Raw genomic sequence first — 181,168 nt, forward strand, 5'->3', positions numbered from 1 at the left:
TATTCTCACGATCTATTCACAGACTGCATAATGAATCTGACCTGCCCAGCTATGCTGTTTTTCCCTCGCCAATCGAGGGGGTGCCGAAGTTGATGCAACTAGGTGCCGAAGTTATGCAAATACGCAAAGGCCAAGGCGGCGATGTGCAGATTAGCGCCCGCGACCTTGAAGTCGTTGATGGGGCGCAGTTAAGTGCCAGCACTTTTGGATTCGGAAATGCAGGCAGCGTGATTTTAGAGATTGAGGAGCTAGCCCACTTTGCTGGCAGCTCTAGCGGCGCGTTTAGCAGAACTGATAGTGACGAGGAAGGCCAAGGCGGCGATGTGCAGATTAGCGCCCGCAACCTCGAAGTCGTTGATGGGGCGCAGTTGAGTGCCAGTACTTTTGGATTCGGGAATGCAGGCAACGTGATTTTAGAGATTGAGGAGCTAGCCCGCTTTGCCAGCGTTGACCCTACCGGCCCTAGCGGCGCGTTTAGCAGTATTAATCGTAACGGGGTAGGCCAAGGCGGCGATGTGAAGATTAGCGCCCGCAACCTCGAAGTCCTTGGTGGAGCGGTGTTAAGTGCCGTTACTTTTGGACTGGGAGATGCAGGCAGCGTGATTTTAGAGATTGAGGAGCTAGCCCGCTTTGCTGGCGTTGACCCTACTAATGGCAACCCTAGTGGCGCGTTTAGTAGTATTCAAGAAAGTGGAAAAGGCATAGGCGGAAATGTGCAAATTTATGCCACCAATTTAGAGATTCTTCAAGATGCATCTTTAGCTGCAAATAGTCTTGGCGTTGGTAGTTCTGGCGATATTATCTTGGTGATTTTAGAACAGTTGTTAGTGGATGACGGTACTATTGCGACCAATGCAGAAACTGCGTCAGGGGGGCAGGTGAACATTCAGGCAGGTCATATTGTTCTCAGAAATGATGCAGATATCCAAACTTTTGTGGGCCGGGGCGAAGGGAGTGGCGGCAATATTACGATCGCAGCCAATTTCCTCATTGCCCTTGAAGACAGCGACATTCTGGCCTTTTCTGCCGATGGTCGAGGCGGCATAATCGACCTCAGCCGCACTACCTTTTTTGGGCAAAACCCCAGCATTTCTGTCAGCAATTTAAGCCGAAATGAGCTGCTAGATTTAGATGGTAATGAGCGCGTCGATATCAACGCCACGGGCGGCATTGAGTCGGGCCAAATTTTTGTGGGCGACGCCACCTTTGTTGAAAACAGCCTGACGGCCCTGACCGATGCCATTGTCGATACCAGCGCCCTCACCGCCGGGAGCTGCATTGCCCGCAGCCAAGATAGCCTGGGCTCCTTTGTAGTCACTGGCCGCGATGGGTTGCCCGCCACCCCTGGCGATGGTGGCATTTCGGCCTACCCCACCGGCACAGTACGCGCTGTGGATGAACCTTCCACCACCCGCATTCAGGAACCTGATGGCGTGTATCAACTCCCCGACGGTCGCCTGGTGCTGAGTCGTCGCTGTGCAGACAGCGCTGCTCCCAGTAGCTAAAGACATAGACTGCAGCGCGGATTGCCAAACTGGCCGGTTTCTGCATTGACTCCCCAATCGACATGCTAGATAGTTGGGTCGCCGGAGCGATCGCCGCTCATCCGAATCTAGGCCCCCAGGTCGCCGTTGGTTTTGTGATCAGAGACGCTATTTGTGATGCATCTACTTCGTGCCGGGCTGTGTGCCTTCATGGTGTTGCTGGCCCTCGACCTGGGGGTTCAGGCCCAGGCTCCGCCGCCCAGCTTGCCCCTGCCAGAGCCCACCGAGCCCACCCGACCAGCCCCCATCAACCCGCCCCTGCCAGCCCCGCTTCCACCAGAGGAGCCGCTGCCGCGACCCCAGCCCGCCCCTGAGGAGAGTACGCCCCCGCCAGGGGAACTGGTCTTCAGCGTCAGCCGCATTGAGGTGTTGGGCAACACCGTTTTAGACAATGAGATCGCGGCTTTGGTGGAACCCCTGGAGGGGCAGGCCCTGTCGCTGGCCGATTTGCTCGGGCTGCGCACCGCCATTACCGAGCTGTACCAGAGCAATGGCTACGTTACCTCCGGGGCCTTTTTGCCCACCAACCAGGATTTGGGCAGCGGGGTGGTGCAGATTCAGGTGATTGAGGGCGGGGTTGAGACCATTCAGGTGAATGGGTTGGGGCGACTGCGCGAGGGCTATGTGCGCGATCGCATTGCCCTGGCCACCCAGTCGCCCCTGCAAATTGCCCAAATCGAAGACGCCCTGCGCCTGCTGCAAATCGACCCCCTACTGGAGCGGGTCGATGCCGAACTTACCGCTGGCAGCCGACCGGGGCAAAACATTTTGATTCTCGACGTGGCCGAGGCCGACCCCCTATCGGCTGCGATCACCCTCGACAATTCCCAGTCATCGAGCATTGGTTCGCTCCAGGCCGAGGCCCAGGTGCAGCACCGCAACGTGTTGGGTCTGGGGGATGCGGCCAGCCTGCGCTATGGCCGCACCCAGGGGTTAAACCTCTATGAGCTGCGCTACGGCCTGCCCATCAACGCCCGCGACGGCACCCTGCAACTGCGCTACGAAAACGCCAGCAGCCGCATCGTTACGCCCCAGTTCGTCGATGCGGGCATTCGCAGCAACAGCCAAACCCTGGCGCTGAGCCTGCGCCAACCTCTAAGTCGCTCCATCAGTCAGGAGTTTGCCCTGGGCTTGGCCTTTGATCTGCGCCAGAGTCGCAGCTTTATTCTCAACGACATTCCCTTCTCGTTTTCGATCGGGCCAGAGAATGGGGTGGCGAAGGTGAGCGCCCTGCGGTTTTCCCAGGACTGGCTGGCGCGAGATCTGCGGCGGGTGGTGGCGGCGCGATCGCAGTTTAGCCTCGGCCTCGGCCTGTTCGATGCCACCGTCAACGACACCGGCACCGATGGTCGCTTTTTTGCCTGGCTGGGCCAGTTTCAGTGGGTCGAACGGGTTTCGCCCAACCTGCTGCTGGTCAGCCGCGTCAACGCCCAGCTCACCCCCGACTCGCTGCTGCCCCTGGAGCGCTTTAGCGTTGGCGGGCTAGACACCGTGCGCGGCTACGCCCAAAATCAGCTCGTCACCGACAACGCCGTGGTGGGTTCGGTTGAACTGCGCATTCCCCTATCGGCCACCCCCAACCAGCTGCTGCTCATTCCCTTTATCGACGCGGGCACCGGCTGGAATACGCAAACCGAAAGCCCCACTCCTTCGGTGCTGCTGGGCACGGGGCTGGGGGTGCAGTGGCAGCCCATCCCCGCTGCCAGCCTGGGCCTTACCTACGGCATTCCTCTGATTGGCGTGCCCAACCGGGGCAGCTCCTGGCAAGAAAACGGGTTTTACTTCACCTTTACCTATCAGCCGCTTTAGACATTGTTACCAAAGAATGACAGCACCTCGCCCCCCATTACAGAAAAGTGCAAGGTTTCTGGCTGCAAATGCGGTTTAATTCTGATTGAGTTGCTTTAGTAGTCTGCTAAGCCAAAGGTGACAGGTTAGTGGGGTTCAGGGTTCAAGGTTTCAGGCCTGCCGTGAACCATACGCCTTAAACCCTGAACCTTAGTCCGTGAGAGCTTGTCAACATTAAGGTTGGTCAAGCCGGTACTAGAACATGGAGCAGCAGCTAGGAAATTCATCTCGGCTGACACAGCGAGGGAGAGCCTGTTTGACAAAGCTTGTTAAGCCCGTTATTGACTCGGCTTGGCTATTGCGCTGGTGGTATCGGTACCAAGCCCACTGGCTAAACCGCGAAGCCGACGCCATTCGCAACGGTCTGCTACAAGACCTGTTTGCGGTGCGGCGGCAGCTAGAGCTGATGCTTGGTGACGGCGGTGTAGCCACCGTCGAGCACCTCTACCAGTCGCTCGAAAACCTGGGCAATCGGCTTAGCTCTCCCTACCTGCACGACTCGTTACCTTTGGCGATTCAGCAGTCGCTGTTAGACTGGCCGCTACAGGTGCTTGTCAGGGCGGAGTTGCCTGGCCAGTGGCCTATCGAACCAGTCGAGCACACCATGCTGCTATTGTCAGTTTTAAAGTATCTGGGGCAAACTCTGGCGGCCCAACCCAACCTGCCTCAGATCTGCGTAGTCAGTCTCACAGACAGCTTGGGCCGCAAGCGGTTCACTATTTATATTGGCTACGAAACCGCTGTTCCCACCGCCCTGCTAACCCTAGATACAGTAGAGGACTGGCGAGCTTACCTCACCACCTTTGATCTATTAAGCCAGGGCCAAGCTTGCTCTACCCACGAAGCCACCACCCTACGCTGGACATTTGAGTGGTAGCCGACCACCGCGATCGCCCATCTGGTTTGTTACTGTATCCCTCTAAAGCTATGACTACACCTCAACGTCGCCAACAACTGCTGGTCGTTGATGACCACGAAGCTGTACTCAGCGGCACTGTCAGCGCTTTGCAAAAAGACTATCCCGACGCCGACATTTACACCGTGCGCACTGCCCAGGATGCAGCTACCAGCATAGCGACGGTACTTCCCGATCTGCTGGTGGTCGATCTCTCGATTCCAGAAACCGCTGGGGCACCCTCGCTGCCCGAGACGGGGATTGGCCTGCTGCGATCGCTTATGCAGCAGTACCCCGAACTCAATATTGTGGTGCAGAGTGCCCATGTCAAATCGCTGGTGCGGCTCAAACCGGCGATCGACGCCCATCAGGGGGGCTTTACCATTGTCGATAAAAGCCTGCCCCTGCACGAAATGCTGACCAGGGTGAGTTGGGCTATGCAGGGGCTAATTTACACCCCCAAAGATATGCGCAGCGGCCTGGAGGTCAAGCCCAAGTGGCTACAGGTTTTGCAGCTGGCGTTTAAAGAAGGACTACAGGATAAAGCTATTGCCGATCGCATGAATATCTCAGAGCGCACCGTGCGCCACTACTGGAGCAAGGTGCAAGATGCCTTGGGCATCTATCCCGACTCCGGCAAAAACATTCGCATTCAAACCGAAATTCGCGCCCGTGAAGAAGGGCTGATCGACTGAGCGATCGCACTTTTCCCCACCTCTATCCCCTGACAATAGTCAGAGACTTCAATTGGCGGCCCCTACGATGGGGTTGCTTTTTTAGTACTGTAGTTTTCGGCAACCTGCTTGACAGCTTTTAACCATTTTTCTGGCATCTATACCCCCTGACTAGGGAGTTTAAACACTCTAATCTAAGAGCCATAGAGAGCCAAAGCGACATCGCACCGTCTTGCCATTCATAACCCGGTTTATAACGCTGCTTATGGTCTGCCTAACCCTTGTCTTGCTTAAGGTTAAGGCAATTGAGGCGGCGCTACCGGGGCCAAATCTCGATGTCAATTAGTTAGAACATTTTTAGGAGATAGAACTATGAGTTTGAAGTTAGATGCATCTACTTTGTTAAGTAACGGACAAGGCAATTTGAATATTGCTGGCAATGCCGAAATCAGTGACTATCGTGAAGTACCTTCCGTGCTTTCTCCTGGCTTTCAAATTAAGGTCAATTTCATCGATGACAACTTTACCGACAGCCAGAAAGATATTTTTTATGAAGCTGCAAGTCGCTGGTCTGAAGTAATTATTGGTGATGTTCCCGACGGCTTCGATAGAAGTCTTGGATACATCGACGACATCGTAATTGATGCTTTTGCCAACTTCAGTGATGGCGTAAACGGGACTCTTGGTGAGGCTAATGTGCTTGGTTTACGTCCAGAATCTTCGTTGCCATATTATGGTTTCATGAACTTTGATACGGTTGACATTGGTGTCTTGGAAGCTAATGGTGGCTTGCTTGATGTCATTTTGCATGAAATGGGGCATGCTCTCGGAATTGGTACTATATGGGACGATTTAGGCTTGCTTGATACTTCGAGCATTAGCGATCCTCGGTTTACTGGTGCATCAGCTACATCTGAATATAACAAAATCTTCGGGTTGAATGAAGATTCTGTACCTGTTGAAGCTGATGGGGGAGGTGGAACAGCTCTGGGTCACTGGCGAAAAACATCCTTTGGTGACGAATTAATGACAGGTGACCTGAATGAATTAATGACAGGTCGCCTGGATGCTGGATTAAATCCCTTGAGTAGTATTACCGTTGCCTCCTTGGCAGACCTTGGTTATGACGTTAACTTTCCAGCAGCAAATACCTACTCTCCTATTGGCAGCAATGATGACTTCACTATTCGGCGAGGTTATGATAACGAAAGAATTATTGGTTTCGATGGCATCGGTGCCGGAACGAATCCCGATGCTGCGACTTTAAGTGAAGCCGATAATCTTCTGTTTCAGGGAGAGGGGCTAACCGCTCGCAACATGCTGCTGAATCAAAAGGATGAAGATTTGGTGATTACGTTTGAAGGAATCTCCGATGTCAGCGTTATATTGGAAGATTTCGCCATCGAAGATTTTGATAATCTCGGTCAAGGTCCGGGAACAACTAAAAATCAGGGCAACGTGGTATTTCTTCCTCAAGGATTTGATGCAACCAATAGCATTTTTGAGTTTGAAGGTATTTTTGAAGATGTTTTTGATGTCTTTAATAATGATTGGGAAAAGCCTCAAGTTCTCAACAAAAATACCGTCACCTTTCTGAATGCCCTGGATAACATTACCAGTGGATTTGATGAATCAAATGATGTGATCAATGGTTTGGAAGGCAACGACGTTCTCAATGGTCTGAGCGGTAACGACTTGCTTCGCGGCGGCAGCGGCAGCGATAGGCTGATCGGTGGTTCTGGCAATGACTTTCTCAATGGCTACGGCTTTACTCTCGGCGAGGTGGATGTGCTTGAGGGCGGCTCGGGGGCCGATGTATTTGCCTTTGGCGGTGCCGACGCTCCCTATTACCTTGGCGATGGTTATGCCACTATCACCGACTTTAACTATTTGGAGGGCGACAAAATTCAGGTTACGGGTAGCGCTAATTACAACATCGCGTCCCAAAATCTGTCTGGAGGGCTCGCCACTGATACTCTGATCTACTTTGGCCGCGATCTAATTGGCGTGGTGCAAGATACGACTAACGTGGACACCATGTTTGATTTCATCGCCGCCTAAGGCGGGGCGATCGCGCTAAATTTCCGCTAATTTTCACTAATGCTTTCCTCTCTAGCAATGCGGTCGCTCTGCGTTGCTAGAGTTTTTAAGTTTGATAGCCCACCGCACTGACAACTCCTGGAAAGAACACCTGGATTGGGTGCCCTGCCTGAGATCCTCTGGTACCCTGGGGTTTAGCTGTTGTCAGGCTCCGGTAAAATTCGGCCCAACCGACTGCTTTGCTATGTAAATAGGGGTGTGTTTCGATGCCAAACCGTCTGCGTCGTCGCCTGAACGGCCTGTGGAGCCTGCTGTTTTTGGTGGGGCTGATGCTGGCAATCTGGAGTGGCCAGGGGTGGTGGTCGTCGGGGCTGGCAAACGATGCGATCGCGCCTCAAACTGGCACACCAGCGCAGCTAGTGCAAACTGGGGTTTCCTTATACCAGGCGGGCGACTACCAGAGCGCCATCGATCGCTGGCAACGGGCTTTGCAGAGCTATGGCCCTGATGCTGAGCCATCCCAACGGGCGCTAGTCTACGAAAACCTGGCCAGAGCCCACCAGCAGGTGGGGCAACCTGCCGAGGCGCTAGACGCCTGGGCGGCGGCAACGACCCTATACCGCGAGCTGGGCGACTCGCTGCATCTGGGGCGCACGTTAACTGAGCAGGCCCAAGTGCATTTGAGTCTGGGGCAGCATCGACGGGCGATCGCCCTGCTCTGTCTTCCTGCTACGGAGGCTCCCGCAGACGCCTGCACTCCTGGCTCGGCCCTCGCCCTGGCTACCGCCACCGACGATGCCCTGGGGGAAGTCGCCGCCCTGGGCAGTCTGGGCGAAGCCTACCGCCTGCAGGGCGACTACCCCGAGGCTGAGACCGTTTTGCAGCGAGGGCTAAAACTTGCCCAATCGTCGGGCTATGGTCAGTTTGAGGGCGCATTGCTCAACAGCCTGGGCAGCATTTTTCAGCGGCGATCGCGCCTTGACTACCGCCGCGCCGAGGCGGCGAGCCAGCTAGGGCTAACTGGCATTGCCAACACCTTTAGCGACCAGGCCCAGGGGCAGGCCCAGCAGGCCCAGCAGTTTTTAGAACAAGCCCTTGAGCGTGCTCAGCAGCAGGGCAATCTAGCCGCTGAGTGGCAAACTCGACTCAACCTGCTGCCCCTGTACCGCCAGCAAGACGCCCCAACCGCTGTGGATGCGACCCGGCGGCGACTGGGCGAACTGATTACCCAACTGCCCGCCAGTCGGGCGGCGGCCTATGGGGCGATCGCCGTGGGCCGGTCGTATCAGCCGGTGGGCACCACCTTTCGCTGTGCCCTGCCCGGTAGTGAGGCCGAGGCCCAGACTTGGCTAGACCAGGGAGCGGCGATCGCTACCCAAATTGACGACCACCGTGCCCACTCCTTTGCCCTGGGAGAACTCGGCCACCTACGCGAGTGCCAGGGTCAGCTTAATGCCGCCATGGCATTAACCCAGCAAGCTCAGATAGCGGCTACCCAGGGTTTAGAGGCAGCCGATAGCCTTTATCTATGGCAATGGCAAGCGGGCCGTATCAATCGTCGCCAAGGCAATGCCGAAGCAGCACTGGCCGCCTACACCCAGGCCGTCACCACCCTAGAGAGCATTCGCACCGAAATCTTGGTGGCCGATCGCGATGTGCAGTTTGACTTTCGCGATACCGTTAAGCCCCTCTACCGCGAGCTGATAGAACTCCAGCTGTCGGGAGTGGCAAGCCTTCAGGCGGTGGCAAAGCAAGACCTGCCCCCATCAGCCTCAGCCCTGGAGTCGGCCCTGGTTACCGCCGATGCCCTGCGGCTGGCCGAGCTGCAAAATTACTTTGGCAACGACTGCATTCTTAACCCCGTCGCCCAGGCCCGAGTCGATTTGCTGGCCCAAAGCAGCAATACCGCCGTGATTAGCTCGGTTGTGCTGCCTCAGCGCACGGCTCTGATCGCCAACCTGCCCAACCAACCTCCCCAGCTCGTCTGGATTGACAATAGCTCTCAGCTGCGAGACACCGTTGTGCAGTTTCGCCTGGGGTTAGAGGCCTTCTACACCGAACCCTACGACACCACCGTGGCCGAACAGCTCTACGGGCAGCTGATCAAGCCCCTAGAACCGGCGCTAAAGGCGGGCAACATTACCACCCTGGTATTTATCCACGACGGCTTTTTGCGCAGCGTGCCCATGGCGGCGCTTTATGACGGCAGCCAGTTTTTGATTGAAAAGTACGCCGTGGCCACCACCCCGGCCCTCACCCTGACCACCGCCGCCCCCCAGCGCCCCAAAAATTTGCAGGCGCTGGTGTTGGGCAGTAGTCAGGCGGTAGTTGCGGCAGGGCGACGGTTTCCGCCCATTCCAGCGGTGCCGACAGAGGTAGCTTCGGTCTTGGCAGCGCTACCGGGCAGTCAGGCCCTGCTCGATGAGGCCTTTAGCGAGGCCCAGCTGAAGCAGGCCCTGCAAGCAACGCCCTTTTCCATTTTGCATTTTGCCACTCACGGGCAGTTTAGCCCCGACCCAGCGCAAAATTTTATCGTCACTGGTCAAGGGGAAACCGTTACCTTTGGCCAGCTAGAGGGGTTCATTCAGTCGGGGAACTCCAACAATTCCCAAATTGACCTGGTCATGCTTACCGCCTGCGACACCGCCGCTGGGGACGACCGCGCCACCCTGGGCCTGGCCGGGGTAGCAATTCGGGCTGGGGCTAGAAGCGCGATCGCCTCCCTCTGGCAGGCCGACGATGCCACCACCGCCCAAATTACCCAAGACTTTTATCGGTTTTTGAAAGAGCCCAAGCTCAACAAAGCCCAAGCGCTTCAGCAGGCTCAAATTCATGCCATTCGGCGGGGGCCTAGTGTCACCCCCGGCAAGTGGGCACCGTTAATCTTGGTGGGCAATTGGCTTTAAATCTAAGGGTTGTTGGTCTGTAGGGTAGCAACTAATGGAAACAAGGCGTTAATGCAACAACGCTCGTCCTGGTAATTCAACTGCTGATCGTCACCTTGGTAGTAATACCAATTTCATGTAGAGTCGCCCTGGTAGTGCTCCTAGCGCGCATCTCCAAGGCAGGCATCGTGCCAGCGGTTCAGGTGTCGCAATAGTGGCTGCAAGATTATGTCCAATGCCAAAGCTGCCCAAATCCCTTAACAGGCCGCAGGGCAACCCCAAAAAAAGGCCCTTAATGGTGCAATGCGATGAACTCTGGTCCTTCGTTGACGACAAGGGCTATAAATAGTGGGTCTGGCTGGCGCTCGATGCCCAAACTCGAGAAATTATTGGGGCGTATGTGGCGATCGCCCTGAGGTCAGTGCGCAGTGTTTGTGGGACTCTCTACCAAAGCCTTATTCAGCAAGAGTTATGTTGCGGTTAATCTACCTTCGTAAGGGCGAATCTGAGTACGGGTATGGGTGGTATGACGGGGGATATGAGTTGGGTATGAGTTTTGGGTGGAGGGATAGGGTGTAGATGGGTGGATGGGTGGTCTATTCGCGAAGTGGCTCTGTAGAAGCAACGAAGTCGAAGGAGAATGAAGGGGAGGTAGGATGGGAGAAGAAATAATGGGAAGACAGGGGGCGAACGCGATGGTGGCTATTCCAGCGGGCTTCAGTCCGCAGGAGTATTTAGCACTTGAGCACGCCAATGCCGTTCGCCATGAGTATCGGCGGGGGCTGGTCTATGCGATGGCGGGAGGCAGCGACAACCACAGCCGCCTCAGCATCAATGTGCTGACTGAAATTAATTTGCATTTGCGGGGCGGCGATTGCCAGTTTTTCTCTGGCGATGTCAAGGTCAACTATGCCGCTGATTTTTTCTACTACCCGGATGCCTTTGTCACCTGCGACCCGCGCGATTCAGGCGATCGCTACGTTAAGCGCTATCCCAAGCTGATTGTGGAGGTGTTGTCGCCCTCTACCGAAGAGTTTGATCGAAGGGGGAAATTCAAGGACTATCAGCAATTGGCTTCGCTGGAAGAGTATGTGTTGATCGACCAGGATGAGCGACGAGTGGAGTGCTGGCGACGGCAATTTCCCAAGGAGGCCGCACCAACACCCCAGAATGAGTGGCATTTGGAGGTTTATCAAGCCGAGGATACCGTTGTGCTAGAGAGCATTGGGCTGGCGATCGCGATGGCGGATCTCTACCAAGGGGTAATCTTGCCAGTAGCTTAGGAAAAGACAGCAGGCGCGCGTAATGGCAGGGCGATCGCTACAGCTATCCACAGCAGGCAGCAGCAGGCCCGGCAGGCGCTGCTGGTGAGACACCTGACCCAGAAGGCGATCGCATACGAGCTAGCCCTTGCCTCCTGGTCAACGGTGAACAAGTTCTTTAATGGCAAACCCGTTGACCGCTTTATCTTTCAAGAAATTTGCACAGCACTGGGGCTGGAGTGAGAGGAAGTTGTTAAAAGTGGGGAGGTGGAGCGTGGCGGAGATGGAGCGAGTCTTACTCCAACACCCCTCACCCCTACAGATACCCATCCCCGCATCCTCACCGCTACCCAAACCCAAGCCACCGCTGCCCGCGAGGCGCTGAACCCGAGGATTCTAGAGCGCATTCCCAGGGCGGTCGTGCGGGGAAAGTACCTGGGGGCCATTGCACGGGGCGTCCACGAGCAGAAAGAGCGGCTGATCGCCATCATTGGTCCAGCGGGCTATGACAAAAGCACGATTTTGGGGGACATCTACGATGAACTGATGGCAGCAGAGACGCCCTGGGTGGGGCTGGTGCTGTGCAGCGGTTTGTCTCTATCTACCAGCTACCTGGGCTTTATGTCCTACGGCTTCGTCGCCTCCACTATGGCGGGGCCAATACCCACCGCCCCATCCCAAAATCAGCAGGAGATGATCGCCAATGCCCTGGGGCAGAGCCTGTGCGGGGAATTGCACTCGGTGGTGGAGGTGTGCCAGAAACTGTCGCACACCCAGGGCCGAGGGGCGCTGCTGATTGACACTCTGGCTCTGGTGATCAACCGTGACTTTGTGGTGGCCTTTGGGGCACTGATGCGCCAGGTATTGGCAGGGGGCGCCACGGTGGTGTTCACCTGCCACGACCACAAGTACAACGACTACCTGGAGCCGGTGAATAAGCGATTGCCGGGGCTGAGCCAGGCGGCGGATCGCTACTCGGTGCCCAACTCTTCTACCACTGAGATTCGGGCGGCGGCGGTAGCCTTTTTTTGCACCCTGACCCCAGAGCAGCCGGAGCGAGGCCAGGCGTTTGCCGATAAAATGCTGGCTCTCTCAACGGACAACCGCTCCCTGCAGGATATTTTGGAAAGCCCGCTGCTGCTGGCCCTGCTGTGCGACCTATTCGGCGAAGCGGGGGATGTGCCCCCCGACCTGATAGTGAGCAAGCTGTACCAGCGCTACTGGCAAGAGAAAGTAGTCTACAGCCGCATAGACCGAAGCCACTATGCCCCCCTTGGCGATGGAGAAAGAAGCCCTTTGCCCAAACCCCTGAACCCCCAGTTCGTGTTCAAACACAAACCGCTCTAGCGCCGTCCTCCGAAACACCGACTCCCGCTCCCCACAGTGCTGGATCGCTGCGTCAATAATCGATGTAGCCGAAGGCTGATCGATTATTGCTTGGGCTATGCCTTCTGGTAGCTCCGGTAATTCCAATCCTTTCAACTGAATCAGGGCATTCCACCCCCGCTGCAACAGCCCCTCGTCAACCTCTTTTGGCTTTCGCTTCCGCGAGACCAGCGTCGCCGTCTCCCGCAGCGCCCGATTACTCTCAGACCCCGTCGCCTCCTACTCCTCGATCAGTTTCAGAATCTGCTGCCTGCGGGTCGAAAACGCCTTCAGCAGTTCGGACGAGTATCCGGCCAACTCAAACTGCCCATGAGCTTTGGGCTCTATCTGGTAGCCGTGCTGCTTCAGCGCTACAGCTAGTTCATTCTGGTAAATCTGGCCCAGGAGTTTCTGGTTCGCGATCGCCGCCTCATTGCTCAAACTAAACCACCGCCCATCGGCCAACTGGGTCGCATTCATCACCACACAATGGCTGTGCAGCTGCGGCTCCGCCTCACGACTGGTGGAATGGGTGAACACCGCTGCGGCGATATTCCCGGTTGTCACCTTCGTCCGCCCGGCCTCGGTTGAGATCCGGGTTTGGGCATAGCGCTCTTCCAGCACCGATAGAGCTTTGGCCACTGCTTGATGATGGGCTTCCAATACCCGCGCGTCTTGCTGCACCAGGGCTGCAATGCTGACACTCTTAGGATCGCTGAAGGTAAAATCCGTCGCCGCCCGCCGCTTCTCGGGGTCAACTACTTTCCCCTTCAGCGATCGCCCATCGGGAGCCTGCCCCGAGAGCATTTGGCTGAATTCCTGCTGATTGACAACCCCAGCCAATCCCAACGACGCAGCCCCTTTGCCCACCCACTGGGTCGGGTGAGCGGCTTCTTCCGCCGAGTAATAGTCCTCATGGGTGTAATACGTCGCCGCTTGAGCAGCAGAGAGGTTGCTCGTGGAAAGCATGGAGAAGCTGGGTTAAAAATACGACGCCACCCTGGAGCGAGAGCGAGAGCGTCTTCAAAAACGGTAGAAACCCTTTGTGGAGAGCCGTTGCACAGTTTTTGCCAAAACCCTGGCGTACTGTGTGGCCTCTCCGCGAAGCCCCCGATAGGGGCGCAGCAATCTGATATACCTGATCCTAAATTGCGGTGTCAGCCCCTACTCAGCTTCAACACAAAATGTCACGAACAATTTGGGATATTTTCAGCATAAAGGCTCAGGGTCACGAAAAAGAACGATTTTTCACGTTCCATCCATGACACTTTATGGCAAAGATGAACATCTCCAGGCTCAGTTCCGAGGAGGATGCCAGCCCACTGAAACCCAGCGTTTTCTGGCCGCCACGATAGCTGCGTTATTCATTCGCAGCGCCAAGACGGTAGCCCGTCCCACAGCGGTAACACCTTCAACTCGGGTGCCATCATCGCTCCAGGCAAAATGCTGATGCCAGTCTTGAAGCCTTGGATTAAAGAGAGGTCCAGTTTGTTGGGTCAGTAAATCTTGGCCTGTTGTCGAATCGCCCTTGAACTCATTGCAAGATCGGCAGGCTAAGCAGACATTTTCAAAGCAGGTTTCGCCACCTTTGGAACGAGGGTGGATGTGGTCAAAGGCCATCCGAATGCCGCTCAGGGCCTCGCTGGTTTTGCAGTAGCAGCAACGATCGCGATCGCATGCTCGGACCCGATTGCGCAGATCCACAGAAATATAGCTGGCCATCAAGCTTTTGGCAGAATCGAATGGCCGCGCCAGCGCAGCAAAGCGGCGGCTTGAGCTTTGCAGAGCATAAATCGCTCTGCCTCTTTTCTCAGGGCAGTTAGCTCGTTTTGTTCTGCTGCTGTCAAACTGTCATTCTGATTGCGATCCAGTAGTTCGTCGTACCGCTCTAGTTCGGCTTCAGATCGTTGGCTACGGGCAACTCTCCACAGGGCATCATCATCCAGCCGATCTAGAGCAGCTAATGCAGATTGAAACTCCGGTGGTACATCACCCCAAGGGGGTGGGCTACCGATTTGCAGTGCCCTGAGGATAATTTCATTGAGAGGGCGCTGGGTTGCCTCGGCAGTATTTACCAGTCGCTGGTGAATATGCTCTGGGATATCAATGGTGACGGTAGCTGTCATCGGTGCGCTGAACTATAAGAGGCTTGAGCCCGGATCCGAACAGGAAAGTTTCAATCTTAACTAAAGCTGGCTACGGAAACACATTAGGTGAGATCAGGGGGCCTCAAATTTGTGAAATTGGTAGCTCCGTAGTGCTTGTCGATCATCTTAGCGCTGGTGCCTGTCCAGCGACCGTTGGCGCAGCCTCTCCTGTGGAGAATAGCTGTGCTGTTGATGTGGGCTTCCACGCACAAGCTGATGAATGTGTGGCGGCACTGGTAGCTCTTGCGGTAAGGAGTGTCGCAAGCCTTGAGGACGGCTCGCCAGGCGCGGGTAGAAAAGTTGTGCTGGTCGATGAACTTCCCCTTGGGACTCGGGAATAAAAAGGCATTGCTGTCGCTCTTCTCCGGCCTGATGGCATCGAGAATAGCCTTGACCTCTGGCGTGATAGGAAAATCCCGCTTCCGCTGAGTCTTGAGCCCCTCCTTCAGGGTCAAGCCATCTTCGGAAACCACCACCGACTGCCTGAACTTGATGACCGATGGGGTAATGTGCTTCCACTGGAGAGCGATGACTTCGGAAGGACGGGCTCCGGTGGCAAAGAGGAAGCGCACGTAGGAGGTGTAGTGGCTGTAGTAGCGATCGCTCTCAAACCCCGCAATAATCCTGTCTCGCTCCTCTTTGGTAAAAGGATTCACGTCTTCATCCTCAGACAACCCCTTAGGAGCCCTGATTTTCATGGCTATAAAGGGATTGCTCTCGATTAGGCCTTCCTCTTCCGCCCAGCTACAGCAAGCTTTGAGCTGGGTCAGGCAGCGCTTAGCCGCATCCGGAGTCAACTTCGCCAGCAGATGGTCACGAATCAGAATAGCCTCGTCTAGAGATTTGCTGGGGAACCGGCTGATGTGATTTTTCTGTTTGGTGAAGTCCTTGGCGTAGGTGCTAGGGCTGATCTGGGGTTTCTTAAACTGGGCGTACTTCTCCCAGATCTCGTCCAGCCCGATTTGGGGGGCTGCGGGCGGATTGGGGGAAATGGGGGAAACGGTGGTGAGCGATCCAACGGCCTGGTACTTCTGCAGGCTGAGATCTACCTCTCCGTAGTCGATATCTCGCTGAATCGCCCTGACGGTGTCGCCTACCCGCTGGCGGTTTAGGGGGGTGTCGTCAAAGCCGGTGGAAATGTAGAATCGCTTGCGCTGCACCTCCCCATCCACCTCAACGGGGTAGGAAAAAACGATTTGCAGCCGTCCTTTGGTGTTTTTGAACTGAACCGAGCCTTTTTTGCCTTTGCTTTTTGGGGTGGCCGAGTACATGGCAGCACCGGGGAATGAAGAGCATTCGTACTACTTCCCTCTTCGGGTACCGTGGCGATCGTCCGGAGATTCCCCCAAAAAAATTCCCCCAAATTTCCCCCAATTTTCCCCCAATCCGTCCCCCAAACTCGTCTAAAGGTGTCCAAAAATGGACAACGCAAAAATACGAGGCTCCAAAGCAAAAGCCCCGAACCGTTTAGATTCAGGGCTTTTCACTTGATTTAATTGGATGCCAGGAGGCGGGCTTGAACCGCCGACACGAGGATTTTCAGTCCTCTGCTCTACCAACTGAGCTATCCCGGCGAGGGAGCGCAATTTCCAGCGCTCACTTAAGATAGCAAGCTGATGTCACACCTGACAAGACCGTAGGAAAAAAATGCCGATATTCTCTACTGCACCTCACGCAGGCGGGCTACCTTGAGGTAAAAATTGCCTGCCCCCTGCCCCGCGTAGGCACTCACCCGCACGGTGTAGGCCCCGGATTCGGTAATACGGGAGAAGAGCAAGGAATTGGTGGTGCCGTCGGGGCCGTCGTCGTTTTCGCCCATGGTGACGCCGTCTTTGTTCATCAGAATCACCAGGGTATCGAACTCATCGGAAATGACATCGATCGCGACCTGGTCACCAGCCTCAAGATTGACCGTATAGTCGCGGGCAAACCCCCCAGTCCCCGTGGGAATATCGCGATCGCTCAAAGCGTCATTAACTTCGCGCGAGGCCGGTAGCGAAATAGGTGTATAAACAGCGGTTTGTGCTTTGGCTGGCAGCGACGTTAAGGCGAGGGTCGTCAACGCTAGGGGCAGCAGCAGGCGGCGATAGAGGCGAAGGTGAAAGCGCATAGATTCTGGGAGAATGGGAGGTAAGCGTGGCTCAAAGGCACGAGGTCGTGCCTATTATGGCCTAAATCTATAAACTGCTTCGGGAACTAAAAAAGTCTACACATACCCAACGCTTTGCTCTCTAGGATGGCTGGCGTTGGCCCAGTCCTACCAGGGGCGCTGAAAACTGGGGTTTTGGTTGCGTCGTTTCGCGATTTCGTTGCTACACTCACAGACGACCAACGCCGTAGGTATGCCGCCCTTGTCCATGCTGGAGCGCCGCCGCCATCGTTCACTACCCCTAACGCCCAGAACCAGGCGCAGACGACGGCGAACTCCGCGTCGACGAGCGTTGATGACGATGGCTCTGCTCAGCAGTACCCTCCTGCTGGTAGCGTTTCGAGGGGCAAGTGAGTACTGGCGACAGCCGCTGGAGTTCACGCAGCGTCCGGTCGGGCAGATTGTCAATCGGGCTGAGGTCGCCACCGGCATTCGCCAAATTCAAACCGCTAACGGTCGCCCTACCCTCACCCCCCTGCCCCTGGCTGAAGAGGTTTGGACCTGCGAAGTGGTCGTCATTGGCGGCACCCTGGGCGGGGTTGCCGCTGCAGCCCAGGCCATGAAAGCGGGCGTTACGACCTGCCTGATTGAGCTCACCCCCTGGATGGGGGGGCAGATTAGTTCCCAGGGCGTGTCGGCGATCGATGAGTCGCGGGCCATGCGCTGGCGGCGCAACTTTTCGCCCAGCTGGGAAGCGTTTAAGGCGCTGATTAAGCGTCAGCCTGTGTACCTGCCGCCGTGGACGGGGCTGCCCGCTCAGCTGTCGGTTGACCAGACCAACAGCTGCTGGGTCGGAGAGCTTTGCTTTACCCCCCGGGCTGGAGCGACCGCCGCAGAGATGTGGCTGCGTGAGGCCGCCAAGAGCGCGCCCGAAAGTCGCTGGGCCACCTCTACAGCCTTTAAGGGGGCCGCCTTTGACGCCTCGGGCCGCTATGTGACGGCGGTGTACGGGGTGCGCCGCATTCCCTTAAACCCAGACTATGTGCCGACCGGGCGGCTCTCTCAGGAGCTAGAGCGCTGGTACGCCTGGTCTGACGACGAGGCCTACAACAAAATTCCGATTCGGCTGCAGTCGCCCCCCGATCGCCGCATGATTGTGATCGACGCCACCGATACTGGCGAACTCGTGGGCTGGGCTAACTTTCCCCACCGGCTGGGGTCTGACGGCCAGGCCTTTACCGGCGAAGTCAACGCCCCGGCTCAGGACAACCCTGACTGTACTCAGGCCTACACCTACCCCTTTGTGCTGGCCACCCTCGACGACAAAAATGAGAGCCTGAGGGCGCTGCAAAAAATAGACCCCGTTCTGACTAAGGCTGAGCACCGCAACGAGTTTAACCTGGAGGGGTTTCCCTTCTTCAACTTTGGCAGCGTGTTTAACTACCGCCGCATTGTCAGTCAGGTATCGGGTAACAGAAACGTCAACCTGACTCGCCCCGGCGAAATTACCCTGATCAACTGGAACAAGGGCAATGACTGGCACTTTATGGACCCGCCTCTCGTATTTACCGAAGAGGATATTCGCCTTTCAGGGCAGCGCCAGGACTGGCTGGGAGGGCTATCGCCAGAGTCGCTCAACTACGGCGAAATTCACGCGTTGAAGTTTGCCGAATGGCTGATCGAAACCGAAGCGACGAACAAACTGCCGCTGACATTTTTGAGCGGCAGTGCCTCTCCCCTGGGCACCCAGTCGGGCCTTAGCATTGCGCCCTACATTCGCGAGGGGCGGCGCATTTTAGGTCGCCCGGCCTATGGTCAGGACAGCTTTATGGCGGTGGAGGCCGACCTGCGCGAAGACATGACCGGCGGGCGCGACTTCAGGGCTACCGCCGTGGCCCTAGCCCACTACGACATCGACATTCACGGCTGCCGCTATAGGTCGTGGCGGCCCTCCTACGAGGCGGCGGGGGCCAGCATTAAGGAGTTTGTGGTGCGGCCTCTGCAAATTCCCTTAGAGGCGCTGGTCCCCCAGGGGGTCGACAACGTGCTGATCGGGGGCAAAAGCATTGCCGTTAGCCACATTGTCAACGGGGTAACGCGGGTGCACTACGGCGAGTGGAGCGTGGGCAGCGCGGCGGGGGGCACAGCGGGGTGGCTGCTGCGCTACGGCAAACCCTACGACCTGACCCCGGCGCAGATTGTGGTGACGGGGCAGATGCCCGCGCTACAGGCGTTTTTGATTGAGCAGGGCCTGCGCTTTACCTGGTAGGGCTGCGCTTCTCCACGCTGGCGCTGACTGGGCTAGATCTAGTGCCCAGGGAGTTCAAACGGTAGTTTTGTGAATACAGCCTTGGCCTATCCTAGAGGGTGCTGATCTGGGACAGGGTCAGATATTTAGGTGAGGGGTGAGTGATGGCAGATTGGATGCACCGGAGGCTGTGGCGGGTGGTGTGGCGGCGATCGCTGGCCCTGGGCTTGCTGCTGCTGGTGACTAGCTGCGCCATTCCTCAAATCAAGGCGGAAGATCGGCTATTTGTCCCCGTCACCGTTGAGCTGCTGGATGTCTACAACCTGCCGCCCCAAGAGTTTGAGGGCACAACGGTGGGGGGCATATCAGCGCTGGTCTACGATCGCCCCCGCGACCGGCTCTACGCCCTCTCCGACGATCGCGGTCGCTTTGGCCCGGCCCGGTTTTACACCCTGGCCGTCACCCTGGCCCAGCGGGGAACCGGGCAGCCCCGGTTTGACAGCGTTAGCATTGAGGCCGTTACCCCCCTGCTCGATGCCGCTGGCAACCCCTACCCCAGGGGCAGCATCGACCCCGAAGGTATGGCCCTATCGCCCCGCGACTCGCTCTTTATCGGCAGCGAGGGCGATGTGGAGCAAAATGCGCCCCCCTTTATTGGCGAATTTGACCGACAGACGGGGCGGGCGATCGCTACTCTGCCTCTGCCCGAGCGCTACCTGCCCGACGACCCCGACCAGACCACCCGAGGCGTGCAAAACAACCTCAGCCTGGAAGCGCTGACGGTAGCTGGAGGATCCAGCGGGGCGGGCATGATCGAGCCCTTTCGTCTGTTTGCCGCCACCGAGTCGGCCCTGGTGCAAGACTACAACGACGACCCCAGCCAGCCCCTCAACAGCCGCTTTTTGCACTACTTAATTGGCGACGACCAGTCAACGCTGATTGCCGAGCACCGCTATCCCCTCGACTTAGAACCCTCTGGGGCCGTCGTGAATGGGCTCACCGCCCTGCTTGCGATCGACCCCAGCGGCCACTTTTTGGCCCTGGAGCGCGCCTTTGGTCTGCGGGGTATGCAGGTTAAGCTCTACCAGCTGGCGACTGGCGGTGCCACCGATACCTCCACCATTCCTAGCCTGGCGGGGGATGTGTCGAGCATCGCGCCCATTCGTAAGCAGCTGGTGCTCGACTTTGCCGACACGCCCCTGGCAGTAGACAACCTGGAGGGTATGACCCTGGGGCCACGCCTGCCCGACGGCAGCCAGAGCCTACTGTTGGTTAGCGACAACAATTTGGAGGACGATCGCGCTACCCAGCTAATTCTGCTGCGGTTGCAGATGTAATGCTTTTATTACGCAAAAATATCCTCTGGGCAATGGCTTCAACCTACTTACCCAGAGGATATTACGCTACGGCTTACAGCGGCAGCGATCGCAGATAACCTGACTAACTAGCAGCGCTACCGATCGCCCCTTTAAGCGCCGCAATGCCCTGCTCAACGCTGGCCCACAGGCCCATATCGGGCTCTTTACCCGCTATTTCACGAGTGCCAACAAAGTAAAGCACGCCTTTGAGCACTTCTTGGTGAGCCCGATTTTCAAAGTTAACTTTGTTGAGCGGCTCCATGGCATCTTGAAGTTCATCGTTCAAAGATTGGCCTACTTTGTGCAGCACCAAACCATTCATGGTCTGCTGGTGCTTCAGCAATTCAAGCTGAAAAAACTTGTCGTATAGGGATAGCTCAGAACCGTTCATCATTTGGGTAACGGCTTCAGCATGCTTTTGGGTAATATCGCGAGGCTCTGCTGCGGAGCCCAGTTTGGTTCCAGCTTCTTCAATGTTGCTGAGGTTGGCGCGATCGCTCTTTAGCATTCCTTCCAAACGCTCACGAATGGTGTGATCGTCGGTAGCCGTCATTAGCTTTTGCTCAATGTCAATTAAGACAGTTTGAAAAAGCTTCAGGTCAGCAAGCTTAGTTGATAAGGTTGTCGCGTCAGTCATTAGATGTATGTCCTAACTGAAAGTTTGATAGTGTGTCATAACTCACAGTCTTCATGATCCCGCGAGAATTCAGGGACACCCTCTCTCTTCAGAAAGGTTCGATCTGACAGCCGTCTGCGCCACTCAGCTGATTCTTTTACGGCTGACCCTATAGTTGTCATTCAGGCAAGGCCTGATCACCTCCACAATTTTCTAAAAGGGCTTGCCCTTTTCGTCGCGCTGCCGCTTCAGAGCCTCCTCGTACCACTCCAGCTCGTCTAAAGTTGAATGCCATAGCCAAGCAACCTCAATCAGGACGTGAGCTCTACTAGAACCACCGCCCTATCTTAGGTGCCAAACCTTAGCTTTCAGTGAGGCAACTGCCCCAGCGTGTGGTCCCTATCCAGGCGCTGCCCTATCGCACCAATCGAGGATACAACCGCCCGCAGAAGGCGATCAGCCCAGCCGCTATTCCCACCAAAATTCCCAGGCTCAGCCCCAGGCTGTAGTGGCCCGCCGGTTCTACCAGCATCAGCTGGCGCAGGGCGTCGACCATATAGGTCAGCGGGTTGAGCCGCGACACCACCTGCAGCCACCCCGGCATAATCTCAATGGGGTAAATGGCGTTGCTGGCAAAGAACAGCGGCATCATCATCAGCTGCCCTACGCCCATCACCCGCTCGTGGGTCTGGGCCCAGCAGGCCACAATTAGCGAAAAGGTCGAAAACAGCGCCGCCCCCAGCATCACCACCAGGGCCACGCCGAGAATTGCCACGGGATTCCAGTTCAACCCCACCCCCATCAGGGCGGCCACCACATAGATAATCAGCAGCTGCGATAGACAGCGCACCCCGGCCCCGATCGCTTTACCCAGCACCAGGGCCGACTTGGGCGCGGGGCTGACCATCAGCTTGTGCAAAATGCCCAGGTCTTTTTCCCAAATCACCAGCAGGCCGGTAAAAATCGACATAAATAAAACGCTCTGGGCCAGAATGCCTGGCGTCATAAAATCCATGTAGCTGAGGCCGCCCGTGGGAATACCCCGCACCTGGGTAAACACCTGGCCAAAAATAGTCAGCCACAGCACCGGCTGCACCGCGCGGGTAAATAGCTGAATCGGGTCGTGGCGCAGCTTGCGGATTTCTAACTCGGCGGCCACCAGGGCTTTGGCCATGAAATCTTCGATCGGGGCGGTAACTCGGCCTCGGTTAGCCCAGTCGTTTAGCGGTACGGCGTGTGGTTGACGTGTCACGGTAGCTTCCTTCGGTTTCGGTACTGAGCGAGTTGCGGGTGTAGTGGATGAATACGTCATCCATGGTGGCTTCGGGGTGGGGTACGGTGGCTTTCAGCGCGGCGGGGGTACCGATCGCCACCTGCTGGCCGTTGTAGAGCATGGCGATGCGATCGCACAGCACATCGGCCTCTTCCATAAAGTGGGTGGTGAGAAAGACCGTGGTGCCGTAGTCGCGCCGCAGCTGCAAAATCAAGTCCCACATGGCTTTGCGGGCCACCGGGTCTAGCCCCACGGTGGGTTCATCGAGAAATAGAACCGGGGGCCGGTGCAGGGTGGCCTGGGCCATTTCCAGCCGCCGAATCATGCCGCCGGAGTAGGTGTTAACCAAACGATGGGCCACCGCCTCCAGCCCCACGTAGTTCAGGGCGGCGTGGATGCGATCGAGCCGCTGGCGGCGGGGCACGCCGTAGAGCTTGGCCAAAATCAGCAGGTTTTCGTAGCCGGTCAGGGTGCCATCGACCGAGAGGGCCTGGGGCACATAGCCAATGCTGCGCTGCACCCGACTGGGCTGGCGGCCAATGTCGTACCCGGCGATCGCGGCCCGGCCACTGCTGGCGGGCAGCAGGGTGGTGAGCATTTTAATTAAGGTGCTCTTGCCCGCGCCGTTTGGCCCCAGCAGGCCAAAGACTTCGCCCGGTTCTACGGTGAGGGAGAAGCCGTCTACGGCTATTTTGGGGGCTGGCTTGGGACCAAAGTGTTTGGTGAGTTCGTAGATTTCGATCATTTGGTGTAGTTAGTCGGGAGAGTTCTTAGTAAGTAAGGTTTTGCTACAGCGAGATTTGATCCCCCCAGTTCTCAGCAGTAAAAGATTCACCCATTTACCCCCCTTGTTAAGGGGGCAGGGGGGGATCCTCTCGGGCATCTTTTGCTCACAGGCCTCATTCTCTTGAAACGCCTTGTGCCTCAGCTCGATTGCCATCCAGCCCCTCATCAAACAGGTCACTCAAAATCGCCAGCCCCGCCTGCACCTGCTGAAGCTGCGCCTCAGACAAGTCCGCCAGCCGATCGGCCACCGTTTGCAAGGTGGCGTCATAGACCCGCGTCATTTCGGCCTCGCCTGCGGGCGTAAGGGTGAGAATGATGCGCCGCCGTTCGTTTGGATCGCTGATGCGATCGATCAGTCCCCGCTGCACCAGGCGCTCCACCATGGCCGACATGGTGGGTCGAGTGACATCTAAATAGTCAGCCACCTCTGACAGAGAAGATTGCGATCGCCGCCGCAAAAAGTACAGCACCCGCAGCTGCGAAAGCGACAGGTGCGGCTTGCCGTAGCGACGAATACCCGCCCGCAAAAACCGAGTCACCGCAGGCACCGTTGTCATCAGGTCAGCCGCACACTGGGTAGGCGTAAGGGCTTGGGTAACCACAGCAGGGGGCTCGCTCAAGTAATAGTTAGTTTAGCTAACAGTTAGTTTAGCTGAGTATTTTTATATTGTGGTTGGCTACGGCCCCATTCACTGGGCCGATTGAGGCCGTCACAAAACGATGGGAACAGCCCTAAGTTGAGGCTCAATTTGGCTGCTGCAAAAAAATTGTTCTGATCCCTCAATCTTTTATTCGGTGGTTTACAGGTCCTCCAAACCTGGTAGATTGTCTTGGTATCAGCAAAGAGATTGAAGCATTGATATGAAAGTCCTTGTAATTGGCGGCGACGGCTATTGCGGGTGGGCAACTGCCCTGTATCTTTCCAATCGCGGCTACGAAGTCGGGATTTTAGATAGTTTGGTGCGGCGTCACTGGGACGCTCAGCTTCAAATCGAAACGCTGACCCCGATTGCCCCCATCCAAAGCCGCCTGCAGCGCTGGAAAGACCTCACCGGCAAGCACATCGACCTCTACGTCGGCGACATCAACAACTACACCTTTTTAGAAGAGACGATGCTGGAGTTTGAGCCGGAGGCCGTCGTGCACTTTGGCGAACAGCGTTCGGCTCCCTTCTCCATGATCGACCGCGAGCACGCGGTGCTGACCCAGGCCAACAACGTGCTGGGCAACCTCAACCTGCTCTACGTGCTGCGCGACCACTTCCCCGAGTGCCACCTGGTCAAGCTGGGCACCATGGGCGAGTACGGCACCCCCAACATCGACATCGAAGAGGGCTATATCACCATTGAGCACAATGGTCGCAAAGACACCCTGCCCTACCCCAAGCAGCCCGGCTCGTTCTACCACCTCAGCAAGGTGCACGACTCCCACAACATTCACTTCGCCTGTAAGGTGTGGGGCCTGCGCGCCACCGACCTCAACCAGGGCGTGGTCTACGGGGTACTGACCGAAGAAACCGGCATGGATGAGCTGCTGATCAACCGCCTCGACTACGACGGCGTGTTTGGCACCGCCCTCAACCGCTTCTGTATTCAGGCGGCGGTGGGTCACCCCCTGACGGTCTATGGCAAGGGCGGTCAAACCCGCGCCTTTTTGGATATTCGCGATACCGTGCGCTGTGTGGAAATTGCGATCGCCAACCCCGGCGACCCCGGTGTCTTCCGCGTGTTCAACCAGTTCACCGAAATGTTTAGCGTCGGCGACCTGGCCATGATGGTGAAGAAGGCAGGCACCACCCTGGGCCTCGATGTCGATATCCAATATATGGATAACCCTCGGGTTGAGGCCGAAGACCACTACTTCAACGCCAAAAACACCAACCTGCTAGAGCTGGGTCTGCAGCCTCACCTGCTGTCTGACTCGCTGCTCGACAGCCTGCTCAACTTCGCGGTCAAGTACAAAGATCGCGTCGATAAGAATCAGATTCTGCCCAAGGTGCAGTGGCGGCGCGATTAGTGCATCAATGGGCCAAGATCACGGCGTAATCTTGGCCCATTGGCGAGTTTGTCTTGACCTGTTCAATCATTTTCCTTAGCCCCCTCGTTTGTTATGCGAATTGCTCTCTTTACCGAGACCTTTTTGCCGAAAGTTGACGGCATTGTTACCCGTCTCAAGCACACGGTCGATCACCTGCAGCGGCAGGGCAATCAGGTTTTAGTCTTTTCTCCTGAAGGTGGTTTGACTGAGTACCGAGGGGCCAAAATCAACGGTGTATCTGGGTTTCCGCTGCCGCTGTACCCAGAGCTAAAGCTGGCGCTGCCCCGGCCATCAATTGGCGAGGCGCTGGAAGATTTTCAGCCCGATTTAGTGCACGTAGTCAACCCGGCAGTCTTAGGACTGGCGGGCATTTACTATAGCAAGACCCTAGACCTGCCGCTGGTGGCCTCGTACCACACCCACTTGCCCAAGTACCTGGAGCACTACGGCCTCGGTATGCTCGAAGGGCTGATGTGGGAGCTGATCAAGGCAATGCACAACCAGGCCCAGATCAACCTGGTCACCTCTACCGCCATGCAGGCCGAGCTATCGGAGCACGGCGTGGAGAATATTGAGGTGTGGCAGCGCGGGGTTGATACCGAGCTGTTTCGCCCCGAGCTGGCCAGTGCTGAAATGCGCGATCGCCTCTCCGAGGGCCACCCCGAAGCGCCCTTGCTACTCTACATTGGTCGCCTCTCCGCCGAAAAGGAAATTGACCGCATCAAGCCGGTGCTCGAGGCCATTCCTGGGGCGCGCCTGGCGCTGGTGGGCGATGGCCCCTACCGTGCCGAGCTAGAGGCCCACTTTGAGGGCACCTTCACCAACTTCGTCGGCTATCTAGCTGGGGAAGATTTGGCCTCGGCCTATGCCTCCGCCGATGCCTTTGTCTTCCCCTCCCGCACTGAAACCCTGGGCCTGGTTCTGCTGGAAGCCATGGCGGCAGGCTGTCCGGTGGTCGCCGCCAACTCCGGCGGCATTCCCGATATTGTCACCGACGGGGTCAACGGCTTTTTGTTCGATCCAACGGATGAAGAGGGAGCGATCATCGCTACCCGCCGCCTAATTGAAGCCAGAGCCGAGCGCGAAATGATGCGCCGCAACGCCGTCGCCGAGGCCGAACAGTGGGGCTGGGCCGCCGCCACTCGTCAGCTACAGCAGTTTTACCGGCAGGTGCTGGCGCAGCGATCGCTGCCCATGGCGGCTTAGCGCACCTCAGCCAGCCAGGGGTATAGTCCGTTCCCCTGTGGTCAAGCCGCTGAGGGTGGACACACCGAATAGTGGATTGTCATAGCCCGAATCTGCCCCGCCTGGATCAAAAACGAGTCGGCACCGTCTGGAACGGTGGCGCGATCGGTGGTGGCCGTCCATTCTAGAAAGGCCATCTCGCCGCTCCAGACCACCGTTTTGTAGTCATAGGTGGCAGGCCCCAACTGCTCTGTCAAAAGTTGAGCAGCATCGCGCACTCCAGCATGGCCCTCGAAGGGGCCGAAGCTGGTCAGCAGCACGCAGTCGGGCGCAAAGTTGCGGGCTAGATCGGTCTCGACATCACCCGCCTGGGCCAAGGCCAGATGGTCACGAAAAACCTCCTCGGTAGAGCGGTATGGCATCATGCCTCCTTCCTGGTAGCCACTACAGCTTGGCTCGGATCGTAAATGAGTAGTCGCCGCCGGGCTCGAGCTGGTAGTCGAAGCGTTCTAAAAAGCGGCTGAGCGGTTCGCAGATTAGCGCCCGCCCCAGCGATGGCTCTACCCTGAGCTGACCCTGGCGAAAGCGCCATTGAAACTGCCACTCATAGGTGCTGGCCCGCACTTCCCCTTCGATGCGGCCCTGGCTCCACGACTGGTGGGTAATGCGAACGTAAGCGGTGGTTTCAGATTGGCGACGGGTCACAGCGGTAAAAGCAAACAGTGGGCAGTGGGTAGGGCTACAGCAGCCCTCACAGGTACGATAACCGTAGCGTAGGCCGGGGTAAACCCCAAAAGTGTGGGCAACGATACGACCTAAGGCCTTAAATGTGCAGGGTTAACTGGGCAATTCGAGGCCAGGCTGTTTAACCGTAGACAAAAAAACGGTAGCCTAGGGAGAAGGTAAACGACGATCCCCAGCGGCGTGTTCGGCATCTTAGCGGTGTAGAGCACGTTTTGTTTACCCTAGCTTCCCCGATTTTAAGGTTGGACCCTGCCTGTGCCCAAGGTTGGCATTATTTACAACGACGTTAAGCCTGTAGCCTGTCAGGCCGCTCTCGAATGGGAGGAAAAGCTGACTGGCCTGGGCTATACCGTCAGGTTAGCCACCGGTATGGGCGGCATTTTGGGCTATTCTCAGCCCGATCGCCCCGTATGTCATACCCCGCTCGACAGTCTGGTGCCGCCGCACTTTGACACCGATATGAGTTTTGCTGTGGTGCTGGGCGGCGATGGCACGGTGCTGTCGGCCTTTCGTCAGCTGGCCCCGATCGGGGTGCCGCTGCTAACGGTCAACACTGGCCACATGGGCTTTTTGACCGAAGCTTACCTGAACCAGCTGCCCCAGGCGATGGACCAGGTGCTGGCGGGCGACTACGAAGTCGAAGAGCGAGGGATGCTGGCGGTCAAGCTTTTTCATGGCGCTGATCTGGTTTGGGAGGCGCTGTGCCTGAATGAAATGGTGCTGCACCGCGAGCCGCTGACCAGCATGTGCCACTTTGAGGTGGCGATCGGCTACCATGCCCCGGTCGATATTGCCGCTGACGGCATTATTGTGTCTACGCCCACGGGGTCAACGGCCTACTCACTCTCGGCGGGGGGGCCAGTGATTGCCCCTGGGGTGTCGGTTACGCAGCTGATTCCCATTTGTCCGCACTCACTGGCGTCGCGGGGGCTGGTGTTTCCCGATCGCGAGCAGGTCACAATCCATTCTGCTAACCCTGACCCGCTGGTGCTAATTGTGGACGGCAACGCGGGCTGCTACGTGATGCCCAAAGACCGGGTGAGCGCCTGCCGTGCCCCCTACCCAGCTCGGTTTATTCGCCTGCAGCCGCCAGAATTCTTTAAGGTGCTGCGGGAGAAACTGGGCTGGGGTCTGCCCCATATTGCCAAGCCGACGTCGGTGGAGCTACCCTAGCCGCTCCCCGTCGGTAAGTAACCCCAGCCGTTCCTTGAGCGGAGTCACCCTTCCCTGAACAGCGTCGAAAGGAACCAGCAGGAATCACCGTTCCTTGAGCGAAGTCCCCGTTCCTTGAGCGGAGTCGAAAGGAACAGCGCCAATAGAAATCACCGTGTCTTAAGCGAAGTCGAAAGGAACTACATCAATTCAGCCACACCCATAGGTTGTCCTTAGCTCATCTCAGTGGGAATACTGCTGTCAACCCCTACGCCCCCACCGCTATGACTTGGCCTACCATTGCTGTGATCGTCCCCACGTACCAGCGGGAGGCGGTGCTGTGCGATACCCTACGCAGCGTTTTAGCCCAGGACTACCCTGCCTACAGCGTAGTAGTAGTAGACCAGACCCAGAACCACCAGATCGACACTCAGCGTCAGCTAGAGACCTGGGCTGAGGCCAAAGAGATTACCTGGTACCAAGTACCCTGGGCCAGCCTGCCAGCGGCGCGGAATTTGGGGATTGAGCGATCGCATTCCGATCTCGTTCTCTTTATCGACGATGATGTGGTGCTGCCGCCGGGCTACCTCTACGCCCACGCCCGCACCTTTGTAGAGCGGCCTGAGGTGGGGGCGGTGGCGGGGCGCGTGTTTGACCGCATGAAGCTAGCGGAGCAGAAGGAACTCGAAATTGACTACCTGCCGCCCGAGGCCATGGATCCTGGTATTGCCTGGTACCACCTGGATTTGGTACATACCACCCAGCCCCAGCGGGTGCTGACGGCGCGGGGCTGCAATATGTCGTTTCGGCGCGAACTCTTTGATCAGCACGGGCTGCGGTTTGACGAGCGCTTCTACGGCAGTGCAGTGCGCGAAGAGTCTGACTTTTGCCTGCACATTCGCGCTACCGGCTACATCATCTGGTACAACCCAGCGGCCCACCTGGTGCACCTGGGCGAGGAGACGGGCGGCTGCCACGACATCAGCACGCGATCGCTCAGCTACCAGATGAATTTCTACCACAACCACTTTCTGCTGGCCCTCAAAAACCTCACCCTGGGGCAAAACCTGCGGCTCTACGCTCGTCTGTTCGACTGCCATGTGCTGGGGCATCCCCCCTGCAACAAAGACGGCCACCCGCTCAAGGTGCTCAGCCGGGGGATATTTTTCGGGTTGGGCTGGCTCTACACGGTTTATACCCTGCTCACGACGCTAGGCCAGCACGGGCGCATTTACCCCTATCTAGAGTAAAACCAGAAGTTAAGAATCTCAGGGGCAAGAATCGGCTGACCCTCTCAGCGCTCATAATTCTAAAAACCTTTTCTGCAGGCAGCCCATGGCTGACGATCGCGACCCCACGATTCGATTACAGCTGGATCTGTTGCCCGATCAGCCAGGGCTGCTGGCCGGGCTAGATACCTGGCTGCAGCTGGGGCTAATCTCTGAGTCACAGGTGCGAGAGATCGCTCAAACGCAGCTCAGCTGTGGGCTGCCGCCCGAGCTAGACCCGGTCGTCGCACCAGCACCGACCCTAGCCGATGCGGTTAATCCTTTTGAGGAAACCGCTGCGGTTGCTGCGGGGCAGGCCCCAATCACCGATTTCGTTCCCGCTGCCCCAGCGCCGCGCCGTCAACAGTCGCGCCAACCGCGCCCCACCTCGCGCCCTGAACGAGTTCAAAAGACGGCTCCACCCCGGCCCAGCGCCCCCTCTCCGACTCAGCAGTGGCTCAGCCGCCTGATGAGCGAGCTGAGCGTGGTGTGGCTGCTGGGGCTGGGGGTGTTTTTGGTGGTGCTGTCGTCGGCGGTGCTGGCGGCTACCCAGTGGGAGCGCTTCGGCGCGGTGGGTCAATACCTGGTGCTGCTGGCCTACACGCTGGTGTTTTGGGCGGTGGGTCTGTGGTGTCGTCGCCGCCCCAATTTGCAGCTCACGGCCAAAACCCTGCAAATGATTACGCTGCTGCTGGTGCCGCTGAATTTTTGGGCGCTGGATGGGCTGGGGGTGTGGCGGGGCGGAGGCGTGATGGTGGGGGCAATCGCGGCTATTCTGCTCACCCTGGCGGCGCTGCAGGTGCTGCGCCAGCAAGCCAGCACTTCTCTGGAGCAGGCCAACGCTCTTGGCCTGGCCTACCTGCACACCGGCTGGGCGCTGGGTTCGGTACCCATTCTGGCAGTTTATGTTGGCACCTTGGGCAGTGCCGCCGCCACAGTCTACGACCAGCGGCGACGGGGCGTATCCCCCGGTCTGCGCTGGCCCACCATCGCTGTTACCGCTGCTCTGGGGCTGCTGCTGGCGCGGGGGTTAACCACGCTACCGTCAGACCAGTTGGGTCAGTTTGGTCTGGCCTTTGGGCTTTACGGGGCGACCTGGGTTTGGCTGGGGCAGCGGCGATTGCGGCCAAAACCTCTGCCAGCCGCCAATCTAGACGCGTCTACAAGCCCAGCGCCAGCACCAGAAACACCGATCGATCGCACCTCGCGCTGGGGCATTGCCATTGGTCGAGGGCTGCTGTGGTGGGGCTGGCTGATGGCGATCGCAGACTGGCTTTTGCAGGCTTTCGGCATGGGTTTGCTGGGGCTCGCCCTGCGGATTCAGGCCCTGAGGAAGCTGGGGAAGCGGCGCGATTTGCTGGTGGCCTATGCGATCGCCGTTCAGCTGGCCTTTGTCGGTTGGGACCTAACTCCCCTCTCTCTTCGCCAGTCGATCATGACTCCCCTGGTCAGTTGGATTGGCCCCAACAGTAGCCCCGACGCGCTCCTGGGAATTTCGCTGTTTCCCTACGTCGTGGGTATGGTGGCCCTGGGAGATTGGTACTTGCGCCGGGGCAGGCTCAAGCTGAGCCACTTGAGCGATGGTATTGCCCTGGGTACTAACGCGCTGCTCACAACCATCAGCGTGATTAGCGGCCCAGTGTTGGTAGTCAACCTGATGGCATCTACGCTCACGGCCCTGGTGGTAACGCGACGGCGATCGCTGGCCCGCTGGCGCATTGTCGTCACCTACGGCCTGGCCCTGATGAGCATTCTGGTCGCGATCGGTAACTATTGGCCGACGCTCCCCCTCGATCGCTGGCTGGGGGTCATTGTCGCACTGGCCACGATTGCCCTGCTGCTCAGCAAAGCGCTGCCTGGGCTGTGGGGCAGCAGCGCCTGGCTCTACGGCGTGGGGCTCTCAGCGATGACCTACGCCCTGCTGTGGGGCTACTTCATTGACGATGGCTTTGGCTTTGGGCTGAGCTGGCTGGGGCTGGTGATTCCGGTGGTGCTGGCGCTGATTGGTCGTCATCCGGCCAGCGTGCTGACCACAGGGATTGCGCTGCCGTTCACCCTAGGCCTGCCCTGGACTCGGCTGGTAGGGCTGGGCACCGCCACCGCCCTGACCGGGGTGAATAGCGCCTTCTACCGACGGCCTGGGGTGGCGTTTTTGGCGGTGGCTTTTGGCCTGGGCTGGGTCTACAGCAGCCTGGCCGACTGGGTGAATGGGTTCCCGCGCTCTCTGGCCGCCTGGGGCCTGGTGACGGTGGGGCTGATGGCGGTGCTGTGGGGATTCTGGCGGTTGTCTGGGGTGAATATATCTGGGGCGAATATATCTGGGGCGAATATATCTGGGGCGAGTACAGAGTCCTCACCACCGCCATTGGAGGCCGCCGCTGCTCCGCCCCCTTTACCTGCACTGTACCGGGTAGCCTGCGATCGCTGGGGTCACATTCTCGCTGTTGGCGTTCTGTGCCTGGGCACCATCGCCGTTTCCCTCTACTACCTGGAACTACGCGAACCTCGCCCGCTGGTAGTCGCAGTCCTGGCCGTCTTCCTGGTGGCTCTGGGCTTGCGCTACTGGGGCAATCTGCGCCCCCTGGCGATTTACCTGGCGGGCTGGGGGCTAGAGCTACTGGTGGCGGGGCTGATGGTCGATCGCTACCCCACTCTGGTTTCATTGGCGGTGCCAACGCTGGGGTTGGGGGCGATCGCCCTAGCCCTGGCCGCAGTCGTGGGACGGTCTCGCCCGGCCCTAGCTCACACGCTACGAACCCTGACGCTGCTCTATGCCGGGCTATCCCAGTTCCTGCGCGCCGACAGTATCACTGCCTGGACGGGCTGGCTGGTAGTGGTGGCGGCGCTGCTGATTTTGGAAGCGGGTCGCCGTGGCCAAACACCCCTAAGCCGCTGGTTTGCCCTTGTCCTGTTATCGGGCGGGTGGTATGAGCTAGTCATCTACCAACTGCTGCAAAGCTCAGGCGGTGCCGCCGCTGACGCTCTGATCGTGTTGGCCGGGGTAGCGGCGCTGATCATGACGGTTTATCGACTGGCCGCCGCTCAGCTCGATCGCACCCTCGGGCTTCCCCAAATAGAGCTAATCTGGGCGGCGCACCTGCACTGGCTGATCGGCAGTGTGTTGATGCTGGCAGGAGGATTAGGCACAGGCTTTGGTCAGGCAACGCTGGGATGGCTAGGGCTGGCAATCGCCGCCGCCCTCCTCCTCTACGCCCTCAGCCAGGGGCGGCTGGGTGAGGCTGACGCGGTTCAGCACACCTGGGTCTACGCCGGGCTCGTAGAACTGGTCGGCTGGTTTGCCCTGGGGCGATCGCTCTTTCCTGCCCTAAATTTTCTCGATAGCTGGTGGGGCGTGGTGGCCTGCGCCGTAGCGATGCCGGTGTACTGGGTGCCCTGGCCCACCTGGGGCTGGCCAAGGCGGCCCTGGCGGGTGATGGCGGTGGGGGTGCCGCTCGCGATCGCGATCCTGACCGGCGGATTCGGCCACATTCCCACCCTGTGGGTGCTGACCGGGTTCTACGGCTGGCTCGCCTGGCACAGCGGCAAAATTCGGATTTCGTACCTGTCAGTCTTCTGCGCCGCCTCGGCGATCTGGGTTTGGCTAGAGAACCGCTCGATCGACGACAGCGTGGCCTGGGTGTTGCCTCTGGGGCTGGCTCTGCTCTATATCGCCCAGGTAGACCCGGCCCTGGCGCTAGCCGAACGCAAGGAACAGCGCCACTGGCTGCGAGCGATCGCCCTGGCGCTGATCCTGTTCACCGCCCTTATCACTGAACGGTGGGCGGGGCTGCCCGTGGGAGCAATGGCGCTAGGGGCGATCGCGGCGGGCCTGCTGCTGCGCATGCGTGCCCCGCTCTACGTGGGCACCGTGATTTTTGCCCTCAACGCCCTCAATCAGCTGGTGCTGCTCAATGCGGCCTTTCCTTTTATTAAGTGGGTAGTGGGCATTGTGGTGGGCATCGCCCTGATCTGGGCTGCCGCCGATGTCGAGCGCCGCCGCGATCAGTGGCTACAGCTGACCCAGAACTGGGGCCAAGATTTAGACGGCTGGCAGTAGTACTCTCAGCACATCCAAAGATTTTACGTGCGCAATTTTACTTAGAAGACAAAAATTTTCACTGAGCATGAACTTCCCTATAAGAATCTGACGGCGCTCCCGAATAGATCGGCCCCCTTTAGAACGTTGGAACAGTTCAGAAACAGTGTGGCGATGGGTGTTTTTTCCTGCGCCAGCCTTTTGCCTGGGCTGCTCTACCTCCACAGGTCGCAAGGGCAGGTACGTCCTTGACCTCACGGTCTAGCACCCAGGAATACTACTCAACTATTTGAACTCTATAACTCTGTTTTGGTGAGAGAATGACAACCTTAAGTTTATCCAGCCTACTGCCTGGCAATCCAGGGAATGGGCGGGTCAATGTGGCGGCCTTTGACAACGGTATTCTGCGTTTGACACCCGTTGCGCCGGGAAACGACTCGGCAGGCGCAGCCTTTTCCGATCAGATTGAACTCAAAAACGACACCTCGTTTAGCACCAAATTTGAGTTTCAAACCAGTGTTGCCGGGGATCCAGAAGGCTTCACCTTTATTGTCCACAACGATGCCGCTGGTCGTAATGCTCTGGGGGGCACTGCCCCTGGGCTAGGCTATCGTCCCTTTCTCCTGCGGGATCCAGCGGCATTCTCCATCACCAACGCCCTGGTTATTGAGCTAGACACCTTTGGGAATGGGGCCGGTGAAATTTTTGACGGCATTGCCGATGCTGGCGGCAACACCATCGAAATCGCTCTAATTGACGGCAACGGCGATCGCATTCTCGGTAGCTCTCCCCAGGGTTTTCAGACAGCGTTTGACGCATTCGACTTCAACGATGGATCTATCCATACAGCCTGGATTGACTACGACGGTACCACCCAAACCCTTGCGGTTTTTCTAGCTACCGGCGGCAACCCGCCCAAACCGGCGACAGCAGCCTTCTCGTTGAATCTGCCAACCCAGGGCACCAGCCTGGAGGCCATTCTCGGCGGCACCAGCGGCTACGTTGGCTTTACAGCGTCCACTGGCGGCCCTGCCCAGTCCCACCAAATTTTGTCCTTTGACTTTTTGGCTACTCCGGCGGTGTCCCCCGGCCCCATAGACCCCAACCCAGTGGATCCTGGCCCGGTAGATCCCGGCCCAATCAATCCTGGCCCCCAAGTTCCCCTGGGCAATCTGGGGGTGACAGGCAACAACCTGCTCACGCTAGAGGGCGTCAATGACCCAGCTGGGAGCACCTTCAGCGTGGTCAAGCCATCTCGGGCCGGGGCCGTAGAAATTGGCTTCTTTGAGCTAGATGACGCCCAGGGCAACATCAAGGGCATTGCCCCCAGCGACCCCAACTACATTGCCACTGCCCTGCCGACGGCCAAAACGGTCTTCTCCACCCTGGGAGATTCAGACATCCAGGGGCTAGCTGTCTCCCGACAGCTGACCCTTGACCCCAGCCGGTTCTACGCCTTCTTCCTGATTCAAGACGGCACGCTCGATTCGGTGTTGCAGGGTGGGCCAGGTAAGGTAACCATTGCCAGCCCCCTCTTCAACTCCAGCCCTAACCAGCCGCTGCGCTTTAGTACATCCCAAACGGGCAGCGGGCTCGACTTCAACTGGGACCTCAACAACGACCAACAGTTCGACGACTTCGTCTTTCGAGTTGAGCTTGGCAATCAGGGCTCCATCCTGGGGGCTAATCTGCAAGGGGGCCAAGAGTCTGAGCTGCTAGATCTAAGAGGGCTCACGGGCCAGGTGCAGCTGGAGTTAGAGGTCATGCGGGAGGCGGCCAACAACAACACGCTTGGTTTTTACCGCATTGAGAATGCCCAGGGCACGGTGCTAGACGAATTTGGCAATGCGCTCAACCCCGGCGACACGGGCTATATCCAGGCGGCTGTTCGCCAGTGGGCTGGTCAGCCGCTAATTTCCCCACAAAACCGCGGCACCCAACGGCTGACGGTATCGGTAGCAGGCGATCAAGTCCTGGCTCCGTTTCTGATTAGCAACGGCACCATTGAGCAGCTACTCGATGGCAACTCTGCCAACGACCCGGCAGTTTTCTTTCCCTTCTTAGGAGCTAACCCCAAGGGCGTTGACCAGGTCAAACTGCTGGGTGACAACACCTTTGGGTTTGAGGATCTAGTCGGGGGCGGGGATTTGGACTACGACGACCTAGTGGTCAAAATCAACGTCCAGCCTGTCTAGATTGGCCTTAAGGGCCAGAGACCGAGGCGGCAGGGGGATGGTGACACCGCTGGACACCATCCCTCTGCCGGTTTTTCCTACCTGTTAGGGATAGCTCTCGTCAAGCGGGCGGCGGTGACGGCGGCCAGTAGATCGGCGTGGACAGCCTTAGAACAGCCGATCACCATGCCGGGGCGGAGGTAATCGCGGCAGGTGTGCAGCGGCGGCGGTGGGTCGCCTGCAAAGGTGGTGACGATGTAGCCCATCTCCTGAGCCATAAAGGCCAGCGCGGCCCCGTCGATAAACTGCCCCTTAGCCAGCACTGCCCCGGCCAGGTCGCCGCTGAGCAATCCATTAAAGTTGGGAATCTGAGTCTGTTTGGAGTAGTCGGTCTTGGTGTGGTAAACCCGGTAGCGATTCCCGCAGGGATCGCTCCGCGAATCGCCAATGTGGGGTACCACCGCCCCCATTTGCCAGCCCAGACAAATTGCCGGGCTGGGGTTCTCAACCTTGATTTGAGTGCAGTCCTCCAGGGATTGGTCCAACCTGCCCTTAAAAGTACCCTCGCCCCGGATGCTGTAGTAGTAGATGTCCTGGCTGGGGGTAATGGCGATCGCCGCCTCGTACTCATCGGCATTGAGAATCGCCAAAATAATCTGATAGTTTGAGTGACCATCCAGATAAAACTGAGTGCCATCGATGGGGTCGAGGGTGATCAGGTAGTCGCCCGCCGGGCCGAGGTCAATGGCGCGAAAGTACTTGGTGTTGTAGGTTTGCTCGTGCTCCTCACCGTAGAAGCGCACATGGGGAAACAGCCCCAGCAGCACCACCTCCATCATGGTTTGAATCGACAGATCGGCATCGCTGAGAGCCGAGGCAAAAAAATTGTCGCCCTTGCCGTCTTTGTCGGGCTGGGCCACAATTTGCGCCTGAATTTGCTGGGCATAGGCCCCAGCGGTTTTGAGGTAGGGCAGCAGAGCCGCCAGAATTTCTCGGGGGGTAGTTGGAGGCAGCATAGAAAATGGTTTGGCGGCAGAGCACCCCTAATGTACGTCAAGGGCGGCAAATTTGTTTTCCCGCTGTGGATCTTGGCCCCCAATTTGCAGGGTGGCTAGGTCGCGGATCGAGCGTTGAGCGGAGTCGAAATGCAGCTTATAGATAATCAGACCCACTGACTTACGCTCCAACATTCAGAAAAAACAAAAGCAGGGCCTCCTCAACAAAGAGACCCTGCTTCATTTCAAGCTAGACCAGATTCCCTGAAGAACCTGAGATCGCGCAGCGTCTAAACCGCAGCGGCCTTGGCAGTCTTAGCGTCAAGTTCGCCCTTGGCATACTTGACGGCATAAACCTCCACGGGCTCCTGCTTGATCTTGCTGGCCTGACCGGCGGTGCCAAAGGCGTCGTAGCGCTCGGCGCACACTTCGGTCATATACTTCATCGAAGGCTTCATGAAGTGGCGGGGATCAAAGTTGGAAGGATCCTTGGCAGCGGCTTCGCGGATAGCGGCGGTGATGGCCAGACGGTTGTCGGTGTCGATATTGACCTTGCGCACACCGCTCTTGATGCCTTTCTGAATTTCTTCGATGGGCACACCGTAGGTCTCAGGAATTTGACCACCGTACTGGTTGATCATATCCAGCCACTTCTGGGGTACCGAAGACGACCCGTGCATGACCAGGTGGGTGTTGGGCAGGCGACGGTTGATTTCTTCGATCCGGCTGATGGCCAGAATTTCGCCCGTGGGCTTGCGGGTAAACTTGTACGCGCCGTGGCTGGTGCCGATGGCGACAGCCAGAGCGTCTACCTGGGTGGCCTCAACAAACTGCACCGCTTCATCGGGGTCGGTCAGCAGCTGGTCGTGGCTGAGGGTACCTTCAAATCCGTGACCGTCCTCGGCTTCGCCCGCGCCGGTTTCGAGGGAGCCGAGGCAGCCCAGTTCACCCTCAACACTACAGCCGATCGAGTGAGCCACTTTCACCACTTCGCGGGTGACGGCCACGTTGTAGTCAAAGCTAGCGGGGGTCTTGGCGTCAGCTTCGAGAGAGCCGTCCATCATGACGCTGGTGAAGCCGTTGCGCAGAGCCGAGTAGCAGGTGGCGGGGGAGTTGCCGTGGTCTTGGTGCATGACCACGGGAATGTGGGGGTAGGTTTCGACTGCGGCGAGCACCAGGTGACGCAGGAAGTTTTCGCCAGCGTAGGAGCGGGCACCGCGAGATGCTTGCAGAATCACGGGGCTATCGGTTTCATCCGCAGCCTTCATGATGGCTAGAATTTGCTCCAGGTTGTTTACGTTGTAAGCCGGGATGCCGTAGCCATTCTCAGCGGCATGATCCAGCAGTAGCCTCAGTGAGACAAGCGCCATAAAATTCCTCCTAGTGTGTTCTCGCCGTTAGGCCTTTGAGTCGTTTAAGTAGGTAGCCTTACTCATCAATCTTAGGATAGATCGGATGATGTATGACGAAATGTTTGCAAAAGCTAAAGTCAAGCTTAAAAGACCTCCCCACCCAGTAGGGATGTGTTCACCCCTCCACTCTGCCCCATCATAAAACACTGCGGGGCACAGACCACGCGTTCTATGACCTGAGAAAAAGGTAATGGTAAAAAATGGGTCGCCTGGGATTCGAACCCAGGACCAATCGGTTAAAAGCCGAGTGCTCTACCGCTGAGCTAGCGACCCGTGATTTGGTGTTGTGCTTATCTCAAGCACGATTAAGAATCCTAGCACATAGTTTTCGCCTAATGACGCTGGCAAAAAATAAATGTTGGCTAAAGCGGCGATCGCGGCTCCAGACATAGGGAAATCTTAGGCACACCCTGTCCTGTAGCTCAGCCTGCCCATCATCGCCATACATAATAGACCCGATATCTGACCAGTCTCCCTCCCAAGCCAGCGCAGTCTTAGCGCGGCTGCTGGGGCAGACGTTACGGAACGTAACCAAGCGCTTGTTTTCGTTCCAAAATGAAGCTTTAGTTTAATGAAGCTTCATTCTTAGAGACCTCTCACCCCAGGCCATGTTCCCCACCCATCGCCCTCGCCGTCTGCGCCAGCACCCGCAACTTCGCCGCATGGTGCAAGAAACCCTGGTTACCCAGGCCGATTTGATCTATCCGCTGTTTGCCGTGCCCGGCGAAGGTTTCGCCAAGGAAGTATCGTCAATGCCGGGGGTCTACCAGCTCTCGGTCGACAAAATTGTGGAAGAAGCCAAGGAAGTCTACGACCTGGGCATTCCCGCCATTATTTTGTTTGGTATTCCCGCCGATAAAGACACCGACGCCACCGGAGCCTGGCACGACTGCGGCATTGTGCAGCAGGCCACTACGGCGGTCAAAGAAGCGGTGCCCGACCTGGTGGTGATTGTCGACACCTGCCTGTGCGAATACACCAGCCACGGCCACTGCGGCTACCTGGAAGTGGGCGACCTCAGCGGGCGCGTGCTCAACGACCCCACTCTGGAGCTGCTGAAGAAAACCGCCGTAGCTCAGGCCAAAGCGGGGGCTGATATCATCGCGCCCTCGGGCATGATGGATGGCTTTGTGCAGGCGATTCGAGCCGGGCTAGATGAGCACGGCTTTGAAGATACGCCGATTCTTTCCTACGCGGCCAAGTATGCCTCGGCCTACTACGGCCCCTTCCGCGATGCGGCGGAGAGTGCGCCTCAGTTCGGCGATCGCCGCACCTACCAGATGGACCCCGCCAACGGCACCGAAGCGCTCAAAGAAATTGAGCTGGATATTGCCGAAGGGGCCGATATGCTGATGGTGAAGCCCGCCCTGGCCTACATGGATATCATCTGGCGGGTAAAGCAGGCGACGAACCTGCCCGTGGCCGCCTACAACGTGTCGGGCGAATACTCAATGGTCAAGGCTGCCGCCCTCAACGGCTGGGTCGATGAGCAAAAGGTGGTGATGGAGACCATGACCAGCTTTAAGCGCTCCGGGGCCGACCTGATCTTGACCTACCACGCCAAAGACGTCGCCCGCTGGATTGGGTAGGGGTTGGCATGGTGGGGGTTAGACCCCAGGGTTTTTGAAAAACCCTGGGGTCTGTGTTCGTAGGGTTACTCAAATACCAGGGGCCATAGATCCGCTATGGCGACTTCCCAGCCGGGCAGCAGGTCAGGAATTGTAAGTGTGTCTTCGTTGCTGAGAGCAATGACCTCTTGCCCCAGCCGATAGATCTCAACCTGCTGGATTTCGGGATTGATCAAAATACCGACCTGGGTGCCCAACACCAAGAATTCCTGAATCTTGTCTCGCAGCTTGGCGACACTATCGGTCGGCGATTTGACTTCTACCATCAGGTCTGGGGCCAGTTCGGCAAACGATCGCGGGCTACGGCGCAGCCGCTCGGCTCTGACAAAGGAGACATCCGGGGCGCGGGTGTCAGCGTTGGGCAGCACAAAGCCCGCACTCGACCCCGTAACTCGACCCAGCTGGCGAGGCCGCACCCAGTTACGAATTTGGGCCGCCAATTCAATCGAAACTTCATCGGCCTCATAGCCGGATGGACTCATAATCTTGACCTCACCATCGACCAATTCCATCCGGTAGTCGGGATAGTCGGCTTGCAGTTTGGCTAGTTCGTGAACGGTTAAACCCATCGCTTGCCCTCCTGTCAGAGGTATCTGAGCTTATTGTATGGGTTGATTACTGGTTCACCTAGGGAGCTTAAAGCTTATGCTGCAAGCAGAGAAATTCTAGCTGCCCACCCATGACCTTTATTCTCACCAACGACGACGGCATCGATGCTCCTGGCATTGCGGCTCTACGCGAGGCGCTGAGGGGACGGGCCACCTGTGTTGTGGCCCCCGATCGCCATCTGTCGGGCTGCAGTCACCAGATGAACCGGGGTGGCCCGATCGCGATCGCCCAGCGAGAAGAATCTGCCTTTGCCATTAGCGGCACCCCAGCCGACTGCGCCCGTGTTGGGGTCAGCCACCTGTGCCCGGATGCGACCTGGGTGCTCTCCGGCATTAACGCCGGGGGCAATATGGGGGCCGATATTCACGTGTCGGGTACCGTCGCCGCCGTGCGAGAAGCAGCCCTGCTGCGGGTGCCGGGCATTGCTATTTCTCACTACATTCAAAACCGTCGCCCGATCGACTGGGGGCTAGCGACTCGCCTGGCGGCTCAAGTGCTTGAGACACTGATGGCCGAGGCGCTGCCCCAGGGCTGCTTCTGGAATGTGAATTTACCCCACCTGCAGCCGGGCGACCCCGACCCGGAAATTATTTTTTGCACCACCTGTACCCAGCCCCTGCCCACCGAGTTCAGGGTGGATCAGGGTCAGTTTTACTACGTGGGTGACTACAGCCAGCGCCGCCATGACCCCGATTCAGATGTGGCCATTTGTTTTGGCGGCAACATTGCCGTGACGAAAATTTGCCTGTGGTAAGGCCATAGCCAATCGGGTTAAGCCTTCCAGAAGCCTGAGAAACGTTCGAGCGTGCAAACGTGTTTAGGGAAACTGTCCTCACTAGACTGGCTACAGATGTAAAGCGTCTACCATCCACTATGGTTCGAAGCTAAGGTCAACCCCAACGCCGAAGTGGTCAGACAGGCCGCGCAAATCGTCGAGCCGCTGGGGCCAGACAAAGGACTGTTGAAAGTGCGCCGACACATCAGACGTAATGCAGATATGGTCGATGTTGGAGTGCTGCCCGTGGATGAGCCGATGGACGGGGTCGTTTTCGCCAGCGGTAAAGCAGGTCAGTTTTACACTGTCTAGCGCCTGCCGCAGGGCCTGCTTGTTGCGGCGCGACCCGTAGTAGTGCAGGGCGTTTAAGTCCTGGTTGAAGTCTCCAGCCACGGCTAGGACGGCCTCTGGATAAGTTGTTCGCAGCCGTTGCCAATCGGCCTGCTGAGCCGCCAGGGCGGCGGCAAAGGCCTGTCCCTTAGCGGCCGGATACGTTGGCCCATGTTGGCCGGTCTTTGACCATCGCCAGCTACTCTCTAGCCAGGGCAACACGGTGCCATATACCACCCACTGCTGGCCGCTGGCCAGGGTGAGCAGGGCGGCGGCGGTGCGGGCGGCATCGGTGGTCTCGATGGGCACCAGTTCGCCTGCTTTAACCCAAATCTGGACCCAGCGCTCGCCCTCTGCCCCAGCGCGATCGGGCAGGCCGCTGGCTACCGTTCGGTAGTCCTCCCCAGGGGTAATGTCCAGATGGGTTTCGGTCAAAATCCAAATGTCGGCATCGATGCGGCTGAGCCATTGGCGCTGGCGCTCAGCCTGCACCGATTGGGGCAGCGCACCCTCAAGATTCCAGGTGGCGATTTTCATTCTGGGTCAGTAGACGGGTGAAACAGAGAAAATCTCTGTAACAGCCACTACTTAAGCCTGAGAACCCGGCTTTTGCATATATTCTTTAATACAAAACGGCCTGCCTGCCGCCCTTTCGGAGTTTTTGATTGGCCTAGAGCTGGTAAAGCTCGGCCAGCATAGCGTCGCTGAGCTGGGTGGCAGGGGCATCAAAGAGAATCTGGCCCTGGCGCAGGCCAATGATGCGATCGCAGTATTTAACCGCAAACTCCACCTCGTGAAGGCTGATCACCAGGGTTTTGCCGGTGGTTTCGTTCAGCTGGCGCAGCAGGTCCATCATCGCCCGCGATCGCTCCGGGTCCACGCTCGAAATCGGTTCATCGGCGAGGATGGCGGCGGGGTCTTGCACCAGCACCCGCGCCAGCGCCACCCGCTGCTGCTGCCCGCCCGAGAGGCGATCGGTGCGAGCGTAGAGCTTATCGACAATGCCCACCTGAGCTAACGCCTGGGCCGCCTGGGGCACCGCCTGGGGCCACACCAGCGACCACAGCGCTTTGGGCAGTGACCAGCGGCCCAGGTGCCCGGCGTTGACATTGTGAACCACGGCCAGGTTGCCCACCAGATGGTGCTGTTGATACACCGTGCCCACCAGCCGCTGAATTCGCCGTCGTTTTCTAGCCTTCAAACAGCAGATATCTTGCCCCATGATTACCACGCGCCCGGTGTTGGGTACCTGGCTGCCGTTGAGCAGGCTCAGCAGCGTGCTTTTGCCTGCGCCGCTGGGGCCAATTAGGGCAACGCGCTCGCCGGGGGCGATCGCCAGGCTGCAGTCGCTCAGGGCTGTCACCGCCCCAAAGCGGCAGCTCACCCCCTCTAGCTGAAAAATTGCCCCAGAGTAACCAAATTTGCCGCTACTGAATTTTGCCAATTTTGCGGCCCACCGCTTCAATCTCGGCGTAGTTGTCGTTGCTGGTGGCGATAAACCGCTCGGCCCCAAACAAATCGAGAATTTCTTTTTGCTCGGGTACTGCCGGGTCGAGGGCCATCAGCGCCGCCTGCACCTTTTCGGCAAAGCCTTCGCCGTAGCGCTCATCGACCCCAGGGCTAATTACCCAGTGGTAGTCGTAGTAGGACGGCGTGCGCCAGACGACGGCGACTTTTGAGGTGTCAACGGCCCCTTCGCTGACGCGATCGCGCCACACCTGCTCGTTGAGCACCCCGACTTCGTAGGTGCCCGCTTCGACCAGCTTAATCGTAGTGTCGTGGTTGCCCGAGAAGCCCACCTCGCCTTTGAAGTCCTGGGCGGTGTCGATACCGGCCTCTTCCATGAAGTACTGGGGCATCAGTCGCCCTGAGGTGGACGACTCGCTGCCAAAGGTAAAGGTGCGCCCCTTGATCTGAGCTAGATCCTGGGCATCGGTGAATTCTGTGAGGCCTGTGGCAGCGTTGGCAATGAACACGCTGTGGAACTGTTCGTCGATGTCGCGCTGGGCGATCGCCTGTGCCCCCGGCACCTGCAGTCGAGCCTGTACCCCAGTCAGCCCGCCAAACCACACTAAATCCAGGTCGCCAACCCTAAACGCGGTGACGGCGGCGGCATAGTCGGTCACGGGTTTGTACTCGACGGGCACCCCTAGCTCGGCCTCCAGGTAGTCAGCCAGCTTGGTGTACAGTCGCTGCAGCTCTTCGGGGTCCTGGTCGGGAATCGCCCCCGCCGTCAGGGGAACTACGTTTTGCTCGGTGGCTGCGCCGCTTTCCTCAGACGCACCCGGCTCTGGCGCGGAGGGGGCACAGGCTCCCAGAGGCAGCAGCAGTAGCAGACTAGATGCCCCTGCAAGCCACGAACGACGAATGCTCAGCATGATTTTAGGTAGCGGCTTAAACAACAGCCTTAAATCATACGTGTGGATCCTACCCAAAGCAATGCCCTCCCCCAGGGATCTCGCTGGCTTCGGGTCTAGACGGGCGTAATGCTTCTAGCTCAGCCAGAGCAAGCCGCCCAAAACCAGAGCCACCCCAATCAGGGCTGCCCACAGAAATCCGTTGTCTTTGCTGTTAATTTCGCTGGGGTCAATGGTTGGTTCTTCAACTTTGGGCCGGGGACGAGAGGCCGCCTTGGTTCCCCCATAGCCAGCCTGGCCCAAACTCTGCGCCCCATCGGCAGACAATTTGTCTAAATCTGGAATTTCTGTCATCCAGTTGGTGGGGCGCTGGAGCTGAGGGGCCTGCAAAATATAGAGCAAATTTTTGCCCTGCTTGCGGGTTTCTAGATCAGGATGACGGGCCAGCGCCTGACAGAGGGCGATCGCGTCCTGCTGCCGCCCGACCGCGCTGTAGGCATTCACCAGCCAGGTCTGAATTTGGCCCCCCAGTGGGGTGGTGGCTTTGGCCGCATCTAGGGCAGCCTCGAAGTGCACCACGGCCTCGCGGTAGTTGCCCCGCTCAAAGGCGGTTTGGCCGTAGGCATACTGGGTTTGGGCGCGATCGCGAGGGTCGTCGGTCATGGGACACTAAAAAACTGAATGGGCAGAGACTAATTGGCAAAAAGACGGCACAGCCGCTCAGCTATATCTGCTTGGGCTATTTCTGACAGTGCACCCAGTTCTCTCAAAATGAGCGAAGTACGAGCCGTCATCAAATAATGCAATCGCAAAGCAGATGGCTTACGCAACCCACTGCTAACAAATTCAGGATGAGATACATCGAAAATGATGTCAGTTGCCAATGGATTTTCTGGAAGGCGGCTGGTGATGAACGCCAGCAGAACCTGCTGATAAGGACCGATGGCATGGGTTACACAAACAGCAGGTCTTACCTTGGTGGCCGACAAGTCATCGAACGGGAAGGGCACGAGAACAACTTTACCCCTAGGGCTCGAAGGGCTTGCCATCATTCACAGTGTAAATATCTTCTTCGGAATCGTAGAGAAAACTAAAGGCAGGATTTTGAGCAGCGGATTGTAACCACTCATCCTCTTCTATGTCAGTGCTCTCTTCGACCAAAACAATTACCCTCACCTGAGCATCTTTGAGCGCAGGATCTAGCTGAAACTCTGGCCAGGTTAAATGACCATTGGCTGCGACCGTTGCCGGTAGCTCGTAAGCTTTCATAAAATTCGGTGGGTGGACTTATCAAGGTTAATTTAAGGGTAGCCCAAGGGCCTAACGATTACCTCGTGTTTAAGACCAGGGTTAACCAGTTGGTCCTACGACGAGCCCACTGTGGAAGTGCTGGTGTTCCTATCATAGGGCGCTGGACATTTGCCTCTAAGCGGGAAAAGTATCATGACGCGGTGACCCTACAGCGCTTTTTTTCGCTCAAGATAGGAGGTAGGGAATAAGGAGAAATCACCGTGGTAGCCCCAGCCATTCAGCCTCAGACCGACGCGCATCAGTACGAAGCTAAGACCCTTGCGATCGCCACGGCCCTGCTCGGGGCTACCCGCGAGAAGAAAAACCTCTTCGCCCAAATGCGCGACCAGATGCGCTGGGACGACAAGATTATGGACTTCGCCATGGCCAACCCTGGCCTCAAGGTGCAGCTGTTTCGCTTTATCGACGCTCTGCCCGCCCTGCGCAGCAAGCCCGAAATTGCCCGCCACCTGCAGGAATACCTGTCTGCCGAGGAAGTTGAGCTACCCGGTGTGCTTAAGGGGCTGCTTAACTTCACCGACCCCGACTCAGCCCCCGGCAAGCTAGCTGCTACCACCGTTGCGCCCGCCGTGGAAACCCTGGCCTATCGCTACATCTCGGGCGAGAAGATGGACCAGGCGATCAAGGCGATCGAGCGCATGCGCAAAGACAAGCTCACCTTCACCATGGATTTGCTCGGTGAAGCGGTGATCACCGAGGCAGAGGCCCAGGCCTACCTGCAGCGCTATCTAGACCTGATGGAGCAGCTGGCGGCGGCAGCCAAAACTTGGAAGACCGTGGATGCGATCGATGTGGCCGACGGCAAGGAACTGGCCAAAGTGCAGGTTTCTGTTAAGCTCACGGCCTTTTACTCCCAGTTTGACCCGCTGGATGCCGAGGGCAGCCGGGCCAAGGTGAGCGATCGCATTCGCACCCTGCTGCGCCGCGCCCAGGAGCTGGGAGTCGCCGTTCACTTCGATATGGAGCAGTACCGCTATAAAGCCCTCACCCTGGCGATTCTCAAAGACATTTTGATGGAGGCCGAGTTTCGTCAGCGCGATGACCTGGGCGTCACCCTGCAAGCCTACCTGCGCGACAGCTACAGCGACCTCAAAGATCTGGTGCTGTGGGCCAAAAACCGGGGCACTCCGGTCACCGTGCGCCTGGTCAAAGGGGCCTACTGGGATCAAGAAACCATTACCGCGCGGCAAAGCGACTGGCCCAGCCCGGTCTACAGCGAGAAGGTCTCGACCGACGCCAACTTCGAGCGCATGACCCGGCTGCTGCTGGAGAACTACCAGTATCTCTATGCCGCGATTGGTAGCCACAACGTCAGGTCGCAGGCCTACGCGATGGCGATCGCCGAAGCGCTGAATATCCCCAAGCGCAATATTGAGCTGCAGGTGCTCTACGGCATGGCCGACAAGCTGGCCAAAACCCTGGCCGACAAAGGCTACCGGGTGCGGGTCTACACCCCGTTTGGCGAACTGATTCCGGGCATGTCGTACCTGATCCGTCGCCTGCTCGAAAACACCGCCAACAGCTCCTTCCTGCGCCAAAACCAGGAAGATGTGGCGGTCGAAACCCTGCTGGCGGCCCCGGAGTTTGCCGCCGCCGACCAAGCGGCAACAGCAGTCAAAGACTACGCCGTGCCCTTTCCCAACGCGCCAGATACCGACTTTGCCGTAGCCACCAAGCGTTCTGAAGCCGCCGAAGCGCTCAAGACAGTTCATGCCCAGCTGGGCCAGCGCTATAACCCCATCATCAACGGCACAGCAGTCGATACCGAGGCCACCGCCGACTCGGTGAACCCGTCGAAGCCAGCGGAACTGGTCGGCAAACTGGGGCTGGCCAGCCAGGCGCAGGCCGATGCGGCGATCGCAGCGGCAAAAGCCGCCTTCCCCGCCTGGGCTGCTACCCCGGCCAAGGAGCGGGGGGCCATTCTGCGCCGCGCTGCCGAGCTGATGGAAGCGCGCCGCCACGAACTGAATGCCTGGATGGTGTACGAAGTCGGCAAACCCCTGGGTCAGGCCGACCCCGAAGTCTCGGAGGCGATCGACTTCTGCCGCTACTACGCCGACGAAATGGAGCGGCTCGACGCCGGGTACGCCTACGACTACCCCGGCGAAACCAACCGCTACCGCTACTTTCCGCGCGGTATTGCGGTGGTAATCTCGCCCTGGAACTTCCCGCTGGCGATCGCGACGGGCATGACCGTCGCCGCCCTGGTCACCGGCAACTGCACCATCCTCAAACCCGCCGAAAACTCCGCCGTGATCGCCGCCAAGATCGCCGAAATTTTGATCGAGGCGGGCATGCCCCCCGGCGTGTTTCAGTATCTGCCCGCGCGCGGTTCCACCGTCGGGGCACACCTGGTCAACCACCCCGACGTGCACCTGATTGCCTTCACCGGCTCCCGCGAGGTGGGCTGCCGCATCTACGCCGAGGCGGCCCAGTGGCGACCCGGCCAGCGGCACCTGAAACAGGTGATCGCTGAAATGGGCGGCAAAAATGCCATTATCATCGACGAAAGCGCCGATTTGGATCAGGCCGTACAGGGCGTGGTCTATTCCGCCTTTGGCTACAGCGGCCAGAAGTGTTCGGCCTGCTCTCGCGTCGTGGTGGTCGCCTCGGTGCACGACACCTTTGTGCACCGCCTAATCGAGGCCACCCGCTCCCTTAATGTGGGCGAAGCGGTGAAGCCCAGCACCAAGGTTGGCCCCGTCATCGACGCCAACGCCCAGGCCAAAATTAAGGAGTACATCGAAAAGGGCAGGGTCGAAGCCACCCTGGCCCTGGCGATGCCCGCCCCCGCCGAGGGCTACTTCGTTGGCCCCACGGTGTTTACCGATGTGAAGCCTGATGCGGTTATTGCCCAAGAAGAAATCTTTGGCCCGGTGCTGGCGGTGATCAAAGCCCAGGACTTTGACGAAGCGCTGCGCATCGCCAACGATACCGACTACGGGCTGACGGGTGGCCTCTACTCCCGCACCCCCTCCCACATTGAGCGAGTGCAGAACGAGTTTGCCGTGGGCAACTTGTACATTAATCGGGGGATTACCGGGGCGATCGTGTCGCGACAGCCCTTCGGTGGCTTCAAAATGTCGGGCGTCGGCTCCAAGGCGGGTGGCCCCGACTACCTGCTGCAATTCCTAGAGCCTCGCCACGTTAGCGAAAACGTCCAGCGCCAGGGCTTTGCCCCAATCGAAGGAGTCGATTAAATCCAGTAAAAGCTCCAGGGTACACAGAGCACCCTGGAGCTTTCGTTCATTAGAAAAAACGGTTAACTCTGTAAACCAAGAGCTTGGAAGGGGACCTGCTGAGAATGTCCGGTTCTTAGCGGTCTTCAGGCAAACTATTGATGAAGTTCAATACTTCTGAGGTTAGCACCAGGTAGTAAAAATCCCTGGTATCATCTTGTCTCATATATAGCAACGAAACATTTCCACTATCTTTGCAGATTTTATCTAAGGTGTAGGTACCACGAGTTAAGTCTAAATCTTGGGAATTCAAAGAAACTCGCCCAATAGGGGAAGAGAAGTAGGCAGATGCTCCACGCCGATGATCCCCTCGGCAAGATATGCCAGCCAACGCCTGGCTGGGAAGAAAAGCAAAGACAATAGCAATCAGTAGATACTTCCGCATGCTCCAAATCCTGAATTTACTGGGTCTAAAAAAATATTTCCCTCATTTATTTCACGCTGCTCAGAAATACGAAACTCTGCGCCTAATGGCGTAAGCCGTGGATTGAGCAAATTTGACTGCCAACCCGGCAAAGCATTCCACAGATCCTATGAAACACTCCTCTGTTCGCTTCTATAGAGATATGTTCACCTTGGCCAATCTATGGGTTAATGGCAGAGGTCAACCCCTGCGTCTTGCACTAAGAGAGTGATTTATGACTGAAGCAACCAATCCCAGAGTATTTTTTGATATCACCATCGGCGGCACCCCCGCTGGCCGCATCGTCATGGAGCTGCGGGCCGATGTCGCCCCCAAAACCGCCGAAAACTTCCGCGCCCTGTGCACTGGCGAGAAAGGCATGGGCACCTCCGGCGTACCGCTGCACTTCAAGGGCTCTAGCTTTCACCGCATTATTCCCGAGTTTATGTGTCAGGGGGGCGACTTTACCCGCGGCAACGGCACTGGCGGCGAGTCGATCTACGGCATGAAGTTTGCTGACGAAAACTTCACCCTCAAGCACACGACCCCCGGTCTGCTGAGCATGGCCAATGCTGGCCCCAACACCAACGGGTCGCAGTTCTTTCTCACCACGGTGGCCACCCCTTGGCTCGACGGCAAGCATGTGGTCTTCGGCAGCGTGGTCGAAGGCATGGATGTAGTTAGCGCTATGGAGCAGGTGGGTAGCCGCAGCGGCCAAACTTCTGAGCCCGTCGTCATTGCCGACTGCGGCCAGCTCTAGGGCAGCGAGGCTCCGCCAGCCCGCGTCGTCATTCTCGCGCAGGTGCCTCATGTCGTCATTCCCGCCTGCGCGGGAATCTACCGCTGGAGCAAGCTCTCGAGCATAGATTCCCGTTTCTACGGGAATGGCAGAATGAAGTCTTGACGCTGATGATGACAGCTATATGCCCCAGCCTTAGTCGTCGGGCGGAAACTGAATGCTGATCTCGCCAGCTTCATTGATGAAGACGCTGCCGCCAAGTTCTTTAATGCGATCAATGGCCCGCTGGCGGGTAGCATCGTCAAAGGCGCTCCCCAAGACGCTGGCCCAGGCGTTGACCTGGGCCTGCTTGCTGAGTGGGTTACGGGCTAGAAAATCAGCCGTCCGCTGAGAGTTTTCGGCAATGTATGGGGCGTCTGGGTGAGACGACTGCCTGGCCCAGTCGGCGGCTATGCGGTAGGACTTTTGGGCCGCTTCGGCATCGCCTAAATACAACAATTCGTCTACACCGCGATAGCGCCAGATGTAGAACCCATCCTCGGGTAGGGTGGGGCTGAGCTGCTCTAGCCCCTGGGCAATCAGGGCCACGCTTTGCTCTGGTTTAGCCGCAAAGTTGCTGGTGCTGCCCGACAGAAACAGATAAAACATTCGATAGTACGGGTCGTTGGGGATGATGACCCGAAAGAACTCTGGACTCAAGCTGTAGCCTGTTTCGGCCCGCGCTACATCGTCGCCAAAGTACTGCAAAAACCGCAAAAAAAACCAGTCAGCTACCAAATTATTGAACCCAAAGGCGGGCATTTTTTGTGCTAGCGCCAGGGTCGCCGCAGTAGCCTGATCTTGTTGCTCAAGGCTCTGGTCGGCAGCGGTGCGGTCTTGAAGCGCTGCTAGTCGCTGCCGCTGTAGGGGCACCAAGCCCAATATCAGCACGACAGGTACTGCCCAAACTAACAGACGCTTAGTTCGGTGCAGGGGGCGATGGGGAGTGCTCAGAGATAACGGCATCGGTGTCTTGAGTTAAGCGTAAGAAACCTATAGCGCAGGTAACTGTTTTGGGGGTGGTTCTAGAATAAGTCTACCCACACCGATGGCGATGGTCGACGACCGGCCCTTTAGGGCGATCGCATCCAGAGAGCGTCTGCACAGAACCAACGTGGGCTGTCAAACGACCTTTTTCCCAGGCTATTGCACCATACTGGCATCGTCTATGTCTCAAGATTCTTCTCCTCAACCTGCTGCAAATAGAATTATAAGTGAGGCTTTAGGTAGAACCTCGCAGGGGCATTGGCTGGGTGTCTGGGGCGGGATTGCCGTGGTAGGGATGACCTGGCTGCCCCACAGCTACCTGCGCATGGTGGGGTGGCCCTGGGCCCTCGTCTGGCAGGCCGGATTTTTGGCGATCGCGGTTTGGCTAATCCGTCAACTGCGTCAGCTCGATCGACCTTTTCGTCCCCTGGGCTACGGACTGGACTGGGCGGTGGCGGCGACGGGCCTCAGCCTGATCATTTGCAGCCTGGCCAGCGACTTCAAAACCGTTGCTCTATGGAACGTCGTTTTGGCCTCATTCTACTTTTTTGCGCTCTACGGCGGCGTTAACTGGGTGAAGCAGACCCAGGTTAAAACGACCTATCTAGCTGCGGCGATCGCAGGCAGTTTTTTGGGCACAGCCGTTATCTCCCTAGCACTGTGGCGACCGGGGGCTGAGTCTGCCATCGACAACGAATTTTATCAAGCTCTGCGCAACGCCATGCCCTTTGGCCACCACAACTTTGTTGGCGGCTACTTTGCCCTGGCTTTGCCCTTTGTGCTGGGCTGCGCCATGGCGTTTAGAGGTTGGCTGCGGTGGCTGGCCGTAGCAGCTACGCTTTTAACCGGAATCGCGCTCTACGTCAGCGGATCGCGGGGTGCTCTATTGGGCATTTTGGTGTGGCTGCTAATTGCCACAGCTGCTTTTGTTGTTGGTTCAACGGCGAAAGGTAGACCTCGGCGTCTGGCACTGGGCGGGCTGGGGCTAGCTGTAATTGTGGTTGTGGCACTCAGCAACTCCCGCGTGCGCAGTTTGCTTGGCAGTTTCAATCTTGCCGACCCATCGGGCTTTGTGGTGCAGGATGGGCCATTGCTCGATCGCTACTTTTTGGCCAAAGTCGCGGCCAACATTTTGCGCGATCGCCCCCTGGTTGGCGTTGGCCCAGGGGTAATGAGCCGCGTATCCAACCTCTATCGCCCCATCGAAGCTGGCCTGGGGCTCGATCATTCTCAGCAGTTGCACAGCACGCCGTCTCAGCTCTTGGGCGAAATGGGGCTGTTGGGGCTGGGGGTCTACCTACTGTGGCTGGTGTTAATGGTCAGACTGTGGCTGCACCTGCACCGCAGGATTGAGGACGAGACCAATCGCTGGTTGCTCTATGGGGTGGGCGGCGGCTTTTTAGCCTACGGAATCTCCAGCCTGACCGACTGGCAACTCGAAAATATTGGTATTTCTATGGCGCTGGTGGCGCTGGTGGGAGTGCTGCTGCATCTTGCCAATCAAGCCGAACTGCCTCAGCCTGAGCCTTTAGGCGGGGCCACCCGTCGCTACCTAAGCCTGGGACTGTTGGCCTGGCTGGTAATGGCCGGCTACCTGTGGCTGATGGCAGACCTGGGCTTTTGGCACGGCGATCGCGCCCTGCACCAGGCCAAGCAGGGAAATGTGGCTGACTCGCTGCAGCACTTCTCATCCGCCGCTGCCCTAGTGTCTTGGGATCCAACCTACCACGCTCTACTGGGGCAGGAGATCTATGGGCTGCTGCCTCTGGTGCCCCCCGCAGAACAATCGGCGGCGCGCCAAGATACCCTGGCCAATCTCTATGCCGCCGTGGCGATCGCTCCCAACGATGCCTGGTTCAACTACAATCTAGCGGTTCTCTTGCGGCCCCAAGACCCGGCGGCAGCTCAGGTGTATAGCCAGCGGGCAGTGCAGCTGTTGCCCAGAAACACCAGCTTGAGCCGTTACTTACTGGGGCAAACATACCTGGCGCAGGGACAGACCGAGGCAGCTGTAACCGCCTTTAGCCTTGAAGGCGTGGGCAACCCAGAGTTTCTAACCCTGCCTCTGTGGCAACAGGCACCGTTGGCATCGCTTCAAGACCCCGTACTAGACCAAGCCCTCGATCAGCATCAAGCCGTGCTGGAGGCTATGCCGCCAGACACTCCTGGATATGCCACCTACTACGAGCAAACCACTCTGGTGCGATGGTGGTACCAGCGACCCCAGCTAGCGCTAGCGCCACAGATGCTGAGGCCGATCACTCAGGCCCTACTGACAACCGATCAAAATCCTGAAGCGGCTTTAGAGATTGTCAATCAGGCCCTTGACCAAGCGCCCCAGGACCAGGGCCTACTGCTGCTGCGAGCCTGGCTACAGCCTGACGAGTTTGCCCAACCCTATTTCGAACAAGCCAACCTGCCGCCAGCGGAGCAAGCCCAGTTAGCCGAGTCGCTAGCTGAGTATCGAGACCTGCGATCGTGGCTAACGGCGTTTGGCACCCCCATTCAGCGCACGGGGCGCAGTCTGCTAGGCCTCACCTACCGCAACCGCTACGCCCAAGACATCAACTTCATCGCCCCCCTCGACAGCGTGGATCGGTGGGTAATACCAGATTTACTGGGCTTGTTCTTAGACTTTCCTAGAGAATTTGTTGCCCTAGACCAAACCGTAGAAACACGGCAAGCAGAGCAGCTCAATCTACCCAGTGCAGTCAACAACGGCTTTGAAATTGTTCCTCCGCCTGTGCCAGCCGAAAAACTTTTTTGAGAGGGTGTGATCGCTGGGCGAGAGCAAGTGGGTAAGTTAGACCCAGGCGCAAATAACACCTCTACCGCCTACCCTCAAGGAGACATACACCTATGAAAACCTCTCTCAAAGCCAACCTGCTGAAGCACCTGATTGCCAAAAAAGAAGAAGGCGGCTTCACCCTGATTGAACTTCTGGTTGTTATTATCATCATCGGTATTCTGGCTGCGATCGCGCTGCCTTCTTTCCTCAACCAGGCCAACAAAGCTCGTCAGTCTGAAGCTAAAACCTACGTTGGTTCTATGAACCGTGGTCAGCAAGCCTACCGTCTAGAAAACCCCACGTTTGCTCCTGGTTTTGTAGAACTGGCTATTGGTATTCCTTCCTCAACCACCTACTACAACTACACTATTCCTTCTGGTAGTGTGGGACCCTTTGGTGCCCTGGCCTTTGCTAGCAACGTTGATACTGCTCTGAAGAGCTACGTCGGTGCTACTCAGCTAAATTCAGGTAGCGCAACTCAGGAAGCTACTACCATTGCAATCCTGTGTGAATCTACTGCTGCTAACACTCCCGCTAGCACTGGTGCTGTTGCCTCATTCAGTGCAACTACTAGCCAGAACGCTACCAGTTGCACCCCCACCACCTGGAAGAAACTCTAGGTCATTAGCTAACGCTTGACTTATATTTCTTATCAATAAACCAAGAGCAGCTACCCATTTTTGAGTAGCTGCTCTTAGTTTTTTATGTACCTCAACCTTGTCTGCATATCCTCGATTTGTAGAGGCATTACACTGTAATACCAAGTCCTGAACGAACACCTGTAATTTGTAGGGGCCTTGCACTGTATGCTGCGCCCCTACGGGTTTTTAATATAAATTGGGGTTTACCAAATCGGATTTTGTATTAGTCGCTTACTCTGCGTAAATCATTTTTCGAGTCATGCCACCATCAATGACAATGGTTTGCCCAGTAATAAAGCCTGCGGCATTAGACAGCAAAAAGTGAGTCATCTCGGCTACATCCTCGGGTTGACCAACCCGCCCAACTGGGTGTTGAGCCTGGTCTACTGGGCGAAGGTTAGCGTCTTGCGGGGGGTGCTGCCAAGCGGTCACATCAATCCAGCCGGGGCTAATGCAGTTGGCCCGCACCTCTGGGCCGAGGCTGATGGCCAGCGCATGGGTGAGCGCAACAATGCCTCCCTTAGAAGCGGCGTAGGCCTCGGAGTGGGGTTCTGACTGAAAGGCGCGGGAAGAGGCAATGTTGACGATCGCGCCCTGGGTCTGCCGCAGGTGCGCGACCGTATGTTTGGCCAGCAAAAAGCAGCCCGTCAGGTTTGTGCCGATCCACTGGTTCCAGTCGGCCAGGGCCAGGTCTTCAATCGGGCCGCTGTGAGGGTTGGCAATACCAGCGTTGTTGACTAAGCCATTGAGAGCGCCAAATTGGTCGATAACGACCTGAACAAAATACTCCACATTGCCCTCATTAGCCACATCACAGGGGACAAAGAAGAAAGAGTCTTGAAACTGGGCCAGGGCAGTCTGAGCTGCAGCTCCTGACGCTTCGTTGATGTCGGCAATGGCAACCCGCCACCCTTGCAGTAGCAGATGCTTGGTGATGCCTAAACCAATGCCTTGCGCCCCTCCAGTCACGATCGCGGCAGGTTTTTGGTTTAACGATTTCATAGCACTAGCCCCAGATCAAATCAGCAAATGCAAACAGCATCTGATCACTTTAAAGGCTCAGCCAGAGAATTGCAGCGCGGGCGTAGGCCGGGCAGCGCGGCCTGCCCCCTTGGGGCACCTCAGCGGAATCGTCGTCTAGATCTGTTACGGCTTCACAACAACCCCTAGCGCCTTTTCCACCGCCGTTAGCGCTTGATGCACCTCATCAGCACTGACGTTAAGCGGTGGCACAAAGCGCACTACCTGCGGCCCGGCGGGCACCAGCAGCAAGCCTTCATTCATAGCGGCTTTAACAATGTCTACCGACTTAATGGTGGAGTCGGCTTGCAGCACCAGGCCGTTGATCAGGCCCCAGCCGCGCACCTGTTCTAGCAGGGCCGGATACTGCTGCACCAGCCGCTGCAGGCCAAAGCGCAGCTGCTCGCCGCGCAGCTTGACATTGCCCAGCAGATTCTCAGACTCCAGCGTCTCGCATACCGTCAGGCCCACTTTGCAGGCGAAGGGGTTGCCGCCAAAGGTGCTGGCGTGATCGCCCGGCTCGAATACTGCGCAGAAAGCTTTACACAGCAGCGCCCCAATCGGAATGCCGCCACCCAACCCCTTGGCGGAGGTGAAGATGTCGGGCTCAATGCCCAGATTCTCGAACCCCCAGAGGGTGCCGGTACGCCCCATGCCCACCTGCACCTCGTCGAGAATCAGTAGAATGCCCTTTTCGTCGCAGAGCTGGCGAATGCGCTGGAAGTAGGCGGCCTCGCCGGGGCAGACGCCCCCTTCGCCCTGGAGGGCTTCGAGCATAATGGCGGCAACTTGAGGGGTTTCGGCATCCAGCTCTGCCACCAGCGACTCCAAGGCCGCCAGGTCGTTGTAGGGTACGTAGGCAAACCCCGGCATGAGCGGGTCAAAGTTTTTTTGGTATTTGGGCTGGCCCGTAGCGGTAACGGTGGCCAGGGTGCGACCGTGGAAGCTCGCCTTGGCCGTGATAATCAAGGGGTTATTGATGCCCCGCTGGGTGTGGGCGTACTTGCGGGCTAGCTTGATCGCCCCCTCGTTGGCCTCGGCTCCGGAGTTGCAGAAAAAGGCGCGATCGCAGCAGGAATGCTCAACTAGCCAGTGGGCCAGCGCCCCCTGTTCCGGGATGTAGTAAAGGTTGGAAACGTGGTGCAGAGTTTGAATCTGCTTGCTGACGGTCTCCACCATGGCCGGGTGGGCGTGGCCCAGGGTGCAGGTGGCAATCCCCGCTACAAAGTCGAGGTAGCGACGACCCTGATTGTCCCAGACAAAGCTGCCTCGTCCTTTGGTCAGCGCGATCGGGAAGCGCCCATAGGTGGTCATTACGTCAGTGTCAAACTGGGCTGGCGAAAAGGCGGCATCGCTGGCCGAGGTGCTAAACGATTTGAGGGAGTTTTTGACGAGGGTTTTGAGGATCACGGCAGAGGAGTGGGTGGGTAGGCGGGTAGGCGAGTGGGTGAGTGGGCGGGTGACTAGAAATTCTGCTGATCACCTACACACCTACTTCACCTACTCTTGCTAATGGATCGAGCATAGCGGAAACCCCAGGAAAATCAAGAATCATCTGGAGTGGATTAGCGCCGCATTAGCGGCTGACGAGAGCGGCCGCTCTGCCGAATAATCTGCAATTTTTTACCCAAGTAGTCGAGGTTTTGGGGCTCGCCGCCGTAGCGCCAGCGCACGTAGGCGTGGGTAATTTCGTTGGCGGCCTGGGCGCTCTGGGCCTTGGTCTGCTGGTAGAGGCGCTGGCCATACTCAATGGGGGTTTCGGCGGGGGTTTTGCCGAGGCCCTGGTGGGCAAACCAGGTCAGCATTTGTTGATATAGCCGCTCGGTGGGAGGAAGCTGGCGCAGTCGTCGGTAGCGCCAGCCTCGGCGCAAAGCCAAAAAGACCAGCCAGGCGACAAACCCCAGGGCAGTGGCCAGGGCGATGCCGAGCATAATGCCGATCCAGCCCAGATTTAGCAGCGCGTTGAAGCTGCGCACCAGGTAGGCGATACCATCGCTGAGCAAGGTGATCAGACCGTCAACCAGACCAACCAGGGGCGAGGGCAGCCAGCCAGCCAGCCAGTTCCAGAATTGCCGCACCAGGCTAAAGGCCTCGTACTCTTTCAGGCTGGGCGGAATCAGCTCGTGGCCGGGGATGGGGTCGAAGCCAAACCAGCCGTGCTGGGGAAAGTACACCTCGGTGATGGCGTAGGCGTCGGTGTTGCGCACCACGTAGAACCCGGTGAAGGGGTTAAAGTCGCCTTCGCCAAACCCGGCCACCAGTCGGGCCGGGATGTCGATCGATCGCAGCATGATGGTCAGCACCGTAGAGAAGTGGTCGGGGTAACCGCCTGCGGTGCTGAACAGGAAGCTTTCCACCAGGTCCTGGTCGGGGTTGAAAAAGGGCAGTTCAGGCTGAATGGTGTAGCGCTGCTTGAGGGCCTGGGTCAGGTAGAGGGTCTTTTCGTAGTTGTCGGTGAGGGGGGTGGGGGAGGTGGCCAGCAGTTCTTCGGTTTTGGCCCGCACTGGCTCCAGAATCTCCTCGGGCACCTGCAAATAGTGGGAGCGAATGCCGGGGGGATACTGGGTACCGGCGGCGCGCAGCTGGGTGCGATCGCGGTAGGGCACCCGCGACACCGCCGAGTAGGTCATGCCCTCCTGCAAGATCACGGGCGATCGGAGGCTGCCCTCGGCATCAATGGCCACCTCGCGAGTGGGAAAGTACAGCTCCTTGGCCTGGTACATGGCCGGAATCAGGTTGGGCAGCTCGCTGACCAGGGTGTAGGTCTGCACCACCTCCCGATGGCGGGCCAGGGTGGGTTCCATGGGCAAAAAGGTCTGGGCCGAGAACCGCGATCGCTGCAAGGTCTGAGTATCGTCGTTGCGGGAAATATCCCAGCCCTGGCCCGTGTAGGTATCAAAGGCCAGCACCCGCCAAAAGCCTGGAGCCTGCGACCTGACCCGCATCACCACCTGGGGCGTCATGGTGCCGCGCAGGTTTTGGTTCATGCGCTGGTTAAAGCCGTAGTAAGAAACGGTATCGACCACGCCGGGGCCAGTGGACTTGCCCTGGCCCTGAATCGTGCCTGCCCCCTCGCCAAACCCCTCGCCGTCGTCGCCCTGGTTATTGCGGTAGGCCGAGTTGAGAATATCTTCCCCGGAGAAGTCGCCCGGCGTGTCGATTACCGAACTGACCGGAAAGTTCTGAATCTGGTACCCCGGCAGCCGGGGCAAAAACAGGAAAATGAGCAGCCCCAGGCCCACCACCAGCGCCAAGATCGCCGCCAGTCGCCCCAGGGTAGGCCGCAGCTTGCCCCCGGCCCAGGTTGTAGACCCCAGCCCCAGCCGCGACTGATAGTCAAGCCCCAGCACCGGAATCGCCACCGCCAAAAACAGCAGCAGCAGCGGCGCAAAGGCCAGGGTTTGGCTGATGGTGGCGGCCACCCCAAGCAAAATTAGGCCAATCATCATTGAGTAGCCCAGGTCTTTGCGGCGGGGCAGGTCAAAGCTGTGCAGCACCTGCAGCTGCACCAACAGCTCCGCCAGCACAATGCGGGTATCGCCTGGCTCTTCGACCAGGCGGGCAAAGAAGGCGGCCAGGGCCATCAGCATGCCGATGGCGATGAAAAACTTGATTGCAATGTTGCGATCGCGCCGCCGCTGCCAGCTAAAGGCGGCCCCCACCGCACTGAGGGGAATAGCCAGCAGGTTCCACCACGAGGCCGCCGTTACTCCCGCCGCCGCTACCACCACCGAGCAAATGCCCAGGGTCACCAGCGTCTGCACCAGTACCCGCAGCAGCCGCGAGTCTTCAATTTCGTCCGGGGGAATAGGCCTGGCTAAAGGAGAAGAGGCCAGCCAGCGCGAAGCGACCATAGACATAACCGGGGTAGGGCCGACTCCATGCTAACCGCTGGGCCAGCCCCTGCCCAGAGCCCCTTAGCTAGTCGGCAATCATTACCTGGAAGCTCAGGGGCAACCCCTGGGACTGAGCCAAACTGACGTCGAGCCGATGCAGGGCACCGGGGTGAGTCACTAACCGCAGCACCAGTTCGCCAGGGGTAGAGCGCTCAGATCCAGCGGTTTCATCCAGGCTCGTCAAGACCAGGCTGCCGCCCGCTGGCAGCACCGCTCTAACCTCCAGCTGAGAGTTGCTGTAGGTGGCCTGTACGCTCAAGAGGCCAGCGGCGGTCAACCAGGTTTGCTCCTGAGTGGAGTCGACCTCAGATACCGTCAGCGATAGGGCCTCAAAGATGCTTTGAGCGGCCAGCATGGCCAGCGCCACCTGCTGCTGGGTCGAGGCGCTAGCGTAGTCGACCTGAGCCAGGGTCTCGGTTTGAGCCGATCGATAGGCCGGCCGCGCCACCAGCCCCGCAATGTACTCCAGGGTTTGAGGCTGATTAGGAAACAGTGACTCTACGGCAGCCACCAGCCGACGGCCGGTCTGGTGCAGGTCGTCAGTAACCTGCTGGCACTGGTTGAGCAGGTTGGCCAGTACGTCTTCTGGCACACCACCGGGAACCGAAAGGTTTTTGAGGTGGTCTAACCAAATAGAGGCGGCACCAGACTGCAGGGTGTCGGGGTAGTCCTGTAGCCCCTTCTCCCAGGGAAATAGGGGCGGACGGTGGGTAATTTCTTGCCGCAGGCGGCGCTTCAAAAGGGCTTCAAAATGGGGTTGCACAGTGGATAGGTCTCCAGAGTCAAAGACAGGGTTATACGTGGCGTTGCTCGCATTATCAGTTGAAGCCGCTGGGGTAGATTCGTAACCAGGGTAGAGCGGGGGAGCAGGTAAGCTCTCGGGCTCAACCGACTCAGCGTTAGCGGCTGAGGAAAAGCGAGTTCCTGATGGTGAGTCGTCCGCCGCAAGTGGCTCCAGCAAAAGCTTTAGCAAGAGGTCTTCGGGGATATCTGAATCTCTATTCATGGCCTGCTGTCGTCTGTCCGGATGGATGTTTGGGAGGTGACTAAACGTTACGAATCTCCCAGGCGTGCTCTAGCAGCTTAGTCCACTGCTTTTGGAACTGGGTGGTGGTCATGCCCAAAATTTTAGCCGCTTCGCCGTCGGCTATGCCCTGCTGTTTGAGGTTCAACAGCTTGTTCTGCTTGGCGCTCAGGCTGTTCTGCAGCTGCTGCCACTGCTGAGCGGTGAGCCCCAGGTTGGTCTCCAGGCCAGCCTCGAGCCACTCGTGCACCAGTTCCCAGTGGTGGGAGAGGGCAAAGCGCAGCAGGTGGTACTTAAACCGCTGCTGCAGGTAGTCGCGCTGGCGCGGCGTGAGGTTGAGCAGCGACTCAATCTCCTGGGTGGGCAGGTCGAGCAGCCGCAGGGTAAAGTAGTCGGCGCACTCATCCTGGTTGCGCTCTTTGAGGTAGGCCAGCAGCTCTTCGACCACCCGCCCCCGCAGCGAATTTTCGGGCAGCTCGTCGGCCTGGGCGATCATTTCTTCGCGCACCCGCTGGTGGGAGGCCGCCGGGCGCACATCGTCGCCCTCGCCGCCGTAGTCGGTGGCCTGCTCGATATCGATCGCTACTTCGGGGGGCTGCTGCTTGGAGAAGGTCTGAGCCCGCAGAATAATCAGCTGCTGGCTGCGCCGACCGGGCAGCGGTATGCGCCGCTTGCCGTAGCGTTCTGAGAAGGCCATGAACTCGGCTAGCTCTAGCAGCGTGCGAGGCTGGTAGCGATCGCCCAGCTGGTTTTCGCGCCGAAAGGCATTCAGCGCCTCGACGTAAAAGCCCTGCAGAAAGTCTTCAATCAGCGCTAGCCGAGCCTGGTAGCTGGTCTGCACCTGGGGTGGCGTGATGTAGCGGTAGACAATGGCGCTGAGGGTGCTGTGCAGCTCCACTCTGCCCTGCCGCGACCCCAGCGCGTAGTATTTAATACACTGGTCGAGCCGATGCTTGCCCAGCGATCGGGCCCAGGCTTCGACATCGCCTGATGCCTGAATGCGATCGCTCTCATTGCAAATGCGCTGCACCTCCTCGGCCAGACGCTCAGCCATAGCCCGGCACGCGGTTTCTGAAGCACCAGTCCCCGTCTTTAACTCTTGGCAGAAAAGCTGACTAAGCGAATCCACACTCAATGCACAGATACCCTGACTCAATCTGGCTATCCTCAAAAAGCTACACAAACCCGTGAAGCGATATTCAGGTATTTACTGACATGGTGGATGCGCCCGCTGCAACCCTGGAATGGGCGATCGCCTTTAGCTAGCCCAAATATATAGACTTAACTATGCCCAAAAAGTTCGGACTGGGTAGATTAATGGCCTAGGGTTACAAGCTACTCAGCAGTCTAGCATCTGTCCGTAATTTTATGGATGCAGGGCCACACACCCCCCTGCGCTAAAGTGATGCTAGATCGGGCGTAACGACAGGCTATTGTCCCCAGCTTCGCCGGTTCAGCCCCAGGGTTTAGCTCAAGGCTAGCCCACAAAAATTACTCGGTACCCCCTATGGATCTTGACGCCCAAATTGCCTCTCTCCAGCAAAGCGCCCCTAACGATGGGGTCACGGCCAACGCTATTACCACCATTGCGCCGACCTTGAAGGCGATCGCAGGCCAACTCAAACACGAGCAATACTACGTGCTGCAAACCCTAGAGCAGGGCTGGATGATGACCACCCTCAGCAACCGCAACCAGCCCAACACCCAAAAAAATATTGTTTACGCCTACCCCACCCTGCAAGATGCCGCCACCGGTCAGGCCACCATTAAAGACCCCCAGGTGATGGCCCTGCCGGTACCCGTGGTGCACATTCTGTTTCAGCTCCTGGCCATGCAGCCCATCGACAGCCTGATCTTTTTTGAAACCCCTGGTCAAATTGGCCAGGGCATAGAAATTCGCCGCCAGGATGTGCAGGCCCTGATTCAGGCTCAGCTTCAGCAGGCCCAGCAGAGTAGTGCCGTTCCCCCAGATATGGCCTAGCCAGAGAATTTTCGCAGCAGTGGTTCAGGCGATATGCTATCTTATAAAGCCCAAGGGCGATTAGCACAGTGGTAGCGCGCTTCCTTCACACGGAAGAGGTCACTGGTTCGAAACCAGTATCGCCCATACAACCTAAAACCTCTGAGCCCCTTGATTTAGAAGCCCTGAAGGCCTATAAATCAAGGGGTTTTCAGTTGCAGGACATTCTTGCTGAGAGATCTGGCCTCGTAATATTTGGTCATTTTCGGGTGCATTTAGCTGCGGTTTGACTATCATTTGACTATCAGGGTGAGTACATTAGTTCGCTTCCATGTACCCCTTTCGAGCATTGCAACCTGTACAGCAAAAATTCAGGTAGAGCGCCTAAGGGATCCGTTGGCATTGAATCCTTTCGAGGCCGACTTCGGATACAACTGCCCCGGCATCTTTATGATGGCAAGCAAAAGTATCTCTCCACCGATCTAGCAGACACGGATATCAACCGGAGAGTAGTTGATGCCAAAGCCAAGCTCATCGAGTCAGATATCGTCCTAGAGCGCTTTGATTACACCTTGTCAAAGTACGGCAAGCCCAAGCCGCCCCAGCTAACCGTGCTAGAGCCGCTCAAACCTCAGAGCATGACGGTAATGGAGATTTAGAATATGCCGCTCACAAGCTGCCCGGTCCAAAAGCCAAAACCCAGGAAAAATATGACAACCTCACCCGGCTGTATCGGAAGCTGGGCGATTTGACTATCGATGAGCCGCTGATAGTCAAACAAAAGCTGGAGCAGGTCACCACCATCTACCGTACTAAAGACGGGCTGATGTACTTAGCAGCAGCCTGCCGCTGGGGCAAAAAGCACAAGCTGGTTGCTGCCAACCCCTTTGAGGGAATGGCCCAGGAGCTGTCCCAGTATCGCTACCAGGTGGATCCTAAGCCAATGCTTTTACAGAAGAGGAACGAGACCAGGTGATCGCTGCGTTTCAGAACGACAATCGCAAAGGCATGAACTACCGTCTCTACTAGCTTTGAGGGGTCGTTGGTACAGGTCAGTAATCGGCGGGTTCGCAGCAAAGGAAGTAAGAATAATAGTAATTAGTCACAGTGATAAGAGAGGCTTAATGAGAAAGCCTCCAGAGATCCAGGATTATGCCGGTAAAAGAGCAGGGGGCGAGCACCCCGATGAGGCGATGAGCTCAAAGAGGTGGTCTACGGCGTTTTTACCCTGACGACGCATGGATTCGAGAAAGCTGAACATCATCGCGACTAACTGAGCCCCCCAATCACTGCGGGCACCACCCGTAACTTTGCGATGAATCACCACTGGCCGTAAGCCTCGCTCGGCGTCATTGTTGTCAGGCTTGACCTCAGGACTGGTGAGAAACGTAAACCAGTCTGACCAATGCCTGCGAAACCGGTTGCTCAACGCTTGGGAATCAGCAGCCCAACGTCCCTTGCGGGGATGCTCTAGCACGTCGGCTAACTCCGCTTCAAGGATGGGCCTGAGGGCTTGGAGTTCAGCCAAACTGAGTTGCCCCTGATGATAGTCCCGGTAGACTTGGCGAGCGGTATGGATGATGGGGAAGATCCGGTGGGCGAACTCCCGATTTTCCGGGAACCGAGAGGTAGTCAACGCTTTTAATTCCCGTTCCAGGTGCGCCCAGCACTTCTGTTTTGCCCCGGCCGATTGCGGTCCATAGGCCGACCAGCAGTCGCTGCTGAGAACCCCTGAGACGTCTTCGCCCAAGAGCGTTTTGACCTCGGCTGAACTGCGGGTGGGGGCAAAGAACAGAACGCAGCATTCCGGTGCCGTGGCCATCCAAATCCAATGATTCACCCCGTTGACGCGATAACTGGTCTCATCGACACAGCGCACTCCCGGTTGTTGAATCCAGCCCCACCATTGCGCGTAAGCGGGTTGTAGGGCGGCACAAAACCACTGATGCACCTTGGCTAAACTGCCTTGAGACATCGGCACACCGAAGATGCTCTCGACTACATAGCGCTGTTTTGACCACGATAAGTTACCCCCATACCCTAGCCAGATGACGGTGTCGGCGTCGGCAGAGCGCGATCGCAAACGCGGCGAAGCCGAACGCAAACAGCTAGAGCTGGCCATGCAGGTGTCTCAGGCTCGGCTCAGCCAGGTGCTCGATAGCGCCACCGCCGTGATTATCAGCTTCCGTATCTTTGCCAGTGGCGATTGGGAGTACGACTATTTTTCACCGGGCTGCCAGAGCATTTTGGGCTACTCATCCGCCGATTTTATGGCCGACAAAATGCTGTGGCGATCGCGCATGCACCCCGACGATCTCGCCACGCTGGAGAGTCTGTTTGCCACCCTGTTTGCCGAACCCAGCACCGTTTGGGAATACCGCTTTTACCACCGTGATGGGTCGCTGCGCTGGCTGTCTAGCACCTACGCTTCGCAAAAAATTGCCGAGGGCTGCTGGCAGGTGACCGTGGTGGGTCAAGATATCAGCGATCGCAAGCAGGCAGAGCTTACTCTCCAGCGCCAAATTCGGCAGGCACACTTGCTCAACGACATCACCGAGGATATTTGCCAATCGCTCGATTTAGAGGCGGTGCTGGCGCGGACGGTAGAGCGCAGCCGGGCCTTGCTGGAGTACCGACCCCACCCACCTGCACCAGGTGCTGATGAACCTCTGCGTCAACGCCCGCGACGCCATGCCCGAAGGGGGCACGCTCACCATCGCCGCCCATCCGGTGGCTTTGTGCAGGTCGAGAGTGAGGTGGGCCGGGGCACCCAGATGCAGGTCTATCTGCCCGCCCTATCTACCTCTCAGGGCAGGAGCCCCCAGACCGCCGCCCCAGAAGCCCTGGCCCTGGGTCAGGGAGAGCTGATTTTATTGGTCGATGACGACAGCTCAGTGCAGCAGGCCGTGCGATCGCTGCTGCGCACCTACAGCTACAGACCCCTGATTGCCAGCAGCGGCCCAGAAGCCCTGGATCTGTGCGCCCAGCACCAGCCGACTCTGGTAGTGCTCGACATCATGATGCCCGGTATGGATGGCCTCACCCTGATTCAGCATCTCAAGGCCCGCCAGCCCGACCTCACCCTGATTGCGACCAGTGGTCTAGAGATTTACCAGCCCGCCGCCCTCGCCGCTGGGGCCGAGGTCTTTTTGCCCGAGCCCTACGACTTTCGCGATCTGCTCAAGACCATCGCAGACCTACTGCGTTGACCCTTTACCCCACTCGGCTGTGGCCTCACAAGCAGAACGGGCCGATCTAGAGGCCTGGCTGGCGGAGAGCAACAGGCTGGTTAAGGGCAACCTGCTAGCCGAAAATCCGTTAGACGAGGCCGCTCTGAATGCGTAGGTACTAGAGGGGCGTTTGGGTAACCGATTGAAGACTGATCGCTTCAGTACAAAGAATTATGTCGGTATCAAGCATCACTCCGACCGGGCTGGGCATCTTGGGGAAGAACCCATCCAGGCCGCGCGATCGCGCCCTTAGCTGCTATGAACAACGCTTTACTCGCCTCCATTCGCGAAGCCGACGGTCGCTACCTGAGCGACCTGGAACTGCGCCCCTTCGACCACATGGTGGAAGCCTTTCAAACCCGCGTTGGCCTCTACAACCACGTTCGAGATCACGGCAAAGATCTGGTGCTCAACGCCCTGCGGCGGCTGATGCAAACTCCCCACCGACAGGTGGTGCAGGAGCACGCCCAGCAGTGCCAGCGCGACATGCTGTTTACCCTGGAGTACGTCTCTAAGGGCATTTTGCTCAACGACGAAGACGGCTTTATGGAAGAGTACCTGGTCTGGATGCAGAACATCATTCGCTCGTTTAACCGCCAGAGCGCCTGCGTCGTCGCCTACCGACTGCTCAAAGAAGAAGTGCGCTCAACCATGCCTGGCGACCAGAGCAACCTGATGGTGCTCTACCTCGACAAGCTGATCGAGGCGCTAGACACCGGCATCTAGCGATCGCGATGCATCCAAACCGAGCGATATCCGGGGCGTGATGGTGGTTAGCCCAGGGCTAACCACTTGGGTAACAATTTCTTGCTAACGCCCGCCCAGTCTCCCAGGTCTCCAGTTTGAACTTAGACTAGGGACAGACTCTATTACTGATTTCTGTCACCAGTCTCACCTATGGGAAAGTCTCGCCTTAGCCCCAGACAGCGGTCTTACGAAGCCGATCTAATCAATCGCCTCTCAGACAATCATCAGCTCAATCAGGCCCAGCAGCGCATCAGCGGGCTTACCGATCGCGATCGCAACCTGGTGTCCGAACGCCTCAGCAGCCGTACCCGAGGACGGCTGCGGCAGGGCAGCTAAACCTGCCCTCAACCCCTAGGCCAGGCGGAGCCACTGGGTCTGCCTACTGGGCCTGGGGCCGCTCTGCGACGGGCTTAGTCTTAACCAGGTTAAACACGATTTGGATGCCGCAGGCCACCGTCGCCCAGGCCACCACCCCCAGCGAGGGCAGGTTGGAGCCCACAATAGCCAGCGCGATCGCAAACAGGGCCGACCCCAGCCGGTAGGTGCTCAAGCTGCGCCGAAACCTGGGCGTACCGAGGGTGCAGGTCATCCAGTGAATGGCGGCCAAAGAGGACAAGACCAGGGCGATCGCGCCGCAAAAGAGCCACAGCTCAGCGGGTTCTGGCGGCGTGGCGGGGCCGTTGGCAATCATGTGCTCTAGCCCTACGCCCGCTACGGCCACGCCCGCCGTCAGGGGCAGGTGGCAGTAGAGCCAGGTCAGAGCGGTGCCCATTCTGCCCGCCCGCATCGATCGCAGGGGCGAGCCATCTACCGAGTCAAAGTACAGCCACCAGAGACAAAAGGCGATCGCCAGCCCCAGCACCGCCGTCATCTCTGCGGCCAGCGTCCAGTCTAGGTTGCCCAGCCCCCGCACCACCCCGACCACCGCCTCGCCCAGCACGATGATCGTAAACAGCCCCACCCGCTCCGGCACGTGGGTAAAGCTGGGCGGTGCCTGCACCACTAGCCGCCCAGCCGTCAGGGGCGTGCCCAGGTCAATCAGCAATCCGGCTATCCACAGAGCGTAGCGCCAGGGGGTAGGCATTAACAACGACACCAGCCACAGTAGAATGCTCAGGCCAAACCCTACGGAGTAGTGTCTAACCAATCCCTTGGTAATCGGATTGTAGTACCCCGCAATTTGATACTGAAGCACCAGCAGCCCGCGAAAGGCCGCATAGCAGAGGGCAAAGCCCACATCGCCGCCGCCGAGCCCGTGGTGCACAGGCACCGCCATCGCTGCCACAATCACCATTTCCACAAAGGCAAACAGGCGATCGAACACCCCGTCGGCATCAAACCGGGTGGCGTAAAAGGTCGCCCCTACCCAGCACCACCAGATCGGCACGAAGAAAAGCCCAAAGCCCAGCAGCCCCGCCCAGCTCAGGTGCTCGCTCAGGTAGTGCGAGAGCTGGCTAATGGTGGCGACAAATACCAGGTCATAGAACAGCTCTAGCCAGGTTGCCCGGCGATCGCCGTCTTCGGCGTTGTCCTGCCGCAGGGTCGGGGGTTGCCAAATTGCTGGACGCATAGCGAAAAACGCGAGAACGGTAGGCCCATTCTCGCATCAAAACCAAAGCCCCAGGTGAATCGTAGGATTCACCTGGGGCTTTGACGTTTGAACCTCAGTTCTAGCCGGACAAGCCCCTAAAGCTTGGCATGACTGCCATCGCAGAAAGGCGCGTTTTGGGTGTACTTGCAGGCGCACAGCGCCACCTGCTTTTTCTCCTCCAGGGTAAATTTCATCGGCACAAACTCAGTTCCCGCGTGGGCACCGTTGCAAAAGGGCTGGTTGGTTGACTGACCGCAGGTACACCAGAAATAGTCACCTGCTTCTAGCTCCATCACGACGGGTTTGGTATCGGCAATCACAGGTTCAGGCATCGATCGCTCCTCTCTTGGGTTATTTTGTGGCATGGACATCCCGCAGAGGCAGGGGATACCTGCCTCTACAAGCCTTAGTAGCTGCGGTTAATCAGTCAGTCGTAACCGTAGGGTGGATCCGCACAGCGATGCACCACAGCTCCGGCCTAAGCCGCCATATCGAACACCAGCACCTCAGCGGCATCGGCGGCCCCCGTCAGGTTCAGGGTGTCGAGATCGCTGACGGCGGCCCCGTCGCCGGCGGTGAGGTCGTGGCCATTCAGGTTGACGGCTCCTCGAACCACCTGCACCCAGGCCACCCGGCCCGAAGCCAGGGTATGCTCGACGCGATCGCCCTCGGCCAGAGCAGCGGCGTACAGGCTGACATCCTGGTGAATGGTGATCGAGCCGTCGCGGCCATCGCGAGACCCCACCAGGCGCAGCTGCCCCTGCTTGGCCTCCGGCGCAACGGAAATTTGCTCATAGCCGGGGTCGATGCCCTTGGTCTCAGGCAAAATCCAGATCTGCAAGAAATGCACCGGATTGGTGTCTGAGGCGTTGAACTCGCTGTGGCGAATGCCCGTGCCCGCCGACATCCGCTGCACATCTCCAGGCCGAATCACAGAACCCGTGCCGATGCTGTCTTTGTGCTCCAGTGCGCCATCCAGCACGTAGGTGACGATTTCCATATCGCGGTGGCCGTGGGTGCCAAAGCCCTGGCTGGGCAGCACCTTGTCTTCGTTGATGACCCGCAGGCTGGCAAAGCCCATGTGGCGAGGGTCGTAGTAGTTGCCGAAAGAGAAGGTGTGGCGAGAATCGAGCCAGCCGAAGTTAGCCGCACCGCGCTCGTTAGCAGGACGAACCGTAAGCATTAGTGACACCTCCTGTGTCAATGGATTGGAAACATCCGAATAAATTAACGATATACTGAATCCAAATAAACGACAATAGCCAGTTTTATGGACGCATTGTCTCCTTTAATAAGACAATTCTGCCCACTCCCTTCGACTTCACTCAGGGACCGACTTCGACTTCGCTCAGGGACCGTCACCCACCCACGCATCCACGCATCTACGCTCCCACGCTCCTACCCACCCCCCTCCCTTTCTCTCTACGGGAGACGCTAGCGCGTTGGCGAAGCCTGTCCACAGGACAAACGACTTCGCTCAGGGACCAGCACCCATCCACCTTCCTACTCCCCTGCCCCAAGATGGACAAACTCGAAAGCATGCGCGCCTTTACCCATGTCGTCGAAGCCGGTGGTTTCGCCGCCGCTGCCCGCAAGATGGATCTGTCGCGATCGCAGGTCAACAAGCTGGTCATGAACCTCGAAGAGCACTTGCAAACCCAGCTTCTGCACCGCACCACCCGCAAAGTCTCCCCCACCGATGCCGGGCGGGCCTACTACGATCGCTGCCTGGCCATTCTGGCCGACCTTGAAGAAGCTGAGCTGTCTCTGACTCGGCTACAGCAAGAGCCGCGCGGCAGCCTGCGCATCAACGCGCCCATGACCTTTGGCACCCTGAACCTGGCTCCGCTAGTAGTCGAGTTTATGGCTCAGTACCCCGAACTTCAGGTCGAACTGGTGCTCAACGATCGCCGCATCGACCCGATCGAAGAAGGCTTTGACATCACCCTTCGCATTGCCGCCCAGCCCCCCGGTGCCGGGTTAATTGCCCATACCCTGGCCCCCTGCCCGCTGGTGGTGTGCGCGGCCCCCGACTATCTCCAGCAGCGGGGCACCCCAACTCATCCCGACGATCTCAAACAGCACGACTGTCTGCACTACGGCCACCGATCGCAGGACAACAGCTGGACGCTGGTGGGTGACGAACCCCACACGGTTCCCATCGGTGGGCCGCTGTGCTGCAACAACGGTGAGGTGCTGCGGGCCGCTGCGATCGCGGGGCTGGGCATTGTCATGCTGCCCGACTTCATCGTGAAACAAGATTTGCAGCAGGGGCGACTGCACCCCATTCTGACCGACTACCCGCCGCCAACCATCAACATCTACGCGCTCTACCCGGTGAATCGTCACCTATCGGCAAAAGTGACGCGCCTGGTGGAGTTTTTAACTGCAAAAATTTAGGGTTTCCCCCTGCCCATGGCCCCCAGGCGCAGGGCAGCCTAACGAATTATTGCCGTCTTCAGGGTTTTAGCCTGAAGACGTTGAAGTAAAAATTATATAAAAATTATATAAACAGTTGAGGTGGAGTGATGTTAGCCTCTCAGCGGCATTGGCTCAAACGCTTCGGAGCAGGTGCTTTTTTGAGTGTGATGGTCAGCAGTGCGGGGTTGTTTGGAGTTTCGGGGGTAGAGCCTGCGCTCGCCCTTACGAACGAAGAAATAGCTGCCCAGGTTGAACAGTTGCGCCAATCAAATCAGCGCTGGTTTCAAATCGATCTATCGAGCCAGCGATTGTTTGCCTGGGAGGGGGCTACCCCGGTCTATGCGGTGATTGTTTCGACGGGGAAGCCCTCAACGCCAACGGTGACGGGGGTGTTTGCAATTCAGTCAATGCATCGCACGGCCCGAATGCGGGGTGCAGACTACGATGTGCCTGATGTACCGTGGACGATGTATTTCTACCGAGGCTACGCGATCCACGGAGCCTACTGGCACCACAATTTTGGTACGCCCGTGAGCCATGGCTGTGTGAATGTGGCGGTTGACCACGCCCAGTGGTTGTACAACTGGGCCGACCTGGGCACACCCGTGGTGGTGCAGCATTGACTGCTGACCTAAAAGTTGGTGCTGAACCTCGTAAATCGCCAGTCTAAAACCGAGTTCACTTGGCGCGGCTAAAGGCGATCGCCGCCGCAATGATTAAGCTGAGTAATGCCAGAGGCACCCAGAGGTCATTTGCCATCATCATGGGGCTACACCGTGTAGAGCGTGGGGTGAACCATGACTGTATCCGACCGGGTGATCTTTTTGCAGGAGCGCACCCCCCTCAGCCTGCTGCCTGCAACGACCCTGGCTCCCCTGGCCCGCCGCCTGCGCTCCGTCACCCGGTCGGCGGGCGAAACGGTGGTCGAGGCTGGGCAAGAGCCCCAGGGCCTCTACATTCTCTGGCAGGGCAGGCTCGAAACCGAGGCCGAGCTGGGCGGGCTGAGCTTTTTGCCCGGCGCGGTGCTGAACCTGGAGGCGCTGCTGCTGGAGCAGCCCGTCGAGCAGACCGTTCGCACTATCACCGACAGCACGCTCTGGTTTGTCGATCGCGCTCAGTTTCAGGCTCTCGTTGAGCAGTACCCCGGCATTCTACAGACCTTTACCCGCCAGCTGGTGGATGCGGTCAAGCGGCTGTCGTTTCAGTTTGACCGCGAGCAGGAGCGCCAGGGCATTTTGCGCCCGTACCTGGTGGCCAAGGCCAAGCGGGGGGTCATTGGCCGCAGTCGGTACGGCGATCGCCTGCGGGCCGAAATTCGCTCTGCCGCCAGCCATCGCAAATCCGTGCTGATCTTTGGCGAGCCGGGGCTAGAGAAAGACAACCTCGCCGCTCTGATCCACTTTGGCTCGACCCAGCGACGGCTGCCCATTATCAAGGTCGACTGCGGTCAGCTCCAGGCCAGCGGGGCCGACCTGTTTGGGCGATCGGGCGGCAGACTGGGCCTGCTGGGGGCGCTGGGGCAGGGCACCCTGGTACTCAACAACCCCAACGAGCTCGATGCCGACCTGGTCGAGCCCGTGGTCCAGCTGCTCAAAACCGGGCAGTACCGCCCCGTGGGCCGCAATGGCGAAACGGCCCCGCTGGTCACCGCCGAAGCCCGAATTATTTTGCTCTCCGAGAAAGGACTGCCTGTCCTCGGCGATGCGATCGACGAAACCATCAAGGTGCCGCCCCTGCGGGTGCGCAAGGCCGACATCGAAGACTGGGTCAACTACTACCTGTCGCTGATCCGTCGCCGCCGGGGCACCGGGCGCATTTCGGTGACCCCCGAAGCGATTCGTCGCCTGCAGTCCTACGACTTTCCCAACAACCTGCGCGAGCTCGAAAACCTGGTGGAGCGGGCGGCGGCCCAGCTGGCGGGCGGCGGCCTGATTACCGAAGAGATTATCTGGCCGGCCCAGAGCAAAAAGAAGCAGCTGCGGCTGAACTTGCTCAACCGCTACCCCGACCTGCGGCGGTTTCTGCGCAGCCCCTGGTGGCCCGATCGCATCAACTACGGCATCACCCTGTGGCTGTTTGCCGTCGTCGTCGCCGTGCTCTGGTTTGGCCCCCAGCAGCGCGACCAGAACGTGGCGCTGACGGTATTTTGGGCCTGGTGGTGGCCCCTGGTGCTGCTCGGCTTTCCGTTTGTGGGGCGGCTGTGGTGCGCGGTGTGCCCGTTTATGATCTACGGCGAAGTCACCCAGTGGATTGCCGAAAAGCTGTTCCCCGGTCGGCTCAAGCGCTGGCCCCGGCAGGCCGCCGATCGCTGGGGCGGTTGGTTTCTCTTCGCTCTCTTTGCCCTGATCTTGATTTGGGAAGAGGTGTGGAATCTCGAAGACACCGCCTACCTCTCCGCCTGCCTGCTGCTGCTGATTACCGCCGGGGCGATGATCTTCTCGGCCCTGTTTGAGCGGCGGTTTTGGTGCCGCTACCTGTGCCCCATCGGCGGCATGAACGGCCTGTTCGCCAAGCTCTCGATCACCGAGCTACGGGCGCAGCAGGGCACCTGCTCGGCGGAGTGCACCACCTACCAGTGCTACAAAGGCGGCCCCGCCAAAGGCGAAGGCCAGGAAACCAACGGCTGCCCCCTCTACTCGCACCCGGCCCAGCTCGAAGACAACCGCGACTGCGTGCTGTGCATGACCTGCCTTAAGGCCTGCCCCCACCGCTCGGTGGAGCTGAACCTGCGCCCCCCCGGCATTGAGCTGTGGACCACACACCGGCCCCGCGCCGCCGAGGTAGCGCTGATGTTTCTGCTGCTGGGGGCGGTCTATCTGCACCGCCTGCCAGAGCTAGAGGAACGTCTGAACCTAAACCTGCCGATAGACACTGTGGTAGGCCACAGCCTGGTGTCGCTGGGGATACTGGCGCTGCCTGCCTTGATCCCCCTTGGCGTAGAGGCCGGGCAGTGGATCTGGCGAAAATCTCAGGGTTTAACCCCGCGCCCGGTGGTGCGGATGGCCTATGGCTACCTACCCCTGGTGTGGGCGGCTAATTTGGCCCACTATCTGCGCCTGGGACTGGGCGAGGGCGGACGCCTTTTGCCCGTGTCTTTGGCTACCTTTGGAGCTTCAGGGGCAAATCTGCCGGTTTGGGTTGCCCACCCGGCAGTGGTAGCCTTTCTACAGGGTGTAACGCTGCTGCTAGGGATGGGGCTGTCGGTGTGGCTAACGGCCAAAATTTGTCGTCAGGCTGGCCCGCAGCGGTGGATTCAAAACGCCTGCACGGGTTTGCTGGGGCTGAGCCTGTGGTGGCTGATTCCAGGGTTTTAGGGGCTAAAATCAGGGTTGTGGCCCCTATCGGTTTAGCAGTGGTGACCATGTAAAGTTTCGGTATGGGTTTGGTTCTAGGTAGTGCCCCCCACAGTTGACCCTGCTGAGAGCCTGATAGGGTACTGCTTAATTCAGCGCGCGCGCCCCGAGTCCCAGTTGTTTACCCCCTCCAGTTTTGTCACGTTAGTTTCGTCACCTTGCTCCGAGTTCCTCTTCATCGGTTTCGCCCATGTTCCAGGAAAGCTCGCTGGACTTTAAGCTGGTTCAACGTGTTTGTTTACTACAGCAGGCCCTCGATCAGGCCAAAGAATCTATAGAAGATATGCAGGAGCAGGTGGCTAACCACCAGATGCTCCAGGCCCACCTCGCCCAAACCGAAGAATATTCCAACGTTCAGCAGAAAATTATTGTCAACCTGAAGCAGCAGCTTGACGCCAAAGACCAGTGGCAGTCGCAGGTGCTCGAACAGCTGGTGGCGGGCGTTAAGGGGCTGGTGACCGACCAGCAGCTGGAGCTAGAGCGGCTGCGGGTGCGCATTCAGCAGGGCCAGGCCGAAGTCCAAGACTACCTGGTCAGAATCAAGAACCACTACCAGGGTTTGGCGGTGGGCCGATCGCCCATTCACGACCTGGACTTGAACTCTGAGGTGATGGTGGCGCGATCGCTCACCGTCAGCCTCAGCAGCAAGCTCCAGGCGGCGCAGCAGCACATTCAGCACCTCGACAACACCCTCACTCGCCACCAGGTCACCCTGGCTCGCATGCAGGCCTACGTCAACGGCGTGGGCCAGGGCGTGGGCGGGGCGATCGGTTCAGCCATGCCGCTGGCGCTACCCCCGGCGACCCCAGCCCAGCCCGATGGCGATGATCCCGTCGCGCTGAGGGCCATTATTGAGGCCCAGCGGCAAAAGATTGCCGAACTCAGCGCCGAGCTGGGGCAGCAGTTTCACCAGCAGACCAGCCTCAAGTACCGCTGCCAGGAAATTGCCGCCGAGCGCGACGGCCTCAAGCAGCGAGCCGTGGCCCTGAGCCTGGAGAATGAGGCGCTGCAGGAGCAGATCTGGCACCAGGATCTCGACAGCGTGGGGTAATCGGTAGGGGCATTGCAGTGTGTCATGCCCCTACTTTCGATCAATGCACTTCACCGATGCGATCGGGCAGCACCCCTTCCAGCAGGGGCGTCAGGGTATCTTTGAGCTGCCCAGCGCGAATGAACTCGGCGTAGGTGTCAGACTCGATCGCCAGCAGTTCTTCCCGCAGCTGCTCGGAGGCGTAGTCGCGAATGCTGCTGTTTTGCTGCTCTAGCCGGGTCAGTTTTTCTTTGACCTCCTCCAGCTGCCCCTGCACCAGGGCCATCTGGTAGCCGACAAACTCGGGGTCAAACTCTTCATTGGTCTTCATCTCGTCGAGGCGCTGCATAACGCGGGTGAGGGCGACCCGGTGGGCGGTCATCTGGCTATACTCTATCCGCAGGGGCTGATCGCCCAGCAGGCCCAGGTACTCCAGCAGCGGCTTGGTGGTAAGGCCCTGCACCAGCAGGGTAAACAGCATCACCCCAAACACAATCGAGATAATCTCCTGGCGATCGCTCAGCACGATGGGCACACTCAGGGCCAGGGCCACCGACACCGACCCGCGCAGGCCGCCCCACCACAGAATGGTCTGTCCCTTGACCGGCAGATCCATCTCGGGGCCGGTGACGGCGTTGCTGAGGTAGCCCAGGCCGTAGACGCTGATGGCGCGGGCAATAATCATGATCACGATCGCGATCGCGATTTTATCCAGCTCGTCTACCAGGCCGTAGAAGTTGGCCTGATCGCCAATCAGCAAAAACACAATCGAGTTGATAAAGAACGACACAAACTCCCAAAACTCAGACACCACCAGCCGGGTGCGGGGGTTCATGCCAATGCGCGAGCCAAAGTTGCCCAGAATCAGCCCCGTGGTCACTACCGCAATCACGCCAGAGCCGCCCAGTTCCTCCGCCACCAGGTAGGTGCCGTAGGCCGATACCAGAGTCAGCGACTGCTCGACTAGGGGAATATCAAACCGCTGAGTCAGAAACGACAGGCCAAAGCCGATCAGCCCGCCAATGCTGATGCCGACGCCTGCAAACACCAGAAACCGGGCCACCGTCACCGACACATCGAACTGCTCCAGGCCCAGGGCAATGCCCAGCACCAGGTTGAAGGCGACCACCGCCACGCCGTCGTTGAACAGGCTCTCGCCCTCCATCACAGTGGTCAGCTTTTTGTCGACACCCAGCTCGCGAAACAGGGCCACCACCGATACCGGGTCGGTGGCCGACAGGCTGGCCCCCACCAGCAGGGCTGTAGCCAGCGAGGCCCCGGCAAAGGTCTGCAGGCCCCACACCAGGCTGCCAACGCAGATCACCACCCCCACCACGGCATAGAGCACCACGGGCACGGCGTACTGCTTCAGGCTCTTCCAGTTCAGGTTCCAGGCCGCTTCAAACAGCAGCGGCGGCAAAAAGATAAACAAAATTAGCTGCGGCGACAGGTTGATCAGCCGCACGTCCAGCACCGCCAGGCCCAGGCCCACCAGCAGCAGCAGCAGGGTGTAGGGAATGTTGCGCAGCAGGCTAAACACCCGCGACAGGGTAGCCACCCCCAGCGACACCGACAGCACCAGGCAAAACTGGCGCAAATGCTCCTCAATGGCAGGATCCTCCAGCATCAGGGAGGGATCTTCTAGTAGGGGTTCGACAGTCAGAAAGAAATCCATAAAAGGCTGGCCCTAGCTTCTCGTACGCGACAGCTTATATCGAATCCTATTGCGTTATACCCGGTCTGTAGGGGCATTGCAGTGCAATGCCCCTACGAGATCTTTGCTCTCACAGCTTGTCTCGCAGACTGTCGGCCTGGGCCAGCAGCGCCTCGGCGAAGGAGAGCGACTGCTGGTGCGACTCGCCCCCAGCTAATTGGGCCAGCTCTTCGCGGCGATCGCCCATTGACAGCGGCAGCACCCGCACCACAGTGCGCTCGGCCTCATCGGTCTTGGCCCCCTTCGCCCCCGCCGCTTCCACCACGTGCTTGCCGACGCGAAAGTGGGCATCGGCCAGGGCCGCCACCATCGGCTGGTGGGTGACGCACAGCACCTGGTGCTGGCGACCGAGCTGGTAGAGCTTTTCGGCGATCGCCTGGGCCACCCGCCCCGAGACCCCCACATCGATCTCGTCAAACACCAGCGTGCCCACCGGGTCTACCTGCGAAAAGCAGGCCTTCAGCGCCAGCAAAAAGCGGCTCATCTCGCCGCCCGAGGCGGTTTCGGCCAGGGGCTGCAGGGGTTCGCCGGGGTTGGGGCTAAACAAAAAACGAATGCCGTCGGCCCCGGTGGCGGTGGGGGCGATGGGCTTGAGTTCGACCTCAAACTGCACCCGCTCCATGGCCAGGGGCTTAAGTTCGTTGACCAGGCGGGTTTCGAGCTTTTGGGCCACGTCCTGGCGCAGGGCGGTGAGCTGGTCGCAGGCGTCCGCTAGCCCGGCCTGGGTCTTCTCGACTTCGGCTTCCAGGGCCTCGATCGACTGGCCTTCGCCAGAGAGTTCGGCCAGCGATCGCACCACTTCATCACGGTAGGCCACCAGCTCGGGCAGGGTACGGCTAAAGCGGCGGCACAGCCCCTTGAGCTGGCGCATGCGCTCCTCCACTTCCTCCAGCCGCTCGGGGTCGGCCTCGACGCTGGCTCCGTAGGCGTTGATGGCGCGCCCGGCCTCTTCGACCTGGGTGAGGGCTTCGCTGACCAGGGCCAAAATCGATGCAATGGCCGGGTCGTAGCGCTCCATGTCGATCAAAATTCCCTCGGCTTTGCCCAGCAGGTCGGAGCAGGCGCTGCCGCTGTCGCTCTCGTAGAGAATTTGGTAGGCCTGGTAGCTGTTTTGCTGCAGGTCAACGCTGTGGTTGAGGCGGTCGTGCTCCTGGGCGAGCTTGTCGAGTTCGTCGGGGTCGTCGAGCTGGGCCTGTTCCAGATCGTGGCGGTGCATTTGCAGCAGCTCTAGCTGGTCGCGGCGCTGCTGGTCGGCTTTGCGGCGGGCGTCGAGCTTGCGTTTGGCCTGGGTGGCGGCCTCGTAGGCGGCGGCGACGCGCTGGCGCTGGGCCACCAGGGGGGCACCGCCAAAGCCGTCGAGCCACTCCCGCTGGCGATCGCCCGAGCCGAGCAGTACTGTTTGTCCCTGAGCGGTAATTTCGACCAGCTTTTGGCGCAGCCCTTCGAGCTGGGGCCGGGTGGCGGGGCTGCCGTTGAGAAAGGAGCGGCTGCGGAGGGTTTTGCCCAGGGTGAGTTCGCGGCGCAGCACCAGGGCACCATCGGTGGGGGGAAGGTCTTGCTCGGCCAGCCAGGTGTGGATGTCGCTGGGTACGTCGAAGGTGGCTTCTACCAGGGCTTTTTGGCTGCCGGAGCGCACCAGGCGCTGGTTGGCCTTGCCGCCCAGGACGGCATCGATGGCGTCGAGAATGATGGATTTGCCCGCCCCGGTTTCGCCCGTGAGCACGTTGAGCCCGGCCTCAAGCCGCAGATCGAGCTGGTCGATCAGCGCAAAGTTCTCGATGTGCAGGGCGGTTAGCATGGGGGCAATAGTCTAGTACCCACGTATTTTAATTGGAAGTCCTGTGGATACGCCGCTAAAAACGAGCAAGAATCTTGAAGGCGGTATGGTATTTCTACCTTTGAGGCCATTTTTCGAGCGCTTATCTCGCACCAATCTGGTTGGCTACTGAGCTGAGCCACTACAAAAGATCAATTCACTTTGCCGCAATTTATTGGAGTCGCTCACGAGCGCTATCGGCCCAACAACTGTCACCAAATTCTTCGTAGCGTTCTAGTGCCCTCTGTAGATTTGCAGTAGCAGTAGCTAAATCTCCTGTCTCTTCTGCTAGGGTACCTAAGCAGTAATATGTGCTGGCCTGCGAATAGCGATCGCCAAACTCGATTTGAATGTCTAAGGCCTGTTGGTAGTACTGCTGGGCCTGCTCAAACTGCCGCTGCTCCTGCGCCAGCATGCCCATCTGGCGGTAGGTGCTGGCCTGCGAATAGCGATCGCCAAACTCGATTTTGAGGTCTAAGGCCTGTTGGTAGTACTGCTGGGCCTGCTCAAACTGCTGCCGCTCCTGCGCCAGCATGCCCATATTGTGGTACGTCTTGGCCTGCGAATAGCGATCGCCAAACTCGATTTTGAGGTCTAAGGCTTGTTGGTAGTACTGCTGAGCCTGCTCAAACTGCCGCTGGGCCTGCGCCACGATGCCCATGTGGTGATAAGTATCCGCCTGCCCATAGCGATCGCCAAACTCGATAAAGAGGTCTAAGGCCTGTTGGAAGTGCTGCTGGGCCTGCTCAAACTGCCGCTGCAAATACGCCACGATGCCTATCTGGTAGTAAGTGTCCGCCTGCCCATAGCGATCGCCAAACTCGATTTTGAGGTCTAAGGCCCGTTGGTAGTACTGCTGGGCCTGCTCAAACTGTCGCTGCTCCTGCGTCACGATACCCATCTGGTGGTAAGTGCTAGCCTGCGAGTAGCGATCGCCAAACTCGATAAAGAAGTCTAAAGCCTGTTGGTAGTACTGCTGGGCCTGCTCAAACTGTCGCTGCTCCTGCGCCACGATACCCATCTGGTGGTAAGTGCTAGCCTGCAAGTAGCGATCGCCAAACTCGATTTTGAGGTCTAAGGCCCGTTGGTAGTACTGCTGGGCCTGCTCAAACTGTCGCTGCTCCTGCGCCACCATGCCCATCTGGTGGTATGTGCTGGCCTGCTCATAGCGATCGCCAAACTCGATGTAGATATCCAAGGCTTGTTGGTAGTACTGCTGGGCCTGCTCAAACTGACGCTGCAAATACGCCACATTGCCCATCTGGTGGTATGTGCCCGCCTGCAAATAGGGCTCGTTGCGAGCCTTGTTCAGTGCAAGGCTTCGCTCATAGAAAGCGTTTGCCTGGTCAAACCGACGTTGTTGCAGGGCAACATCGCCCAGGTCTTGCAGGAGTGTGGGAACTGATTCCGAATAGTTGTGGGTTTTGGCGATCTCTAGGGCGGTCGTGTACTCGGCAATGGCCGCGTCGAACTGGCGCAGGGCTTCGTAGGCGTTGCCCAGCTTACGGTGGAAATCTCGCTCTAGGGTGGGGTTTGAGGAGTGTTCCAACAGCTTTAGCCCTGCTTGCAGATAGTCGCTGGCTTTGGCGGGCTGTTTTTGGGTGTAGTAGGCAGAGCCAATTTTGTAATACAGTTCGCCGCACAGGGGAATATCCTGGGGGGCGATGGGTTTGCCCGATGGGTCAAGCTCCATCAACAGCCGCTTGAGCTGTTCGATCTGCTCCTGGTTGTCGTCAGAGGCGATGTAGGGCAAGGGGCGATCGGCCATATCGGCCTTGAGCTGTTCTACCGTTTCCAGGGGCGTTTTGAACCGAAATAAGCCCGATTGCCAAGCCCAAAAATCGGGGGCATATTGGCTAATGCGGGTGAGGGCATAGTCGGGCAGCACAAACAGCAGCGGGTGGGGCACCCTTTCCCGGTAGGCATCGCGCACAAAGTTGAGGTCTTGCAGCATGGGTGGATAAGCCCCTACTCCATCGGTGCCGATCGCCGCCTCTAGCCCTTGAATGAAGAGCACCAGTTTTTTGTTGCCACTTAGGGAAGCTGCATTGAGGCTGTCCAGCCGCTGCCGTAGGGCATCTAGCAAATAGCGTAGGTCGGGCTGGCGAGAAAAGTTGATCACCTCCATGTGGATGTCGGTGTTGGCCAGGTGCTGGCGCAGAGCTTCAGCCAGCAACGGTTTGTCTCGCTCTTGGTTAACTTCCACAAAGCCAATAGTCAGCCCCTCGGCAAAGTCAATAAAGGTCAGCAACTCGGCAAATTCTTGCTGGTTTGCCTCGACCAGTGCAGCGCTGGTGTAAGGAGCCAGGACAGGGGCTTGAGTTGAGGAACTGTCTAGTCCCCTGTTTGCTGTGGGAGGGGCATCAGGCATCGTGAGACATGACCTCCTCAAGCGCGGTCTGAAATAACTGGCTTTGGCGCACCGCTGGGTTGGGGTAGTTCCAGCGATCGAGGCCGTTGTACTCTAGCACTGAGGTGTTAAACAGCATGAGCTGCCCAGCTTCATCTTTAGTGATATTTTTAGTCAAGCAAACCCGCGCCAGCAGAGGGTAGTGGGTGTCGGGCACAAACCGCTCAAAGTTAAACTGCTGCTGTTTCACGGCGTACTCGACATCTTCCGGTTGAATTTTGCTGTGCTGGCGGGTACTGGCCGTTTGGCAGGCGCTACGCACCATCTGCATGAGCTGCCGTACATGGCCACCGCTGGCCTTTACCAAGTCCAACACCTGTTCATCAGACTCAAACAGCAGGTCGATATCCACTCGTCGCTGAATGATTTTGGCTAGCTGGGTCAGGCCCTCGGTGGTGTAGTTCAGGTCGCAGCGCTGGCGCTCCAGTTGGTAAATGTTCACCATCGAAACAATATGAGGGTCCGTGCCAAAGGTGTTGGCGATATTTTTGGGTGAGCACAGCACCGAAATTGGCACCGTGTAAATCATTGTGCAGTTCAACTCCCGGAGCTGAGCCGCATAGTCAAAAAAGAGATGATCACCGACTCGGGGTGGTACGCGATCGAGGTTATCGAAAATTATCAAAAATCCCTTGGGATAGAGCGGCTTGATTTTTTTGTAGGCATCCAGCAGCAGCAGGTTGACATCCGCTTTCAGGCGCGAAATATCCCTCTGAAGGGTCTGACGAATCACAGTTTTTTGCTTGTCAGCTCCCTTGATTTGGGCCAGCAGCTTTACCATCAGTTTGGCCAGAAAAGGAGCCTCAGCCCCCAAGCTAGCTTCGGCATCCACACTCACCGACGTTTCCACCGAGCGCTCATCTTCGCGGGTAATCTCTTTGAACCAATCCTCAACACTTTTTTGCAGTCTGGCATCAAACCGCAGCCCCCGCTGCCTCAGGGCATACTCAATCTGCTTGATGACAATTAAATAAAAGTCAGTATATTCGGCGTCGTTAGTATCAGTTTCTTCGTTTGCCTCCAGGTAAATGACCCAAAAGTCTTTCTCCCACTGGCGGCGAATGCGCTGGAGTTCAGTGCTCTTACCACAACCCCGGTGCCCGGTGAAGAGAATGGTGCAAAACTCTCCCGGTTCCTGAAAATCGAGCACCGTGTTGACGCCTTCAATGGCCTCAGTTTTGCGCACCGGAGCCAGGTCAACATAGTAACGCTCAAGCCCCTGTCCAGAAAGCGGGTTGACATCACACAGCCGAAAGGCTTCTTTGAGTGTTTTGGCCCGAAAATCTTCCATGGCAAGCACGCCCAAAACCGATTAGTGTTCCATGCCTAAGTTTACACACCTCAGTCGTGGTCATGATCTTTCAGCATCTTTCAGTGCGATCGCCTTCAAACGTAGGGTGGGCATTGCCCACCACCCCACTCATCCACCCACCACTAACCTCGAACATCCAGCGATTCCTTCGGATAGCTTCGCTAACGCGCCAGTACAAGGTGGGCGGTGCTCAACTGATGGGTTTGGACTGCAATGGCAGAGGTGCAAGGTGGGCGGTGCCCACCCTACAGTGGTCTACGGGTCTAACCTTGGTCGCTCGCGCCTCAGCAGACTAAACACCTCCCCCTGGGCTGGGGTAATCAAAATCCCCGACTCGGGTATCGTCACTAGCTGACTCCACGTCGCCTGCTCTGCATAGCCCAGCACGTGCAGCGTGTGAATGGTCGATCGCACCCCCTCCGGGGAGCCAATCACCAGGTGGCGCAATCGCTCCCGCTCCGGCGGCAGGTCAGGATTGGCGAGCAGCAGCGGGGTCGCCGCACCCGCACGGGCCGACGACGCCAAAAATGGCAAACACAACATTGGGGTTTCCTCCAAGAAACGAATGGGTAGGAAACCCAAAACTTGGCCGCTCCCAGACATAAGCGGTTCGGGGCGGCCAGAGTAACATAGTACTCAGCCTCCGAGACAGCTACTACCTGTCGAAGGGGTCAGCTGGTGGTGGGAGGTGCAAGCTCTTGCCATCAGCGTTCGACCAAATTTTGGGAACCAGGCTGTACACTGACAGCCTTAATCGAGGACTGTAGCGTATTGCGATCGCCACGACAAGTCAAAATTGCTACAGACCGCAACTCCGTTGTGAAGCTTAACAATCGTGCTTTTCCCTCGTTGCCAAGGGGGTAGGGTGGGCATTGCCCACCACTCTATTTATTCATTTGCCACTAAACCCTGCCCATCCAAATCCCCGGTGAGAGCGGGGGGTGGACGGTGGGCGGTGCCCACCCTACAGGTCTACATCTAATCACCGCCCTGCGCGAAGCAAGTACAGCCCTGCGTGAAGCAAGTACAGCCCTGCGTGAAGCAAGTGCAGCTCTGCGCGAAGCAAGTACAGCTCTGCGCGAAGCAATCACTGCCCAACGCGAAGCAATCACAGGGGTGGTTATGCTTCACCATCATCTGCACTTCATTCAGCAAGCCCCGCTGATATTGCTTCTGGGCAAAAACCCGCCTGCTCTTTCAACGGACAGAAGCCGATCGGAGGAAGTAGGGAGGTCACCACCGGAGATTCGCAGACTAAACCGTTACAATAGTTTACGGGAGTGGTTTAGGCGATCGCCTAACCCTCAATCCCTCGGTTCTCAATCCTCTCTCTGAGCGCGCTATGGCCTTAAATACCACCCAGGATTCGGCTCAGCACTTCGGTGGCTCCATCGATATCATCGATGCCGAAGCCATTACGGTAACCGGAGAGGTGATGAGCGAGCCGACCGAGGTTGCCCGGCCCGAGCCCGTTCTGGCTGCGCCCCGGCCTCGCACCCTGGCCACCAAAGCCCAGGACCCGTTCGAGGCGTTTGGCTACGACCCGGCGGCGATCGCGGCCCACTACCGCCGCCGTCCGCTGCAGGTCTGGGCGCGGTTTGTCGGTATTTTTTTGCCGCTGATTAGCTTTTTTGCCAAGCTCTGGCTCGATCGCCGCGCCGGTCGCAGCGCTCAAAACGAAGCCCTGCGGGCGGTGCAGCTCCGAGAAATGCTGACCAACCTCGGCCCTGCTTACATCAAAATTGGTCAGGCTCTCTCCACCCGGCCCGACCTGGTGCCGCCGATCTTCCTTGAAGAGCTAACCACGCTGCAAGACCAGATTCCGCCCTTCCCTAACGTCACCGCCTACCGCTTTATTGAAGAAGAACTGGGCGCGCCCCCCAGCCAAATCTACGCCGAAATTTCTGAAAGCCCGATCGCCGCAGCCTCCCTGGGGCAGGTCTACAAAGGCAAACTGCACAGCGGCGAAGACGTAGCCATCAAGGTGCAGCGCCCCGGCCTGGCTCGCAATATTGCCCTCGACCTACACATTCTGCGCGGACTGGCCCGCTTCGCCACCAACCGCATCAGCCAGATTCGCAGCGACCTGGTGGCGATTTTAGACGAGTTTGGCGAGCGCATCTTCGAAGAGATGGACTACACCCACGAGGGTGAAAACGCCCAGCGCTTTGCCCAGCTCTACGGCCACATTCCCGATATCTACGTGCCCCACATCTACCCCCAGTACACCGCCCGCCGGGTGCTGACCATGGAGTGGATCGAGGGCACAAAGCTGACCAACATCGACAAGCTCGATCGCCTCGGCATCGACGCCAGCCACCTGATCGACGTGGGGGTGCAGTGCTCGCTGCGGCAGCTGCTAGAGCACGGCTTCTTTCACGCCGACCCCCACCCCGGCAACCTGCTGGCGATGGCCGACGGCAAGCTGGCCTACCTCGACTTTGGCATGATGAGCGAGGTCAAGCCCTACCAGCGCTACGGCCTGATCGAGGCGGTGGTGCACATGGTCAACCGCGACTTTGAGGGATTGGCCAACGACTACGTCAAGCTGGAGTTTCTCACCCCCGACACCGACCTCAGCCCGATTATTCCGGCCCTGGCCAACGTGTTTAGCAACGCCCTGGGGGCCAGCGTCGCCGAGCTGAACTTTAAGAGCATCACCGACGAATTTTCGGCCCTCATGTACGAGTACCCCTTTCGGGTGCCCGCCTACTACGCGCTGATCATTCGCTCGCTGGTGACGCTGGAGGGCATCGCCATCAACGTCGACCCTGAGTTTAAGGTGCTGAGCAAGGCTTACCCCTACGTGGCCAAGCGCCTGCTCACCGACCCGTCTCCCGAGCTGCGCGCTTCGCTGCAAGATCTGTTGTTCAAAGACGGCAGCTTTCGCTGGAACCGGCTGGAGAACCTGCTGCGCAACGCCCGCAACAGCGATGAGTACGATATGGACCGGCTGATCGATCAAACCCTGGAGTTTTTGTTCTCGGATCGGGGCTCGTTTTTGCGCGATCGCATTGTCTCTGAGCTAGTCAACAGCCTCGACAACTTTGGCCAAAACACGGTGCAAAACCTGACCACCGCCGTGCAGCGCCGCCTGGGCCTCAAGAAAGAGCCGACGGCGGCAGCCCCCGCTGGCTCCACCGATCTCGACCACCTGCGCCGCATTCTAGAGCTGCTCAAAGACACCCCCGGCTTCGATGCCGCCCAGGTGGCCACTCGCATTCCATCCCTGCTGTTTAAGCCTGAAACCCAGGCGATGGGGCAGCAGGTGGTGGCGGGGCTGGCTCAGCGCGGGCTGGCTCGCCTGATTCGCAACCTGCTGCTAGAGGGAGAGCCCGTCAATGGCAGGCCTCAGCTCACCCCCTCCGGCGCTGGACAGTAGACGGCGACGCGGTGCTTCCAAGCGGTACCTGTTTAAGGGGGATAATTGTGGTTAATTCTGACCACGCTCCTCACACGCTCGTCACCAGTGCTCGTAGGTTGGGTAGAACGAAGTGGAACCCAACAGCAGCTAAGCTTTTGGGGTTCTGCCAGCGTGCCACCCAATCTCCAACTTTAGTTTTGACAGACCACTAGACTAGGGCGTTTGGCCTCTGGGTGGGGCGAGCAGCAAGCTACTGCTCCGGCACCAGTTCGGTGTTGACTTCATTGATGGGGCGACGGCGCAGTTCTGCTGACTCGCTGCGGGGCAGCAGATCAAACACCTCGCGCATAACGTCGTCGATCGCCTCATAGGCGACCGTGCCCGTTTCGTTGAATACCAGCTCTCCCTGGGCGTTAAAAATCAGGGTTTGGGGCACGGCATCGCGAAAGTAGTAGCCCGGTTCGCTGGGCGCGTAGGCATCTTTCACCGGAATTGAGTCAGCCATGATCGGAATAAAGTTGGCCACCCGCCCGTAGGGAGCCTGAAGCTGAGAAATCACCGAGGCAAACTTTTTGCAGTCGCTGCTGTCGTCTACGTAGATCACAACCAGAGCGGGCTTGCCAACCTGGAGCGACTGCTCCAGACTGACGCGGGGGGGCACCAGCGACCCATTACCGGCATAGAGCGCAAAAATGTTGCCGTCATAATTGTCGTCGGTGAGGCCCGCCAGAGCAGTGGGCTGCCCGCCCAGCCCCAGCCACAGCACCAGCGCAGCGCAGACAAGGCCCAGGGCCTGACCCAGTCGATAGACTGCTTTTGGAAACCTGGGGCGATCGGAGAGAGGGGCGATGAGCCAGCGCAGCATGACAGTGGTGTCCTTGGTCTAGAGCCTGTTTCGTTGGCCTTGATTGGTCAGACTTACCGTCTACCGATCAAAGCCACAGCCTCTATTAGGCCACAGAATGGCGGCGCTTACTGCTGAGCAGCGCTAAATTCTTGCACTACCGATCGCATGGCGTCGGCATTGGCCGCGCGCAAATCGTCAGGGGTCCACACCACGACCTGGTAGTATTCCTCACCCATTTCAACGGTGGTGTGCAGGTAGGCCACCGGGCGCTGGGCCACCTCGCCGCGCACCTCGTACTGCACCGCAGGAAAGCCATCCACCTGATTGACATCTGTGCGAGACTGATTGGCAATGATCTGGCTAAAGCCCCCTTTGAGAATTTGCAGGTAGTTGCTGGCCTGCTCTTCCAAATTGCCCGGCCCGACGGCGGCCCGACTTTCGCCCAGCACCACCAAAAACAGGTTTTGGTCGGGGTTGTAGGCCTCCAGGTCGGCGTTGGGGTGCAGGGTGCCGCTGGGGGCGGCCTGCCAGTCGTTTTGCAGGCGCAGCCGCACGGGCTTCATGCGGCTGACTAGCATATCGCCGCGAAAGCCGCTGTCGACGTACTGATTGCCCATGTCTTCGTCGCTCTCGGGCGATCGCGACAGCCCCAGGGTATTGCACCCGCCCACCCCCAGCGCCATCAGCCCGGCCACCAGAGCGGGCACGCTGCGATGGTACCAGTCCCAGCCGTTGCTTTCAGCCCCCTTGCTTTTAGCCATAGCGTCACCCTTCCGTTCAATCCACCTATGCTTTCAGCTTCAAGGGTATAGCAACCCCTCCGCAATGGGCGCATCCTCTCCTATGCTAGATAGGGGTTTGAGGTGCAAGGTTAGCAGGGGCAGGGCTTGAGGTTCGAGATTGGCCTTAGACCCTAAACCCGAGACCCCGAGACCTTCAATTACCCTTCCCCGTTACACCACATCTAGAGTTACCCCATGTTACGAGCTGGCATTGTTGGGCTTCCCAACGTTGGCAAATCAACCCTGTTCAATGCCGTGGTGGCCAACGCCAAGGCCCAGGCCGCCAACTTTCCCTTTTGCACCATTGAGCCCAACGTGGGCATCGTGGCGGTGCCCGACACCCGCCTACAGGTGCTGGCCGAGCTGTCGAGTTCGGCTGAAACCGTGCCCGCCCGAGTCGAGTTTGTCGATATTGCGGGCCTGGTGCAGGGGGCCAGCCAGGGAGAGGGGTTGGGCAACCAGTTTTTGGCCAACATTCGCGAAGTCGATGCGATCGTCCATGTGGTGCGCTGCTTTGAGGATGACGACATCATCCACGTCTCGGGGTCGGTCGACCCGGTGCGCGACATTGAGGTGATCAACCTGGAGCTAGCCCTGTCTGACCTGGCTCAGCTGGAGCGCCGGGTAGACCGGGTGCGCAAGCTGGCCCGCGCCGACAAAGAGGCCCAGGCCGAGCTGGCCATTCTCGAAAAAATTCTGCCGGTGCTCAACGAGGGCAAAACGGCCCGCCAGGTAGAGCTGGATGCCGAGGCCGAGGCGATTATCAAACCCCTGGGGCTGCTCACCCGCAAGCCCGTCATCTACGCCACCAACGTCTCTGAAGAGGACCTGGCGGGCGGCAACGCCTGGGTCGAGCAGGTACGCACCGTGGCGGCGGCGGAAGACGCTCAGGTGGTGGTGATTTCGGCCCAGGTGGAGTCGGAGCTGGTGGATCTCAACGACGAAGAGCGCAGGGACTTTCTGGAGTCGCTGGGGGTCGAGGAAGGCGGCCTCAAGACGCTGATTCGCGCCACCTACGAGCTGCTGGGGCTGCGCACCTACTTCACCACCGGACCCAAAGAAACCCGCGCCTGGACCATTCGCGCTGGCATGGTGGCCCCCCAGGCTGCCGGAGTCATTCATACCGACTTCGAGCGCGGCTTTATTCGCGCCGAAACCGTGGCCTACGACGATCTGGTCGCGGCAGGCTCGATGGCTACGGCCAAAGACAAGGGCCAGGTGCGCAGCGAGGGCAAAGAGTACGTGGTGCAAGAGGGAGACGTCATGCTGTTCCGCTTTAACGTGTAGCGACGCTATAGCGCTAGGGCCTGCCATCACTAGCCTGGGTACTGGGCCAACTGTCCTAGCCATATCTCGTCTGAGAGGCGATCGCGGTACGGCACGGTTAGGGTGTGCAAAAAAACTCGTCGCGATACTGGTTCGGAGGAGAAAATCTATCTACAATTTGACCCATTAGGGGCATAGCTCTTCTAGCTCCAGGTTCATAGGACTACTGCCGTGGCCTTACCGCTTCCACCCTATCCTCAGCTGCGCTCGGCGCTGCACCGTCTGCAGGAGGTGCCTCCCTGGGCGCTGCTCTCGCTGGTTATGAACGGGCTGCTGTTTATTACTGTAGTGGTCATGCTCAGGCAGCCGGGGCAGGCAGGGGATGCGGTGTTGCCCCAGGCCAATGCCTTCGCAGCCGACCCGTACGTGCCAGTGTCACCGCTTGAGCCCGACCTGGGGCCGCGCCACACCCTTGACTATGAGCAGTGGGTGGCCCTGCTGGCGGCTGAGGCCAACGCGGCGGTAGCCATCAAGGCCCCGCGCCAAAACATTTTGCTGGGCGATTCTCTCACCCTGTGGTTTCCGGCTGACATGCTGCCGGGGCGCAAGACCTGGATCAATCAGGCGATTTCGGGGGAAAGCTCGGCGGGACTGCGCGATCGCCTCTACCTGCTTGACAAGACGGCCCCTGAGGCCGTGTTCATCATGGTGGGCATCAACGATCTGATCTGGGGGGGCTCGGAGGCAGATTTGGTCTACAACGTCCGCATGATGATCAACTACCTGCGCCAGACCCATCCCCAGGCGCGGGTGGTGGTGCAGTCGATTTTGCCCCACGGCGGCGAGGCAGCTACCTGGGAGGGCCGCGATCGCCTGCAGGCCATTCCCCCTGAACTCATCCGCACGGTCAACGACCAGCTCAAGGCCGTGGCGGTTGAAACCGGCGTCGAGTTTCTCGATTTGTACCCGCTGTTTGTCAATGGCGACGGCTATCTGCGGACCGAGCTGACGACCGATGGCCTGCACCTCAACCACAACGGCTACATGGTGTGGCGCACCGCCCTGGCCCTGCTCAACGAGACCGAGTTTCAACCCTAGAAGCAGCGGCAAAGGCAGGGTCGGCAACTATGGCCCCATCTCTCTGCCGGGGCAGGCTCGACAGTACCCCCTGACTATGGCCTACCACCGCCAGGGAATGTGAACCGGGCTGCAGTCGAATGGCGATATTGGCCTCGGTAAAGGTCAATCGGCGATCGCTCTCGACAATTTCGACCAGCGTTGAGGCCGTTCCGTGGCGGTGGGGCAGCGTGTAGGTAGCCGTTAGCCTGTACTGGCCGGGCGGCAGATCAAAAAAGCAGTAGTGGCCGTCACCGCCGCTGGTGGTCTGGTCGGGCCGAGTGAGGGCGAGGGCAGGCAGCAGCCGATCGAGCAGCTGCTGCGCCGTTGTCAGGGGCACCAGGGTTTGATGCCAGCTTGCGATCAAGTCGCTGTACTGGGCCTGGAGATCGGGTTGATGGGCGATCGCCACGACTAGAAACGCCATTAATCCTTCGGCAAAGGCCGCTGGAGCCGCCGTAATGCGCACCACAGCCTGGGGCACAATGTCGCCGGTCAGGGCGTTGGTAATGGTGCCTGCGATCGCCACTCGACAGGGTTTAGGGGCAGCAGGCAGGGATTGATGAGCTGGGAGGCTAGACATGGGAGAGGCTCACAATGAAGAGTAACTAGAGTAGACCGGGGGGCACGCAGAGTAGGCCCAAAGCCAGGCGATCGCGGTATGGCCGCCGCTGCCGCAGTGCTTTGGTTTGAGATGTTGATTTTGCTTGAAGCGGTGAAAATTTCAGGTGGGTGGAGGCGGCTACAGGCCCACTGGCAGAAACCTCTGCCAAGCCAAACTAGGCAGGTTCAAACCGGAAACCAAAAGCTTTTGCGCCACACTCAGCAGCCCCAGCCCAGCCCAGCTAAAGCCTATCGCTAGCTAAAGCTTATCGATCGAGCAGCGGCCTTTTAATTGTGTTATGCACACCGCATCGGACCGATTACATCACATTCAGACGTCAAATCTACGGCGTCAAATTCACCTGCAGGGAGCTCACATAAAGTCACAGGCCGTTCGCAGCCCAAAATTATGGTACTGCGATTCTGATTTCTGTTAAAGAACCGTTAAATTAAGTTTGCATCACCAGCTCTAGCCGATAGCGGTAGAGGGCCACAGGCCGATTCTGCGCCGTTAGAAAGTCGGGGTCTTGGGGCGATAGGTAGACCGCCGTTACCTGATCGGCCAGCACGCGATCGGCCGCCTGACGATAGGCGGTCGTGGTCTCAACCTCGTTGAAGTAGGGAATGGCCCCACCCCGAAACACCTGCTGAAACCGCTCCACAGTAATGAATTGGTCGTCTGCCGTTTCTACGCCGCGAGCAGTCACGGTTGACTCCAGCTGGCGATTGCCGTTGAGCAGGGTGAGCTGACGGTTGGGGTTGTGGGCATCTACCTTCACCGCCTTCACTACCTCATCGCCCAGGTAGGCGCGGGCCAGGCTCAGCCCGTTGAAGGCGCGATCGGCCACCGTCTGGGGCGCTCCTGTAGCGATGGGGAGGAACCCCTGGGCCCTGGGTTGGGTGGCCACAAACCGCACCGGGCAGGTTACCGGCTGCCCCAGCTGGTCGCGGTTGCCCTCAAAGCCGGGAGTCACCAGTTCGGGGGCCAGGGGTGCCGCCAGGTCGACCAGGGTGCTGGTCAGCTGCCAATCGCCCCGCAGCCAGTCAGGGTAGACCAGATCCCCCTGGGCGGCGGCGAGGGTGGACTTGTGGTTCCAATTTGGAAAGGCCGCCAGGCGATCGGCGATCGGCCCCGCCTGGGCCTGACCGCTGCACAGCAGCCACACCGTCAGCAGCAGCGTCAGCCAAAACAGACGGCGGCGCAGAAGCGTAAGCAGCGATCGGGGCATAGTAAAAAAAAGATGAGTTGACGCTAGTTCTTTGAGTCAAGACCGCCAAGGTTTCAGCCGGTTTAAAGTATATAAAATAGACAAAATTATTGAACTCCAGGCTTCAATTCGTCTTCAGAAGTTAGGCCTTGCCTCAGTTAGCGACCTTTGTTCTAATACCCTGGGTCGGGTTTGGAGCATGCCCCTCGCCCCAAACCCAATCGGCCCAACCTTGCCGCCGCTGACTTCCAGTGGGCTACCACGCCATCTGGCCTAAAACCCTAGCCAGCAAGCGCTGCCTCGGATAGGCTTAATACTGCCAGCCCTTGCATTTATTTAAAGAGGCTTCTGGCTATCCTAAGGCATCTGCACTGCGGTTTTGCCCGAGCCAGTCCGGTGCTATACCTCCTCCTGAATATCTCCCTAACCCTCATTATCGTCACTGTTGAGGAACCTCTTGGAAACTCCCCCCTCTAATACTCAGCCCTTGGATGCGCCGACGGAGATTACCGTCACCGATCTATTAGATCGCTACGCCGCCGGAGAGCGCGACTTTCGCGGAATTCAGCTGATTGGGGCCGACCTGAGCCACCAAACCCTCAGCGGCGCTAACTTTCGGCAGTCTAACCTGCAGAACACTAACTTTTCTGGGGCCGTTCTAGTAGGGGCTAATTTCCGCGAGGCCAAGCTAACCGACGTGAGCTTTGAGCAGGCCACGCTAGTTTTGGCCAACCTAATTGGGGCCGACCTGGCCGATGCCCGCCTGATGGGGGCCGACTTTAGCGAAGCCGGTATGCGCAGTGCCAACCTGGTGCGGGCCGACCTAAGTCAGGCTACCCTGCGCGAAACCAACCTCAACGAAGCCGTGCTCGACCACGCCACCCTCCACAAAGCGGTGCTCAGCGAGGCCAGCCTCAGCCGGGGCCGCATGCTAGCCACCGACCTGCAGGAGGCCAACCTAGAGCACGCCAACCTGACCAGCGCTCTGATGAATCGAGCCATTCTCAAAAAAGCCATTTTGGTCGAGGCGGTGCTGACCGGAGCCACCCTGGAGGGAGCCGATTTTGAGGCCGCCGACCTGAGCCGGGCCAAGCTGTCTAGCACCAATTTGGTCAATGTCAACCTGTCGCGGGCCAACCTGCGCGGCGCTAACTTGAGCTGGAGTTCGCTGCGCGGAGCCAACCTGCGCGGCGCTACCCTATACCGTACCCGCCTGAGCTGGTCTAACCTGAGCGGAGCCGATCTGACCGATGCGGTGATGATCAACGCCAAGCTCGACTACACCAACCTGCGGCGCACCGACGTACACGGCACCATTATGCCGGACGGGTTTACGATGGGTTCTCAGGACTAGCCCCCCTACTGCGGCGTGGTTGGGCGCTGGCCTGGCTGCTTGGCCTGCATCGGCCCTGATGGCCCCAGGAAGGGCCAGTATACCGCCGTTAACGAGGGCGGCGTGTGGCGCAGGTAGGCCAACATCTGCCGCTGCAGCACCTGGAGCTGGTCTTGAATAGCCGTGGCCTCCAGGTGCAGTAGCGAGGGCAGGTAGCTGATCAGCCGATCCTGGCGGTGCAGGCCGCTTTGGCGCAGGCGAGGCCAGGCGGCTAGCCCCTCAGGCACGGTCTGGCTCAGACGCAGCGACAGCGTAGTGGTCGAGAATGCGTGGGCCACGGTTGGGCTGAGGGCCGGAGCATAGGCGTCGGCCTCTGGAGTCTGCTGCATGATAAAGCTCAGGCTTACCCCCTGCAAAAAAATACGCAGCGGAGCGGTGGTGACATCGGGCAGCGCTGGCATAAAGGGAATGCGGCCCAGGTCGGCGTTGAGGTTGTTGGGGTCGCCAACGCTCAGATGCGACCCACCGACTACGGTAACCAGATATTTATCGGCGGGCAGCTGCATAAAGGGGCGCAGTTGCTGACTGGCCATGGGGGTGACGGTGTCGTGGGTACCGGCCAGCACCAGGGTCGGTACCCGCACCCGACTGAGCCCGGCCTCGCCAAACAGAAGCCCCGTGAGGGGATTGGCTACAATCAGTTGAGTAATGCGATCGTCGCGCAGGTTCGCGTACTTAACCGGCAGGGCGAGGGCCGCACACTGGAACCAGTCGGCGGGGGAAACATTGACGGGGTTGAGGGTCTGACAGTACGACTCCAGCGATCGCAGATCGAGATCTGCCCCCGCCAGGGCCAGGCCGGTGTACCCTCCCAGCGAATGGCCAATAAACGCTACCTGCTCGGTATTGAGGCGATCGCGCAGACTGTAGGAATAGAGATTGATTTTCTCCAGCCGGTTGAGCACAAAGCTGATGTCGCGGGGGCGATCGAGAAACTCGGTGGCGGGCAGAATGCGGCTTTGCACAGCCGCGTCGGGCAGCGCTTCGGCGGGCAGCGACAGCAGGGCGGCGACATTGCTGCCGGGGTGCTCGACCGACACCACCGTCAGCCCGTGGGAAGCCAGGTGCTCGGCCAGGTAGGCAAAAAAGCGGCGATCGGCTCCAAAGCCGTGGGAAATGACCACCAGCGGGCCGTGACTGTCTTCGCTCCAGTAGATATCGATGGGAATACTGCGATCGCGGTTGTGATCGCGCAGCACCAGCTCCCACCGCTCGACCTCAGAGGGGCCGGTCGAGAACGGATCGGTACCTAACAGCGGTACTGGCTCAGCCGTTTCGGCAGCGGGGTCTTTGCGCAGCACGCGACTGAGGGCCTTGCTCTCCATTTGCGCCAGGCGAAACTGCGAGGCCAGGGTGAGCAGAGTACCGACGTTAATTTCTAGAGTCTCCTGGGGCATGGCCCGCAAAATGCCCAGCAGGGTCAGCCCCGATTCTGTCTTCGACACCTGCTCTAGGGTAATGCGCAGATCGGTCGCCGTCAGATTGGGAGCGATCGCCCGCAGGGTATCGAGCAGCTGCGCGCCGCCGGGGGTGTGCAAAATTTCGTCTAAAATTACCTGGCCCACTTCGGGTTCTAGGGTGATTTCGCCCGCCAAAGTCTGCCGTAGGCTGGCGTTGAGCAGCGGGCGGTACAACCGCAGCGACTGAGGCACCTCCCCCGTGGTGGCAAACGACTCTAGATCGTTCAGGCTAACGGTTTGCGACAGCCGACCCAGGCGCACCGTCACCGACTCCGCCGCCACTACCGGCAGGGGCAAACTCAAGCCTAAACCGCCCGTCAAAAGGCTGCTGGCAATCAGCAGTCGCCCGCTCCAGCGACCCAGCGCAGAACGACAGCGGCTTAGGCGTAACAGGTTAAATTGCACGGCAAAACATAACAAACGCAGGAGCAGCGGACTGAAACAGGCAGCGGCCAAATCCGACAAGAATGGGTTTACCGTACCCAAATTTTCGCTGTGGGTTAACTTAATCTAAACGACAGCACCCCGCGACGGTGGGGATTGATCGTCAAGTTTTTTTGCGAAAGCGCTCAGCACTGTGACCTCATGGCGCGAACGATTATCGGCATCATGGGGCCAGGGGCCACGGCTACCCCTCTTCAGCTAGAGACAGCCTACACCCTTGGTCGGGCGATCGCCTCTACCGGATGGGTGGTGCTGACCGGCGGACGGGCCGCAGGCGTGATGGAGGCCGCCTGTCGGGGAGCCCAGGCCGCAGGCGGGCTGACCATCGGCGTTTTGCCCTCGGCAGACGGAGCCGATATGTCAGCCGCCGTTGACATTCCTATTCTGACCGGGCTGGGCGATGGCCGTAACGTGGTGAATGTGCTGTCGAGCCGGGTGGTCGTGGCCTGTGGGTTAGGCCCTGGAACCGCCGCCGAAATTGCCCTTGCCCTCAAAGCGCGGCGGCCCGTCATCTTGATGGCGATGCCCCCCGGTGCCAGCGATCTGTGGCAGAGTTTGGCTACGGGGCCGATCGCGATCGCTGCTACCGTCGAGGCTGCGTAGCGCAGATACAGCAGTGGCTGACCGCCTGAGCAAGCCGTTCAGAACGCTCTGCTCAGTTTGCTATTGGCCCCAAACCGCCACTTCTGAGCAGAATCTGGTGTTGTAGACGACATTACTGGTCCCTTCTGCTAGCTATTCGCCGACAATCGGCAAAAACTTCTTTAAGGTAAGGTAAGAGCTACGCCCCTCACCCGTTGGTGCCATGACAGACAACCAACCCTCTCCAAAGGAAAATTTCCTCTTCCCGCGCAGCAAGTACTGGGGCGAATTTACGCCGCAGCAGCTGGCTTTTAACGCCAACCTGCAGGAGTTTGCCCAGCGCGTTTCCTTTGTGTGCAATCTAGAAACCGGCGGCAAAATGTCGGCCGACGATGCCTACAACGAAATTAAGCGGCTGTGGAAAGACCTGAAACAATCTAAGGCCAACTTGCTTGACGCCGTGCCGCCTGAACTGCCGCCCGAGCTACCGCCAGATTAACTAGCCGTCAGCGTTGTGCGCTATCCGGCAGTTCAAGGGCAATTTGCCCCTGCGGATTGGTTTGAATGAATCTGGGCTGAAGGAAATGGGGGTTACACAGTTTGAATTTTGGCTGGGGCGGTGCGCCTGGGATCAAAACGCGGATGAGGCCAGATAAAAGCTGATCAAGAAGCCCGCGATGGTTGAAAACGTCACCGAACCGCCGCCCATTTCGTAGGCTTCGGGCATCATCGTGCTGGCGATCATGGCCAAAATGGCTCCCCCGGCTGTCGCCTGGGCCACCGCCAGCATCCAGTCGGTAGCGACGTTGACCAGCAGGCCGCCGACCATCGCCATCAGCCCGCTGAGCAGCACCGCCCCGCCCCACAGAGCCAAAATGCGCTGGGCCGAGGTGCCCGCCTGGCGCATACCAATGGAGCTGGTCATGGCTTCAGGAATGTTGGAGATAAACACGGCCATCAAGAACGACGCCCCAGTGTGGCCCGTACCCGCGTGAAAGCCGATCACCAGCGCTTCGGGAATGTTGTCAATCAGGGTGCCGACTAGTATGGCCAGCGGGGCCGAGCTCTGGGCCAGCTCTTTGAACTGCTGCTCAGAGATGGGGATATCGACTTCAACGCTGTCGAGCACCTGCCGCCGCCACTGATCGTCATCGACCAGCACGGGTTTGGCGGTCGACTGGGTGGTTTCGCGCAGCCGTCGGGCCAAAATGCGGCTCAGCCCGCTAGAGAGCTGAGGGGCATAGGTGAGCATGGCATCGAAGTCGGTTTTGTCGAGCTCGTAGAGCTCCATGGGGGTTTTGGCGCGCACCGTAGCCGATCGCTCTTCGCCCGTCAGCAACGCCATTTCGCCAAACATTTCGCCTGCGCCCAGGGAAGCCAGCCGCTGCGGCCCCTTAAAGACTTCGGCCTCGCCTTCCACAATTAAAAACATCGAATTGCCGGGTGCCCCTTCTAAACACAGCACCGTACCTGGCTCGACCTGGAGGGGCTTGAGCAGGGGAATGATGGCCTGCATTTCAGAGGGGGACAGGCTGTGGAGCATCTCGATGTGCCCGATGCGATCGAGCACCTCAGAGGCTTCGTCTTGACGGTGGTGGTAGAGAAAGCGCCGCGACGACGACGGGTGGCGAATAAAGCCGCCCTGGTTGTCGATGTAGGTGACAATGACGGTAAACAGGGTGCCGCCCAGGGCAAACCCGATCACCAGCGGCCAGAAACCGCTGCTCTGAAAGGCAGGCAGGGTGATGTCGTAGGCAATGGCGGAGAGTAGGGTGCCGCTGCCAAAAGCCATAATTGCCGCTGTCAGCGATCGCGCGGGTCGCCAGGCAATTCCTAAAACCGCTCCGACCAGCAGACTAGAGGCACCCAGCAACCCTTGAAGTAGCGCAGTAAAAGGAACGCTCATTACCAAAATGACAGGGCATTATGACCAGGTTACTGCACAATGCTCCGCTTCCTGGCAAACTAGAGCCTAGGATATCAGAGGTCAATGGTCTGTCTGCTATGAACCCACCGACCCAGCGCCGTCGTCGCTCTACCCCCAACCGCCCGCCGCGATCGCGGCCTTCGAGTCGTGCTTTGCGTCGCCCCATTGCCGGGCTGTGGCTGCTGTGCGGGCTCCTCTACGCCGCCGCCGGCATGATCTTGACGGCCCTGGCCGGTCCGTGGATGTGGCTCGGGGCCGCGATTGGCGCGGTCGTTCAGAGCGTAGCGCTGGCTGGTCCGGCGGCTCTGCAGCGATTTCGCTGGCTCACCGCTAACCTGCTGGTGCTGGGCAGCATTGCTGGCGGTGCCGCACTGGCCGCAACGCTCTCCGTTGCCCTCAATCATCTGGGCACCGACAACCTCGACGACCTCACCCTCGCTCGAGCGATCGCAGAGATCGTGCTCTACAGCCTGCTGGCGGTGGGGCTGGCGGTGCTGTGCAGTCTGGCTACGGCCACCCTGGGCGATCGCCTGCTGCGCCGCAACAAGGGCAGCAAGACCAGCCTCCTTTTGGCCATTACTGCTCTGGTCGGGCTGGCGGTGGGCGGCGGCATCGGGCTGCTGATTGCCTAGAGCTGGCTAGGCAATGTCGTAGCGAAAGCTCAGGGTAGCCCAGCGATCGTGGTGCAGGGCATAGTAGTCGGTACCAGCGCTGGCGTTGAGGTCTTGCAGTAGCGCCTGGGCCAGCTGCAGCGGCTGACGCACCGGGCGAAAGCCCGTGGCCACTGAGGGTGGGTTGTTGCCCAACACCGCCAGACACCGCTCTAGGGGCTGCGTACTAAAAACAATATGGGCCTCTACCCAGACAGCCGCCCCCGGCATGGCCCAGCCAGCCCCATTGGCGGGAAAGGTGAATAGTTGACCTGGCTCCAGCGGCGTCGCTGCCGGGGGTATCTCTGCGCCATCCTCAGCGATCGCGTCGGGGAGAGTCATCAGCGCCATGCATTCGCCCCGACTGTCAAAGCTAATCCAGAGCAGGTGCAGGGGTTGAGTGGAGGTGTTGGCCAAGCGGTAGCCGATTCGGCAGTCGCGGGGCAGCATAATGGGGTCGGCGACAGCCGCTTTCTGAGCCTGTCGAATGGCTAGCGGCCAGGTCAGCGTAGGGCTGCGCTCGGTCGTCTGCACCAGCAGTGGTTTGGGTTTGGGCTGTACAGCCTCCAGCACCGCCGCCGCCCCCACCTGAGAGGCCGCATGGTTTTCGGTCAGCCGCACTAGCTTGAGGGCCAGCAGGGTCTTTAGATAGGGGGTCAGCCGGTTGACCGCTGTTTTGACGGCTTCGTCGCGGGACAGCATGGTGCCCGGCAGCAGGGTACGGTTGGGCGCAAATAACCCGTAGCTGCTCTCAGCGGGGCGATTGCCCCCTGTACCCGGCAGCGCCTCTGCTCCCCCCGGCAGCGCAGCCGTCAGGGTAGAGGTCGGCCCGATGGGTAGGCGACCAAACAGGCAGTCGGCGGCCTTGTCCCCTGCCGTCACCGACGACACCAGGGGAATCCCGGCTAGGGCGCTGGTGGCATCAACCCGCTCTACCCGCTTGAGCTGGCTGTCAAGGGCCACGATTAAATCAATGCCCTGGGGCAGTCGTCGTACCTGCTCAAAGATGGGCCATCGGGCCAGAGCCGAGGAGGCCAGAGCCTCAGCTTCGTTCTCAAGGTCACTCCCAAGGAGTCTAACTAAGGCTTTTAGCCCCGTGCGCGCCTCCACATCCAGCGGCATCAACGGCCCCTTAGCCAGCTCAACCACCAGGCGAGAGCCGGGCTGCAGGTAGCGCAGCACTTGGGGAGGTACCCCTCCCAGCCAAACCGTCAGGGGGCGACTGTCAGCGCTGGGCAGTACAACCCCCGCCGCCGGCGGCAGCTGGGGCAGGAGGTTATAGGCAACTGGACCCGTGCGCGGCGGCAGGCGATCGCTCAGATTGGGTTGCTGGTCGGCCCCTACCCACCGCTGCAGTCGCTGACTAGTGCGCTGCAGCAAGAGCTGACTGGTGGGGTCAGGCTCTGTTTCCCATAGGTTTTGGGTCAGGGCATAGGTAAACACCCCAGCGTTAAACCCATCCCAGTGACTCTCCAGCACCAGTCGCCCTACCTGGGCCGCCCGCAGCACTAGCCCCGGCCAGGGTACCGTCAGATCTAGGGAAGCCGCTGCGGCCACCGGCAGCAGGCCCGTGGGCACAGTGGGGCGTGACCTGACCCGAGCGTTGCCCCAGCGCAGATAGCCCACATCCTGACTGCCAGCATCGATGACGGTGGTGAGGTTGGCGGTGGCTAAGGGAGCCAGCCGAGCGATGATTTCGGCCTCTAGCAGGTCGCCCAGGGCCGGGTTACTTTCGCTGGGCAGGCGGCTGTCTACAGTGACCCAGGCAGCCTGAAACTCGTTCCATTCGTGAACGTCGGCCTTGTCGCCGCCCCGGTCTTCGACCGCATCGATCGCGGCGGCGGTCTCTGAGTTCAGCACTCGCACCTGGCTGCCGTAGCCGCTAAAGTGCAGCAGCACCACGTCGTCTGGGCGGGCCTGCTGCACCAGGTGTTCGTCAATGGCGGTCAGAATGCTGCCGCGGGTGGCCTCCTGGTTGGTTAGCGTCACCACATCGCCGGGCTGAAAGCCGAAGCGATGCACCAGCAGCTGCCGCTGTAGCTCTACATCGGTAACGCAGCCCTTGAGCGCAATGTCTTGGGCCACGCCGGGGTCCAGGGCGCGATCGGGATAGGCGTTGATGCCAATCAGCAGCGCCAGTCTGCGTCGGGCCGGTTTGGCCAGCGCCTGCTGATACTGGCTACCAGCCAGCAGCGCCGTTCCGCCCAGCCCTAGCGCCCCCAGGGCCAGGCCTGTCTGCTGCAAAAACGCCCGTCGTTTCAGTGTCACCGAGTTGATTGCATCCTAGTTGGTAGCGTTGACCTTAGCCAATGGCTTCGGGAACCCGCATGGCCTTGGCCAACTCCGCCGCCACCTCGGGTCGAGAAAATTCTGGCGGGGGGAGCTCGCCTCGGCGCAGCATCTCACGCACTTTGGTGCCCGATAGGTGAATCCGCTCGTCTTTGGTGCTAGGGCTGGTTTTTGAGGTCGCCATGCCCCCGGTGCGGGTGCAGTAAAAGGCGTGCTCAAACTTCATTGGCACAATGCCCAGTTCCGTCGGCTCAAACTCATCGAAGATATGTTGAGCGTCGTAGGTGCCGTAGTAGTCGCCCACCCCAGCGTGGTCACGGCCCACAATAAAGTGGGTGCAGCCGTAGTTCTTGCGGATCAGCGCGTGGAAAATCGCTTCCCTAGGCCCAGCGTACCGCATTGCGGAGGGATTGATCGCAAGAATCACCCGATCCTGCGGGAAGTAGTGCTCGACCATGATTTCATAGCAGCGCATGCGCACATCGGCGGGGATATCGTCCGACTTGGTCGCCCCCACCAGCGGGTGCAAAAATAGCCCATCGACGGTCTCCAGGGCGCATTTTTGAATGTATTCGTGGGCACGGTGGATGGGGTTGCGGGTTTGAAAGCCGACGACGGTCTTCCAGTTGCGATCGCGGAACATGGCCCGTGAAGCCGCCGGGTCAATCTGGTAAGCGGGGAACAGCGGATGGGGATCGCGCTGCAGCAGCCACACGGGGCCAGCCAGATTCACCGCTCCCTGGTCGTAGACCACCTTGACGCCGGGGTGCTTTTCGTCGTCGGTGCGGTAGACGTTGACAGCTTCGCGGGTTTTGTCGTAGGTGTACTTTTCCTCCAGCTCCAGCACGCCCACAAAGCGGCCGCTGGGGTCATCCAGGCGCACCAGGGTGCCCTCTTGCAGGGGGGCGGCGATGTCTTCACTGACCGACAGCGTCACCGGAATCGCCCAGGGCAGACCGCTGGCCAGGCGCATATCGGTGACGACAGGATCGTAATCGGCCTTTTTCATAAAGCCGTTCAGGGGGCTAAAGCCGCCGATGGCAATCATTACCAAATCAGAGAAGGCCCGCTCATCCAGGCTCACCCGCGGCAGAGTATCGGCCTGGCCCAGAAACTGAGCTTGCTGGTCGGGCGACGCCAGCCGATCGACCAGGGTGCCACCGTGGGGGGCAATTCCGTCTTTGTGTAAAGTCATTGAGATACCGCTGCCTTCTGCTGTGGATGAACAAGGGAACTTTTGGGGCTGGGCCAGTCCTGAGATTGACCAGACTAACCCCAGTTTCCCACCGGGGAATCGGGGTTAACTGCCTTGTTCTATGAAATTACATCTTGGTACCAATGTCACCCAGGTAGAGACAGGCAATTACCGCAGGCCTTTGAACCCGGTGGCCACGATCAATCGCGATTAATTTGCTTCCAGAGGGGGTGCGAGGGCCCCTGGGCGGCAATGCGATCGCGCAGTCGCTCTAGCCGCTGTCGCTCGACCCTGGTCATACCCCACAAAATATAGCGGCTCTCGGCCACCAGCAGGGCCACGGTTAACCCCACGCACAGCCCCAGTCCGATCGCCGCTGGGCGGTTATAGGCCAACCCCAGCCGCACCGTTGCCCAGGTGAAGTGCTCCCTTAGCTGGGCCATTTCGGGCCGCAGGCTCCACAGGCTGAGTGGGGCCACCGTCAGCCACAGCAGACCGCTCACCATCCACCAGCGGCGTAGCATGATCGTCCGCAGGCGCACTAGAGGCGCAGGATAGCTAGGGGTGCCCATGGCCAATTCCTCTAGGGAGTTTCGGGCTGGGGGGCAGACTCATCGGGGTCGCCGCTGTAGGCCTGGCCCGTGCGCTCTCGCCACAGGGCCAGCAGCGAACTGGCCACAAAAATACTGGAGTAAGACCCGGCCAAAAAGCCCACAATCAGGGCCAGGGCAAAGTACTTCAGGGTTTGGCCACCAAAGATAAAGATGGCCACCAGGGGCAGAATTGTGGTCAGCGAGGTGTTGATTGAGCGGCCCAGGGTTTGGTTGACGGCGCTGTCTACAATATCGTTGATGTGGTTGCCGGGGCTGAGCTTGAGGTTTTCGCGGACGCGATCGTAAATGACCACCGTGTCGTTGACCGAGAAGCCCACAATCGTCAGCAGTGAGACGATGAACAGGCTGTCGACTTCAACCCCCAGCACCAGCCCCAAAACGGCAAACACCCCAGCGGTAATAATTACATCGTGGGCCAGAGCCAGAATGGCCAGCAGCGCGTAGTCAAGCTTGAAGCGCAGGCTGAGGTAGATCACAATGCCCGCAAAGGATACCAGTAGAGCCAGCAGCCCCGACACCAGCAGCTGCTTACCAATCACCGGACCCACCGAGTCGATCTGGGTAGAGCTGGCATCAAAGGGGCCAATCGCCTCATCTAGGGCGCTTTGTAGGCCAGTGCGCTCGTCGACATCCAGGGTGCGGGTGCGAATAGAAAGCACCTGCTGATCGTCGCCTAGCACCTGAAGGCTGCTGGAGTCGAGCCCCTGCTGCCCCAACACCTGCCTCACCTCCGACAAATCGATGGCGTCACTACAGCTATTGGTCGTGACACAGGCGCGGGTTAACTGCAGTCGGGTGCCACCAGCAAAATCAAGCCCTGGCTTGAGGGGGGCACCAAACTGCTGCCACGAAATGGCCATGGCCACCAGGCTAGCCAGTACCAGAGCCCCAGAGATGGCCCACCACAGACCGCGCTGCTGAATAATGTTGAGCTTCATGGGCACTCCTAGGGGCGAACGGGGTTGGGGCGAGCGGTGCTTAGACCGGGGCAAAATAGGCTGGGCCGCCGAAACTGAGGCAGGCTAATCGCCAAAAACATCAGGGTGCGGGTGCAGGTCAGCGCCGTGAACATGCTGATCAGCACGCCGATGCCCAGGGTGAGGGCAAACCCTTTGACCAGCCCTGCGCCAAAGTAAAACAGGGCCAGACAGGAGATCAGGGTGGTGACGTTGCCGTCTAAGATGCTCGAAAAGGCGCGGAAAAACCCTGACTCGACGGAGCGGTAGAGGGTTTTGTCTGACCTCAGCTCTTCGCGGGTGCGCTCAAAGATCAGCACGTTGGCATCTACCGCCATACCAATGCTGAGAATAAACCCGGCAATGCCCGGCAGCGTCAGGGTGACCCCCAGCAGGTTAAAGGCCGCCCAGGTGAGCAGCGCATAAATAATCAGGGCGACGTCGGCCAGTATGCCCGGCAGACGGTAGTAGACCGCCATAAACACCAGCACCAGGGCTAACCCCGCCAGCCCGGCGTAGAGGCTGCGCTGAATGCTGTCGCGGCCCAGGGTGGGGCCAACGGTGCGGTTTTCAACGACTTCGACCGGCAGCGGCAGGGCCCCGCCGCGCAGCTGAATGGCTAACTCGTTGGCCGACTCGGCGGTAAAGCTGCCCGAGATCTCAGCCCCGCCCCCGGTGATCCCGGTTTCGGCGTATTGGACGTTAACCTGGGGGGCGCTGAGCAGGCGGTTGTCTAGGAAGATGCCGATCGCGCGGCCCGTACCGGCGATCGCCTTGGTTAGCTCAGCAAAGCGGTTGCCGCCCTCGTTGCTAAAGCGAATGGAGACCACCCAGCGACCGGCGCTGTCGGTACCGGCGATCGCATCGGTGAGCTGATCGCCACCCAGGGTACTGGGCTCAAACAACTTGGCAATGGCCGCTTCGCTGGCCTGGATATCGGCCTGGAGCTTTTCAATGCGGGCCTGGGTTTCGGCCTCAATGGGAGCCGCTCCCTCGGGTAGGCTAGCCTGGAGCGCGGCCAGTTCGCCCAGATGGCCCTGCAGCACCTGATTTTCGATCGCCAGCTGCTGGTCGGTACCGGCTCGCTGGGCGCGAAACTCCAGCTGGGCGGTGCCCCCTAGCACTCGCTCGGCCTGCTCGGGGTCGCTGACGCCGGGCAGCTGCACCAGCAGCTGGTTATTGCCCAACTGCTGCACCACCGCCTCCGACACGCCCAGACCGTTCACCCGGCCTTCTACAACACTTTGCACGACCTCCATATCGCGTTCGGAGATAGTGGGGATGGCTTTGGTGGGCTGCACCTGAATGGTGAGCTGAGACCCACCTCGCAGGTCTAGCCCCAGACGGGTAGGAATTTGGGTGATCACCACCACGGCGGCGATGGTGAGCGCCAAAATAACCCCTAGCCAAGCTCGATATTTTGCCATTGCGGGTGCTGCGGTGAGGGTACGAAGCGGGAGAATTTTCCCTGGAGACGGTGGTGGGCATTGCCCACCCTACAGGGTTGTGGGATCAGTTCAAAACCTATCCCTAGACCTTGAGAGCGACCATGTTTTCGACGGCGGCCTCAATCTGCTTGGGCTGCACGATGGTCAGTGTTTCTAGCTTACCGTTGTAGGGGGTGGGTATGTCTTGAGACGACAGCCGCACCACCGGAGCATCGAGCTCGTCAAAGTAGCGATCGTTAATGGAGGCGATAATTTCAGCCCCAATGCCGCCGGTCTTCATGCATTCCTCGACAATGATGACGCGGTGGGTCTTTTTAATCGACTGGCCAATGGTGTCAAAATCGAGCGGCTTGAGAGAGATTAAATCGATCACCTCCGGGTCAAGTCCCTTCTTCTCCAGCCCCTTGACCGCCTGCATCACGTGGTGGCGCATGCGAGAGTAGGTGAGAATGGTGACGTCTTTGCCGGGGCGCACGATTTCGGCTTTGTCAAGCGGCACCACATACTCGTGGTTAGGGAGGTCTTCTTTGAGGTTGTAGAGCAGCACGTGCTCAAAGAACAGCACCGGGTTGTCATCGCGAATGGCGGCCTTGAGCAACCCCTTGGCGTTATAGGGGGTGGAGCAGGCGACGATCTTGAGCCCCGGCACCGCCTGAAAATAGGCCTCTAGCCGTTGGGAGTGCTCGGCCCCCAGCTGACGACCGACGCCCCCCGGCCCCCGAATCACCATTGGAATTTTGAAATTGCCGCCGGAGGTGTAGCGCAGCATACCGGCGTTGTTGGCGATCTGGTTAAAGGCCAGCAGCAAAAAGCCCATGTTCATGCCCTCGATGATCGGGCGCAGGCCGGTCATCGCCGCCCCTACGGCCATGCCGGTAAAGCTGTTTTCGGCGATCGGGGTGTCGAGCACGCGCAGCTCGCCGTACTTGTTGTACAGGTCTTTGGTGACTTTGTAGGAACCGCCATAGACGCCAACGTCTTCGCCCAGCACAAAGACGGTGTCGTCGCGGCCCATCTCTTCGTCGATGGCCTCGCGGAGGGCGTTGAATAGGAGGGTTTCTGCCATTGTTGGGATGTGGGTGAGTGGATGGGTGGGAGGGTGGATGGGTAGGTGGGTGATGGTCCCTGAGCGGAGTCGAAGGGGGCGGGTGGATGGGCAGCTAACTGCTTCGGCGATTCTTAGGCCAAGGCTGTGCCACAGCGCACCGTTTCCAAAGCCCCGTAGGGTGGGCAGTTCCCACCTCGCGATTGGCTATTTTCAAGCAATTGTCTGGCTTGGGATCGCCGATTGGGAGCATCGGGATGTGATCAATCCTCAGCGAAGATGTACTTATAGAGGTCATCAGGGCTGGGCTCGGGGCTGTCTTCAGCGAAGGTGAGGGCGTCGTCGATGCGGGTTTGAATGCGATCGCGCACTTCCTTGAGCGTCCCTTCCTCGGCCAGGTTGTGCTCGACCAGGTAGGCCTCAAACCGCTTGATCGGGTCGCGGGCCAGCCAGGCCTCTTTTTCGGCCTTCGACCTGAGCTCGTCGGGGTCGGCCAGCGAGTGACCCCTAAAGCGGTAGGTGAGGCACTCGATCAGGGTGGGGCCCTCGCCTGCTCTGGCCCGGGCGATCGCCTCCTGGGCGACGGCCCGCACCGCCATCACATCCATGCCGTCGACCTCGATGCCGGGCATACCAAACACCGATGCTTTTTTATAGATCTCGGGCTGGGAGGTGGCGCGTTCGTGGGCCATACCGATCGCCCACTTGTTGTTTTCCACCACAAATAGGATCGGCAGCTTCCACAGGGCCGCCATATTCAGGCATTCAAAAAACTGGCCGTTGTTGCTGGTGCCATCGCCAAAAAAGCAGGCGGTTACCTGGTCGGCACTGGCGTCTTTGAGGGCATCGCGGCGGTAGCGCGACTGAAACGCCGCCCCCAGGGCGACGGGAATGCCCTCGCCAATAAAGGCAAAGCCGCCCAGCAGGTTGTGCTCACTCGAAAACAGGTGCATCGAGCCGCCCCGGCCTTTGCTGCAGCCGGTCTCTTTGCCAAACAGCTCGGCCATCACGTTTTTGGCGGGCACCCCAGCGCTGAGAGCGTGGACGTGGTCGCGGTAGGTGCTGCACACGTAGTCGTCGGAGCGCAGCGACTTAATCACGCCGCTGGAGACGGCCTCCTGGCCGTTGTAGAGGTGCACAAAACCGAACATTTTGCCCCGGTAATACATCTCGGCGCACTTATCTTCGAAGAAGCGCCCCAGGATCATGTCTTCGTAGAGCACCAGCCCTTCCTCGGGGGAGATTTGGGCCGGGGGAGCCTGAAATTGGGGTAACGTCCGTTCTTGAACCATAGATCTTGCTGGGTCCTAAGCCGCGATGTCCAACATTTGACTATACCGAAAAGTATCCACCCTGGGCAGGGGCCGGGCCGAGATATGCTCTTCATCATACCGAGTGGGTCGCCTGGTAACGGTGTTCGGTGCTGCTAAGGAGCAGTGTCTCCAGGCCGTCTCCAAGCACACCCAGCAGCCATCCTCAGAACTCTCGGCCTCACTACTAAGGGGTTGAATCTTGGCCCACCTGTCGCCCCAGTTACTACTGTCGGCGCTGACCTATCCTGCCAGTCAGCAGACCCAGAACTTTCACTTAATCTTCAAATCTAGACGCCAAAGGAGCTTGCCCAGCTAGCGGTAGCGCCCGCAACGGGGCAGGTATGCTCGCCTGAGCCGGTCAAGAATAGCTCCCACCTCTGCCGACCAGGGCAGACATGTGTTATAAACTTCACTTTTGGTCTGGTAGTGGGGTAAACGCGATAGGGTGTAGCTATTTCCCCACGTTCTCACCCACCGTCGGCAGGGGGGCAATTGGCAGGGGCCACCAATCGGTCCCAAATTGGCTAAAAATTGGTCGTCAAACGGCTTTGATGCAGAGCCAGTGAGTAAGCAAAGGGGCAGCTCCAGAACCATAACGTTGGCTAACTAGGGTTAGAAGCATGAATTTTGGCCTCCGGTAGCGGTTAAAAATTCAGCGGGCCGAGCAGTCCGCAATAAATCTTTTTGGATACTATTTCGAGTGAATTCGCTGTTGGGGACGTGAGCTGTGCAAATTCCGTTAGACTACTACCGAATTCTGGGGTTACCGATTCAGGCGACCGCCAACCAGCTGGCCCAGGCCCACCGCGATCGCGGCCTGCAGCTACCCCGACGCGAATTTTCGGCCGCTGCCATTGAGGCGCGCAAACAGCTGATTGACGAGGCCTACGCCGTACTGTCTGACCGCGATCGCCGCCGCGACTACGACAGCAAGTTTTTAGCCAGCGCCTACACCGTCGATATGGGGCCAGACCCGCTCACCGAGGGACGCATTCCGGGCCTGGAGGTGAGTGCCGACGTGGGGGAGGCGGCGCTCAGGTCGCTGGCGACTGAACCCGGCGGCAGCGAGGCCCAAAGCTCCAAAATCGAAATTGACTCCGACCAGCTCGTGGGAGCACTGCTGCTGCTGCTAGAGCTCGGGGAGTACGAGCAGGTGCTACAGCTGGGCCAGCCTCAGCTCAGCAACCCCTACGCTAACGGGGGCATGGCCAGCCCCGCCCCCGCCCAGGACGATGTGGTGCTCACCCTGGCCCTGGCCTGCCTGGAGCTGGGCCGCGAGCAGTGGCAGCAGCGCCAGTATGAGATTGCCGCCGAGTCGCTGCAAACGGGCCACGAGCTGCTGGCTCGGGGCAACCATTTTCCGGCCATTCGAGCCGAAATTCAGACCGAGCTGTACAAGCTGCGGCCCTACCGGATTTTAGAGCTGCTGGCCCGGCCCCTCGACCAGACCCGCGAGCGCCGTCAGGGGCTGAAGTTGCTCAAGGCGATGCTCGAAGACCGGGGCGGCATTGAGGGCAGCGATGACGATCTTTCGGGGCTCGCGATCGACGACTTTTTGCGGTTTATTCAGCAGCTGCGCGACTACCTGACCGCCTCAGAGCAGCAGGAGCTGTTTGAGCACGAGGCCCGCCGCCCCTCACCCGTGGCCACCTACCTGACGGTGTACGCCCTGCTGGCTCGGGGGTTTGCTCGCCATCAGCCCGCCCTGGTGCGGCGGGCCAAGCAGCTGCTGCTGCGCCTGGGCGGACAGCAAGACGTGCATCTGGAGCAGGCCGTATGCGCCCTGCTGTTGGGCCAGACCGAAGAGGCCAACCGCGCCCTGGAGCTCAGCCAGGAGTACGAGCCGCTGGCCTACATTCGCGAACACTCGCGCCAGTCGCCCGACCTGCTGCCGGGGCTGTGCCTCTACGCCGAGCGCTGGCTCAAAGACGAGCTGTTTCCCCACTTTCGCGACTTCAAAGACCAGGAGGCTACCCTCAAAGACTATTTTGCCGATGCCCAGGTGCAGGCCTACCTAGAGACAATGCCCTCCAGCCCCGGTGCCACAGAACCGCGCTGGTCCCAGGCTGGCGCACAGGGGGCCTCGACCCAGTTCCCGGCGTCGGCCCAGAGCGCTGCGAACCAGTTTCCTACCAGCCAGTTTCCGGCAAGCCAGTTTCCGACGATTGAGGGATCGCTGCCGATTGGGGCTCCCACCATGCCTGTCACCCCCACCCGTCGCGGTGGCTCCCCGGCGGCTGCCGATCGCGGCTACGGCAGCAATGGCAACGGCAATGGCGCTTACTCGCCCCCGACTCCCGCCTCACCCCCGCTGTCGACCCGCAACGGCAGCCGCCGCTACGGCCAGTCCAATTCTTGGGCCGAACCGGTTGAGCCGGTTGGCGATGCCGCTGGCCCCGGTGCCGCTAGCTTTGATTTTCGTGAGGATGAGCCGGACGATCTGTCGGTGGCCGAGCGGGTGGCCCAGCTCTCTCCTGAAGGGAAAATGACGGCAGCGGGCGATCGCGAAGCCCAGAGCCCTAGCCCGGCTCCGTCGCCACGGAGAAAACGGGACAAGCGCGCCGCAGCGATCGCCGCCGCCGATGCGGCCCTCCCCCCCGGCCAGCAAGCCTTTCCTGACCTAGTGGCCCCAGCCCGCGATCGCCGCTCCGCCCCCCGCTGGGGACGACTCGCCCTGGTCGGGGCCGCAGGCATTGTCGGCATTGGCATTTTGGGCTTTGGCACCATGCGGGCGCTGAGCTGGGTGACGTCGGCCTTTAGCGGGCCGAGAATTTCGGGTCAACCCCTGGCCATTCGCGTTGACCAGCCCGCCTTTGAGATTCCTGAAGCGCCGCCGGCTCCCACCGAAATTGGCGTTAACGATATGGCCAGCCGGGTGATCAACGACTGGCTGGAGATCAAGCGGCAGGCGCTGGGTAAAGACTACCAGGGCGATCGCCTCGACGATATTCTGCTAGAGCCGGTGCTGACCCAGTGGACCCGCCGGGCCGATGCCGCCGCCGCCGAGAACTGGTACTGGGAGTACGAGCACACCGTCGAGGTGGAGTCGGTCACCCCCGATGACCCGACGGCGGATCAGCTCCAGGCGGTGGCCGTTGTGTCTGAGAAAGCGCGGCTGTTTGAGTACGGCGTTGAAAATACCAGCGCCGCCTACGACGACACGCTCAGAATGCAGTATGACCTGGTGCGCCAGGATGGCAAGTGGTTTGTGAAGGGGATGAATAAGCTGGCGGATACAAACTAAGTGGGTGGGTAGTGAGTGGATGGGTAGGTGGGTAGTTGGTTCCCCTGCCGCTAGATGAATTACCATAGACGCCCATGGTAAAGGCCAAGGTTCGGCAATCTCTCCGGACGGGCGGGGCCTAACTGTGTTTTGATAGAATGCTGTTCGTATTAACCTCAAAGCTGAATGCCAGTCAATAGCCCGCCTGCTCCCCAGCCGCCCCTGGTGCTCGACACCCTTACCAATCCGGGGCTGCCCAACGATGAGTGCCCACGCCGGGCGCGCATTCAGCTCGATCTGCTGCTGCTGGCGATTGAGGCGCTCGATCTGGGCGGCAGCGAGGCCATGCTGGCGATCTCGCGTGAGCTGGCTCTAGAAGGTTTGGTAAAGAACCGGGTGCACCTGTGGCTGCTGCGGGGCACCAACCCCATGCGTCGCTATAGCCAGCGTCGCCCCCTTTCGATTGAAGAGGCTAAGGCTCTGGTGATTATCATTTGCACCCTGGCGCGACGGCTAACGGTGCTGGTGCGCCAGCTGCTGGTGGGCTATCAGCAGCTGACCGACAGGCAGCTGTCGCCGGAGCACCACTTTCGCCTGGCCGATTATCTGAGCCGCTTTCGCAGCCACTTTCGGGCCCGCATGAACCCCCGCCGAGCCGGGGTGATTGCCTACAGCACCGACGAAAAGCTCGACGAGCTAGCCATTCAGCTTTTGCAACAACTGCTGCTGTGCTCTGGGGTGCTTGGTCCCCAGCGGCTCTGGAGTAGCCTGTTTGACGGAGAAGTATCATGACCGTTCAACGGCAGTACACCCTGCCCCACTGCAATCTGGTTTTAGAGGGGCTGAGCGCCGACGCCAGCGACCCCCTTGCGCCCCTGTCGGTGCTGATGAATGCCGAATGCCATTTGCCCGGTGCGACCGATGCCACCCTGGCCGGTGGGCGTGAGTTTTTAGACAGCCTGGTGGCTGCCGTTAGCCGCTACGGGCAGCAGTTGCTCAGCGGGGTGCCCTACCCAGACCGGGGCACAACTCCTTCCATTGTGGAAATAAAGCGTGGTGAGAGCGACTACCACCACCTAATTGTGCACCAGCAGCCCCTGGGTGAACCCCTCAGCGACGTCAACGCCCAACCGCCGCTAGATGTCAAACTCACCACGGTGCAGTTCTATGACCTGATGGAGGCGATCGACCAGCTGCTGGCCGACACCCAAACGCTGCCTGACCTGACGGCTCAGTTTCAGGCTGTATCGCGGCGGCTGGTGCAACCCACCGAACCCATTGCCCAACGCGCCGCTCCGGCGGCCCTGGGGGCGGCGGCTCTGGCGGCGGCTGGTCTGGCCCTGTTCTTTGTGCCCCCACCCCAATTTGAGCCCACTCGCCCTGAGTCTGAGTCAGCCCCTGCGGCTCAGTCGAGCACAAATCCGCAGGAGGCAGCTCCTAACCCCGTTGCCAATGACTCATCTGCAGACCCGGTTGATGAGTCGGCTGAACCTGACTCTGACCCCTCAGCTGCGGGGAGCCTAGAGCGCCTGGAGACAGCCCCAGCCATTACTGATGCCGCCACCCTGGCCCTCCTGCAGTCGGATGTGACCCGTCGCCTGGAGGAAGCCTGGGCTGACGCACCGCGACCCAGCGGCGACTTGGCCTACCGCCTGGGGGTTTCAGAAGACGGCGATATCTTAGGCTATAAGTATGAAAATGACTTGGCCCAGGCCGAGGTCGACAGCACTCCCCTGCCTCGGCTCACCTTTGTGCCCGTGGATGCAGCGGAGCCAGTGCGTGAGCAAGTAGCCCAGTTTTTGGCCACCTTTACGCCCGCTGGAGACGTGGTAGTCGAGCCGGTTGATGCCCCCTCTGAGGCAACGGCGGCGACGGGGGCCGCAGCGGCGGCAGCAGAACTGCCTACGCTGGAGAACAAGATTACCGATGGCGATCGCATTCGCGCCCTCAACAGCACCCTTTACGACGACATTTTGGCCGAGCTAGAGCCGCTGTCGGCCAGCGAAGACCTGCGGTATCGGGTGCGGCTGACCGAGGCGGGCGAGGTAGTAGGCTATGAGCCGCTCAACGCCGCCGCTGGTTTGCTGGCCGAAGAGACACCGCTGGCGAGTTTGGTGGCGGCTGCTGATAGCGCCCCTGATAGCGCCCCTGATAGCGATCGCAATCAGGCCGACTTTCAGGTAGTGTTCACTGAGGGCGGCGTGTTAGAAGTGAGCCCGTGGGATGGTTGGCCCCAGTGAGGCTAGACTTGACCTCGATTTAACTCAGCGCCGCTAGCCCGATGTTTTGAGCTGAACTACGCCATGGCCGATTCCCCCAATCTGCCGCCTCCAACTCCAAATAAAACGCCGTCGGCGGGAGGTTCTGACCCGGTTTCTCCAGCGCCGGTTGCGCCAGCGCCAGAACCTCCGGCGACCAGGCCTAGATCTGGCTTGGGGTCTGGGCTGCACGCCCTGTGGACCCTGCTGGTGCGTTTGATCATGCTGGGGGTCGGCGTCAGCTTTGGCTGGATAGTCGGCATGCTGGTGGCACAGACGTTTCCGGCCCGTAGCGCCGAGCCACCGCTGACGGAAGTGGCCCTGCGCCACAGCAGCCAAACCCTGCGCAAGCTGCAGCAGCTGCCCCAGTGGTGGCGAGGGGATAGGGATGTGGGGATAGCGCCTGAAGAGGCCCCAGAATCTGTAACCCCAGAGCCTTCTGGGGCAGGGGCTGCCGCCGAAAGGCCGCCCCTGAGCGAGAGCGATCGCATCGCCACCGACCTCACCACCCTGAGCCAGGACATAGCTAGACTCAACACCCGCCTGAAAGCACTGGAAACGGACCTGGACCTGCCTTCTACCGGCAGCATCGAAGCCCGTTTTCAGCGGCTTGATCAGCGCTTCAATGCTGACAACGCGGCGGCTGAAGCCCCGGCAACGCCATCGCCCGCTGCCGAGCCATCGCCTGCCGCCGAGCCTGTGGCCCTAACGCCCTACCAAGAGCCGCGCTTTCCCGTGGTGCGCGATCGCGTGGTGCTGCCCAGCGCCCTGCTGTTTGAGCCGGGCAGCAGCACCCTTACCACCCCCGGCCAGCAGCTGCTCAACACCATTGCGCCCGACCTGAACCGCTATGGTGCCGCCACCCTGGTGGTGGGCAGCCACACCGACAGCGCCACCGCCCCCGAACCCGCCAGCAAGCTGACCCTACAGCAGTCTCTGGCAGTGCAGCAGTATTTGGCCCCGCAGCTGGAGGGCAGCGGCAGCCGTTGGGTGGCAGTGGGCTACGGCAGCACCCGCCCCCTCGTCATCGAGGCTGGCGCTGACCAGTCGCGCAACCAGCGGGTCGAGATTGGCATTGTTCCCGGTAGATAATGTGCCCGGTAAGTAACCTATGCGCCTTGTGTTTTTTGGTACGCCTCAGTTTGCCGTGCCCAGCCTGCAGCGGCTGCTGGCCGAGCCAGGCTTTGAGGTGGCCGCCGTCGTCACCCAGCCCGATCGCCGTCGCGGCCGGGGCAACCAGGTCGATGCCTCCCCCGTCAAACAGGCGGCAGGAGACTGCCTGGTACTACAGCCCGCTCGCATCAAAAAAGACGAGGCCACCCTCTCCGCCCTGGAGGCGATCGGGGCCGATGCCTTTGTGGTGGTGGCCTACGGGCAGCTGCTGTCGGCGCGCATTCTCGATATGCCTCGACTGGGCTGCATCAACGGCCACGGCTCGCTGCTGCCCGCCTACCGGGGGGCGGCCCCGATTCAGTGGTGCATCGTCAACGGCGATCGCGTCACCGGCATGACCACCATGCAGATGAACCTGGGCATGGATACCGGCGACATGCTGCTCAAGTCGCACCTGCCCATCGGTCTGCTCGATACCGCTGGAGAGGTGGCGGCGGCCCTAGCGCAGCAGTGCGCCGACCTGCTGGTGGAGACCCTGCACGGGCTGCAGGCCGGGACCCTCAACCCCGAACCGCAAAATGACGCCCTGGCCACCTACGCACCGCTAATTCAAAAAGAAGACTTTGAGCTGGACTGGGGCAAGGGGGCGATCGCGCTGCACAACCAGGTGCGCGGCTTCTACCCCAGCTGCGTCACACCCTTTCGGGGGCAGCCGCTCAAGGTGATGGCCACAGCGCCCCTGGGTGAACCCCACTGGGCAGAGCTGCCTTCAGAATTAGTGGCCCTGCGAGACACCGTGGCAGGCATTGCGGCTGAAGCCACTCAGCGAAATACTCCTCCCGGCACCGTGGTTGGACTGCTCAAGGGGCAGGGGCCTGTGGTGCAAACTGGTGACGGACTGCTGCTGCTGCGTCAGGTCAAACCCAGCGGCAAACAGGCCCAAGCCGGGGCCGATTTCGTCAACGGCAGCCGTTTGCAAATTGGGGAATCGTTTGGCTCAGGATCAGGGATTTAGTAAAGTGGGATAGCCGTCTCGGCTGTCCACGGTCAAGCAGGATGCCTAACCTACAAAACGCGGATTTAATAAAAATCCCTATCCCTAGGTCGCTGGGTCACAAAATCAGTTGGTAAGCTGGGGTAGTTTGGTCAATCTTTCGGTAGAGAGAAATTCCAGCGATGAAAGCAGAGCCTTCAGCGACTGCGGCAACCTATGGTCCGGTGCCAGAATATTTGCAAAATCGGCGCGACGTGGTGTTTTTGGTGCTGTCGGGGCTGTTTCTTGGCACCCTGGGCATGCTCAACATTCTCGGCATTAGCCGATTTGTCAACGTGTTTACCTGGGGCAATTTTGCCGTCACCGTAGCGGTGGGGGTGCTGCCCTATCCGCTGACCTTTCTCTGCACCGACTTAATTTCAGAGCTTTACGGCAAGCAAAAGGCCAACCAGGTGGTGTGGGTTGGGCTACTGCTCAACGTCTGGGTGCTCTTTATCGTTTGGTTGGGCGGCCTGCTGCCGGGGTTTGAAACCCTTGACCCCGCCACCGGCGAAATTGCCCGCGATGCCGCCGGACGACTGCCGGTCTTTTTTGAAATTCGCAACCTCACCTTTGGGGCCGTAACCGCTTCTATGCTGGCCTACATGGCGGCTCAGTTTGTCGATGTTTACCTGTTTCACTTCTGGAAAGAGTTGACGAACGGTAAGCACCTGTGGCTGCGCAACAACGGCTCGACCCTAATTAGCCAGCTGGTCGATACCACCGCCGTCGTGCTGATCACTCACTTTTTAGCCGGAGCGCTGCCCATCGAGGCGGGGCAAGACCTGTGGCCGCAGCTAATTCGCTTTATCGGCTACGGCTACGTGTTTAAGCTGGTGGCCGCCCTGCTCGATACGGGGCCGTTTTACCTGGGCGTGTTTTGGCTGTCGAGCTACCTGGGGCTAGAGTCCCCCGTCCCAAAGCCAAAGCGCCCCCGTCTGGGCAGCCGAGGGCAACCTTGACGGATGGGTGAGCGTTAGAAAAAGCGGCGTTGCTGCATCCAGGTATGAGTCAAGACCTAAATTGCGATCAGGTTCGCATTGAGAAACCCCGATTTAACACGAAGATCCCGTAGGGGCATTGCATGCAATGCCCCTACACACTGCGGTATACAAGTAAGGTTCGGTATGAAAATCTAATCTAAAACCGCTACTGAGTCACCAGTTTTGACCATACCTTCGACCAGTACGGCCCCGTAGACGCCCGCATACCCCTCGTGGGCCTGGGCTACGTGTTTGATAATTTTGGGGTTAGCCTCAGAGGTATCTGGATCTAGGGTGATGATTTTGCAGCGGGGGTCGCGCTCTAGGATGCTGATTTCGAGGCGATCGCCTATCTTCAGCCGACTGCCGACCAGATCTTTCTCGTAAAGGGGCGGTTTGCCGTCATGCCAGGTCACGTAGAAGTTGGCTCTAAAGCGGCGCTTGTCAACTTCCATCGCTAGCTCTTCGCCCAGCTGACCGCAGGTTTGCAGCGAGAAAAGGGAAAGGGGACGGCAGTCGTACTGGCTTCTTTGCGTAAACTTGAGCTGCAGGGCATCGCTCTTGGCTACCGTTTTCAGGTGAGCCATAAACGCCTCGCTGCTCAGGTCAAAGATCTGGCCATCTGGAGTTTCAACCTCGATCGCGAACTGATCTGCCTCGGGGTAGACCGGATTGATGCCAGGCCCTAAACTCTGCGCGGCCTCTAGTTGTTCAGGCTTGATGGTAACGCTGTGGCGCTTGTATCGCGGCTTGTACTGCAACAAATTTTCCTGCTCGCGAGCGGTGTGCCAGGGAAAAGCTGGATTGCCTTTGTCGTTGATTAGTCCGTAGAGGCGATCGCCCATCACCCCGGCAAAGGCCACAAACACTTCGTCAAGCGGTTCGCCGCCCATGCTTTTGACGGGGTAGCGCCAAATGCTCTCGATCACGCCTACTGTAGTCATGCCATTGCTCTCGCGAGTGCTCCTATTCAACCCAATCGCCCCCTGGCCTGTCGTGTTGTGGGTTACGGTTAAGTCAATTAAACCTTATGGAGCATCAGCGGGTGCGGCCTGGGCCTGCTCACAGACAAAGCTTAAAACGGCGGCGGCGCTGCTGCCGGGCTCCGGCTGTGACAACGGGCCAGCATCGCCGTAGCTAAAGCGCTGAATCACCTGCTGCTCCTGGTCGCGGGCGATAACTTGCCTCAGCCGGGCAACGCCGCCCACACAATCGACCGAGCGATACAGCGTGGCACCGTAGACCGGGCGCTCTAGCTCAACGCCAATGAAGGCGTTATTTGGCTGCGGAAAATCGCGGTGCTCCCAATACCAAACCGCTCCATCCCGCAGTTCGATGGAGTTGCGCTCGACCAGAAAGCGATCGCCCACCGCATTGCGCGTTACCTCAACCCAATCAGTCTGAGTCGACTGAGCCAGCGCACCAGAAGCACCAGCAACGGATACAACTACGGCCAAACCAACAAGCAAAGGTTTCATAGGCTACTGAGAATTGGGCTGAGATTGGCGACCAGAGGCATCTTCAGAGTTGCCCGTGCGGTACTGCTCAACGTTTTGAATGGCCTGCTGAGCGTAGGTATTGTTGGGGCGTTCGTCTAAGGCGCGCTGAAAGTAGAGCAGCGCCGTTTCGTAATCGCGCTGCTGGGTTGCCTCATAGCCAGCCGCCATATAGCGATCGAACTCGGAGGACTGGGGCGGTTGCTGTGCAGGCGGAGCAGGCTGAGGGGCATCTGCCGCTGTCGAAGCGCCCTGCTGCGCGTAGGCATCCACCACCTTTTGAACGTAGTCTGCGATGTCAGAGTTATTGTATTGAGACGGGTCGCCGCGCATCCACCAGGCCGCCGATCGCCGCACCGCTAGCATTTCATCATTGCCGCTCGCCGCGTACTCATCCTCCAGCACGTCTCGCATAATGCAGGTGACTACCGAGCGGGCCACGTCTGGGCTGGCCTCAAACTCAGTCGGTGAAAGCTCGCGCCCGACGCAGGATTTTGACCACCGGGGAATGTTTGCTGACATAACCTGCCAGTCGCTGTAGAGCCCGTCATCGGCGCTGCCCGTCTGGGGTGCGGCCTGACGCAGCGCCTCGACTAGGGCCGCAACCTGGCGATCGGACTGGGCCTGAGCGGGTAGCGTGCTCACCATCAGAAGAACGCCAAGGCTGACGACTAGGTTGCTAACAGGTACTCGCATAGCTATCGGCGATCGCAGCATCGATCGAGATTCTACAGTCATCGCCTAGCGCCTGCCATTGACCGTTCGTTAGTTGTTTTTTATACCAGAATAGGCATTGTTTCCTTTACTTCCGCCCGTCGTGCGTTTGGGCCAGTCTGCCGGTTGGTAACGCTATGGCCCCCAGCCAACCGCTGCCAGGGGAATCTGATGGCGCTTAGAGGCTACAGCTCGACAGCCGACTAGTCTTTGTCGCCCAGGCTCTGCCACAGCACCGCTTCGCTGGGTATGACGCCGTTTTGCACTGACGTTGCGGCCCGCTCGATCGCAACTAGGGTAGTGGCGGTACCGACAAAGGTGGCAGCGGCAAAAACAGCGGCAACGGTGGCCAGCAGCTCTAAACGGTGAAGGGCGATCGCAGCATCTGGAGATTGAAATTTCATGGAGAGGAGAACGGGTGACACAATCTCCCTACATCTTAGCCATTTTGTAGCTTTAGATACAGAAACCACCAAAAGACTTAAAACTCCTCTGCTGCTGGCCGGGACGATGTTGCAGGAAGCGCATCGCAGTGACGCATAAAAACCATAGACAAAAAACTTTTGTAGGCACTTACACAAAGCACCTCGGTCGTCACCCGTAAGCTTTACCCGTAGATAGAGCTTAGTTGTGTTCATGATTTTTGAACGGACATAAGCTTTCCCATTGAGGGATTAGCGGTCTCAAAATTTTCTTGAGTTAGATTAGGCTGCCTGGCCTTTGCATCGATAGCAAGCTTGTTTCTATAGGTTTTGAGTCGTTAAAGCTGGGCTACTGACGGGGGTGAACTATCGCCGCCTCAGGTTTTAGCGAGGTTATACACCTTTTTCAAAAATAGGGTTTATTTGGAGTTAGTGATTATGGCTGGCATATGGTCGTTTCGCGGCAGGTACAAAATCCTGCATATGACGTGGTTTGCGTTCTTTTTGTCGTTTGTGGTTTGGTTCAACTTTGCCCCGCTGTCTACAGCCATTAAGGCCGACCTGGGGCTCAGCGATCCGCAAATGCGCACCATCGCCATCTGCAACGTTGCGCTGACGGTGCCCGCCCGTGTCCTCATTGGCATGGTGCTCGATCGCTTTGGGCCGCGCATTACCTACTCCTGCCTGCTGGTCTATGCGGCAATTCCCTGCCTGGCCTTTGCTATGGCCCAAAATTTTGAGCAGATGGTCTACTCTCGCCTGGCGCTGAGCATTGTCGGCTGCGGCTTTGTGGTTGGCATTCGCATGGTGGCCGAATGGTTTGAGGACAACGAAATTGGCCTGGCCGAGGGCATCTACGGTGGCTGGGGCAACTTTGGCTCAGCGGGGGCGGCCTTTACCCTGCCCTCGATCGCAACGGCTCTGGGCTTTTTGAGCGCAGGCCAGGTCAACTGGCGACTGGCGATCGCCCTCACCGGCATCGCTGCCGCCTGCTACGGCGTCATCTACTACTTCAGCGTTACCGATACGCCCGCCGGCAAAGTCTACCAGCGCCCCCCCAGCAGCGCGGGCATGGAAGTGACCACCCAGCGCGACTTCTGGTTTTTGCTGGCCGCCAACATTCCCCTGGTGGCGGTGCTGGGGCTAATTGCCTGGCGCTTGACCACCGTTGAGTTCATCACCCTGCCAACCCTGGCGCTGATTGGGGTGCTTCTCGTCGGTCTTTACCTGTTTCAGTCTTACAGCACCTGGCAGGCCAACAAACCGCTAATGACCGGCCAAAAGCGCTACGCCCCCGAAGAGCGCTACCGTTTTTCACAAGTCTTTAACCTGGAAATGGCCTACGTGGCCTGCTTTGGCTCAGAGCTAGCGGTGGTGTCGATGCTGCCCACCTACTTTGAGCGCGGCTTTGGCCTCACCGCTGCGGTCGCTGGCGCAGTGGCGGGCATGTACGCCTTTATGAATTTGGTGGCCAGACCGGGCGGCGGGCTGCTCTCTGACCGACTGGGCAGCCGCAAGCTCACCCTGGTCATTACTATCGCGGGTACTGGGGTTGGCTACCTGCTGTTTAGCCTGTTTGGCCAGGGCATTCCGCTGATCCTGGTGGTGATCATGACGATGGTGGCGTCGTTCTTTGTAATGGCTGCCGAGGGGGCGACCTACGCCATTGTGCCGCTGATCAAGCCGCGCATTACCGGGCAGATTGCGGGCAATGTGGGAGCCTACGGCAACGTGGGCGCGGTAGTTTACCTGACGGTGTATAGCCTTCTGCCCCAGGGCGTGGCGGGCGACAAGCTGTTCTTTCAAATGCTGGGCTGTGTGGCGCTAATTGTGGCCTTTTTGAATGCCTTCACCCTGAAGGAAATAGTGGGTTCCCAAGCCACGCGCGGGGTGCAGGTGCCCTCAGCAGTGCCGGTTGAGCAGGGCGAGTCATCGATGGGGACGCTGCACGATTCTCCTTCGGGGACGCTGCGCGATTCTCCTTCGGGGACGCTGCGCGATTCTCCTTCGGGGACGCTACGCGATCGCTTGTAGAGATCCGAACAGAACGACCCGTAGGGTGCATTCGCGATCCTACAACCCCAGGCAGGTTGACACTAGACCCCAGGGCCGCAGTGCACCGTTCCAGAGAGACAGCCTTAGCCCCGGCAGACCGCCTCGATCGCAGCGACGTTGATTTTTTGCATCTGCATCATGGCGTCAAAGGCGCGTTTGGCTACGGCAGGGTCAGAACTGGCGATCGCCTCTGTCAAAACGATGGGCGTAATCTGCCAGGATAGCCCCCATTTGTCTTTGCACCAGCCGCAGGCGCTCTCCTGGCCGCCGTTGTCGACGATCGCGTTCCAGTAGCGATCGGTTTCGGCCTGGTCAACGGTTGCAACCTGAAACGAGAAGGCTACCCTTCGGGAAGTCTGCGCCTACGCTGTGTTTGAAGGCAGGGCCACCGTTGAGGCCGAGGCAGGGAATGCCCATGACGGTAAACTCTACCGTTCCATACGTCGCCTTGCTTGCCGGATGGAAAGTCTCCGGGGGCATGGTGTACGGCATCAACGGATGAATCGGGAAAGGTCTTGGCGTAAAACTGGGCCGCTTCTTCGGCGTCGCCGTTGTACCAGAGGCAAATCGTGTTCTTGGCTGGCTTCACCATGTTTTTTCTCCCAGGAGATGATGTGAGGCGCTGTCTCAACCCTGCTGATTAATTTAAATTGTATCTACGATGCAGCAGACGTGGGTTGACTGAAATGCAGTGTCACTCAACGCCTGAAAACAAGCCTCGGTGCTTAATTTATACTTTGAACTACTTACCTCACTTGCCGCTGAAAGCCACGATATCGAGTTCCTTGATAGGTCAGTGTGCCTGAGTCTCCTTCAGCAAGTTGGCCGTACTCTCTGCCAGAAATACGAAACTCGTGGCGCTGACCACGATCATCCTCGAAGGTGCAGTAGTAATAGGTTGATGTATGACTAACGCGATCGGGCGGAGCGTGCCCACGCACTCGTGTTCGCTTGGTAACAACACGAGATGGCACAGATAAAACGGGCTGCGTATTATTGTGCTGCCATTTCACTATCGCTTTGATTATTGTAAATATGAGGATGCCAACTATAAGGATGGCAATTAGCGCAATAAAAATCGGAACAATTGTGGATACATCCATAGCTAGGGGTTGTCGACTGTAGGCGACAACTGTGAAGAAATAGATGGCTGCTGGGGGTTGGGTGCGGCGATCGCGCCTGAATGGATAGAGCTATTTGGCAAGAAAACTATCAGAGAAGTTGGGCGAAGCGCCAACGTAAACCAACCTACAGTGGCTGGATTTTTGGGTTTCCTTCGTCAATCCAATCTATAAGGCAAGCAGTGACAAGCTCTCATCTTCATAAAATAGCTTAATCGCGTCGAAATCTCGACGCAACACATTTTCAACTTGCCGTGTTGAGCAGTTGCCAAGACGAAGCCAAATGACTTTTGGTGGATTTCCAAGGACCAGACTTAGATCGTGCATGTCTGCATCTTTTGAGACAATCATCAAATTATTGTCTTTCGCAAAATCCCAAACTATTGGATCAATTGTTGCTTTCATGTCTACATCTCGAACATGAAGCGAGTTTGGGAAAAGATCGCTCAAGCGATTTGGCAATTTGGGCGATAGGTTTTCATCAAAAAGTAGTCTCATGCCGATAGAGGTGCGGTCATAAACCGACGCTCGCGATCAGCGGCATAGGCAATGCAAGCTTTTAAGTCTTCTCGGGTCAGATCGGGAAAGTCATCGAGAATTTCAGCTTCGGTCATTTCGGAAGCTAGGTACTCAAGCACTTCATAGACAGTGATGCGTAAGCCGCGTACGCAAGGTTTGCCGCCGCGTTTATTGGGTTCAATCGTAATGTAGTTTCGGTAGTTCATGGTTAAACCTATTAATGTTGTTTTCTCAACTTTGACATTGAATTATTAACTATTTTGTGGATGATAGTGGGTAATGAGAAAAAGATAAAAACTGTTGGGTTTCCTGCATCAACCAAACCTATGGGAGATCTGCGGTCGCACTTAACTGCGACCGCATTAGAATGGAATAATATATTCATCGTCTTCGCTTGCATCCTCCTGAGCATCATAGCCATACTTCGACGAACTTATTGCTGCTTTATTAGACCGCGCAACGGATATCATATGCTTATCAAAGTTTATAAGGTCGACATTTTTATCTGCAAGATGTTCAAACTCATCTGCAAAATCACCCGAAAATTTGGCTTTAGAATAGCCTAATGACTTTCCAACAAGATTATGCAGCCAGTTTGAATCAGATGTCGAAAGCCCAGTTCCCAGCTGAATAGGTGGTTTTTTATTTAGCTTACCTTTCTGATAGGCAGCAATTATCAGCGCACGTAGGTGTGAATTTTGCATTTTACTAACTTGAGATATGAGATCTTCATCAAGCTGCAAATCACATACAAAAGCTGTCCATAAAAGCCAAGCTATTTCATGATGCTGGTTAAATGCTAAGTGTCTTTTGATTAACATAGCTACTGTCTCTGACCAGCCCTGCTGATCGTAGCTCTTTTGTATGGCAAACCTCTTAGTTAGCAGAAGGCAAACATAGTCAGTGCAATGTTCATAATGCCATAAAACACGTTGAAGCATAGCCTCAATACTTTCCCATGAATCTGATTTATAACATTTCGCAGTGTCAAGACGACGTAGAATTAGTTTTATCGGACTCTGCGATTTGACTAGCTTTGCAATTTAATGTGCTTTGTCAATCGCATACGAGAATTTGCCTGACGACCATACATCAAGAGATATAGCTCTGAGCTCTTGAGCCCATACGTCGTCAAAAGCCTCAAGACCACTAATTACTTTCGTCTTAGCATCGTTGATCTGGAGTTCATACATTTGCAAAACATCGCGCAGAACTGATAAAACTACTGACGCATCAATCTCGCTTCTCACTCCAATATAGAAGTCATCAACGTGTCGAACGCCTCCAATAATCATTTGAGGATCTATTTCGCCTATCCGGTTGAGGAGCTGGTTGTCAATTTCACAACTTATAAATTCAGCAAAAATTCTGAATGCGTCAGGACCAATTGTTACTCCTCTGGTTTGCCCACTTTGACACTGTTGAGTGAACCAGTCAAAAGCATTGAATGTTGCAACACTAGAGTTGTGGGTGAGATTGACTTTGGCGACGCTACGGCCATGAGCTACCCAAGACACCGCATGGGTATAGATGCTTGGAAAAAATTGTGCAATATCTGCCTTCAGTATGTAAGGTGAAAAACGAATTTGAGAAGATATTCGTTCTGTTAGTTCGCTTAAAGCCGGAACAATGATAGCCCGATCCTCTGTATCACGGCCTAGTCTAATCCTATCCAAGGACAGTTTCGATGACTTAAATTTGGTTTCAAATATTTCCCAATTGCTGGAGATAAACTGACAAGCATTGAAATATGGAATAGGATTCACTGTTCCATAAGCTCTCCGATGTCCGTCATGCTTCGTGCCGCTGTAGCGAACGTAATCTGTTGCCCGTTTGTGGAACTTTCGCTTATCTATATCTTGTATCTTCCCTTTAAAGCTTGCAGCTAAATTCTCACTGTCAAAGCAAGGTGGTAAGACTTCAGGGAAAAAGCCCTTGTTGAGAAGTAGGTTCCGAATATGTGTCTGCTTCACCATAAAAGCCTTTGTTACCATCCACAGTTGACTTCGAGCGTGTATATCAGTACTCTTTTACGTTAAGCCGTTCAGCAGAGCGGTGGTTACGCAGAACTCGAAAATCTTGGCGCTGTCTGAAGGTGTTTGCACCACCAACAGACAGCTAACCCCGCAAGTCTCCGAAGCAGATTGCGAGGCTAAGGTCCATGGTACCCTAGCCCCCTCAGTTTGCATTTGCACTGCGGATGCTAGGGTTTTCGCGTTCTGTCTTCCTAACCCACACCTGGAGACAGAACCGATGTTTGACTATCTCGAACCCGATGCCAGCGACGACCAGGGAAACCTAGGGACCGGGTCCCTGCCGCTTTCGTCTGGGGCCGGGGGCAACGACAGAGGGACCCGGTCCCTCAAGCCCCCAACCCCCGAAAAAGTGCGCCACATGCTCTACGGCAGTTTGGCCGCCATCGATCGCACCATCAAAATTCTCCACGCCCTCGGCTACGCCGACCCCAATGACTGGAGCGACCCCATCCCTGCGCCACCTGCTGCCGAGACGCGATCGCTTCGACTCCGCTCAGCGACCGCAGCCGAACCCCGGTCATCGAGCGGAGTCGAGATGCCAGCATCGACCGCAGCCGAACCCCGGTCATCGACCGAAGCCGAGATGCCAGCGTTGAGCGGAGCCGAAACGCCAGCAGTGAGCGGAGCCGAAACGCCAGCAGTGAGCGAAGTCGAAACGCCAGCAGTGAGCGAAGTCGAACTGTGGATGGCAATTCTCACCAAAACTGTACTGATTGAGTAAGCCCCATCTCTCATAGAGACCGGATGCCCTCTGTTCTAGCTACAGGCAGAGGCACCCGGTCTCGGAAGCCTAACCTGGCGTTTGTGCAGCGCTGCAAAGTAATCTAAAGCTGCGAATTGGTAATGTAGCCCAGCAACTAACGATCTGCGATCGCAGATCGCCAATGTGGCACAGCAGATCGCTAATGTGGCACAGCAGTTTAATGATCTGAGCGCGCAGATCGTTAATGTGGCACAGCAGTTTGGCGAAACTGGCACAGCAGTTTAACGATCTGAGGGTGCAGATCGCCAATGTGGCACAGCAGATCGCTAATGTGGCACAGCAGTTTGGCATTGCAAGCCCACAGATCAGCTTTGCGGTGGGTCAGCGAAAGACATTTTGCTATGCATTGGTTATAGCCGTCGCCCCAGCGGTTAGGACGTTTTCGTAGGTAGCCTATGGGCGATGGCTATACGCCAGTTCGCTGTCCCAGGCTTGGCTACAGGCGGTCAGAAATGGCCGAAGCGAACTGGTCAGCGCTATATTTTGCCTGGCTATTGGACCCTGTTCACCGCCAACTCATTCGCCGCAGTTGGCAGCGGCAACCTTAGCACCCAGCTCGACTCACTAGGGCAACCCCAGCAGCCAGCCAACGGTTCATACAATTGCCAGAGAGTTGTGGGAGAAAATACGGGCATATACCGCTTTCTCTGTGCTGCCCTATGCTGCTTCGCCGCCGATCGCTGAGGCTGTTCTTCACCATTGCCCTGGGTGCAGGGGCAGCGCTAGCCACGGCTGTGCCGCTGCGGGCCGCAGACACCGTAGAGCTAAAGTTTGGCCCCTTTAGCCGCTCAATCCCCACCGAGTCGTTGGTCACCTTTGCCGAAACGGGCACCGTTGACCAACCGCTGGCTCCCTTTTTGCGGCGGCTCAACCCGACTCAGCAGCAGGGGCTACGCCTGGCCCTGACCCGCAGCCGAGCGGTGCATGTGGTGCCCATTTCTCAGTGGTTTAACAGCCCCATGGGCGATCGCAGCCTGCAATTTCTGGGCCAGGTGGCCCAGACCGAGGCGGGGCTAAACGGGCGGCAGGCGCTGCGGGCGGCGATCGTAGCGGCGGCGGCTGAGGATGGCAACATTTCGCCGCTCGATATTGTGCGCCACTTTCCCACCAGCCGTTTGCGGCTAGATATGGCTCAGGCTATGACCGTCGCTCGCCAGGTGCAGGCCGAGGCGGCGGCCACCCGCGCGATTGTAGCGGCGATCAAACAGCAGTCCGAAGCTGAGGCGGCGCGGCCTCCAGCGATCGATTTGGCGGCCCTGCCCGACCTCACCCAGCCCGGCCCCTACGGCAGCCGCCGGGTGTCGCTCACCCTGGTCGATGCCGATCGCAGCCGCACCTACGCCGCCGACCTGTTTGTGCCAGAAAACTTGGCGGCGCTGCCCGGCCCTATACCTGTCATTGTGCTCTCCCACGGCTTGGGCGACAGCCGCACCACCTTTTTCGGCCTGGCGGCCCATGCTGCTTCTTATGGGTTTGCGGTGGCGCTGCCCGAGCATGTGGGCAGCAACAGCAGCCAAAAGAATGCCATGCTCACCGGGCTCGATCGCGAAACGTTCAAGGCCCGCGACTTTTTAGACCGCCCCCTCGACGTTAGCTTTTTGCTCGACGAGCTAGAGCGGCTCAATGCCAGCACCTTTGACAACCGGCTGAATGTAAACCGGGTGGCGGTGGTGGGCCACTCCTTTGGCGGCTACACGGCCCTGGCCCTGGGCGGAGCCAGCATCGATTTCGATCGCCTGGCCCGGCGCTGCAACCCCGCCGCCAACCTGCTGCTCGATGCCGCCATGGTGCTAGAGTGCCGCGCCCTGGAACTGCGCGCCGATGCAGAAGTCATGGATCGCCTGGCCCAGGGCACCAAAGACGATCGCGTTCAGCTGGTGATGGCCTTTGCTACCGTGTCTAACCTGTTTGGCCCTCGGGGCATGGCTCAGGTGGCGGTGCCGGTAATGCTGTTTGGTGGCGAAGTAGATTTGGTGGCTCCGGTGGTGCCGCAGCAGGTGGCCACCTTTAGCTGGCTGCGGGGCCGCGATCGCTACCTGTATCTGGGCGAAAACACCTCCCACGGGCCCGACTTTACCCGGCTGGCGACGCGCTTTTTATATATAGACGACGCCCTAGAGCAGAGCATTGACGAGGCGATCGCCGCTACCCAGGGCGTCAATCGCTCGCTGGTGGTCGCCTTTGCTCAGGTCTATCTGGCCCAGAATGAAGCGTACCGGCCCTTTTTGCGATCGCACTACGTAGAAGCCGTCAGCACCGAGCCCTTTCGGCTGCACCTGGTGCGCGAGCTGCCGCCCCCGGTAGTCGAGCGGCTATCGGGGCTACCCGGCCTGGAATAATAGGAAAGACCCTTTCGCCAGCCGACCTATGACCGCCCCTACCGTAGAAACATCGATGCCCCTCACCCTGCCCGAGATGGGCTGCGGCACCTGGGCCTGGGGCAACCAGCTGCTGTGGGGCTACGACCAGCGCATGGATAGCGAGCTGCAGCAGGTGTTTAACCACTGCCTCAGCCACGGGGTAACGCTGTTCGACAGCGGCGACTCCTACGGCACCGGGCGACTAAACGGGCGCAGCGAAACCCTGCTGGGGCAGTTTGCCAAAGAGTATCAGGGGCCGTATGCAGAATCGCTTTGTTTGGCCACCAAGCTAGCCGCCTACCCCTGGCGGCTGACGTCTGGGTCGGTGGTCAAGGCTGGCGCGGCCTCAGTTCAGCGGCTGGGTCGCCCCATCGATCTGGTGCAAATGCACTGGTCAACGGCCAACTACCTGCCCTGGCAAGAAGCCCCCTTTCTCGACGGGCTGATGGATCTGGTAGAACAGGGCCAGGCGCGGGCAATTGGCCTGTCAAACTTTGGCCCCAAGCGGCTAAAGCTGGCTCACCAGCGATTTCAGGCGCGGGGGCTGAGCATTGCCACCCTGCAGGTGCAGTACTCACTGCTGTCAACCTACCCCGTCACCGAGCTGGGCCTCAAGGATCTCTGCGACGAGCTGGGCATTCGGCTGATTGCCTACAGCCCTCTGGCCCTGGGGCTGCTGACCGGCAAATACTCCGCTACCGGGCCATACCCGTCGGGCATTCGGGGGTTGCTGTTTCGCCAGCTGCTGCCGAAGATTCAGCCATTGCTGGATACGGTGGAGGCGATCGCTGCCCAGCGCCAAAAAACCTCGGCCCAGGTCGCCCTCAACTGGTGTCTTTGCAAGGGCACCATTCCCATTCCCGGTGCCAAAACCCTGGCCCAGGCAGAGCAAAACTTAGGCGCTTTGGGCTGGCGACTCGACGCTGGCGAAGTGGAAGACCTCGATCGAGCGGCGGGGCAGGGGCAGGGGCAGATGGTGCAAAACATTTTTCAGTCGCGTTAGCGGGTTAGGGCGTTGCTGAAGACAGTTACAAATTAAAACGGCCACATCTCTCGCAGGGGCAAACAGCCATTTGCTCTATCGATCGATGCGTTCTAGCGCCAAGGCTTTTTGCCGTCTTCTCTGTCTAAAGCTAGAGCCAAAACAGACCTAGAGAGTGATGCAAAAGCGAATTCAAATCTCGATAATTGGCTCATTCAGCACAGCCCCATCAAAAGCTGAACCCCATCGTGAGTCGCCCTTCCCCTCAGGAGAACTGCCAATGTTACGCTACGCGCTGATCTTTCTGGTTGTGGCTTTGATTGCCGCTTTCTTTGGATTTGGCGGTGTGGCTGGTACAGCCGCTAGTATTGCCCAAATCCTGTTCTATATTTTCCTGGCTGTTTTTGTAATTTCGCTGATTATGAGTCTCGTCAAGCGGGCCTAGACTTTTCCCGCCATTTTTTCCGATTAATTAGGGTGCAGCGGCTAGACAGTTGTAACTGTCCCCTGAGCGGAGTCTTAGGCTTTGCCGCCCCGGATGGGCTAGGGGAGGTCTCGGATAAGTTTTGGCTTTCTCCCTTTGGGAGACGCAGGGCGTTCGCGATAGCGTTGCGGAGCAAAACGACTTCGCTCAGCCAGCATAATCGCAGGGACGCTGACAGACAGTTTTAGCTTCCTTTAAACCAAAATCCCTCTTTTTTCTGAGTCGTTGAAAGAGGGATTTTTACTGTTTTAAGCGTTTACTTCACTCCCCGCAGGGCTACCATCCAGCGGTTGGGCTTACTCTTGGTGCGGGCGGTTACGTGCCAAACCCGACTGCCAGAGCAGTGGTTAACCACGGCCACCATGCCAATCAGCGCCTTGAGCCAAAAGTAAACGGGCGACAGCAGACAGTAGAGCACCCCGTGGCGACGAGTATAGGTAGAGGCGGTTGGGCGCAGACCCATCGCCACCGCGACCTGCAGCACAACGCTGAGGGTGAGTAGCCCCATCAGCACCAGGTTGAGGTTCTCAAAGTCGAGATCGCGCGTGCTGCGGCTGAGATAAATGCTGAGCAACATGGGCACCACCTGCCACACCAGCGGATAAAACCCCTGGCTAAAGAGCAGCATCAGCACCCAGTAGGGCTTTTGGGCTCTGTCTAGGTGGGGCGATCGCAGCACTCGTCGCAGGTGCAGGCCCGCCACCTCTAGCCAGCCCTGGCTCCAGCGCTGACGCTGCAGCCACAGCCCGCGCAGGTTGTCGGGGGCTAGCTCTGTGGTGACAATGGCCGGGTCGTGTACCAGCCGGTAGCCCGCCAGCAAACTCCGCACCGTAACGTCGATATCTTCGGTCAGGCGGGTGTGGTGAAAGCCCAGGTGGCGCAGGGCGGCGGTGCGCCAGTAGCCGTTGGAGCCGCCAAACAGGGCGGTGTCTGCCAGCAGCGATCGCCCGTAGTGGCTGACCCCATAAATGCACTCAAACTCCACCGCAATCAGCTGGGTGAGCCAGCTATCTTTGGCGTTGCGAATGATATTGCGCCCCTGCACCATGTCGTAGCGCCCCTGATAGAGCCAGGCCCAGGCCCGGCTGAGGCAGTCTGCCGCCGGATGGTGGTCGGCATCAAAAATGCCGGTCATCTCGCCATTGGCCACTTGCAGGGCGGCGTTCAGGTTTTCGGCCTTGGACTGGCTGTGGGGCACCGGCAGCAGCACCAGGGCCGGGTAGCGGCGGGCCATGGCCTGCAAACGATTTTCGACCGGCAGCCGCACTGGCGTGTTGTAGGCCAGAATAATTTCCCACCCCTGGGCAGGCGGCGTCACCTGGGTGAGCCAGTGGAGCAGAGTGTCTTCGATGATGTCCTGCTCGTTGGGCAGGTAGGCCGCCACAATAACCGAGACAAAGGGCAGCGCAACCTGGGTAGGCAGCAGCCCCGGCATCGAGGTGGGTCGGGCCACCGCTGGGCGACGGCGACGCCAGCGCCGCACCCCAGCCCACCGCTGCAGCAGCCCCCGGTTAAACCAGGGGTTAGAGCGACGGCTGCTGTAGATCACCACGGCGGTTTCGGCATTGATCACCACCAGGCCAATCAGGGAAACCACCAGCAGTGCGCCCTGCAATATCCCCAGGCTATGGTCGTGGTTAAGGGCAAAAATGTACACCGCCATCGGTATCCACAGTAACCAGGTGCTCAACCAAAGCAGCCGCCTGGCGATCGCCAGAACAGGCTGAGCAAACAGCGCCAGGCTCGACTTCATAGGCGGGGATTAACTCCTTATTAATAGGTAACAAGGCCAGTAAACCGACGGTATACCTGTGCCGTTGACGACCGTAGAACATTATGACAGCCAGGGCAGGATTAGCCCTGGGACAACCTGGCCAGTACCCTGGGTGCCCCTAGCGCAATAGCGAGCCTTTCTTATTTGCTGATTGTCCCAAAAAAAAGCGGATTTTGGATTATTCCTTGGTGTGATTGCTGCTTTAGCCATTTAATTTGCCTTGGGTAAACCATGGCTACCGCCGCGATTTTTAGCCAGGGGCTAGTCGCGCAGGTTGCCATCTTGACCGTCGCGGCGGTAGCGAGGGTCGCGCCAGGCTCCGCCTACCCCGCGCAAAATGCCCCGCCCAATCAGGCCAATGCCGCGGCCAATGACATCGGTGAGCACGTAGACAATGCCGCTGCCCACCAGCGATACCGCTGAGCGAAATCGGGGCGCGATCGCGTCGCGAGCCTCGACCGCCAGCGTCACCGCCCGCTGCAGCCCCGACAACTGATCGAGCTCATCGCGCCGGGGCGAGTACACGGTTTCGGCCTGAATGCCGCGCTCGGTAAAGCCAAACAGGCGATACTGGCTCTCAAAAATGGCCCTGGGCTCGTTAATTAGCCCGTCCCAGCGGTAGCGCCAGGAGAGATCGTTGCGAAAGCGTTCAATGTCGCGGCTGGTCATCAGGCGGCGGTGGTAGAGGTTTTTCTTCAGCAGTTCTACGTCGGCAAAGTGGTTGAGCACCGGCTGCACAACGGCGTTGGCCAGCTGAATCAGCAGGTGCCCCAGTAGGGCCTGACTGCGGGCCATGGCCTCAGGGCTGGCAGCCTCATAAAGGCCCCCGTCCACCACCAGCGATTCGTTAAACAGTAGATGCCCCAGCAGATCGGGCACCAGAGGAATGCGATCGAGAATGGCCGCCTGCACCACCGGGGCCTCGACCAGCAGGGTAGGCACCACCGGCTGCTCCAGGTTGCCCACCTGGAGGGTGTAGTAGCGGCCAAAAAAGTCGGTGACGGCGGCCTGCCAGAGGTCTTGCAGCACCAGGGGGCTTTTTTCGCTCAGCTGCCCCGGCAGCACCCCGGCCTGACGCAGGTTGTCGAGGCTGTCTTCGACCTTGCGCAGCACCAGATAAAACAGCTCTCGCTTTTTGTCGTCGCGCAAAATATCGGTTTCGAGGGGCACCCCGCTGGTGTTCTCTAGCAGGCCCTGAAGCTGGTTAAACAGCCGTTCAAACACCTGCGAGGCCAGGTCGCTCTGGCTGAGGGCGAGGCGCTCGGCGGTTGCAACCGTCAAAGCATCGCCCGACGGCCCAGGGTTGCCCCGCCGGGGTGGAACCGGCGACATGCGCCTGTCTAAGCGAGGCACTAGCGGGTCCGGTGGCTCTAGATCGGCTTCGGAGCGGCGCGCCGCGACGGCGGGCGCTGAACCGGCCAGGCTGGGGGTGGCCAGCAGTTTGCCCATCAGCCAGCGAGCGGCCCGCAGCTCTCGGTAGCGCCCGGCCAGTACCGCCTCCTCCAGCAGCGACCCTCGCCCCCGCCGCTGCTCGGCCTCGATCGCAGCCATGACCGCATCAATTTGCCGCACCGCCTGCTGCCTCAGGCTGTAGCGCAGCCGGGTGAGGGCACTGGGCGACGGGTTGCCCCCAGCAATCGGCACCTCTCGCATCGATACCGCAGGCGATCGCTCTGGGGCGAGGCGAGGAACCCTTACGGGCTCTGCCGGGGGCTGGGGGCGGCTCGGCCTCGCCAGCCGCTGCACCAGGTCGCCCAGATCGGCCACGGCCATACCGCGAGCGCCAAACCCGTCGGCTCCCATCTGGCGGGCGGCGACCTCTAGCACTGGCTCGGCCTGGGCGCTGAGCACCAGCACCGGCAGATTAGGGTAGCGGGCTTTAATGTCAGCGCAGAGGCGCAGCCCCGGCAGCTGGTCGGGTTGCCCGGCCCCCAGCCCCAAATCGAGAATGACCAGGTCAAGGTCGGGCCGCGATCGCGCGGTCGGGGTCGCCGCCGTCCGGGCAGAGTCAGCGATCGCGCCACTGTCCAAACCGAATTGTTCGGCTCGACTGGCCAAAATCGCCAGAGTGTCGTCGGCGCGGGTGGCCTCGGCCACCACGCTGTACCCAGCGGTTTGCTCCAGCCAAATGCGCAGACCCAGCCGAAACACCGGGTCTTCATCGACCAGCATCAGGCGCAGAGGGGCGATCGTCATTCTGACTCGGTCGTTGAGGAACTGTCCCCACCCGGCACAGGACGGCCCTCGGCCTCCCAAATTGACCAGATGTAGGCCCGCTCGGCTTTCCAAAGGGCGATCGCATTGCTGGCCTCGTCGGAGAGGGCCCGCCCCGCCCCAATCTGGCCCGCCAGGTTGATCGCCGCCGTCAGGCTGCCGCTGTAGGCCAGGTCCTTCGCCTCATCCAAAATCGGCTTGTCTTCAGCGATTTGAATGGTGGCGGTCCACTCCTGCACCAGCCCCTGGGCGCGGCTGTGCAGGGCTCGACCGGGCTGAATTTTGTTGGCCTCGGCGATCGCTTCTTTCAGCTTGTCCTGCTCGGCCAGCGCCACCGCCGCATCGAGCATGGGCCGGTCTTCGATCACCTGAATTTCTTGCTGCCACTCGGCTACCAGGGTTTGGGCCTCGACCCGCAGGGCGCGACCCAGCTCGACCTCTGACGCTTTTGCGATCGCCGTTTCGAGCGCGGCAATGGTGCCAGGCTTAGCCAAACTGCGGGCTTCGGCCAAAATGGGCCGGTCAGCAATGCGCTGGAGATTGGCCTGCCACTGGGCCACCATCGTCTGGCCCTGAATCCGCCGAGGGCGGTCAACTTCGACCATTTGGGCCTGGTGGATGGCCCAATCGTAGGTCGGGCGCTGGCCCAGTCGGGCCACCATATCGCTAAACGTCAGCCGTCTCAAATCGGTAAGCTGCTCACTCCACTGGTCTACCGACGATAGATCAGCCGCTGCGTACGCACTGTTCGCCGGAAGCTGATTGACGGCGCTAATGGCGGCCATCAGCCCAAACATGTGGCTGTAGCGAGGAGCCACGCCGCTTGGGTCGGCCTGGGCGGCCAGCGTTTGGGCATAGCTCAGGGCCAGCAATTCCTGGGCGGCGGGCAGCAGGCTAGGGCTCGGGGGGACCACACTGGCCAGCTCTAGAGCACCCGCGCGATCGCCCACCTGCCAGCGCTGCAGGGCCACATCCAGCACAGTCTTACTCCAGGCGTCGATGTCATTTTCGGCGGCCTGCCACACCTGACTGCGCAAATCGATGTCCCGCGCCAGCACCACCGCCTGACGCAAATTCTCAATTTTATTGGTGCTGGCCAGGGCGCGGGCCTGCAACAGCTGATTCCACGCCTGCTGCTCGACCAAAAACTGCTGCTGCCAAAACACGTAGCGCGTGGTCAGCCAGTAGTCGCTCTTGAGCGCTTTAAACTCCTGCAGGTAGGTTTTGGCCAGCGCCCAGTCGCTAGCGGCCAGCGCCGGTTTGAGCTTGGCCTCGATCGCTCGGCCCTGCTCCCAGTCTTGCCGCCACTCAAAAATTACCGCCTGGGCTGATTTGCGCAGGGGCGTATTGAGGGGAATTTTTTCGGCCAGCTCGATCGCGTCTTCGAGCTTACCCGCCTGCACCCAGCTGTTGGCCAGCACCAAAATTTGCTCCGAAGCATCCTTGAGAATCTCCTGCGATTCGTCATACTTGGAGTGGGTTTTGGGCCAGTTGGCGGTCAGCAGCACCGCCTGCACCAGGCTATTCGGTTCGCCCGTGCGGGCCTGGGCCTTGGCGCAGTACAGCAGGTCGCTTTCCGAGTGAAAGGGCGTTACCTGATCGCAGTCGGGCAGGGGTGGAATGCGAGTCAGCCACATCAGCGCCCAGCCGCAAAATATCCCCGACCCCGCCAGCAGCAAGACCCACAGGGTCAGCCAAAACCACTCCCACGGCTTAACCTGAAGGCTCGGTTTGGAGCGCTGCCGACGCGAACTCAAGGGCGAAGAGGCCGGTGTAGATGCCATGACGTCGAACTACCGAGAGCGAGCTGTAGAATCTAGACTGTCAGGACGGCATGAGCGAGTCCGGATTGGCTCAACCCCCCGCTGAAAGCAAAGATGCTGACACATTGTAGAAGCAATCTATCGACTTGACCCTAGATTTTGGGCCTATTTTTTGAGGAACGGCACAGGTATGGCGTACGGCACAAAAAACCCTCTAGATCCCCAAAACAGAAACGCTGTAACAGGCAAAGTTCGGCTTCAGCGGGCGATCGCCCTGACGGCCATCCTGGGGCTAGCCGCCGTCCCAGTCGCCGCCAACGATCAGCTCAGGCAGTTTTTGATTAGCCGCCGCTGCGTGAGCTGTGACCTCAGCGGCATGGTACTGGCCGAGGCTAACCTGGAGGATGCTGACCTCACCGGAGCCAATTTGGCCGGGGCCAACCTGCGCCAGGCCCGCCTACCTCGCGCCCAGATGACTCAAACTGACCTGAGAGAGGCCAATCTCAGCCAGGCCATCATCAGCCAGGCCGACCTGTCAGGCTCTGACCTGGCTGGGGCAAACTTGCGCGGCGCTACCCTCACCGGCAGTCGCTTAGTCGAGGTCAACGCCACCGCCATCAACCTAGAAAACGCCGAAGCCCGCGAGACCAACTGGTCGGGCAGCGACCTCAGCGACAGTCGCCTCGATGGGGTCTCCTTAGCCCAGGCCGGCCTGGCCCAGGCTAACCTCAGCCGTGCCACGCTCACCAATGGCCGACTCTACCGAGCCAACCTAATTGGGGCGCGGCTAGATGGGGCCGACTTTACCGGAGCCGATCTGCGAGAAACGCTGATTCGAGATGCCTTTGTAGACGGCGCTGACTTCACCGATGCCGATCTGTACGGCGCGAATCTAGTTCGTACCGATCTGGGCACCGCCCATTTTTGCAACACCCGCATGGCCGATGGCGAGATCAATAATGACGACTGCGCCGACACAGCGCCCTAAGTCAGTAGGTCGCCTTCATTATTTTTAGGATGTGTTATCGCGCCAGCGCAACCCATAGCCCCGGCCTCGCGGTGCGTTGGGCTGTCGCTACAACTCACCCTACAGCAGCATCATATCTAGGACCACCTACTTATCTTGAAGGGGCAAAGACCGTTTTTCTCTCTACAAATCACCTAGAAAAGGTTTGAAACGTCTTATTTTTTTGATGCGAAAGTGGGAAATCAGAGGTGACTAAGCTTCAGCAAATTACTTTTCAAACGCTCTCTTTAGATCATTTTTCTCGCTAATCGCAGCAGCTCTCAATTGAATGAGGCAAACAACTGCTAGGTTCTCAGTTTTCCCAGCTGCTGGCTAGTTAAGTTTCACTCCGGTCCCTTTTATACCGAATCCTATCTGGCTGCCCCCAATTGGTAGGGACATTGCAGTGCAACGCCCCTACGGAATACCTGTTTTGAATCGGGGTTTCTCATGTCGGATTTCGTATTACAAGAGAGCCGAGTGGATCATCGCGATGTAATCCTCTCAGCGAAAACTGCTGCGGGGGTGTGCAAGTAGAATTTAACATCAGCATTTGCCGTATATCCTTCGGATGACCGACCCAACCTGTGGCCATAAATACTTAGTCTGAGACTGTATAGCGACGGCAAGTCAGTTTAGAGCACAAACAGGCATCTCAGCCCAGGCTGAAATACTGACCGATTCATCGCTACAAACTAAGTTCGAGTGAGCGGAGTTTTCCTGTCGGCAAAACTCTAGATTTCATACTGAACTTGGTATATGCATTGTCTTCGCCCTAAAGCTCACTAAGAGAAACGGCATGTCAGACGGCTTACTTATTCTAGAGGTTGAGAATTAGCTGGGTTAGGCAATGTGACGGTACAGACAATCACACTTGCAGAGGAGAATCCAATGAAAAAACTACTAGCGACCCTTGGCCTAATTGGTTTTGGTTTAGTTAGCTGCACCGCCTACGAACCCTATACAGCATGGGATGCTGACGAAGACGGCTATCTAAATCGCAGCGAATTTTACACCGGTGCTTACGACAGATGGGATGCAGATAGAGACGGCTATCTCTACGACACCGAGCTTTACGACGGCCTAGGTGAAACAGGAGTTTACGACACCTGGGATACCGACAGAGACACTTACTTAGATGCGAACGAGTTTGGCATTGGCATCAATGATAATGGCTACTTTAACGCCTGGGATACGGACGGCAGCGGCGCGATCGAAGGCTACGAATACCAGAGCTACTACGACCTTTGGGACTTAGATAACGATGGCATATTAGACACCAGTGAGCTGTCGCAAGGAGCCTATAACTACTGGGATTTAGACCGGAGCGGCTATCTCGATCGCGATGAGTTTGAGACGGGTCTAGACGACAGCGGCATTTACGATGCCTGGGATGCTGACGGCGATGGACTGCTCAACCAAAACGAGTATGGCTACCAGTTTGGCACCTAATTTGCCGTTGCCTATCCCTGCTAGTATCGAGCTACGGTATTAGCAATACCCTCGGGCTCAACACCCTCAATAACTCAGCTATTCATGCTGGCGATCGCTGGGCCATCAAGCCACCTTCCACGTTTGATGCCGAGGGCATAGTGAGGCGATATGGGCAATGGATAGTAGACTTGAAACCAGTATTTTGAGGTTTTGAGATCAGAATGCCTCCCCATTCGCGCTCATTTCGCCTCTCGCGGCGGCGATTTCTGCAATGTTCGACCGCGGCGGCCTCTGCCGTAGCTCTGGCCAACTGCCAGCGATCGCAATCTAACTCTGCCGGTACCGGCAGCTCAGCCAAGCCCCTGCACCTCTACACCTGGGCCGACTACGTCGACGATGAGGTGTTCGATCGCTTTACCCAGGTCACCGGCATTCCAATTGAGGTGCAGACCTACGACTCCAACGAGACTATGCTGGCTAAGCTACAGGCTGGGGGCGGCCAGCAGTTCAGCATTCTCTACCCCTCCGACTATATGGTGCAGCAGATGGTCGATCTGGGTTTGCTGGCTAGCCTCGATCATGCTCGAATTCAGGGCATGGATGACCTGCGCGGCCCCTGGCAAAATCCGGTTTATGACCCCAACAACACCCACAGCATTCCGCTCAGCTGGGGTACTACCGGGCTGATCTACGACACCACCAAGCTCAGCCCCGCCCCAGCCGACTGGGCCTACCTGTGGGAGCAGCGGGATGTGTTGGCGGGCAAAATTACCCTACTCGACGACGTTCGCGAAACCCTGGGGGCAACCCTGGCTTCGCTGGGCTATTCCTACAACACGACCGACCCGCAGCAGATTGAGGCGGCTTTTGAGCGACTGCGGGAGCTGAAACCTGCGATCGCCCAATTTTCCAGCTTTGGCTGGGAAGACCCACTGATGGCGGGCGATTTTGACATCTGCATGACCTACTCGCACCTGGGTAATGCCCTGCCCGCCGAGCACCCCAACCTGCGCTACGTTATCCCCACCTCGGGGAGCTCATTGTGGACCGATACGATGGTGATCCCTAAGGATGCGCCTAACCTAGAGGCGGCCTACGCCTGGCTCAACTTTATGCTAGAGCCCGAGAATGCGGCCTACGCGGTCGAGCGGCTGCGCTTTGCCACCCCCAGTCAGGCGGCCTTTGCCCTGCTGCCCGCCGAGCTGCAGGAGAGCGAAACCCTGTTTCCGCCCGAGTCGGTACTGGCCAATTGCGAAGGCATTGCGCCCCTGGATCCGGCTACCGCCGACCTGTTCGATCGCTACTGGACTGAGCTGACCAGCAGCTAGCGCGGTCACTCCCGGCCTTAGGCACGCTGTACGCTTGAGGCAAGCCGTTGCTGAGTTGTTGGCATGACCTTTCTAATCGTGGCGATCGCGCTTTTGGTCGTGTTTGCCCTGCGCTTTCGCAGAACCAATCAGTTCATGCCCGCCGGGTTGATGGGCACCGTGAGTTTATTTTGTGCGGCTGTGTTTGCGATCGCCCTGGCCCTATAGAGTCTTGCGCCCTTCTAAACCAGGACTCTACCCAGAGACCCGGTCCCTTTTTAGTGCAGCCGACGAACTTGACATTGCCCAGAAGGGACCAGGTCTCTTTCTAGGGTCTCTCTCCAAAATCACGCGCTGATCAGCGGCGTGGCCTTGGCCTGGAAATTGGCGTTCACCAGAGCCGTCACCGCCGCCTCGGGGTCTTTAACGCGAAACTGGGCCCCCAGGCGCACAAACTGTCGCTGCTGGTTGGCCCCAATCACCGCAATCACCGGCACCCGCGCATACTTCGGGTCATCCCCCTGGTTGTTACGAATCACGTTGCGCAGGCGGTGCTGCTGCTCAATGTCGCCCGCCAGGCGCGGGTCTAGCTCGACCATTACCATGCGCACGTCCTCAATCGACTCGGCATCGTCAATGATGAACTGCACCCGATCGTCGCGGCGATCGACCTTGCCCCAGATCATCAGCCGCTTGTCGGCAACAATGTGCTGACCAATCCGCTCAAAGGATTTGGGAAACACCACCGCCTCCGACTGACCAGTGAGGTCTTCGAGCTGAACGATCGCCATCCTGTCCCCCTTCTTCGTCACCACCGGCTTGACGCTGGCCAGAATCACGATCGCACTCAGGGTTACGTTATCGGGCTGTTCATGCAGTTCGGCCAGGTTGATCGGGGCCAGCACCCGCGCCGATCGCTGCACTGACTTGAGCGGATGGTCAGAAATGTAGAAGCCCAGCAGCTCTTTCTCCTGTCGCAGCTTTTCCTGGGCCTCAAAGTCGGCCACCAGGGGCGCTTTGGGCGCGGTTTCGTAACCGCTGGCTGGGGATGCCGCCTGGGTATCGCCGCCGCCCAGCATCATGTCGAACAGGTTGCCCTGGCCGATCTCCCGGTCCTTGGCGCGGCCCTGAGCCCAGTCGATCACCAGCTCCAGATCCTGCATGAGCTGGTTGCGGTTGGGGTCGAGTTTATCTAGCGCACCGGCCAAAATCAGCGATTCTAGGGCGCGGCGGTTGACCGAGTGCAGATCGACGCGATCGCACAGTTCCGCCAGCGACTTAAACGGCCCGTCCTCTTCGCGGTTTTTTAGAATGCATTCGATCGCGCCCAAACCCACGTTGCGCACCGCCGAGAGACCAAACAAAATGCTCTTGCCCTCGGGTGTAAAATCGACCAGCGATCGGTTGATATCCGGCGGCAGCACCTCAATGCCCATGGCGATGCAGTTGGCGATGTGCATCTGCACCTTGTCCTGGTCGCCGCTGTTGGAGGTCAGCAGCGCCGCCATGTACTCCACGGGATAGTTGGCCTTCAGGTAGGCGGTCTGAAAGGTGACAAACCCATAGGCGGTGGAGTGCGACTTGTTGAAGCAGTATTCGGCAAACTTCACCATCTGGTCCCAGAGTTCTGTCGCCACCTTCTTGGCGACGCCTTTCTCCATGGCACCATTGACGAAATTTTCCTGGTGCTTGAGCATTTCCGACATTTTCTTTTTACCCATGGCCCGCCGCAGCAGGTCGGCCTGGCCGAGGGAGTAGCCGCCCATATCCTGGGCAATTTTCATGATCTGCTCCTGGTAGACCATGATGCCGTAGGTTTCGCTGAGAATCGGCTTCAAAATTTCGTCGGCAAAGTCGATTTTCTCGCGCCCGTGCTTGCGGTTGATGAATTTGGGAATTAACCCGGCATCCAGCGGCCCCGGTCGATAGAGGGCCAGCACGGAGGAAATATCTTCTAAACCTGAAGGCTTGAGGTCTTTGACAATCTGGCGCATGCCGGACGACTCCAGCTGAAACACACCGCCCAGATCGCCGCGCTCCAGCAGCTTGTAGGTGGCGGGGTCATCCATGGGCAGGTCGTCTGGATCAATCTTTTCACCGTGGGTGGCCTCGATTAAATCCAGGGTTTTTTGGATCATGGTCAGGTTGCGCAGGCCCAAGAAGTCCATCTTCAGCAGGCCCAGGGCTTCGACGTCTTCCATGTAGTACTGGGTGATCACCTGACCGTCGTTGTTGCGCTGCAGGGGCACAATTTCGTCGAGCGGATCTTTGGAGATCACCACCCCGGCGGCGTGCATGCCGAAGGTTTTGTTCGTGCCCTCGATGCGCAGGGCCATGTCGAGCCAGCGGCGGGTCTGGGGGTCGTTCTCGTACTTTTCTTTGAACTCGGGGGCGGGGGTGTCGTCGGAGATCATCACCTTGAGCTTGGTGGGCTTGCCCCGCGCCACCGGAATCAGCTTTGCCATCCGGTCCGACTCGGCGTAGGGGATATCGAGCACGCGGGCCACATCTTTGAGCACCGCCTTAGAGGTCATGCGGTTGAAGGTAATAATCTGGGCCACCCGCTCCTCGCCGTAGCGGCGGGTGACGTACTGGATCACTTCTTCGCGGCGATCGATGCAGAAGTCAGTGTCAATATCCGGCATCGACTTGCGCTCGGGGTTCAAGAAGCGCTCGAACAGTAGCCCGTGGTGGATGGGGTCGATGTTGGTGATTTCCATGGCGTAGGCCACCAGCGACCCCGCCGCCGAGCCGCGACCCGGCCCCACCGGAATGTTGTTGTCGCGGGCAAAGCGAATGTAGTCCCACACCACCAAGAAGTAGGTGGGGAAGCCCATCTGGATCATCATCTCGATTTCGTATTCGAGGCGATCGCGGTATTCCTGCTCAATCTCCCCGTAGCTAGCCGCTTTCATCCGCTTGACCAGCCCTTCCTTGGCCACGTGGCCCATGTAGGCCCCAGCATCCTCATTGAACTCTGGCGGAATGGGGAAGTCGGGAATGCGCGACTGGCCCAGGATGCCGGTGTACTCTTCAACTTTTTCAGCGACTTCCAGGGTGTTGGCGATCGCTTCTTCGATCACCGCTTCAGGAATGTGATCGCGAAACAGCCGCCGCATTTCGTCGGCGGATTTGACATACTCGGTGCCGCTGTAGCGCAGCCGCTTGTCTTCGGTCAGCAGCTTGCCGGTCTGGATGCACAACAGCGCGTCGTGGGCCTCCACATCGTTACAGGAGATGTAGTGGCTGTCGTTGGTGCAGATGACTTTAATGTCTAGCTCGCGGGCGATCCTCAGAATTTCTACGTTCACCACCCGGTCTTCGGGGGAGCCGTGGTCCTGAATTTCCAGGTAGTAGTCTGCGCCGAAGAGATCCTTGTACCACTGGGCCACCTTGCGGGCCACGTCGGGCCGCTTTTGCAAAATGGCCTGGGGCACCTCGCCGCCGAGGCAGGCGCTGGTGACGATCAGCCCCTCGTGGTACTGCTCCAATAAATCCTTATTGATACAGGGGCGCGAAAAAATGCCCTTGCCCTGCACCCCCTGCAAGTGCGAAATCGTGGTGAGCTTGACCAGGTTCTTGTAGCCCTGGGTATTCTTCGCCAACACGACTTGATGATAGCGGGGGCGGCGCTGCTGCTGCGAAATGTCGCCGTTGATCAGGTACATCTCATTGCCGATGATCGGCTTGATGCCCGCCCCTTTGCAGACCTTGATCAGCTCGATCGCGCCATACATGACGCCGTGGTCGGTGAGGGCGATCGCGGGCATGCCCAGCTCCTTGGCCCGCTCCACCAGCTGGGGCAGCTGACTGGCCCCGTCGAGCAGGCTGTAGGCACTGTGGATGTGGAGACCAACAAAGGACATAGCGCCGCGATACAATAGTACAATTTTACTGCGATCGGTGACCTGCGGGTCAAACGGCTCTGACCAGCAGGCAGCCAAGCTGCTCCTAAGGTTAGCTGATTTATAGAACTACATCTAGCGAATTTGAGGAAATATAGAAATTTAAACCGCCACATGTGGCGTGCTCTGGGTATGCTGCCGACTTCAGGCTCTAGGCGCGGCGGCAGTGGCAGAATCAGCCTATCTCGGCTAAAAGTCTAGAAAGGCCCTGGGGAAACTGGCTGAAGTACCTCTAAGCCGCAAACAGCGATATCCAGCTCAAACCCTTTTTGGAAATCGGCTCGCGATCGCTGCCTCTGCCGCTCAACCCGCACAAACCCGCTTAGAAAAGCTCAATTCTACAGCCAGGCAGATAGACTTAAGCTTGAGATCTAGTTGAATAAAGAGACTAACTGGGTCGTCTGACCGGCTGATATCGTTTGGCTCACACAACGCTTCAATGGGTAATGTCAAGCTGATACTGCAGCTTTTACAGGGCTTAGCTCGTTTAGCACAGCGGCAGCTCTTGAAAATTTTCAAAAAGTCTTGGGTACGGTGGTACATGCGCCTGGGCCACGGAGCCAAGGGTGCGTTCTATGGCCTGATCGGTTTACTTGCCATCAACGATATCATTCACGACCAGCCCATCGTCGCGGGCAGCGAGGCGGTGCTCGCCGACCTAGATAGCTGGCCTCTGGGTAGCGCGGTGCTGGGGCTGCTGGCGTTTGGCCTGCTGGGCTATGTGCTGTGGCGTCTAACGCAGGCAAGCATCGGTCCCGGGCACACAGAGGCTTTGAGTATTCGTCAGGTGCTACAGCGCTGCGGCTATGTTGCCAGTGGTATCACCTATCTTGGCATTGCCCAGAGCGCGGCTAAACTGGCCCTGAACTTAGCCGTCGATTTTGACGATACTATAGAAGATCTGGCCTCCGTTCTCTTCGAGCAAGACGTCGGCCCCTGGATGCTTTTAGGGGTTGGTATCGGCGTTGTAGCCGTGGGTTGCCTCTATATTTATGGAGCGGTTTCCGGTGGCTATATCAACGATTTTCATCGCGACCTCTATCGTCCTGTCCGGCGATGGGCAAAAGTGATCGGTAGAGTTGGCATTACGGCTCGCGGGGTTGGATTCGTCTTAATCGGAGCGTATCTAATTAAAGCTGCCTACCTGGTTGATGACGAGTCAGCTGGTGGGCTGGGCAATGTGTTTGACGAGCTAGACGAGGTGTTTCTAGGCGAATACTGGCTGGGCGCGATCGCACTGGGTTTCTTGGCCTACGCCATCTACATGATCGTGGCTGCCTTCTATCGCCAGTTTCCAACCGTTGACTCTTCCATCGGGGCTAAGAACGGCTAGGCCCTACCAGTTGTAAATAAGGGAAAAGATTGCCGTGCTGCAACGCAGATTGAATCGACGCTATTGGCTAGCGCTGCTGCTTTTGATGGCTGCCGGTCTGCTGATGCACATTAGCTTCTGGTCAATACCCGCCGACGATCTAATGGGTGAAGATATTTACTACATCTGGCTGGAAGGGAAGCGAATTATTGCCGGAGAAAATCCCTACGCCAGAGTTTTAGCCAGCGACATGCGGGCGAACGACAAGTATGCCACCTATTTTCCGCTGGCCTATCTCTTCTCGGCGCTGGTGCAAAAAGTCGGTCTAACAACCTTTTCAGGCTGGCTTTATCTGTGGCGGCCCCTTTCATTTTTCTTTCACCTGGGCATAGTAGCGCTGACGCTCAAGTATTTTTATCGGCGGGGTTTGTGGCTGCTGGGCTTTGTCGCCGCCGCCGTTCTCCTGCTGGGCCGCTGGAGCATTTACATCACGCGGGTGCACCATTTAGAATTTGCGGCTATCTTCTGTTTACTGGTGTCCCTACGGCTTCTGCAGTCAAGGCCTCGATTGGCACTGCTTGCGTTCAGCTTGTCGTTAGGAATCAAACAAATTGCCATCTTTTTGCTGCCCCTCTACCTAATCCATCTCTGGATGACCGGGAGTAAAGACAAGCGTATGAAAGAGGTAGTGTACGGGTTTCTAATTATTCTAAGCGTTCCAGTTTTGACCTCGCTGCCTTTCCTGATATGGAATGCCGAAGGTTTCTTTAAATCAATTATGTTTTCAGCCACCCGATTAGGAAGTTCACACATTGACGGTGCGCCCTCCCTGGACGTGATTTTTTCTGAAAATTTGCCCTGGCTGGTGGGGCTAAAGGCCAAGCTGCTGCTGCTGGCGCTGATGGCGCTAATCTACCTGAGTTTTTGGCGAGAGCAGACCAGTATGTTGGCGGCCGCCGCCCTGGTGATGATGGTATTTCTCTACTTCAACTCTGTACTGTTTTTGCAGTATTTTTTGTGGCCCCTGAGCCTGACGCTGCTGGCGTTAGTTGAGCGGGTACCCCCGTTAATGCCCTTATTAAGTTCTCCCCTAGTGCCACCAATACACCCTCAAAGCATTAGTCCAGTATCCAAATAGCGGCAGAGCCGCCGATGAGCACTTTAGGATGGAGCATCCAAGGGGCCGCGAACATGGAACCGGCGTTCTAGTTAGCAATATCTTTTCTGCCTGGCAGCAGGCGATCGCCTACTCGGGCGTAGATCCAGGATTGGGATCGTAGGTAGCCCAGGTTTGCCATAGCCAGGGGTGAATTTCGCGCGGGTAGAGCAGCCAGGTGCGCTCAAAGGGCTGGCTGAGCGTCTGCACCAGCGGTGACAGGTCTTTGATGTCGGTAAAGGCGTTGTCGCTGTGCAGACAAATGCCTTCGTTGTAGGTGGTGTAGCCTCGGCTCCAGGTGCGGCGCAGACCGCTGTAGTGCTCGCCGCTGTAGCCCTGCTGCTCCAGGTGCTGTCGAACGACGGCCAGCAGACTGTCTTGCTGCTCTACCGACAGCCGAGTTATCTCCAGGGTTTTGAGCAGGTCGCGATCGAGGAAGCGGCGGCACAGGTCGGCCAGCAGCAGGTCGGGGCTGTGTCGCCACCGCTGCAGGTGGTAGGTAAACACAATGTCGTCGCCGGCCAGGTAGGTCTCTAGCGCCAGGGGGCGATCGGGGGCCAGCAGCCAGGCGGTAACGGTGGGGTCGGCCTCCAGCTTGCCCACCAGCAGATCAGAGCGAGCCCGTTCAAAGGCCCGCTCTAGCAGCCAGGTGACGGCAATATTTTTGGGGTGGTTGTACACCTGCACATACATAAAGTGGCGCACCACCAGGTAGTGCTCGATCGCAGATAACCCCTTGTGGGCCACCACCAGCCGACCGCTAACGGGCTCAAACCGCAGCGCCATCAGAATGCGGTCTAAATCGAGCTGGCCGTAGCTGGCCCCGGTAAAGTAGCTGTCGCGCAGCAGGTAGTCGAGGCGATCGCAGTCCAGCTGGCTACTCACCAGCTGCCACACCAGCGCAACGGGGTGCTCGTGGGTGTAGACCTGATCGACCGCCTCAGCCAGCCCCTCAGAATGCGCCTCCAGGGCGTCGTGAATCTCCGGCAGCTCGCGGATGATGCGGCGGGTCCAGTGCTCGTGCTGGAGGCCAAACACCTCCTCGGCGGTGTGACTAAAGGGGCCGTGGCCAATGTCGTGCAGCAGCGCCGCCACCAGCACCGTGGCCCGGTAGGGGGCTAGCTCCGGGTAGCGGCGCTGAATCTGGTCAAAGGCGCGGCGGGCGATCGCCATTACTCCCAGCGAGTGGGTAAAGCGCGAGCTTTCGGCCCCGTGAAAGGTGAGGCTGGCCGGGCCGAGCTGACGAATCCGCCGCAGCCGCTGAAAGGATGGCGTGTCGATTAGCTGAGTCAGCAGCGCCTCGTCGGGGTCGCTAGCGTGCAGGGTAATCGCGCCGTGCAGAGGGTCGTGGTACGAGCGGCTGGCCTTGGTTTGCACGGCGTTAGAGAAAGTGGGTTTAGGAAGCACTGGCGACCACCGTAGCGGCCTGACTCAGCATCTCCAGGGCAGCCTGGTACTGGGGGTCGGCCTCGGTGGCAACGGTGTCGCGGTTGAGGGGCACGCTGGCCACAATGCGATCGGGGGTAATGCCCAGCTTGTTGATGTCGTGGTGGGCCGGGGTTTCGTACTTGGCCACCGTCACCGCCAGCCCCGCCCCGTCTGAGAGGTCAAACAGCGACTGAATCAGTCCCTTGCCAAAGGTGGTGCTGCCCACCAGGGTAGCGCGGCCATTGTCTTGCAGCGCCCCGGCCAAAATTTCGCTGGCGCTGGCGGTGCCTTCGTTGACCAGCACCACCAGCGGCGCATCGGTAATCGCCTGCCCAAAGGCCTCAAAGCTATCTAAAATGCCCTGGCGATTGACGGTGTAGACAATGGTGCCCTGGGGCAGCCACAGCCGCGCAATTTCAATCCCCGCCTGGAGCAGGCCACCGGGGTTGTTGCGCAGATCTAGCAGATACCCCTCCGCTCCCTGGTCGGCCAGATCGCGAATGGCATCGGCCAGTTTTTCGACCGCATTGCCGTTGAACTGGCTCAGCCGCAGATAGCCCACCCGCTGGCCCGCCGGGGTAGTCTTGAGCGCCGCCACCACCGGGTTAAGAGTAATGACGTCGCGGATCAGCGATACCTGACGAGCCGTCGTCTCGTCGGGACGGCGCAGCTGCAGGGTAACCGTCGTGCCCGCCAGCCCTCGCATGCGAGCGGCGGCTTCGTCCAGGGTCAGCTCGGTGGTGTCCGTACCGTCAATTTCGAGCACCACATCCTGGGGCTGAATGCCCGCCTGCTCAGCGGGAGACCCTTCAATGGGGGCGATTACCCGCAGCCAGCCGGGATGCTCATCTTTTGAAATTTGCAGCCCTACCCCCGTCAGTTCACCAGCGGTGCTGGTTTGCAGGCTGCGGTACTGAGCCGGGGGCAGCAGTCTGGTGTAGGGGTCTTCTAGCCCGGCCAGCATGTCCTGAATGGCCTGATAGGTGTCGGCCCGGTTGGTCAGCGATCGCTCCAGGGTGTGCTGGCGCGTGAACCACCAGTTTTGGTGATTAAAGGTCTCGTCGACGTAGGCGCGATTGACGATGCGCCACACCTCCGCCACCAGGTTTTGCTCGTTGGTGAGGGCCATAGCCGGCCCCGCCGACCAGCCGCCGACCGCTAGCCCAACCAGACACAGACAGAGAATACTGAGACGCAACAGAGGTCTGATCATAAACGCAAGCAAAGGCAGGCGGTGAAAGTAGGTGTGAGAGGGGTGCGATGGTCGTTGGCGTAGCCACTACAGAGGAGTGAACAGAGGAGTGAAACCGCCCCTTAGAGCTATCCCCACGGCCAAGTGGTCTGTGGGGATACCTTCAGTTATTACTGATCTCCCCTCGACATGACAGGCAGCCCAGAGCAGCTTGGCAGACCGGCTCAGTCCGCATCTGGTTTGGACCTAGGATGGGCGATATCCACAGCCATTCGGCATCGGCTTCACATTAGTTTATTGTGACTATTTTAGACGGGTTGTGCCTAACCCCTCTTGGGGAAGAGGCTGAGGTCAAATAACCAGGCCTAAAAAATCGCTCATCCTGGCCAATCGAACTGTCGCCCCAGCGCGGCGATCGCGGCTTACCCCCGCTTTGAGCTGCCTAGCTCCAGGGCACAGGCCAGCCGCAGAGACTGACGACAATGAGTGCCCTACAGCGACCCAATTGTAACGAAATATTTCAAGCCGATCGGACCTTCTCATTTGTCCACGAGGGGCATAGAGGCTGAATTTCTGCCCTATTTCTGCCCCAGGGAACCCAATTTTCGCTTGCCCTGCGGTTGATAGCGATAGCAGAACGGTCTCCAGGGCTTAGAATTTATAGCTAGAGAATTTAGCGCAGCCATTACGGCTATGTTACATTTTTCATTGACGGCATTTATTGATATATAGAGTTAACCGAGAGTTACCCGCTTCATGTTTACCAAGCAAGTTACTGACTCTAAGACCTTCCAGTGGTTTAACGAGCGGCTAGAGATTCAGGCCTTGGCCGACGACATCTCTAGCAAGTACGTGCCGCCCCACGTCAATATTTTCTATTGCCTGGGTGGCATTACCCTGACCTGCTTCCTAATCCAGTTCGCCACTGGGTTTGCGATGACCTTTTACTACAAGCCCACGGTCACTGAAGCATTCAGTTCTGTGCAGTACCTGATGACCGACGTCAACTTTGGCTGGCTGATTCGGTCTATCCACCGCTGGTCGGCCAGCATGATGGTGCTGATGATGATTCTCCACGTGTTTCGGGTTTACCTCACTGGCGGCTTCAAAAAGCCCCGCGAGTTGACCTGGGTTACCGGCGTGGTGCTGGCGGTGATCACCGTTACTTTCGGCGTTACCGGCTACTCTCTCCCCTGGGATCAGGTGGGCTACTGGGCCGTGAAAATTGTGTCTGGGGTACCTGGTGCTATTCCTGTGGTGGGTTCTACCGTGGTTGAGCTGATGCGCGGCGGCGAGGCCGTTGGGCAAGCTACCCTGACCCGCTTCTACAGCCTGCACACCTTCGTTCTGCCCTGGGCGATCGCGGTATTCATGCTGCTGCACTTCCTGATGATTCGCAAGCAGGGTATCTCTGGCCCTCTCTAAGCAACGCGGGGCGATTCGAGGGGCAACCTGAGGACGCTTCGAGGGTTTGAGCTTTCGGTATAGCAAAGCTCTTTGGGGGGCATGACGTTTGGTTTCGGCTGCACAGACTGCCCCATCTGAATGATTTAAACTTTGGGCCTGGCCCAACTGGCTGTAACAGGAGAAGTTTTTCGATGGCGACCATTAAAAAACCGGATCTGAGCGATCCTAAGTTAAGAGACTTGCTCAAGCAGGGCATGGGTCACAACTACTACGGCGAGCCTGCCTGGCCCAACGACCTGCTCTATATTTTCCCCGTGGTAATTTTGGGCACTATTGCCTGCTGCGTGGCGCTGGCTGTGCTAGATCCCGCTCTGGTGGGTGAGCCTGCTGATCCCTTTGCCACCCCGCTCGAAATTTTGCCTGAGTGGTACCTGTACCCCACCTTCCAAATTCTGCGGATTGTGCCGAGCAAGCTGCTGGGTATTGGCGCAATGACCGCCATTCCCCTGGGGCTGATGCTGATTCCCTTTATCGAAAGCGTCAACAAGTTCCAAAACCCCTTCCGTCGTCCGCTGGCTACCACCCTGTTTATGTTTGGTACGCTGGTCACGCTGTGGCTGGGTATTGGCGCGACCTTCCCCATTCAAGAATCTTTGACTCTGGGTTTGTTCTAGACTGTCAATTTCATTCGTTATGAAAGACCTGCGTAAACTGTATCGTTTTACGCAGGTTTTTTTGCTGAGGCGGTACTCTTTGGCTAAGCTAAATGAAAGCGGCTGGTAAGCGTTGATACAGGAGTAGGCAATGGCAAGGGTAATTCCCAGACAGACACCCACACAAGCCCATTTGCAGGTGGTCAGCCAGCTCGATGTCATCGCTCAGGTGCAGCGCTGGTTTCGCGAAACCTGCCGTTCCCTAGAGGGCGAGTCGGCCTGGGTCGGTAACCACTGCGATCGCCTGGCCCTGGCCCTGACCGAAGGGTTTACCAATGCGGTGCGCCACGCCCACGCCCACCTGCCTCCCGAGACCGGCATCGACATTGACCTGGCCCTCGACACCGACCAGGTTGAAATCCGGATTTGGGACTACGGCGACCCCTTTAACCCCGAACTGCTGCCCGAACCCCAGCCGGGCGAGCTGCTAGAGAGCGGCTACGGCTGGTTTTTGCTGCGCCGCCTGGCCGACAAGGTCACCTATTACCGCTCCAAGGACGGGCGCAACTGCCTGTCCATTGTGAAATACGGTACCTGCCCGACCTGAGCTTCTTCTTAGTGTCGTTTAGCTCAGGCCCAGCCCTGCACCTGTCGAAGGGTGAATGGGTAGCCTAGGGGCACAACGCCGTTACCATGCTGCCTGCGATGGGTTTTTCGACCAATCATCTATCCGTTTTAGATCCTATAGATACGCCTGCCCGGAGAGAGGCTGCTGGGGATCACTCCGGTCGGGTTGTGTTTGTCTTTCTCGAAATTTTCTCCTGCGAGGGGGGCATTCAGTCGTACGTCAAAGACATCTTTAAGGCCTATCTAGATCAGCCGACTCCGGCTCCGGCAGATGTTTTTTTGCTGCGCGATGGAGTTGGGGTAGACAATCCCTACGACCGCTCGCCCCTGCGGTTTCACTACTTGGCCTCAACCCCTGCGGCCTGGGGCCGGGCCAAGCTGGTGGCCGCGCTGCTGGGGCATTTGATCAGGCAGCGACCGCAGCGAGTGGTGTGTGGTCATGCGCTGCTGCTGCCCCTGGTGGCTCCCCTCTGCCGCTGGCTCAACCTGCCCTACACGGTTATTACCTACGGCAAAGAGGTGTGGGAGCCGCTGCCGCCCCGGCCGCAAAAGGCATTGCGCCAGGCTGATCAGATCTGGGCGATTAGCCGCTACAGTCGCGATCGCGCCTGCACCGCTCATGATCTTGACCCCAACCGGGTGCACCTGGTTCCCTGCGCCGTCGATGGTGAGGTCTTTTGCCCAGGGACAGCCGATCCCGCCCTGGTCAAAACCTACGGTCTGGCCGGTTGCCCGGTGCTGATGACCGTCGCTCGACTGTGGTCGGGGGATATTTACAAAGGAGTCGATGTCACCATTCGGGCGCTGCCTGCGATCGCGGCGGCCATTCCTGCGGTGAAATATTTGGTAATTGGCCGGGGCGATGACCAGCCCCGGCTGGCGGCACTGGCCGAGGAACTAGGGGTGAGCGATCGCGTCGTGTTTGCCGGGTTTGTGCCTACCGCGGCGCTAGTCGACCACTACCGTCTGGCCAGCGCCTACGTCATGCCCTCCCAGGAGGGCTTTGGCATCGTCTATCTGGAGGCGCTGGCCTGCGGATTGCCGGTGCTCTCAGGCGACCAGGATGGCTCTGCCGACCCCCTGCAAGATGGCCGTTTGGGCTGGCGAGTCCCCCACCGCGATTCTGAGGCAGTGGCCGCCGCCTGCATCGAGATGTTGGCTGGTCACGACCGCCGCTGCCAGGGATCATGGCTGCGGCAAGAGACCCTAGCCGCCTTTGGCCCCACAGCCCTGGCCAACTGCCTGCACCAGGCCCTGAAGGCGAACCCAAGGGCGAACCGAATTGCTTAATTAGGCCCAATCCCAGCGCTACAATAGAGGCCACAGAGCAGGGCTCAGCCATAGTCTGCTCTGACGGCCTGACGGAGAACGCCCCCTGTGAACCAAAATAACTTCAACCAATATCGGGTGAATTTATCGGGGCTGGGCTGCTGGCTCACCCTGATCGGCGTCGTTTGGCTGCTGGGTGCCGTAGGCCTGGGCTGGCTGGTGAAGTCGCTGGCGGTGCTGGTGGTGCTGCTGCTGGCGGCCCCGGTGCTGGGGTTCATTGGCCTGCGGTACTGGCTGCGGCGCAACCTGGTGCAGGGGCCCTGCCCGGTGTGCTCAACCACGCTGACCGGCATCAAAGGGGCCGACACCCGCTGCCTCAACTGCGGCACTCCTCTACACACCGAGGCCAACGGGTTCTCGCGCGTGACCGAGGCGGGCACTATTGATGTGACCGCCGTGGATATCACCGTAGACAGCAAACCCGTACTGCCGGATGCAGACTAACGGTCTGGGTCAGTTACGGTTAACCGCTATGTCGAAGTGAGTCTGTGTTGTTAGGATAAATAAACCTCATCAAGTTTAGACGTGGAGTTCTGCCTGTGGAAAAACTACAGACCTCGCGCTGAACCTGGTACAACGGCCCAACGCAAAACATTACCCTGGAACGCATCGCTATGCCCGCCGCCATTCAAGTCGAGAAAACCAAGCTCAAGCAGCCGCCTTTAGAAATTCACACCCTGGGCGATCGCGTGCTGCGCCAGCCCGCCAAGCGCGTGGCTAAGGTTGACGATGAGATTCGGGCGCTGGTGCGGGAAATGCTGCAAACCATGTACAGCGCCGACGGCATTGGCCTGGCGGCCCCCCAGGTGGCCGTCAACAAACAGCTGCTGGTGGTCGATGTTGACCCCGAAAACGCGGCGACTCCGCCCCTGGTGCTGATCAATCCTCAAATCGTCAAAGTCTCGAAAGAGCTGGCTACCGGGCAGGAGGGCTGCCTCAGCATTCCCGGCGTTTATCTCGACGTGGTGCGCCCCGCCGCGCTGGAAGTGTCTTACAAAGACGAGAACGGTCGCCCCAAAAAGCTCCAGGCCAACGAACTGCTGGCCCGCTGCATTCTCCACGAGATGGATCACCTCACCGGGGTATTGTTTGTAGACCGGGTAGAAAACGCCCTGGCCCTCAACCAAGAGCTGCAAAAGAACGGCTTCTACGCCAAAGACGTGCAGCCGCTAAGCGCCTAATTACAGCGCAAACCCCGTGGTATGCTGCCTCGGTAGGCCAGCGACTGGTCTATCGAGGCAGACATTTAGGAGAAAGGCTTGTGACCCCCAAAAGTGGCCTGTTTTTGGCTGGTTCCTGCATTGCTGCGATCGCGGCGGTGGGCTCTATTTTTGAGCTATCCTCCGGCAGCCCCGACTGGGGTACGGTGCCTACTACGGTGGTGCTGGGGCTCTGCGTGCCGCTGGTTGGGGTGCTGTTTTACGCGGCTGTCAAAGACGCCAAGGCCAACCAGGAGTAGACCTGGGGCTTGCATTACTCAGCTTATTTTGGCGAGTGGAATCCTTACGTCAGTCTCAGCGTCTACCATAGGGACCAGCGATTTAGGACGAAGCGATGGAGCCGAACCGAGATACCCCAGGATTGACCCGGCGATCGCTGCTGGCGGCGGCAGCGGCAGGGACTACGGTAGTGCTGCTGGGGCGTCCAGCCCAGGCCTACGATGTCATTCTCAACCCCGATGCCCCGGAGCTGGGCGACACTATTTCAGTGATTGCGGTGCCGCGCACGTCGGCCTCAACCCAGCCCAGGGTCACCGTCAACGACAGCCTTGAGTACCCGACCTTTCCTATCAGCGGCAATCGGTTTCGCGCTCTGGTGCCCACCAGCCCCCTCGACCCGCCGGGACGGATGGTGATTCGGGTCATCGGTGACGGCAGCGACACCCGCAACCTGGCGCTGGGGCTTAAAAACCGCAACTTTCCCACCCAGCGCATTACCCTGTCGCCCAGCCAGAGCGACCTGGGCACCCAGCACGAGTTTGACCGGGTGGCGGCCTTTAAGAATATTGTCTCCCCCGAGCGCTACTGGAACGGGGCCATGCAGCGCCCCAGTTCGGGCCGCACCTCAACCCAGTACGGGGTGCGCCGCTACTACAACGGCGTGTTTGCCCAAGACTACTACCACCGAGGGCTCGACTATGCCGCCGCTACGGGCTCCCCGGTGACGGCCCCAGCGGCGGGGCGGATTGCCCTGATTGGGCGCGTCGCCGACGGGTTTGAGCTGCACGGTAACACCATCGGCATCGACCACGGCCAGGGGGTGCTCAGCATCATGATTCACCTCAGCCGCATCGACGTCAACGAAGGCGATATGGTGCAGCCGGGCCAGGTGATTGGGGCGATCGGCACCACGGGCGCATCGACGGGGCCGCACCTGCACTGGGGGCTGTACGTCAACGGCATCTGCGTCGATCCTGTGCCGTGGATGGCTAGGGGGTTTGAGTAGCGCGGGTGCGCGGGAGCGTGGGCGGGTAGTAGCTTTGAAGGGTGGGCAATGCCCACCATCCGCTATAAGCTTCAAGCAACCCGCTTAGGAATCCTTTGATGAACATCTACGACATTTTGGCCCACACCCAGCGGCCACGAGTGAGCGATGGGCAAACGGTGTCGCTGCTGACAGACTGCGAGACGGCGGCGCAGATGCTGGTGCTGGTGTGGTCGCAGCTGGGCGACTTTGACAGTCTGGAATACGCCTGGTGGCTACAGCGAGAGGCTGAAGCCCTGCGCCAGCGCAATATTGCCGTGCGGGCGGTGGGGATCGGCGATCGCGCTTCTGGTCAGCAGTTCTGCGCCTATACTGGCTTTTCCGCTGACGCTTTGTTTGTAGATGAGACGGCGGCCCTGCACCGTGAGCTGGGGCTGTACGAGGGGCTGAGCCTGAAGCCGCCGGGGCTCAAACCAGGGCAGGCGGCCTGGCTAAACTTGATGCTGATGTGTGCGGGGATTGCTAGCCCCGGCACGCTGCGCGAGGTGCTGCGCGGCTACACGGGCGATCGCCGCGCCCCCCAGCTCATCGGCGACGACGAGGTGGTAAAGGCCGGGCCGCTGCCGCCCCTGACCGGCAAAGCCTTTAATATAGTCGGGGGCAGCGGGTTTCAGCGACCGATTGAGCTGGCCACCCTGCGCCTGCGCAACATGACTGAAGTGCTGAGCCACTGGAGCACCTACGTGCCCAATGCCGCCTACCTGACCCAGCGCGGCGGCACATTTTTGTTTGATAGCGATGGCGAGCTGCTGTACGAGCACCGCGACCCAGGCATTCTTGGCTTTGCTGCCACTATGGCCAACCCGCTGGCGTTTTTGGCCAACTATACCTCAGCGGTAAACGCTGGCTAGCGATCGGAAACAACGTTTACCCAAACGTTTCCTTACTCTGAAAAAATTTGATAGTCTCGACAAGCACCGTAGAGAATTAGGCGCTATGCTCTGGCTCGAGCCGCTAGAACAGCTGCTGGAAAGTGTTGTTTTAATAACCAGGTTTTGCCTAGAAGCTATTTCAGTGCTGTGCGTTGTGGTAGGTCTGGCTAAAACAGTGGGCTTAGCCATCACCCTCAATCGTCAGCAGCGGAAAGAGGGGTTTCCCTTCAATCAGGTGAGGCTGAAGTTTGGGTTGTGGTTAGCCCTGGCCCTGGAGTTTCAGCTGGGGGCCGATATTCTTTCTACCACAGTCACACCAACGACTCAAGATCTGATTAAGCTGGCGCTAATCGCCGTCATTCGTACCTTCTTGAACTACTTTTTAGGTAAAGAGATGGCCGATGAAATGGCCCTGGAGCGCGAGCGGCTGGCGTTGAGTCAGCAGAGACGGCAGGAGTGAGTGAGGGTGAGGAGGGCGAGGAGGGTGGGGAAGGCGGAGGATTGGAGTTCAAAATTCAACGTGCAAAATTTTGTCAGTCCTTTCGACTGGCCTAACCTTCGGGGAGCGTTCTCAAAGGAGCAACCTTGAGCTGTGAATTTTGAACTTTGAATTTATTCTTCTAGGCTCTCATCCCCCTTTCCCTCAGCTGCCGGTAAATTCTCCAGCAGCACCTTATCGACTCGGCGACCGTCCATATCGACCACCTCAAACCGCAGCCCTTCCCACTCGAACGAGTCGCCTGCGCTGGGAATGCGGCCCATGTGGCGAATGATGAAGCCCGCCAGGGTGTGGTAGTTGTCTTCGTCTTCGGTTAGTTCTTCGCGATTGAGCAGATCTTTGAGGTCGTCTACCGGCAGCAGACCATCGAGCAGCCAGGAACCGTCGGCCCGCTGGGTCATCATGGGGTCTTCGGCATCGTCTAGGGAGGGCAGGTCGCCCACGATCGCCTCCACCACATCGTTGAGGGTGACCAGCCCTTCCACACCGCCGTACTCGTCGAGCACCATGGCAAAGTGGGTGCCCGACGACTTAAACAGCTCTAGCACCTTGAGCACATAGGTGCTTTCGGCCACAAACAGGGGCGGCTGCAGCAGGCTCAGCAGCGTGACGGGTTCGGTGTTCTGGCTCAGGTAGTTGGGCAGCAGCGCCTTCAGCGACACGACGCCCACGCAGTCGTCGATGCTGTTGTTGCAGACCGGAAAGTGGGAGTGAGCGCTCTGCATGACCAGCTCGCTGTGCTCGGCAAAGGAGGCGTCAACGTTGAGCCATTCAATGTCGGTGCGCGGGGTCATGATCGAGCGAATGGGGCGATCGCCCAGCTGCAGCACTCGGCCCATCATCTCTTGCTCGGCCACCTCAAAGTTACCGGCCTGGGTGCCCTGGTCAATCAGCAGGCGCAGTTCTTCTTCGGTGATGGCTGCCTCAGGTCGTTCTCTAAGCCCCATCAGGTTGACGACAAAATTGGTCGAAAACCCCAGCAAAGCCACCAGCGGGGTCGCCAGCCGAGACAGCCGCTGCATGGGTTTGGCTACCTGACTGGCGATCGCCTCTGGGTAGCTGAGGGCAATGCGCTTGGGCACCAGCTCGCCCACCACCAGCGACAGGTACGTAATTAGCCCGACCACTATCGCCAGGCTGATCACCTCGCTGTAGGGCGCAAGCCTGGGCACCTGATCGAGCAGCTGGCGCAGGGAGTTGGCGACGGTGGCCCCGCCCAGCGCACCGCTGAGAATGCCAATCAGCGTGATGCCAATTTGCACCGTGGATAAAAAGTCGTTGGGGTTGTTGGCCAGCTTGAGGGCCAGCCGCGCCTTGGCATTGCCGCGCCGGGCTTGATGCTCCAGGCGGGCCTTGCGGGCCGACACCAGGGCAATTTCTGACCCTGAAAACACCCCATTGGCCACAATCAACAGCAAAATAAGTACACTTTCGCGGGCAATGTCAGACATAGGTAAGGGGTAACGAGGGTAAGGCAGCACCAGACAGCCACAGCCAATCAGCGGGAACCCGAGTCTGAAGCAGGGGCACAACGGTGAATTGCGGTGGATAGCTATAGCGAGTTTATCTGACTGTATTGAACGGCATATCGGCCAGCTATGGTAAAAGGAATAAGCTGTTTGCCCCTCACCGTGGCCCGACTATTGTGCTGACCGTTACCCGTGTGCTGCCCCCGGACGATGCCGCTGCTGTGCTGGCCACGCTGTCGCTGACGGCGAGCGATCGCGCCAAGTCCCGGCATCGCTTTACCGCTGACGATGGCACACCGATCTATCTCAATCTGGCGCGAGGCACGGTGCTGCGCGGCGGCGATCTGCTGGCGGGCGCTATAGAAGACGCTACAGAAGACAAAAGAGAGGGCGATCGCGGCGACGAGGTGCTGATTCGGGTGATTGCCAAACCCGAGCCCGTGGTGCTGGTTACTGCCGATGCAGCGTTTGATCTGATCCGAGCCGCTTACCATTTGGGCAACCGTCACGTCTCGCTAGAACTTGCGGCAGACCGCCTCAAGCTGGAACCCGACTCCGTGCTAGAGGCCATGCTGACTCAGCTCGGCGGGCTGGTAATCACTCCGGCCACTCTACCCTTTGAACCCGAAGCCGGAGCCTATCGCTCGGTCCACAGCCACATTCACGGTCACGGCCATGACCACAACTAGTGCTCAAGCGCTGCTGCGGCTGCTGCAGTTGACCAGCCCCGCCCTGCCGGTGGGGGCCTACAGCTATTCTGAAGGGCTAGAAACGCTGGTCGAGCAAGACACCGTGACAACGGCAGCAGCCCTGACCCGCTGGCTAGAGCAGGAGCTAGCCTACGGCCTGGTGGCGATCGATGCCGCTGCCGTGGGGCTGGTTTACCAGGCCGCGACTCAAGCCGCATGGGGCCGTCAGGAGGGGTTGCCAACCGCCGCCCCCTTTGCCTTGCTCAACCACCAGCTCTCGGCCCTGCGCGATAGCGAAGAAAGCCGTCAGCAGAGCTGGGCGATGGGTCGCGCCCTGGTGCGCATGGCCACCCACCTGCACCCCCACCTCAAACCCTGGTTTAATGCGGCAGGCAACCCCTGCAACTTTGCCATCGCCTTTGCCCTGCTGGCCACCCACTGGCACATCGACCCGCAACAGGCGGTGCTGGGCTACCTGCACAGCTGGGCCGCCAACCTGATTACCAGCGCCGTCAAGCTGATTCCGCTGGGGCAGACGGTGGGCCAGCAGATCTTGCTGGAGCTGTACCCGGCGCTGGAAGCGGCCTGCGATCGCGCCCTCGCCACCCAATCGCTCGACGAACTCTACCTCAGCAGCTGGGGCACGTCGCTGGCGGCCATGCAGCATGAGACCCTCTACACCCGGCTGTTTCGCAGCTGAGGGAAAGCGCTACAGTTGGCTTGACCCGTTTCGCTTGCCCTACCGCGCAGAGGTGATCCGATGGCGAGTCTAAAGAAGGTGGCGCTGCTGGGGGTGGCGTTGGCCATGCTGTCAGCCTGTGCGGCTCAGGCTCCGGCCAACAGCCCTGCGCCCAGCCTCTCAACCCAACAGCGGTTTGCAGGTCGCCCCGGCGTTACGGTACTGGCCGCTGCCGATGCCCCAGCGCCGCCTGTGCAGGGGCAAACCCTCTACGTGCCGGTTTACGCCGAAATTTTTGACGCCGACCAGGACCGCACCTTTCAGCTCACCGTTACGCTCAGCCTGCGCAACACTGATCGCGACCAGCCCATTGTGATCACCACCCTCGACTACTACAACTCGGGGGGCGATCGCATTGTCTCCTACCTCGACCAGCCGATTCAGCTTGGCCCCCTGGCCTCTACAGAAGTCGTGATCGAGCGCAGCGATGTCGCAGGCGGCGTGGGAGCCAACTTCATTGTGCAGTGGCAATCTGCCGCCGCCGTCAGCGAGCCGGTAGTCGAAGCCATAATGATCAGCTCCGCCTCGCAGCAGGGCATGTCGTTTGTCAGCCCCGCCCGCGTGATTGACACGCTGCCGCCAGAATAATGGCGTAATTCCTGGTATGCAAAGCTATATCGCCCCCTGAGCATAGCGAAACACCGCCCAGACACAGGATGCAATCGCCCCATAACAGCAAATCACGGACTGGATATAGTAAATCAGTGGGGTGATCAACGATGCGATCGCCCCCATCTCCTCATCCCTACCCTACGAAAAGCCGCTCCACGCCTCCTCACCCATCCACCCGCCCACTCACCAAATGACCACCATCCACCCCTCCACCGACTTTCGCTCCGACACCGTCACCTGGCCCACCTCCGCCATGCAGGAAGCTATGGCCGCCGCCGAACTGGGCGATGACGTCTACGGCGAAGACCCCACCGTCAACGAGCTAGAAACCCTGGCCGCCCACTTGCTCGGCAAAGAGGCGGGGCTGTTTGTCACCAGCGGCACCCAGGGCAACCTGATTGCCGCCCTCACCCACGCCCAGCGCGGCGACGAAGCCATTTTGGGCGAAGATGCCCACACCTTTTGCTGGGAAGCCGGAGGCATCGCCGTGCTGGGCGGCATCACCACTCGTCCACTGCCCACCGACAGCCGAGGCCGCATGGATCTCGATCAGATTAAGGCCGCCATTCGCGGCGATAATCCCCACCTGCCCCACAGCCGCCTGATATTGCTCGAAAACAGCTCCGGCGGCAACAACGGCGCGGCGATCGCACCCGACTATTTTGCATCCATCCGCACCCTGGCCCAGTCGCACAACCTCAGCGTGCATCTGGATGGAGCGCGGCTGTTCAACGCCACCACCGCCCTGGGGGTAGACCCCACCGCTATTACCGCTCATGTCGATTCGGTGAGCGTGTGCCTGAGCAAGGGGCTATGCGCCCCGGTGGGGTCGGTGCTGGTGGGCAGCCAGGCCTTCATTCACCAGGCTCGTCGCCACCGCAAGCTGCTCGGCGGCGGCATGCGCCAGGCCGGAGTGCTGGCTGCGGCAGGCATTCTCGCCCTTAAAACCATGACCCAGCGCCTTCAGACCGACCATGACAACGCCCAGGCCCTAGCCCAGGGCCTGGCCACCATCCCCGGCATTGAGATCGACCCAACGGTGGTTGAAACCAACATGGTGTTTTTCAATCTGGCCCAGGACGTAGAAATCTCCCCTGAGCACCTGATTAAAACCCTGCGCGCTGATTATGGGCTGTATATGGGCGGCTACGGCGATCGCACCCTACGCGCCGTCACCCACTACTGGATCGAGCGTACCCAAGTCGAGCGATTGGTCGAAGCCATTCGCACTGTCCTCGCGAGGGGATGAGGGGATGAGAGGATGAGGGGATGCAAAATTGAGAATTTCTCCTCCGGAGACGCTGCGCGAACAAAATTTTGAACTTTGAATTTTCCACCCTCCTCACTCCCTCACCGCCTCACCTTCCCCACCCTCTCCACCCACCTTCCCATCTCTACCCATTGCGCTGCACCCCAGACCTGGCTACACTTAGCCCAGCAATCCGACCCCATCTCCCCATCTGCTATGGAATGGCATGTGACCGATGCCCAGAGCCTGCGAGTCATTGACTCCGAAATTGGCGACCACAGTTTCTCGCCCTCGGAGTACGAAATCGTGCGCCGGGTAATTTACGCCACCGCAGACTTTGACTTCAAAGACCACATTCACTTCTCCGACCAGGCGCTACAGTCGGGGGCGGCGGCGCTGGCGGCTCGCACCACCATCATTGTGGATGTGCCGATGGTACAGGTGGGCATTACCCCCTGCATTCAGCAAACCTTTGCCAACCCGGTGTATTGCAGCATGGATGCCTTGACCCGGCCGCAAAAGGGCAAAAGTCAGGCCGCCTGGGGCGTAGAGACTCTGGCCCAGCGCTACCCCGAAGGCATATTTGTAATCGGCTCCTCCGAGGCGGCGCTGTCTACCCTGGTCGATTTAATCGATGCCGAGAAGGTGCGGCCAGCCCTGGTGGTTGCGACCCCAGCCGGGTTTATCGACACCGCCGTGGTCAAAGACCGCCTGCAAGACACAATGGTGCCCCACGTGCGTATCAACGGTCGCAAAGGTAGCGCCGTGGTGGCGGCGGCCATTGTCAACGGGTTAGTCGATCTGGCCTGGCAGGCCTACGGCAAAGAGAATCCCTAACAGTCGCGGTTTTCGACGCTGCCGTCGGGCATGGTGGTATTGCAAAACCGCACCATGCTGCGGTTCACGCCGCGCAGGTTAGCGCCTTTTAGGTTGGCTCCTTCTAGATTGGCGGTGCCCAGGGTCACGCTGAGCATAACGGCCCCGCTGAGATCGGTATTAGACAGATTGGCGTCGGTCAGGTTGGCTTGAGTCATTTCAACGTTGCTCAGGTCGGCCCCTGAGAGGTTGGCGTTGGGTAGGTTAGCGCCATTCATCTGGGCACCCGCCAGCGTTGCACCGCTCAGGTTGGCCCCTTCCATATCGGTGAGCATGAGGTTGGCGTTGCTGAGGTCGGCACCGACCAGGTTGGCCCCGGTCAGCACGGCAATTTTGAGGTTGGCCCCGTTCAGGTCGGTGTTGCTGAGGTCAGCTTCGTTGAGAATGCACACCTGGCACTTTTTGGTGTCGAGCAGCTTTTGCACATCGTCGGGAATGGCGGCATCGGCAGTGGCAAAACTAAACCCCCAGAACGTCAGGGCGAGTGCCAGCATGGCCAGTAGGCGTTTCATAGTCTGCAAAAATCCTGTAAACGGGTCTTGGTTATTCTCCCACTCAAGGGGTAAGCCGAGAAGCCCAACGGGGTGGCTGTAGCTTTAGTGCCAGGCTGTTTGGCCTAGCCAAAACCGCTTTGGATCCGAGCTGCGGCGGCAGGGGGGCCAGTGGCTCAGGGCTTCGATATCCAAGTTGGGGGCGGGCACTGGCAGGTCTTGGGCCAGGCAGAGGTGGGCGATCGCGCCAGCAAACTCATCCCCATGCCCACTGCCCCTGGCGATACCGTGGGCCAGCTCGTGGGCCACCAGCCCCGGCCAATCGGCGGGCACAATGCGGCCCGGGTCCACCATCAGGGTGATGGGAGTGCGATCGCGGCAAAACCCATCGACTCCCGCCTGGGTGGCAATGGGGGCCGCAAAAATCTGGGCTTCAGGCCTTTGGGACGACTCAAAGCAGGCCAGCAGATCGCTCAATATGGCGTTGAGCTGCTGGTTGACCGCATGAATGTGGTCGCCAATCCAGATCAGGGCGGTCCCCGGCGGGTCGGCGATGTGGTCGAGGCTAATCCAGCCGGGCTGCACAGCTAAATCGCGCAGCAGACTCAAATACTGCGTTGCCCGCAGCATAGGGTCTTCCCCTGGGGCCGGAGCCTGCTGCCAGTAGATGGCTGGGGGCAGGGCCGCTGGCTCAACGGGGGGTGAGAAGCGACTTCGGGACGAATACTCGTCCTGAGCCGGTTTCCGATCGCGGCGCAAATCGCGGGTCATGGGTCAAGTGCTAGGGCAGCCATAGTAGTAGGTAAAATTTTCCCACAGTATCTACCCCGCGTGCTCCCCACGGCCCTGGCCAGGACTGTCAGCAGCACCTCAGCGGCCCCTCTATACCGATCTGCACGTCCCCTTACCGCTGACCTACGCGACAATAAAACAAACCGCAACTGAGCCGACAGCACAGAGGAAAAGGTCATGACGATTGGGGTTTGGGTACTCGGCAACCAGCTTTGGCAAGATCAGGCGGCCCTGGCCAGTTGTGAAGTCAAAGTTCCGGTTCTTTTGGTAGAGGCGCTAACCTTTGCCCAGGAGCGCTGGTACCACAGGCAAAAGCTGGTGCTAGTGTGGTCGGCCATGCGCCACTTTGCCGACGAGCTAAAAGATGCCGGGTGGCCGGTTACCTACGCGATCGCCGATGACACCGAAACCGCCCTGCGCGACTGGCTCAAAGCCGAGGGCATCAGCGAACTGCGGCTAATGGAGCCGGTCGACCATCCGTTTAGCGCCTGGCTGGAGGGGCTGGATTTGCCCTGTGAGCTGACGATTCTCGACAACAACCTGTTTCTGTGGCACACCGACGACTTCAACGCCTGGGCCAGCAAACGTAAGGGCCTGCTGATGGAGAGCTTTTACCGCGAAGGGCGCAAGCGCTTTGACGTGCTGATGGAGGGCGACCAGCCCGTCGGCGGTCAGTGGAACTTTGACAAGGACAACCGCAAGCCGCCCAAGGGCAAGCTCGACACACCAGACCCCCACTGGTTTGAGCCCGACGCCACCACCCAGGCGGTGATCGACAAAGTAGAAGCCCTGGAGATCACAACCTTTGGCCAGGCCACCCCCTTTCGCTGGGCCGTCACCCGCCAGCAGGCGCTGGCGGTGCTGGATGTATTCATTGCCGATCGCCTGAAGACCTTTGGCCCCTACCAGGATGCGATGGTGGCAGGGGAAGACACCCTGTGGCACGCGCTGCTGTCGCCCTACCTGAACCTGGGCCTGCTGCACCCGCTGGAGGTGATCGAGCGAGTAGAGGAAGCGTTTGCCGATCGCGAGCTGCCCCTCAACAGCGTGGAGGGCTTCATTCGCCAGGTGATGGGCTGGCGCGAGTACATGCGCGGCCTCTACAGCCATTTTGAGGCCGACTACAGCGATCGCAACTGGTTTGACCACCAGCAGCCCCTGCCCGAGTTCTTCTGGGATGGCGAGACTGAGATGAACTGCCTGCACCAGGTGATTGACCAGATTCAGCGCACCGGCTACGCCCACCACATTCAGCGGCTGATGATTCTCAGCAACTTTTCGCTGATCGCTGGCTTTATACCGCAGGAGGTTGAGAACTGGTTCCACGCCGCATTTATCGACGCCTACGACTGGGTAATGCAGACCAACGTGATCGGTATGGGCCTGTTTGCCGACGGCGGGCGGCTGGCCTCTAAGCCCTACGCCTCGTCGGCCAACTACGTGAACAAAATGAGCGACTACTGCAAAGGCTGCCGCTACAACCCCAAGGCGCGCACCGGAGAAAACGCCTGCCCATTTAACTTTTTCTACTGGGACTTTTTGCACCGCCACCGCGACAAACTTCAGACCCAGGGCCGCATGAGCTTTATTCTCAAAAACCTCGACCGCATGCAGCCCGAGGAGCTAGAGGCCATTCAGCAGCAGGCGAAAGCGTGGCACGAGGCTCACCCATAATTTCGCTTAAAAATCTGGTGTTTCAAGGATCCGTAGGGTGGGTTAGGCAGATACCTCAGACCTGCTACCATCCCATCTATCTTGCTCAGCCGTAAACCACTGTCCCCCATCGCAGGTATCCAACAGGTTGTGTTTTGTGACGGTTTTGAGGGGCGATCGCGGCTCCCCATCCCAGAAAGTTAGAATTTGAGAGCGAAATTCCCCAGGGATATAGCTCCTACAGCGAGCATCTGGGGGGATCAAATCTGAACTAAGGCCCGTTTTACCGCAGCGGGCAACGCCGTAACCTTGACTAAATACTATGGTTCAAACCGCACCTCAGTCTCCAGCCAACACCCTACCCGCCGATAGCTATGTCGTAATCGGTCGCGCCACCTGCTACCTGCGTCAGGAGGGAGACGTGATCGAGCTGCAAATTTTAGAACCCATTCCGTCGGCCTACCTGCAGTCGGTACTCCAGGGCGTGCCCACCTCCTACAGCGCCATCTGCGGCACCACTATGGCCCAGGCGATGGCGATGGAGCTGGGTGAGGTTGCTGCTGACCCGGCCCAGCCCTGCGCCGACTACGAAGAGCGTGTTTTGGCCGCCGCCCGCACCTACCAGTCGCGGCCTGAAGCGGCGAATCTGGTTCCCACTGGCACCGTCCACCGCGAGCTAAACTACACCACCGAGAAAAAGCGGGTGCTCAACAGCCAGCGCAAAATTTCTAAGAACGACAACGTCAAGCAGCACAAGTACACCCACGAAGTCCTGTAAAAATTTTAAAGATCAACGCTGTTGGGGTTTCCCAGCAGCGTTGATCTTTTAGATGGGCACGATCGATCGCTGGCAGGTAGGGCAAATGCCGTGGATCAGCAGCTGACAGTCGAGAATGTGGTAGCCCGAGCGATCGGCGGTCTTAGCCCCCACCTTCAGCACCGAGTCGTTTTTGAACTCAATAGTTTTGTTGCACCGCACGCAGATCAGGTGGTGGTGGTGGTGGGGCGCGGGCTGGTTAATCTCGTAGCGCTTTTGGCCCTCGGCCAGCTCCAGCTCGCGCAAAATGCCCATGCGCGCCATCAGCTTGAGGTTGCGGTAGATAGTGGAGAGGCTGATCGGCTCGCCTTCCTTCTCTAGCAGCTCACACAGATCTTCGGCACTCAGGTGGGTGCTCTCGGGCAGGTTTTGAAAGGTTTTGAGCATGGTCTCTCGCTGGGGAGTCATGCGCCAGCCGCGCTCGTTTAGCTCGGCTTTGAGGGCTGATGGAGTGTAAGCAGCCATAGCCTATTTTTCCCCCGCTAGATTTCAATAACTCGTCCTTAATGAGAATAGTAGCGAATTTTTTGGGGTATTTGCAATAATTTTTCGTTATTGAGAATGACTCCGAAGACTGGTTTAGATGTCTTTAGAATTCGCTGGAGAATGGCTCAAAGCGCGCGCAGCGGTGACCAAAGTAAGCGCCGCCAGAGGGGCCGTTACCGCCCTGAGAATGTAAGGCCCCAAAGAAACAGGCTGAAATCCTGCCGCGATCGCACTCTCCACCTCAGCCACCGTCCAGCCGCCCTCTGGCCCAATGGCGATCGCAGCCGGAACCAGCGGATCGCCAGCCTGAGCCACCGCCAGCAGGTGGGGCGCATCGCCCCGCGCCACGCAGATCCACCGATTTCCCTCGATCGCCTGCTTGAGATAGTCTCGCCAGGGCAAGGGCGGCAGAATCTGGGGCAGCAGCAGCCGTTCGCTCTGCTCGGTGGCCTCTTGGGCAATGCGCTGCCAGCGCTCTAGCTTTTTGGGGTTGGGCTGGTGCAGGGTGCGATCGCTGATTACCGGCTGCAGCGTGGTCACCCCCAGTTCTGTAGTTTGGCGCACCACATCGTCAAAGCCGCTGCCCTTGGGCAGAGCGATCGCCAGGGTGATCGGGGCCTGGTGCGGTGCGGAGGGGGCAGCAACGGGCGCGATCGCCGCCACATCAGAATCTTGAGTCAATGTTGCAATCCACTGCTGCCCCTGGCCATCGAGGGCCACAAACTGCTGCCCTGCCCCCAGCCGCAGCACCCGGTACAGGTAGTGCTGCTGGCTGCTGCTGAGCCGAAGCTGGTCAGCCACCACCTGATTCGGCTCCACCATTAACCGCTGCACTGTAACCCTCCCGACCAAGTTAATTTTGCCAACATCCACGGGCTAGGACAGGCTCGGGGTAGGGGCATTGCAGTGCATTGCTCCCGCCCGAGAATTCCATCGGTCAACGTGTCTTAACTCAATTAGCTGTTGCAATATCCTATTCGTCATAACCTAGAATCGGCAAAAACTAAAGCCCCCAGCCCGAAAGCTGGAGGCCTTAGTTTTTAGATGTTTCAGTATAGTTCGTACCCTATAAGAACCTTAGCGGTTCATATCTACTGTAGGAGAACCTACGTAAAGAAAGAATAAGCTGACTATAAAGCTCTGCCAAATTTCTTCGGTAATTACCTAAGTACTGAACCAGGCTAATCTTGACAGGCTCAACGGCCCAGAGTTCAAAGTTTCAGGCTCAAGGCCTGCCGTGAACCGTACCCCCTAAACCCTGCCCCCCTCTAACCTGGCACCTTTGATCTAGCCGAGCAGCCATCTACAGCCCCAGCACCCCAACCTCGTGCTGGCGAGGCACGATATCGAGCACATCGAGCTGGGCACAGTACTGGAGGTCAGCTTCGTTGTTGAGGCGCAGCAGGCGCTGGCCGTGGCTGGCATAGTGCATCAGGTCGAGCAGCTGATCCTGCCACTGTAGGTAGAGGCTGACGGCGGCGATCGCCGCGTCATTGCCGGCCAAATCTTTAAAGGTTTGCCCTGTCGCCGCAATTACCCCATGAATGATGGCTCCGGCACAGACGGTATCTTCTAGCGAATAGGTGCCCTCCCAGCCCGAGCCCACAATCCACACAATCTCTGGACTGTGGCTGAGCAAAAACTCGACCACGGCCTGCCGAGTGGTGAGGGCGGCGGTAATCACCGTGGGGGCATGCTCGATGCGTTTGAGGCAGCGGGTGCCGTTGGTCGTGCTCATAAACAGCCGCTTACCTCCCGATTTCTCGGGAGAATGGTCGAGGGGCGAGTTGCCCAGGTCGCAGCCCTCGACCTGGCCGCCGCCCCGCTCTCCCGCTCGCAGCCGCTTTTCGGGCGGCCAGCTTTCGCTCACGTTTAGCAGGCTGTCGATGTCGCTAAAGACTTGAATCGCCTCAGCCCCCGCAGCCAGGGCCGCGGCCATGGTGGTGGTAGCCCGCAAAACATCGATGGCGATCGCACAGTCGGGGCCGCCCTGATCAGGTACTTCTTCGGGAGTGTGGTACAGAAATAATTTCACGGCTTAGGAGTTTGTTTAGGACGTAAATGACCAAAATCTGGAATCAAAATCGGGATCGCCATCCGTGAGCTACCACATCCGGCTTGCCAACACTTCATTCTATGCGGGGAGTTGTCCCATTTTTGAAAAAAAAGGAGCACCTGGGGCGCTCCTTAATCTGTGATTCTGCCGTTAAGCAAGCGGGCAGCCTAGGGCAGCCACTCCAGCACCGCTTCGTCTTTGGTGTTGGTGCGGCGCGAGGGGGTAGCGCGATCGAAGGTCATGTGGATGGCGCGAGTTTGCTCGCCATCTGCCGCTACCGCCATAATCGGATAGTCAATGTTGCCGTCTTGGAAAGACATCTGGAACCGGAAGGTGCCGTCAGAGTTGAGCTTGATCGGCTGACCGCCAATGGTAACGGTAGCGTCGGGCTCGGTCGCTCCGTAGACAATCAGCTCGGCGTCGGCCACCAGCCAGAACTTGCGGGGACGAATCGGCGGAGCCGAGGCCGAGAAGCCTGCCCCCGACATGGTTAGCCCCGACATGTTGAGGCCGATTCCCGACATTGTGGGCACCCCGGCTGGTGCGGCCCCAGGCACGGCCCACAGCCCCGCCCCGGAGGGAAAGACGTAGGAGCTGACCGCTTTCTCGGGAGCCATTGACGCCGGTACGTGCTGCATGGAGCCAAACAGCGAGCCAGCTACCCGCTGGGCCTCTGCCGACTCGGTCATCGCGAAAATGCTGTCGTAGATGGCATTGGTGCTCTCGGCGGCGCGCTGGCTGGGATGCTTGAGCGTCATCACGGTCTTGCCGCGCAGATCGGCCTGCCAGTCGACGGTCACAAAGTGGTCTTCGACCCAGTCGGAGGGGTAGACCGGGGGAATGTGGACGGGCAGCGACCTGGCCAGCACCAGCCAGCGACCGTCGTTGCACAGGTAGCCGATTTCGGCCACGTAGTCGCGATCGCTGACCGGAATCGGCAGATACCACTCCCGCGCCATTTCGTCGCACTCGTACTGCTGCAGGCTGTGGGGGGCCTGGGAGTAAAAGTCGATGTCGGTGACATCGTAGAAGCGCAGAGCCAGGCGCGAACCGCCCTGCCGCCGCAGCTCATCTTTGTGGGTGTTGGGGATATCCCAGTAGGCGTAGGCCCACTGAGGGTCGCGGGGCATCAGCACGATGCGGCTCTCGCCATAGCCGCTGGGCAAATCGGCCAGCCCGTCGTCTACCGAGGCCAAAACCTCAACCGAGGGAGGGGTCGGCGCGCTGTACGCGGGCTTTGGGGTAGAAGCTACAGCCACGCCCGCCGCCGCAGGCATGGGGGCAGGCACCTGGGCCAGGGTGGGAGCCACCGGTGCAGGTGCCGCCGCAGCCCCTGCGCCACGCTTAGCATCGATCGCCTGAATAGCCTCAATCAGCTCGGTTTTGCGCATGCGGCTGTAGCGAGACACCTCATATTCGCTGGCCACTTTGCGGAGCTGCCGCAGAGTCATATCTTCCAGAGGCGGACGGGGCGATGACATAGAGCACTCTCCTTAATTAAAGACCAGGACAACAAACAGCTAGCAACCCAATCGGCTACGGCAGAGGGATACCATCAGGCCAGGACGATCCCCGCCATTCTGATACCGATCCCGCACCCCAGGCATTGGCACTCGGCCTCAGCCTCAGCATCCAGTTATCGGGCCTTTCGTTGCGGGTGGGGATCAACCGTTGCTCTGTAGCATGACAAAAACAACCGCTGGGATCAAGCCCCCATCAAGGCTTTTCTGGCTTCGTCAGCGAGAATTCAGGGGTTTGGGGATCGCTATGTCATTAAACCATAACAAATTGATCCCCATGTGTATTATTGCGTCAGGGCTTTTTAATATTTAGGGGCAAGCCTAGGGTTCAAAACGGCGATCGCTGGCCTCGTTCTGATGCGATCGCACTGGCGCTCACCTGGGCGACATCCCCTGCTAGAGTTTGGGGATGCGATCGCACGGGTGCCGCCCCTTCCCTGAAGGATCGCGTCTGCCTATCCCTGTCGCTATTAGCCCGCACCACTGGCCCAACAATGCCTTCTGATCCCGCTGCTACACCCGATTCCGATGCTTCAACCGCCAAAGGCAGCCGCATTATTAGCCGCCTGCTGCCGCCTGCCATTCGCCTGTGGCTGCACAGTCAGCTCGACCACATTGAGGGGCTAGAGTTTGCGATCGACGGCAAGGATCGGCAAATTTTGGCGGGCTACCTGCCCAAGGTGACGGTGGCGGCGCACCAGGCGGTGTACCAGGGGCTGCACGTCAGCCAGGTAACGGTCAGCGCCGCCGATATTCGCGTCAACCTGCCCCAGGTGCTGCGGGGTAAGGCGCTGCGGCTGCTACAGCCCTTTCCGGTAGACGGGCAGGTGAGCGTGCTGGCCGCCGATCTGCGGGCGTCGCTACAGTCAGCTCTGCTGGGGCAGGGGCTGCGCGATGTGCTGAAACAGCTCCTGGCGGGGGCAATGACTCAGCAGGGCATTCCCCTCGATCGCTGGCTTGGCGATGGTGAAGCGTCGCCCGCCCCCGACATTGCCCTGGCCACCGATCGCCTGACCCTGTGCTGGCCCCCAGAACCCCTCAGCGGCGATGCCCTGGAGCTAACGATGGGGCTGGCGATGCGCGAAGGGCGCTGGCTGTGTCTGCACCAGCCAGTGGCCACCGTGCTGCCCGCGATCGGCACACCATCCTCGCCGGTCGCGCTTGACGAAATTGAGTTTGACCTGGGGCCAGAGGTGAATATTCGCCAGCTTGACGTTACCCCCACCGGCATTGACCTGGTGGGGATGGTACGGGTAATTCCGGCGGATTAGGTTGATAGGCTTAACCGTAGGGCATTGCCCACCACAGCCTTAATCTCTACCCTCAGGTTTGGCCCAGGGTAATGCTCGCAGCTATTGCTGAGCGCGGCCTGCCTTAGCCTTTTTCTCGGGCAGGTTGCGGGGCGGCACCGCTCGACCTTCGTAGAAGCGGCGTTCTAAACGGCCCAGACCGGCCCAGGCAGCGGCGGTACTCAGGGGCAACAGCGACAGCAGCATGGCCGTAGTGGCGGTGAAGCTGCCGATCGCGATCGGCAGCAGCGACCAGCCCACCGCGCTCACCCCCAAAAGCGCCCAGCGCAGGGTTTTAATGCGGGCCAGGGCCGTGCGACAGCTGTGACAATGCTGGGTGTGCGACTGGTAGCGATCGAGCAGGGCTTGCTTTGTCCACTCGCGCTCTAAACGCTGACCGGGGAAGGGATCGGCCTCGAAGTCGCTGACCCAGTTGCGAAAAGCCAGCACGTAGCGATCGGCCTGGGTGGGCAGGTAGCAGGCCTGGGCGTAGGGGCGATTGGCCTGCTCTAGCTCACGCTCCTGCAGGTGCAGAAAAATTTGGTCATCTTCGAGCACAGCGTTGTTGCCGATGTGGCTAAACCAGCGGGGCGTAAGGCCAATCACGGTAGCGGGCAGTTTTGAGGAAAACTTGAACGGAAAGCGGGCAAATAGCCGACACTCGCCCTTGCGCATGGGGGTGGCGTAGACCACAGTTAACATCCTACGCGCTTAAAACGGCAAAATCCCCTGATTACAAGGAATACAGGGGATAGGCAAGAGGATATTTTAGCTCGTCAAGAATCTTTAACTTTTACCCAAAGCGTTACGAGGTGCTAGTTCCCGTCCTTTGTAGAACTTTTGCTCTAGGTTGCCTAACCAAAGCCAAAGAGCAAAAGCAGTCAGAGGAATAGCTGTGAGAAGACCGGCTACGAGGGGAGTCAGTTCTCCTAAGAGCACTATGAGAGCCGGCACAGCTGACCATACAATTGCGCTAGCTATAAGTGCGCCTTTACGAATAGTCTGAATTCTTTTCAGAGCAGGAGCGCAACTGCCGCAATGCCTAGTGTGGGAGTTATAGCGATCTAGTAGAACATCCTTAGGCAACTCGCGACTTAGAACCTGCCCAGGGAATGGATCCGCTTTGTAGTCGCTTACCCATTTACGGAACTGAAGAACGTACTTATCTGCTTGGGTAGGCAAGTAGCAGGTTTGAGCATAAGGTTTCTCCCCGGCCTTCTCCAGTTCCCGTTCCTGGATATGCAGGAAAATCTGATCGTCTTCCAACACTCCATTATTGCCGATGTGACTCCACCAACGAGGCGTCCGCTTAATAAAGAAGCTAGGAAGCTTTGAAGAGAACTTGAAGGGGAAGCGGGCAAAGAGACGGCATTCCCCTTTCCTCATTGGAACGGCGTACACAACAGTCATTGTTCGGCCAAACTGCTTGGACGTCAGGTCGTGGTACATCAGAGATGGCGCAACAAACGTAGTGTGTTGAGTGCCTAATTTTCCTTTACGTGGTCCTTCCGCCCAGATGCCTTGAAACCCTTGTTTGGAGGATTCTGTCACTTCCATTTCCATAGGGGCCGCATTGTCGCGATTGCCCACGGTTTTGTGGTGGGTGTAAGGGATATGGCTAGCATCTAGGACATTTTCCAGCAGGGTGAGGGCATCGTAAGGCAAATCGCGAAAAGTATTCAGTATGACCCAACCGTCGGGCTCATCTTCTACTGGATCCATGATAGGGACTGCCACTTTTGGAGCATTCTCAGCCTTCCCTGGGTAAACGAACAAAAGTCCCTGTTTCGCCGACGTAGGGAGCGAAACAGCACAAGATCGGTTGGAGAGCTGAGCCTGCACATCTTCTGATGCCTGTGGTATTTGCTCACAACTACCACTGCCAGAGAATGCCCAGCCATGGTATGGACATTCTAGAAGGCCTTCCTCGTTTATTCGTCCCTCAGACAATGGAGCCAGTCGGTGCGGGCATTTGTCTTCAAAGACTCTCCAGATGGACTGGTTTGGGTCCCACCAAATGACAAGACCACGGTCTAACAGGGTAAAGCGACTAGGACGAGCCTCATCCAGGTCTTGAAGGTAGGCAACTGGGTACCAGGCTTCAGCAACATCAAACCGTTCGGGATCCGGTCCACCCGCCGGTAAGATATCGCATTCTTGAGCTGTTGGAGGGGCAAGCATTTCTTGAGTAGCCGTCATAGTGATCCCTGTAGATTTGGCGACACTTCTCTATTGTGTTACAAAATATTGCGAATTGCCGTCGATCTTCTTTATAGGGGGAGCAAGGTAAGAAATTTCTAGGAGAGGCAGACACTCTGCCTCTCCTAGAAATTTCTTAGTTGTATCAAGCACTCCTGCTAGGACGAGCTATCGGTGAGGGTTGGTTCTCTCAATGCTTGCAGGTGTGTTTGAACCTCTAGCATCAATCGTTGATAGTTAATGCACTCCTGACACTTAGGATTGGTCCCGGGAGCGTCACAATCACAGACGTGATCTGAAGGCTCATAGAACAGATGATTACAGCCACGACAGCGGTAGGAGCGCCTGCCAGGACGCCCTCGACTGATGTTGATGTCTTGGGACTGGCAAGATAGGCAGACTGGGTGATCTACATCAAAAGGTTGGCGTTCCCAGTTGTCCAGGGCTTGGTCCAGGGCAATGTCGAACAACTCACGATTGTTACGCAGAATCTCAAGTGAATTGAGCATAAATAGCTCCTTGCGTGGTTAAGCATGGAGAATAACTTTCTCGACCTCCCCATTGTGAATGATTATTTTGTGGATGAGATGTTGAAAAATTCTTGTTTTGTCGTCATTAGTCAGGGTCTGCCAAATCCCCAAGTTATTACCAGCACGAATCAAGTCCTTGATTTCCTGGCTGTCGAAATTTCCATTCATGAATGGGTTGATCTCTTCCCGGATTTGTTGTTGAATCTGTTCCTTAATGGCCTCAACGTTGAGATTGAAGCGAGGAAAGTTCTCTAAGGCTAAGAGTTGCTCCTCCAGGTCTAACTGTCTCCTAGACTTTTTAGGGATTTTCTCAGCGTTATCGGCTTCTTCGGAAGGGGCATTGAGCCCCTTTGAGCGCTCCAGGAGATACTTAATAACAGCATTCTCAATATCACTTTTCCTCATGGATTTTTTGTTGTTACAGCCGTATCCTGAGTGGCGGCAAGCGTAATAGGCGTATTTCTGCTCACCATTGTGAGAAACAGATTTCTGAGTGCATAACGACCCACACTCGCCACAAAAAACAAGTCCTGTTTGCCAGGCAAAGGGTTTGTAGTTTTGGCCTTTGGGAGCCAAGTCCTCTTTGTGAAAGAAGGCACTGCCCGACATTCGCATGTTTCGTTTTCTTAGGCGAAGTAGTTCATCGCGCTCTCCATCCTTTAAAAGTCTCTGGTCTGGATGAGTATTGCAGATAATGTTCCAGTCTTCCACCTTCTTCATCAAACGTTTTTTGCCTTTACGAAAGTCTTTTAGATAGCAGGTATGACCATCTAGGATAGGATTAATCAGCCATAGACTGAATCCCGTCTTTGACCAGTGTAAGATGCTATCTGTACCATTGCGTTTGGAAAGGGTCTTACCAAAACCATATCTTCTTTGAGCAGCTTGTAGACCTCGGTTTACACCTTGATACTCAAACACAAGCTCAATACAGTCTCGCGCGACTTGGGCAACTGTTCGTTTGGGTAGTTGTAGAAAAACTTCTTCTGAGAGATGATCCTCTAAATAGTCTTTGTAGTTATCAGGCCGGTCTTCCAATAAGCAAAGGTATGGACGATCATCGAGGTAGTATTTATGGTCTTTGACTACATAACCAAATGGACACGAGCCATTAGCCCACTTTTGTTTTCTAGCATGGGCTTTCCCGTGCTTAATTCTCTCAGACATTAAATCAATTTCCCATTCTGCTAGCATTCCTAGCAGGTTGAGCATCAATCTGCCTTGGGGAGTACTTAAATCCAGATTTTGATCAAGGATAGCCAAAGTAACTTCATGTTCTTCAAGTTCTTCAACAAGCAATTTCAATGTCATTAAAGACCTGGTGATGCGGTCAATCCGAGTGATATATATCTTCTTTATTTTCCCCTTTCTTACTTGCTCCATCATTTGTTGAAAATTAGGACGATTGTCTTGGCTGCCTGGCTGAATATCTTCAAAGATCTGTTCTGCTGGGGTTGCCTGAATTCGGGCTCTTTGCTGTTCTAAGGCGTTAGAGTCCTCTGCTTGTTCACGTGAGGATACGCGAACATAACCAACTTCAATTGGTGTGTTCATTTTTGTGTTCCTTGGGTAGAAAAGTGTGTGAATTACTGTTGTCGAATAGCTACTCAGCATTTGTGTCAAGCTGTGTAGTTGCACAAATGCTGGCTTTATTGATTCGAGAAATACTTTTAAGGCCACCGAATAAATGTTGCGTGAGCGATGGCGTTTAGATTTTAGCACTTTTTTGTGCAAAGCCAACTCAAGTGGGATGTGCACAAAAGTCCCAAAAATTCTGAAAATAGAGAATTTTATCCTGTTGATTCGCTCACTACAGCTTGAGCTTTTAATTTGCTCAAAGGCTGTCAGTTGAAGCAATTTTCTTGCCAAAGTTTTCATTATGGTTCCTATCCTCATTTAGTACTTAGGGTTGAGGTAGAAACACAAAAACCAAAAAGCCCTCCGTTTCCACGTGCCCATATAAGAACAGCGAGTGGAATCGAAGGGACTTTTCGGTTGGAATTAAGTCTCTTGCTTTCTAACTATTGGTTTTCTGTGTTTATAGTGCCATTGTAGCTAGACGCTTTGGGTCTGAAATATCTTGTTGCGAAATATGACGGTGTTGTCGTATCGCACGTATTGTCTAGGTTAGAGCTACACCGCTAAAAAGTCTCCGCTGCTTTTGTCGCTTGCCAGATGGGTGTACATGCTCATGGTGGTATCGAGGGAAGCATGGCCAAGGGTTTTACTGATGATGGCCATGTCTGCTCCCCGGTTGCGGGCATGGGTGGCGTGGGAATGTCGGAACCAGTGAGGAGATACAGGTAATTCCACACCAGCTCGCTCAGCAACGACAGCTACAATTTCCCGCATACGCCGGTCAGAAAGTGGGTTCCCCTGTCGTGACTGTAATAGCGGGGTGTCGGGACTCATGGTTGAGCTAAGAGACTGTAAGCGGTGAAGCAGATCAGCTGAAACAGTTACGCCATGGGATTTATCCGTCTTAGAGGCATAAAGATTGATGATGGCCCGACCATCTGGCATTTCTACAACATCACCCCAAGTAAGGGAAGCAATTTCGCTGACCCGGGCACCAGTTGCATAGAGAAGGCGCAGCATGGCTTCGTCCCGTGGGGTTTTGGCCGCCCCGAATAGTTTGAAGACCTGTTCTTCGGAGAGCAATCGACCTGTAATGCTTTGGTTCCCTCGCTTTAGCTTGAGGGCCGCTCCCACATTGAAGCGAATGGCTCCTGTTTCTTGTGCAAACCGGAGGAGGGACTTAACGGAAGCGAGTTTACGCCTGGCGGTTCGGCTGAGTTGGTCGGGAAATCGGGGGTGGGGATATTGCTCGCGGAGGTGGTCCTGATAGTCCTGGAGATCGTCAAGGGTGACTGCTCCAAGGGGAGCTTGGTGAATGTGGTCAAGAAATTGTGACAGATCCGTTTGGTAAGCCTTGCGGGTGTTAGCTGAGTGCGATCGCAAGAATGCTCGGATGATGACTGCGTTCTCATCACCCCGGAGGATTATTGCTGATTCTGGTTGTGCCAGTTGACCCATCGTTGTCTACAGACTGCAAAAGTCTGAGCCGCCGATAACTCGATTTATCCTACTATTCTAGCTCTTGGCAATTTGCTGCTATTCGTGTGTGCCAGTAGAGAGCCACTAGCCTTTGGTATTCTGATAGCCTTTCTAGAGTTCCGAGCACATATCTATTCAAGGCAATCAATCCATAGATATATGTCTTTAGTAAAGAATCGGTAGAGTCTCTATTAGTCTGAAATAGCGTGAGTTAGGATATAGTCCCTATCTTGTCTGAGTGAAATGGTATATACAGCGTGGTGCTCACGCGATAGGCATGATGTGGAATCAGTGAGTGTATAAGGCAAGGGTTATGGTTCCTACTATCGTGATGACCAAACAAGACCTTGACAAGCTTCCTGATGAGGTTTTGCGCCTGATTGGGATGGGACAATATACTCTGTACAGTGTTGAGGTAAGCGCTCAACCTGAAGTTTGTTTTGTGCTACGCACAGGAGAACGAGAGTTTTTCTTTCTCAAGGAAGATGGAGAGCCGCTGTCTTTTAATGACTTCCCCAACTTTAAAATTCGGGAGAGAGTGAACATTGAAGATGTTCCCGTTTTCGCTGTCGTACCCAACTTCCATCGACCTTGAAACTTTTAGATTCTGACACAACCTGGATATTTTTAAGCGGTTCTGATGAGGATCGCTTTTTAAGTGACATGCTTTTCGGCGTCAAATGTCTATTACATAGAAAAGTCCCAGAAGTCAATATCTTACTATTTATTGATCAGCCCAGCGGCTCAAATTTTGTATCTGCATACGGTTTTCCGAGTGGAGTAGAAATCTTCCTAACCAAGGAGTTGAAACAGCAGCTATCAGCTAGGAATATCAAAAAAATAGTCATTGTCGTCACTGGACATGGTGGTCTAAGGGGAATTTCTGCTTCCCCAGATATTCAACCTTATCCTCTCCTTGCCACCATTAAAAGTTTATCTAATATAGAAGTAGCTCTAGTTGTCCTTGGTCAGTGTTATGCCGGAACTTTTAATTTTCTAGAAGCTAGGAGTCAAGACTCCACTGGTCAAATTCTACCTCCTGAAGTGTGTTTTTTAGGAGCTACAGACCTCACCTACAGTGTTAGTATTACTGTTGACATCTCTAGCCAGCCTATAGCCGCTCAAATCAATTCACCTCTTCAATGGAATGCCAACCTTTTTCTACTATTTTTCATGTTACAGGTGGCTGATCCAATAGATTACGATGGGGATAATCGTTTTAGTGTACTTGATGCCTACAAAGCATCAGGAATTGGAACCAATGCAGAACTATTACAAGTCAAAAGAAATGCTTTGTTGAGTTTTCAACAAAGTGTAGTAGACAGCACTGTTAGCCGAATAATACAGCAGACTAGCGTGACCCAGCAGCTGCTTCAAAAAGCACAGCAAGATCTAATTACCGCATCCAACGCGATTCTAACAAATCAAAGTCCATGGATCCTCCATGCAAATCTTGCTCGAAAACTAGAACTTTAAAGAAGCGTAAAAAATCAAGAACTGCTTCGGTGTTCATCGAGATAAATTTCCTAAATGTCTAAAGTGTTCTAGCGGGGCCAGTATCGAGCCATCTCTGAATATAGTTGAGTGTGCCTCGGGAGTAATGTTGGGGTCAGAGCCTGTCACCTCACTCAGATCCATCACTTCATCTGCTGCTTCTGGACCCACCTCTACTATTCTTAAGACTTGATCAAATATTTTTCGATGCAAACCCAAAAACATTAATTCAGGGGCTTGTAAGCCTTCTTGCAGCTGTTCAAGATCCGATAGCCGAATGTAGTGTCTCGGGATGGCCGGAGGATAGAAGAAAACTCCAACAAACTCGTGCTCCGCAACAGAAATAATATCTGTAGTCCAGGTTTCTAATACAGAAAGTTCTCCCTGGTAGTAACTTGCTGGTAGCCGATAGGGAGTAATACTTCTTCTAAGTGCTTGTGATAACTGTGGCAAGCCAAGTTTGTGAAATAAAGATGCATAATGACCAGCGATAGTAGTTCTCCTCAATGCCAAGCTAGCAGCTGGTGAAATGGGTGTATTTCCTGGCGTAAATGGATCCTCAGCTAACACGGTCGTTTCACAATTTAAGTGGTTTTCATTGCCCAGGAATGTTGCCACAAGATAACCCTTTATCCTTAACTCATTATTTTCTTTGTCTACAAGATGCATTCTTTTGAATTGCTCGTTCCATTCCATAAATTTCTTGCTCAAGAAGTATTTTTCAGGGTTTGTACTCATTGCCGCTTTGGTCTGACTTCCTTTTGCTTCCCCCAGAAAAATTGTCTGAGCATCATAAGATTTACTAAAGCTGCATAGGTAGTCAGGAATATCCCCTCTTCTATTCCTTTTGCGCTCTAATCTATAACAAATGCCATCTATTTCAATGGTTCTATCTAAGATGTGATCGATGTGGTGAAAGTATGTCACATTGCAGTACTCTTGGAGATACCAGCGACAAAACGCTTTTCCAAAAGTTTTGGACTCAGATATTTTAGCTTCCTTATGTGCTCCCACCCCAGAACCATTGAATCTAAAGTGACCATCCTTAGTCAAAAAAAGTAAATAATGATTACCTAAGTAATTTGTTTCAGGCAAGTCCTGATCATATAAGTCTCTAAACAAATGACCAAATAGGCAATCTAGATTGATTGAGGCTTTAAAGATATTGATTTTGGGCTCCTCTTCAGGAGGAGAAGCATTGCAAGCGATCCGTAAAACTTTAGTGTTATCTGAGGGCATCGATAGTTACCCTGAATCCTAAAGTAGGCTCTGGCCATGATTTAACTGGCTAGCATTAGTTTGCCCCTTTGATGTCGTAGCGAATTGCTTGCAAGATCAAATCTTGACTTTTCAAGACCTAAGACACCATTTTCGGGCAAATTGCCCAATCTCGGGGCTGCTACTCGTCCTCACCTCTCACCTGCTTGTAAACTGCCCGCATCAAGTAATCTGCCGCTACCTTGCGGAAGTCGTCGTCATTCATCAATCGCACGAAAATATCCTCATTCCCTTCCATCCGCTCGATGAAGAGGTTCTCTAGCAGCTTCTGAAAGACTTGGGCAAAGTTCTCCTCTGAGTTGGCCTCGGCAGCCTGGCGGATTTGCTCGTTGGCGACGGCAGTTTCGCGGACCTGGTCGAAGAATAGCTGGTCCGCCGGGGTAAATTCGGTGCCAAAGCGCTCGTTGAGTTTTTCTACCAGGGATGACAACAACACTTCCTCGTCAGCCTGGCCAGTGCCAACTTCGGTAGGACCTCGTAGGGGTGAGGCTTCGCCTTCTTTTAAGCTGATCTGGCCTTCGCTGATTTTCTCCAGGCGGTAGTATTTCAGCTCCACTTCGTCATCGATTTTGACCCTGGGACCATCCTCAGTGCGGGGCAGCTTGGTCAGTAGGAAGCGGCCGAAGGCGTAGAGCTTTTCCAGGTCAGAGTCCTGGTAGGGAATGATTTGAGACAGGAAAAGGTACAGATTACGGAAGCTGACGAGTTGGCTTTTAAAAAGGGCCTGCTCCCCTTCATCCAGTTCCTTAAAGCTTTCAACGACTGGGTTCAGCAGACTGTTTAGCTTCTGGTGCTCGCCGCCGGTGAGGTTCTGACGGTTCCGAAACCAGACCTCACACCACTGATTTACCCGATCCTGGTCAAAGAGCTGCCACTGCTCAATGCGGTGGGCCAGGTCATTAAGCTGTTGAGGGTCAGACTGCTCCCCGACTGGGGTGTCTTCGTAGTACGGCTTGAAGGCGGTGTAGATGTCTGCTGGGCTGTTGACGAAGTCAAGCACAAAGGTATCGGTCTTGCCGGAAGCTGTGCGGTTAAGCCGCGACAGGGTCTGTACCGCCTGCACCCCGGCCAGGCGCTTATCGACATACATAGTGTGCAGCAGGGGCTGGTCAAAGCCGGTTTGGTACTTTTCCGCTACCAGCAGCAGTTGGTATTCCTCGGTGTCGAACTTATCCCGCAGTTCCGACTCCTTAATGCCTTTATTCATGCTGACTTCGGTGAACTTGCCAGGATACCCCTTTAGAGTAATGTCACCACTGAAGGCTACCAGGGTGCGAATGTCGGAGTAGCCTTTTTCCTTGAGATACTTGTCGCAGGCCAGCTTATAGCGCACCACCTGCTCCCGAGAGCTGGTTACCACCATGGCCTTGGCACGACCGCCCATTTTGTGGCGAGTGTGGGTACGGAAGTGCTCGATGATGACTTCTACTTTTTGCTGAATGTTATGGGGATGCAGCTCCACAAAGCGGGCCAAGGCACGGGCGGCCTTGCGTCGGGGCACTTCAGGGTCATCTTCGATGGTCTGGATGAGCTCGTAGTAGCGTTCGTAGCAGGTGTAGTTTTCCAGTACATCCATGATGAAATTTTCTTCAATAGCCTGCCTCATGCTGTAGAGGTGAAAGGGGGACTCTCCGGTTTCCCCTGGCTCATCGAACACCAGCTTGGTTTTGTATTTGGGGGTGGCCGTAAAGGCAAAAAAGCTGAGGTTGGGCTGCTTGGTGCGTTTGAGCTGTTCCCGGATCATGTTCTCTTTGGCGGCATCGGTCAGCTCGTCATCCTCCAGGTCGAGCAGTTGCTCGGCGATCGCACTTTCAATCCCATCCTTATTTAGCACCTTCCGCAGTTCCATGGAGGTTTCGCCACTCTGGGAACTGTGGGCCTCATCCACGATGACAGCAAACCGTTTGCCCTCGGTGGAAATCTCCAGCGTAGTGCCTTTTTTCTCAAGGGTCTGGATGGCCTGGGTAATGAAGGGAAACTTCTGAATGGTAGAGATGATGATCGGCACCCCTTCGGAGAGAGCCCTGACCAACTGCTGGGTATTTTCGTCAATTTTCTGGACTACTCCCTGCTTGTGGTCAAACTGGTAGATGGTGTCTTGCAGCTGCTGATCGAGCACCCGGCGATCGGTAATGACGATAACGGAGTGGAAGACTTTGGTGTCATTGGCATCGTGAAGGTTGGCCAGGCGGTGGGCCAGCCAGGCAATGGAGTTAGACTTGCCGGACCCCGCTGAGTGCTGCACCAGGTAGTTATGGCCAGAACCGTGCGCCCAGGCATGGCCAATGAGCTTCCGCACCACGTCGAGCTGGTGGTAACGAGGGAAAATTAAGGTCTCCTTAGTAAAGCGTTTAAGCCCCTTGTCTGTAGCTACCGTTTTTTCGTTGACCTGCAGGTGCAGGAACCGGGCCAGGATGTCGAGCAGGCTCTGACGGCTGAGCACCTGCCGCCATAGGTAGCTGGTGCGGTAGTTGTCTTCTATGGGGGGATTACCTGCCCCATGGTTATAGCCCTGGTTAAAAGGCAGGAAGGTGGTCTCTTTGCCCTCTAGCTTGGTGGTCATAGAGACCTGGTCGGTGTCTACGGCAAAGTGGACTAGGCAGCGCTGCTTGAAGGCGAAGAGCAGTTCTTTGGGGTCGCGCTCATAGCGGTACTGGTTTTCGGCCTTTTCGTAGGTCTGCCCGCTCATGGCGTTTTTAAGTTCCAGGGTGGCGATGGGCAGGCCGTTGACCGCCAAGATGATGTCGGGAATCACCCCGCTGGCAGTATGGACCTGGCGAGTGATAGTAAGGCGGTTTTTTTCGTAGCGGGCGAAGGACTCCGGGCTCATGCCGGTGTTGGGCTCGAAGTAGGCCAGGCGCACAGTTTTGCCAAAGCACTTAAAACCCTGGCGCAGCACTGTGAGCATGCCTTTGCTCTGGAGTTCTTTGACCAGACTATCGAGGAGGACGCTTTCGGCTCTGTCCTGGTTGAGGGTTTGAAATCGCTCCCAGAAGGTGGGTTGAGTCTGCTGAACGAAACCGATAACGTCTTTGGGGAAGAGGGCGCGATCGCGATCGTAGTCTTTGGGATCGCCTTTGGTGTAGCCTCCCTCGGTGGTTAAGACCTGCTCGATCGCATCTTCGAAGTTGATTTCCCGGTGCATGGGGCACCCCTATATTGACGGCGCTGTTCTCAGTAAACCCACCCAGCGACTTCGATGGTCACCTAGACAAACAATTTCTACCAAGTTTCTGAAAAGCGCTTTTGTCGGATGTAAGCTTCAGAGCTATTTCTTTACATAAAACCATTCGTATGTAAGCTTTGCTGATTGGTCAAGATTGCTGGAGGTTCAGGAAGCATCGAGAGACCAGTCTTCTAGAGAAAGATTAGGGATGAGAGAAAAGTCTTGCTGGTTGCGCGTTACCACCGTCGCCCCATTAGCTAAAGCGATAGAAGCAATTCTCACATCCTTAGCTAGCTTTCTTTGGGACAACTTTCGATTTTGGCTGCGCAAGTTGACATATACCTGCTTGGCCGACTCATCAAAGTCGAGTATGGGGACAGACTTGATGAAGTCGATTGTATTTGCAAACTTCCCATATAGCTGGACTAAACGGTTGGGGTCTTCATTGCCTTGGTTGATAAGATTAACCCAGCCATTAAACAATTCCTGAACCGTAATAATGGAAATTGCGACATCAGGATGTCTACTGGCTGCTGCTTGAATTACCTGTTGATTGCCTCTCAAAATTAGAGAAACATGATCAGTGTCTAAAAGCCATTGACTCACCGCAAAACCTACCCCTAGACCTGGCTACCCATAGAGACTCTGAGCTTTATTGAGAAATCTTGCGCCCATATGGTTGAGACGTTGGCTAAATGCTGATACTGCATCTCAAGAAAAATCTTGCAGGTTTTGCTGAGATGTCGGCGTGTAATTGGTCACAGCGATAAGGGAGGCTTAATGAGAAAGCCTCCAGAGCTCCAGGATTATGCCGGTAAAAGAGCAGGGGGCGAGCACCCCGACGAGGCGATGAGCTCAAAGAGATTGTCCACGGCGT

Annotated in this window: 152 protein-coding genes, 3 tRNA genes and 3 pseudogenes; 78 read left to right on the forward strand and 80 right to left on the reverse strand. The window is 58.1% G+C overall.

Translation table 11 applies throughout. The annotated features are described in order from the left end of the window. Nucleotides 1-113: 113 nt before the first annotated feature. The 9 genes from ACQ4N7_RS08050 to ACQ4N7_RS08090 all read left to right on the forward strand — a co-directional run bounded on the left by ACQ4N7_RS08050 (nt 114) and on the right by ACQ4N7_RS08090 (nt 12,495). Nucleotides 114-1,505, forward strand: coding sequence for a hypothetical protein (locus tag ACQ4N7_RS08050; protein ID WP_430711098.1), 1,392 nt, complete (start codon nt 114-116; stop codon nt 1,503-1,505). 156 nt (nt 1,506-1,661) lie between these two features. Then, nucleotides 1,662-3,353: a ShlB/FhaC/HecB family hemolysin secretion/activation protein gene (locus ACQ4N7_RS08055; protein ID WP_430711099.1), complete on the forward strand. Its 1,692-nt coding sequence runs from the start codon at nt 1,662-1,664 to the stop codon at nt 3,351-3,353. Between the two features lie 295 nt (nt 3,354-3,648). Further along, nucleotides 3,649-4,269 (forward strand): hypothetical protein, encoded by a 621-nt coding sequence (locus tag ACQ4N7_RS08060; RefSeq protein WP_430711100.1) that lies wholly within the window; start codon nt 3,649-3,651, stop codon nt 4,267-4,269. A 50-nt stretch (nt 4,270-4,319) separates the two neighbouring features. Continuing rightward, nucleotides 4,320-4,982, forward strand: coding sequence for a response regulator (locus ACQ4N7_RS08065; RefSeq protein ID WP_430711101.1), 663 nt, complete (start codon nt 4,320-4,322; stop codon nt 4,980-4,982). Nucleotides 4,983-5,333: 351 nt separating this feature from the next. Further along, on the forward strand, nt 5,334-7,022 hold the full coding sequence (locus tag ACQ4N7_RS08070) for a leishmanolysin-related zinc metalloendopeptidase (RefSeq protein ID WP_430711102.1): 1,689 nt from the start codon (nt 5,334-5,336) through the stop codon (nt 7,020-7,022). 245 nt (nt 7,023-7,267) lie between these two features. Beyond that, nucleotides 7,268-9,907: a CHAT domain-containing protein gene (locus ACQ4N7_RS08075; RefSeq protein ID WP_430711103.1), complete on the forward strand. Its 2,640-nt coding sequence runs from the start codon at nt 7,268-7,270 to the stop codon at nt 9,905-9,907. Nucleotides 9,908-10,581: 674 nt separating this feature from the next. After that, a complete protein-coding gene (locus ACQ4N7_RS08080; RefSeq protein ID WP_430711104.1) occupies nt 10,582-11,169 on the forward strand; it encodes a Uma2 family endonuclease in 588 nt (195 codons plus the stop codon). A gap of 84 nt (nt 11,170-11,253) precedes the next feature. After that, nucleotides 11,254-11,391, forward strand: a complete 138-nt coding sequence (locus tag ACQ4N7_RS08085; RefSeq protein ID WP_430711105.1) for a hypothetical protein — start codon at nt 11,254-11,256, stop codon at nt 11,389-11,391. 24 nt (nt 11,392-11,415) lie between these two features. Then, nucleotides 11,416-12,495, forward strand: coding sequence for a hypothetical protein (locus tag ACQ4N7_RS08090; RefSeq protein ID WP_430711106.1), 1,080 nt, complete (start codon nt 11,416-11,418; stop codon nt 12,493-12,495). 258 nt (nt 12,496-12,753) lie between these two features. On the opposite strand, the gene mobF is transcribed toward ACQ4N7_RS08090, so the two are convergent. The 6 genes from mobF to ACQ4N7_RS08120 all read right to left on the reverse strand — a co-directional run bounded on the left by mobF (nt 12,754) and on the right by ACQ4N7_RS08120 (nt 16,770). Continuing rightward, entirely contained in the window at nt 12,754-13,482 is a 729-nt protein-coding gene (mobF, locus tag ACQ4N7_RS08095; RefSeq protein WP_430711107.1) for a MobF family relaxase, read from the reverse strand. Between the two features lie 327 nt (nt 13,483-13,809). Further along, nucleotides 13,810-14,235, reverse strand: a complete 426-nt coding sequence (locus tag ACQ4N7_RS08100; protein WP_430711108.1) for an HNH endonuclease — start codon at nt 14,233-14,235, stop codon at nt 13,810-13,812. Beyond that, nucleotides 14,235-14,639 (reverse strand): hypothetical protein, encoded by a 405-nt coding sequence (locus ACQ4N7_RS08105; protein ID WP_430711109.1) that lies wholly within the window; start codon nt 14,637-14,639, stop codon nt 14,235-14,237. The genes ACQ4N7_RS08100 and ACQ4N7_RS08105 overlap by 1 nt, the downstream gene beginning before the upstream one ends. Before the next feature lie 83 nt (nt 14,640-14,722). Next, the gene (locus ACQ4N7_RS08110) at nt 14,723-15,931 is read right to left on the reverse strand and encodes a tyrosine-type recombinase/integrase (RefSeq protein WP_430711110.1); all 1,209 of its coding nucleotides are present in this window, start codon (nt 15,929-15,931) and stop codon (nt 14,723-14,725) included. Nucleotides 15,932-16,161: 230 nt separating this feature from the next. After that, nucleotides 16,162-16,234: transfer RNA gene (locus ACQ4N7_RS08115), tRNA-Phe, on the reverse strand. Nucleotides 16,235-16,320: 86 nt separating this feature from the next. Then, complete coding sequence (locus tag ACQ4N7_RS08120) at nt 16,321-16,770, reverse strand: PPC domain-containing protein (protein ID WP_430711111.1); 450 nt, start codon at nt 16,768-16,770, stop codon at nt 16,321-16,323. Nucleotides 16,771-17,104: 334 nt separating this feature from the next. Here ACQ4N7_RS08120 and ACQ4N7_RS08125 point away from each other — a divergent pair, with 334 nt between their 5' ends. Both ACQ4N7_RS08125 and ACQ4N7_RS08130 read left to right on the forward strand, forming a co-directional pair. After that, nucleotides 17,105-19,018, forward strand: a complete 1,914-nt coding sequence (locus ACQ4N7_RS08125) for an FAD-dependent oxidoreductase (RefSeq protein WP_430711112.1) — start codon at nt 17,105-17,107, stop codon at nt 19,016-19,018. A gap of 143 nt (nt 19,019-19,161) precedes the next feature. Beyond that, nucleotides 19,162-20,334: an esterase-like activity of phytase family protein gene (locus tag ACQ4N7_RS08130; RefSeq protein ID WP_430711113.1), complete on the forward strand. Its 1,173-nt coding sequence runs from the start codon at nt 19,162-19,164 to the stop codon at nt 20,332-20,334. A gap of 103 nt (nt 20,335-20,437) precedes the next feature. On the opposite strand, the gene ACQ4N7_RS08135 is transcribed toward ACQ4N7_RS08130, so the two are convergent. The 4 genes from ACQ4N7_RS08135 to ACQ4N7_RS08150 form a co-directional block, all read right to left on the reverse strand. Further along, the gene (locus tag ACQ4N7_RS08135; RefSeq protein ID WP_430711114.1) at nt 20,438-20,992 is read right to left on the reverse strand and encodes a hemerythrin HHE cation-binding protein; all 555 of its coding nucleotides are present in this window, start codon (nt 20,990-20,992) and stop codon (nt 20,438-20,440) included. A gap of 394 nt (nt 20,993-21,386) precedes the next feature. Then, nucleotides 21,387-22,223, reverse strand: coding sequence for an ABC transporter permease (locus ACQ4N7_RS08140; protein ID WP_430711115.1), 837 nt, complete (start codon nt 22,221-22,223; stop codon nt 21,387-21,389). After that, the gene (locus tag ACQ4N7_RS08145; RefSeq protein WP_430711116.1) at nt 22,180-22,989 is read right to left on the reverse strand and encodes an ABC transporter ATP-binding protein; all 810 of its coding nucleotides are present in this window, start codon (nt 22,987-22,989) and stop codon (nt 22,180-22,182) included. The genes ACQ4N7_RS08140 and ACQ4N7_RS08145 overlap by 44 nt, the downstream gene beginning before the upstream one ends. 154 nt (nt 22,990-23,143) lie before the next feature. Continuing rightward, nucleotides 23,144-23,632, reverse strand: a complete 489-nt coding sequence (locus ACQ4N7_RS08150) for a MarR family winged helix-turn-helix transcriptional regulator (RefSeq protein ID WP_430711117.1) — start codon at nt 23,630-23,632, stop codon at nt 23,144-23,146. Between the two features lie 259 nt (nt 23,633-23,891). On the opposite strand from ACQ4N7_RS08150, the gene ACQ4N7_RS08155 reads away from it, so the two are divergent. Together ACQ4N7_RS08155 and ACQ4N7_RS08160 are read left to right on the forward strand one after the other, a co-directional pair. Further along, nucleotides 23,892-25,046 carry an NAD-dependent epimerase/dehydratase family protein gene (locus ACQ4N7_RS08155; RefSeq protein WP_430711118.1) on the forward strand — a complete coding sequence of 385 codons (1,155 nt, stop codon included), beginning with the start codon at nt 23,892-23,894 and terminating at the stop codon, nt 25,044-25,046. Nucleotides 25,047-25,139: 93 nt separating this feature from the next. Continuing rightward, nucleotides 25,140-26,273: a glycosyltransferase family 4 protein gene (locus ACQ4N7_RS08160; protein WP_430711119.1), complete on the forward strand. Its 1,134-nt coding sequence runs from the start codon at nt 25,140-25,142 to the stop codon at nt 26,271-26,273. Between the two features lie 41 nt (nt 26,274-26,314). On the opposite strand, the gene ACQ4N7_RS08165 is transcribed toward ACQ4N7_RS08160, so the two are convergent. Continuing rightward, nucleotides 26,315-26,674 carry a nuclear transport factor 2 family protein gene (locus ACQ4N7_RS08165; RefSeq protein ID WP_430711120.1) on the reverse strand — a complete coding sequence of 120 codons (360 nt, stop codon included), beginning with the start codon at nt 26,672-26,674 and terminating at the stop codon, nt 26,315-26,317. A 22-nt stretch (nt 26,675-26,696) separates the two neighbouring features. After that, nucleotides 26,697-26,957 carry a DUF3146 family protein gene (locus ACQ4N7_RS08170; RefSeq protein WP_017297340.1) on the reverse strand — a complete coding sequence of 87 codons (261 nt, stop codon included), beginning with the start codon at nt 26,955-26,957 and terminating at the stop codon, nt 26,697-26,699. Between the two features lie 294 nt (nt 26,958-27,251). Between ACQ4N7_RS08170 and ACQ4N7_RS08175 the strand changes: the two genes are divergently transcribed. From ACQ4N7_RS08175 to ACQ4N7_RS08190, 4 genes are all read left to right on the forward strand, one after another. Next, entirely contained in the window at nt 27,252-28,169 is a 918-nt protein-coding gene (locus ACQ4N7_RS08175) for an NAD(+) kinase (RefSeq protein WP_430711121.1), read from the forward strand. Between the two features lie 263 nt (nt 28,170-28,432). Then, entirely contained in the window at nt 28,433-29,398 is a 966-nt protein-coding gene (gene hpsN, locus ACQ4N7_RS08180; RefSeq protein WP_430711122.1) for a hormogonium polysaccharide biosynthesis glycosyltransferase HpsN, read from the forward strand. A gap of 85 nt (nt 29,399-29,483) precedes the next feature. After that, on the forward strand, nt 29,484-33,473 hold the full coding sequence (locus tag ACQ4N7_RS08185; protein ID WP_430711123.1) for a hypothetical protein: 3,990 nt from the start codon (nt 29,484-29,486) through the stop codon (nt 33,471-33,473). A 299-nt stretch (nt 33,474-33,772) separates the two neighbouring features. Next, complete coding sequence (locus ACQ4N7_RS08190) at nt 33,773-35,647, forward strand: DUF4114 domain-containing protein (protein WP_430711124.1); 1,875 nt, start codon at nt 33,773-33,775, stop codon at nt 35,645-35,647. A gap of 77 nt (nt 35,648-35,724) precedes the next feature. On the opposite strand, the gene ACQ4N7_RS08195 is transcribed toward ACQ4N7_RS08190, so the two are convergent. The 3 genes from ACQ4N7_RS08195 to ACQ4N7_RS08205 form a co-directional block, all read right to left on the reverse strand. Next, nucleotides 35,725-36,642 (reverse strand): inositol monophosphatase family protein, encoded by a 918-nt coding sequence (locus ACQ4N7_RS08195; protein WP_430711125.1) that lies wholly within the window; start codon nt 36,640-36,642, stop codon nt 35,725-35,727. Nucleotides 36,643-36,911: 269 nt separating this feature from the next. Then, complete coding sequence (gene fba / locus ACQ4N7_RS08200; RefSeq protein WP_430711126.1) at nt 36,912-37,991, reverse strand: class II fructose-bisphosphate aldolase; 1,080 nt, start codon at nt 37,989-37,991, stop codon at nt 36,912-36,914. Between the two features lie 243 nt (nt 37,992-38,234). Next, nucleotides 38,235-38,306: transfer RNA gene (locus tag ACQ4N7_RS08205), tRNA-Lys, on the reverse strand. Nucleotides 38,307-38,641: 335 nt separating this feature from the next. On the opposite strand from ACQ4N7_RS08205, the gene hemB reads away from it, so the two are divergent. Continuing rightward, on the forward strand, nt 38,642-39,622 hold the full coding sequence (gene hemB / locus ACQ4N7_RS08210) for a porphobilinogen synthase (RefSeq protein WP_194051473.1): 981 nt from the start codon (nt 38,642-38,644) through the stop codon (nt 39,620-39,622). A 65-nt stretch (nt 39,623-39,687) separates the two neighbouring features. On the opposite strand, the gene ACQ4N7_RS08215 is transcribed toward hemB, so the two are convergent. Then, nucleotides 39,688-40,230 (reverse strand): Uma2 family endonuclease, encoded by a 543-nt coding sequence (locus tag ACQ4N7_RS08215; RefSeq protein WP_430711127.1) that lies wholly within the window; start codon nt 40,228-40,230, stop codon nt 39,688-39,690. A gap of 110 nt (nt 40,231-40,340) precedes the next feature. Between ACQ4N7_RS08215 and surE the strand changes: the two genes are divergently transcribed. Continuing rightward, nucleotides 40,341-41,024, forward strand: a complete 684-nt coding sequence (surE, locus tag ACQ4N7_RS08220; RefSeq protein ID WP_430711128.1) for a 5'/3'-nucleotidase SurE — start codon at nt 40,341-40,343, stop codon at nt 41,022-41,024. Nucleotides 41,025-41,141: 117 nt separating this feature from the next. Here the strand turns inward: surE and ACQ4N7_RS08225 are convergent, their stop codons facing one another. From ACQ4N7_RS08225 to ACQ4N7_RS08250, 6 genes are all read right to left on the reverse strand, one after another. Next, nucleotides 41,142-41,912 (reverse strand): endonuclease/exonuclease/phosphatase family protein, encoded by a 771-nt coding sequence (locus ACQ4N7_RS08225; RefSeq protein WP_430711129.1) that lies wholly within the window; start codon nt 41,910-41,912, stop codon nt 41,142-41,144. A gap of 133 nt (nt 41,913-42,045) precedes the next feature. Then, a complete protein-coding gene (locus ACQ4N7_RS08230) occupies nt 42,046-42,819 on the reverse strand; it encodes a phosphonate ABC transporter ATP-binding protein (RefSeq protein ID WP_430711130.1) in 774 nt (257 codons plus the stop codon). Continuing rightward, nucleotides 42,803-43,753, reverse strand: coding sequence for a putative selenate ABC transporter substrate-binding protein (locus ACQ4N7_RS08235; protein ID WP_430711131.1), 951 nt, complete (start codon nt 43,751-43,753; stop codon nt 42,803-42,805). Before ACQ4N7_RS08235 ends, ACQ4N7_RS08230 begins: the two co-directional genes overlap by 17 nt. 114 nt (nt 43,754-43,867) lie before the next feature. Further along, the gene (locus ACQ4N7_RS08240; RefSeq protein WP_430711132.1) at nt 43,868-44,395 is read right to left on the reverse strand and encodes a hypothetical protein; all 528 of its coding nucleotides are present in this window, start codon (nt 44,393-44,395) and stop codon (nt 43,868-43,870) included. A 29-nt stretch (nt 44,396-44,424) separates the two neighbouring features. Beyond that, nucleotides 44,425-44,784 (reverse strand): type II toxin-antitoxin system PemK/MazF family toxin, encoded by a 360-nt coding sequence (locus ACQ4N7_RS08245; RefSeq protein ID WP_430711133.1) that lies wholly within the window; start codon nt 44,782-44,784, stop codon nt 44,425-44,427. After that, nucleotides 44,759-45,001: a hypothetical protein gene (locus ACQ4N7_RS08250; RefSeq protein ID WP_430711134.1), complete on the reverse strand. Its 243-nt coding sequence runs from the start codon at nt 44,999-45,001 to the stop codon at nt 44,759-44,761. The genes ACQ4N7_RS08245 and ACQ4N7_RS08250 overlap by 26 nt, the downstream gene beginning before the upstream one ends. A gap of 242 nt (nt 45,002-45,243) precedes the next feature. Between ACQ4N7_RS08250 and pruA the strand changes: the two genes are divergently transcribed. Together pruA and ACQ4N7_RS08260 are read left to right on the forward strand one after the other, a co-directional pair. After that, on the forward strand, nt 45,244-48,243 hold the full coding sequence (pruA, locus tag ACQ4N7_RS08255; protein WP_430711135.1) for an L-glutamate gamma-semialdehyde dehydrogenase: 3,000 nt from the start codon (nt 45,244-45,246) through the stop codon (nt 48,241-48,243). A gap of 677 nt (nt 48,244-48,920) precedes the next feature. Next, nucleotides 48,921-49,445 (forward strand): peptidylprolyl isomerase, encoded by a 525-nt coding sequence (locus ACQ4N7_RS08260; protein ID WP_430711136.1) that lies wholly within the window; start codon nt 48,921-48,923, stop codon nt 49,443-49,445. Between the two features lie 174 nt (nt 49,446-49,619). Here the strand turns inward: ACQ4N7_RS08260 and ACQ4N7_RS08265 are convergent, their stop codons facing one another. Then, nucleotides 49,620-50,429: a hypothetical protein gene (locus tag ACQ4N7_RS08265; RefSeq protein ID WP_430711137.1), complete on the reverse strand. Its 810-nt coding sequence runs from the start codon at nt 50,427-50,429 to the stop codon at nt 49,620-49,622. Between the two features lie 316 nt (nt 50,430-50,745). Here ACQ4N7_RS08265 and ACQ4N7_RS08270 point away from each other — a divergent pair, with 316 nt between their 5' ends. Together ACQ4N7_RS08270 and ACQ4N7_RS08275 are read left to right on the forward strand one after the other, a co-directional pair. After that, on the forward strand, nt 50,746-53,217 hold the full coding sequence (locus tag ACQ4N7_RS08270; RefSeq protein WP_430711138.1) for an O-antigen ligase family protein: 2,472 nt from the start codon (nt 50,746-50,748) through the stop codon (nt 53,215-53,217). A 92-nt stretch (nt 53,218-53,309) separates the two neighbouring features. Beyond that, nucleotides 53,310-53,858: a type IV pilin-like G/H family protein gene (locus ACQ4N7_RS08275; protein WP_430711139.1), complete on the forward strand. Its 549-nt coding sequence runs from the start codon at nt 53,310-53,312 to the stop codon at nt 53,856-53,858. 252 nt (nt 53,859-54,110) lie between these two features. On the opposite strand, the gene ACQ4N7_RS08280 is transcribed toward ACQ4N7_RS08275, so the two are convergent. The 5 genes from ACQ4N7_RS08280 to hetZ all read right to left on the reverse strand — a co-directional run bounded on the left by ACQ4N7_RS08280 (nt 54,111) and on the right by hetZ (nt 60,948). Further along, nucleotides 54,111-54,881: an SDR family oxidoreductase gene (locus ACQ4N7_RS08280; protein ID WP_430711140.1), complete on the reverse strand. Its 771-nt coding sequence runs from the start codon at nt 54,879-54,881 to the stop codon at nt 54,111-54,113. Nucleotides 54,882-55,025: 144 nt separating this feature from the next. Then, entirely contained in the window at nt 55,026-56,213 is a 1,188-nt protein-coding gene (locus ACQ4N7_RS08285; protein ID WP_430711240.1) for an aspartate aminotransferase family protein, read from the reverse strand. A gap of 251 nt (nt 56,214-56,464) precedes the next feature. Beyond that, nucleotides 56,465-58,753 carry a transglutaminase TgpA family protein gene (locus ACQ4N7_RS08290; RefSeq protein WP_430711141.1) on the reverse strand — a complete coding sequence of 763 codons (2,289 nt, stop codon included), beginning with the start codon at nt 58,751-58,753 and terminating at the stop codon, nt 56,465-56,467. Between the two features lie 67 nt (nt 58,754-58,820). Beyond that, nucleotides 58,821-59,801 carry a hypothetical protein gene (locus tag ACQ4N7_RS08295; protein ID WP_430711142.1) on the reverse strand — a complete coding sequence of 327 codons (981 nt, stop codon included), beginning with the start codon at nt 59,799-59,801 and terminating at the stop codon, nt 58,821-58,823. A 40-nt stretch (nt 59,802-59,841) separates the two neighbouring features. Then, complete coding sequence (gene hetZ / locus ACQ4N7_RS08300; RefSeq protein ID WP_430711143.1) at nt 59,842-60,948, reverse strand: heterocyst differentiation protein HetZ; 1,107 nt, start codon at nt 60,946-60,948, stop codon at nt 59,842-59,844. Nucleotides 60,949-61,326: 378 nt separating this feature from the next. Between hetZ and ACQ4N7_RS08305 the strand changes: the two genes are divergently transcribed. From ACQ4N7_RS08305 to ACQ4N7_RS08320, 4 genes are all read left to right on the forward strand, one after another. Next, entirely contained in the window at nt 61,327-61,800 is a 474-nt protein-coding gene (locus tag ACQ4N7_RS08305; protein ID WP_430711144.1) for a hypothetical protein, read from the forward strand. Between the two features lie 54 nt (nt 61,801-61,854). After that, nucleotides 61,855-61,926: transfer RNA gene (locus tag ACQ4N7_RS08310), tRNA-Val, on the forward strand. A gap of 254 nt (nt 61,927-62,180) precedes the next feature. Then, nucleotides 62,181-62,438 carry an Arm DNA-binding domain-containing protein gene (locus ACQ4N7_RS08315; protein ID WP_430711241.1) on the forward strand — a complete coding sequence of 86 codons (258 nt, stop codon included), beginning with the start codon at nt 62,181-62,183 and terminating at the stop codon, nt 62,436-62,438. A gap of 89 nt (nt 62,439-62,527) precedes the next feature. Beyond that, nucleotides 62,528-62,755 (forward strand): hypothetical protein, encoded by a 228-nt coding sequence (locus tag ACQ4N7_RS08320; protein WP_430711145.1) that lies wholly within the window; start codon nt 62,528-62,530, stop codon nt 62,753-62,755. A 174-nt stretch (nt 62,756-62,929) separates the two neighbouring features. Here the strand turns inward: ACQ4N7_RS08320 and tnpC are convergent. Further along, nucleotides 62,930-63,826 (reverse strand): annotated as a pseudogene (gene tnpC / locus ACQ4N7_RS08325) (IS66 family transposase); the annotation flags it as partial. A gap of 1 nt (nt 63,827) precedes the next feature. Between tnpC and ACQ4N7_RS08330 the strand changes: the two are divergent. From ACQ4N7_RS08330 to ACQ4N7_RS08340, 3 genes are all read left to right on the forward strand, one after another. After that, on the forward strand, nt 63,828-64,988 hold the full coding sequence (locus tag ACQ4N7_RS08330) for a response regulator (RefSeq protein WP_430711146.1): 1,161 nt from the start codon (nt 63,828-63,830) through the stop codon (nt 64,986-64,988). A gap of 279 nt (nt 64,989-65,267) precedes the next feature. Beyond that, nucleotides 65,268-65,735: a hypothetical protein gene (locus ACQ4N7_RS08335; RefSeq protein ID WP_430711147.1), complete on the forward strand. Its 468-nt coding sequence runs from the start codon at nt 65,268-65,270 to the stop codon at nt 65,733-65,735. 171 nt (nt 65,736-65,906) lie between these two features. Beyond that, complete coding sequence (locus tag ACQ4N7_RS08340) at nt 65,907-66,092, forward strand: hypothetical protein (RefSeq protein ID WP_430711148.1); 186 nt, start codon at nt 65,907-65,909, stop codon at nt 66,090-66,092. Between the two features lie 43 nt (nt 66,093-66,135). Here ACQ4N7_RS08340 and ACQ4N7_RS08345 read toward each other — a convergent pair whose 3' ends face one another. The 3 genes from ACQ4N7_RS08345 to ACQ4N7_RS08355 form a co-directional block, all read right to left on the reverse strand. Then, nucleotides 66,136-67,326 carry a low temperature requirement protein A gene (locus ACQ4N7_RS08345; protein ID WP_430711149.1) on the reverse strand — a complete coding sequence of 397 codons (1,191 nt, stop codon included), beginning with the start codon at nt 67,324-67,326 and terminating at the stop codon, nt 66,136-66,138. 116 nt (nt 67,327-67,442) lie between these two features. Then, complete coding sequence (locus tag ACQ4N7_RS08350) at nt 67,443-67,679, reverse strand: CDGSH iron-sulfur domain-containing protein (protein WP_430711150.1); 237 nt, start codon at nt 67,677-67,679, stop codon at nt 67,443-67,445. A gap of 146 nt (nt 67,680-67,825) precedes the next feature. After that, nucleotides 67,826-68,530 (reverse strand): pirin family protein, encoded by a 705-nt coding sequence (locus tag ACQ4N7_RS08355; protein WP_430711151.1) that lies wholly within the window; start codon nt 68,528-68,530, stop codon nt 67,826-67,828. A gap of 338 nt (nt 68,531-68,868) precedes the next feature. On the opposite strand from ACQ4N7_RS08355, the gene ACQ4N7_RS08360 reads away from it, so the two are divergent. The 4 genes from ACQ4N7_RS08360 (at nt 68,869) to ACQ4N7_RS08375 (ending at nt 74,172) form a co-directional block, all read left to right on the forward strand. Then, nucleotides 68,869-69,747, forward strand: coding sequence for a LysR family transcriptional regulator (locus ACQ4N7_RS08360; RefSeq protein WP_430711152.1), 879 nt, complete (start codon nt 68,869-68,871; stop codon nt 69,745-69,747). Between the two features lie 128 nt (nt 69,748-69,875). Then, complete coding sequence (locus ACQ4N7_RS08365) at nt 69,876-70,391, forward strand: L,D-transpeptidase (protein ID WP_430711153.1); 516 nt, start codon at nt 69,876-69,878, stop codon at nt 70,389-70,391. A gap of 174 nt (nt 70,392-70,565) precedes the next feature. Continuing rightward, complete coding sequence (locus ACQ4N7_RS08370; RefSeq protein WP_430711154.1) at nt 70,566-73,082, forward strand: cyclic nucleotide-binding domain-containing protein; 2,517 nt, start codon at nt 70,566-70,568, stop codon at nt 73,080-73,082. A 229-nt stretch (nt 73,083-73,311) separates the two neighbouring features. Further along, nucleotides 73,312-74,172, forward strand: a complete 861-nt coding sequence (locus ACQ4N7_RS08375; RefSeq protein ID WP_430711155.1) for a hypothetical protein — start codon at nt 73,312-73,314, stop codon at nt 74,170-74,172. 40 nt (nt 74,173-74,212) lie between these two features. On the opposite strand, the gene ACQ4N7_RS08380 is transcribed toward ACQ4N7_RS08375, so the two are convergent. The 5 genes from ACQ4N7_RS08380 to ACQ4N7_RS08400 all read right to left on the reverse strand — a co-directional run bounded on the left by ACQ4N7_RS08380 (nt 74,213) and on the right by ACQ4N7_RS08400 (nt 81,946). Continuing rightward, nucleotides 74,213-75,826, reverse strand: a complete 1,614-nt coding sequence (locus ACQ4N7_RS08380) for a cation:proton antiporter (protein ID WP_430711156.1) — start codon at nt 75,824-75,826, stop codon at nt 74,213-74,215. A gap of 109 nt (nt 75,827-75,935) precedes the next feature. Continuing rightward, nucleotides 75,936-77,663 (reverse strand): DNA repair protein RecN, encoded by a 1,728-nt coding sequence (recN, locus tag ACQ4N7_RS08385; RefSeq protein ID WP_430711157.1) that lies wholly within the window; start codon nt 77,661-77,663, stop codon nt 75,936-75,938. A 190-nt stretch (nt 77,664-77,853) separates the two neighbouring features. Next, entirely contained in the window at nt 77,854-80,052 is a 2,199-nt protein-coding gene (locus ACQ4N7_RS08390) for a tetratricopeptide repeat protein (protein ID WP_430711158.1), read from the reverse strand. After that, entirely contained in the window at nt 80,045-81,382 is a 1,338-nt protein-coding gene (locus tag ACQ4N7_RS08395; protein WP_430711159.1) for an ATP-binding protein, read from the reverse strand. Before ACQ4N7_RS08395 ends, ACQ4N7_RS08390 begins: the two co-directional genes overlap by 8 nt. A 276-nt stretch (nt 81,383-81,658) precedes the next feature. Then, nucleotides 81,659-81,946 carry a hypothetical protein gene (locus tag ACQ4N7_RS08400; protein WP_430711160.1) on the reverse strand — a complete coding sequence of 96 codons (288 nt, stop codon included), beginning with the start codon at nt 81,944-81,946 and terminating at the stop codon, nt 81,659-81,661. Between the two features lie 799 nt (nt 81,947-82,745). Between ACQ4N7_RS08400 and ACQ4N7_RS08405 the strand changes: the two genes are divergently transcribed. Continuing rightward, nucleotides 82,746-84,785 (forward strand): ABC1 kinase family protein, encoded by a 2,040-nt coding sequence (locus tag ACQ4N7_RS08405; RefSeq protein WP_430711161.1) that lies wholly within the window; start codon nt 82,746-82,748, stop codon nt 84,783-84,785. A 232-nt stretch (nt 84,786-85,017) separates the two neighbouring features. Here the strand turns inward: ACQ4N7_RS08405 and ACQ4N7_RS08410 are convergent, their stop codons facing one another. Together ACQ4N7_RS08410 and ACQ4N7_RS08415 are read right to left on the reverse strand one after the other, a co-directional pair. Next, nucleotides 85,018-85,632, reverse strand: a complete 615-nt coding sequence (locus ACQ4N7_RS08410; protein ID WP_430711162.1) for a thylakoid membrane photosystem I accumulation factor — start codon at nt 85,630-85,632, stop codon at nt 85,018-85,020. Between the two features lie 107 nt (nt 85,633-85,739). Further along, nucleotides 85,740-86,375: a hypothetical protein gene (locus tag ACQ4N7_RS08415; protein ID WP_430711163.1), complete on the reverse strand. Its 636-nt coding sequence runs from the start codon at nt 86,373-86,375 to the stop codon at nt 85,740-85,742. A gap of 216 nt (nt 86,376-86,591) precedes the next feature. Between ACQ4N7_RS08415 and ychF the strand changes: the two genes are divergently transcribed. Together ychF and ACQ4N7_RS08425 are read left to right on the forward strand one after the other, a co-directional pair. Then, nucleotides 86,592-87,683, forward strand: coding sequence for a redox-regulated ATPase YchF (ychF, locus tag ACQ4N7_RS08420; protein WP_430711164.1), 1,092 nt, complete (start codon nt 86,592-86,594; stop codon nt 87,681-87,683). Nucleotides 87,684-87,893: 210 nt separating this feature from the next. Beyond that, on the forward strand, nt 87,894-88,760 hold the full coding sequence (locus tag ACQ4N7_RS08425; protein WP_430711165.1) for a GDSL-type esterase/lipase family protein: 867 nt from the start codon (nt 87,894-87,896) through the stop codon (nt 88,758-88,760). Here ACQ4N7_RS08425 and ACQ4N7_RS08430 read toward each other — a convergent pair. Beyond that, entirely contained in the window at nt 88,735-89,361 is a 627-nt protein-coding gene (locus ACQ4N7_RS08430) for a carboxypeptidase-like regulatory domain-containing protein (RefSeq protein ID WP_430711166.1), read from the reverse strand. The two genes, ACQ4N7_RS08425 and ACQ4N7_RS08430, sit on opposite strands and share 26 nt — an antisense overlap. A 469-nt stretch (nt 89,362-89,830) precedes the next feature. After that, nucleotides 89,831-90,610 (reverse strand): DUF6816 family protein, encoded by a 780-nt coding sequence (locus ACQ4N7_RS08435; protein WP_430711167.1) that lies wholly within the window; start codon nt 90,608-90,610, stop codon nt 89,831-89,833. A gap of 436 nt (nt 90,611-91,046) precedes the next feature. Between ACQ4N7_RS08435 and ACQ4N7_RS08440 the strand changes: the two genes are divergently transcribed. Continuing rightward, nucleotides 91,047-91,943, forward strand: a complete 897-nt coding sequence (locus ACQ4N7_RS08440; protein WP_430711168.1) for a pentapeptide repeat-containing protein — start codon at nt 91,047-91,049, stop codon at nt 91,941-91,943. 5 nt (nt 91,944-91,948) lie between these two features. On the opposite strand, the gene ACQ4N7_RS08445 is transcribed toward ACQ4N7_RS08440, so the two are convergent. Then, entirely contained in the window at nt 91,949-93,847 is a 1,899-nt protein-coding gene (locus ACQ4N7_RS08445) for an alpha/beta hydrolase (protein WP_430711169.1), read from the reverse strand. Nucleotides 93,848-94,027: 180 nt separating this feature from the next. Between ACQ4N7_RS08445 and ACQ4N7_RS08450 the strand changes: the two genes are divergently transcribed. Beyond that, complete coding sequence (locus ACQ4N7_RS08450; RefSeq protein WP_430711170.1) at nt 94,028-94,489, forward strand: TIGR00725 family protein; 462 nt, start codon at nt 94,028-94,030, stop codon at nt 94,487-94,489. Nucleotides 94,490-94,691: 202 nt separating this feature from the next. Continuing rightward, nucleotides 94,692-94,967: a DUF7219 family protein gene (locus ACQ4N7_RS08455; protein WP_430711171.1), complete on the forward strand. Its 276-nt coding sequence runs from the start codon at nt 94,692-94,694 to the stop codon at nt 94,965-94,967. A gap of 132 nt (nt 94,968-95,099) precedes the next feature. Here the strand turns inward: ACQ4N7_RS08455 and ACQ4N7_RS08460 are convergent, their stop codons facing one another. Beyond that, nucleotides 95,100-96,374 (reverse strand): cyclic nucleotide-binding domain-containing protein, encoded by a 1,275-nt coding sequence (locus tag ACQ4N7_RS08460; RefSeq protein ID WP_430711172.1) that lies wholly within the window; start codon nt 96,372-96,374, stop codon nt 95,100-95,102. A gap of 98 nt (nt 96,375-96,472) precedes the next feature. Here ACQ4N7_RS08460 and ACQ4N7_RS08465 point away from each other — a divergent pair, with 98 nt between their 5' ends. Beyond that, entirely contained in the window at nt 96,473-97,027 is a 555-nt protein-coding gene (locus ACQ4N7_RS08465; protein ID WP_430711173.1) for a hypothetical protein, read from the forward strand. A gap of 6 nt (nt 97,028-97,033) precedes the next feature. Here the strand turns inward: ACQ4N7_RS08465 and ACQ4N7_RS08470 are convergent, their stop codons facing one another. The 7 genes from ACQ4N7_RS08470 to pdhA all read right to left on the reverse strand — a co-directional run bounded on the left by ACQ4N7_RS08470 (nt 97,034) and on the right by pdhA (nt 105,884). Then, nucleotides 97,034-99,313 carry a caspase family protein gene (locus ACQ4N7_RS08470; RefSeq protein WP_430711174.1) on the reverse strand — a complete coding sequence of 760 codons (2,280 nt, stop codon included), beginning with the start codon at nt 99,311-99,313 and terminating at the stop codon, nt 97,034-97,036. A 34-nt stretch (nt 99,314-99,347) separates the two neighbouring features. Further along, nucleotides 99,348-100,529: a sulfate adenylyltransferase gene (gene sat, locus ACQ4N7_RS08475; protein ID WP_430711175.1), complete on the reverse strand. Its 1,182-nt coding sequence runs from the start codon at nt 100,527-100,529 to the stop codon at nt 99,348-99,350. A gap of 200 nt (nt 100,530-100,729) precedes the next feature. Continuing rightward, the gene (locus ACQ4N7_RS08480) at nt 100,730-101,101 is read right to left on the reverse strand and encodes a hypothetical protein (RefSeq protein ID WP_430711176.1); all 372 of its coding nucleotides are present in this window, start codon (nt 101,099-101,101) and stop codon (nt 100,730-100,732) included. 11 nt (nt 101,102-101,112) lie between these two features. Next, entirely contained in the window at nt 101,113-102,081 is a 969-nt protein-coding gene (secF, locus tag ACQ4N7_RS08485) for a protein translocase subunit SecF (protein ID WP_430711177.1), read from the reverse strand. A gap of 8 nt (nt 102,082-102,089) precedes the next feature. Beyond that, nucleotides 102,090-103,526, reverse strand: coding sequence for a protein translocase subunit SecD (gene secD / locus ACQ4N7_RS08490; protein ID WP_430711178.1), 1,437 nt, complete (start codon nt 103,524-103,526; stop codon nt 102,090-102,092). 103 nt (nt 103,527-103,629) lie between these two features. Then, nucleotides 103,630-104,613, reverse strand: coding sequence for an alpha-ketoacid dehydrogenase subunit beta (locus ACQ4N7_RS08495; protein WP_430711179.1), 984 nt, complete (start codon nt 104,611-104,613; stop codon nt 103,630-103,632). A 242-nt stretch (nt 104,614-104,855) separates the two neighbouring features. Then, nucleotides 104,856-105,884 (reverse strand): pyruvate dehydrogenase (acetyl-transferring) E1 component subunit alpha, encoded by a 1,029-nt coding sequence (pdhA, locus tag ACQ4N7_RS08500; protein ID WP_430711180.1) that lies wholly within the window; start codon nt 105,882-105,884, stop codon nt 104,856-104,858. A gap of 748 nt (nt 105,885-106,632) precedes the next feature. On the opposite strand from pdhA, the gene ACQ4N7_RS08505 reads away from it, so the two are divergent. From ACQ4N7_RS08505 to ACQ4N7_RS08530, 6 genes are all read left to right on the forward strand, one after another. After that, nucleotides 106,633-109,149, forward strand: a complete 2,517-nt coding sequence (locus tag ACQ4N7_RS08505) for an IMS domain-containing protein (RefSeq protein ID WP_430711181.1) — start codon at nt 106,633-106,635, stop codon at nt 109,147-109,149. Between the two features lie 165 nt (nt 109,150-109,314). After that, nucleotides 109,315-109,920 (forward strand): DUF3038 domain-containing protein, encoded by a 606-nt coding sequence (locus ACQ4N7_RS08510; RefSeq protein ID WP_430711182.1) that lies wholly within the window; start codon nt 109,315-109,317, stop codon nt 109,918-109,920. Next, entirely contained in the window at nt 109,917-111,368 is a 1,452-nt protein-coding gene (locus tag ACQ4N7_RS08515) for a DUF4335 domain-containing protein (protein ID WP_430711183.1), read from the forward strand. The genes ACQ4N7_RS08510 and ACQ4N7_RS08515 overlap by 4 nt, the downstream gene beginning before the upstream one ends. A 63-nt stretch (nt 111,369-111,431) precedes the next feature. Beyond that, nucleotides 111,432-112,478: an OmpA family protein gene (locus ACQ4N7_RS08520; protein WP_430711184.1), complete on the forward strand. Its 1,047-nt coding sequence runs from the start codon at nt 111,432-111,434 to the stop codon at nt 112,476-112,478. Between the two features lie 19 nt (nt 112,479-112,497). After that, nucleotides 112,498-113,514, forward strand: coding sequence for a methionyl-tRNA formyltransferase (gene fmt / locus ACQ4N7_RS08525; protein ID WP_430711185.1), 1,017 nt, complete (start codon nt 112,498-112,500; stop codon nt 113,512-113,514). A gap of 161 nt (nt 113,515-113,675) precedes the next feature. Continuing rightward, nucleotides 113,676-114,494 carry a queuosine precursor transporter gene (locus ACQ4N7_RS08530; RefSeq protein ID WP_430711186.1) on the forward strand — a complete coding sequence of 273 codons (819 nt, stop codon included), beginning with the start codon at nt 113,676-113,678 and terminating at the stop codon, nt 114,492-114,494. A gap of 173 nt (nt 114,495-114,667) precedes the next feature. Here the strand turns inward: ACQ4N7_RS08530 and ACQ4N7_RS08535 are convergent, their stop codons facing one another. The 4 genes from ACQ4N7_RS08535 to ACQ4N7_RS08550 form a co-directional block, all read right to left on the reverse strand. Then, complete coding sequence (locus tag ACQ4N7_RS08535) at nt 114,668-115,459, reverse strand: MOSC domain-containing protein (RefSeq protein WP_430711187.1); 792 nt, start codon at nt 115,457-115,459, stop codon at nt 114,668-114,670. 84 nt (nt 115,460-115,543) lie between these two features. Then, complete coding sequence (locus ACQ4N7_RS08540; RefSeq protein ID WP_430711188.1) at nt 115,544-115,993, reverse strand: surface-adhesin E family protein; 450 nt, start codon at nt 115,991-115,993, stop codon at nt 115,544-115,546. Nucleotides 115,994-115,996: 3 nt separating this feature from the next. Continuing rightward, on the reverse strand, nt 115,997-116,749 hold the full coding sequence (locus ACQ4N7_RS08545; protein ID WP_430711189.1) for a tetratricopeptide repeat protein: 753 nt from the start codon (nt 116,747-116,749) through the stop codon (nt 115,997-115,999). A gap of 179 nt (nt 116,750-116,928) precedes the next feature. Next, nucleotides 116,929-117,129, reverse strand: a complete 201-nt coding sequence (locus tag ACQ4N7_RS08550) for a hypothetical protein (RefSeq protein ID WP_430711190.1) — start codon at nt 117,127-117,129, stop codon at nt 116,929-116,931. A gap of 456 nt (nt 117,130-117,585) precedes the next feature. On the opposite strand from ACQ4N7_RS08550, the gene ACQ4N7_RS08555 reads away from it, so the two are divergent. Beyond that, nucleotides 117,586-119,181, forward strand: a complete 1,596-nt coding sequence (locus ACQ4N7_RS08555) for a NarK family nitrate/nitrite MFS transporter (RefSeq protein WP_430711191.1) — start codon at nt 117,586-117,588, stop codon at nt 119,179-119,181. 104 nt (nt 119,182-119,285) lie between these two features. On the opposite strand, the pseudogene ACQ4N7_RS08560 reads toward ACQ4N7_RS08555, so the two are convergent. The 6 genes and pseudogenes from ACQ4N7_RS08560 to ACQ4N7_RS08585 form a co-directional block, all read right to left on the reverse strand. Then, nucleotides 119,286-119,794, reverse strand: a pseudogene (locus ACQ4N7_RS08560) (VOC family protein). Between the two features lie 154 nt (nt 119,795-119,948). After that, entirely contained in the window at nt 119,949-120,305 is a 357-nt protein-coding gene (locus ACQ4N7_RS08565; RefSeq protein ID WP_430711192.1) for a DUF2500 domain-containing protein, read from the reverse strand. A gap of 186 nt (nt 120,306-120,491) precedes the next feature. Then, nucleotides 120,492-120,821 carry a DUF5615 family PIN-like protein gene (locus ACQ4N7_RS08570; protein WP_430711193.1) on the reverse strand — a complete coding sequence of 110 codons (330 nt, stop codon included), beginning with the start codon at nt 120,819-120,821 and terminating at the stop codon, nt 120,492-120,494. Continuing rightward, on the reverse strand, nt 120,818-121,048 hold the full coding sequence (locus tag ACQ4N7_RS08575; protein WP_106368350.1) for a DUF433 domain-containing protein: 231 nt from the start codon (nt 121,046-121,048) through the stop codon (nt 120,818-120,820). The genes ACQ4N7_RS08570 and ACQ4N7_RS08575 overlap by 4 nt, the downstream gene beginning before the upstream one ends. Nucleotides 121,049-121,204: 156 nt before the next feature. After that, nucleotides 121,205-121,783 carry a hypothetical protein gene (locus tag ACQ4N7_RS08580; protein WP_430711194.1) on the reverse strand — a complete coding sequence of 193 codons (579 nt, stop codon included), beginning with the start codon at nt 121,781-121,783 and terminating at the stop codon, nt 121,205-121,207. A 102-nt stretch (nt 121,784-121,885) separates the two neighbouring features. After that, a complete protein-coding gene (locus ACQ4N7_RS08585; RefSeq protein WP_430711195.1) occupies nt 121,886-122,818 on the reverse strand; it encodes an RNA-directed DNA polymerase in 933 nt (310 codons plus the stop codon). Between the two features lie 277 nt (nt 122,819-123,095). Here ACQ4N7_RS08585 and ACQ4N7_RS08590 point away from each other — a divergent pair. From ACQ4N7_RS08590 to ACQ4N7_RS08605, 4 genes and pseudogenes are all read left to right on the forward strand, one after another. Beyond that, nucleotides 123,096-123,347 (forward strand): annotated as a pseudogene (locus ACQ4N7_RS08590) (hypothetical protein); the annotation flags it as partial. Between the two features lie 953 nt (nt 123,348-124,300). Then, nucleotides 124,301-125,980: an alpha/beta hydrolase gene (locus ACQ4N7_RS08595; protein WP_430711196.1), complete on the forward strand. Its 1,680-nt coding sequence runs from the start codon at nt 124,301-124,303 to the stop codon at nt 125,978-125,980. Between the two features lie 28 nt (nt 125,981-126,008). Next, nucleotides 126,009-127,004, forward strand: a complete 996-nt coding sequence (locus ACQ4N7_RS08600) for an aldo/keto reductase (protein ID WP_430711197.1) — start codon at nt 126,009-126,011, stop codon at nt 127,002-127,004. Nucleotides 127,005-127,263: 259 nt separating this feature from the next. Next, the gene (locus ACQ4N7_RS08605) at nt 127,264-127,428 is read left to right on the forward strand and encodes a DUF1328 domain-containing protein (RefSeq protein WP_430711198.1); all 165 of its coding nucleotides are present in this window, start codon (nt 127,264-127,266) and stop codon (nt 127,426-127,428) included. Between the two features lie 295 nt (nt 127,429-127,723). Here the strand turns inward: ACQ4N7_RS08605 and ACQ4N7_RS08610 are convergent, their stop codons facing one another. From ACQ4N7_RS08610 to ACQ4N7_RS08620, 3 genes are all read right to left on the reverse strand, one after another. Further along, a complete protein-coding gene (locus ACQ4N7_RS08610) occupies nt 127,724-129,220 on the reverse strand; it encodes a glycosyltransferase family 2 protein (RefSeq protein WP_430711199.1) in 1,497 nt (498 codons plus the stop codon). A 282-nt stretch (nt 129,221-129,502) separates the two neighbouring features. Then, the gene (locus ACQ4N7_RS08615; protein ID WP_430711200.1) at nt 129,503-131,437 is read right to left on the reverse strand and encodes a DUF3685 domain-containing protein; all 1,935 of its coding nucleotides are present in this window, start codon (nt 131,435-131,437) and stop codon (nt 129,503-129,505) included. After that, entirely contained in the window at nt 131,434-133,239 is a 1,806-nt protein-coding gene (locus ACQ4N7_RS08620) for a hypothetical protein (protein ID WP_430711201.1), read from the reverse strand. Before ACQ4N7_RS08620 ends, ACQ4N7_RS08615 begins: the two co-directional genes overlap by 4 nt. 169 nt (nt 133,240-133,408) lie before the next feature. Here ACQ4N7_RS08620 and ACQ4N7_RS08625 point away from each other — a divergent pair, with 169 nt between their 5' ends. The 4 genes from ACQ4N7_RS08625 (at nt 133,409) to ACQ4N7_RS08640 (ending at nt 137,193) form a co-directional block, all read left to right on the forward strand. Continuing rightward, a complete protein-coding gene (locus ACQ4N7_RS08625; RefSeq protein WP_430711202.1) occupies nt 133,409-134,206 on the forward strand; it encodes a pentapeptide repeat-containing protein in 798 nt (265 codons plus the stop codon). A gap of 909 nt (nt 134,207-135,115) precedes the next feature. Further along, nucleotides 135,116-135,676 carry a hypothetical protein gene (locus ACQ4N7_RS08630; protein WP_430711203.1) on the forward strand — a complete coding sequence of 187 codons (561 nt, stop codon included), beginning with the start codon at nt 135,116-135,118 and terminating at the stop codon, nt 135,674-135,676. Between the two features lie 203 nt (nt 135,677-135,879). Next, complete coding sequence (locus ACQ4N7_RS08635; protein WP_430711204.1) at nt 135,880-136,986, forward strand: polyamine ABC transporter substrate-binding protein; 1,107 nt, start codon at nt 135,880-135,882, stop codon at nt 136,984-136,986. A gap of 63 nt (nt 136,987-137,049) precedes the next feature. After that, nucleotides 137,050-137,193, forward strand: a complete 144-nt coding sequence (locus ACQ4N7_RS08640) for a TMEM14 family protein (protein WP_430711205.1) — start codon at nt 137,050-137,052, stop codon at nt 137,191-137,193. Nucleotides 137,194-137,312: 119 nt separating this feature from the next. On the opposite strand, the gene ACQ4N7_RS08645 is transcribed toward ACQ4N7_RS08640, so the two are convergent. Next, nucleotides 137,313-140,831, reverse strand: a complete 3,519-nt coding sequence (locus ACQ4N7_RS08645) for a DNA polymerase III subunit alpha (protein WP_430711206.1) — start codon at nt 140,829-140,831, stop codon at nt 137,313-137,315. Between the two features lie 544 nt (nt 140,832-141,375). On the opposite strand from ACQ4N7_RS08645, the gene ACQ4N7_RS08650 reads away from it, so the two are divergent. Both ACQ4N7_RS08650 and ACQ4N7_RS08655 read left to right on the forward strand, forming a co-directional pair. Next, nucleotides 141,376-142,203, forward strand: coding sequence for a DUF1206 domain-containing protein (locus tag ACQ4N7_RS08650; RefSeq protein WP_430711207.1), 828 nt, complete (start codon nt 141,376-141,378; stop codon nt 142,201-142,203). Nucleotides 142,204-142,252: 49 nt separating this feature from the next. Next, the gene (locus ACQ4N7_RS08655; RefSeq protein ID WP_430711208.1) at nt 142,253-143,320 is read left to right on the forward strand and encodes a hypothetical protein; all 1,068 of its coding nucleotides are present in this window, start codon (nt 142,253-142,255) and stop codon (nt 143,318-143,320) included. Nucleotides 143,321-143,428: 108 nt separating this feature from the next. On the opposite strand, the gene ACQ4N7_RS08660 is transcribed toward ACQ4N7_RS08655, so the two are convergent. Together ACQ4N7_RS08660 and ctpA are read right to left on the reverse strand one after the other, a co-directional pair. Beyond that, nucleotides 143,429-144,715, reverse strand: a complete 1,287-nt coding sequence (locus ACQ4N7_RS08660) for an HD domain-containing protein (RefSeq protein ID WP_430711209.1) — start codon at nt 144,713-144,715, stop codon at nt 143,429-143,431. Nucleotides 144,716-144,734: 19 nt separating this feature from the next. After that, entirely contained in the window at nt 144,735-145,979 is a 1,245-nt protein-coding gene (gene ctpA, locus ACQ4N7_RS08665; RefSeq protein WP_430711210.1) for a carboxyl-terminal processing protease CtpA, read from the reverse strand. Between the two features lie 735 nt (nt 145,980-146,714). On the opposite strand from ctpA, the gene petB reads away from it, so the two are divergent. The 10 genes from petB to ACQ4N7_RS08715 all read left to right on the forward strand — a co-directional run bounded on the left by petB (nt 146,715) and on the right by ACQ4N7_RS08715 (nt 153,790). After that, nucleotides 146,715-147,383, forward strand: a complete 669-nt coding sequence (gene petB, locus ACQ4N7_RS08670; RefSeq protein ID WP_106921075.1) for a cytochrome b6 — start codon at nt 146,715-146,717, stop codon at nt 147,381-147,383. Between the two features lie 173 nt (nt 147,384-147,556). Further along, entirely contained in the window at nt 147,557-148,039 is a 483-nt protein-coding gene (gene petD / locus ACQ4N7_RS08675; RefSeq protein ID WP_106871250.1) for a cytochrome b6-f complex subunit IV, read from the forward strand. Between the two features lie 130 nt (nt 148,040-148,169). Then, the gene (locus ACQ4N7_RS08680; RefSeq protein ID WP_430711211.1) at nt 148,170-148,625 is read left to right on the forward strand and encodes an ATP-binding protein; all 456 of its coding nucleotides are present in this window, start codon (nt 148,170-148,172) and stop codon (nt 148,623-148,625) included. Nucleotides 148,626-148,723: 98 nt separating this feature from the next. Continuing rightward, nucleotides 148,724-149,935 carry a glycosyltransferase gene (locus tag ACQ4N7_RS08685; protein ID WP_430711213.1) on the forward strand — a complete coding sequence of 404 codons (1,212 nt, stop codon included), beginning with the start codon at nt 148,724-148,726 and terminating at the stop codon, nt 149,933-149,935. An 87-nt stretch (nt 149,936-150,022) separates the two neighbouring features. After that, nucleotides 150,023-150,418, forward strand: a complete 396-nt coding sequence (locus tag ACQ4N7_RS08690) for a hypothetical protein (RefSeq protein WP_430711214.1) — start codon at nt 150,023-150,025, stop codon at nt 150,416-150,418. A 170-nt stretch (nt 150,419-150,588) separates the two neighbouring features. Next, on the forward strand, nt 150,589-151,155 hold the full coding sequence (def, locus tag ACQ4N7_RS08695; RefSeq protein ID WP_106873171.1) for a peptide deformylase: 567 nt from the start codon (nt 150,589-150,591) through the stop codon (nt 151,153-151,155). 80 nt (nt 151,156-151,235) lie between these two features. Further along, nucleotides 151,236-151,433 (forward strand): hypothetical protein, encoded by a 198-nt coding sequence (locus ACQ4N7_RS08700; RefSeq protein WP_106873170.1) that lies wholly within the window; start codon nt 151,236-151,238, stop codon nt 151,431-151,433. Nucleotides 151,434-151,528: 95 nt separating this feature from the next. Beyond that, entirely contained in the window at nt 151,529-152,419 is an 891-nt protein-coding gene (locus ACQ4N7_RS08705; RefSeq protein ID WP_430711215.1) for a M23 family metallopeptidase, read from the forward strand. 98 nt (nt 152,420-152,517) lie between these two features. After that, entirely contained in the window at nt 152,518-153,309 is a 792-nt protein-coding gene (locus tag ACQ4N7_RS08710) for a peroxiredoxin-like family protein (protein ID WP_430711216.1), read from the forward strand. Nucleotides 153,310-153,394: 85 nt separating this feature from the next. Then, nucleotides 153,395-153,790: a DUF1622 domain-containing protein gene (locus tag ACQ4N7_RS08715; protein ID WP_430711217.1), complete on the forward strand. Its 396-nt coding sequence runs from the start codon at nt 153,395-153,397 to the stop codon at nt 153,788-153,790. 152 nt (nt 153,791-153,942) lie between these two features. On the opposite strand, the gene ACQ4N7_RS08720 is transcribed toward ACQ4N7_RS08715, so the two are convergent. Continuing rightward, complete coding sequence (locus tag ACQ4N7_RS08720) at nt 153,943-155,280, reverse strand: hemolysin family protein (protein ID WP_430711218.1); 1,338 nt, start codon at nt 155,278-155,280, stop codon at nt 153,943-153,945. Nucleotides 155,281-155,474: 194 nt separating this feature from the next. On the opposite strand from ACQ4N7_RS08720, the gene ureE reads away from it, so the two are divergent. From ureE to ACQ4N7_RS08745, 5 genes are all read left to right on the forward strand, one after another. Further along, nucleotides 155,475-155,987 (forward strand): urease accessory protein UreE, encoded by a 513-nt coding sequence (gene ureE / locus ACQ4N7_RS08725; protein ID WP_430711219.1) that lies wholly within the window; start codon nt 155,475-155,477, stop codon nt 155,985-155,987. Next, nucleotides 155,974-156,687: an urease accessory protein UreF gene (locus ACQ4N7_RS08730; protein WP_430711220.1), complete on the forward strand. Its 714-nt coding sequence runs from the start codon at nt 155,974-155,976 to the stop codon at nt 156,685-156,687. The genes ureE and ACQ4N7_RS08730 overlap by 14 nt, the downstream gene beginning before the upstream one ends. Nucleotides 156,688-156,747: 60 nt before the next feature. Beyond that, nucleotides 156,748-157,314: a DUF3124 domain-containing protein gene (locus ACQ4N7_RS08735; protein WP_430711221.1), complete on the forward strand. Its 567-nt coding sequence runs from the start codon at nt 156,748-156,750 to the stop codon at nt 157,312-157,314. Nucleotides 157,315-157,528: 214 nt separating this feature from the next. Beyond that, entirely contained in the window at nt 157,529-158,587 is a 1,059-nt protein-coding gene (gene ltaE, locus ACQ4N7_RS08740) for a low-specificity L-threonine aldolase (protein ID WP_430711242.1), read from the forward strand. 216 nt (nt 158,588-158,803) lie between these two features. Then, nucleotides 158,804-159,424: a precorrin-8X methylmutase gene (locus tag ACQ4N7_RS08745; RefSeq protein ID WP_430711222.1), complete on the forward strand. Its 621-nt coding sequence runs from the start codon at nt 158,804-158,806 to the stop codon at nt 159,422-159,424. Here the strand turns inward: ACQ4N7_RS08745 and ACQ4N7_RS08750 are convergent. Continuing rightward, nucleotides 159,421-159,975, reverse strand: coding sequence for a pentapeptide repeat-containing protein (locus ACQ4N7_RS08750; RefSeq protein ID WP_430711223.1), 555 nt, complete (start codon nt 159,973-159,975; stop codon nt 159,421-159,423). The two genes, ACQ4N7_RS08745 and ACQ4N7_RS08750, sit on opposite strands and share 4 nt — an antisense overlap. Nucleotides 159,976-160,059: 84 nt before the next feature. After that, entirely contained in the window at nt 160,060-160,725 is a 666-nt protein-coding gene (locus tag ACQ4N7_RS08755) for a hypothetical protein (RefSeq protein ID WP_430711224.1), read from the reverse strand. 198 nt (nt 160,726-160,923) lie between these two features. Here ACQ4N7_RS08755 and ACQ4N7_RS08760 point away from each other — a divergent pair, with 198 nt between their 5' ends. Further along, nucleotides 160,924-162,420 (forward strand): cryptochrome/photolyase family protein, encoded by a 1,497-nt coding sequence (locus ACQ4N7_RS08760; protein WP_430711225.1) that lies wholly within the window; start codon nt 160,924-160,926, stop codon nt 162,418-162,420. A 301-nt stretch (nt 162,421-162,721) separates the two neighbouring features. Continuing rightward, entirely contained in the window at nt 162,722-163,177 is a 456-nt protein-coding gene (locus tag ACQ4N7_RS08765) for a hypothetical protein (protein ID WP_430711226.1), read from the forward strand. A 48-nt stretch (nt 163,178-163,225) separates the two neighbouring features. Here ACQ4N7_RS08765 and ACQ4N7_RS08770 read toward each other — a convergent pair whose 3' ends face one another. The 4 genes from ACQ4N7_RS08770 to ACQ4N7_RS08785 all read right to left on the reverse strand — a co-directional run bounded on the left by ACQ4N7_RS08770 (nt 163,226) and on the right by ACQ4N7_RS08785 (nt 167,239). Beyond that, on the reverse strand, nt 163,226-163,681 hold the full coding sequence (locus ACQ4N7_RS08770; protein WP_035985320.1) for a Fur family transcriptional regulator: 456 nt from the start codon (nt 163,679-163,681) through the stop codon (nt 163,226-163,228). Between the two features lie 114 nt (nt 163,682-163,795). After that, nucleotides 163,796-164,524 (reverse strand): 16S rRNA (uracil(1498)-N(3))-methyltransferase, encoded by a 729-nt coding sequence (locus ACQ4N7_RS08775; RefSeq protein ID WP_430711227.1) that lies wholly within the window; start codon nt 164,522-164,524, stop codon nt 163,796-163,798. Nucleotides 164,525-165,005: 481 nt separating this feature from the next. Further along, nucleotides 165,006-165,737: a 2-phosphosulfolactate phosphatase family protein gene (locus ACQ4N7_RS08780; protein WP_430711228.1), complete on the reverse strand. Its 732-nt coding sequence runs from the start codon at nt 165,735-165,737 to the stop codon at nt 165,006-165,008. A 188-nt stretch (nt 165,738-165,925) separates the two neighbouring features. Next, a complete protein-coding gene (locus tag ACQ4N7_RS08785) occupies nt 165,926-167,239 on the reverse strand; it encodes a DUF4912 domain-containing protein (protein WP_430711229.1) in 1,314 nt (437 codons plus the stop codon). 533 nt (nt 167,240-167,772) lie between these two features. On the opposite strand from ACQ4N7_RS08785, the gene ACQ4N7_RS08790 reads away from it, so the two are divergent. After that, on the forward strand, nt 167,773-168,549 hold the full coding sequence (locus ACQ4N7_RS08790) for an LmeA family phospholipid-binding protein (RefSeq protein ID WP_430711230.1): 777 nt from the start codon (nt 167,773-167,775) through the stop codon (nt 168,547-168,549). A gap of 81 nt (nt 168,550-168,630) precedes the next feature. On the opposite strand, the gene ACQ4N7_RS08795 is transcribed toward ACQ4N7_RS08790, so the two are convergent. The 4 genes from ACQ4N7_RS08795 to ACQ4N7_RS08810 form a co-directional block, all read right to left on the reverse strand. After that, entirely contained in the window at nt 168,631-169,260 is a 630-nt protein-coding gene (locus ACQ4N7_RS08795) for a hypothetical protein (protein ID WP_430711231.1), read from the reverse strand. Nucleotides 169,261-169,353: 93 nt separating this feature from the next. Continuing rightward, nucleotides 169,354-170,766 carry a Rieske 2Fe-2S domain-containing protein gene (locus ACQ4N7_RS08800; RefSeq protein ID WP_430711232.1) on the reverse strand — a complete coding sequence of 471 codons (1,413 nt, stop codon included), beginning with the start codon at nt 170,764-170,766 and terminating at the stop codon, nt 169,354-169,356. Between the two features lie 527 nt (nt 170,767-171,293). Continuing rightward, entirely contained in the window at nt 171,294-173,174 is a 1,881-nt protein-coding gene (gene xisF, locus ACQ4N7_RS08805; protein WP_430711233.1) for a fdxN element excision recombinase XisF, read from the reverse strand. 255 nt (nt 173,175-173,429) lie between these two features. Continuing rightward, nucleotides 173,430-174,332 carry a tyrosine-type recombinase/integrase gene (locus tag ACQ4N7_RS08810; protein WP_430711234.1) on the reverse strand — a complete coding sequence of 301 codons (903 nt, stop codon included), beginning with the start codon at nt 174,330-174,332 and terminating at the stop codon, nt 173,430-173,432. Between the two features lie 334 nt (nt 174,333-174,666). Here ACQ4N7_RS08810 and ACQ4N7_RS08815 point away from each other — a divergent pair, with 334 nt between their 5' ends. Both ACQ4N7_RS08815 and ACQ4N7_RS08820 read left to right on the forward strand, forming a co-directional pair. Beyond that, nucleotides 174,667-174,948 (forward strand): hypothetical protein, encoded by a 282-nt coding sequence (locus ACQ4N7_RS08815; protein ID WP_430711235.1) that lies wholly within the window; start codon nt 174,667-174,669, stop codon nt 174,946-174,948. After that, a complete protein-coding gene (locus ACQ4N7_RS08820; RefSeq protein ID WP_430711236.1) occupies nt 174,945-175,829 on the forward strand; it encodes a hypothetical protein in 885 nt (294 codons plus the stop codon). The genes ACQ4N7_RS08815 and ACQ4N7_RS08820 overlap by 4 nt, the downstream gene beginning before the upstream one ends. 33 nt (nt 175,830-175,862) lie before the next feature. On the opposite strand, the gene ACQ4N7_RS08825 is transcribed toward ACQ4N7_RS08820, so the two are convergent. The 3 genes from ACQ4N7_RS08825 to ACQ4N7_RS08835 form a co-directional block, all read right to left on the reverse strand. Next, on the reverse strand, nt 175,863-177,086 hold the full coding sequence (locus ACQ4N7_RS08825; protein ID WP_430711237.1) for a hypothetical protein: 1,224 nt from the start codon (nt 177,084-177,086) through the stop codon (nt 175,863-175,865). Nucleotides 177,087-177,246: 160 nt separating this feature from the next. Further along, the gene (locus ACQ4N7_RS08830; protein ID WP_430711238.1) at nt 177,247-180,270 is read right to left on the reverse strand and encodes a type I restriction endonuclease subunit R; all 3,024 of its coding nucleotides are present in this window, start codon (nt 180,268-180,270) and stop codon (nt 177,247-177,249) included. 186 nt (nt 180,271-180,456) lie between these two features. Continuing rightward, the gene (locus tag ACQ4N7_RS08835; protein ID WP_430711239.1) at nt 180,457-180,897 is read right to left on the reverse strand and encodes a type II toxin-antitoxin system VapC family toxin; all 441 of its coding nucleotides are present in this window, start codon (nt 180,895-180,897) and stop codon (nt 180,457-180,459) included. Nucleotides 180,898-181,168: the final 271 nt, after the last annotated feature.

Origin of the sequence: Nodosilinea sp. AN01ver1, assembly GCF_050565655.1 — a bacterium.
Taxonomy (GTDB): domain Bacteria; phylum Cyanobacteriota; class Cyanobacteriia; order Phormidesmidales; family Phormidesmidaceae; genus Nodosilinea.

Bases quoted from the DNA above. Each gene is read 5' to 3' on its own strand.
- ACQ4N7_RS08050 (WP_430711098.1), top strand. From the start codon at position 114: ATGCAAATACGCAAAGGCCAAGGCGGCGATGTGCAGATTAGCGCCCGC.
- ACQ4N7_RS08055 (WP_430711099.1), top strand. From the start codon at position 1,662: ATGCATCTACTTCGTGCCGGGCTGTGTGCCTTCATGGTGTTGCTGGCC.
- ACQ4N7_RS08065 (WP_430711101.1), top strand. From the start codon at position 4,320: ATGACTACACCTCAACGTCGCCAACAACTGCTGGTCGTTGATGACCAC.
- ACQ4N7_RS08070 (WP_430711102.1), top strand. From the start codon at position 5,334: ATGAGTTTGAAGTTAGATGCATCTACTTTGTTAAGTAACGGACAAGGC.
- ACQ4N7_RS08075 (WP_430711103.1), top strand. From the start codon at position 7,268: ATGCCAAACCGTCTGCGTCGTCGCCTGAACGGCCTGTGGAGCCTGCTG.
- ACQ4N7_RS08080 (WP_430711104.1), top strand. From the start codon at position 10,582: ATGGTGGCTATTCCAGCGGGCTTCAGTCCGCAGGAGTATTTAGCACTT.
- mobF (WP_430711107.1), bottom strand. From the start codon at position 13,482: ATGCTTTCCACGAGCAACCTCTCTGCTGCTCAAGCGGCGACGTATTAC.
- ACQ4N7_RS08100 (WP_430711108.1), bottom strand. From the start codon at position 14,235: ATGGCCAGCTATATTTCTGTGGATCTGCGCAATCGGGTCCGAGCATGC.
- ACQ4N7_RS08105 (WP_430711109.1), bottom strand. From the start codon at position 14,639: ATGACAGCTACCGTCACCATTGATATCCCAGAGCATATTCACCAGCGA.
- ACQ4N7_RS08110 (WP_430711110.1), bottom strand. From the start codon at position 15,931: ATGTACTCGGCCACCCCAAAAAGCAAAGGCAAAAAAGGCTCGGTTCAG.
- ACQ4N7_RS08120 (WP_430711111.1), bottom strand. From the start codon at position 16,770: ATGCGCTTTCACCTTCGCCTCTATCGCCGCCTGCTGCTGCCCCTAGCG.
- ACQ4N7_RS08125 (WP_430711112.1), top strand. From the start codon at position 17,105: ATGACGATGGCTCTGCTCAGCAGTACCCTCCTGCTGGTAGCGTTTCGA.
- ACQ4N7_RS08130 (WP_430711113.1), top strand. From the start codon at position 19,162: ATGGCAGATTGGATGCACCGGAGGCTGTGGCGGGTGGTGTGGCGGCGA.
- ACQ4N7_RS08135 (WP_430711114.1), bottom strand. From the start codon at position 20,992: ATGACTGACGCGACAACCTTATCAACTAAGCTTGCTGACCTGAAGCTT.
- ACQ4N7_RS08145 (WP_430711116.1), bottom strand. From the start codon at position 22,989: ATGATCGAAATCTACGAACTCACCAAACACTTTGGTCCCAAGCCAGCC.
- ACQ4N7_RS08155 (WP_430711118.1), top strand. From the start codon at position 23,892: ATGAAAGTCCTTGTAATTGGCGGCGACGGCTATTGCGGGTGGGCAACT.
- ACQ4N7_RS08160 (WP_430711119.1), top strand. From the start codon at position 25,140: ATGCGAATTGCTCTCTTTACCGAGACCTTTTTGCCGAAAGTTGACGGC.
- ACQ4N7_RS08165 (WP_430711120.1), bottom strand. From the start codon at position 26,674: ATGCCATACCGCTCTACCGAGGAGGTTTTTCGTGACCATCTGGCCTTG.
- hpsN (WP_430711122.1), top strand. From the start codon at position 28,433: ATGACTTGGCCTACCATTGCTGTGATCGTCCCCACGTACCAGCGGGAG.
- ACQ4N7_RS08185 (WP_430711123.1), top strand. From the start codon at position 29,484: ATGGCTGACGATCGCGACCCCACGATTCGATTACAGCTGGATCTGTTG.
- ACQ4N7_RS08190 (WP_430711124.1), top strand. From the start codon at position 33,773: ATGACAACCTTAAGTTTATCCAGCCTACTGCCTGGCAATCCAGGGAAT.
- ACQ4N7_RS08195 (WP_430711125.1), bottom strand. From the start codon at position 36,642: ATGCTGCCTCCAACTACCCCCCGAGAAATTCTGGCGGCTCTGCTGCCC.
- fba (WP_430711126.1), bottom strand. From the start codon at position 37,991: ATGGCGCTTGTCTCACTGAGGCTACTGCTGGATCATGCCGCTGAGAAT.
- hemB (WP_194051473.1), top strand. From the start codon at position 38,642: ATGTTCCCCACCCATCGCCCTCGCCGTCTGCGCCAGCACCCGCAACTT.
- ACQ4N7_RS08215 (WP_430711127.1), bottom strand. From the start codon at position 40,230: ATGGGTTTAACCGTTCACGAACTAGCCAAACTGCAAGCCGACTATCCC.
- surE (WP_430711128.1), top strand. From the start codon at position 40,341: ATGACCTTTATTCTCACCAACGACGACGGCATCGATGCTCCTGGCATT.
- ACQ4N7_RS08225 (WP_430711129.1), bottom strand. From the start codon at position 41,912: ATGAAAATCGCCACCTGGAATCTTGAGGGTGCGCTGCCCCAATCGGTG.
- ACQ4N7_RS08235 (WP_430711131.1), bottom strand. From the start codon at position 43,753: ATGCTGAGCATTCGTCGTTCGTGGCTTGCAGGGGCATCTAGTCTGCTA.
- ACQ4N7_RS08240 (WP_430711132.1), bottom strand. From the start codon at position 44,395: ATGACCGACGACCCTCGCGATCGCGCCCAAACCCAGTATGCCTACGGC.
- ACQ4N7_RS08245 (WP_430711133.1), bottom strand. From the start codon at position 44,784: ATGATGGCAAGCCCTTCGAGCCCTAGGGGTAAAGTTGTTCTCGTGCCC.
- ACQ4N7_RS08250 (WP_430711134.1), bottom strand. From the start codon at position 45,001: ATGAAAGCTTACGAGCTACCGGCAACGGTCGCAGCCAATGGTCATTTA.
- ACQ4N7_RS08260 (WP_430711136.1), top strand. From the start codon at position 48,921: ATGACTGAAGCAACCAATCCCAGAGTATTTTTTGATATCACCATCGGC.
- ACQ4N7_RS08265 (WP_430711137.1), bottom strand. From the start codon at position 50,429: ATGCCGTTATCTCTGAGCACTCCCCATCGCCCCCTGCACCGAACTAAG.
- ACQ4N7_RS08270 (WP_430711138.1), top strand. From the start codon at position 50,746: ATGACCTGGCTGCCCCACAGCTACCTGCGCATGGTGGGGTGGCCCTGG.
- ACQ4N7_RS08275 (WP_430711139.1), top strand. From the start codon at position 53,310: ATGAAAACCTCTCTCAAAGCCAACCTGCTGAAGCACCTGATTGCCAAA.
- ACQ4N7_RS08280 (WP_430711140.1), bottom strand. From the start codon at position 54,881: ATGAAATCGTTAAACCAAAAACCTGCCGCGATCGTGACTGGAGGGGCG.
- ACQ4N7_RS08285 (WP_430711240.1), bottom strand. From the start codon at position 56,213: ATGACCACCTATGGGCGCTTCCCGATCGCGCTGACCAAAGGACGAGGC.
- ACQ4N7_RS08290 (WP_430711141.1), bottom strand. From the start codon at position 58,753: ATGGTCGCTTCGCGCTGGCTGGCCTCTTCTCCTTTAGCCAGGCCTATT.
- ACQ4N7_RS08295 (WP_430711142.1), bottom strand. From the start codon at position 59,801: ATGAATAGAGATTCAGATATCCCCGAAGACCTCTTGCTAAAGCTTTTG.
- ACQ4N7_RS08305 (WP_430711144.1), top strand. From the start codon at position 61,327: ATGGATCTTGACGCCCAAATTGCCTCTCTCCAGCAAAGCGCCCCTAAC.
- ACQ4N7_RS08330 (WP_430711146.1), top strand. From the start codon at position 63,828: ATGACGGTGTCGGCGTCGGCAGAGCGCGATCGCAAACGCGGCGAAGCC.
- ACQ4N7_RS08335 (WP_430711147.1), top strand. From the start codon at position 65,268: ATGAACAACGCTTTACTCGCCTCCATTCGCGAAGCCGACGGTCGCTAC.
- ACQ4N7_RS08340 (WP_430711148.1), top strand. From the start codon at position 65,907: ATGGGAAAGTCTCGCCTTAGCCCCAGACAGCGGTCTTACGAAGCCGAT.
- ACQ4N7_RS08345 (WP_430711149.1), bottom strand. From the start codon at position 67,326: ATGCGTCCAGCAATTTGGCAACCCCCGACCCTGCGGCAGGACAACGCC.
- ACQ4N7_RS08350 (WP_430711150.1), bottom strand. From the start codon at position 67,679: ATGCCTGAACCTGTGATTGCCGATACCAAACCCGTCGTGATGGAGCTA.
- ACQ4N7_RS08355 (WP_430711151.1), bottom strand. From the start codon at position 68,530: ATGCTTACGGTTCGTCCTGCTAACGAGCGCGGTGCGGCTAACTTCGGC.
- ACQ4N7_RS08360 (WP_430711152.1), top strand. From the start codon at position 68,869: ATGGACAAACTCGAAAGCATGCGCGCCTTTACCCATGTCGTCGAAGCC.
- ACQ4N7_RS08365 (WP_430711153.1), top strand. From the start codon at position 69,876: ATGTTAGCCTCTCAGCGGCATTGGCTCAAACGCTTCGGAGCAGGTGCT.
- ACQ4N7_RS08370 (WP_430711154.1), top strand. From the start codon at position 70,566: ATGACTGTATCCGACCGGGTGATCTTTTTGCAGGAGCGCACCCCCCTC.
- ACQ4N7_RS08375 (WP_430711155.1), top strand. From the start codon at position 73,312: ATGTTCCAGGAAAGCTCGCTGGACTTTAAGCTGGTTCAACGTGTTTGT.
- ACQ4N7_RS08380 (WP_430711156.1), bottom strand. From the start codon at position 75,826: ATGGATTTCTTTCTGACTGTCGAACCCCTACTAGAAGATCCCTCCCTG.
- recN (WP_430711157.1), bottom strand. From the start codon at position 77,663: ATGCTAACCGCCCTGCACATCGAGAACTTTGCGCTGATCGACCAGCTC.
- ACQ4N7_RS08390 (WP_430711158.1), bottom strand. From the start codon at position 80,052: ATGCCTGATGCCCCTCCCACAGCAAACAGGGGACTAGACAGTTCCTCA.
- ACQ4N7_RS08395 (WP_430711159.1), bottom strand. From the start codon at position 81,382: ATGGAAGATTTTCGGGCCAAAACACTCAAAGAAGCCTTTCGGCTGTGT.
- ACQ4N7_RS08400 (WP_430711160.1), bottom strand. From the start codon at position 81,946: ATGTTGTGTTTGCCATTTTTGGCGTCGTCGGCCCGTGCGGGTGCGGCG.
- ACQ4N7_RS08405 (WP_430711161.1), top strand. From the start codon at position 82,746: ATGGCCTTAAATACCACCCAGGATTCGGCTCAGCACTTCGGTGGCTCC.
- ACQ4N7_RS08410 (WP_430711162.1), bottom strand. From the start codon at position 85,632: ATGCTGCGCTGGCTCATCGCCCCTCTCTCCGATCGCCCCAGGTTTCCA.
- ACQ4N7_RS08415 (WP_430711163.1), bottom strand. From the start codon at position 86,375: ATGGCTAAAAGCAAGGGGGCTGAAAGCAACGGCTGGGACTGGTACCAT.
- ychF (WP_430711164.1), top strand. From the start codon at position 86,592: ATGTTACGAGCTGGCATTGTTGGGCTTCCCAACGTTGGCAAATCAACC.
- ACQ4N7_RS08430 (WP_430711166.1), bottom strand. From the start codon at position 89,361: ATGTCTAGCCTCCCAGCTCATCAATCCCTGCCTGCTGCCCCTAAACCC.
- ACQ4N7_RS08435 (WP_430711167.1), bottom strand. From the start codon at position 90,610: ATGCCCCGATCGCTGCTTACGCTTCTGCGCCGCCGTCTGTTTTGGCTG.
- ACQ4N7_RS08450 (WP_430711170.1), top strand. From the start codon at position 94,028: ATGGCGCGAACGATTATCGGCATCATGGGGCCAGGGGCCACGGCTACC.
- ACQ4N7_RS08455 (WP_430711171.1), top strand. From the start codon at position 94,692: ATGACAGACAACCAACCCTCTCCAAAGGAAAATTTCCTCTTCCCGCGC.
- ACQ4N7_RS08460 (WP_430711172.1), bottom strand. From the start codon at position 96,374: ATGAGCGTTCCTTTTACTGCGCTACTTCAAGGGTTGCTGGGTGCCTCT.
- ACQ4N7_RS08465 (WP_430711173.1), top strand. From the start codon at position 96,473: ATGAACCCACCGACCCAGCGCCGTCGTCGCTCTACCCCCAACCGCCCG.
- sat (WP_430711175.1), bottom strand. From the start codon at position 100,529: ATGACTTTACACAAAGACGGAATTGCCCCCCACGGTGGCACCCTGGTC.
- ACQ4N7_RS08480 (WP_430711176.1), bottom strand. From the start codon at position 101,101: ATGGGCACCCCTAGCTATCCTGCGCCTCTAGTGCGCCTGCGGACGATC.
- secF (WP_430711177.1), bottom strand. From the start codon at position 102,081: ATGAAGCTCAACATTATTCAGCAGCGCGGTCTGTGGTGGGCCATCTCT.
- secD (WP_430711178.1), bottom strand. From the start codon at position 103,526: ATGGCAAAATATCGAGCTTGGCTAGGGGTTATTTTGGCGCTCACCATC.
- ACQ4N7_RS08495 (WP_430711179.1), bottom strand. From the start codon at position 104,613: ATGGCAGAAACCCTCCTATTCAACGCCCTCCGCGAGGCCATCGACGAA.
- pdhA (WP_430711180.1), bottom strand. From the start codon at position 105,884: ATGGTTCAAGAACGGACGTTACCCCAATTTCAGGCTCCCCCGGCCCAA.
- ACQ4N7_RS08510 (WP_430711182.1), top strand. From the start codon at position 109,315: ATGCCAGTCAATAGCCCGCCTGCTCCCCAGCCGCCCCTGGTGCTCGAC.
- ACQ4N7_RS08515 (WP_430711183.1), top strand. From the start codon at position 109,917: ATGACCGTTCAACGGCAGTACACCCTGCCCCACTGCAATCTGGTTTTA.
- ACQ4N7_RS08520 (WP_430711184.1), top strand. From the start codon at position 111,432: ATGGCCGATTCCCCCAATCTGCCGCCTCCAACTCCAAATAAAACGCCG.
- fmt (WP_430711185.1), top strand. From the start codon at position 112,498: ATGCGCCTTGTGTTTTTTGGTACGCCTCAGTTTGCCGTGCCCAGCCTG.
- ACQ4N7_RS08530 (WP_430711186.1), top strand. From the start codon at position 113,676: ATGAAAGCAGAGCCTTCAGCGACTGCGGCAACCTATGGTCCGGTGCCA.
- ACQ4N7_RS08535 (WP_430711187.1), bottom strand. From the start codon at position 115,459: ATGACTACAGTAGGCGTGATCGAGAGCATTTGGCGCTACCCCGTCAAA.
- ACQ4N7_RS08540 (WP_430711188.1), bottom strand. From the start codon at position 115,993: ATGAAACCTTTGCTTGTTGGTTTGGCCGTAGTTGTATCCGTTGCTGGT.
- ACQ4N7_RS08545 (WP_430711189.1), bottom strand. From the start codon at position 116,749: ATGACTGTAGAATCTCGATCGATGCTGCGATCGCCGATAGCTATGCGA.
- ACQ4N7_RS08550 (WP_430711190.1), bottom strand. From the start codon at position 117,129: ATGAAATTTCAATCTCCAGATGCTGCGATCGCCCTTCACCGTTTAGAG.
- ACQ4N7_RS08555 (WP_430711191.1), top strand. From the start codon at position 117,586: ATGGCTGGCATATGGTCGTTTCGCGGCAGGTACAAAATCCTGCATATG.
- ACQ4N7_RS08565 (WP_430711192.1), bottom strand. From the start codon at position 120,305: ATGGATGTATCCACAATTGTTCCGATTTTTATTGCGCTAATTGCCATC.
- ACQ4N7_RS08570 (WP_430711193.1), bottom strand. From the start codon at position 120,821: ATGAGACTACTTTTTGATGAAAACCTATCGCCCAAATTGCCAAATCGC.
- ACQ4N7_RS08575 (WP_106368350.1), bottom strand. From the start codon at position 121,048: ATGAACTACCGAAACTACATTACGATTGAACCCAATAAACGCGGCGGC.
- ACQ4N7_RS08580 (WP_430711194.1), bottom strand. From the start codon at position 121,783: ATGCTTCAACGTGTTTTATGGCATTATGAACATTGCACTGACTATGTT.
- ACQ4N7_RS08585 (WP_430711195.1), bottom strand. From the start codon at position 122,818: ATGGTGAAGCAGACACATATTCGGAACCTACTTCTCAACAAGGGCTTT.
- ACQ4N7_RS08595 (WP_430711196.1), top strand. From the start codon at position 124,301: ATGCTGCTTCGCCGCCGATCGCTGAGGCTGTTCTTCACCATTGCCCTG.
- ACQ4N7_RS08600 (WP_430711197.1), top strand. From the start codon at position 126,009: ATGACCGCCCCTACCGTAGAAACATCGATGCCCCTCACCCTGCCCGAG.
- ACQ4N7_RS08605 (WP_430711198.1), top strand. From the start codon at position 127,264: ATGTTACGCTACGCGCTGATCTTTCTGGTTGTGGCTTTGATTGCCGCT.
- ACQ4N7_RS08610 (WP_430711199.1), bottom strand. From the start codon at position 129,220: ATGAAGTCGAGCCTGGCGCTGTTTGCTCAGCCTGTTCTGGCGATCGCC.
- ACQ4N7_RS08615 (WP_430711200.1), bottom strand. From the start codon at position 131,437: ATGACGATCGCCCCTCTGCGCCTGATGCTGGTCGATGAAGACCCGGTG.
- ACQ4N7_RS08620 (WP_430711201.1), bottom strand. From the start codon at position 133,239: ATGGCATCTACACCGGCCTCTTCGCCCTTGAGTTCGCGTCGGCAGCGC.
- ACQ4N7_RS08625 (WP_430711202.1), top strand. From the start codon at position 133,409: ATGGCGTACGGCACAAAAAACCCTCTAGATCCCCAAAACAGAAACGCT.
- ACQ4N7_RS08630 (WP_430711203.1), top strand. From the start codon at position 135,116: ATGAAAAAACTACTAGCGACCCTTGGCCTAATTGGTTTTGGTTTAGTT.
- ACQ4N7_RS08635 (WP_430711204.1), top strand. From the start codon at position 135,880: ATGCCTCCCCATTCGCGCTCATTTCGCCTCTCGCGGCGGCGATTTCTG.
- ACQ4N7_RS08640 (WP_430711205.1), top strand. From the start codon at position 137,050: ATGACCTTTCTAATCGTGGCGATCGCGCTTTTGGTCGTGTTTGCCCTG.
- ACQ4N7_RS08645 (WP_430711206.1), bottom strand. From the start codon at position 140,831: ATGTCCTTTGTTGGTCTCCACATCCACAGTGCCTACAGCCTGCTCGAC.
- ctpA (WP_430711210.1), bottom strand. From the start codon at position 145,979: ATGATCAGACCTCTGTTGCGTCTCAGTATTCTCTGTCTGTGTCTGGTT.
- petB (WP_106921075.1), top strand. From the start codon at position 146,715: ATGTTTACCAAGCAAGTTACTGACTCTAAGACCTTCCAGTGGTTTAAC.
- petD (WP_106871250.1), top strand. From the start codon at position 147,557: ATGGCGACCATTAAAAAACCGGATCTGAGCGATCCTAAGTTAAGAGAC.
- ACQ4N7_RS08680 (WP_430711211.1), top strand. From the start codon at position 148,170: ATGGCAAGGGTAATTCCCAGACAGACACCCACACAAGCCCATTTGCAG.
- ACQ4N7_RS08685 (WP_430711213.1), top strand. From the start codon at position 148,724: ATGGGTTTTTCGACCAATCATCTATCCGTTTTAGATCCTATAGATACG.
- def (WP_106873171.1), top strand. From the start codon at position 150,589: ATGCCCGCCGCCATTCAAGTCGAGAAAACCAAGCTCAAGCAGCCGCCT.
- ACQ4N7_RS08705 (WP_430711215.1), top strand. From the start codon at position 151,529: ATGGAGCCGAACCGAGATACCCCAGGATTGACCCGGCGATCGCTGCTG.
- ACQ4N7_RS08710 (WP_430711216.1), top strand. From the start codon at position 152,518: ATGAACATCTACGACATTTTGGCCCACACCCAGCGGCCACGAGTGAGC.
- ACQ4N7_RS08715 (WP_430711217.1), top strand. From the start codon at position 153,395: ATGCTCTGGCTCGAGCCGCTAGAACAGCTGCTGGAAAGTGTTGTTTTA.
- ACQ4N7_RS08720 (WP_430711218.1), bottom strand. From the start codon at position 155,280: ATGTCTGACATTGCCCGCGAAAGTGTACTTATTTTGCTGTTGATTGTG.
- ACQ4N7_RS08730 (WP_430711220.1), top strand. From the start codon at position 155,974: ATGACCACAACTAGTGCTCAAGCGCTGCTGCGGCTGCTGCAGTTGACC.
- ACQ4N7_RS08735 (WP_430711221.1), top strand. From the start codon at position 156,748: ATGGCGAGTCTAAAGAAGGTGGCGCTGCTGGGGGTGGCGTTGGCCATG.
- ltaE (WP_430711242.1), top strand. From the start codon at position 157,529: ATGACCACCATCCACCCCTCCACCGACTTTCGCTCCGACACCGTCACC.
- ACQ4N7_RS08745 (WP_430711222.1), top strand. From the start codon at position 158,804: ATGGAATGGCATGTGACCGATGCCCAGAGCCTGCGAGTCATTGACTCC.
- ACQ4N7_RS08750 (WP_430711223.1), bottom strand. From the start codon at position 159,975: ATGAAACGCCTACTGGCCATGCTGGCACTCGCCCTGACGTTCTGGGGG.
- ACQ4N7_RS08755 (WP_430711224.1), bottom strand. From the start codon at position 160,725: ATGACCCGCGATTTGCGCCGCGATCGGAAACCGGCTCAGGACGAGTAT.
- ACQ4N7_RS08760 (WP_430711225.1), top strand. From the start codon at position 160,924: ATGACGATTGGGGTTTGGGTACTCGGCAACCAGCTTTGGCAAGATCAG.
- ACQ4N7_RS08765 (WP_430711226.1), top strand. From the start codon at position 162,722: ATGGTTCAAACCGCACCTCAGTCTCCAGCCAACACCCTACCCGCCGAT.
- ACQ4N7_RS08770 (WP_035985320.1), bottom strand. From the start codon at position 163,681: ATGGCTGCTTACACTCCATCAGCCCTCAAAGCCGAGCTAAACGAGCGC.
- ACQ4N7_RS08775 (WP_430711227.1), bottom strand. From the start codon at position 164,524: ATGGTGGAGCCGAATCAGGTGGTGGCTGACCAGCTTCGGCTCAGCAGC.
- ACQ4N7_RS08785 (WP_430711229.1), bottom strand. From the start codon at position 167,239: ATGTCATCGCCCCGTCCGCCTCTGGAAGATATGACTCTGCGGCAGCTC.
- ACQ4N7_RS08790 (WP_430711230.1), top strand. From the start codon at position 167,773: ATGCCTTCTGATCCCGCTGCTACACCCGATTCCGATGCTTCAACCGCC.
- ACQ4N7_RS08800 (WP_430711232.1), bottom strand. From the start codon at position 170,766: ATGACGGCTACTCAAGAAATGCTTGCCCCTCCAACAGCTCAAGAATGC.
- xisF (WP_430711233.1), bottom strand. From the start codon at position 173,174: ATGAAAACTTTGGCAAGAAAATTGCTTCAACTGACAGCCTTTGAGCAA.
- ACQ4N7_RS08810 (WP_430711234.1), bottom strand. From the start codon at position 174,332: ATGGGTCAACTGGCACAACCAGAATCAGCAATAATCCTCCGGGGTGAT.
- ACQ4N7_RS08815 (WP_430711235.1), top strand. From the start codon at position 174,667: ATGGTTCCTACTATCGTGATGACCAAACAAGACCTTGACAAGCTTCCT.
- ACQ4N7_RS08825 (WP_430711237.1), bottom strand. From the start codon at position 177,086: ATGCCCTCAGATAACACTAAAGTTTTACGGATCGCTTGCAATGCTTCT.
- ACQ4N7_RS08830 (WP_430711238.1), bottom strand. From the start codon at position 180,270: ATGCACCGGGAAATCAACTTCGAAGATGCGATCGAGCAGGTCTTAACC.